General features: G+C 45.6%; 194 protein-coding genes, 1 other RNA gene, 1 pseudogene and 1 other annotated feature (2 of these 197 cut by a window edge). Of the genes and pseudogenes, 24 read left to right on the plus strand and 172 right to left on the minus strand.

The window, feature by feature from the left end:
- The 8 genes from carA to lspA all read right to left on the minus strand — a co-directional run.
- Nucleotides 1-467, minus strand: partial view of a glutamine-hydrolyzing carbamoyl-phosphate synthase small subunit gene (gene carA, locus MHH86_RS23075; RefSeq protein ID WP_051491286.1) — the 5' portion only. 715 nt of this gene lie to the left of the window's left edge; the window shows 467 of its 1,182 coding nt (coding positions 1-467); it begins with the start codon at nt 465-467; its stop codon lies beyond the left edge, outside the window.
- A 115-nt stretch (nt 468-582) separates the two neighbouring features.
- The gene (locus tag MHH86_RS23080; RefSeq protein WP_076275667.1) at nt 583-1,866 is read right to left on the minus strand and encodes a dihydroorotase; all 1,284 of its coding nucleotides are present in this window, start codon (nt 1,864-1,866) and stop codon (nt 583-585) included.
- A gap of 109 nt (nt 1,867-1,975) precedes the next feature.
- Nucleotides 1,976-2,881, minus strand: coding sequence for an aspartate carbamoyltransferase catalytic subunit (locus MHH86_RS23085; protein WP_036683376.1), 906 nt, complete (start codon nt 2,879-2,881; stop codon nt 1,976-1,978).
- 4 nt (nt 2,882-2,885) lie between these two features.
- Nucleotides 2,886-3,449 (minus strand): bifunctional pyr operon transcriptional regulator/uracil phosphoribosyltransferase PyrR, encoded by a 564-nt coding sequence (gene pyrR, locus MHH86_RS23090; RefSeq protein ID WP_036683379.1) that lies wholly within the window; start codon nt 3,447-3,449, stop codon nt 2,886-2,888.
- Between the two features lie 775 nt (nt 3,450-4,224).
- On the minus strand, nt 4,225-4,389 hold the full coding sequence (locus tag MHH86_RS23095) for a hypothetical protein (protein WP_155986567.1): 165 nt from the start codon (nt 4,387-4,389) through the stop codon (nt 4,225-4,227).
- A gap of 38 nt (nt 4,390-4,427) precedes the next feature.
- The gene (locus tag MHH86_RS23100) at nt 4,428-5,681 is read right to left on the minus strand and encodes an LL-diaminopimelate aminotransferase (RefSeq protein WP_036683598.1); all 1,254 of its coding nucleotides are present in this window, start codon (nt 5,679-5,681) and stop codon (nt 4,428-4,430) included.
- 205 nt (nt 5,682-5,886) lie between these two features.
- On the minus strand, nt 5,887-6,858 hold the full coding sequence (locus MHH86_RS23105; protein WP_038572843.1) for an RluA family pseudouridine synthase: 972 nt from the start codon (nt 6,856-6,858) through the stop codon (nt 5,887-5,889).
- Complete coding sequence (lspA, locus tag MHH86_RS23110) at nt 6,851-7,363, minus strand: signal peptidase II (protein WP_036683603.1); 513 nt, start codon at nt 7,361-7,363, stop codon at nt 6,851-6,853. The genes MHH86_RS23105 and lspA overlap by 8 nt, the downstream gene beginning before the upstream one ends.
- Before the next feature lie 246 nt (nt 7,364-7,609).
- On the opposite strand from lspA, the gene MHH86_RS23115 reads away from it, so the two are divergent.
- Entirely contained in the window at nt 7,610-8,332 is a 723-nt protein-coding gene (locus MHH86_RS23115) for a TraR/DksA C4-type zinc finger protein (protein ID WP_036683605.1), read from the plus strand.
- A gap of 92 nt (nt 8,333-8,424) precedes the next feature.
- On the opposite strand, the gene MHH86_RS23120 is transcribed toward MHH86_RS23115, so the two are convergent.
- From MHH86_RS23120 to MHH86_RS23300, 37 genes are all read right to left on the minus strand, one after another.
- Nucleotides 8,425-8,721, minus strand: coding sequence for a DUF5665 domain-containing protein (locus MHH86_RS23120; protein ID WP_051491300.1), 297 nt, complete (start codon nt 8,719-8,721; stop codon nt 8,425-8,427).
- Between the two features lie 329 nt (nt 8,722-9,050).
- A complete protein-coding gene (gene ileS, locus MHH86_RS23125; protein WP_036683608.1) occupies nt 9,051-12,143 on the minus strand; it encodes an isoleucine--tRNA ligase in 3,093 nt (1,030 codons plus the stop codon).
- Nucleotides 12,144-13,046: 903 nt separating this feature from the next.
- Nucleotides 13,047-13,321 (minus strand) — a binding site (T-box leader).
- 185 nt (nt 13,322-13,506) lie between these two features.
- Nucleotides 13,507-14,019, minus strand: coding sequence for a DivIVA domain-containing protein (locus tag MHH86_RS23130; protein ID WP_051491297.1), 513 nt, complete (start codon nt 14,017-14,019; stop codon nt 13,507-13,509).
- A gap of 227 nt (nt 14,020-14,246) precedes the next feature.
- Complete coding sequence (locus MHH86_RS23135; RefSeq protein ID WP_038572849.1) at nt 14,247-15,029, minus strand: YlmH/Sll1252 family protein; 783 nt, start codon at nt 15,027-15,029, stop codon at nt 14,247-14,249.
- Between the two features lie 9 nt (nt 15,030-15,038).
- Nucleotides 15,039-15,305 (minus strand): YggT family protein, encoded by a 267-nt coding sequence (locus MHH86_RS23140; protein ID WP_036683616.1) that lies wholly within the window; start codon nt 15,303-15,305, stop codon nt 15,039-15,041.
- A gap of 7 nt (nt 15,306-15,312) precedes the next feature.
- Entirely contained in the window at nt 15,313-15,753 is a 441-nt protein-coding gene (sepF, locus tag MHH86_RS23145; RefSeq protein WP_036683619.1) for a cell division protein SepF, read from the minus strand.
- Between the two features lie 11 nt (nt 15,754-15,764).
- Nucleotides 15,765-16,451 (minus strand): YggS family pyridoxal phosphate-dependent enzyme, encoded by a 687-nt coding sequence (locus MHH86_RS23150; protein WP_076213942.1) that lies wholly within the window; start codon nt 16,449-16,451, stop codon nt 15,765-15,767.
- Nucleotides 16,452-16,454: 3 nt separating this feature from the next.
- On the minus strand, nt 16,455-17,312 hold the full coding sequence (pgeF, locus tag MHH86_RS23155; RefSeq protein WP_076098551.1) for a peptidoglycan editing factor PgeF: 858 nt from the start codon (nt 17,310-17,312) through the stop codon (nt 16,455-16,457).
- A gap of 104 nt (nt 17,313-17,416) precedes the next feature.
- A complete protein-coding gene (locus MHH86_RS23160) occupies nt 17,417-17,761 on the minus strand; it encodes a YlmC/YmxH family sporulation protein (RefSeq protein WP_036683628.1) in 345 nt (114 codons plus the stop codon).
- Between the two features lie 130 nt (nt 17,762-17,891).
- Nucleotides 17,892-18,674, minus strand: coding sequence for an RNA polymerase sporulation sigma factor SigG (gene sigG, locus MHH86_RS23165; RefSeq protein ID WP_036683631.1), 783 nt, complete (start codon nt 18,672-18,674; stop codon nt 17,892-17,894).
- Nucleotides 18,675-18,752: 78 nt separating this feature from the next.
- A complete protein-coding gene (gene sigE, locus MHH86_RS23170; protein WP_036683937.1) occupies nt 18,753-19,475 on the minus strand; it encodes an RNA polymerase sporulation sigma factor SigE in 723 nt (240 codons plus the stop codon).
- A 92-nt stretch (nt 19,476-19,567) separates the two neighbouring features.
- A complete protein-coding gene (gene spoIIGA / locus MHH86_RS23175; protein WP_036683940.1) occupies nt 19,568-20,515 on the minus strand; it encodes a sigma-E processing peptidase SpoIIGA in 948 nt (315 codons plus the stop codon).
- 269 nt (nt 20,516-20,784) lie between these two features.
- Nucleotides 20,785-21,906 (minus strand): cell division protein FtsZ, encoded by a 1,122-nt coding sequence (ftsZ, locus tag MHH86_RS23180; RefSeq protein WP_036683633.1) that lies wholly within the window; start codon nt 21,904-21,906, stop codon nt 20,785-20,787.
- A 61-nt stretch (nt 21,907-21,967) separates the two neighbouring features.
- Nucleotides 21,968-23,230, minus strand: coding sequence for a cell division protein FtsA (ftsA, locus tag MHH86_RS23185; protein ID WP_036683637.1), 1,263 nt, complete (start codon nt 23,228-23,230; stop codon nt 21,968-21,970).
- A gap of 343 nt (nt 23,231-23,573) precedes the next feature.
- Nucleotides 23,574-24,329, minus strand: a complete 756-nt coding sequence (locus MHH86_RS23190) for an FtsQ-type POTRA domain-containing protein (protein ID WP_076098550.1) — start codon at nt 24,327-24,329, stop codon at nt 23,574-23,576.
- A gap of 64 nt (nt 24,330-24,393) precedes the next feature.
- Nucleotides 24,394-25,677, minus strand: a complete 1,284-nt coding sequence (murA, locus tag MHH86_RS23195; protein WP_340952074.1) for a UDP-N-acetylglucosamine 1-carboxyvinyltransferase — start codon at nt 25,675-25,677, stop codon at nt 24,394-24,396.
- A 206-nt stretch (nt 25,678-25,883) separates the two neighbouring features.
- Entirely contained in the window at nt 25,884-26,996 is a 1,113-nt protein-coding gene (gene murG / locus MHH86_RS23200) for an undecaprenyldiphospho-muramoylpentapeptide beta-N-acetylglucosaminyltransferase (protein WP_038572859.1), read from the minus strand.
- A gap of 5 nt (nt 26,997-27,001) precedes the next feature.
- A complete protein-coding gene (gene spoVE / locus MHH86_RS23205; protein ID WP_036683647.1) occupies nt 27,002-28,099 on the minus strand; it encodes a stage V sporulation protein E in 1,098 nt (365 codons plus the stop codon).
- A 49-nt stretch (nt 28,100-28,148) separates the two neighbouring features.
- Nucleotides 28,149-29,570 carry a UDP-N-acetylmuramoyl-L-alanine--D-glutamate ligase gene (gene murD, locus MHH86_RS23210; protein WP_076098548.1) on the minus strand — a complete coding sequence of 474 codons (1,422 nt, stop codon included), beginning with the start codon at nt 29,568-29,570 and terminating at the stop codon, nt 28,149-28,151.
- Between the two features lie 3 nt (nt 29,571-29,573).
- Nucleotides 29,574-30,539 carry a phospho-N-acetylmuramoyl-pentapeptide-transferase gene (gene mraY, locus MHH86_RS23215; protein WP_036683653.1) on the minus strand — a complete coding sequence of 322 codons (966 nt, stop codon included), beginning with the start codon at nt 30,537-30,539 and terminating at the stop codon, nt 29,574-29,576.
- A 21-nt stretch (nt 30,540-30,560) separates the two neighbouring features.
- Nucleotides 30,561-31,967: a UDP-N-acetylmuramoyl-tripeptide--D-alanyl-D-alanine ligase gene (murF, locus tag MHH86_RS23220; protein WP_038572862.1), complete on the minus strand. Its 1,407-nt coding sequence runs from the start codon at nt 31,965-31,967 to the stop codon at nt 30,561-30,563.
- Nucleotides 31,964-33,451, minus strand: a complete 1,488-nt coding sequence (locus MHH86_RS23225; protein ID WP_036683658.1) for a UDP-N-acetylmuramoyl-L-alanyl-D-glutamate--2,6-diaminopimelate ligase — start codon at nt 33,449-33,451, stop codon at nt 31,964-31,966. Before MHH86_RS23225 ends, murF begins: the two co-directional genes overlap by 4 nt.
- Before the next feature lie 55 nt (nt 33,452-33,506).
- Nucleotides 33,507-35,432 (minus strand): stage V sporulation protein D, encoded by a 1,926-nt coding sequence (locus MHH86_RS23230; RefSeq protein ID WP_036683661.1) that lies wholly within the window; start codon nt 35,430-35,432, stop codon nt 33,507-33,509.
- A 79-nt stretch (nt 35,433-35,511) separates the two neighbouring features.
- Nucleotides 35,512-37,746 (minus strand): penicillin-binding transpeptidase domain-containing protein, encoded by a 2,235-nt coding sequence (locus tag MHH86_RS23235; RefSeq protein WP_076316807.1) that lies wholly within the window; start codon nt 37,744-37,746, stop codon nt 35,512-35,514.
- A 46-nt stretch (nt 37,747-37,792) separates the two neighbouring features.
- Nucleotides 37,793-38,185 carry a septum formation initiator family protein gene (locus MHH86_RS23240; protein WP_036683668.1) on the minus strand — a complete coding sequence of 131 codons (393 nt, stop codon included), beginning with the start codon at nt 38,183-38,185 and terminating at the stop codon, nt 37,793-37,795.
- 23 nt (nt 38,186-38,208) lie between these two features.
- The gene (gene rsmH / locus MHH86_RS23245; protein ID WP_036683671.1) at nt 38,209-39,162 is read right to left on the minus strand and encodes a 16S rRNA (cytosine(1402)-N(4))-methyltransferase RsmH; all 954 of its coding nucleotides are present in this window, start codon (nt 39,160-39,162) and stop codon (nt 38,209-38,211) included.
- A gap of 36 nt (nt 39,163-39,198) precedes the next feature.
- Entirely contained in the window at nt 39,199-39,636 is a 438-nt protein-coding gene (mraZ, locus tag MHH86_RS23250) for a division/cell wall cluster transcriptional repressor MraZ (protein ID WP_036683674.1), read from the minus strand.
- A 263-nt stretch (nt 39,637-39,899) separates the two neighbouring features.
- The gene (locus tag MHH86_RS23255) at nt 39,900-41,171 is read right to left on the minus strand and encodes an adenosylhomocysteinase (RefSeq protein ID WP_170914265.1); all 1,272 of its coding nucleotides are present in this window, start codon (nt 41,169-41,171) and stop codon (nt 39,900-39,902) included.
- A 157-nt stretch (nt 41,172-41,328) separates the two neighbouring features.
- Entirely contained in the window at nt 41,329-42,960 is a 1,632-nt protein-coding gene (gene bshC, locus MHH86_RS23260; protein ID WP_076316808.1) for a bacillithiol biosynthesis cysteine-adding enzyme BshC, read from the minus strand.
- Between the two features lie 230 nt (nt 42,961-43,190).
- Entirely contained in the window at nt 43,191-44,111 is a 921-nt protein-coding gene (locus MHH86_RS23265) for an ATP-binding cassette domain-containing protein (protein ID WP_076316809.1), read from the minus strand.
- Complete coding sequence (locus tag MHH86_RS23270) at nt 44,108-45,103, minus strand: ABC transporter ATP-binding protein (protein WP_076316810.1); 996 nt, start codon at nt 45,101-45,103, stop codon at nt 44,108-44,110. Before MHH86_RS23270 ends, MHH86_RS23265 begins: the two co-directional genes overlap by 4 nt.
- A gap of 11 nt (nt 45,104-45,114) precedes the next feature.
- Complete coding sequence (locus tag MHH86_RS23275) at nt 45,115-46,050, minus strand: ABC transporter permease (protein WP_036683689.1); 936 nt, start codon at nt 46,048-46,050, stop codon at nt 45,115-45,117.
- Nucleotides 46,051-46,053: 3 nt separating this feature from the next.
- Entirely contained in the window at nt 46,054-46,986 is a 933-nt protein-coding gene (locus tag MHH86_RS23280; RefSeq protein WP_036683691.1) for an ABC transporter permease, read from the minus strand.
- A gap of 221 nt (nt 46,987-47,207) precedes the next feature.
- The gene (locus tag MHH86_RS23285) at nt 47,208-48,917 is read right to left on the minus strand and encodes a peptide ABC transporter substrate-binding protein (RefSeq protein WP_036683694.1); all 1,710 of its coding nucleotides are present in this window, start codon (nt 48,915-48,917) and stop codon (nt 47,208-47,210) included.
- A gap of 150 nt (nt 48,918-49,067) precedes the next feature.
- Nucleotides 49,068-49,454, minus strand: coding sequence for a DUF3397 domain-containing protein (locus tag MHH86_RS23290; RefSeq protein WP_036683696.1), 387 nt, complete (start codon nt 49,452-49,454; stop codon nt 49,068-49,070).
- 21 nt (nt 49,455-49,475) lie between these two features.
- On the minus strand, nt 49,476-50,438 hold the full coding sequence (locus MHH86_RS23295; protein WP_341171005.1) for a 2-dehydropantoate 2-reductase: 963 nt from the start codon (nt 50,436-50,438) through the stop codon (nt 49,476-49,478).
- 107 nt (nt 50,439-50,545) lie between these two features.
- Nucleotides 50,546-51,196, minus strand: coding sequence for an RsfA family transcriptional regulator (locus MHH86_RS23300; RefSeq protein WP_036683702.1), 651 nt, complete (start codon nt 51,194-51,196; stop codon nt 50,546-50,548).
- 345 nt (nt 51,197-51,541) lie between these two features.
- Between MHH86_RS23300 and MHH86_RS23305 the strand changes: the two genes are divergently transcribed.
- Nucleotides 51,542-51,778 carry a DUF2626 family protein gene (locus tag MHH86_RS23305; protein WP_036683705.1) on the plus strand — a complete coding sequence of 79 codons (237 nt, stop codon included), beginning with the start codon at nt 51,542-51,544 and terminating at the stop codon, nt 51,776-51,778.
- 167 nt (nt 51,779-51,945) lie between these two features.
- On the plus strand, nt 51,946-53,046 hold the full coding sequence (locus tag MHH86_RS23310) for a hypothetical protein (protein WP_036683942.1): 1,101 nt from the start codon (nt 51,946-51,948) through the stop codon (nt 53,044-53,046).
- On the opposite strand, the gene MHH86_RS23315 is transcribed toward MHH86_RS23310, so the two are convergent.
- Nucleotides 53,038-54,264, minus strand: coding sequence for an extracellular solute-binding protein (locus MHH86_RS23315; RefSeq protein WP_342479437.1), 1,227 nt, complete (start codon nt 54,262-54,264; stop codon nt 53,038-53,040). The genes MHH86_RS23310 and MHH86_RS23315 overlap by 9 nt on opposite strands.
- Before the next feature lie 380 nt (nt 54,265-54,644).
- Nucleotides 54,645-55,976: a PhoH family protein gene (locus MHH86_RS23320; RefSeq protein ID WP_036683710.1), complete on the minus strand. Its 1,332-nt coding sequence runs from the start codon at nt 55,974-55,976 to the stop codon at nt 54,645-54,647.
- A gap of 107 nt (nt 55,977-56,083) precedes the next feature.
- Here MHH86_RS23320 and MHH86_RS23325 point away from each other — a divergent pair, with 107 nt between their 5' ends.
- On the plus strand, nt 56,084-56,659 hold the full coding sequence (locus MHH86_RS23325; RefSeq protein WP_036683713.1) for a YhcN/YlaJ family sporulation lipoprotein: 576 nt from the start codon (nt 56,084-56,086) through the stop codon (nt 56,657-56,659).
- Nucleotides 56,660-56,715: 56 nt separating this feature from the next.
- On the opposite strand, the gene MHH86_RS23330 is transcribed toward MHH86_RS23325, so the two are convergent.
- The 6 genes from MHH86_RS23330 to MHH86_RS23355 all read right to left on the minus strand — a co-directional run bounded on the left by MHH86_RS23330 (nt 56,716) and on the right by MHH86_RS23355 (nt 62,315).
- Nucleotides 56,716-57,168, minus strand: a complete 453-nt coding sequence (locus MHH86_RS23330) for a pyridoxamine 5'-phosphate oxidase family protein (RefSeq protein WP_036683715.1) — start codon at nt 57,166-57,168, stop codon at nt 56,716-56,718.
- Nucleotides 57,169-57,269: 101 nt separating this feature from the next.
- The gene (locus MHH86_RS23335) at nt 57,270-58,370 is read right to left on the minus strand and encodes an LCP family protein (RefSeq protein WP_340892437.1); all 1,101 of its coding nucleotides are present in this window, start codon (nt 58,368-58,370) and stop codon (nt 57,270-57,272) included.
- Nucleotides 58,371-58,452: 82 nt separating this feature from the next.
- Nucleotides 58,453-58,749: a YlaH-like family protein gene (locus MHH86_RS23340; RefSeq protein WP_341031215.1), complete on the minus strand. Its 297-nt coding sequence runs from the start codon at nt 58,747-58,749 to the stop codon at nt 58,453-58,455.
- 129 nt (nt 58,750-58,878) lie between these two features.
- The gene (gene typA / locus MHH86_RS23345) at nt 58,879-60,720 is read right to left on the minus strand and encodes a translational GTPase TypA (protein WP_036683723.1); all 1,842 of its coding nucleotides are present in this window, start codon (nt 60,718-60,720) and stop codon (nt 58,879-58,881) included.
- 205 nt (nt 60,721-60,925) lie between these two features.
- Complete coding sequence (locus MHH86_RS23350; protein ID WP_094902353.1) at nt 60,926-61,435, minus strand: hypothetical protein; 510 nt, start codon at nt 61,433-61,435, stop codon at nt 60,926-60,928.
- 220 nt (nt 61,436-61,655) lie between these two features.
- Nucleotides 61,656-62,315, minus strand: coding sequence for a TerC family protein (locus MHH86_RS23355; protein WP_036683728.1), 660 nt, complete (start codon nt 62,313-62,315; stop codon nt 61,656-61,658).
- Nucleotides 62,316-62,487: 172 nt separating this feature from the next.
- On the opposite strand from MHH86_RS23355, the gene MHH86_RS23360 reads away from it, so the two are divergent.
- On the plus strand, nt 62,488-63,180 hold the full coding sequence (locus tag MHH86_RS23360) for a TerC family protein (protein ID WP_076098540.1): 693 nt from the start codon (nt 62,488-62,490) through the stop codon (nt 63,178-63,180).
- Between the two features lie 66 nt (nt 63,181-63,246).
- Here MHH86_RS23360 and thiI read toward each other — a convergent pair whose 3' ends face one another.
- The 6 genes from thiI to MHH86_RS23390 form a co-directional block, all read right to left on the minus strand.
- Nucleotides 63,247-64,527 carry a tRNA uracil 4-sulfurtransferase ThiI gene (gene thiI / locus MHH86_RS23365; protein WP_232061544.1) on the minus strand — a complete coding sequence of 427 codons (1,281 nt, stop codon included), beginning with the start codon at nt 64,525-64,527 and terminating at the stop codon, nt 63,247-63,249.
- A 9-nt stretch (nt 64,528-64,536) separates the two neighbouring features.
- Nucleotides 64,537-65,688, minus strand: a complete 1,152-nt coding sequence (locus MHH86_RS23370) for a cysteine desulfurase family protein (protein ID WP_342479438.1) — start codon at nt 65,686-65,688, stop codon at nt 64,537-64,539.
- Nucleotides 65,689-65,770: 82 nt separating this feature from the next.
- Nucleotides 65,771-66,475, minus strand: coding sequence for a lytic transglycosylase domain-containing protein (locus MHH86_RS23375; RefSeq protein ID WP_038572880.1), 705 nt, complete (start codon nt 66,473-66,475; stop codon nt 65,771-65,773).
- 187 nt (nt 66,476-66,662) lie between these two features.
- Complete coding sequence (locus MHH86_RS23380) at nt 66,663-67,073, minus strand: hypothetical protein (RefSeq protein WP_036683759.1); 411 nt, start codon at nt 67,071-67,073, stop codon at nt 66,663-66,665.
- A gap of 12 nt (nt 67,074-67,085) precedes the next feature.
- Nucleotides 67,086-67,307, minus strand: coding sequence for a DUF1540 domain-containing protein (locus MHH86_RS23385; RefSeq protein ID WP_036683762.1), 222 nt, complete (start codon nt 67,305-67,307; stop codon nt 67,086-67,088).
- A 165-nt stretch (nt 67,308-67,472) separates the two neighbouring features.
- Entirely contained in the window at nt 67,473-67,970 is a 498-nt protein-coding gene (locus MHH86_RS23390) for a YpuI family protein (protein WP_036683764.1), read from the minus strand.
- Nucleotides 67,971-68,286: 316 nt separating this feature from the next.
- Here MHH86_RS23390 and MHH86_RS23395 point away from each other — a divergent pair, with 316 nt between their 5' ends.
- Nucleotides 68,287-70,221: a S8 family peptidase gene (locus MHH86_RS23395; RefSeq protein WP_076146039.1), complete on the plus strand. Its 1,935-nt coding sequence runs from the start codon at nt 68,287-68,289 to the stop codon at nt 70,219-70,221.
- 5 nt (nt 70,222-70,226) lie between these two features.
- On the opposite strand, the gene MHH86_RS23400 is transcribed toward MHH86_RS23395, so the two are convergent.
- Nucleotides 70,227-71,657, minus strand: coding sequence for a PLP-dependent aminotransferase family protein (locus tag MHH86_RS23400; RefSeq protein WP_342479439.1), 1,431 nt, complete (start codon nt 71,655-71,657; stop codon nt 70,227-70,229).
- 93 nt (nt 71,658-71,750) lie between these two features.
- On the opposite strand from MHH86_RS23400, the gene MHH86_RS23405 reads away from it, so the two are divergent.
- On the plus strand, nt 71,751-72,971 hold the full coding sequence (locus MHH86_RS23405) for a PLP-dependent aminotransferase family protein (RefSeq protein WP_076146045.1): 1,221 nt from the start codon (nt 71,751-71,753) through the stop codon (nt 72,969-72,971).
- Nucleotides 72,972-74,027: 1,056 nt separating this feature from the next.
- Here the strand turns inward: MHH86_RS23405 and rnpB are convergent.
- From rnpB to MHH86_RS23555, 30 genes are all read right to left on the minus strand, one after another.
- Nucleotides 74,028-74,430: RNase P RNA component class A (gene rnpB / locus MHH86_RS23410), an RNA gene on the minus strand.
- A gap of 64 nt (nt 74,431-74,494) precedes the next feature.
- Nucleotides 74,495-75,610, minus strand: coding sequence for a Nif3-like dinuclear metal center hexameric protein (locus MHH86_RS23415; protein ID WP_036683794.1), 1,116 nt, complete (start codon nt 75,608-75,610; stop codon nt 74,495-74,497).
- Nucleotides 75,586-76,356, minus strand: coding sequence for a class I SAM-dependent methyltransferase (locus tag MHH86_RS23420; protein WP_036683946.1), 771 nt, complete (start codon nt 76,354-76,356; stop codon nt 75,586-75,588). The genes MHH86_RS23415 and MHH86_RS23420 overlap by 25 nt, the downstream gene beginning before the upstream one ends.
- A gap of 5 nt (nt 76,357-76,361) precedes the next feature.
- Nucleotides 76,362-77,186 carry a hypothetical protein gene (locus tag MHH86_RS23425; RefSeq protein ID WP_143767748.1) on the minus strand — a complete coding sequence of 275 codons (825 nt, stop codon included), beginning with the start codon at nt 77,184-77,186 and terminating at the stop codon, nt 76,362-76,364.
- A gap of 110 nt (nt 77,187-77,296) precedes the next feature.
- Complete coding sequence (rpoD, locus tag MHH86_RS23430; RefSeq protein ID WP_036683799.1) at nt 77,297-78,430, minus strand: RNA polymerase sigma factor RpoD; 1,134 nt, start codon at nt 78,428-78,430, stop codon at nt 77,297-77,299.
- Between the two features lie 40 nt (nt 78,431-78,470).
- Entirely contained in the window at nt 78,471-80,291 is a 1,821-nt protein-coding gene (gene dnaG, locus MHH86_RS23435) for a DNA primase (RefSeq protein ID WP_036683805.1), read from the minus strand.
- A 45-nt stretch (nt 80,292-80,336) separates the two neighbouring features.
- Nucleotides 80,337-80,810 (minus strand): DUF188 domain-containing protein, encoded by a 474-nt coding sequence (locus MHH86_RS23440; RefSeq protein ID WP_036683807.1) that lies wholly within the window; start codon nt 80,808-80,810, stop codon nt 80,337-80,339.
- A 162-nt stretch (nt 80,811-80,972) separates the two neighbouring features.
- Nucleotides 80,973-83,048, minus strand: a complete 2,076-nt coding sequence (glyS, locus tag MHH86_RS23445) for a glycine--tRNA ligase subunit beta (protein WP_038572893.1) — start codon at nt 83,046-83,048, stop codon at nt 80,973-80,975.
- Complete coding sequence (gene glyQ, locus MHH86_RS23450) at nt 83,041-83,928, minus strand: glycine--tRNA ligase subunit alpha (RefSeq protein ID WP_036683820.1); 888 nt, start codon at nt 83,926-83,928, stop codon at nt 83,041-83,043. The genes glyS and glyQ overlap by 8 nt, the downstream gene beginning before the upstream one ends.
- Before the next feature lie 420 nt (nt 83,929-84,348).
- Nucleotides 84,349-85,104 carry a DNA repair protein RecO gene (gene recO, locus MHH86_RS23455; protein ID WP_036683821.1) on the minus strand — a complete coding sequence of 252 codons (756 nt, stop codon included), beginning with the start codon at nt 85,102-85,104 and terminating at the stop codon, nt 84,349-84,351.
- Nucleotides 85,105-85,140: 36 nt separating this feature from the next.
- The gene (locus MHH86_RS23460) at nt 85,141-85,284 is read right to left on the minus strand and encodes a YqzL family protein (RefSeq protein WP_076098533.1); all 144 of its coding nucleotides are present in this window, start codon (nt 85,282-85,284) and stop codon (nt 85,141-85,143) included.
- 113 nt (nt 85,285-85,397) lie between these two features.
- Nucleotides 85,398-86,291, minus strand: a complete 894-nt coding sequence (era, locus tag MHH86_RS23465) for a GTPase Era (protein ID WP_036683823.1) — start codon at nt 86,289-86,291, stop codon at nt 85,398-85,400.
- 674 nt (nt 86,292-86,965) lie between these two features.
- Nucleotides 86,966-87,385 (minus strand): cytidine deaminase, encoded by a 420-nt coding sequence (locus MHH86_RS23470; RefSeq protein ID WP_076098532.1) that lies wholly within the window; start codon nt 87,383-87,385, stop codon nt 86,966-86,968.
- A 305-nt stretch (nt 87,386-87,690) separates the two neighbouring features.
- On the minus strand, nt 87,691-88,086 hold the full coding sequence (locus tag MHH86_RS23475) for a diacylglycerol kinase family protein (protein WP_036683827.1): 396 nt from the start codon (nt 88,084-88,086) through the stop codon (nt 87,691-87,693).
- Nucleotides 88,086-88,583 carry an rRNA maturation RNase YbeY gene (ybeY, locus tag MHH86_RS23480; RefSeq protein ID WP_036683829.1) on the minus strand — a complete coding sequence of 166 codons (498 nt, stop codon included), beginning with the start codon at nt 88,581-88,583 and terminating at the stop codon, nt 88,086-88,088. Before ybeY ends, MHH86_RS23475 begins: the two co-directional genes overlap by 1 nt.
- Nucleotides 88,580-90,835, minus strand: a complete 2,256-nt coding sequence (locus MHH86_RS23485) for an HDIG domain-containing metalloprotein (RefSeq protein ID WP_036683831.1) — start codon at nt 90,833-90,835, stop codon at nt 88,580-88,582. Before MHH86_RS23485 ends, ybeY begins: the two co-directional genes overlap by 4 nt.
- Nucleotides 90,836-90,849: 14 nt before the next feature.
- On the minus strand, nt 90,850-91,821 hold the full coding sequence (locus tag MHH86_RS23490) for a PhoH family protein (protein ID WP_036683834.1): 972 nt from the start codon (nt 91,819-91,821) through the stop codon (nt 90,850-90,852).
- Between the two features lie 15 nt (nt 91,822-91,836).
- Entirely contained in the window at nt 91,837-93,018 is a 1,182-nt protein-coding gene (yqfD, locus tag MHH86_RS23495; protein WP_076146051.1) for a sporulation protein YqfD, read from the minus strand.
- Nucleotides 93,015-93,308, minus strand: coding sequence for a sporulation protein YqfC (yqfC, locus tag MHH86_RS23500; protein ID WP_036683844.1), 294 nt, complete (start codon nt 93,306-93,308; stop codon nt 93,015-93,017). Before yqfC ends, yqfD begins: the two co-directional genes overlap by 4 nt.
- A gap of 172 nt (nt 93,309-93,480) precedes the next feature.
- A complete protein-coding gene (locus MHH86_RS23505; protein WP_076098529.1) occupies nt 93,481-94,059 on the minus strand; it encodes a hypothetical protein in 579 nt (192 codons plus the stop codon).
- 18 nt (nt 94,060-94,077) lie between these two features.
- A complete protein-coding gene (floA, locus tag MHH86_RS23510; protein WP_036683849.1) occupies nt 94,078-95,082 on the minus strand; it encodes a flotillin-like protein FloA in 1,005 nt (334 codons plus the stop codon).
- Between the two features lie 55 nt (nt 95,083-95,137).
- Nucleotides 95,138-96,523 carry an NfeD family protein gene (locus MHH86_RS23515; protein WP_076141827.1) on the minus strand — a complete coding sequence of 462 codons (1,386 nt, stop codon included), beginning with the start codon at nt 96,521-96,523 and terminating at the stop codon, nt 95,138-95,140.
- A 118-nt stretch (nt 96,524-96,641) separates the two neighbouring features.
- Nucleotides 96,642-97,085 (minus strand): GatB/YqeY domain-containing protein, encoded by a 444-nt coding sequence (locus tag MHH86_RS23520; RefSeq protein ID WP_036683862.1) that lies wholly within the window; start codon nt 97,083-97,085, stop codon nt 96,642-96,644.
- Nucleotides 97,086-97,100: 15 nt separating this feature from the next.
- A complete protein-coding gene (rpsU, locus tag MHH86_RS23525; protein WP_036657994.1) occupies nt 97,101-97,274 on the minus strand; it encodes a 30S ribosomal protein S21 in 174 nt (57 codons plus the stop codon).
- Nucleotides 97,275-97,413: 139 nt separating this feature from the next.
- Entirely contained in the window at nt 97,414-97,773 is a 360-nt protein-coding gene (locus MHH86_RS23530; RefSeq protein ID WP_036683863.1) for a histidine triad nucleotide-binding protein, read from the minus strand.
- A gap of 354 nt (nt 97,774-98,127) precedes the next feature.
- Entirely contained in the window at nt 98,128-101,544 is a 3,417-nt protein-coding gene (locus tag MHH86_RS23535) for an AAA family ATPase (protein WP_340952090.1), read from the minus strand.
- Between the two features lies 1 nt (nt 101,545).
- The gene (locus tag MHH86_RS23540) at nt 101,546-102,727 is read right to left on the minus strand and encodes an exonuclease SbcCD subunit D (RefSeq protein WP_076103757.1); all 1,182 of its coding nucleotides are present in this window, start codon (nt 102,725-102,727) and stop codon (nt 101,546-101,548) included.
- 40 nt (nt 102,728-102,767) lie between these two features.
- On the minus strand, nt 102,768-106,811 hold the full coding sequence (addA, locus tag MHH86_RS23545; RefSeq protein ID WP_076146062.1) for a helicase-exonuclease AddAB subunit AddA: 4,044 nt from the start codon (nt 106,809-106,811) through the stop codon (nt 102,768-102,770).
- Between the two features lie 2 nt (nt 106,812-106,813).
- The gene (addB, locus tag MHH86_RS23550) at nt 106,814-110,326 is read right to left on the minus strand and encodes a helicase-exonuclease AddAB subunit AddB (protein ID WP_076103755.1); all 3,513 of its coding nucleotides are present in this window, start codon (nt 110,324-110,326) and stop codon (nt 106,814-106,816) included.
- 738 nt (nt 110,327-111,064) lie between these two features.
- Nucleotides 111,065-112,489, minus strand: a complete 1,425-nt coding sequence (locus MHH86_RS23555; RefSeq protein ID WP_076141825.1) for a class I SAM-dependent rRNA methyltransferase — start codon at nt 112,487-112,489, stop codon at nt 111,065-111,067.
- Nucleotides 112,490-112,588: 99 nt separating this feature from the next.
- Between MHH86_RS23555 and MHH86_RS23560 the strand changes: the two genes are divergently transcribed.
- Nucleotides 112,589-113,575 carry a Na/Pi symporter gene (locus tag MHH86_RS23560; RefSeq protein ID WP_038572907.1) on the plus strand — a complete coding sequence of 329 codons (987 nt, stop codon included), beginning with the start codon at nt 112,589-112,591 and terminating at the stop codon, nt 113,573-113,575.
- A gap of 54 nt (nt 113,576-113,629) precedes the next feature.
- Here the strand turns inward: MHH86_RS23560 and MHH86_RS23565 are convergent, their stop codons facing one another.
- The 4 genes from MHH86_RS23565 to MHH86_RS23580 all read right to left on the minus strand — a co-directional run bounded on the left by MHH86_RS23565 (nt 113,630) and on the right by MHH86_RS23580 (nt 119,183).
- On the minus strand, nt 113,630-114,460 hold the full coding sequence (locus tag MHH86_RS23565; protein WP_038572909.1) for an energy-coupling factor transporter transmembrane component T: 831 nt from the start codon (nt 114,458-114,460) through the stop codon (nt 113,630-113,632).
- Entirely contained in the window at nt 114,457-116,163 is a 1,707-nt protein-coding gene (locus MHH86_RS23570) for an ABC transporter ATP-binding protein (RefSeq protein ID WP_038572911.1), read from the minus strand. The genes MHH86_RS23565 and MHH86_RS23570 overlap by 4 nt, the downstream gene beginning before the upstream one ends.
- Before the next feature lie 82 nt (nt 116,164-116,245).
- Nucleotides 116,246-116,806 carry an ECF-type riboflavin transporter substrate-binding protein gene (locus tag MHH86_RS23575; protein ID WP_036683889.1) on the minus strand — a complete coding sequence of 187 codons (561 nt, stop codon included), beginning with the start codon at nt 116,804-116,806 and terminating at the stop codon, nt 116,246-116,248.
- Nucleotides 116,807-116,957: 151 nt separating this feature from the next.
- Nucleotides 116,958-119,183 carry a hypothetical protein gene (locus MHH86_RS23580; protein WP_036683896.1) on the minus strand — a complete coding sequence of 742 codons (2,226 nt, stop codon included), beginning with the start codon at nt 119,181-119,183 and terminating at the stop codon, nt 116,958-116,960.
- Between the two features lie 209 nt (nt 119,184-119,392).
- Here MHH86_RS23580 and MHH86_RS23585 point away from each other — a divergent pair, with 209 nt between their 5' ends.
- Together MHH86_RS23585 and MHH86_RS23590 are read left to right on the plus strand one after the other, a co-directional pair.
- The gene (locus tag MHH86_RS23585; RefSeq protein WP_036683898.1) at nt 119,393-120,127 is read left to right on the plus strand and encodes an AzlC family ABC transporter permease; all 735 of its coding nucleotides are present in this window, start codon (nt 119,393-119,395) and stop codon (nt 120,125-120,127) included.
- Nucleotides 120,118-120,444: an AzlD domain-containing protein gene (locus MHH86_RS23590; protein WP_036683900.1), complete on the plus strand. Its 327-nt coding sequence runs from the start codon at nt 120,118-120,120 to the stop codon at nt 120,442-120,444. Before MHH86_RS23585 ends, MHH86_RS23590 begins: the two co-directional genes overlap by 10 nt.
- A gap of 325 nt (nt 120,445-120,769) precedes the next feature.
- Here the strand turns inward: MHH86_RS23590 and mtaB are convergent, their stop codons facing one another.
- From mtaB to MHH86_RS23625, 7 genes are all read right to left on the minus strand, one after another.
- The gene (gene mtaB / locus MHH86_RS23595; RefSeq protein ID WP_038572916.1) at nt 120,770-122,113 is read right to left on the minus strand and encodes a tRNA (N(6)-L-threonylcarbamoyladenosine(37)-C(2))-methylthiotransferase MtaB; all 1,344 of its coding nucleotides are present in this window, start codon (nt 122,111-122,113) and stop codon (nt 120,770-120,772) included.
- 3 nt (nt 122,114-122,116) lie between these two features.
- Nucleotides 122,117-122,881 carry an RsmE family RNA methyltransferase gene (locus MHH86_RS23600; protein ID WP_076098522.1) on the minus strand — a complete coding sequence of 255 codons (765 nt, stop codon included), beginning with the start codon at nt 122,879-122,881 and terminating at the stop codon, nt 122,117-122,119.
- Between the two features lie 179 nt (nt 122,882-123,060).
- On the minus strand, nt 123,061-123,744 hold the full coding sequence (locus tag MHH86_RS23605) for a site-2 protease family protein (protein ID WP_036683904.1): 684 nt from the start codon (nt 123,742-123,744) through the stop codon (nt 123,061-123,063).
- A 2-nt stretch (nt 123,745-123,746) separates the two neighbouring features.
- Nucleotides 123,747-124,799: a 50S ribosomal protein L11 methyltransferase gene (prmA, locus tag MHH86_RS23610; protein WP_076098521.1), complete on the minus strand. Its 1,053-nt coding sequence runs from the start codon at nt 124,797-124,799 to the stop codon at nt 123,747-123,749.
- A 145-nt stretch (nt 124,800-124,944) separates the two neighbouring features.
- Entirely contained in the window at nt 124,945-125,523 is a 579-nt protein-coding gene (locus MHH86_RS23615; RefSeq protein ID WP_038572920.1) for a DNA-3-methyladenine glycosylase I, read from the minus strand.
- A gap of 104 nt (nt 125,524-125,627) precedes the next feature.
- Nucleotides 125,628-127,304, minus strand: coding sequence for a DUF4179 domain-containing protein (locus tag MHH86_RS23620; protein ID WP_143767749.1), 1,677 nt, complete (start codon nt 127,302-127,304; stop codon nt 125,628-125,630).
- A complete protein-coding gene (locus MHH86_RS23625) occupies nt 127,264-127,824 on the minus strand; it encodes an RNA polymerase sigma factor (RefSeq protein WP_036683913.1) in 561 nt (186 codons plus the stop codon). Before MHH86_RS23625 ends, MHH86_RS23620 begins: the two co-directional genes overlap by 41 nt.
- A gap of 292 nt (nt 127,825-128,116) precedes the next feature.
- On the opposite strand from MHH86_RS23625, the gene MHH86_RS23630 reads away from it, so the two are divergent.
- Nucleotides 128,117-128,485 carry a hypothetical protein gene (locus tag MHH86_RS23630; RefSeq protein ID WP_342479440.1) on the plus strand — a complete coding sequence of 123 codons (369 nt, stop codon included), beginning with the start codon at nt 128,117-128,119 and terminating at the stop codon, nt 128,483-128,485.
- 134 nt (nt 128,486-128,619) lie between these two features.
- Here the strand turns inward: MHH86_RS23630 and MHH86_RS23635 are convergent, their stop codons facing one another.
- The 5 genes from MHH86_RS23635 to MHH86_RS23655 all read right to left on the minus strand — a co-directional run bounded on the left by MHH86_RS23635 (nt 128,620) and on the right by MHH86_RS23655 (nt 131,318).
- Nucleotides 128,620-129,531: a methyl-accepting chemotaxis protein gene (locus MHH86_RS23635; protein ID WP_342479441.1), complete on the minus strand. Its 912-nt coding sequence runs from the start codon at nt 129,529-129,531 to the stop codon at nt 128,620-128,622.
- Between the two features lie 498 nt (nt 129,532-130,029).
- A complete protein-coding gene (locus MHH86_RS23640; RefSeq protein ID WP_155986569.1) occupies nt 130,030-130,182 on the minus strand; it encodes a hypothetical protein in 153 nt (50 codons plus the stop codon).
- Between the two features lie 91 nt (nt 130,183-130,273).
- The gene (locus MHH86_RS23645; protein WP_036683921.1) at nt 130,274-130,645 is read right to left on the minus strand and encodes a hypothetical protein; all 372 of its coding nucleotides are present in this window, start codon (nt 130,643-130,645) and stop codon (nt 130,274-130,276) included.
- Nucleotides 130,646-130,742: 97 nt separating this feature from the next.
- Nucleotides 130,743-130,922, minus strand: coding sequence for a YfhD family protein (locus tag MHH86_RS23650; RefSeq protein ID WP_036683923.1), 180 nt, complete (start codon nt 130,920-130,922; stop codon nt 130,743-130,745).
- 36 nt (nt 130,923-130,958) lie between these two features.
- The gene (locus MHH86_RS23655; RefSeq protein ID WP_036683926.1) at nt 130,959-131,318 is read right to left on the minus strand and encodes a hypothetical protein; all 360 of its coding nucleotides are present in this window, start codon (nt 131,316-131,318) and stop codon (nt 130,959-130,961) included.
- Nucleotides 131,319-131,601: 283 nt separating this feature from the next.
- Between MHH86_RS23655 and MHH86_RS23660 the strand changes: the two genes are divergently transcribed.
- Together MHH86_RS23660 and MHH86_RS23665 are read left to right on the plus strand one after the other, a co-directional pair.
- Nucleotides 131,602-136,158, plus strand: a complete 4,557-nt coding sequence (locus MHH86_RS23660; RefSeq protein ID WP_342479442.1) for a S8 family serine peptidase — start codon at nt 131,602-131,604, stop codon at nt 136,156-136,158.
- A gap of 1,509 nt (nt 136,159-137,667) precedes the next feature.
- A complete protein-coding gene (locus tag MHH86_RS23665) occupies nt 137,668-137,862 on the plus strand; it encodes a hypothetical protein (RefSeq protein WP_155288180.1) in 195 nt (64 codons plus the stop codon).
- Between the two features lie 187 nt (nt 137,863-138,049).
- Here the strand turns inward: MHH86_RS23665 and dnaJ are convergent, their stop codons facing one another.
- From dnaJ to gpr, 16 genes are all read right to left on the minus strand, one after another.
- Nucleotides 138,050-139,174: a molecular chaperone DnaJ gene (dnaJ, locus tag MHH86_RS23670; protein WP_038572930.1), complete on the minus strand. Its 1,125-nt coding sequence runs from the start codon at nt 139,172-139,174 to the stop codon at nt 138,050-138,052.
- A 253-nt stretch (nt 139,175-139,427) separates the two neighbouring features.
- Nucleotides 139,428-141,275 carry a molecular chaperone DnaK gene (dnaK, locus tag MHH86_RS23675; RefSeq protein WP_036677488.1) on the minus strand — a complete coding sequence of 616 codons (1,848 nt, stop codon included), beginning with the start codon at nt 141,273-141,275 and terminating at the stop codon, nt 139,428-139,430.
- Between the two features lie 175 nt (nt 141,276-141,450).
- Nucleotides 141,451-142,032: a nucleotide exchange factor GrpE gene (gene grpE / locus MHH86_RS23680; protein WP_036677491.1), complete on the minus strand. Its 582-nt coding sequence runs from the start codon at nt 142,030-142,032 to the stop codon at nt 141,451-141,453.
- 48 nt (nt 142,033-142,080) lie between these two features.
- Nucleotides 142,081-143,112 (minus strand): heat-inducible transcriptional repressor HrcA, encoded by a 1,032-nt coding sequence (gene hrcA / locus MHH86_RS23685; RefSeq protein ID WP_036677493.1) that lies wholly within the window; start codon nt 143,110-143,112, stop codon nt 142,081-142,083.
- 103 nt (nt 143,113-143,215) lie between these two features.
- Complete coding sequence (locus tag MHH86_RS23690; RefSeq protein WP_076105914.1) at nt 143,216-143,707, minus strand: N-acetyltransferase; 492 nt, start codon at nt 143,705-143,707, stop codon at nt 143,216-143,218.
- A gap of 93 nt (nt 143,708-143,800) precedes the next feature.
- Nucleotides 143,801-144,973, minus strand: coding sequence for a radical SAM family heme chaperone HemW (gene hemW / locus MHH86_RS23695; protein WP_076105910.1), 1,173 nt, complete (start codon nt 144,971-144,973; stop codon nt 143,801-143,803).
- A gap of 185 nt (nt 144,974-145,158) precedes the next feature.
- Nucleotides 145,159-147,435, minus strand: coding sequence for an FAD-dependent oxidoreductase (locus MHH86_RS23700; RefSeq protein ID WP_076105908.1), 2,277 nt, complete (start codon nt 147,433-147,435; stop codon nt 145,159-145,161).
- Between the two features lie 18 nt (nt 147,436-147,453).
- Entirely contained in the window at nt 147,454-148,281 is an 828-nt protein-coding gene (locus tag MHH86_RS23705; RefSeq protein ID WP_076105906.1) for a carbohydrate ABC transporter permease, read from the minus strand.
- A gap of 63 nt (nt 148,282-148,344) precedes the next feature.
- Complete coding sequence (locus MHH86_RS23710; protein WP_232061438.1) at nt 148,345-149,229, minus strand: sugar ABC transporter permease; 885 nt, start codon at nt 149,227-149,229, stop codon at nt 148,345-148,347.
- 91 nt (nt 149,230-149,320) lie between these two features.
- Nucleotides 149,321-150,625 (minus strand): extracellular solute-binding protein, encoded by a 1,305-nt coding sequence (locus MHH86_RS23715; protein ID WP_038572941.1) that lies wholly within the window; start codon nt 150,623-150,625, stop codon nt 149,321-149,323.
- Nucleotides 150,626-150,720: 95 nt separating this feature from the next.
- Nucleotides 150,721-151,488, minus strand: a complete 768-nt coding sequence (locus MHH86_RS23720) for a response regulator (RefSeq protein ID WP_036677509.1) — start codon at nt 151,486-151,488, stop codon at nt 150,721-150,723.
- Complete coding sequence (locus MHH86_RS23725; protein WP_235219398.1) at nt 151,473-153,278, minus strand: histidine kinase; 1,806 nt, start codon at nt 153,276-153,278, stop codon at nt 151,473-151,475. The genes MHH86_RS23720 and MHH86_RS23725 overlap by 16 nt, the downstream gene beginning before the upstream one ends.
- Before the next feature lie 105 nt (nt 153,279-153,383).
- On the minus strand, nt 153,384-155,198 hold the full coding sequence (gene lepA, locus MHH86_RS23730; RefSeq protein ID WP_036677511.1) for a translation elongation factor 4: 1,815 nt from the start codon (nt 155,196-155,198) through the stop codon (nt 153,384-153,386).
- Between the two features lie 140 nt (nt 155,199-155,338).
- Nucleotides 155,339-155,824 carry a hypothetical protein gene (locus MHH86_RS23735; protein ID WP_036677514.1) on the minus strand — a complete coding sequence of 162 codons (486 nt, stop codon included), beginning with the start codon at nt 155,822-155,824 and terminating at the stop codon, nt 155,339-155,341.
- Between the two features lie 35 nt (nt 155,825-155,859).
- Nucleotides 155,860-157,197: a stage II sporulation protein P gene (locus tag MHH86_RS23740; RefSeq protein ID WP_342479443.1), complete on the minus strand. Its 1,338-nt coding sequence runs from the start codon at nt 157,195-157,197 to the stop codon at nt 155,860-155,862.
- A gap of 156 nt (nt 157,198-157,353) precedes the next feature.
- A complete protein-coding gene (gene gpr, locus MHH86_RS23745) occupies nt 157,354-158,355 on the minus strand; it encodes a GPR endopeptidase (RefSeq protein WP_036677518.1) in 1,002 nt (333 codons plus the stop codon).
- A gap of 304 nt (nt 158,356-158,659) precedes the next feature.
- On the opposite strand from gpr, the gene rpsT reads away from it, so the two are divergent.
- Nucleotides 158,660-158,932 carry a 30S ribosomal protein S20 gene (gene rpsT, locus MHH86_RS23750; protein ID WP_036677521.1) on the plus strand — a complete coding sequence of 91 codons (273 nt, stop codon included), beginning with the start codon at nt 158,660-158,662 and terminating at the stop codon, nt 158,930-158,932.
- Nucleotides 158,933-159,090: 158 nt separating this feature from the next.
- On the opposite strand, the gene MHH86_RS23755 is transcribed toward rpsT, so the two are convergent.
- From MHH86_RS23755 to MHH86_RS23780, 6 genes are all read right to left on the minus strand, one after another.
- Nucleotides 159,091-159,591, minus strand: coding sequence for a hypothetical protein (locus MHH86_RS23755; protein WP_036677523.1), 501 nt, complete (start codon nt 159,589-159,591; stop codon nt 159,091-159,093).
- Between the two features lie 36 nt (nt 159,592-159,627).
- Entirely contained in the window at nt 159,628-160,647 is a 1,020-nt protein-coding gene (gene holA / locus MHH86_RS23760) for a DNA polymerase III subunit delta (protein WP_036677525.1), read from the minus strand.
- A 276-nt stretch (nt 160,648-160,923) separates the two neighbouring features.
- Nucleotides 160,924-162,186 carry a zf-HC2 domain-containing protein gene (locus MHH86_RS23765; protein ID WP_038572948.1) on the minus strand — a complete coding sequence of 421 codons (1,263 nt, stop codon included), beginning with the start codon at nt 162,184-162,186 and terminating at the stop codon, nt 160,924-160,926.
- Nucleotides 162,183-162,731: a sigma-70 family RNA polymerase sigma factor gene (locus tag MHH86_RS23770; RefSeq protein WP_036677530.1), complete on the minus strand. Its 549-nt coding sequence runs from the start codon at nt 162,729-162,731 to the stop codon at nt 162,183-162,185. The genes MHH86_RS23765 and MHH86_RS23770 overlap by 4 nt, the downstream gene beginning before the upstream one ends.
- 308 nt (nt 162,732-163,039) lie before the next feature.
- A complete protein-coding gene (locus MHH86_RS23775) occupies nt 163,040-163,276 on the minus strand; it encodes a hypothetical protein (protein ID WP_038572950.1) in 237 nt (78 codons plus the stop codon).
- Between the two features lie 238 nt (nt 163,277-163,514).
- On the minus strand, nt 163,515-164,156 hold the full coding sequence (locus MHH86_RS23780; protein WP_038572952.1) for a bifunctional 2-keto-4-hydroxyglutarate aldolase/2-keto-3-deoxy-6-phosphogluconate aldolase: 642 nt from the start codon (nt 164,154-164,156) through the stop codon (nt 163,515-163,517).
- Nucleotides 164,157-164,503: 347 nt separating this feature from the next.
- Between MHH86_RS23780 and MHH86_RS23785 the strand changes: the two genes are divergently transcribed.
- The gene (locus tag MHH86_RS23785) at nt 164,504-165,454 is read left to right on the plus strand and encodes a sugar kinase (RefSeq protein ID WP_036677538.1); all 951 of its coding nucleotides are present in this window, start codon (nt 164,504-164,506) and stop codon (nt 165,452-165,454) included.
- Nucleotides 165,455-165,956: 502 nt separating this feature from the next.
- On the opposite strand, the gene MHH86_RS23790 is transcribed toward MHH86_RS23785, so the two are convergent.
- The 7 genes from MHH86_RS23790 to MHH86_RS23820 form a co-directional block, all read right to left on the minus strand.
- On the minus strand, nt 165,957-166,973 hold the full coding sequence (locus tag MHH86_RS23790) for a LacI family DNA-binding transcriptional regulator (protein WP_038572957.1): 1,017 nt from the start codon (nt 166,971-166,973) through the stop codon (nt 165,957-165,959).
- Between the two features lie 72 nt (nt 166,974-167,045).
- A complete protein-coding gene (locus MHH86_RS23795; RefSeq protein ID WP_038572959.1) occupies nt 167,046-168,164 on the minus strand; it encodes a hypothetical protein in 1,119 nt (372 codons plus the stop codon).
- On the minus strand, nt 168,161-168,700 hold the full coding sequence (locus tag MHH86_RS23800) for an RNA polymerase sigma factor (protein WP_052097267.1): 540 nt from the start codon (nt 168,698-168,700) through the stop codon (nt 168,161-168,163). The genes MHH86_RS23795 and MHH86_RS23800 overlap by 4 nt, the downstream gene beginning before the upstream one ends.
- A gap of 133 nt (nt 168,701-168,833) precedes the next feature.
- Nucleotides 168,834-170,897 carry a glycosyl hydrolase 115 family protein gene (locus tag MHH86_RS23805; protein ID WP_244886383.1) on the minus strand — a complete coding sequence of 688 codons (2,064 nt, stop codon included), beginning with the start codon at nt 170,895-170,897 and terminating at the stop codon, nt 168,834-168,836.
- A gap of 853 nt (nt 170,898-171,750) precedes the next feature.
- Complete coding sequence (locus MHH86_RS23810; protein ID WP_342479444.1) at nt 171,751-174,426, minus strand: ComEC/Rec2 family competence protein; 2,676 nt, start codon at nt 174,424-174,426, stop codon at nt 171,751-171,753.
- A 113-nt stretch (nt 174,427-174,539) separates the two neighbouring features.
- Nucleotides 174,540-175,058, minus strand: a complete 519-nt coding sequence (locus MHH86_RS23815; protein WP_036677545.1) for a dCMP deaminase family protein — start codon at nt 175,056-175,058, stop codon at nt 174,540-174,542.
- Nucleotides 175,059-175,171: 113 nt separating this feature from the next.
- Nucleotides 175,172-175,873 (minus strand): helix-hairpin-helix domain-containing protein, encoded by a 702-nt coding sequence (locus tag MHH86_RS23820; RefSeq protein ID WP_076316943.1) that lies wholly within the window; start codon nt 175,871-175,873, stop codon nt 175,172-175,174.
- A gap of 187 nt (nt 175,874-176,060) precedes the next feature.
- Between MHH86_RS23820 and comER the strand changes: the two genes are divergently transcribed.
- Nucleotides 176,061-176,912, plus strand: a complete 852-nt coding sequence (comER, locus tag MHH86_RS23825; RefSeq protein WP_076316942.1) for a late competence protein ComER — start codon at nt 176,061-176,063, stop codon at nt 176,910-176,912.
- Between the two features lie 61 nt (nt 176,913-176,973).
- On the opposite strand, the gene leuS is transcribed toward comER, so the two are convergent.
- The 6 genes from leuS to MHH86_RS23855 all read right to left on the minus strand — a co-directional run bounded on the left by leuS (nt 176,974) and on the right by MHH86_RS23855 (nt 183,770).
- A complete protein-coding gene (gene leuS / locus MHH86_RS23830; protein WP_036677550.1) occupies nt 176,974-179,424 on the minus strand; it encodes a leucine--tRNA ligase in 2,451 nt (816 codons plus the stop codon).
- Between the two features lie 516 nt (nt 179,425-179,940).
- On the minus strand, nt 179,941-181,008 hold the full coding sequence (locus tag MHH86_RS23835) for an AI-2E family transporter (RefSeq protein ID WP_036677553.1): 1,068 nt from the start codon (nt 181,006-181,008) through the stop codon (nt 179,941-179,943).
- Between the two features lie 179 nt (nt 181,009-181,187).
- Complete coding sequence (locus MHH86_RS23840; RefSeq protein WP_036677557.1) at nt 181,188-181,397, minus strand: hypothetical protein; 210 nt, start codon at nt 181,395-181,397, stop codon at nt 181,188-181,190.
- A 14-nt stretch (nt 181,398-181,411) separates the two neighbouring features.
- Complete coding sequence (locus tag MHH86_RS23845) at nt 181,412-181,933, minus strand: PRC-barrel domain-containing protein (RefSeq protein ID WP_038572961.1); 522 nt, start codon at nt 181,931-181,933, stop codon at nt 181,412-181,414.
- 92 nt (nt 181,934-182,025) lie between these two features.
- Nucleotides 182,026-183,186 carry a cysteine desulfurase family protein gene (locus MHH86_RS23850; RefSeq protein ID WP_076098997.1) on the minus strand — a complete coding sequence of 387 codons (1,161 nt, stop codon included), beginning with the start codon at nt 183,184-183,186 and terminating at the stop codon, nt 182,026-182,028.
- 128 nt (nt 183,187-183,314) lie between these two features.
- On the minus strand, nt 183,315-183,770 hold the full coding sequence (locus MHH86_RS23855) for a DUF523 domain-containing protein (RefSeq protein ID WP_076098996.1): 456 nt from the start codon (nt 183,768-183,770) through the stop codon (nt 183,315-183,317).
- Nucleotides 183,771-183,926: 156 nt separating this feature from the next.
- Between MHH86_RS23855 and MHH86_RS23860 the strand changes: the two genes are divergently transcribed.
- Nucleotides 183,927-184,595, plus strand: coding sequence for an SOS response-associated peptidase (locus MHH86_RS23860; RefSeq protein WP_076316941.1), 669 nt, complete (start codon nt 183,927-183,929; stop codon nt 184,593-184,595).
- A gap of 113 nt (nt 184,596-184,708) precedes the next feature.
- Here the strand turns inward: MHH86_RS23860 and MHH86_RS23865 are convergent, their stop codons facing one another.
- The 3 genes from MHH86_RS23865 to MHH86_RS23875 all read right to left on the minus strand — a co-directional run bounded on the left by MHH86_RS23865 (nt 184,709) and on the right by MHH86_RS23875 (nt 187,575).
- Nucleotides 184,709-185,806, minus strand: a complete 1,098-nt coding sequence (locus MHH86_RS23865) for a glycosyltransferase family 4 protein (protein ID WP_076316940.1) — start codon at nt 185,804-185,806, stop codon at nt 184,709-184,711.
- A gap of 26 nt (nt 185,807-185,832) precedes the next feature.
- The gene (locus tag MHH86_RS23870) at nt 185,833-187,041 is read right to left on the minus strand and encodes a glycosyltransferase (protein WP_036677575.1); all 1,209 of its coding nucleotides are present in this window, start codon (nt 187,039-187,041) and stop codon (nt 185,833-185,835) included.
- Nucleotides 187,042-187,200: 159 nt separating this feature from the next.
- On the minus strand, nt 187,201-187,575 hold the full coding sequence (locus MHH86_RS23875; RefSeq protein ID WP_036677578.1) for a hypothetical protein: 375 nt from the start codon (nt 187,573-187,575) through the stop codon (nt 187,201-187,203).
- Nucleotides 187,576-187,742: 167 nt separating this feature from the next.
- On the opposite strand from MHH86_RS23875, the gene MHH86_RS23880 reads away from it, so the two are divergent.
- On the plus strand, nt 187,743-188,987 hold the full coding sequence (locus MHH86_RS23880; RefSeq protein WP_051490984.1) for a sialidase family protein: 1,245 nt from the start codon (nt 187,743-187,745) through the stop codon (nt 188,985-188,987).
- 204 nt (nt 188,988-189,191) lie between these two features.
- Here MHH86_RS23880 and MHH86_RS23885 read toward each other — a convergent pair whose 3' ends face one another.
- Nucleotides 189,192-189,341, minus strand: coding sequence for a hypothetical protein (locus MHH86_RS23885; protein WP_155288181.1), 150 nt, complete (start codon nt 189,339-189,341; stop codon nt 189,192-189,194).
- Nucleotides 189,342-189,630: 289 nt separating this feature from the next.
- Between MHH86_RS23885 and MHH86_RS23890 the strand changes: the two genes are divergently transcribed.
- On the plus strand, nt 189,631-190,074 hold the full coding sequence (locus MHH86_RS23890; protein WP_036677583.1) for a carboxymuconolactone decarboxylase family protein: 444 nt from the start codon (nt 189,631-189,633) through the stop codon (nt 190,072-190,074).
- 167 nt (nt 190,075-190,241) lie between these two features.
- On the opposite strand, the gene MHH86_RS23895 is transcribed toward MHH86_RS23890, so the two are convergent.
- Nucleotides 190,242-190,694 carry a MarR family transcriptional regulator gene (locus MHH86_RS23895; protein ID WP_036677586.1) on the minus strand — a complete coding sequence of 151 codons (453 nt, stop codon included), beginning with the start codon at nt 190,692-190,694 and terminating at the stop codon, nt 190,242-190,244.
- A 128-nt stretch (nt 190,695-190,822) separates the two neighbouring features.
- On the opposite strand from MHH86_RS23895, the gene MHH86_RS23900 reads away from it, so the two are divergent.
- The 3 genes from MHH86_RS23900 to MHH86_RS23910 are packed head-to-tail and all read left to right on the plus strand — an operon-like array spanning nt 190,823 to nt 192,408.
- Entirely contained in the window at nt 190,823-191,269 is a 447-nt protein-coding gene (locus MHH86_RS23900) for a GNAT family N-acetyltransferase (RefSeq protein ID WP_036677591.1), read from the plus strand.
- The gene (locus MHH86_RS23905; RefSeq protein WP_036677593.1) at nt 191,266-191,910 is read left to right on the plus strand and encodes a YitT family protein; all 645 of its coding nucleotides are present in this window, start codon (nt 191,266-191,268) and stop codon (nt 191,908-191,910) included. Before MHH86_RS23900 ends, MHH86_RS23905 begins: the two co-directional genes overlap by 4 nt.
- Nucleotides 191,911-191,952: 42 nt before the next feature.
- Nucleotides 191,953-192,408 (plus strand): GNAT family N-acetyltransferase, encoded by a 456-nt coding sequence (locus MHH86_RS23910; RefSeq protein WP_036677596.1) that lies wholly within the window; start codon nt 191,953-191,955, stop codon nt 192,406-192,408.
- A 191-nt stretch (nt 192,409-192,599) separates the two neighbouring features.
- Here the strand turns inward: MHH86_RS23910 and MHH86_RS23915 are convergent, their stop codons facing one another.
- The gene (locus MHH86_RS23915; protein ID WP_036677599.1) at nt 192,600-193,019 is read right to left on the minus strand and encodes an Rrf2 family transcriptional regulator; all 420 of its coding nucleotides are present in this window, start codon (nt 193,017-193,019) and stop codon (nt 192,600-192,602) included.
- A 294-nt stretch (nt 193,020-193,313) separates the two neighbouring features.
- Between MHH86_RS23915 and mnmA the strand changes: the two genes are divergently transcribed.
- On the plus strand, nt 193,314-194,435 hold the full coding sequence (gene mnmA, locus MHH86_RS23920) for a tRNA 2-thiouridine(34) synthase MnmA (protein ID WP_036677701.1): 1,122 nt from the start codon (nt 193,314-193,316) through the stop codon (nt 194,433-194,435).
- Between the two features lie 363 nt (nt 194,436-194,798).
- On the opposite strand, the pseudogene MHH86_RS23925 reads toward mnmA, so the two are convergent.
- From MHH86_RS23925 to MHH86_RS24020, 20 genes and pseudogenes are all read right to left on the minus strand, one after another.
- Nucleotides 194,799-197,782, minus strand: a pseudogene (locus MHH86_RS23925) (glycoside hydrolase family 48 protein).
- Nucleotides 197,783-197,814: 32 nt separating this feature from the next.
- Complete coding sequence (locus MHH86_RS23930; protein WP_036677605.1) at nt 197,815-200,547, minus strand: glycoside hydrolase family 9 protein; 2,733 nt, start codon at nt 200,545-200,547, stop codon at nt 197,815-197,817.
- Nucleotides 200,548-200,838: 291 nt separating this feature from the next.
- Nucleotides 200,839-202,689, minus strand: coding sequence for an oligopeptide ABC transporter substrate-binding protein (locus MHH86_RS23935; protein ID WP_036677608.1), 1,851 nt, complete (start codon nt 202,687-202,689; stop codon nt 200,839-200,841).
- Between the two features lie 19 nt (nt 202,690-202,708).
- Nucleotides 202,709-203,614, minus strand: a complete 906-nt coding sequence (locus tag MHH86_RS23940) for an ABC transporter permease (RefSeq protein ID WP_051490985.1) — start codon at nt 203,612-203,614, stop codon at nt 202,709-202,711.
- Between the two features lie 27 nt (nt 203,615-203,641).
- Nucleotides 203,642-204,604, minus strand: a complete 963-nt coding sequence (gene opp4B / locus MHH86_RS23945) for an oligopeptide ABC transporter permease (protein ID WP_036677612.1) — start codon at nt 204,602-204,604, stop codon at nt 203,642-203,644.
- A gap of 4 nt (nt 204,605-204,608) precedes the next feature.
- Nucleotides 204,609-205,544, minus strand: coding sequence for an ATP-binding cassette domain-containing protein (locus MHH86_RS23950; RefSeq protein ID WP_036677615.1), 936 nt, complete (start codon nt 205,542-205,544; stop codon nt 204,609-204,611).
- Nucleotides 205,531-206,547 (minus strand): ABC transporter ATP-binding protein, encoded by a 1,017-nt coding sequence (locus MHH86_RS23955; protein ID WP_036677618.1) that lies wholly within the window; start codon nt 206,545-206,547, stop codon nt 205,531-205,533. The genes MHH86_RS23950 and MHH86_RS23955 overlap by 14 nt, the downstream gene beginning before the upstream one ends.
- A gap of 380 nt (nt 206,548-206,927) precedes the next feature.
- Nucleotides 206,928-208,232 carry a replication-associated recombination protein A gene (locus MHH86_RS23960; protein ID WP_036677622.1) on the minus strand — a complete coding sequence of 435 codons (1,305 nt, stop codon included), beginning with the start codon at nt 208,230-208,232 and terminating at the stop codon, nt 206,928-206,930.
- A gap of 295 nt (nt 208,233-208,527) precedes the next feature.
- Nucleotides 208,528-208,809, minus strand: a complete 282-nt coding sequence (locus tag MHH86_RS23965; protein WP_036677625.1) for a CD3324 family protein — start codon at nt 208,807-208,809, stop codon at nt 208,528-208,530.
- Nucleotides 208,810-209,200: 391 nt separating this feature from the next.
- Nucleotides 209,201-211,384, minus strand: a complete 2,184-nt coding sequence (locus MHH86_RS23970; RefSeq protein WP_036677628.1) for a UvrD-helicase domain-containing protein — start codon at nt 211,382-211,384, stop codon at nt 209,201-209,203.
- Between the two features lie 957 nt (nt 211,385-212,341).
- Nucleotides 212,342-213,640: an NCS2 family permease gene (locus tag MHH86_RS23975; RefSeq protein ID WP_036677630.1), complete on the minus strand. Its 1,299-nt coding sequence runs from the start codon at nt 213,638-213,640 to the stop codon at nt 212,342-212,344.
- 239 nt (nt 213,641-213,879) lie between these two features.
- Nucleotides 213,880-214,635, minus strand: a complete 756-nt coding sequence (locus MHH86_RS23980; protein ID WP_036677632.1) for a tRNA threonylcarbamoyladenosine dehydratase — start codon at nt 214,633-214,635, stop codon at nt 213,880-213,882.
- A 61-nt stretch (nt 214,636-214,696) separates the two neighbouring features.
- Nucleotides 214,697-216,481: an aspartate--tRNA ligase gene (gene aspS, locus MHH86_RS23985; RefSeq protein ID WP_076141541.1), complete on the minus strand. Its 1,785-nt coding sequence runs from the start codon at nt 216,479-216,481 to the stop codon at nt 214,697-214,699.
- Between the two features lie 55 nt (nt 216,482-216,536).
- Nucleotides 216,537-217,790, minus strand: a complete 1,254-nt coding sequence (gene hisS, locus MHH86_RS23990; protein ID WP_036677635.1) for a histidine--tRNA ligase — start codon at nt 217,788-217,790, stop codon at nt 216,537-216,539.
- A gap of 192 nt (nt 217,791-217,982) precedes the next feature.
- Entirely contained in the window at nt 217,983-218,120 is a 138-nt protein-coding gene (locus MHH86_RS23995; protein WP_155288182.1) for a hypothetical protein, read from the minus strand.
- A gap of 367 nt (nt 218,121-218,487) precedes the next feature.
- Nucleotides 218,488-218,937, minus strand: coding sequence for a hypothetical protein (locus tag MHH86_RS24000; RefSeq protein ID WP_036677637.1), 450 nt, complete (start codon nt 218,935-218,937; stop codon nt 218,488-218,490).
- 48 nt (nt 218,938-218,985) lie between these two features.
- A complete protein-coding gene (locus tag MHH86_RS24005) occupies nt 218,986-219,495 on the minus strand; it encodes a type 1 glutamine amidotransferase domain-containing protein (RefSeq protein WP_076098992.1) in 510 nt (169 codons plus the stop codon).
- Nucleotides 219,496-219,645: 150 nt separating this feature from the next.
- Nucleotides 219,646-219,801: a hypothetical protein gene (locus MHH86_RS24010; RefSeq protein ID WP_155288183.1), complete on the minus strand. Its 156-nt coding sequence runs from the start codon at nt 219,799-219,801 to the stop codon at nt 219,646-219,648.
- 134 nt (nt 219,802-219,935) lie between these two features.
- A complete protein-coding gene (dtd, locus tag MHH86_RS24015; protein ID WP_036677641.1) occupies nt 219,936-220,379 on the minus strand; it encodes a D-aminoacyl-tRNA deacylase in 444 nt (147 codons plus the stop codon).
- Nucleotides 220,380-220,400: 21 nt separating this feature from the next.
- Nucleotides 220,401-222,581 (minus strand): bifunctional (p)ppGpp synthetase/guanosine-3',5'-bis(diphosphate) 3'-pyrophosphohydrolase, encoded by a 2,181-nt coding sequence (locus MHH86_RS24020; RefSeq protein ID WP_036677643.1) that lies wholly within the window; start codon nt 222,579-222,581, stop codon nt 220,401-220,403.
- A 313-nt stretch (nt 222,582-222,894) separates the two neighbouring features.
- Between MHH86_RS24020 and uraA the strand changes: the two genes are divergently transcribed.
- Entirely contained in the window at nt 222,895-224,208 is a 1,314-nt protein-coding gene (gene uraA / locus MHH86_RS24025) for a uracil permease (protein WP_036677645.1), read from the plus strand.
- A gap of 242 nt (nt 224,209-224,450) precedes the next feature.
- Here uraA and MHH86_RS24030 read toward each other — a convergent pair whose 3' ends face one another.
- From MHH86_RS24030 to secD, 5 genes are all read right to left on the minus strand, one after another.
- Entirely contained in the window at nt 224,451-224,969 is a 519-nt protein-coding gene (locus MHH86_RS24030; protein WP_036677647.1) for an adenine phosphoribosyltransferase, read from the minus strand.
- A gap of 145 nt (nt 224,970-225,114) precedes the next feature.
- Nucleotides 225,115-227,517 (minus strand): single-stranded-DNA-specific exonuclease RecJ, encoded by a 2,403-nt coding sequence (gene recJ, locus MHH86_RS24035; RefSeq protein ID WP_342479445.1) that lies wholly within the window; start codon nt 227,515-227,517, stop codon nt 225,115-225,117.
- Nucleotides 227,518-227,546: 29 nt separating this feature from the next.
- On the minus strand, nt 227,547-228,497 hold the full coding sequence (locus tag MHH86_RS24040) for a cation diffusion facilitator family transporter (RefSeq protein ID WP_036677651.1): 951 nt from the start codon (nt 228,495-228,497) through the stop codon (nt 227,547-227,549).
- A 143-nt stretch (nt 228,498-228,640) separates the two neighbouring features.
- Nucleotides 228,641-229,543 carry a protein translocase subunit SecF gene (gene secF, locus MHH86_RS24045; protein ID WP_052097271.1) on the minus strand — a complete coding sequence of 301 codons (903 nt, stop codon included), beginning with the start codon at nt 229,541-229,543 and terminating at the stop codon, nt 228,641-228,643.
- On the minus strand, nt 229,533-230,686 hold the 3' portion of the coding sequence (gene secD / locus MHH86_RS24050) for a protein translocase subunit SecD (protein WP_036677653.1). It continues 97 nt past the right edge of the window; 1,154 of the gene's 1,251 nt are visible here — the last part of the coding sequence; the start codon falls outside the window, past its right edge; the stop codon is at nt 229,533-229,535. The genes secF and secD overlap by 11 nt, the downstream gene beginning before the upstream one ends.

Raw genomic sequence — 230,686 nt, forward strand, 5'->3', positions numbered from 1 at the left:
ACCTGATTGCGCAGTTCTTCAATTGAAGTGTCGCCCATCATTTCCATCAATTCCTCTACACGTTTATTAGAGGTAGTCAGAATCGCCTTCATTGTTCCGTAGTGGCGAATAATCCGCGTCAACATCCGGGTATCAATCTCGCTGATTCCAGGAATATCATATTCTTTCAGCAGGTCGTCCACACTGTATTCTGCGCGCCAGTTACTTGGAACTTCTTCATGACGACGCACTACAAAACCGTGTACGAAAGGTCGAACAGATTCGAAATCATCCCGCGTAATCCCGTAGTTCCCGATCAATGGGTACGTCATGGTAACGATTTGCCCGCAATATGAAGGGTCAGACAGCACCTCTTGATATCCTGTAATTCCTGTGTTAAAAACAACCTCGCCTGTCTTTTCACCTTCAGCGCCAAATGCGGTACCTGTAAATAAAGTTCCGTCTTGAAGCAGCAATCTCGCCTGCATTCCCTTCCACTCCTTCATGTTCTGTAGTCTAATACGTATGCCTTGCATGCCTTCCGGAGTGTACGCGCTCAAATTGCTGATCCGCAAAGATCAGCAATTTCGCCTCACCAGTCCGCTAGTTTTTCTCAGTCCATACGGCTTTGCCGTCCACCCAAGTTTTTACCGGCCAACCCTTAAGCTTCCAGCCGCCAAAAGGAGTGTTACGTCCTTTGCTTGCGAAGGAACTTGGGTCTACTTCTTTTTCCTGCTCCAGATCGATCAGTGTCAAATCTGCAGGAGCTCCGATCTCCATAACCCCGGTGTTCAATCTGAATACCCGTGCAGGATCGGCAGTCATTCTTTGTACTAGTAAGGATAAATCCCATTTTCCGGTTTCTACAAACGCTGTGTATAAGAGTGGGAAAGCTGTCTCGAATCCAACGATACCAAAAGGTGCCAGCTGCATTCCTTTTGCTTTCTCTTCCTCACTATGTGGCGCATGATCTGTAACAATCATATCTAGTGTGCCATCAAGCAACCCTTCGATACACGCCTCAACATCGCGGCGGGAGCGCAGCGGCGGGTTCATTTTCCAATTGGCATCCAGGCCTGGAATATCGTCTTCAGCAAGAAGCAAGTGATGCGGACATACCTCAGCAGTTACTTTAATACCGATCTCTTTTGCTTGGCGAATCAGCCGCACCGACTGTTCAGTACTGACATGGCATACATGGTAATGAACGCCTGTCGCTTCTGCCAGCAAAATATCGCGTCCAACATGGATCGCTTCTGACTCATTCGGAATTCCTTTGAGGCCATGCTTCTTAGCGAACTCACCTTCAGCTACACAGCAGCCCTCAACCAGCGAGTTATCTTCGCAGTGAGCAATGACTGGCATATCGAGCGATGCTGCGATGTTCATTGCATCTTTCATCATTTGAGCACTTTGTACGCCCACACCGTCGTCTGTATAACCAATAGCTCCAGCTTCTTTGAGCGCCGCAAAATCCGTCAACTCACGTCCGAGCTCATTTTTCGTAATGGCTGCATAAGGAAGCACTTTAACTAGTCCTGCTTCACGCGCCTTGTCTTTCACAAATTGCACGATCTCCGGGCTATCTGTCACCGGACGAGTATTTGGCATACATGCAATGGTTGTAAATCCGCCTTTAGCAGCTGAGCGACTTCCGGTTTCCACTGTTTCCTTGTGTTCAAATCCCGGTTCACGCAAGTGCACATGCATATCAATGAGTCCCGGAATAAGCAGCTTACCTTCAGCATCAATGATCTCCGTGGCTTCTCCGATAGCTTCATTTCCGTCGATTATAGCCGAGATCACACCATCCTGTAGTTCGATGTGTTTGCGCTCAAGCAAGCCTTCCTTATTCAATACGCTGGCGTTTCTAATAATCACTGTCATGATTCTACCTTTACCCTCAGATCACAGCTGCGGGCCCTCTCGTTATTATATAATAAAAATTCATCTTTGTGTATATTTATTAGTCTCTATACGTTAGCATTCTGTAAGCTTATAGTAAAGCTCTTTCGAGAACCGCCATCCGGACCGGTACGCCATTAGACATTTGCGGGAAAATCCGCGATTGACTGCACTCTACTACTGCATCATCAATCTCTAGATTCCGGTTAACCGGAGCTGGATGCATAATGATTGTGTCTTTGGCGAGCTTAGCTGCCCGCTCTTCTGTTAGACCATAGTGGCTACGGTAATCTTCAGCAGACAGCTTAATGCCGGAAGTATGGCGCTCAAGCTGTACTCGAAGCATCATTACTACATCCGCTTTAAGAGCTTCTTCCATAGTTACGTAAGGCGCATACTCCATAAGCTCAGGAGCCTTCATATTATCCGGTGCGCAGAACTGCACCTTGGCTCCCATTTTCGTAAGCCCCCAGAGATTAGAACGCGCTACGCGGCTATGCATAATGTCCCCAATGATGGAGACTGTCAGGCCTTTTAGTTCCCCAAAGGTTTTGGTCATGGTGTATAAATCAAGCAGCGCCTGCGTAGGATGTTCATTGTTACCGTCGCCCGCATTGATAAGCGGTATGGACACCTTCTCAGCTAACTGCTGCAGCACACCTGCAGGCTTCAAACGCACAACTCCGGCATCGATCCCCATCGATTCCAGTGTGCGCACTGTATCGTAGATCGACTCCCCTTTTTCTACACTAGAAGCTGCAGCCGTAAAATTAAGTACTTGCGCACCTAGTCGTTTCTCTGCCATCTCGAAAGAGAAGCGTGTGCGTGTGCTGTTCTCAAAAAACATGTTAGAAATAAAATGGGAGTTCAAGATGGGCGTCAGCTTTTCACTTTGATTGTCCCAAAATGCTGTTCTGTCAAGCAGTTGGATAATTTCCGACCGGTCAAGCTCTTTGATTCCCAGCAGACTACGTTCCTTTACCTTGGTAAGTGTCATGATGTTATCGTTCCTCCCGGTTTGAAATAATGTAGACCTCATCTTTGCCGTCGTATTCCTTCAGCGCCACTTCAATCTGCTCGTGCTTTGAGGTAGGTACATTCTTACCGATGTAGTCCGGCCGGATCGGCAGCTCGCGGTGTCCGCGGTCAGCCAGTACTGCCAGTTGAATCATTCGTGGGCGTCCGCAATCCATCAAAGCGTCCATCGCCGCGCGGATGGTGCGTCCGGTGTAAAGTACATCATCGAACAAAATGACTTTCTGATCATGGATGCCAGCACTTCCTGAAGTAATAACGACGTTACTCTTCACTACTGCTTCACTGCCTTCCACTTCACGATCATCCCGGTAATGTGTGATATCCAGCTCACCGTATGGAATCTCGACGCCTTCAATCTCCTTGATGCGCTCAGCGATACGCTGTGCCAGATACACACCTCGTGTCCGAATGCCGACCAGCAGACAATTTTCGATACCTTTGTTCTTCTCCAAAATCTCATGAGCAATACGCGATAAGGCCCGGCGGATCGCCGTTTCATCCATAATGACATTTTTCTCAGTAACCATAATCTTGTCACCCTCCAGCTTGTTCGCCTATTCAAGTTCCCGGAAATCAAAAAACTCCTTGCCTATAACAGGCAAGGAGTGAAATCCGCAGATGAGGAAGATGACGGCCGCGCGCATAAAAAGACAGTTCCGTATTTACACACGGATACCTTTCTAAGAGTCGCGAACCTCGATTCACGTTACCTTGCCAGCCTCACAGGACTGAATTAAAGGCGCTATTCATTTAACAAGAATTATGACAGAACAACCCCCTCATGTCAACTTTCTCTGCCTAAACTTTTGCACTTCTCTTCCTTACTTCTATTAACAACAAGGGGAAAGCGGTACTCAGTATATCTGCATAAAAAACGAGGCTGAACCCAAATAGCCGTTTCATCGCTTTTTGGACAGCCTCGTTTATGTTCTTAACACTACTTGATGTCCAAATGGTTCAAGAGGCGCACCTAGTAATGCTGAAAATGATGCAATTGGTGAGGTTCTTATATAGTAATTAGGGAATTTCTCCCTGAAAGTCAGTGATTTCTGTTCATCAGACTTGTAATTAGGGAAAACTTCCCTAATTGTTGGCCGATTCAGTGATTAATATAGAAAACCCCCTGATTATTAGGGAGTTTTTCCCTGGTTTCGTAAATTCAGAGCGAATATCGGCTAATTTCAGGGAGTTTTTCCCTAATTAGTTTATAACCCACTCTTTACTTCGCACAAACACAGAACGCATATAGCTCACCACACAAGTCCGCCACACAAGTCCACCGCACAAATTCCACCGTCACAGCTACCACAAATCATCTACTGCAAGCTGTACGAAAATCACACACAGCATTGATCCACCACCCACCCCAATAGTACAGAACACGACACGTGGCATATAGTCATAAGGCACAGCAACATCCACATTTCCTATTCCATAAAAAAGAAGCTGCCCCCAAGTAGAATTCACTACTTTTGAGACAGCCTCATTAATTTCAATAACAATGCTTAAAACTCAAATTCCACATCGCTAAGACGTCTTTGAATTTCAGAGATGACACGTCTCTCTTCCTCTTCACCTTTAGCAATAAAGGTAACGGAGAAACGAACAAACGGACCTGCATCATCCCAAGGCACAGTGGAGATCAGCTTCTCACGAATCAGGAATTGGGAGAAATCCTCACCGGATTCAAAGCGACGGCCGCCTTTGATTCCCTTAGGTGCAGCGACATACAGGAAGAAGGAACCTTTTGGCTTCTCAGCCTTAAAGCCAAGGCTGTTCAGTGCATCAACCAGCAGGTTGTGACGACGGGAGTATTTATCCGCAATCGCTTCAGTAATCTCCGGATGAGCAAGACCATAAGCCGCTGCTTTTTGAATCGCGATAAATTGGCCGGAATCGTTATTATCCTTCACATCGCTGAAAGCTTTAACCACTAGCGGATTACCAGCCACAAAACCAATTCTCCAGCCCGTCATATTGTAAGACTTAGAAAGAGAATGCAGCTCTACACCCACATCCTTTGCACCTGGAACGGAGAGGAAGCTAAGTGGCTTCAAACCGTCATAAGTCAAGGCAGCATAAGGTGCGTCATGGATAACCACTACATCGTATTTTTTCGCCCATGCAACGACCTCAGCAAAAAACTCAGGAGTGGCACTAGCGCCCGTTGGATTGTTTGGATAGTTTAGATAAAGAAGCTTAGCTTTACGAGCAATGTCTTCCGGAATTTCGTTCAAATCTGGAAGGAATTTATTCTCCTTCTTCAGCTCCACTGTAAATACTTGTCCACCCAAATATTTAGTATGTGTACCCAAGACTGGATAACCCGGCACGGTCATAATCGTGATATCACCTGGATTGATAAAACAAGATGGCAACATAGCCAGCGCAGGCTTCGATCCGATGGAGTGAACTACTTCCGTTTCTGGATCAATTCCTTCCACCCGGAAAACTTCCCGCAAATATTCAGCAGCAGCAGTCTTGAATTCGGCAATTCCGTTGTCCGCATATCCGCGGTTTTCTTCCTTCGCTGCTTCTTCAGCAAGCTTAGCTACGATACCCGCATCCGCCATCTCATCCGGCTCGCCTACGCCCATATCAATTAGTTCAATGTTAGGAAAATCCTGTTTTGCGGATGCTTTAGCACGTTTGATTTTCTCGAATTTATAAATCGAAGTGTCTTTGCCATAATTGGCACCGCCGATGCGGTCTGCAAAATTAGTCTGAATGAAGCTATCTTGGTATTGTTCAATACTCATACTGTCATCTCATCTCCTGAATATCTATTCTACTTTTAAAAGAAACGGCTTCGCCGTCCCTTGGATGGCGTATGTTTCCGGATATCCGTTTCATTATAAAAATAAGGATAAAGAATAAGGCATTACCCTTTCTTTATCCTTATGTTTTTAAATATGCCGTAAAGTAGTGTTCAATACCATAGACTAATTATCACTTCATTTGTACTTATCTGCTGCGTAGTGTGAACAGGACTTCTTCCATGTCCTCCGGAATAGGTCTGCTGAATTCTTTATATTCACCTGTAGTAGGATGAATAAATCCGAGCACCGCCGCATGCAACGCTTGTCCATTCATCGTAGTGCCCTTGCTGCGTCCATATATCGGATCGCCTACAAGTGGATGGCCAATGAACTTCATATGTACCCTGATCTGATGCGTGCGGCCAGTCTCCAGCTGCAGCTCCAGCAGTGTACAATCTCCGAAGCGTTCCATTACTGTAAAATGGGTCACGGATTTTTTGCTGTTCTTTTCGGTTACTGTGTATAGCTTGCGATCATGTGGATCTCTGCCAATCGGTGCGTCAACAGTGCCCTTATCATGCGACAAGTTGCCGTGTACGACTGCAATATATCGGCGCGTAACACTATGCTCTTTAAGCTGTGCGGCAAGTGAGGCATGACTGGCATCATTCTTAGCCACCATGATAAGACCAGAGGTATCCTTATCGATCCGATGTACAATACCTGGACGAATCTCACCGTTAATGCCGGACAGATCCTTACAGTGATACATCAGCGCATTTACTAAGGTGCCTGACGGATGTCCCGCAGCTGGATGCACAACCATGCCCCGGGGTTTATTAATCACAATGACATCGCTGTCTTCATATACAACTTCAAGAGGAATGTTCTCCGCGATCAAATCCGTTACTTCTGCTTCAGGGACAACAACGCTAACCACGTCGCCTTCCGATAGCTTATAGTTGGCTTTCACTGGCTTGCCATTAACCGTAACGTTACCGCCGCTGATCCACAGCTGCACCTGAGAACGGGAAATTTCTTCTTCCCATGATTCCGTAATATATTTATCGATTCGCTCCCGCGCGTTCTCTGCCGAAACGGTCCATTCCGTGACGTCCCTCTCTTCTTCGCTCGTAGATGCCGCTTGGTGATTGACGTCTTTATTCAAATCATTCATTCCCTTCTCTTACTTCCTTTGCTTCTTTTACTTCTTTTATTTCTGTAATTTCTTCGCCGTTTTTAAGGTCACGAAAAGAATCCAGAAGAATCAATCCAACCCCAATGACGATACAAGAATCCGCCACATTAAAAATCGGGAAGCTATAGCTCCCAAAATTGAACAGAAGGAAATCAACAACCTCACCATTGATTATCCGGTCCAGGAAGTTACCGATAGCTCCACCCAGTACAAGCCCTAGGGCAACAGATAACAGCTTCCGCGAGTGTCTAGTCTTGTTCAAATACCAAACGATACCACTAACCACTACAACCGTAACTAGAAAGAAGAACCATTGCTGACCTTCGAGAATCCCAAAAGCAGCCCCGCGATTGCGATGAGAGGTAATCAGGAAAAAATCTCCGATAACAGAAATCTGTTCTCCGATCTCCAGACGTGTAGCAATGAGATACTTTGTCCCTTGATCCACCAAAAATACAATAAGAGCAATCAAATAGTACACCACAGAAGTTGTCACTCCGTTCTTATTTTTCCCGCTAAATGCGGTACGAATACTGTTTAAAGACTTGTATATTGTAGCACAGCCCTTAAAGAATCGTCTATTGCGGGACATCCGCTAAGTTCAATCTTGGGGACTATTTTCCAGCGGTAAAATCCCTGCTCTCCGGTCAACCTAACAGAAGAACCATCCGGTGTTATCCGGCAAGTCGGAATGATTCTTATAAAAGGTACAGAAAGGAGCTTTCTCATTATGACGCACCTGACAGTACAGCAGCTCTCAGAGCTACGTGCACGATTGGAAAAAGATCGGGATACGATTCAGCGCAGGCTTCAGAATAATGAGCATTACGGCTTAGATGAATCCATGCGGGATGGTTCCGGAGAACTTTCCGAGAATGACAACCATCCAGGAGATGCAGCCACCGATTTGTATAATCGCTCCATGGACATTTCACTGTTAGAACGGGACGAGCATGAGCTGGACGATATTGAAGCTGCTTTATCCGCTATGGATAATGGCACTTATGGGATATGCAAGGCTAGTGGTGAGCCGATCCCTTTTGAACGTTTATCTGCCATCCCTTCCACACTTTATTGTAAAGAGCACAACCCGCGGCAAAACGCACCTTTCACTCGTCCAGTGGAAGAGGAGCTGTTATCTCCACCTTTTGGACGCACCAGTCTGGATGAGCGCGACGATCAAAACGGTTTTGACGGCGAGGATGCCTGGCAGATTGTTGAAAGCTGGGGTACCTCGAATTCTCCCGCCATGGCGGAGGGCAACAATATTGATTCTTATAATGATATGGAGATTGAAGCCGATGAGCTGGAAGGCTGCGTAGAGCCTTGGGAGAACTTTATCGCCACTGATATCACGGGCAACAATCTGATTGTAGTGCCGGGACGGAGCTACCAGCGTTATTTGGACAGTGACGAGGCAACCCATAGTCTTGATCCTCTCGAGGAAGACTAAACACAGATGTCCCATACACAAAATCATTTAAACGGCGTACTGTTCCAGTTTTAAGGAATGGTTCGCTGTTTTTAATCTTAACGTTTCGATGGCTATTTGAATTCTAGCTGACGCTGTACGATCCGCACAATATCCGCAATATAATCCCCAATGATCGGTAGATTGAGCGCGCCTAGTCCCTGAAGGATATAAATAATCGTTGCCGCAAAAAAAGTAAAACCCAGTGCAATCCCAACTCCCCGAGCTGCTCCAAATAAAATATTTCTCCAAATCAACCGCCAAGGTGAATATAGTAGATCCGTATATTGATAAATTCGGGATTTTTCCAAAATATGAGCCCACTCAAAGGTCAATCGGTACATCGTATTCATTTTTTCTTCCAGCGGAATATCCTCGGGATTACGCGGATCTGCTGTTAGATACTCAGGATTAACTTCAGGAAAAGCCTTATTCTCCTTTTCCTTGTCTGGGTTATTCTTATTGCCGGATGTCTTAATGGAGATTCTCCTCTTGTTTCCCTCCACAGCTACGGCTCCTCTCATATGTCTTTCCTTCGCTACAAAGTAAACGAGCCCGGCCAAAGAGAATTCATCTCCTTAAGCTCGGGACTCGTTAGTTTTGCGCCGAAATATAAAGACTATATTTCCCGCATAAACGGAAGATCTCCGTTTACACTTATGCCGCTAGTATATGCTGTTTTGGGACAGGTAATGCAGAATTATGCTTCGATATGGATACCGATTGATTTATCACCGACTTCTACCGTCTCAAAAGCATGTTCTCCATCAAAATCAACCGTAGTCACAAGTACATTGTCTCGCAGTACATTGTCAAATGCTGTAACAGCTGCTTTTAGCTCATCGTCTAACTTCAAAGTGAGTGCGATCCGTTTCTCGATCGGCAGATCCAGACGTTTACGGTAATCTTGAACCGCACGAATAATCTCACGAACCCAGCCTTCTTGTTCAAGCTCAGGCGTGATTTCGGTATTGAGCGCAACCGTAACTCCATATCCGGAAGCTGCGGCGAAACCTGCTTTGGCTTGTTTTTCAACAAGCAGCTCTTCAGAAGTGATTACAAGCTCTTCACCTTCAGGTGTCGCAATCGCGATTGAGCCGTCTTGCACCGCTTTACGGGTAGAGTCACTATCCATAGCTTTCAGAAAGCCTTGCAGGAAGCCTACGTTTTTACCGTATTTTTTACCGGCAACCTTAAGATTCAGCTTGAGCGTGAAATCAACAAATCCGCTGTCACTGTTCTCCAGCACGATGTTCTTGATGTTGATCTCGTCTTTGATGATCTCTTCATACTCAGACAAATGGAAGTCACGGTTCATCGAAACGATCAGCTCGGACAGCGGTTGACGATTCTTAATGCCTGTTTCGTTACGTACGTTACGCGCCAGCTCAACGATCTGTCTTGCACTTTCCATATCCTCTTCCAGCTCTTTATCGATCAAGTTCTCGTCAGCAACCGGGTAGTCTGCCAAATGCACACTTTCTCCGCCGCCAAGGTTCGTGAAGATATCTTCGGACAACATCGGTGTAAATGGAGCCATCAAAGTCGCTGTCGCCAAAAGCACATGAGTCAACGTACGGTAAGCATCCAATTTATCTTCACCTAGACCACTACCCCAGAAGCGGTCACGGGAACGACGGATATACCAGTTGCTCAGCTCATCCACAAAGTTCTCAATCGCTCTAGACGTATTTACGAAGTCATTTACCGCAAGTCCTTTATCCACCAAAAGAATCAAGCTGTTCAGACGGGACAGGATCCAGCGGTCCAGCTTATGTTTTGATACCTTAAAAGGATGATCGGCTGGGTCGTATCCATCGATGCCCGCATAAAGCGTTAAGAAGGCATGTGTATTCACCAGCGTATCCACTACTTTAGATTTTGTCTCACCTACAAGACCACGCGAGAAACGTTTATTATTCCACGGTGCACTGTCGGACAAAATAGCCCAACGGAATGCATCCGTGCCGTAATCGTTCATGATTTCCCAAGGATCAATAACATTGCCTTTGGATTTGGACATTTTTTGACCATTCTCATCGAGGATATGACCGTGAGCAATAACTGCTTTATATGGAGCTTTACCCTTAAACAAGGTGGATACTGCAAGCAAGCTGTAGAACCATCCGCGGGTCTGGTCGATCCCTTCACAGATCATATCTGCCGGGTACTGATCATTCAGCTTATCCTCGTTCTCAAATGGATAATGGCTTTGTGCAAAAGGCATTGAGCCACTGTCGAACCATACGTCGATCACTTCCGATGTACGAACCATCTCTGCACCTTCGCTAAACGGACTGCGCAGCTTGATCTTATCCACGAAAGGTTTATGCAGCTCGATATCTTCAGGAACATCACCAATCGCCATCGCTCTTAGCTCTTCAATGCTGTGTGGTGCAAACTCTTTGCCCGTTTCTTGACATACCCAGACGTTGAGGGGTGTACCCCAATAACGGTTACGGCTGATATTCCAGTCAACCAGTTCATCCAAGAACTTCCCGAAACGACCTTCACGTACATGCTCAGGGTACCAAGCCACACTGTTGTTGTTAGCAATCAGCTGATCTTTGATCGCTGTAGTGTTGATGAACCAGCTGTCTGTTGCGTAATACAAAAGTGGTGTATCACAACGCCAGCAGAACGGATAGCTGTGCTCGTATTTCTCTTTACCGTAAAGCAATCCTTTTTCAGACAAAACCTTAATGATATCCAGATCGCAATCCTTAACAAAACGTCCCGCAAAATCAGAAACTACATCCGTATACTTACCGGAATTATCAACCACATTTACGAAGCTGATGCCATTCTCACGGCAAGTCTTGTAGTCATCTTCACCATGTGCTGGTGCCATGTGTACGATCCCTGTACCACTGGAATCTGTAACGAAAGAAGCACCTACGATAACATTGCTTTTCTCTGCCTTAATATATCCGAATGGAGGTGCGTAAGTTTTACCGATAAACTCGGAACCTTTATGTGTAGAAAGGACTGTGTGCTCGCCTTTCATTACTTCTTCGACCAAGTTTTTAGCAACGATGTACACACCATCTTCTTGTTGCACACGTACATAATCCATGTCCGGATTCATAGCTAGCGCCATATGGGCTGGCAAGGTCCAAGGTGTTGTCGTCCAAGCCAATACGTAGTCTCCGCTGTCATCCAGCTTGAACTTCGCAGTTGCACTGAGATCCTTAACGGTTTTGTAGCCTTGGGCAACTTCATGCGAGCTTAATGTAGTCTGGCAGCTCGGGCAATACGGGCTAACACGGTGTCCGCGGTAAAGCAACCCGTTCTCATGCACTGTAGCCAAGATGTTCCATACACTTTCGATATAGGTGTTATCCAAGGTTACGTAAGGATTATCTAGATCTGTCCAGTATCCAATCGCTTCTGTAAATTCACGCCATTGCTTCTCATAACCGAAGACGCTGTCTTTACATTCCTGGATGAATTTTTCTACGCCATATTCCTCAATCTCTTGTTTACCGGAGATGCCAAGCTTCTTTTGTACACCTAGTTCTACTGGCAGACCATGTGTATCCCAGCCTGCTTTACGTACCACGCGGTAACCTTTCATTGTCTGGTAACGACCGATGAAATCCTTGATTACCCGTCCCAGCACGTGTCCGATATGCGGCGCACCGTTTGCTGTTGGCGGACCTTCATAGAATACATAGTTTGGACGTCCCTCACGGTTCTCCATGGACTTGCGGAACGTATTCTCTTCGTTCCATTTCTTCAATATGCGGACATCTCTTGCCCGCGCCTTTTCTCTGACATCTACTTTTTGCATGTGATGGTCAATCCTTTCATGGATTAGTCTATAAAGCTCTTTTCGATCCTTGGGCGATCCTGCGCAGCAGCTGCCCCTTCTTTCCGGGCACCCGAGCCGCGATCCCGTTAGGGCAGCAATCGCTCGGGGGCTTCGGCGGCATTGCGCAGCAACCGCCCCTTCTTTCCGGGCACCCGAGCCGCGATCCCGTTAGGGCAGCAATCGCTCGGGGCCATACGCGACCTTGCGCAGCTGGTCGCTCACCGCTCTTGCCCTGGCTCCCGAGCCGCGATCCCGCAGGGCAGCAATCGCTCGGGGCGCCAATGAGTGACCTTGCGCAGCTGGTCGCTCACCGCTCTTGCCCTGGCTCTCGAGCCGCGATCCCGTAGGGCAGCAATCGCTCGGGGCGCCAATGAGTGACCTTGCGCAGCTGGCCGCTCACCGCTCTTGCCCTGGCACCCGAGCCGCGATCCCGTTAGGGCAGCAATTGCTCGGGGCGCCAATGAGCGACCTTGCGCAGCTGGTCGCACACCGCTCTTGCCCTGGCTCCCGAGCCGCGATCCCGCAGGGCAGCAATCGCTCGGGGGCTTCGGCGGCATTGCGCAGCAACCGCCCCTTCTTTCCGGGCACCCGAGCCGCGATCCCGTTAGGGCAGCAATCGCTCGGGGCGCCATTTCGCGACCTTGCGCAGCTGGTCGCGCACCGCTCTTGCCGTTAAGGCCCCGCAGGCGAACCCGCCAGGGGAGCCTAAGAAGGGCCGCTCGTTCAGCCACATGAGTCCGTTTGTTTCCACCACCGTACCTATTTGCACGAGGCTTTACTTTGCGGGTGTCCAGAGGGCGGCAGCCCTTGGGGTCCCCCTTAGAAAGGGGGATTTAGGGGGATGGCCGCCCCGGAACAACAAAATAAGCGTCATCCCACCCCCAAAGGGGCGAGACGACGCTCGCGATACCACCCTAATTCTGCGCATGAGCACATCCTTAAGGGGAGTGTATTCAGCACAATCTCAGTCCTGCGCGTAAATCTTGTGCACAGGTCCGGTGTAACGTCCGGCAGACGGTTAAGCTTACGCACGATCAACGCTTCAGCTTAACTTCTAGGGGAAGATCTTCCGGCAGGGCTCGAACAATCGGCTCTCAGCAATCGCCGACTCTCTGGAGAACGTTACCTTGTCGTACTTGTCCCGTCATCGAATACATATAAACATTATACAGATATGTTCTATTTATAGACTTTTTGAATCTAAATGTCAACAGCCATTCGCCCAATCTAGCTATTAAGGACGTACTTGCGCATGGAGTTCACTTTATTATGGTCTATTTTATCGGAAAATAAAAATAGAGGGAATAGCTCCCTCTATTTAGCCAATTATCGTCTGAAACCTTTAGATGCGATGAAGAACATCATCCTTGAAGGCTACGTTCTCGCTCGCCTCACGACTCTCTAAGGCATTCCAGTCATCCTGTGATAACAGCTCCAGCTGAGCTTCCACTAATGTCCGGAAACGAGTGCGATAGATCGAAGCTTGCTTACGCAATTCTTCAGTCTCAATAGCAACCTTACGGGATTTGGATAACGCTTCGTTAATAATCCGATCGGCGTTTTTCTCCGCTTCCTTGATAATGAGCTGGGATTCCTTCTTGGAGTTGTTCTTCACATCATCCGCCGCTTCCTGAGCGACTAAGATCGTCTTTGATAAACTTTCTTCAATATTCACAAAATGATCCAGACGCTCTTGAATAGACAAGAGCTGATTCTGCAGTTCCTTGTTCTCACGGATGACGCTTTCGTAATCCTTGATCACTTGATCTAGAAATTCGTTGACCTCGTCCTCATCATAACCGCGAAGTCTCCGAGAAAACTCCTTGTTATGTATATCGAGCGGTGTTAATGGCATGCTGTGCACCTCCTAGAAATTTCGGACCTTCTTTATCTCTAAATCGCAACTAAGCGGCAGACAAAGAAGAAAGACTGTACTTCAAGTAAAGGCAGAAGGTGTTTCTGTGTTCCGCCTGCCATTTATGGTCCGCCTCTTCTTTAAAGTATCGGCGTCCAGCTTTAAAAATGTTTGATTCCCTCGAAATAATCAATTTCGACAAGTAAGACCGTATTCCTGCAAGGGATTCACACAAATTTACCAATCTGAACACGGTATCGGCCCTTTTTCGTCAAACTGCCGACCTCTAGCACCTTGAAGCGACCGAAACCTTGAATAGATACCATGTCACCATCCTTAAGACTGCAGGATGGGTCTTCCTCCACTTTCCAGTTTACCCGAACGCGTCCAGCCTTGATGGGAGCAAGAATTTTGCTTCGGCTAAGCCGTGTTACATCTGCGGCAATGCCATCCAATCGCAGGGACGCTACAGTCAAATCCATCACTTCCAGCTTAACCTCACTATTACGCAAGGCGGAAAGGGGTAATACTTCCGTACTTACCTGTATCCGGTGCACTCCAGTTAAATTCATAGCTAAATAATCTGCAATATCAGCAGCGACTACAACATGACAACCATCGTCCAGAACATGAATATCACCGATTTTGCCTCGTTTAACGCCCAGCCCCAGAATAGAACCCATGTAGTCCCCGTGCTCCAAGGCCAGAAACTTCTGCTCCCCTGAGGTTATCGCAAGCACCTTCAGCTCCATGTCTTCCTGATCCAGATCACGATAATCAGGGGCGACAAGCGCTCGCTTCCGCTCTGCCTCAGCATGTCCACCCTCCCATTTAACAATCACGTCAGGATGGCGGTTAACTAAAGTTTGCAGAATAAAACCTTGGCGGGGATCGAGAAATTCAGTTAATTTAGTCTCATGATATTCTCCAGCGTTGGTAACCCATTCAAAGGCCTTGTCCACAAATTGACGTTCATCGGGATGAAAATGCCCGTAAACTTCGTTCTTCATCACAGATGCCTAAAAAATCAAATGCAGGATAGATTTAAGTCCGCCTGCTGCGAATTCCAAGACAAGTAATGCAATGATTGGAGAGATATCAAGTGTACCGAAGAGCGGTGGAATAAACCGTCTGAAAGGTGTTAAATACGGCTCTACGAGTTTGCTTAGCAGTTCTCCAATGAAGTTATCACGAACGTTGGGTAACCAGGACATTAGCACATAGAAAATAATCATGTAAAAATAAATATTAAACAAAATATCGATAATGTAATCAATTTGAAGCAAAGCCCATTCACCTCATTCTGTTATAGTCTTGATCGTCACCTAGGATTTCTGTAATGGAGCCTTGAATTTCAACAGTATCTGGAGTGCACATAAATATATTGCCCCCAATTTTAGAGATTCCTCCCCCAAGGGCATAAACAGTTCCACTGAGAAAATCAATAATTCTCATTGCTTGATCATTGCGAACACGCTGCAGGTTAATTACTACCGTCCGATGCGAACGAAGATGATCAGCAATCTCCTGTGCCTCATCATATGAACGTGGTTCATATAATACAACCTTGACATTTTTTTGCGAATGGATACTGACAACGTTGCCCCTTTGATTTTTGCGGGTTTCTACAGGGGCCGGCTCATACTCATCCTCTTCGTGGATTTGCTCCCGCTCCACAACTTCCTCTTCCTCCTGCAAGCCCAAAAAACTCATAAATCGGTTCATAACGCTCATCACGATCCCTCCTAATGGCCTACTAACACCGTACCCAGGCGTACCCAGGTAGCTCCTTCCTGTATCGCCACTTCAAAATCATTCGACATTCCCATGGACAGCTCCGTAATCGGCTCAGGTGTCAAAGCAAGTTGATTAAGCTCATCGCGCAGCTCACGAAGTCCGCGAAATACAGGACGGGTAAGCTCTGGATCACCTTCTAAAGGTGCCATCGTCATAAGTCCAATTACCTTAACGCGGTCCAAACTAGCGATTTCACGTAAAAATCCAGGTACTGCCTCAGGTGACAGACCGAACTTCGTATCTTCGCCAGAGATATTCACTTGAAGAAACACATTCACTTCCTGATCGGCGGCAAGCGCCTTTTTGTGTAATTCTTGCGCCAGAGACATCCGGTCCAAAGAGTGTATATATTGAAATTTTCCAATAACGTCTTTAACCTTATTGGTTTGCAAATGCCCGATAAAATGCCATGTCCCTTTGTCCCCTAAAACCTTCCATTTGTGCTCAGCATCCTGCCAGCGACTCTCGGCAATATGCTCTAGTCCTGCCTCCAATACGGAGGATACCATTTCCAGAGAAACATATTTCGTCACTGCAATTACCTTGACGTCATTACGATCCCGGCCGCTTGCCGCGCAGGCACGTGCTACACGTTGCTCTACCTCAGCAATTCTCTCCTGCAGTGTTAAAGACAACTTTCAACTCTCCTTTATTCCGATCCAGCTCGTCATTCTGCCTGTAATACCGTTTTCTTTGCGATATGAAAAAAACAAATCACGATTACAGCTTGTACACCATGTTGTACATTCGATATGAGTCGGCAATATTCCTGCTTTTATCATAATGCGTCGATTCATTTCTTTCAAGTTTAGCAAGTATTTACTCTGATCAGTCTCTGAGGCTCTGTAAAGCTCCACAGCATCGAAAGTTTCTATACCCTCATTCAAGCTGCCCTCCAACTGGCGAACATGCTCCATCACATAATCATCCACCTCATAACAGCAGTCGCCAATGGATGGACCGATCGCTGCCACAATATCATGTGGATTGCTGCCGTATACCGTTTGCAGCTTATTCACCATGGCTGCGGCAATCTGAGCCACCGTCCCTTTCCAGCCTGCATGCGCAAGACCGACGACTCTACGCACGGGATCATAAAAATAAAGGGGCACACAATCCGCATAAAAAGAAGTCAACAAAACCCCGGGCACATCCGTCAGCAGACCGTCCGTGGCTTGAAATGCCGATGCTCTGTCCTGTTGTCCCCGCCCACGGTCTACTTCCCTTACCACAGCTATCTCTGCCCCATGGGTTTGTTCTCCACAGGTCCATGCTTCCGGTTTGAAATCAAGAGCTTCGGCAAGCGCTCTCCGATTGCTCAGGACAGCTTCAGGAGCATCCCCAACGTGAAACGCACAATTCAGGCTGTCATAGGGCGCCTTGCTAGCCCCTCCCTGTCTACCAGTAAACCCCGCTGTAATCTCGTTATGCTCCACTCGCCACGGCTCCAGATGGAGCAGCATAAGCATTTCTTTCCCCTGCACAAACGGTTCCATTTCCTCACCTCCGCCTTAGTGTACCACATGTAAATACCCGTACAAAGTGACGCTTAAGCCAGATCGCCTAAATTCTTAAATAAAAAAACAAAAAACGCACCTAATTAATAAGTGCGCCGTTCGCTGCGATCTCCCCGCTCCAGATACATCGTTTCCCGCTCTTCCTGTCCCGGAGACATCCGTGACTCTTCAATCTTCACGAGCACTACATCGGACCCGATCTTGACTATATTCCGCCATGGAATAATCAGATCTGTCCCGCCTCCGAACAATCCCATAAACCGAGTGTATCCGGGTATAACGATGGCATCTATGACACCACGGCGCAAATCAAGCTCCAGATCACTAATCTGCCCCAGCCGCTTGCCATCTACAATGTTGATAACATCCTTCGTCTGAAAATCAGAGATTTTCATTTTTTTGGCAGACCCTTGATAATCCTCGTTCATCTCACCACCCCTGTACAATCCGACCTATAGTCCAATATATGATACGGAAGCTTGTCTACATTCATTAAAAAGAGGAGATCGCCCAAAATCCTTAACCCGGATTCTGGAATATCTCCTCATGGCTACTGCTCTAAGATTTCACGTGTTTTTGCATTTGCTGAATCGCAGATTTCTCCAGACGTGAGACCTGTGCCTGTGAAATGCCAATCTCGTCTGCGACCTCCATCTGTGTTTTCCCTTCGAAAAACCGCATGGATAAAATTCGTTTCTCCCTTTGTCCTAACTTACGCATCGCTTCACGTAATGCAATTTCTTCGATCCACGACACATCCTTATTCTTATCGTCGCTAATCTGGTCCATTACATAAATAGGATCGCCGCCGTCATGATAGATCGGCTCGAATAAGGACACTGGATCCTGAATGGCATCAAGAGCAAATACAACATCTTCCTTCGGCACACCCAGCGCTTCTGATATTTCGAATATCGTCGGTTCCCGCGAGTTCTGATTGGTCAGACTATCACGTACCTGGAGCGCCTTGTAGGCGATATCTCTGAGAGAACGTGATACCCGAATCGGGTTGTTATCACGCAGGTAACGCCGAATCTCACCGATAATCATCGGAACTGCATATGTGGAGAATTTAACGTTTTGTGATAAATCGAAATTATCAATGGCTTTCATCAGACCGATGCAACCCACCTGGAACAAATCGTCAACAAATTCTCCCCTATTATTGAACCTCTGGATAACGCTTAGAACAAGTCTAAGATTACCGTTTACCAATTTCTCTCTGGCGGATCGCTCGCCCTGCTGCTGCAGCGAAGTGAACAGTTGCCGCATTTCCACATTCGTTAGAACAGGCAGCTTAGCAGTATCCACACCGCAAATCTCGACTTTATTACGGGTCATGATGATTTACCTCCCAAGGAGAAACATTACTGTACATTATCTCCCGGGCTCGCCATTTTATTCCTTGCTAATTTCACCTTACACCATCTTGTTAAACTCCTTGCGCAGCCGCTTGATAATTCTTTTCTCCAGCCGCGAAATATAAGATTGGGAGATGCCAAGCAGATCGGCCACATCTTTTTGTGTCTTTTCTTCGCCTCCGCGCAGGCCAAATCTCAGCTCCATAATGAGTCTTTCCCGGTCACTCAGCTTTTCCAGTGCCTTTTGCAGCAGCTTGCGATCAACCTGTTCTTCTATGTTCCGATAAATGGTATCATTTTCCGTTCCTAATACGTCAGAAAGCAATAATTCATTGCCATCCCAATCAATATTAAGCGGCTCATCAAAAGAAACCTCACTCCGTGTCTTGCTGTTCCGCCGCAGATACATCAAGATTTCATTCTCTATGCAGCGGGATGCATAAGTAGCCAGTTTTATTTTTTTCTCAGGATCAAAAGTGTTCACAGCCTTAATTAAGCCAATAGCGCCAATCGAAACCAGATCCTCGATATTGATGCCGGTATTCTCAAATTTACGAGCGATATATACTACCAAGCGAAGATTGCGCTCAATCAACATCGCACGAACAGCTGCATCGCCGCTAGACAGCCGCTGAAGCAGATATTCTTCTTCTTCCCGTGTCAGCGGTGGAGGAAGTGCCTCACTCCCGCCAATATAATAGATTTCCTGACTCTTCAGCCCTAGTAGAAACAGCATGCGGTAATATTGCAGCTGCAGAGCAATTTTCCATTTGACCATTATTTGTTCCTCCTCCAAGAAGTGCACGGTTCGCGTGTGAAGCTTTCAAATCCCGCTTTCAGCCATCAGAAGTTTGGTTCAGCTAGCTTTAAAGATTAGGAAGGCAGTGCTGCATCAATAGCGCTCTCTTTTTGAGTCAAATCAGGATGTATTACAGCCCGATAGGCTCCATCCCCCGACAATGTCCCACCATCCAGCCCGATCAAGACTCTTTTACAATAAAAGATATCTTCACCAAGCTTTATCGTCACCTGATCAGGCTTCAGTGCAAGCATAAATGATGCCCCCCGGTTAACTCCCCTGTAAGGCACCAGTCGCATCCTATCCTGCCAAGCAAACGACTGCCCGTCCGTTTCTAGTAAAAGTTTGTCCGCTCCGTCCTGAGTGAGTCTACCTTTCCATGTTTCAGGCAGATGTCCCTCCCAGAGCGAAGATTCCATAACCATCACCGGTATGCGGGTCAAAGGATCACAAAGCCGGTTACCTGTGTCTAGCAGGCCGGGACAGGAAACAGTCACTCCATCAATTTCTACTACCACCTCACCGATATAGGTTTCAAGCTGCTCCCTTCTGATTCGTGAGGAGTGCACTGCCTTGAAGCAGATTAACACCAGGGGAAATACTGCAATTACAAACCAAAAACCAATCTTTAGGCGGTAAGCATGCCCTCCTGAAGCAGTGAACATAATACCATTCCAAATATCACCGGAGCTCTGCAGCAAATAGTGAATACCTACAATCCCACCAGCAGCTGCGAAGTTGATAATATAAAAAGCTCCCATAGTGCGAAGGTAGCTTTGCAGACTCCCAAAACCAAAGGCAATCCATAGCATAACCACCGACAATCCAAACTTAATGAGGAAGGTATACATGAAAGACAACTCCGGCACAAACATCATCACCACATAGAGCGCACCAACCAGAGCTGAGAGGACTAGCCGCCACCATGATATCCTCAGCTTGACCATCCAGCCTGTCAGCCACAAAAGAATTCCGTCGATCACTAGATTGGCGGCGAATATCAAGTCAATATAAACAACCAGTGCATTCACCTGCCTACTATGGCGGAATCTATCCTGTAGCCAAAATGGATCAGGCTCTGTTTTTTGGACGATATGATTAGTATAAAAAGTCTCGCTTTCAAAGTCTGTCTAAACTTGGGGGGCATTCTTGAGGTTTTTTTGTCGAGTTATAGCGTGGGAGGGTTTTATTCCTTCTGAACAGCATTTCACATAAAAAAAGCACCGCAGTACCCTAGCTCTATTAGCTGGATAATACGGTGCTTTCATATCTTCTTGATAAAAATATTTAACTAGTCGTTGTTGCTACGATTACGGTTACGCAGGAACGTCGGAATATCCAACTGATCTGACGTGTTCTGATTCCCGAACGGACGCAGATTAGCAGCGTTCTTATCCGGTGCTGCCGCTGGCTCGTTATTCGTCGAGACCGGACGACGTCCTGGAGCTTCAGGCGATGGTTTATGTTCAAAGCCAGTAGCAATTACTGTTACTTTGATATCATCCTTCAGGCCTTCATCAATTATCGCACCAAAGATCATATTCACTTCAGGATCAGAGGCGGATGTAACGATCTCAGCCGCTTCATTGACTTCGTATAGGGAGAGGTTAGATCCTCCCGTAATATTCATGATTACGCCGCGGGCGCCTTCAATAGACGTTTCCAAGAGTGGGCTCATGATGGCTTTACGTGCTGCTTCAGACGCACGGTTCTCACCATTTGCTATACCAATTCCCATAAGCGCTGAACCGCGCTCTGTCATGATCGTCTTTACATCCGCAAAGTCAAGGTTAATCAGACCAGGAACCTTAATTAGGTCAGAGATACCTTGAACAGCCTGCCGGAGAACATTATCTGCTTCACGGAAAGCTTCCAACATCGGTGTTTTCTTATCAACGATCTCAAGCAAACGGTCATTTGGAATGACGATTAGCGTGTCGACTTTTTCTTTCAAAGCTTCGATTCCAAGCATTGCCTGGTTATAACGTTTTCTTCCTTCAAAAGTGAACGGGCGAGTAACTACACCCACAGTCAGGGCTCCACATTCTCTAGCAATTTCAGCTATAACTGGCGCCGCCCCTGTACCTGTACCGCCACCCATTCCTGCAGTAACAAATACCATATCTGCACCTTTAAGGGTATTCGAAATCAGATCACGGGATTCCTCCGCTGCTTTCTTACCGACTTCAGGGTTGGCGCCTGCACCCAAACCACGGGTCAGCTTGTCCCCAATCTGCAGCTTGTGCTCCGATTTGGCCATATGCAACGCTTGGGCGTCTGTATTAACCGTAATAAATTCTACACCCTGAACGCCGTTTTCAATCATCCGGTTGACAGCATTACTACCTCCGCCGCCCACGCCGATGACTTTTATTTGCGCCAAGCTCTCCATTTCAAAATCAAATTCTAACATATTGTTCCATCTCCCCCTCAATGTGCTTGGATGGCCGGTCCAAGTATATCTGGACTTACACTTATATAAACTCGCTAAACATATTTTTTAGACGCTCCACAAATCCGGGCTTCTGAACAGTTTCCTGACTCGGAGTGGCGTTCTGCTTGCTCCGGTTGACCGTCTTTTTGTTGCTGCTTCCACCACTGTTTCTTGCTCGGAAACTACGGACAACATTATGCAGAATACCGACACCGCCGGTAAACCCAGGGTCCCGTACACCGATATAATCCGGCACGGCGATGCGTACAGATGCAGCCAGCTCGGTCTGAGCAGCCTTCAATACACCCGGCATCGAGACAGTCCCACCTGTAAGTATATAACCTCCAGGCAGTTCACTGTAACCAAGCCGTTTAACTTCTTGACGAATCAGGTGGAATATTTCTTGCACCCTTGGCTCGATAATTGCCGCCAGATCCTCTTGGTTAAATTCCTTCTCCACATTACTGCCAATGCGCAATACCTTGAAGACAACGTCTGAGGCTGCATCGTCAATCCATGCGCAACCATATTTAAGTTTTACCTTCTCCGCTTGATCAGTAAGCGTCCGAAGTCCGTAGGCAATATCATTGGTTACGAATTCTCCTCCGATCGGAATCGTGGAGGTTGCACTAAGAGAACCCTCTTCGTATATGGCTATTGTTGTTGAGCCCGCACCAATATCAACCAGAACAGATCCCATCGATTTCTCGTCCTTGGACAGCGCCAATCCACCAGCTCCAAGAGACATCAGCACAAGATCCTTTACCTTCAGCCCTGATTTCTCAACACAGCGTAGTAGATTATGTATTGGCGTCTTAGCACCCGTAATGATTGTTGCCTCAACTTCCAGACGAACACCGATCATTCCGCGCGGGTCTTGAATTCCTTCAAGACCATCGACGATAAATTGTTTGGGAACAACATCAATCACTTCACGCTCCGGAGGCATAGCAATGACTTCCGCAGCTTTAATTACGCGATCGATATCATCATCGCCGATTTCACGATCCTCATTCTGAACGGCCACAACACCGTGGCTGGATTGCAGGCCAATATGATTACCGGAAATGCCTACATAAACCTCTGATATTTGAATACCCACCATCTGCTCTGCATGATCTATAGCACTTTTGATCGATTGCACAGTTTGGTCGATATCTACAATCGCGCCTTTACGTATTCCTTCCGAATCAGCAGATCCAACGCCAATAATATTAAAGGTTCCATTGGTAACTTCCCCAATTATTGCCCGAACTTTGGATGTACCGATGTCCAAACTAACAATGATGTCATTGTTGCTCAAGTCCTATGGCACCTCCTGTTATAATCATAATTAATTGCATTACCTTATCCCGGTCCCGGGAAACTTCTCTGTACATATTCAACATACCTAATCCTTTCCCTCTTTTTTCTACAAATTTTTTGAACGGAATAATATTCCAACATCCCCAAATGTGAATAGTTACTCATATGTTATTGTAAAAATAGCAATTATCACAAGAAATATCGGCCTAATTGGTCATTTCAACCAAATATAGTACTATATCTCAAAAAAATCGAAGAAAAAAGAGGGATATAGCTTCTTGCCCGTAACTCCGATTGTAGCATTTTTTTAACTCTATTAGTAGGGACTATTTACCTCCACACTACTCTTGCGCAACATCTTCTTCATCGCTTTCCACCTGAAAAGGAACATATGAATCGGCTTCTAGCATTTTAATGAGTCCAGGCTGTTCAGTCTCTATAATCTGATTCAAATAGGACACCTTGCTCTTTAGCAAAGAGATGGCTGTAATCACCTCAAAACGGGATCTAGTATAGAGCTTGATCCGGTCTGGAAAAGACAAGGTTGGCGAGGGAACAATCTCAGAGATATCACTTGTCAATTCATTAGGAATGCTTGCTAATGCTTGACAAAGCTTAGCCTTATTCGGATCATCCGGGTCCCAGTTCGTTAATATAGGTTTCTCAACAGCAATTCCAGTCTCATTAACAGGCACTGCAGCTCCACTGGACAGAATCGCCTTTAAGAGGCCTCCCTGTTCCAGTTCATAAGCTACCGCAGGGAATTCCTCAATCTTTACTGTGATCACCCCGGGGAAATCCTTCTGCACGCTGACGTCTTTAATCGTCTTAAGCTTCAGCAGAGATTCTTCCACAGCTTTAGTTGATACAGCAAAGAATTGCCCACCTATTTTAATTCCACTTTGTGAGAGTAACTCTTCACTAGTAGAATACTTGCTACCTTGAAAATCTATCACTGTAATATGGCTAATAGACGATCTAAAAAAAATCACAGCAAGAAGCGCAGTGAACAGCAGCAGCAGGATCGCCGTAATCTTACGGCTCATTTTTTTCTTAGGCTTGTCCTCTTTAAGAAGAGGTAATCGGGTTGTAGTCATTCTCATATCTCCGTAATAAGGCCCTGTCTCCTTCTCTGAGAGATCTGGAAGGAGACAGGGAGCTTTAATTGGCCAAATCAAGTGGATCCGTTACAGGCACCTTACGGCTTATACGCGCGCCAAGCTTCTGAAACAGCTTCTCTATTCCATCATAACCACGGTCAATGTGATGCGCTTGCTCAACGACCGTAGTCCCTTGTGCAGCAAGCCCGGCAATGACCAGAGCTGCACCCGCCCGCAAATCAGTAGCTTCCACAGTAGCACCATACAATCTCTGAACGCCGCGAATAAACGCACGATTCAAATCGATAGAGATGTCAGCACCCATCCGGGCCATTTCTTCCACATGTTTGAACCGTCCCTCAAACACCGTTTCCTTGATCACACTAAAACCATCGGCGAGCGACAGCAGCACCATGACCTGAGATTGCAGATCCGTCGGGAAAGAAGGATAAGGAGAGGTTACGATTCTCTCAACCGCACGCGGACGTCCCATGCAGCTGACATTAATTATATCATTGCATACTGTGATTTGAACACCAGCCCGCTTAAGCACATGAATAAGCGAAGTCAGATGCCCGGCGTTCGTATGTGTCAAGGTCACATTCCCACGTGTAGCTGCCGCAGCAATCATTACAGTTCCAGCCACTATCCGGTCTGGGATTACCTCGTACGTACAGGGATATAAGTTTTTGACACCCTGGATCGTAATGGTATCCGTGCCTGCACCGATAATCTGAGCACCCATACTATTCAAAAATTGCTGTAGATCCTGTATTTCCGGCTCTCTTGCTGCTCCCGATATCGTCGTTGTCCCCTCTGCCTTGGCGGCAGCCATCATAATATTCTCCGTGGCTCCAACACTTGGATAGTCGAGATGAATATCACTCCCTACAAGCTTTGAGCCCCGACAGGATATTCGTCCGTTGCTTTCCTCGATCTCCGCCCCCAGTGCTTTAAGACCCTGCAAATGAAGATCGATTTTACGCTCCCCGATCGCACAGCCACCAGGCTGATAGATCGTTACCTCACCAAATCTGGATAACAGCGGTCCCATTAAAAAAATGGAAGATCTCATCTGCCGCATCAATTCCTCAGGTACATGAGATGTCCCCACGGCTGACGTATCTATCGTCACCGTATCCTCTTGATGCACGCACCTGCAGCCCAGCCGATCCAAGATGTCTAGCATAGTCTCGATGTCCAGCAGCTTCGGCACATTATGCAGTGAGTGAACTCCTTCGGCCAGCAGGCTTGCCGCTAGAATCGGCAGCGCCGCATTTTTTGCTCCATGGATACGAATGGTGCCTGACAGGGGACTTCCACCCTCAATCACCAATTTGTCCAATGTATCACCTCCGAGATTACCGCTCACCCACCACAAACACTTCCGATACAAGGTCATATGAAATGTACAAGATTATCCTGCACTACCTTTCAGGTTAGGAAGTGTTCTGGGTGATTGTCACGATTATAGGATTATCCTATGTTCGTTCCTCCAAGTGTGTGACAGAGAGCTGCCAATAAGGAAAATACCTCTCAAAGGTAAATGGCTTAAGACTGTTTACCGGCTAGTCTTCGGAGTTCGTTAGTGACAATGGCAGCAGAATCCCTTTTGCCCAGTCGTTTGGAAGCCTCAGACATTTTTTGGCGTACAGCTTCAGTTCCAATGATTGCTTGCACAGCTTCATAAAGCGCCTTACCATTCAAATCCTTCTCAAGCACCACCACAGCGGCCCCTTCGCGTTCCAGCTGTCTTGCATTCGCCTCTTGGTGATTGTTCGTCACATTAGGAGAAGGGATAAGTACAGAAGGAATACCCAGCGCTGTAATCTCAGCGAGAAAGGATGCCCCCGCCCGATTTACGATTAAGGAGGTACAAGCCAAGACCTCCGGCATATTGTGAACATAAGGTAGGACATGCAGCCAGTTCGGTGTGCTACCCAGCTTCTGACGCAATTCAGCACGGGTATCCTCAAAATAAGGCTCACCTGTAACGTAAACATAATGAACACCATTACCCTTACCCACAAATGGGGCCATTTCAATCATGGCTTTATTAATAGCCTTAGCCCCTTGACTACCGCCAACAACCAAAACAACCGTGCTGTTATCCGGAATGCCCAGCGAGGCAAACCCCCGTTGTGGACTAGCCGTAGTAACCGTCGTTGCCCGAGGATTACCTGTGTAGATTACGTGCTTACTCCCCGGAAAAGCAGATTCTGTCCCTTCAAAGCTTACGGCCACTGTACTCGCGTAACGACTTAGAAAACGATTTGTTAAACCAGGGATAGCATTTTGTTCATGGATCAAAGTTGGGATACCCAGCCGGGATGCAGCGTAAACGACTGGACCACATACATAACCGCCTGTACCAATTACAACATCAGGCTTAAACTCTCTTAACATTTCTTTGGAAGCCTTAACGCCCTTTAAAAAACGCATCACCGTCTTGACGTTGTCCATGGACAGCTTGCGCCGAAAGCCAGTGATGTCGATAGATTTGAAAGGGATATTCTCTTGGGGAACAAGCTTGCTCTCTAAGCCACGCGTTCCACCAATATACAGGAAGGTAGATTCACTATCTTCTGCTTCCAGTTGTCTAGCAACAGCGACTGCGGGATAGATATGACCACCCGTGCCTCCGCCGCTTAATACGATACGCATGTCTTTCACCTCGCATAACGGGATAAGTTCAATAGAATGCCCAGGGAGGTTAACATCAGTGTAAGCGAAGAACCTCCATAGCTAATCAGAGGAAGTGTGATGCCTGTTACAGGCATTAGACCGATGACCACACCAATATTAATAATGACTTGCACAGCCACCATACAGACGATGCCAACGGCCAAATAGCTTCCAAAACGGTCAGGCAGACTCATCGCCACCTTCATTCCGCGCCAGATTAGAATAAGAAACAGGATCAACACAGCCAAACCACCGATAAACCCCAGTTCCTCGGCCAATATAGAAAAAATAAAATCGGTCTGCGGCTCAGGTACATAACTGTACTTCTGCCGGCTCATTCCAAGTCCGAGACCCCCAAGCCCTCCAGGGCCAATCGCGTAGAGCGACTGAATAATCTGGTAGCCTGCACCGAGGGGATCGGACCAAGGATCAAGAAAAGCGGTTATCCGCTGCAACCGGTAAGGTGCTGCGGCAACCAAAGCAACAAACCCAGCCACGCCAGCTACTCCTAGTGAGAGTAGATGTTTCATTCTTGCCCCAGCTGTAAAGACCATCATCAAGGCTGCGCCAAACATAACGGTACCTGTACCCAGATCCGGCTGGAGCATAATCAGTGCAAAGGCTGATCCGATAAGCGCTAACGGTGGAAGTAAGCCACGAGTGAAGGAGGTGATATCATACTCTTCTTTTCCCAGCCAATTCGCCAGAAATAGAATCATCCCCATCTTCATGAACTCGGAGGGCTGAATCCCGAAGGAGCTGATTCCGAGCCAGCTGCGCGCTCCCCCGCGAACTACACCAATGCCGGGAATAAGCACCATAACGAGCAGGATAAAGCAGACAATCAGTGCCGGCTTAGCCAGCTTTTTTAACACTTTGTAGTCTGTATTCGCTGTAACAAACATTGCAACAAGTCCCAGTCCTGCAAACAAAAGCTGCCTCTTTACAAAGTAAAACGAATCTCCATAATTGCGGAAGCCCAAGACAGATCCGGCGCTGTATACCATCACCATGCCGATTACCAGCAAAGAAAGAATGGGAATCAGCAACCAAATATCGGGAGCATGACGAGTTTTGTTCATCAGGAGCACACCTCTTGCATCCGTAGTAGGGGCTTATCCACCCCCCTACTTAAAGGTTATGCACCGCCTCTTTAAAAATACACCCGCGCTCTTCATAGGATGTAAACATATCCCAACTAGCACATGCAGGAGACAGGAGAACGATATCTCCTTCTTCCGCCAGAGCGGAAGCTTCCCGCACAGCTGCTTGCAGCACGGCGGCGGCGCTCTCCCCATTATCGACGGAGATAATCTGCTTTAATCCTGCCAGCTGTGCTACATTTATTAGCTTGTCCTTGGTTTGTCCTAACGCCACCAAAGCTTTGACGCGTCCGCTCAGGACAGGCAGCAGCTCCATATAATCGGAGCCACGGTCTAATCCGCCAGCGATCAATACCACCGGACGCTGAAACGATGTCAAAGCCGTAATTGTCGCTTTGGAGTTCGTTGCTTTGGAATTGTTGTAATAAGCGGCTCCAGCCTTATCAGCTACATACTCCAGGCGGTGCTCCACACCACGAAAAGAAGAAAGCACTTCGCTTAATAGAGAGGGGTCAGCTCCAGCGGCAATAGCAATTCCACAGGCAGCCAGCGCATTCCCCACATTAAAGCGACCCGGAAGAGCGATGGAATCCACATCCGCGATTATCGTTTCCTTGTCCGCAGATTCGCGATAGATAATGTGGCGCTTCAGCTCATCATCTTGCCCCGTAATATAGGACGGGCTAACAAATACTCCATGAGGCAGCTCCTCAAACAAGGAGAATGGAAGAATCGAAGCCTTCACATAGGGCACAAGTTCCCGGCAGACAGGATCATCCCAGTTCAGCACTGCTGTATCCGTAGCTAATTGATTAGCGAACAGCTTGGTTTTGGAATCCACATAATCTTTCATGCTTCCATGATAATCCAGATGAGTCTCTGCAATATTCAGCAGACAGCCTATCTTTGGCCGGAAGGTCTCCGTACCTTTGAGTTGAAAGCTGCTAAGCTCGACCACCATCCAGTTATCCTCTGTAGCCTCTTGTGCAGCCTGACAAAGAGGCGTACCAATGTTGCCCGCAACTATAGGGTTCATTCCCGCAGCTTCCAGCATATGGCCTACCCAGGTCGTCGTTGTCGTCTTGCCATTGGAGCCTGTGATGCCGATCATCGGCGCTGCACAAAGTCGATAAGCCACCTCTACCTCTGTGACCACTTCAATTCCAAGCTCAATTGCCTTTTGTACAGGGGGCGCAGAATAAGGAATGCCTGGATTTTTGATTACCAGACTTACACCTTCATGAATAAGTCCTTCCGGATGCCCGCCGCATATAACACAAATTCCCAAAGATTCCAATTCGGAAGCTTCGGGACTTTGATCTCTTTCCTTTTTGTCGTTAACCGTAACTATAGCGCCGCGTTCATGCAGCACTTTAGCCACCTGGACACCGCTTTTAGCAAGCCCAAGAACCACAACTTCTTCACCATGATACATATCTGGATGTTTCATTCTCTACAACCCCTTGCTAATAAATAGTCCCACAGCAGCCAACACCAAGCTAACCGCCCAGAACGAAATTACCACACGCCACTCCGACCAGCCACCAAGCTCAAAATGATGGTGAATCGGGCTCATTCTGAATACACGTTTGCCACGGGTTTTAAATGAAACCACTTGAATCACAACGGATAACATTTCAATTACAAAGACACCGCCTATGATGAGAAACAGCAGCTCACTCTTCGTGACAATAGCAATAGCACCTATAGCACCACCAATACCAAACGAACCCGTATCCCCCATAAACACTTTAGCAGGGTGGGCATTGAACACAAGAAAGCCTAATACAGCACCAATCATTGCCGCAGCACATACACCTGCCGCAATAGACGTAGCCTGCATTGCCACCACCGCGTATGCGGCCAAGGCAATGGCACTGACACCAGACAACAGTCCATCGACTCCATCTGTAAAGTTAACGGCATTCGTCACTGCCATCATCATAATAATGATGAATGGATAATAGAACCAGCCACCCCAATCAAAGCTGAAATCAGTACCTGGTACGCTGATACTTGTACTGTGTCCGGCATAAATCAGAAGACCGCACATCAGAGCACCAACCAGCAGCTGTCCAAATAACTTTTGACGTGCTGTGAGCCCTAAGGAACGCTTAAATACAATTTTGATATAGTCATCCAAAAACCCGATCAATCCAAAACCAAGCGTAGCTACGAGCAGTACGTAAAAATCTGTATTCACCACAGAAAATTTCAGATAAGACAAGGTAAAAGCTACGATAATCACGATACCGCCCATAGTCGGCGTTCCCGCTTTCTTCAAATGGGTTTGCGGTCCGTCATCTCGCACCTGCTGTCCGAATTTCATCCTGCGCAGAAGCGGAATGAAGAGCGGAGCGGCAATGACCGCAAGGATAAAGGAAACAGCAATAGTCAATAACAATAGTTGATAATCCATGGGTACACCCCCTCCAATGATTTAGGTCTGTTGAATATCTTTATTTAGGCTCTGAAGCACTTCCTCGAGCTTCATTCCTCTTGATCCTTTAAATAGAACAATATCCTTAGCACTGCATTTCTCTAGAAGGACAGCGGTTAGTTCCGCTTTATCTGTAAAAGCTTTTACGCGCTCTTTGCCGAATTTCTCTTCTGCTGCTTTGGCAATATGAACGGATAATGGTCCGTAAGTACATACAAAATCAGTTAATGAAGGGTCAAGGTAGTAGCCTATTTCTTGATGAAATTCTACTTCCTCCGGCCCAAGTTCCAGCATGTCCCCGAGCACAGCGATTTTATTGCCACTGCATTTCATAGATTGCAGGACATCTATAGCCGCCTTCATAGAAGTAGGGCTGGCATTATAAGCATCGTTTAAAAGCGTAAGTCCGGAAGAAGTTCGAATCACTTCAATCCGCATGCCCGTCAACTTGAGCTTGCTTAGACCGTCCTTCATATTCTGCTCCGTAACCCCATAATGACGAGCAACCGCTAGTGCAGCCAGAGCGTTAACAACGTTATGCTGACCTGGCAGCGGTAATGTAAAAGCATGTTCCTTATGACGGCTTGACGTGAACGTCATGCCACCAGTATGGGACATCATCCCTGTTGGATAATCATCATTATCCTCATTTAGACCAAAACGGAAGGTTCTCATCCCTTCTGGAGCCTTAAAAGTGGACTCTTGCATTACCTCAGTCAGCAGCGGTTCGTCACCGTTATAAATCAGCAGTCCCCCCGGCTTCAGCCCCTCAGCAATCTCCAGCTTGGCGCGGGCTATTTCTTTACGTGACCCCAGCTGCAGTAAATGCGACTCGCCTACATTAGTAATTACCGCTACGTCAGGTTCAGCCAAAGAAGCCAGCAGAGCAATTTCTCCCCGCGAGCTCATCCCCATTTCAAGTACAGCGATCTCTGTATCCTCAGCCATGGATAAAATAGTAAGCGGAAGACCGATATGATTATTGAAATTCCCCGCTGTCTTGTGCACTTTGAACTGCACTTCAAGCAGAGACATAATGATATCTTTTGTTGTTGTTTTCCCGTTGCTGCCCGTAACAGCGACAACCTGCGGAGCCACTTCCTTCAGATAAGCAGCGGACAACTTCTGGAGAGCCTCCAGCGTATCTTCAACAATAATAACTCCGCCACCTTCAGGTACCGGTCCTTTATCGCGTTGCCACAAGGTTGCGCCAGCACCAGCAGCCAGTGCTGCGGCAGCATAGTGGTGACCATCGAATTTGTCTCCAGATAGAGGCACAAACAGGCAGCCGGGTGTGATCTTACGGGAGTCGGTAACGACTCCCGTAAGGGTTGTATTCATAGCTTCGACAGCAGCAGGTTCCCCTGCGCACATGGCAGCAATATTTTCAAGCGTTCTTGTAATCAATAGTTTCGGCCCCTTATAACTTCTTTAGCGACGATGCGGTCATCGAAATCATGAACCACTCCGCCAATCAGTTGATAGGTCTCATGACCTTTCCCCGCAATCAATACTACATCGCCAGGGCTTGCCATTTCAATAGCCTTCCCGATAGCTTCTCGGCGATCAACAATCATATGATACCGGTCAGAGGTGACTCCATCCTCTACTAGTCCTGCTTCTATATCCTTCAAGATTAGTTGAGGGTCCTCAGTCCGAGGGTTGTCAGAAGTTACGAATACCATGTCGCTATATCGTGCAGCGATCTTCCCCATTAATGGACGTTTCGTCCGGTCTCTGTCTCCGCCACAGCCAAACACTGTAAGCACTTTGCCGGTAGCAAATTCGCAGACCGTCTTTAATACATTCTCTAGCCCGTCTGGTGTATGTGCGTAGTCAACGATAACAGCAAATTCCTGACCTTCATCCACTGACTCCACCCGTCCAGCTACACCATCGATTGCCTCAAGACTAGTCTTGATATCAGCCAGAGAGACATCTTCCAATAAAGCAGCTGTAATCGCCGCGAGTGCATTGTAGACATTGAACTTTCCAACCATACGGAGCGAAATGTCCGTCTTCCCCTTAAACGTATCAACATGGAAAAAAGTTCCTTTTGCAGTGATCGATATTTGCGAAGCTCGGACATTAGCGTTGTTATCAATGCCATATGTAATCACTTCCGCCGCAGTTTGGGCTGCAAAATAGTGACTTGCTTCATCATCCGCGTTCAACACCGCATATTTGCGTTCTTCCTTCCACGGAGAGATCACATTTCCTAATCTGGAGAAAAAGAGCCCTTTAACCGCCCGATACTCCTCCATTGTATGATGATAATCCAGATGATCTTGGGTTAAGTTCGTAAAAATTGCCGTACGGAAGTCCGCACCCTTCACACGTCCTTGCTGAAGTGCGTGAGAGGATACTTCCATTACGCAACACTCCACACCTTTGGAAGCCATATCATGAAGGGACCGCTGCAGATCTAGCGACTCCGGAGTTGTGCCTGACATAGGGTAGCTTTTGCCGTCATAGCGCATTTGAATCGTTCCAATCAGACCTGTCTTCATATTCTGATCCTGCATAATCCGCTCAATGAGATAAGTCGTTGTTGTTTTGCCGTTTGTGCCCGTCACCCCGATCATTCTCATCCGGCTGCTAGGTGAGCCAAAGAAAGCATTCGACATGACAGACATCGCAAACCGGCAGTCATCCACAACAATCTGCGGGATATCAAGCTCCAGCTTGTGCTCACATACAATAGCCGCCGCTCCGGAGGCTACTGCTTGCGGCGCATATTTGTGCCCGTCCACGGTGTGGCCAGGCAAACAGATGAATAGATCTCCCGGGCCTACACGGCGGGAATCCGTCTGAAGATCAGTAATCTCCACATCTCCATCCCCGTATAGTTGCGAAGTAGCAAGACAAGCAGATAATTCGTTAACTTTCATAGTAATCCCTCACTCTACATTTTCGGATACGAGCTGAAACCTTATACCTTAATCATTATTCACTAGATGCTCCCATATAAATCCTGATGGTTGAGCCCTGTTCTACTCTGGCCCCAGCCTTAGGAGCTTGATTGATGACCGTATTTCCTGTGCCTGAACGTGCAAGATTAAAATTCATATTTAAATCCTCATAGATATCCTGCACCGTTGCTCCGGTAAGATCAGGTACGGTCACTATCGGAGTTTCGCCATACTTATAAGTTTTGGGAAGCTGATCACTGCGCTCCGGAACCTTCATATAGTGCAGTGAGTCTTCCAAAATATTTTGCACGATTGGAGCTGCAACCACACCCCCAAATTGAATCCCTTTCGGATTATCCACGGCAGTGTACACAACGATCTGAGGATCATCCGCTGGCGCAAAGCCAATAAAAGAAACAATGTGCTCTGTTGGAGAATAACGTCCATTTACAACCTTCTGTGCAGTACCCGTCTTGCCACCTACACGATAGCCGTCAATAAAAGCCGGCCGTCCTGTGCCTTTGGCAACCACGCTCTCAAGTGCTGCCCGCACCTTCTTGGATGTTTCCTCCGAAATGACCTGCCGCACAAGCTCTGGCTTCACCTCTGATACAGTCTCTCCAGTAACCGGGTTAACCCATGCTTTTGTTACATGCGGTTTATAGAGATTACCGCCGTTGATAGCCGCGGATACCGCAGCAATCTGCTGAATAGGCGTAACCGAAACCCCTTGGCCGAAGGCTGTAGTCGAAAGCTCTACCGGACCTACTTGACTGAGCTTGAACAGAATGCCATTAGCTTCCCCATTCAGATCAATTCCCGTTTTGCTGCCAAAACCAAAATCACGAATATATTTGAAAAGTGATTCTTTTCCCAGCCGTTGCCCTAAGGCGACAAACCCAGGGTTACAGGAGTTCTCAACTACCTGTAAAAAGGTTTGACTACCGTGGCCGCCCTTTTTCCAGCAGCGCAGCTTTGCGCCCGCTACCTCGATAAAACCCGGATCATAGAAATGATCGTTCTGAAGATCTACTTTACCTTCCTGCAGCGCAGCAGCCAGAGTAATGATTTTGAACGTTGAACCAGGTTCATAGGTCATCCAGATAGGCAGATTCCGGTTGTAAATCTGCGCATCATATTCCTTGTATGATGCTGGTTCATACCCCGGTCTGCTAGCCATGGCTAGTATCTCACCATTCTTCGGATTCATAGCTATAGCCCAAGCACCCTGCGCCTGATATTTTACCATAGCCTGATCCAGCTCACGTTCCATAATGGACTGGATCTGTTTATCAATCGTCAGCTCCAGATTAAGTCCGTCTTGAGGGGCAGAATATTTCTCAGATGAGCCAGGCATAAGTCTTCCGCCTGCATCAGACAAATAAGAAATATTGCCGGCTATGCCTTTGAGCAGATTGTCATATATACTCTCTACTCCTGTAATACCCTGGTTATCTATACCTGTGAAGCCTAAAATATGCGCGGCTAAATCGCCGTAAGGGTAATATCTTTTGCTATCCTCAGCGACAACGATGCCCGGCAGCTGCAAATCACGGATGCTCGCGGCAAGATCCATCGTAATTTTGCGGCCGCCGGGCTGAAGTTTCACCGACATTTCTTTTTTGGACAGCAATGTCATCAGCTTCTCCTCAGTCATCCCAAGCAGTGGAGCTAATTGCTGTGCTGTCTTTTGCTTCTCTTTTACCTGCACCGGTACTGCATACACTGTAGGTGTGGTGATATTAGAAACGAGCGGCACACCTTCACGATCCATAATTTCACCACGTTTAGCGGTAAAAGGAATATTGCGGCGCAAGGAATCTTCTACCTTCGCAGTCAATTCCTCGCCTTGAGATAATTGCACATACGCAAGACGCACGACCAGCGAACCGAATAACACTGCCAGTCCCAGCAATGTCCACAGCATTCTCCGCCGTGTTACGACTTTGGAAACCTTCATTCCGTTCTCCCCCACTTTCAACAATAGACATGAGCTCTTATCTTCATGACTATTCGGGACAAACAGGGGTTAGAACAAGCTATGTTCCGCTCTCGGAATCTGTCCCCTCATCAGCAGGCGGGGCCACGGGAATATCTTCGCCATAATCATTTAATGGCTTCATTTTCAAAGTGACCAAGGTCTTGCCATTTTGCGTTCCTACAATCTGTTCTGAGACGTAACCTTCTCCGTCTACCGCAATCTCTACTTTTAGTAGAGTTAGAATTTCAAGTGCATCACGCAGGGATTCCCCTTTTAAATCTGGAATGGTAGGCTGAGCCCCCTGCGGACTTAATAAATAGATCCGTTGCCCTGTAGCAAGCTTCGTACCTGCCTCAGGATATTGACTCTCTACAGCAGATCCTTCTCCGACCACTACATAATCGAAGCCTTGATCCAAAAGTGCTTCTCTTGCTTCCTTCATCGTCTTGTCTGTTAGATCTGGTGTAGTCCGAAGTGCGACTGTTTCAGTCTTAGCCGGCTTTTTGCTGCTGCTATCACTAGCCTCAGACGCCAGCTTAGGTACTCCCATGTATTGCAGAGACTGGGATACAATCTCTTTAAATACTGGAGCAGCTGCCTTACCGCCGCCAACCTCAACGTTCGGTTCATCAATAATGACAATAACAGCGATCTTTGGATCATCAACAGGAGCATAACCAATAAAGGAGACAAGTACTTTGGATTTCACATAATCCTTACCTTCAACCTTGATAGCCGTTCCTGTCTTTCCTGCCACGCGATAGCCGTCAATATAAGCGTTGCGGCCTGTTCCTTTTACTTGGTCAGCAACAACCTGCTCCAAATATTCACCCGTTTTCTTGGCGCTTTCCTCATCAATCACCTGACGCACTACACTAGGCTGAGTAACCTTTGTCTCACCAGTGTTAGGGTTTGTGACCTCCTTAACTACATACGGAGTCATCAACTTCCCCCCATTAGCGATAGCAGATACGGCAACTAGCTGTTGAAGTGGGGTTACTAGCACTTTACCGTGTCCATATGCGAGTGTCGCAATTTCTATAGGACGTCCAAGGTTAGGGTTAACGACCCCGCTTACTTCTCCTGGCAGATCGATTCCCGTTTTCTCATTGAAGCCAAAATCATTGATATACTGTAATAGCTTGTCCTGTCCGAGCATTTCATATAGCTTAACGAATAGAACGTTACTAGAACGTTTCACACCTTCAAGAAAACTGATTTGCCCCCATCCAGCATGATTAATATCATGCAGTGCCTTACTATATCCCTTTATCCGGATGGACCCGGACAAAAATGTCGCAACAGGATCAAAAAGCTTCTCTTCTACTGCGGCGGCAAGCGTTACAATTTTGAAAGTGGAACCAGGCTCGTATTTAGATTTAATAGCATGATTATAGAATCCCGCCCCATCGGCCCCGGTCTTCCAAAATTCATTTGGATTATAGGTAGGCATATTGGCTAATCCCAAAATCTCCATCGTGTTCGGATCAGCAGCAATGACACTCATACTTTTTGGCTTATATTGCGCATACGCCTTTTGCATGGCCTCTTCTATATAATGCTGGATCGTACTATCGATTGTAAGCTTGAAATTACTTCCATTTACTACTGGCTTATAGGTATCTTGTGAATCCGGCAATTTTACCCCTTGACCGTCACTTTGATAAAGCAGCTTGCCATCGGCACCCTTAAGCTCCGTATCAAAGTATTTTTCCAGTCCCATGATAGCATTGCCGTCCCTATCTGTATAACCTAAGATATGTGCAGCTAATTCATCTTTTGGATAATATCGTTTCTGCTCTCTAACAAGCCCAATACCGGTCTCTTGAATTTTATGTTCTTTACCTAGGGCTACATAAAATTCTTTCACCTTATCGGCAAGCTCCTGATCAATCTTCCAGCCTTCATTACGTATTTCACGGTTCTTGAGGTAAGCACCCGTCTCTTCGTCCTTGGCTTCAACCAGCTTACGCAGCTCATCCTCTGGTTTGCCGAGCAATTCGTGTAATCCTGTAATGACCTCTTCCCCGATGCCTTGTTGTTGAATCACTTCAGGATTCACCACCACGGTATAAGCAGGGACATCGCTAGCAAGCACACTCCCGTTACGGTCAGAAATCGTACCTCGCTCCGCTTTGATAGTTGAGGTATGAGCCCAAAGTGTGGCGGCCTTTTCCTGCCATTCCTCACCTTGCATAACTTGAATCCAGAACACTCTAACGATCAAAACAAGAAAAAAGAGGGTAATACACCCTCCTATAAACAGCGTGCGAAGTTTTATTCTTTTCAGCATAAGCGAACCTCACAACTTTTTTTATTGCGATCTTGCCAATCGCTCACTAATTATCACCTGGAGTCGTTGCCGAGCTTGCCGGAATATAGATTGTTGCATTCTCATCCGGAGACACATAACCAAGATCCCGTGCTTTTTGGGCGACTTTCTGCTCTAGATTCTGCTTTTCCATCTGATACGTAGAAATCTGCTTCTTGGCTGTTGCAATATCCTGATCTAATTTCTGAGCCTGCAAGTTCAAATCATAAATTTGGACGTAACGTGAAATCAGGGTGATCGCCACCAGAACGCATACTCCTAGCGTCAGCATATACAAAAGTTTCTCTTGCAGCGGAAGTACTCTTCGTCTGGTAACTACTTTTGTCTTCTCGCGGTAAAGGGGGTTTACCTCTTCTTTTCTTTTGGGCTGAACTGCTAAATTGCCGCGGGTATAGGCCATCTCTGACTCTCCTTTATCGTCAATTACAATTTTTCTGCAATGCGCAGCTTAGCTGAGCGGGCTCGGGTATTAAGCTCAAGCTCTTCTTCAGAAGGCACAAGCGGTTTACGATTGATTAACTTAAGCGTGCCTTTCGCGCCGCATACGCAAAACGGAAAGTCAGGCGGGCATGTACATCTGCTTAAATAGCTGCTAAAAATTTGCTTGCAAATTCGGTCTTCGAGCGAATGAAAGGTGATGACGGATACTCTGCCTCCTGGTGCAAGGCAACGTACTGCACTATGTAGCCCTTCTTCAAAAGCACCCAATTCGTCATTCACAGCAATCCTTAATCCTTGAAAGCTACGTTTAGCGGGATGCCCTCCTGTTCTTCGAGCAGCTGCCGGGATACCTTCCTTGATCAGTTCTGCTAATTCTCCTGTTGTCTCAATAGGAGCTTCTTCTCTTCTGTCAACAATTTTTCTAGCGATTCTCCGCGAGAATTTCTCTTCTCCATATTGGAAAAGAACACGGGCAATCTCCTGCTCGGACCATGTATTCACAATTTCAGCAGCCGTCAAAAGTGCTGACTGATCCATGCGCATGTCCAGCGGAGCATCATGATTGTAACTAAAGCCTCGTTCCCCTTCGTCAAACTGGGGAGAGGATACGCCAAGATCAAAGAGCACTCCATCTACTTGGGGAATACCATCTGTTTGTGGCACAAAGGGCACATCCTTAAGTACACTCTCCAGATCACGGAAGTTAGTCTTAATAGTCACAACCTTGTCTCCGTATTCCGCTAATCTTTCTTTTGCGTTCTCCAAAGCCCAATCATCTTGATCCAAACAGATTAAACGGCCTTCGCCGCTAAGCTTGGAAGCGATAAGTGAGCTGTGTCCCGCTCCACCGAGAGTGCAATCTACATAGATTCCGTCTTTTTTGATGTGCAGCCCTTCTGTCGCTTCTTCCTTAAGCACCGTGATGTGGTGAAACAAGCTGCATCCCTCCAGGACAGTATTCGTTATTGTGTTTTATAGATCAAAATTGAAATCCACCAATTTCTCAGCGATTTCGTTGAACGATTCCTCGGACTGTTCGAAGTACTGTTCCCAAAGCTCTTTGTTCCAGATTTCCACCCGGTTCGAAACGCCCAGAATGACACAGTCTTTGTCCAGTTTGGCATACTGCCGTAAATTAGCCGGCAGATTTACCCTTCCCTGCTTATCCCAAACACATTCAGTTGCACCTGAGAAAAAAAAGCGGCTAAATGCGCGGGCATCTGATTTCATCAGCGAAAGGCTTTTAAGCTTTTGTTCCATGATTGCCCATTCTTCCATGGGATAAACAAACAGGCAGGAGTCTAGGCCGCGGGTCGTCACGAAGGAGGTTCCGAGCAATTCACGGAGTTTAGCCGGAATAATGATTCGGCCTTTGTCGTCAATGCTGTGTTGATACTCTCCCATGAACATCCTTTTTCCCACCCCTAATCCCCGAATCCCCACTTTACCCCACTTTTCACCACTTAAGCATAATAGATTCGCCATTAAAAATCAAAAACCTTTTTCTGGCCAAGGAAATTTTTCCTAAATCAGATAGCTCGTTTCCCGAAAAACATTTCTCCACAGAAAAAAGCCATACAATCGGAATCTTGTCCGTTGCATGGCTTTGTTAAAAAAGTTGCTTCAGTTCAAGGTACACTGGTTAATACACTTTATTGTTATGCGTTCAGTTATTAATCGTTCAAATTCCAGCTGTCCAAATAATCCACTTGCGCCGGAGTCAGGCTATCGATGTTAATGCCCAGACTTTCCAGCTTATAGCGTGCTACTTGCTCATCCAGCTCATAAGGAACATTTTCAACTTTTACGCCAATGCTCTTATAATTATCATTTACATATTTCAGCGACAGCGCCTGGAGCGCAAAGGTTGTATCCATAATTTCAGCAGGGTGACCATCAGCAGCACCCAGATTTACAAGTCTGCCTTCGGCAAGCAGATATAATTTACGTCCGTCACGAAGCTGGTACTCTTCGATATTTTTGCGAACGGTACGTTGGGATACGGATCTTTCCGACAGCTCAGGCTTATTCACTTCAACGTCGAAATGGCCCGCGTTGCACATGATTGCGCCATCCTTCATCACATCATAATGTTCACCGCGAATTACATAACGGTTACCAGTTACTGTAACGAAGAAATCACCAACCTTAGCTGCTTCCAGCATTGGCATTACTTCAAAACCGTCCATATGTGCTTCAACGGCTTTAATCGCATCAACTTCTGTGACAACCACTTTTGCTCCAAGTCCTTTGGCGCGCATGGCAACACCTTTACCACACCAGCCGTAACCGACAACAACTACTGTTTTACCCGCTACGATAAGGTTGGTTGTGCGAATAATTCCATCCCATGCCGATTGTCCAGTGCCATAACGGTTATCAAATAAATATTTGCAGTAGGCATCATTAACCGCGACCATTGGGAACTTCAATACGCCTTGCTTTTGCAGAGCTTTTAGACGAATAATTCCGGTAGTTGTTTCTTCAGCACCCCCGCGAATATTCTCCATCAGATCAGGACGCTCCGAATGCAGTAATGTAGCAAAATCCCCACCGTCATCAATAATCAAGTCCGGTTTGCTCTCCAGTGCTTTGATATTAAGAGCTTTAAATTCTTCAGGAGACGGGTTGTATTTAGCAAATACTGTGATTCCATCCTCCACAAGCGCTGCACATACATCATCCTGTGTAGAAAGTGGATTCGAACCTGTAATGGTTACATCTGCACCACCAGCTTTGACAACCTTCGCCAAATACGCGGTTTTAGCTTCCAAATGCAATGTGATCGATACTTTCAGACCTTTAAATGGCTGTTCTGCTTCAAACTGCTCACGAATACGGTTTAGTACCGGCATATGCTGGCGAACCCAGTCGATTTTCAAATGCCCTTCCGGTGCGAGTGACATATCAGCCACGATACTATTTTGTTTAGATGAACTCATTATGAAACCTCCTAAAAGTTTGTGAGCGTTACTACATACTTCGTACAAAACTTGCTTCGTAAGCATACGCTTTGTTTTGTGAGCGTTACTACATTGATCTACTTCGTACAAAACTCACTTCGTAAGCATAAGATTAGTTTTGTGGAAAGCAATACTTCCATTACATATAAATGATGCGATGTGTTCCACTGTAATCCGGTTCAACCGTCATTAGCTCATCCAGCCAAGCAAGCCCGTACCGGTTCAAGTAATACATGATATTGTACACTCTTTCCTGCAGTTTACCCAGTGGCATTAATGACAGCTCGATTCGCTCCCATTGCCGGATTGCAGCTTCGTTCTGTTTTGCCATTGCATCTTGGGCTTTCGCCTGTAAAAAAGTAATCTGATCTAGAATCTTCTCTTTATTGTTATTCCCCAGCTTAAGCAGACCGGCCTGAACCGTTCCAAGCTGCTCAATCAGCGGTTCGTACATGGCGGCAAATGAGGTTTTGGTTTCTTCAAAACGGCGTTCAATCCCGAGCTCATCCTGTGCGCCCAGCCATTCATGTCTTTTATGATCCAGTCCTTGTCTTACATCCTCAAAGCTAAGTTGATATTTGTCCATATGCTTGTGCAGCGTACCTTCTACGACAGTAAAAGACATTCTAGGGATAATTAACGGCATTTCTCCCCCAATGGTCTCAAACGCACGGTGCGGAATGGCCCAGTAAGCAATCTCACCTTGACCCAGCACCGTTGCCAGAACAGGCAGCACATAATCCTGCATAAGTGGACGTGTCAGCACATTGTTGCTAAAGCGTTCCGGATGTGCCTGCACCTCCTCAAGTAATTCATCACGGGTAAAGGATACCTGACCCTTGCGATCCGTAAAGATTCCGTCCTTCTTGTGAAGCAGAAGCCGTGTACCTTCATGAATATAAAAGAGGTTGGCATTGCCAGCTGTAACATCAGCCTGAAGCTCATATCCAGCGCCCACAATATCAGAAGCAGAATTCATATACGCTGTTTCCAGTGCATCATTCTGCATAATTAGCGAAGTGAAAAATGGCTGTTCTAACTTACGTAAGTTGGGATCAGCAGAATCAAGCAGAATCAGACCAAATTTACCAAATAATGAACCCATCAGCTTGGCAAATGCATCCGTCATACTATCAGCTCTAAAAGAAGAAGTGCGAATGAATTCCATGATCTGCGGCTTAAAGTCGCTTTCCTGAAGCAGACCGTCTAACTGTTCTACTACCTGCTGCCAGCTTTCCTCTTCTACACGAATATCACTTACTGAGGAGCGTTTCTCTTCTGACTTTTCTATCTTAATCTTAGTAATCTCCTGCGTACGATTCAGTACATACGTATGATTCACTTCATCCCAGTCATGATCTTCACCTGCAATCCAGAATAAAGGAACTACAGGTCGGCCGAGTTGTTCAGCTGCTTCTTTTGCCGCCATAATGGTAGTTGCAGCTTTATATACCACTAACAGGGGTCCAGTAAATAGTCCGCTTTGCTGCCCACCTGTCACCACTAATGTCCCCGGCTGCTCTAAGAGCGCCAGCGAAGCCATCACCGCATCATGCGAATTATGCTTTTCATTATATTGTCGTAGACACCCAGCAATCTGAGTCCGGTCGGCACGAAGGCTTTCTCTGCTATCTAGCCAATCGGCCCGTCTACTTCTACTTTCTTTATTGCGGAAATCCCCACCGTACAAATGACTAACCTTTTCAAAATGATCTATATAGTCGCGCGAGAGTGCAGATCCACCCTTGAGCGGTTCCGTTACAATATTCATTTGCTAGTGCCTCCAGTTCTACTAAGCAGTTATATGTAAATCCAAGTTGATAAAAACTCTCTATGATTGTATCCAAAGTCAGGAGCCGCGTCAAAGCAAAACATGTCTTGATATCAGCAACACAGGTACAGCCAACTGTTCAATTATACTATAAAATCATTAAATAATATCCTAAATACATACAAGAGGCGAGAGCATAATGCTCCCGCCTTTGAAAACCTAAGTATAAATTATGCGAATTTTTTGCTGACAAAGTGGCCTTTAGATACTTCTACTAATTCAAAGTCACTGTCATTGGTCTCATCGTTAGCAGAATAAATAGGGCTGCCAAGCTCATCATGCAAGTGAATACGTTTTTTGTTGACTTCAATTTCCGGGTCCGGAACTGGAATAGCCGACAATAGGGATTTAGTATAAGGGTGGATAGGATTTGCATATAGCTCTTCACTTTCCGCCAACTCAACCATTTTACCCAAGTACATAACTGCTACGCGATCACTGATATGTTTAACCATGGACAGATCATGCGCGATGAAAAGATAAGTCAATCCCAGACGATCTTGCAATTCTTTAAGCAAGTTAACGACCTGAGCTTGAATGGATACGTCAAGTGCGGAAATCGGCTCATCACAAACGATGAACTTAGGATTAACTGCTAACGAACGGGCAATCCCGATACGTTGACGTTGTCCACCGGAGAATTCATGCGGATAACGGGTTGCATGGTCATGATTAAGACCAACCATATCCAGCAGTTCTTCAATCCGTTTCTTACGTTCTGCACGGCTGCCAGCCATTCCGTGAATGTCCAGTGCCTCGCCGATGATATCAGAAACCGTAAACCGCGGGTTAAGCGATGCGTACGGATCTTGGAAAATCATTTGCATGTCACGGCGCATAGCCTTCATTTGATTTCCAGGTAATTTATAAATGTCTGTACCATTATATTTCACACTTCCAGCAGTTGGCTCATACAAGCGAAGAATCGTACGTCCAGCAGTAGTCTTACCACAACCGGACTCACCTACCATCCCAAGTGTCTCGCCCTCACGGATCGTGAAGTTAATATTATCAACAGCCTTAAGAACCTTACCTTTACCTACATTAAAATATTTCTTAAGACCTTCTACCTCTATTAGGTTCTTACTCAAGAGTACTGCACCTCCTTGGCCATCGAATGCAGATTCCAGCAACGCGCCATATGCGTTTCGCTGAATTCTGTGGCGCCGGGATCGATTTGTTCGCACACATGCATCGCTTCATTGCAACGAGCAGTGAACGGACAGCCGATCGGCGGCTTGATCAGATCTGGCGGTGTGCCGATGATCGGAATAAGCGGCTCGCCTTTCTTTTGGTCCAGACGCGGCATTGAGCGCAGCAGACCTTTGGTGTATGGATGTTGTGGATTTTTAAAGATTTCCCATCTTGTTCCGGTCTCCACAACCTCACCTGCATACATTACAATCACCCGATCACACATGCCAGCAACTACGCCGAGATCATGTGTAATCAGAACAATGGAGGTACCTAGTTTTTGCTGCATCTCTCTCATAACTTCCATGATCTGCGCCTGAATGGTTACATCTAGAGCCGTTGTAGGCTCATCCGCTATCAGCAAAGCCGGACGGCAAGCTAACGCGATTGCGATCATTACACGCTGGCGCATACCGCCTGAGAATTCGTGGGGATATTGGTTAAAGCGAGCCTCCGCATTTTTGATGCCTACTAATTTCAACATCTCCATACCTTGCTTTTTCGCTTCGGCCGCTGACATTTTCTGATGTTTAATCAAAACTTCAGTGATCTGTTTGCCCACTTTGATGGTTGGGTTCAGAGAAGTCATCGGGTCTTGAAAAATCATGCCAATATCTTTACCGCGAATAGATTCCATTTCTTTCATGCTTTTGTCTAGCAGATTCTGTCCTTGAAAAATAATTTCTCCCTTTTTCACTTTAGAAGGTGGAGAAGGGATCAAACGCATAATCGATTGAGCAGTTACACTCTTACCGCTGCCGGACTCGCCGACGATGGCAACCGTTTCGCCTTTGCCAATTTCAAAATTCATACCACGGACAGCTTGTACTTCTCCGCCCTTAACAAAAAAGGAAATATGCAAATCTTTGACTTGTAAAATAGGTTCCATCCATATTCCTCCTATTTCTTCAGCTTAGGATCAAGCGCGTCACGAAGACCATCACCGAAAATGTTGAAAGAAAGCATTGTTAAGCTGATTAGGATCGCAGGGAACAAGAAGCGCCATGGATAATACAGCCAGCCGGTGAGTGAGTCATTGATCATCGATCCAAGTGAAGCAACAGGAGCTTGTACACCAAGACCCAAGAAGCTTAGGAAGGCCTCAGCAAAGATAGCATTTGGTACAGACAGTGTAATGGTTACGATAATCGGACCAACCGCGTTCGGCAGAAGGTGCTTGAACAACAGTCTCGCAGAACCAGCACCCATGGAACGGGACGCCAATACGAATTCGCGATTCTTGAGCTGCATAATTTCTCCACGCACAATCCACGACATCGTAATCCAGCCTGTAATGGTTAGAGCTAGGATGATTGTTCCAAGACTTGGCTCAAGAACGACCAAGAGCAAGATTACAACCAGCAAATATGGAATAGAATACAAAATTTCAGAGAATTTATTCATAATATTATCTACACGGCCGCCGAAGAAGCCCATAATGCCTCCGTAGATAACACCGATGAACAAGTCGATGGCTGCCGCAGCAAGACCAACGATCAAGGAGATCCGTGCACCGTACCAAGTACGGACAAAGATATCACGACCAAGATCATCCGTTCCAAACCAGTGATCGGAGGAAGGGGGCTTGTTGGTGCTCATCAAATCATTAGAATAATAGTTATATTTCGAGATAAAAGGTGCAAAAATCGCTGCAAGTACAATCAAACCCAGGATACCGAGCGCAGTCATCGCCATTTTATTTTGACGCAACCGTTGCCAAGAGTCTTTCCAAGCAGAGAGACTCTCACGCTGGATAACTTCGGCTTCTTTTTCATCCACACCGACTTTTTGAAAATCTTCCGGTTTTAGATTTAGCAAGTTATTTTCAGTAGCCACTCTTTAGCCCTCCTTTCCTCCACTTAATTTCATACGTGGGTCAATCAATACATAAGCAATATCAGTAATAAAGCGGGCAACCATGAGTAATACACCATAGAAAATGGTTATCCCCATAATAACGGTATAGTCACGGACACCAATCGCTTCCACGAACTGTTTACCAATACCCCCAACACCAAAGATCTGCTCGATAACAACCGAACCAGTTACGATGTTAGCTGTCATTGGCCCCATATAAGTAACAACAGGTAGAATTCCGTTACGAAGTACATGACGGCTCAGAATAGCCATCCAGCTCAATCCCTTTGCTTTAGCCGTTTTGATATAATCCGCATTCAAAACTTCAAGCATGCTTGAACGGGTCAAGCGGGCGATAAAGGCGATCGGCTGTGCCGAGAGCGCGGCCACGGGTAAGAAATAATAGATTGGCCCTTTAAAACCTGAAACCGGTACCCAACCCAGTTTGAAAGCAAATACGTACTGCAGTAATGACGCGACTACAAAGCTCGGAACCGCAATCCCCAGAACTGCCAGCACCATAGCTGCGCTGTCAATAAACTTTCTGTGATAGAGTGCCGCCAACATGCCGAGAAATACTCCGACAATAACCGCCACAACGATTGCGACGAGTCCCAGCTTCAGCGACGCTGAAAAGGTTTGACTGATCAAATGTGATACATCTTGATTTAGGCGTTTCATTGAGACACCTAGGTCACCTTGGATAATATCACCTAAATACTTAAAATACTGATGAGAGAGCGGCTTGTCCAGACCATATTGTTCCATCAGACGTGCTTTAATTTCTGGCGGTACCTTCTTTTCAGAAGTAAACGGATCCCCCGGAATAGCTTTCATCAAGAAAAAGGTAGCTGAAATCAATACAAATAGAGAAACCAACATATAGAAAAACTTATTTGCGACATAACGAACCATCCCCATCACACCTCCTCCGACAATTTTTGATACACATAATAATGATTTTATGAAAAAAACGGATTTTTGTCTATTTTCTATATATGTTATTAATAACATTAATTAACAAATAGACAGGAGTACAAAAAAAAGGGATATATATGGAATTCCACATATATATCCCGAAGTATTCTGCAACTTCAGTCAACTAACTATTCTGTTGTAATTACTAAAGCAATATCTTAGTGCTCAAGCAAGTATCCGCGAGTCAAGTCAATTGCACCACTAAAGTCAAGAGTAACACCTTTAAGGTACTCTTTAGTCAGGGAGTTGTTAGTGTAGTAGTACAAAGGAATCAGAACCATATCTTGCTCGATGAGCAATTTTTCAGCTGCAGCAAACTTTTCTTGACGTACTGCCAAGTCAGTGCTTGTTTTAGCTTCGCTGATCAATTTGTCATACTCAGGGTTAGCGTAACCAGTATCATTGTTACCGCCACCTGTTACCCACATATCAAGGAAAGTCATTGGATCATTGTAATCCGCAGTCCAACCAGCACGAGCAACTTGGTAGTTCAGGTTTTGACGGTTTTCAATAAATACAGCCCACTCTTGGTTAACGGTTTGTACGTCGATACCAAGATTGTTTTTCCACATATCAGCAATCGCCAAAGCGATTTTCTTGTGACCTTCACTTGTGTTGTAAGTCAGGGAGAATGTAGGCAGTTTATCCATACCTTCTTCTTTCAGACCTTCAGCAAGCAATGTTTTAGCTTGTTCTAGATCTTCAGTGAAGTAGCTATCTTTAACTGCTGTACGGTATTCACCATCAGCACCAGCGATACCTGGAGGTACAAAACCGAATGCTGGGAATTGTCCACCTTGAACTACATTGTCAATCAAAGCTTGGCGGTTAAGCGCCATTGCAAGAGCTTTACGGATTTTAGCGTTTGTAAATGGTTTTTCAGTGATATTGAATTCGTAGTAGTATACGGAAGCAATACCTTTACGGCTGAATTCGTTAGGAAGTTCTTTTTGTACGATTGGAATTTGTTCTGATGGAATTTCACCAGTTGGTCCGCCCGCACGATCATATTCACCGTTCTTGTAGCTGAGCAGTTCAGTTGCACCGCTGTTTACAAGGGAGAAATCGATAGCGCTAAGTTTAATGGAATCTTTATCCCAGTATTTATCGTTTTTAGTTACAACAAGAGTTTGACCAGTAGTCCACTCAGTAAGAGTGAAAGCACCGTTAACGATCATAGAATCTTTGCTTGTTGCCCATTTAGGATTACTCTCAATGGATTTGTGTACAGGGTAATAAGTGTAGAAGGAAAGCAATCCAAGGAAGTAAGGAGTGGAGGATTCAAGAGTAACTTCAAGAGTTTTCTCATCAATCGCTTTGACACCTACTTGACTGAAATCAGTAATTTCCTTGTTGTAGTACTTTTCAGCATTTTTGATGTAGTACAATTGATAAGCGTAAGGCGCAGCAGATGCAGCAGCAGGATCGAGCACGCGTTTCCAAGCGCGAACGAAATCTTCTGTTGTTACAGGATCGCCGTTACTCCATTGTGAATCACGGAGTTTGAAAGTATATACCAGACCGTCAGCGGAAACTTCCCAGCTTTCAGCAACACCTGGTTCAGCTTGACCTGTTTCATCATTCATGCGAGTCAAACCTTCGTACATTGTTTTCAGGACAGTGTTAGCTTGGCTATCTTGCGCCAATCCTGGGTCAAATGTTGGAGGCTCAGAACTAAGGTTAATTCTCAATGTTTGGTCAGCAGCCAATTTTTCTTCTGTAGCTGCATTACCAGTTGCCGTGTTACCAGTGTTAGCATTGTTACCTTTATTGCCGCTGTTTGCATTGTTTCCGCCGCAGCCAGCAAGCACTGTGCCGATAACAAGTACTAATGCAATCATTAGCAATAGACTTTTACTCTTCTTCATCTAGCAGTTCCCCCTAAATAGAATGTGGTATATGGTTTATGATTATACAACCAGTGGTCAAAAAAATCTAGTGCAATGTTTTCAGAAAATATTTTTTTTTTAAAACTTTAAACTTTTGTGACGTTGACGCTTCACCGAAGCAGTGGAACGTTACATCGCTTGTGATATGTAGGTAATTAGCCCAACAAACATAAATAATAAATATCCGACGCTCATAAAAAAGAACGAAAGTCTCCAAACTGCCCGAAATAACCGCTTCCCATCTACCTTTCCTTTCATCCGATTTTGAGCTCCGCCAATCAGTCCAGCGGATATTAATACAATAATTAGTATAAGGTAAAACCCAAAACCGGAATTAAAGATGTTATTAAACAATGCGGAGACCGACAATAATAAAAAAAATGTGGTCACGTCCATAGCGAGCATAAAAGTTTTCTTTTTATCTTTTTTTAAGCCTTTTCCAATGAAAAAAACAATCAAAAACGGCACAATCGGAATAACGCTTAAAGTAATAACCGAATCCATCAGCAGTCCCATAGCTTCACCTCTCCCCAGAGATCATACCCCAATACCTTCTACTAATTGGCAGAGCCAGCGATTTAATGGTGCCGACACTCCAGATCGTTCTGCCATTTCTACAAGACTTCCATTGATCCAACGAATTTCTGTGGTTCTTGAAGCAAGTACATCTGCCAGCATAGATGAAATATTGCCAGACGTTAACCGGCACACCTGAAGGATGTTATCCCAAGCATCCTTATCATAAGTAATTTCACAGAAATCATACACCATTGTTGCTTCTTCAAAAACTTCCTTCATTAATTGGAGGCGTTGCTCTGAAGACAGCAGCTCCCCATTTGGAATACGCCAAATCGCCGTGAGTGGATTAATAACGGCATTGATCAAGAGCTTCCGGTAAATCATGGTATCCACTTCATTCGACAAAAAGGCTGCGAATCCTGCCATTATGAGAACTTCTATTAAATTATTCGCTTTTAAATCATTATGTATGCTATGAGCTTGTCCATCCCCTGAGCTCCATTTTCCTATCCACACCTCCCCTCCTCCTGCATGAATGACCTCAGTTAATGATTTGCGCTTCGCAGCCTCCGTAGTCACAGCTACATATAAATTGGCGTCCGGCAACAAGCCCCCCAACATCTCCATATGTCCTGTACCATTCTGAAAACATATCATATGTACTTGCTCTTCCTTAAGTAGGGATAGAAATTCAGGCAAATCATTATGTAGAGTATTCTGTTTAACCGTCACCACGATCCAATCACTCGGCTCTTCTAGATAAGCACCAGCGAACTCCCCTATTGGCGCGGATACAAACTGATCTTCCGAAATTGTTATCGGCTCGCGTTCATCCTCGTAGGTAACCGTTAAGCCATCACGCCCTAATCGTTGGCATTGTTCTATCCCTCGGCACCACAGTCTCACATCATTCCCGGCTTGGATCAATCTCCCTGCCAGCAGCAGCCCGAGTGAACCTGCACCAATTATATCAATTTTCATATAACCCTCCTGCTGATCTTAAGCACAATTTTTCTAAGTATACCAAAAACCCCGCAAGTGGTGCTTAAAAAGCAGACCACTTGCGGGATTGTTAGTTAACCTATCGTTTATTCAATGCGTTCTAAATTTCCGTTACCATCCATTTTGAAACGAGTCTTCATTTCTTCTTCTTCTTCATTTAAGAAAGCAAGCCTGCGAGCACGATCCATAATCTGAATTAAAGCTTTGTAATCATCGTTGACTACCCGGTAGTCGCTTTGAGCAAGATTAACCTCTTTAGACAACCGCTCATTCTCAGATCGTAATTCTGTTAATTCATCTTCCTTCTCGCGCAGATCTCTTTCCAGCATTTTCAGCTGACGTCCTGCTTCCTGGATCGTACCCTTCCATTGTCTTAAGAAACGAATGACCGCATCAATGGATAATGTGTTTTCACTTAATCCCTCACCGCGCCCAAATTCCTCATCGACATCACCCAGAATCAGACCAGCTACTTGCGCTCCTCTTACTGACGGCTGCTTTTTCAGGTAGCTACGCTTTTGACGCTGCCCTTTAGCAATACCGATTGCACCTTCATAACTTTTCCGAACACAACTGTTCCAGCGGAATCCGCAAGCGGCCGATGTTCTGCCGATTTTTTCGCCCACCTCTTCAAAAGCGGCAAGCTGTGTGCTGCCCTCCCGAATGTGTCGCAAAGTTACTTCTGCCAATATTAGATCATCTTCTGCACTCCAAGCGTCCTGTCTAACGGCTGTCATAAAGCCAAACCTCCTAACAACGTCATGAAATAACCATCTCCATAACCGGCAGTTCTGCCGGGTAGTGAATAGGGATAAAAGCTGCTTACTCCATTTCTATGCTTCTCATAGAGTTCATAGAATCTATTTGATACTAATTTGTATTTCCATTATCTGCGTACATCATACGCATAAAACTATAAATTCTCTTTTTTAAAGCGCTAATCACTCAGGTCAATTATAAAAATCACATTTTTTGAAGATTAGTGCATTTTTTTCAATGAATTCGTTTACACATAATTATGTTGAGGGTATAATAAATCGAAGGAATATTCGTTAGATACATACTGGAAGGGGGACTCTCTCTTGGACCGCATGTTTCGGGTATTAGGTTTTTTCACATTAGCTATTGGATTGATGGCTTTCGCCGGAGGTCTAACAGAAATGGCCTTGCTTTTCTTTTTGCAAACAGCATTTTTCGTAATACTTGGCTATATGAAATTTACTGAAAAAACTTATGTTCTTCTCTTCTGGGCATACATGATTCTGACTTTCACCGGATTTAGTTATTGGACGATCTTTCAAATGGGTCTTCCACTATAAATTGCAGTACTCTTTTGGAGCGGATGAGGTCCTTATCTTATAAGGATCACTTCCGTTTTTTTGTTTGTATGCTATTTTAGAAGGGTTAAACATATTATTAGTACATACATATATCATTTCAAAAAAAAGGTGGTGGTGTGGTGCGCTCCCGCAATTTACAAAGCCGCATGATTGCAACCATACTAATTCTCTTCTGCTGTACTTTGTTTCCGTTACAACCTGTGAAGTACTTGTCTGCCGATCCTAGCGGTGATTTTTTCAACTCTGCTATACCAGATAATGAAGAAACCCGTAAACTACTTGAACAGACCTTGTCTTCTGCAGAAATTGAACGTGAAATCATCAAGATTACAGCCGAACAAAAAGCGCTTGAACAAAAGGTAGAAAGCTTGAACAGACAAGCTACCCAGAAAAAAACAGCCATCGCGGACCAACAGGAACGGGCAGGTGCAGTTGTGCGTTCTTATTATATGGGGGATAGAGATAATCTTCTGGTCGCGTTTTTTTCAGCAAAAAGTATCAGCAGATTCCTGGCTCTGTTCGATTATTATGAGATTATTATTGGGAATGACCGCGATATTCTCTCACAATATGAAGAACAATATAAGGATTTGAAGGATACCATTCAGACTGCGAAGCGAAACTCGGAAGAGCTCGCCCGGCTGCGCACGGCTCTGGAGGAACAGCAAGTTCGGGTAAACGCGCTCAACAAGGAAATTGAGGGTGGGATTAAAAATAGCAGCGATCCTGAAAATATGAGTACTCTACTTAAAGAATTCACATTATATTGGGAGAATATCGGCCTGCACGAGGTAAAAACATATTTCAAGGCGTTATCCTCCGCAATGAATAAACTACCACAGTTTGTTCAGAATCGAGAGGGTGTACTGACTCGAAAGGGAATGACTTATGAGCTAAACCTGAAGGAAGAGGATTTGAATGAATTTTTGCAATCACAGAATTCGCTGTTTAAAGACTTCGCCTTTCATTTCAATGACGGTTCAATTACTGCCACTGGAAAAAGCGGAGCGCTAGCTCTTTCACTGACCGGTCACTACACCATTCAGGAAGAACCGATCAACGGCCTTATATTCCAAGTCGATCATATTGTATTTAATGGTCTTGAATTGCCTGACACGACAAGAAAAACGTTGGAAGAAGAATTTGACTTAGGCTTTTATCCTGGAAAAATAGTATCTTTCCTTCGTGCCACGGCAGTAGATAGCCAAGAGGGCGTCTTGCATGTTAAGCTTTCCATTTCATTTTAGACCTTCTTTTAGATATTCTTTGTAGCCTTCCGCATCTATCTGCCCTGTTAATAGTAATGATACAGCTTCAACAACCTTACTCCAGCCGCCCTGTGACTCATCCTCCGGGGCGGTTTCTTCTGTCAGCAATAGCTCAACATCGAAAGGAAGTTTGTATTTAAAAGCATGCTCCGAACGATAAAGAACATCAAGCGCCGGCAAGCTCCCCGTATTCTCCAACCAATCCAACTGAGCATCCTCTGAGGTGATAAAAGTCAGCCAATTCACAGCTTCCTTTGGACTTTGAGATTGAGCTGGAAGGGCAAAAGATCGACTGTAACAGGATTCAAACCCACCTCCGTTATTGGCAGTCAGCGCCGGAACAGCAGCAAGGGATGAATTACCATGCTTCTGCCACTCGGATAACGGTAAAGAAGCAACCGCGACACTACCTCCTTGTAGCATATCCCAGACATCTTTATTGTAGCGGCTGGTGAGATAAAAATAACTGCGGGCGTTCTGAGTCCAATTCAACACTTCTTGGTTATCTGCTAACAAGCTGCTATTCATGCTCTCCATTACCGCTGACAATCCATAAGGATTACGGGTATCCATCGCGAGTAAATATTTTCCTTGCTCTTTAAGCACATTCTGAAGCAGGATATTCCACTCTTCGAGGCTTTTGGGTAATGCATTAAAACCCAGCTCCGCCAGCCGTTGTGGGGAATAAACGAGCACGTAAGGATCTATATCTAACGGGACTCCCCAATTATATCCATTCCACTGCATCAAGGGGATCAACTGTGTTAACGGTGCACTCCCCGGAACGCTCTGATACACATCCATCGGCAATAAATATCCACGTGTGGCCCAGTCCAGTATGCTTCGTCCATCTGCCATGACTATATCCGGGCTGTCCCCGATCGTTAAATCATGCTTCAATACCTCATCGGCATCCTCAATATCCACATTGCTTAAAATAACCTTTACTCCACTTTCTAAGGTATAACGGTTGCTAAGGAGCTCCAGTTCACTAAATTCTTCGCTATTTAACGATACTCTTATATGTAAGCTATCTATAGTTCCCTCATCTCCGGAAGAGGGATGGGTCGACTGACTTTGCGGTCTTTTCATAGGACGTGGATCGTTACTGGTACTCAATTCCATACTGGGCGACAGGCTTGTCAGCGATAGTAGTAAAATTGCAAAAAGCAGCCAATAATTTTTGCGTTTCAGCACGATTTCCCACCTTCCCTTTTGATTGGTCTCCCCTATTTTACCAAACCCTCCGGTGCTTGTCTTTAGTTTGTGAAACCGTTCTCTTTCTATTATATGGGTGAAACGCCAGAGGCATTAAAAATAGGAAGGTGATCTGACCGCCATTACAAGAAAGCTTTGGACTTCCGATCGCTGTTATCCTCAGATTTCCTGATTTAATTACCGCATCATGCGGTTAAAATCCGAGGATAAAGGCGAACGCTTCGCTTCTACAGTTCCAAACTTTCTTTCCATGGCTCTAATCACCACAACCAACTTTAAATTCCTCTGCCGTTTCCGGGCGGGCAGGAAAAAGCCGGGAGTGTTTGCTTCTCCCGGCTGAAAATTGGATTCATGAACGGCTAGAGTAGATCCGCGGCCAATTGCGCCAAGCGGGAACGTTCACCTTTTTCCAAAGTAATATGTCCGCTAATCCCTTGCTGCTTAAACTTCTCGACGATATAGCTCAGTCCGTTGCTCGCAGCATCCAGATATGGATGATCGATTTGCTCCGGATCGCCCATTAGAATGACTTTACTTCCTTCTCCCGCTCTGGAGACAATGGTCTTCACCTCATGACGGGAAAGGTTCTGCGCCTCATCAATAATAATGAACTGTGATGGGATTGAACGGCCGCGAATATAGGTTAAGGCTTCTACCTGTATACTGCCTAACCCCATTAAGATTTTATCGATATCGCCAGCTTTTTTGGTATCGAACAGGAATTCCAGATTATCATAAATAGGCTGCATCCAGGGTCTAAGCTTCTCATCCTTCTCACCGGGCAAGTAACCAATGTCCTTACCCATAGGAACAACCGGACGGGCGATAAGCAATTTTTTGTATTTATGTTCATCCTCCACTTTGAATAGTCCGGCTGCAAGCGCCAATAACGTCTTCCCTGTCCCAGCCTTACCCGTGATCGTTACGAGCGGGATTTCATCATTTAGCAGCAGCTCCAGTGCCATTCGTTGTTGAGCATTACGGGCGCTGATCCCCCAAACCGAATCATTGCCCAGATAGAGTGGCTCCAGACGTGTGGCATCACTATTCACTTTTAGAAGAGCTGATTTGCCAGTGCCAATCTCATCCTTGAGAATCACAAATTCATGAGGGTACAACGGATACGACAACGCGAGCTGTTTTACCGTCAGAGAGCGGTGACTATAATATTCATCAATCAATGCGGGATGCACCTGCAGAGATTGGTAACCAGTGTATAGTTCATTTAAGTCTCCAGTACGATCTGACAAATAATCCTCTGGCGTAATTCCAAGTACATCCGCTTTAATACGAACCAGTACATCCTTGCTCACAAGCACAACGGGACGCGGATCAGGCTTCTCATTCTCTTCATTCAAATAATTGAGCGCAACAGCCAAAATCCGATTGTCGTTAGACACCTCACCAAACATTTCCTGTACCTTCACAAAACTGCGATGGTTAAGTTCTACCTTCAGCTTGCCTCCATGCTCCAGTTCCACACCGCTATGCAGATGACCTAGTTCCCGGAGTCCATCGAGCAATCGGGATACCGTACGGGCATTCCGACCGATTTCGTCAGCATTGCGCTTCTTGGAGTCGATTTCTTCCAGCACAACAGCCGGAATAACCACCTCATGCTCCTTGAAAGAGAAAATTGAATTGGGGTCGTGCAAAAGCACGTTGGTATCTAGCACAAATATCTTGTTCATATTATCCCCTCCACAGCGCCTGGTTTGATTGATCATACATAACTCTTTCCGCCAAGGGAAAAGATAAGGTACAGAAACGATTCATTGGCTGAAAGGAGTAATCACATATGAGAAAATCAATATGTCTGTTGCTGGTACTGCTGCTACTGACAAGCTGCGGTATCGCTAATAAAAAGACATCACCCTCTCCTCAGAATAAACAATCTGCGAATGCTGTAAAGGGTACGGGGAACCATGAGGTTCGGCAATTGTCCAATGATGGTGCGACTAATCCTAAAGCCACCTCAAAAGCTGGTCAAGCCGTCAATGTTAATGGAGAAAATGAAATTGCACTTAAGGATCATTTTGAACAGTTGGCCAAAAGAGTTCCCGGTGTAAATGGCGCACACTGTGTAGTCATGAACAAAGTTGCCATTGTTGGTCTTGATGTAGAAGGTTCTCTAGGCCGCTCACGTGTAGGAAGCATCAAATATTCTGTAGCAGAAGCTATCCGCAAAGACCCAAGAAGTGTACGGGCGCTTGTCACAGCGGATATGGATCTCTCCAGCAGATTAGCGGAAATGAGCCGCCATATCTCCAAGGGACATCCGATTTCCGGATTCTCATCCGAGCTGGCTGATATTATCGGACGAATCATGCCACAGCTGCCAGAGGATACCAAGCCGCAAAGAAATGCACAGTAGTGGGTAAAGGACAAAAGAAGTCCTTAGAATTCAAAAAAAGCCCAGTGATATTTTCACTAGGCTTTTTTCATGGCAGCAAATACTTGTCCGTCCAACTTCTCAGCGGCACGTCCATCATAAACTTTCGCATATCTTGGGGCGGAGTCAAGCTGCGCGCCGTAAAAAAGCGCGTTGCGGACCGCTTTAATTTCAACATCAAAACAGCACATCTTAAAGGGAACATCCTCTAGCGGGTCCTGCCTTACAGCAGCACTACCGTTAATGGCATAGACAGTTCCTTCACCAAACACAGTTATAGTTATTAATGGATTAACCTTCATATTATTCACAAGTCTTGAACGATGATCAATAGCCAAACGCACAGTACTAGGACTAACAGCATAAAGCCACGAAATAGCTGTGGATGTAGGACCGCCTGTCTCCGCATCAACTGTGTTTAGAAGAACAAAGGTTTCCGATTGCAGCATCGATAGCAAAGTTTCATTCAGCTGAGCAACGGCTTCGGACATAAGTACTGGCCCCCTATGCGACGTTAATTCATTCGATTTATTATATTATAGCACAGGCTGAAACTTGCATTCAATTTTAGCTATGGAAGATATTAAGGTCCTCAAGGCGCCTCAGCAGTTGTCGAATCAGCTCCAGTGGAAATTCCTGCAATTCGATCCTGCAAGCTTTTCTTAGCGGCCTCCAACTCCTCATCATTAATATATACATATGGACTTCGCCACGTACCAGTAACCGGCTTGAATTCGATATTCTCTTTGGAAATCTTCCAATACGTCGCAATCATATCTTTGATTTGCGAATTTTCGATATCTGTCTTCATGTTACTGTCCACTGCATCAAGCACCTTGCCGATTTTCAATACGCCACCAAGCGATTGCATCTGATCCACCAGACTGTTCAGGACTTCGTTCTGGCGTTTGTTGCGATCAAAATCATCTGAAGCGTTAGTCTTAGGCTTGCAATTGGATTTACGATACCGCACATAGTCCAATGCATTTTTTCCATCCAGCTCTGCCGGACCCTTTTTCAGATTGATATTCGTGCCGTCCACAGTGTCTGTATAACACATATTTTCACTAATATTTACTTCGACTCCCCCAAGCTCGTCCACCACATCCCGGAAGCCCTGAAAATCAAGAATCGTTGTATAATCTACATCAATGTCCAAATACTTACCCATCATCGTCTTCATCTCGTCTTCAGCCAGTAGTCCGGAGGATTTCTCCTTACCCTTGAAGCGAGCATAAAATTCATTAATCTTCGTTTTCTTATAGCCGCTTAGCTCCACATAGGTATCACGAGGAAGCGAAACTATGGTCGCTGATTTGGTCTTAGGATTAAGTGCTGCAACCATGATTACGTCAGTCAAATAAGACTCGTGTTTAGGTCTGTTATCCGTTCCCAGTATAAGCATCGTCAGTGGCTTTTCTGAAGCGGATTGCCCTGGGGCAACCGTACCCTCAACCCCTGCATTAAATACGCCATGCTCAAGCTTCCAATACAGATAACCGCCATAACCCAGCACGCCGAGGATCGCAATAATTAGCAAAGTTAACAATACTCTAACTAATCTGCCAAAAAAACCTCTCTTTTTCACTTTCTTTTTCGTTTTTTTCTTAGAAACACCCTTCACAGGCTGTTTTCTATTAGTAGGTTGTTGCCCGTTTGCTCTTGGAGGTAAACCGTTGTTTCTTGTACTCATAATAGAATAAAGTCCTTTTCATTTCATTTAGAATTAGAATTGCTACATTAATTAGACGATCCTTAAGGTACAAAAGTTGCGATTACGATCTCTTCGTTGCTGCTGCGGCCTTTCTCTTCTGTCGAGCTTCTACTATATAACGTATCCGTACCATCAGCATTAATCCGACAGCAACCAACAGACACTGGATAATCGGAAGCTTATCATGTTGGAAAATTAGGAGCATGCCAGAGCCAATCGCCATCATTATGTAGAGCATGATTTCCTTGCCAATCGATAACTTTTGATTCACACGAAAGACTTGATTATAAACAAAAGTAAGCAATATAAAGATAACAATATAAGCGACGATTGGATGCTCAGCGAACCACACCTGCATAGATAACCGCACTCCTCCCAAATTTAAGATACGTTTACATTATATCATCAGTAGGGGAATTTTTTGTTTCTTATATTAAAAAAAGCCGCCGGATGCAATAATCCGGCGGTCTTATTCATAAGCATGTGTTTACGCGTTGGCTTGTGCTGTTTTACGTTGTTTCTCTACACGTTCGCGTTCGCCTTTGTTCAGAATCTTTTTACGCAAACGAATGGATTTAGGTGTAATTTCACAATATTCATCATCGTTCAAATATTCAAGTGCGCCTTCCAAAGAGAAGGTGCGTGGTGTCTTCATTTTTACAGTATCATCTTTGCCTGAGGTACGCATGTTGGTAAGTGCTTTTTCCTTACAGATGTTAACGATAATATCGTTATCACGGGTATGCTCACCTACGATCATACCTTCATAAATTTCTGTACCTGCATCCAAGAAGAGAATACCACGATCCTCAACACCCACGATTCCGTATTGAGTTGTTGATCCAGTCTCACTTGCTACAAGCACACCTTGATGACGTCCGCCAACTTGACCAGCAACCAGTGGAGCGTAGCTGTCAAAAGCATGGTTCATAACGCCGTAACCGCGTGTCAAAGTCAAGAAGTAAGTGTTGTAACCAATCAAACCACGTGCAGGAATCAGGAACTCCAGACGTACTTGACCCGTACCGTTGTTAATCATATTGACCATTTCGGCTTTACGAGTACCCAGACTCTCCATAACAGAGCCCATGCTTTCTTCTGGAATATCAATCATTAGACGCTCAAGCGGCTCCATTTTGACACCGTCGATTTCTTTAATGATTACTTGTGGTTTAGAAACTTGCATTTCGTAACCTTCACGACGCATATTCTCGATCAGAATACCAAGGTGAAGCTCACCGCGTCCAGAAACGATAAATGCGTCAGGACTATCAGTTTCTTCCACTCGCAAGCTCACATCTGTTTCAAGTTCTTTAAAGAGACGCTCACGTAGTTTACGGGAAGTTACCCATTTACCTTCTTTACCAGCAAAAGGACTGTTATTCACTAGGAATGTCATTTGCATGGTTGGCTCGTCAATCTTCAGAACCGGAAGTGCTTCAGGGTTTGCAGGATCAGCAATGGTCTCACCAATGTTGATGTCCTTGATCCCTGCAATAGCAACAATATCCCCTGCGCCCGCTTGCTCTGTTTCAATACGTTTCAAACCTTGGAAGCCGAACAATTTCTCGATACGTGCAGTTTTGCTCTTACCATCACGCATAATAACTGTTACAGATTGACCTTGTTTGATCACACCGCGGTTAACACGTCCAATCGCAATACGACCCAAGTATTCGTTATAATCCATCAACGTTACGAGGAATTGAAGCGGTTCTTCAACACTTTCGGTTGGAGCTGGAATATGTTCAACGATGGTTTCGTAGAGCGAAAGCATCGTTTCATCTTGTTTCTCAGGATCCATGCTTGATGTACCATTAAGAGCAGATGCATAAACAACCGGGAATTCCAATTGTTCGTCATTTGCTTCAAGTTCGATGAACAAATCGAGCACTTCATCAATAACTTCCTTAGGACGAGCAGCTGGACGGTCAATCTTGTTCACGACAACGATCGGTGTAAGTTTTTGTTCCAATGCTTTACGCAGAACGAATTTCGTTTGCGGCATGCAGCCTTCATAAGCATCAACAACCAGCAATACACCGTCAACCATTTTCATGATCCGTTCTACTTCGCCACCGAAGTCAGCATGTCCAGGTGTATCCACAATGTTGATCAAAAACTCTTTATAAGTAATTGCTGTATTTTTAGCTAGGATTGTAATTCCACGTTCCCGCTCGATATCATTAGAGTCCATAGCACGTTCTTGCAAGTGCTCATGGGCGCTGAAGATCCCCGATTGTTGAAGGAGCTGATCGACGAGTGTTGTTTTGCCATGGTCAACGTGGGCAATGATCGCAATGTTGCGAATATCTTTTCTTGAATGCATGATTTGTATCCAAATCCTCTCATTTATCAAATTAAAACTGTTAAAATTCATAGCATGTCACGGCAGTCTCACAAAAGAAGCGCCAGGCAGAAAGCCGACGCTTCAACATAACATTAATATTATAGTGAAAGTACCATGAAAAGCAAGTCTTTTTATGAAAAAACAGTTACCAATTTCCGTTTTTTTTCACAAGATCCTACAGCAATTAACTTCGGTACCATCTATTCCGGCCACGTGCTCTGCCTCGACCGGTAATCAGCCAAATTCCTGCAGCTATTAATACAATCCCGATCAGGTAGATCGCGCCGGTGCCCATAAGGCTGAAAATACAAAGTGCAAGGCTTAGTAAGCCTAATGTTACAGCAATTGCTGACAGTCCACCCGTCCGTCTTGGTTCATAGATAGAATATTCATACAAGCCCACGGCAAGACCAAGCAACAGCACAGGCCATAAGTTACTCATAAGCCCCCATCCCCAAATATTGCAAAGGCCAAACAACAAACCGTACACCGTTAATATCCCAGCAGGAACCAATACCGAGGCCGAAGCACGACGGCTGAAAAATAACATGTGCAGCACTATTCCTGGAATTAAAATCACTAGAGGCCAAAGCGCGCGGCCCAAAAATCCGAAGACGCCCAGCTTACCTAATAAAATCACGATGCCAGCAGCAACAATAAAAATTCCTAGCTGTATATCTTTCTTTGAAGACATCCTTCACCCATCCCTTCAATTTCACGTCTACCTCATTTCCTCGTCACCTTATAGCCTGAAAGCGACAGGATTCTTACTCATATATTATCCGAAACATACACAAAATGCCATCACTCCCTGTGATTAATCAGTGTCTATAAGCACTTCTGATCGCGCAAAAAAAACGGACAATTCCAATTTATGGAGATGTCCGTTTAGTATTGCCTTTTATTGCAGTTTATTAACCTGCAGATGTTTTTCTGCGTTTAATTGCTCCCGTAACCACAACTAATATGCCTAAGGCAATGGGCAAAAAGGAATGTAAGGAGGGGAATAAAAAGGAGAGCATCGTCCCTAATTTTGCATCCTGAAGCAACATATCCCCTGCTGTAAACGCCAATATATAAGCACCGATAAATACGAGCACTGGAAACCGATGCAGCCAGCCTACAATGATGCCGCTTCCCCACACTACTATCGGAATGCTAAGGGCAATCCCGATGACAATTAAAGCCAAATCTCCTTTAGCTACTCCTGCAATGGCTAGTACATTATCCAGACTCATAATGAAGTCTGCTACAAGAATCGTTCGGATTGCTTTCCAGACTGAGGATGATTCCCTTACTCTGAGATCCTCCTCTTCCTCCAAAAGCAGCTTGAACGCTATCCATAGCAGCAGCATCCCCCCTCCAGCCTGAATATAAGGGATTTTTAATAGCAATACCGCAACAAAAGTAAGCAAACACCGCAGAACAACTGCGCCTGCTGAGCCCCACCATACCGCAGTCTTTCGGTGCTTCGCCGAAAGATCCTTGCTGGCCATTGCGATAACCATTGCATTATCTCCGCTCAGCACCAGATTGATCATCAATATTTCACCAAGGAGCAATAATGAATCCATTCGCACTTACCTCCCCGAGTCACATGTAACTACTTGTATGTTCGGAAATGACAAGCTATGCTTCCTGTCCAACTTTTTTTGAGCGTGAACGCATGTTGGCTCCTTTTTTTGCGTATACAAAACTAAGCATATTTTGAAGCTCAATCTAACAAAACTTGGGAGTGACTTCGCTTTGAATACATCCATCTGGGAGTTTATATTATCGCTGCTCAACATTATTTTTCTAGATCTTATTCTGGCGGGAGATAATGCCATTGTGATCGGACTTGCAGCGCGTAATTTACCGTCCGACACGCAAAAAAAGGCTATCGTATTTGGAACAGCAGGCGCTGTAGTGTTGCGGATCTTCGCAACGATTCTGGTCGTATGGTTGTTGAAAATCCCCTGGTTACTGCTTGCCGGTGGGATTTTACTCATTCTGATTGCCTATAAGCTGTTAACCAGTGAGAACACTTCAACAGATATCAAGGCAGGTCAAAGCTTGTGGTCCGCTGTAGGTACAATCATTTTAGCTGATGCTGCCATGGGCCTTGATAATGTGATCGCCATTGCCGGAGCTGCCAAGCATAATATCTCACTGGTTATCATAGGACTGCTGATCAGTGTCCCCATCGTTGTGTGGGGAAGTACCCTTTTTATTAAATTAATCAACAAATATCCATGGATCATTTATATTGGTTCTGCTGTCTTAGGTTTTACTGCTTCAAGTATGATGACGGATGAACATCAGCTTGCGCCATTTTTTGATCATCATCCGCTGCTCAAATATCTGTTTATAATCGTGATCATTATAGGTATCTTGGCAGCGGGACATTGGAAACGCCAATCAAAACCAGAAGAGCCTCAGGAGGGCACAATCGTCTAAACCACAAAAAACTGCCTCAGAACGTAGATTTCACTACACTTCAAGGCAGTTTTTTGGTTTATTATTTTAGAACCATTCTTCCTGTAATCCCGCCTCGACACTTACAACATCACTAGGCTTCTCATCTCCATAAGGAGTGATTAACACGGTCTCTGTGGCTTCAATCGCCGCTTCCAGAAGTTCAGAATATCCCGGAAGCGTAGCCTCTATCTTATCCACAATCCGTAAATTCGGATTTGTTGTAGGTGATTTTGGAACAAATAAAGTACAACAATCCTCATAAGGAAGGATAGACAAATCATAGGTGCCGATGTTCTTCGACAGGTCCACGATATCACTTTTGTCCATCATTACCAGCGGACGCAGAAGGGGGAGGGTTGTCGCCCGGCCAATCACGTTCATGCTTGGCAAGGTCTGGCTAGCGACTTGTCCCAGACTATCCCCGGTTACAATCGCCAATGCACCTTCGCGCTCCGCAAGCTGGGTAGTAATTCTCAGCATTGCCCGCCGCATCAGTGTAATAATCAGATTATCCTGGCCGATGCCGGTAAAGGAAGTCTGCACTTCTGTAAAGGGTACCAGATGCAGCTTGATTACACCCGCATAACGTGACAATACTCGCGCAAGATCCACAACCTTTTGTCTAGCAAGCTCGCTTGTATAAGGATAACTGTAGAAATGCACGCACTCCACTTCAAGTCCGCGCCGCATGGATGACCAGCCTGCTACGGGACTATCAATGCCACCGGACAGCAATAACATCGCTTTTCCGTTAGTGCCTAATGGAAATCCACCTACACCGGCAATATTTTCACAGAAAATATAAGTATGTCCCTGACGAATTTCGACCCTCAGCTCTAATTCAGGCGATTTAACGTCTACGGTGAGGCCAGGATATCCTTGCAATAGTGGTGTCGCGATCAGTTTATTCATCTCAATGGAGCCGTAAGGGAACTCTTTCCATACCCGCCGAGCATTAACCTTAAATCTGGTGCCCGGAGCAGGCGCGATTATCTCCAAAAATTGACGGCTTACCGCTACAATATCCTCAAGCTCTGACTTAGAAACCTTCACTGGACTGACAGAAGCAATGCCAAAGACATTCTTCAGTGCTTGTACCAATTCAATCGCAGATTCCCCGTTCAGTTCCACGTAAATTCTTCCGAATTCCTTGCTCAGAACTACGTTTGGATAAGGCTTAATCAATTCCTTCACATGACGCAGTACGGTTTTTTCAAATCGGGTACGATTTTTGCCCTTTAAAGTAAACTCCCCAAAACGCAGGAGCAGCATATCAGCGTATTCTATACTATGGGCTCTGCCTTCTGCAGATTCCTTGTTCATCATGCTCATTTGTTACTTCATTCCTCCTTCAGCAATCTTTAAAGCTTGTACCGCAGTGGTTAATGCTTGCTCAAGCGCAGAGACATCCTCATCTGTATGACTGTCGCCAAGGCTAATACGAATCCCACCTAAAGCACTGGAGACATCTTTACCCATAGACAATAACACACGACTAGGCTCAGCCAGTCGTGAGGAGCAAGCCGAGCGGGTGGAGACTACCATCCCCAGTTCCTCCAGCTTGCGGGCGAATACCTCTCCCTTCATGCCAGGGTAAGAGAAATGCACAATATGGGGAGCTCCATCCTCTCTGCTGTTTATAACAAATTCAGGAACGGTGCGCAAGAAGCGTAATAATCGATCTCGGAGTGGAACCAACTGGGCAACGAAGGTTTCGCGCTGCTCACCACTCATGCGGATAGCTTTGGAGGATGCGACAATCGCAGGTACATTTTCAGTTCCAGCGCGTTGTCCTTCTTCATGAGAGCCCCCTGTAAGCAATGGGAATAGCTTAATTCCATCTTTGATATACAGTAATCCCACTCCACGTGGGCCTCGAAGCTTATGAGGAGACAGGCTATAAAGATCCACCTGCCAATCCTTTAGATCAACTGCAAGCTTACCATATCCCTGAACACCATCTACATGAAATAAGGTTCGCGGATTCACAGCTTTAATCAGCTTACCCATCTCTTTAAGCGGTTGTATCGTTCCAATCTCGTTATTGACATGCATCACACTAACAAGCACTGTGTCGCGCCGGACAGCAGCAGCTACGCGCTCAGGATCAACAACGCAAGTGCTATCGGGTGCTACAAAAGTAACCTCCCAGCCCATTCGCTGCAATTGCAGGAAACTCTCATATACAGAGGGATGCTCTATTTCTGTAGTTACCAAATGGCGGCCTCTAGACTGATATTGCAGAGCAGCGCCTTTTATCGCCAAATTATTGCTTTCCGTTGCACCAGAAGTAAATAGAATCTCCTGCGGTTGTACAGATAAAGCAGCAGCGCATACTTCACGCGACCGTCTGATCAGCTTACCCGCTTCACTGCCCGCACGGTGCAAAGAGGAAGGGTTCGCATAATGCAGCTTCATAATTTGTTCCATCGTCTGCACCACTTCTTCATAGGGCGGTGTAGCGGCGGCATAATCCCAGTAAAGCATATGTCAAATGTCTCCTTTACTTCGTTGAGTGAACTTATTATCGAAAAAGGATCAAACGGTGTTTCCCGTTTGATCCTTTTTATTATACCGCGTATTGAGCGCGAGCGCGTTCTATTTTGAAGATATAAGACTGTGTCTCTTTTGGAAGCAGGCTAAGTTTCTCCAATAATTCCTGATCATTGGTTACTCCAAGATCTGTTACCCGTCCCGGCCCTGCGTTGTACGCTGCAAGTGCCATCTTTTCCTCTCCGCCAAAGCGTTTCAGTTGATAAGATAAATAACGTACGCCGCCATCAATGTTTTGCGCCGGATCGAACGAATCAGTAACCCCTAAGCCGCTCGCGGTGCCATCCATAAGCTGCATTAAACCTTTAGCCCCTGCCGAAGAGACCACATTAGGATTAAACGAAGATTCAGTATCAATCACTGCTTTGATCAGATCAATCGGCACGCCATATTTAGCACTCGCCTTCTGGATGAGATCATCATAGCTTGTAGGTGTGGAACCCGTTATTTCCCCGGAAATTATGTTATTGAAGGTTTCTGTTGTCCCACCTATCTGCTGCCATAACAAGCTGCTGACAGAAGTTGCATCCGGGAGAGAGGTCAAATAGCTTGAACTTTCACTACTCGTTGACATTGCCTGAAGCATTGTCGCAAATCCAGAAGCGGAAACTCCCGTTGACCGTTCATTTCCATTCGCGGAGCTAGTTTTTTCGGTTGTAGCCTTAAGGTTGATCCATTTAAGCTGCCCTAACCCGTCGGTTACAGCGGGATTGATCTGCATGCTGGCGCACTCCTTTTTTTGTCCTACTCGAATCATATATAAGGTTTCGCGTTGAAATTTCGATGAATTACGGCTTAATCTTACATTTTATCTGAGATTATTGCTATATGTTGGAATGAAAAAACAGACTTCAGACCCTGATATTTAGGTCTAAAAGCCTGTTTAGATCAAAGCAATTCAGTTCTTTTTAGCGCGCAAAGGGAATCATCACGAAGTAGCTTAGTGTCGCAACAATCCCTAAGCCCATTGCCCATGCCCCAAGCGTTTTTTGCTCTTTGACATAGGAATAATAACCAACTACGGCAGCGATGGGTCCGAGAATAAAGGACCAGATGAACAATGAGGCGATTCCCATCCCCAGTCCAACATACCCCATTACCCGGCTTCCACTATATTCCGCTTCACTGTCCTTGCGCTCTTCCACTATACGCGGGGCATCCCGTACCTGCATTGGAACCGGATTTACCTCAGCAGCGTATTCTTCGCGATGCTCTCTGTCCCGACGAGGATAGTCCACTCTCCGCGGACGAAGAATGACTTTTCTCGGAACGGATTGTTCCCGTGATGAGCTTGATTCATTATCCTTTTCTGTGTCCATTCTGGCGGCCTCCTAAGCGTTCGGCTTAAACGTCAGACAACATGTTGCAGATGATGTACTGGCATGATCGCGGTGACCTTCATTCGTCATTTCTTCAGCATATTCTTCCTTATAACCATTGCCTACGTGCTTATCGATCTCAATGACAATTTCTTCAGCCCGGCATAAATTATGCTCACCCCAATAATGACAATTGCTCACGCTACATTTTACTAATGGTTTTTCACTCGACATAATTATCACCTCGGCTTCATTATGTCCGCTCCATTTACCCGCTATTCGACAGAGTGGTTTCCAGTTGATGTATCGAGACAGGCTTTCAATCCACGCAAAAAAGGACCAGCTCATCGTCATTACAAAATGACAAAGTGCTGATCCCTTTAGATCACTATTTAGAAGTTAAACCTGATTTTGCATACGTTTCTCGGTCAAATAGTCGTTCTCATAATAAATGAGATCATCGCGAAGATCTTCATACGTTTTGGTGATTTCTAGGATGATATCACGTGCGGGACGTACTGGCTTTTTGCGGAAACGGATTGCATCCTGACCAGTATAAGCGTAACGGCCATCTTCAGAATAGCTTTCATTTTTCGGATAAAAGAAGTTGTTCACGCCATAGTGATATACATTATAAAGCGCTTTCTGTGCAAAAGATTCATCGAATGTCGCACGACGCAGCGCAACGCCTAATTTCTCATATGACATTTCCGAGAACACTAATAGATGACGAAGATCGGACAGAAAACCTTGGTAAAATTGTACAGTTTCCTCATCTCCCTCAACTACAAGCTGAGGCAATGCATGCTCATTTAGAAATACTTCCATTTTGTCGATTACCACTTTAAGTTTATCTCTCGTCGATTCACATAATTTCTGCACATTGGCTGCTGACATAGCGGTTGCTCCTCCTTATTATTCCCTGCTCTTGTAGTCAATAAAGTTAATCCTCTGAAAGAAACCGCCCTAAGGACGTATCTCTTTATTCTTGCAATATCAGGATGTGAACACAGAGAAGTCTAACCTTCTGAACAATTATTAAGAACAACATCTAATGAGGTATCTCTTACAAAATCAAGAAGACAATTCGAGATACTTATTCTCTCTGATATTATCATAAAAAACGTTAGGAAGGTATCCTTTTCTAAGATGCATAAAAGATACGCTCTCTTCTAAACCTATAGACATTACATTGCATAGAGGAGCGGAAATCATGTCACGAAAAAATCTAACAGTTGCAGGTTTGGTTACAGCAGCTTTTACAGTTGGGTTACTTACCTTTGCCCTGCGGCCTGCCACTAATGGGACGACCAGAGATGCCGCTAAAGTCGCTGTTCAGAATCCGGCTCCAACTTCAGCTTTGCATTCACCTCCAAATCCCTCTCAGGAAAAAACATTAAAGAAAACCTCCTTAGGCCAGGATGTGGAGGCGACAGATCATCTGAATAGAGTCGATGTCAGTAGACATTTAACTAAACTCCTGTCTGAAACAGACGGGATGTCTTCGATTCATGATAAATCAGTGTATGCGAAACGATTGCAGCAAGACCACGGGTTTATCTCCATGCTGATGTGGATCGATTTTCGCACACAAAAGACTGAGACCTTTAAGTCATCTTTTCCAAAAGGAACCGAACAGGAGAACAAGCAGCTTCAAAAATATCTCAATACGGCAAAATCAGCAATCCACGGTCATCAATCCTATGAATCTCCAACGTTTACAATCGGTAAAGAAAAATATTACTTTATCGCTCAGCGGAACAAACAGAAAAATGTAGGGATTATTGCTCTTATTAACCAAAAGGTGCTTGGGCGTGTGGCAGACCATCAGCTGAAGAACCTGCGTCTCATTCCGTATCCTAAGGAAGGCAAATACCATGTGGAATCAGTCCATACCGATAACTTAAAGGACATTACAGTCAAGACCGGCCATGATAACGAAAATGCCAGCCATTTTTATGAGAATGAAATTGTAGTCCGTTTTCAGGGAAATGCTCCGACTCAAGGACAGCTCCAGACGATAACCGCCGATATCCACTGCAAGCAGCCACGCAAGCTGGGATATGCCTATATCTTTCGCTCTGAGAAGATGACCTACTATCAGCTCAAATCCTATTTCACCAACAAATGGCATCCCGAATATACGGAACCTCACTATATGTATTTAACCAATGATACCATCACTAAAAACGCTGAAGGAACTGTCACTCCTAACGACATGTTATTCTCCACTTACCAATGGAACCTCCCGGCGATTGAAACCGAGCTAGGGTGGAATCTTTCCAAAGGCAGCAAAGAAGTGGTTGTGGCCGTGGTGGATACGGGAGTACAGATTAATCATCCTGATTTACAAGGTAAGCTTTTAACTGGTTATAATGCCATTACCAATGGTTCCACACCCGAGGATGATGTAGGTCACGGTACACATGTATCTGGAATCATTGGCGCACTTGTTAACAACGGGGAAGGTGTAGCTGGCATCAGCTGGTACAATAAGATCCTCCCTGTAAAAGCGCTAGATAACTCAGGTGCCGGAACGACTTATTCCGTAGCAGAAGGTATCATATGGGCAGCTGACAATGGTGCAAAGGTTATTAACTTAAGTTTAGGGAATTATGCCGACTCTCAGTTCCTTCATGATGCGATTAAATACGCCTATGACCGGGACATCGTGCTTGTGTCTGCAGCAGGCAATGATAATACAGAGCGGCCTGGATACCCTGCAGCTTATCCCGAAGTGATTGCAGTGGCTGCTACAAATGCTTCAGGGGAAAAAGCCTCCTTCTCCAACTACGGCGATTATATTGATGTCGCTGCACCCGGAGAAAGCATCGCAAGCACCTATCCGGACAGTCAATATGCCGCTTTATCCGGCACGTCAATGGCCAGTCCCCATGTCGCTGCGCTGGCGGGTCTGGTACGTTCATTAAATCCTAATCTGACGAATAAGGAAGTTATGGACCTTATGACCAAAAACGCTGTGGATCTGGGAACTTCCGGCCATGATAAATATTTTGGCTGGGGTCAGGTCGATATTTATAAAACGCTACAAGCGGCAAGCGGCAATCAAGTCCCATTGCAGCTTTTCCCTCAACATGTACGCCAGCAAATGAATCAATTAAAACAAAGAACAAATAACACCCCTTAACTGTGTCATTGCAAAAACCGGCCAAGTAAGTGAAGAAACCGCTGCAACCCTTCCTCCATCTCCGGTTCCTTCATTTGAGAATAGCAAAGACGGATGTGGCGGGAAGGCGTTTCCGCAGAGTAACAGACATCACCGGGTAAAAAAGAAATGCTCTCCTGTTCCGCCAAGTCATGCAGGCTTGCGATATCAGGAGAAGGGGGCAGCTCCAGCCAGAGATTAAGTCCTCCCTCTGGTAGCATATAGTTCACTCCAGGCGGCGCGTACAGCTTCAGAAGCTTCGCCGCCTTTTCCATACGACCACGCAGTGTAATTCGTAGCTGTGCTGCGTAGGCGTCGTATTTTTCAGCGATGAAGGGTAATACGGCCTTCTGTGTCAGCAAGGGACTTCCTAGGTCACTCGCAGATTTAGCGGCGATCAGCCGGGACAGAATATTTCCTTCTGCTGCTACACAGGCGATTCGGCAACCAGGAGCAAGTACTTTGCTAAAGCTTTTCATATAGACTACATGTCCATCGGGATCCATTGATTTAATCGCCCTAGGTGGAGGTGCATGGAAATATAAATCACTAAATGGGTCATCCTCAACAATGAGGCAACGGTAGCTGCGCGCTAATTCCAGCAGTCGTTGCCTTCCTGTGATGCTCATAGTTACGCCGCTTGGATTTTGAAAAGTAGGGATGGTATAAATTAGCTTTGGGGGTCTTTGATCACACATTTTTGTAAGAACATCCACCCGCATCCCTTCACTATCCGTAGGTACAAAAATCATCTCTGCACCTCGTCCCGCAAATACATCAATAGCACCAGTATAGCTAGGCGCCTCAAGATAGACTGTATCTCCAGGACCAACAAATGTACGAGCCACCAGATCAATGCCTTGCTGGGTCCCGCTGGTTATCATCAAATCGGAAGAAGTTAGCGAAATCCCACGCGATTTCAAATGTTCTCTCATGACATTCCGCAGCTCAAGATCTCCCTGAAAATTCCCGTAGGTTGCCATAAGCTCCGGTTGCTCTTTGACCAAGGACGCGTAGGTGTCACCAATATCTTGAAGTGGCAGCAGCTCACTGTGGATGGCGGCTAAATGAAAGGGATATTTCACTTCCGAAACATCAAAATTCCGCCAAAGCTGAGCCCGCGGCAAATAATCATCATACAAATCCTGCCAGCAACCCTCTTCTTGACGTCTATTATGGGTTGGATCGGCTACAAAGCAGCCTTTACCCTGTCTGCAGTAAATAAGTCCTCGTCTCTCAAGCATATCGTAAGCCTTGCTTACTGTAACCTGACTCACGTTTAATGTTATAGCTAGACTTCTAACGGAGGGCAGCCGGACACCTTGCTGAAGCAGTCCTGATGAGATCCGCTGACTGAGGGTTTCACTGATTTGATGGGGCAGAGTTTTGCTGCCGCTGCGATTCAAATCGATATGCATGAACCCTTCACCTCCACTGTTATATTCAACGCTTTACTGTTATACAGCGCTCCTATTATGATAGCATCAAATCGAAAGGTGGAGAACTAATTTATGGATATCAAATACTCAACGGCAGCCAATCATCTAGGGTCATCAGCAGTTCGGGAGATTCTAAAAGTTACACAGGGCAATGACATCATTTCACTTGCAGGCGGGCTGCCTGGGGAGGATTTGTTTCCCTTGGAGGCCGTACGCGATGCCTATAATCGTGTGCTCTCCAGCGATACCTCAGCGCTTCAATATGGGCTAACCGAGGGTTTTACTCCACTACGTGACAAAATCGCTGAAAGACTTACCCGGCAAGGCATCCCGGTTACATCCTCTGAGATGGTGCTGACTACAGGCTCACAGCAAGCTATAGATCTGTTATGCAAAATATTGCTGGATCCCGGCGATGCAGTTTTTGTGGAAGCGCCCACCTATCTGGCAGCACTACAGGTACTCGGTTCTTACCGGGCTGCTATTCATACGATACCAAACGACGAACATGGCATTCTGCCAGATCAATTGGAGGAGCAGATTCGGGTACATCAGCCAAAACTGCTCTACGCAGTTCCGACCTTCAACAATCCGTCTGGAGCAACCTGGAGCAAAGAGCGCCGCGAGCAGGTGGTTGAAATCTGCCGCCGTTACGGTGTTCTTATTCTAGAGGACAATCCCTATGGAGAAATAACCTTTGATGAAGATAAAACTCTATATCCCCCCTCACTAGCCTCCATCGATAGAAGCTTCGGCGGGGATTATTGTGTAGTCTACACAGGGACCTTCTCCAAAATCGTCGCCCCTGCCCTGCGCACGGGTTGGATTATCGGCGATTCCGAACTAATCAAGACCATCGCCAAGGCGAAGCAAGCAGCCGATCTGCATTCCAGCACCATCGACCAGCGTGCTTTAGATGAGCTGCTGTTGCATTTTGATATTGAGCAGCATATCCGCCTCATCTCAAGAGAGTATCATTCGCGTATGAAGCTCCTGTCCGCGGAGCTCAGATCACATAACTGGGAAGGAGCATATTTCCTTGAACCAAGTGGCGGCATGTTCCTATGGCTTACACTTTCCGAAGAGATTAACACTAAGGAATTACTCCCGCTGGCAGTGGAAAACGGAGTAGCGTTTGTTCCAGGAGAGGTATTCTATTCAGCGGAGCCTCACAAAAGCAAAATGCGCCTTAACTTCACGCATACGCCACCCGAACTAATTCCTGCTGCTGTTCAACGTCTAGAGAAAGCATTGGTTCAATGGCAGCAAAATCAAAACATCGTTCGGTCGTGAATAACTGCTCATAATCAATAGCCACGATAGCTAATTAAAACGGCTTCTCCATCCTTTATTGGACGGAGAAGCCATTTTTTGTGAGCAGATTTCTGCGTCTTCACTTTTGCGCATTTGCAGAATGTTACCTTTACGCATTTCTGCAAATCAAATTTTCGCATTTCTACTTTTAGCGTTTTTGCAAATCTCATTTCGCAATTCCACATTTGTGTGTCTACACAGCTCATTTCTGATTTCCACATTTCAGCGTCTCTGTACAGCTCATTTCGTATTTTCACATTCGGCGTTTCTGCACAGCTCGTTTTGCATTTTCACATTCGCGTTTCTGCACATCTCATTTCGCATTTTCACATTCGCGTTTCTACCCTTTGCACATCATAACTCCAATTCCCCACATTTCGCTTTCCGCATCACCAATTATCCTCTAGTTACTCAACACATCTACCACTTAACTAACTCCGATTTCACCAGCGAAGTTACAGCCAGAGGTTACAATTGATATTTTGCTACTAACTCCAATCTTCCCGCAGAAGATTAGCCAAGCTCCGCATTGTTACAGTTTGCTAGCTACTAATCTAATTCTGGCGTCAAAGTAACTATGGAGTTCTGGAGTTCTGGAGTTCTGGAGTTCTGGAGGTTCGTATCGGACCCCAGCGCTCTTATTTGCATCAATTCCGCTCATTTGGTTTGCTATCGGACTCCATAGTCACTATTGGATTCAAAACGCCCGATATCCACCCTGTTTATGCCGAATAACGGCTCTCCAGTCCGAAACTCCTCCAAACAGGCATAAAATACACAAATAGCTGCATCTCGGTCCGTTAGCATATCAGCTCATCAGCTCATCAACCACCAGTCATCAGCCCATCTGCCGCTAGCAATTCTTTTAAAAAATCCAATTTCTGGCATATCACGTTACTAAACACCTGCATTTTCACGCATTCACTGCTTTATATATTTGCCTTATCCGCATTTGTTTGCAACAAAAAAGGCGGCGTAGCCAGGTTACCGGGATACGTCGCCGTTTGTATGGTGTTGTTATTATAATGTTGCAGTTAGGAAAGTTTGCCGTAAGCCGGGTTCTGTGCTCGTCGTGGTTCGATCGGGAACTACCCTCCCACCATAAGCGACAATCATCTATCTAGGCCATACATTACTGCACAGCTCCAGCGACCAACCTAGACGCGCCTCAGGCTAAGGCTGCTTATTCAGCTGCGTCTCATTAGGTCTTGCTCCAGATGGGGTTTACCAGGAACGAAGTCACCAGCGTTCCTCGGGGTCTCTTACACCTCGGTTCCATCCTTGCCTGTGCCGCCCTAAGGCGGCCATCGGCGGTCCATTTCTGTGGCACTATCCTTCAGCTCGCGCCGACTGGACGTTATCCAGCATCCTGCCTTATGGAGCCCGGACTTTCCTCCCGTGACGTCTTCACGTCACCGGCGATTGTCTGTCAAACTTTCCGAACAACATTATATATTATACAGACATCACATGTCTGGCACAAGCATTATTAAATGGCAATTTTATAGGAACTTAAATGGCTCCGTATTCACCTGGGAAGCATGTACAGCTGTATCATACTTATGCTCGGCCAGTTTTCCAGCCATCCACTCCGCTACTTTCTCTTTCATGATCTTCTCCGCATTATGTCCCGGATCAATCAGAGTGATTCCGGCGAGCGCAGCATCCTGAACTGTATGATAATCCAGATCCCCAGTAACCAGGACGTCCGCACCACGGAAAATAGCACTGTTATAATACTTTCCACCCGAGCCACCGAGAACAGCGGCTTTACGAATCGGACGGTCCAAATCACCAACAACCCGTACATGGTCTACCTTCAGACCTTTTTTTACCGTCTCCACGAATTGTCCAAGGGTTGTAGGCTCTTTGAGCTTTCCTACCCGCCCAAGTCCTAAGCTGCGGCCTTTAAGATCCATTGAATACAAATCATAGGCAACCTCTTCATAAGGATGGGCCTTAAGCATAGCCTGCACCACTTTATTGCGGATGGAGTGCGGGACGATCGTCTCAATACGAATTTCCTCGGCACGTTCCATCTTACCTTTTTCCCCGATATAAGGATCCGTGCCTTCTCCTGGAATAAAAGTACCGTATCCCTCGATATTGAAGCTGCAATGACTATAGTTGCCAATTGCACCGGCTCCAGCATTCAGAATAGCATCCAGAACCTTCTGATGATGATCCTTCGGCACAAATACTACCAGCTTTGATAATTGCTCTGAATGAATGTCTTTGATGGGTACTCCGTTTTCTATGCCAAGAGCTTCAGCCATCCAATCATTCATTCCACCCTCGGTAACATCCAGATTCGTGTGGCTGATGTACACCGCAATGTCATTCTTGATTAATTTTTCATACATTTTGCCCGTCGGTGTGTCTGTCTGGATTCCTTGCAATGGACGGAAAATAATCGCATGATGCGCAATAATCAAATTGCAGCCTAGACGAATCGCTTCTTCAACTACCTCATCATTCACATCTAAAGCAACTAATACATTAGTTATTTCTTTTTGCAGCGTGCCCAGTTGAAGGCCAATTTTGTCCCAATCCTCAGCTAAATGCTTAGGAGCCAGTTGCTCCATATACTGAATTACTGTTTGTCCCTTGGCAAACATTGTAGCACCTCCGTAATTTCCCTGATCTGACCTTGAATCTGTTTCCGTTTATTCTCAGCAGATTCTAGTTCTGAACGTGACAACGATGTTAAAATGCCTTCCAATTTCTGAATCTCACCCTGCCACTTAGCAAAAAACACAGCATTTGGCGCTTGAAGCAGCCATGGTCCCATTTGCAGCAAGGCCTCTTGCCCAAGGACCTTAGTGGAATCCCCCAGGGTTAAGTCACGATATACACTTTCATTTGTAATTCCAGCGTCCGTATTTTCTGGTACAGCCGTCAATACTTCATATAACTTCCCGTCTTCTTCCAAAATTCTCTCAGCTACGAGTACCCATTTATTATTTAATAACCAGCGGCGCAAAATATCCTCGCCTACATTCGGCTGAAGCAAAAGGGTTGTAACATCCTTTAGCTTACCTTGGCTTTGACCCCGGTCCAGAATCGCGGCAATTAATGCGCCTCCCATGCCAGCAATCGTGATACAATTGACTTCACCAGGTTCCAGAACCTCAAGGCCGTCTCCTCGGCGCACCGAGATCACCTTCCCTAGTCCAGCCTCTGCAACGCCCTTACAAGCAGCATCAAAGGGACCCGGGTTTACTTCACCTGCAATTGCAAACACAGCCTTACCGCTTTCGACAGCGGCCACAGGAAGCAAGGCATGATCGGAACCGATATCTGCTAATCTGCTTCCTTGCGGAATTTGCTCCAGCAATTGCTGAAGCCGATCTGATAATTTCACATTGTTCATGTTGCCACCCACGTTATCCATTTTTTTCGAAACCCAAACAACAAAGCTAACCCTGCTGCAATCTTTAGGATCAGCATCAATGAAATCCACTGCGGATAATCCTGTCTTAATAAAAGAGCGTCAAGTTCTGGCATGATCCAAAGCGATACTCCCACTGCAAAATAAACACTGGCAACACCGCTTACCTTATGATGCAAAAGCCAGCTTAACCATACCATCAGCACACACAATGGCAGCCATAGGAACTCCAGTTCAAATATAGAGGCCTCCGGGCTTCTTCCACCGAAGAACCCTGCATACAGTAATGCCCAAAAAGCAAAACCACAGTACTGCAACAAACCTATCCGGAGTAAAAATCCCAAAATACACCATAAAAAGCCGCAGCACCCAATTAGAATAGGCCTCCAGAGCTGAGGATCCAGATCATGCAAATCAATCAGCCATAGCCCAAAACCAAGCGTTAAAACACTGCCCAGCCCCGCTAGGATAAGACTGATAACATTGTTCCGGTCCTTATAAACGGCGGAGTATCCATAACAAATAATTAATACAGATAGTGCGGTTGCAAGTTGCAAAGGCCAAGGAAAAACGCTAAAATAAAGACTAATCAAGAAAATCAAGGAAATAATTCCAAAAGAAAACAGCCAAATTTTGATGCTTCCCTGCTGTAAATTTCTCAGCGAAATTGGATTGTTATCCTTATTCGCATCCTCATCGTCATACAGATTGGTTAAGAAATCGCAATACTGCTCTGGCAGCAACCGGCTTTTTCTCCAATACTGAATCTCTTTTATAATGATGTCGCGTTTTTCCAAATTCACTGGTTCATCCTTCTTTCCAGATACACAAGGTCAACACATTTTTTACCAGCGTAAATTCAAATAAAAGAACCTCCTGCCACTGAGCAGCAGAAGGTCCAGTTCATGAAATACTATTCAAGGAAATCCTTAAGCCGTTTACTGCGGCTAGGGTGACGAAGTTTGCGCAATGCTTTGGCTTCGATCTGGCGAATCCGTTCCCGGGTAACACCAAACACCTTGCCGACTTCTTCAAGCGTTCTTGTCCGTCCATCATCAAGGCCAAAACGCAGGCGAAGTACATTCTCTTCACGCTCCGTGAGCGTGTCCAGCACATCCTCCAGTTGTTCCTTCAGGAGTTCATAAGCCGCTGCATCCGCAGGAGCCAATGCTTCCTGATCCTCAATGAAATCTCCCAGATGAGAGTCATCTTCTTCACCAATTGGTGTTTCCAAGGATACAGGTTCTTGGGCAATCTTCATGATCTCTCTAACTTTCTCAACCGTCAGTTCCATCTCAGCCGCAATTTCCTCTGGGGAAGGTTCGCGTCCCAGTTCTTGCAGCAATTGGCGAGAAACCCGAATCAGCTTGTTGATCGTTTCCACCATGTGTACAGGAATACGAATGGTACGCGCCTGATCCGCAATCGCACGAGTGATGGCCTGGCGAATCCACCAAGTAGCATACGTACTAAATTTGAATCCCTTATTATGGTCAAATTTCTCTACTGCTTTGATCAGACCCATATTACCTTCCTGAATCAGATCCAGGAACAGCATACCGCGTCCGACATAACGTTTCGCGATACTTACTACGAGACGCAGGTTCGCTTCTGCAAGACGGCGTTTAGCTTCTTCATCGCCATTCTTAATCCGCATAGCAAGCTCAACTTCATCGTCAGCCGACAACAAAGGAACGCGTCCGATTTCTTTTAGATACATACGGACAGGGTCATTAATCTTGATCCCTGGTGGCAGTGACAGATCGTCATCAAAGCTGAAATCATCGCTGTCTTTATCCTCATTATCCTCACTTGGTCGGAGGCTGTTAACCTCTTCATCGTTCTCGTTTACAACCTCAATTCCCAAATCACTGAGTTGCTCGTAGAACTCCTCCATTTGCTCGGGGTCTTGATCAAACGGCGATAATTTCTCCATAATATCTTTGTAATTTAATGATGATCTTTTCTTACCTTGCTCAATGAGCTGATCCTTCACCTGATCCAAAGTAAATTCTGCTTCCAATTCAGTATGCTGATCGTTCGCCATAATTCGACTCCCTCCTCCCTAGGTACATCCTGTCAACATGTCATTGTCTCTCTAGGGCTATAATCTCACTTGCTATTTGTGCCGCACGCAAAAAGTCACCTGACTTTTCAGCCTGAATCATCTCTTCACGCTTCTGTTCCATTTTGCGTTGCAGTGGGTATTTCCGCACTTCACGAATACAATCATCTAGAACCTGCATATTCCAGTCCGGAGGGGTATCCATCATGGATATTGATGTCGCAGTTTTCTCCAGACGATCATCCTGAAGTGATGATAGAAACCGACTAATGCCGGGTGGTTTGCCTTGCGCGTAATAGGCATATAGATAAGCAGCAATTGCCGCATGATCAACGATGTTGAAATCTTCTCCGAGGCGTTCGCCCACATACGTGGCGGCTTCCGGGTCCTGAATCATAAAGGACAATAGACGCCGTTCCGCGACATGATAAGCGGGTAGTAAGGTCGGTGTCTGCACCTGCCCTTTTTTATGCCTACCATTATTCCACCTTTTGTCGTTATTATCCCCTTCAGGGATGTTTTTTTGCATCGATGCCCTAAGTAAATTACAATCCTGCTTCAAACTATCATATGAAAGTTCGAGTTCAGCAGCGATTTCCTTCAGATAAACCTCTCGCTCTGTTGAGGAATGCAGTGAAGCAATAACTTCTAAGGCTTCCTTGACATAGGCGATTTTGCCATCTTCCTCTAGGAGTATATGGTTTTTTTTCAGATATATAAGCTTAAATTTTATGGATGAAACTGCTGAATCAATAACCTGATCTTTAAATCTTTCTCCTCCATGCTTGGAGATAAATTCATCCGGATCTACCCCGCTTGGCAGTAAGGCGATCTTTACACGCAGGCCGCTGCCTTCAAGCATCGGAATGGCCTTCATGGCTGCTGCTTGTCCCGCCCGGTCACCGTCGTAAGACAGTATAATTTCATCAGCCAGGCTCTTCATAAGTGCCACATGACCCTCCGTCAAGGACGTTCCCATCGTTGCTACGCCGTTATGCACACCCGCTTCCCAGGATGAGATGACATCTCCGTATCCTTCAAACAGGACGATTTGTCGAGTTTTGCGAATGGATGCTTTGGACTGGTGCAAATTGTACAATATCCGGCTTTTGTTAAACAATCTACTCTCCGGAGAATTTAAATACTTAGGTTGACCCTCTCCAAGTATTCTTCCGGCGAATGCGATTACCTTGCCTGTACGGTTGGCAATCGGAAAAATAATCCGGCCACGGAAACGATCCAAATAGCCTTTGCCCTCACCGCGGGCTGACAGAAGTCCGCCTTTCTCCATTTCCGCAAGGTCAAAATTTCGTTTCTCCAAAAACTGCAGCAAAGTATCCCAGCGGTCCGGAGCATATCCGATCTGAAACTGGTCAATCATTTTATCACTGAAGTTCCGGCCTCTTAAATAGTCCATAGCGGCTTTGCCGTGTTCCGTATTCTTCAGCAAGTAATGATAGAACTTTGCCGACCATTCATAAGCTTGAATCAACCGGTCGCGTTCCGGATCAGGGGGAGACATCATACCTCCCTTACCTTCTGGAACGGGAATATCACTTTCTTCAGCCATTATTCTGACAGCTTCGGGGAAGGTTAATCCTTCGATTTCCATCCTAAATTTGATGGCATTTCCACCCATACCGCAGCCAAAGCAATGAAATACTCCCCGGTCGGGGGTAACAGTAAAGGAAGGGGTTTTCTCCGAATGGAACGGGCAGAGGCCCCATAAATATTTCCCCTGCTTGGACAAATGAACAACCTTACCGACTGTATCGACTATATCATGACGCGCAAGCACGCTTTCGATAACCTCTTCCGGAATATTGCCGTGTCCGCTAGCCACTTCAACCACCTTCATCTCTTAACAAATAAATATAATTCGCTATTGCTACACATTCTCCTGCAAAAGTATTAAAAGTTTTGTCAGTTTATGTTGAAAATAAGTTTTTTCTTCTGCCGTTATGGGTTTTGGACCCTTGGAATAATGTCCCCGTCTTCGTTCCACGGCCCTGGCATGTCTTCCCTCCAACATAAAATCCATCTTGGAATTGTCGTATTCCTGACCACGAAATGAAAGCACACTGCATCGTTTACCTAGTGCAAGTGCCGCAAGACCATAATCTTGAGTCAGTACCACATCTCCTGCAGTAATATGATTGGCAATATATAGATCGGCACTCTGATCTCCTCGATCCACCTGCACAACCGTTACACCCTCTTCAGCTTTCAGTGCATGGTCATAAGAAGATACCATAAGTACCGGAACACCAAAGGTGCGACCTACCTCAGCGATCTCTTTTTTGACCGGACAAGCATCCCCATCCACCACTATCGTTCTAGACTGGGACTTCTCCATGATCATCACCAATTTCCCGTGTAATATATATACGCCCTCTCCGCAAGAAATCCTTCTTTCTAAGCATAAATACGGAACGGATGTCAAATGACGCATTGGCACCGTTCCGTATATTTATACCCCAAACCAACATTCTATACCATAAGATTCAAATTTTCTTGATTAAAATTACCAGACAAGCTTCGCGAAATCAGCGAACGACTTGGAGTCAGCATCAATACCAGCAAGCAGAGCCAAACGGTTAGCACGCACTTGCTCGTCCTCAGCCATAACCATAACGGAATCAAAAAATGTTGTAACGGCGTCTTTTAGACCCGAAAGAATCCGAAGTGCTTCTTCGGCATTTTTTGCCGCCATAGCTTCAAGGTAAGGTGTGTGAAGCTCCTGCCATGTATTGAAAAGCTGCATTTCGGCATCTTCTTTAAGTAAAGCAGGATCAATCACTTCACTAGTTGCTTTACTTGCCAAATTACTGACACGAGTAAGCGAATCCACGGTAATCTTGAAATCTGCTTGGTCGGACACAGCAGCCATAAGAGCACGACTTCTGCCCACAACATCTACTACGTCGTCAAAACCAGCCGCTGTAACAGCGTCCACAACATCATAGCGTACATTGTCAGATAAAAGACGTTTTACACGCAGACCGAAGAACTCGTACAGGTTTATACGTAGTTCATCTCCAGAATGTTTCGTATTTCCTGAATTTTCATGAATTTCAATCGCCGCTTCAAAAATTTCACGCAGCGTAATTGGCAATTTATGCTCAAGCACAATTTGAACAATTCCTGCAGCCTGACGGCGCAGCGCATATGGATCCTGAGATCCTGTCGGGATGATGCCGATGGAGAAGCAGCCAACAATCGTATCAATTTTGTCTGCTATGCTGACTACTGAACCCGCTTCTGTTGAAGGTACAGCATCTCCTGCAAATCGTGGCTGATAATGCTCGAAGATCGCTTTTGCCACAGTCTCAGGCTCGCCTGCTTTACGTGCATAATCTTCACCCATTGTTCCTTGCAGCTCAGGAAATTCATAAACCATTTGTGTGACAAGGTCAAATTTACAAATATCCGCAGTGCGACTTACTTCGGACACAGCAGTAGCTGACAGTCCAAGCTTCACAGCCAGACGATCAGAGATTTGGCGAATACGGCGCACCTTATCCCCTACGCTTCCCAAATCTTCATGGTAAACAATGTTCTCAAGCTTGGCTAACGCATCGTCAATCTTCATCTTTTGATCTTCTTGATAGAAGAATTTGGCATCTGATAGACGAGCACGAAGCACTTTTTCATTTCCCTTAGCGATAACATCCAAGGATTCTGCATTCCCGTTTCGTACAGTTACAAAGAATGGCAGTAGCTTGCCAGCTGCATCAAAAACAGGGAAATAACGCTGATGCTCACGCATCGAGGTAATCAGCACATCCTGAGGAATCTCTAAGAAAGATGGATCAAAGGTTCCAAAGAGCACGGTTGGTGTTTCTACCAAGAACAGTACTTCTTCCAAAAGATCTTCTTTAATCGCAATCGTCCAGCTTTTCTCTTCAGCCAATTTGTTGATTTGATCCAGGATAAGCGTTTCCCGTTCCTTCACATCCACAAGTACATGCTGCGCACGCATGCTCTCCACATATTGTGCAGGCTCCGAGATTACAGTCTCTGTACCCAGAAAACGATGTCCACGGCTCACATTACCCGCTTTTACATCCGTAATCTCCAAATCAATGATCTCTTTACCAAAAAGAGCAACCATCCAGCGAATCGGACGAACGAATTTAAAATCGTAAGCTCCCCAGCGCATGTTTTTCGGGAAAGTCATCGCATTTACAATACCCAGAAGTCCTTCTGTGAGCAAAGAAGCAGTCTCTACACCCGCACTATTTTTTGTGGCATAAATATATTCCACGCCAGCTAGCTCTTTAAACGTAAATTGCTCTGGAGATACACCCTGACTGCGGGCAAATCCTAGTGCAGCTTTACTCCAGTCGCCGTTAGCATCCAGCGCGATTTTGCGTGAAGGTCCTTTGACCTCTTCACTAATATCCTCTTGCTTCTCAGCCGCATCCTTAACAAATACAGCGAGACGACGCGGCGTAGCATATGCAGTAACTCCAGCATGGTTTATACGTGCAGAATCCAACCACTTGGACATTCTATCCTGCAGCTGTTCCATCGCAGCACGGATAAAACGTGCAGGAATTTCCTCCAGACCGATCTCAAACAGGATATCTTTAGACACGGTCAGCACCTTCTTTCTTCAGCAGCGGGAAGCCAAGCTTCTCGCGTTCCTCAAGATATGTTGCCGCTACGGAGCGGGCAAGATTACGCACTCGGGTAATAAATCCAGTCCGTTCAGTTACACTAATTGCTCCACGTGCATCGAGTAGATTAAAGCTATGTGAGCATTTCAACACATAATCGTAGGCTGGGAACACAAGATGCTTCTCCATCGCTCTACGCGCTTCCTCTTCATACATGTTGAACAGCGAGAATAACATTTTTACATCCGATACTTCAAAAGTGTAGGTAGAATGCTCAAACTCCGGCTGATGAAAAACATCACCATAAGTCATACCGCTTACCCATTCAAGATCGAACACATTTTCTTTATCCTGAATGTAAGAGGCTAAGCGCTCCATACCGTAAGTGATTTCTACAGCAACAGGGTTCGCTTCGATGCCACCTACCTGCTGGAAGTAAGTAAATTGAGTGATCTCCATACCGTCCAGCCATACTTCCCATCCCAGACCTGCACAGCCCAGTGACGGATTCTCCCAGTTATCCTCTACAAAACGGATGTCATGCAAGAGCGGATCAATACCGAGTGCTTTCAAGCTATCCAAATAGATCTCTTGAATGTTATCTGGTGAGGGTTTGATGATTACTTGGAATTGGTGATGCTGATACAGACGGTTCGGGTTCTCTCCATAACGACCATCGGAGGGACGACGTGAAGGCTCTACGTAAGCCACTCTCCAAGGCTCAGGACCTAGCGAGCGTAAAAAAGTCATAGGGTTCATCGTGCCGGCGCCTTTTTCTGTGTCATAAGGCTGTACGATGATACAGTTCTGTTCAGCCCAGAACTGTTGCAGTGTCAAAATCATCTGCTGGAAGTTCATAATACCGTCTCCTTCGCTTTACAAGTTTTTTACAACAGCTTGCCTAAAACTTTCTACCATGGAGGCGGCACTTTTAGCTCCTGACAGCAACAAAAAGCCCCCGCCCCCATGCCTGATTAACAGACATAGGGACGAGAGCTTAACTTATTCTCCCGCGGTTCCACCCTACTTGATTTCATACCTTGTATGAGCAAGTTTGCTGCCAAGACAAGAACGAAATCCACTTTCATTCGCCGCATCCGTACTCCCGGGTGCCATGTTCATGAACGTTGTCCCGCCAGGCTTCCACTGCCCCCAGCTCGCTGAATAACGACAATACAGTCCACTACTTTCCCGATCAATGCACGCCTCTCCCCAATTGGAGCATAACGACGATCATATAATAAACTGATCCTATAGTAACGGAAAAATCAGCTTTCGTCAAATCTTGTACTTGTCGAGCTGGTCTAGGAAACTTTGTGACTTCAGCTTTAATCCGAGTTGTACATCCATAAAGGCCCGCATAATTTTTTTCAGCTCATCCCGGCTGCTTTCCTTTACATCCACATTGCCTAGTCTAGTTAGGTCAAGTCTGGCGAATAATCGCAGCAGCTTCAACGCACGAGCAGAGACCTCCATGGCTGGAGGGTCATTATGTTTACAACTGCGGCACAGTGCTCCTCCAAGGCGAGGGCTGACCAGCAGTTGATCATCCGGCTTCTCGGCACCACAAATTACACAAGAATCGAATTCAGGACCATAACCGGCTGCCTGTAAGATTTTCATTTCAAAGACATTTATGATAACGCCGGGTTCCTTGTCCTCTTCAAGTGCATTAAGACAGGCCGTAAGCTGGCGAAACCAGAAGCTTCCCGTTTCCTCATCATGCAGAACACGATCAAGCAGTTCACACGCATAAGACGCATAAGCAGCTTTGATCAAATCCTCACGCAGCGGATGGTGAGACTTCGTAATTTCGCCAGAATTCAGTGTCCCAAGTCCTCCATTATTTCTAAAAAAAACAAATTCCCCAACGGTGAACAGTTGGATCAATGCAGCATGGCGGCTTTTGACCTTCTTTGCGCCACGCACCAGAACCCCTACTTTTCCCGCGTTCTCGGTGCAAAGCGTAATAATTGCGTTCCCCTCGCCGTAGTCCATGCTGCGGATGACGATCCCTTCCACCCTGTGTAGCATGCCTCTTCCCCCAACCATTCGGCAAGCAACCAGTCCTTATTGCGCTTCTTCATCACAGGCCTTCTCTTCCTCCACTAGCTGTAATCCACTATCTTCAAGCGGATGGCCAGCTTCCTTATACAGCAGGTAAGCATCGACGTCTCCTGTCATTGCAAAATACTTCCACGAAAAGTTTCGCATTCGTATTCATCCTTTCTTGGGAAAGACGATGTCTCTTATCAAGAATTAGGATGGTGCGATGGAGCAGGTTCTATCCTTGCAATTCCTACCAAACGAGGAATAACGGAATTAACTTAAAGGTCTTTATGGAAGCCCAAATCCCGCAGAACGCGGTCCTGATTGCGCCAATCTTTTTTCACTTTTACCCATAGCTCCAGAAAAATCTTCGAACCCAGCAGGTTCTCAATATCTGTCCGAGCCCGTCTGCCGACCTCTTTCAGCATTGCCCCTTGCTTGCCGATAATAATTCCCTTTTGCGAATCACGCTCAACAAAAATAACAGCTGAAACATGCACCACTCCATTAGGCTCAACCTTCATATCTTCGATGGCTACAGCAATAGAGTGCGGCACTTCTTCACGAGTCAAATGCAGAATTTTCTCCCGGATTAATTCCGCGCAGACAAATTGCTCGGGGTGATCCGTGATTTGATCTTCCGGATAATACTGAGGGCCTTCCGGCAAGTACTTGGCAACCTGCTCTAACAGCGTATTAACATTGCTGCCCATCTTCGCAGAAATCGGAATAATTTCGGCAAAATCATGCAGCTTGTTATATTGAGCCATAAGCGGGAGCAGAGCTTCCGGCTCTATTTTATCGATCTTGTTGAGCACCAGAATCACCGGTGTCTTCAGACCATTTAATTGCTCGGCAATGTAACGGTCTCCACCGCCCAAGCCCTCTGACGCATCCACAAGGAATAACACAGCTTCTACTTCACCCAGTGTACTCATTGCAGTCTGGTTCATGTAGTCGCCTAGCTTGGACTGTCTTTTATGAATCCCCGGTGTGTCCAGGAATACGATTTGTGAAGTGTTTGTTGTGTAAACACCATGAATTTTGTTTCTGGTTGTCTGTGGCTTATCCGACATGATGGCAATCTTCTGGCCAATGACCTGATTCATGAGTGTTGATTTACCTACGTTTGGTCTGCCGATAATTGCGACAAAGCCTGATTTGAATTTCATATTATCTTCCTTCCATACTTACCTTCTAGTTCAATCTTTTTCAATCATTCAATCTTTTTTTAAAAGCTTTTTCGCTCCCCCTGAATCTCCCTCAGCCAAGGGGGACCCCAAGGGCCCCGACCCTCTGGACACCCGAAAATAGGCGTACCTGCAACGTTCGACGGGATTAGAGGGACGGTTGTGCATGAGCGCTTTTGTCCCCTGTTGGGGACACGCTTCACTGTCGCTTATTAACACGGTTCGCATTAAGCTCTCCATGGAGAAAAATTACTGAGATGCAGCTTACAGGCAGGGTTTCAAGTTACGATGGGCAAAGAATCGCTGGCGGCTTTTGCCGCGGCGCTTACCTCGTAATATTACTCTAATAACACATAGTTTGCACCAGTTTAGCCTAACTTGGTAGAACTAGAACACTTTTAATTGTATTTTGTACAACTAATTTTAGTTTGAGTTTATGTTTTGGTGCTTTAGTTGTATTCTGTGCAATTAAATCCTGTCTTAAGAGCCTAATATGGACTTTATCATAAATTTAATTGTACTATCTGCAACTAAATTCATTTTTGTGGGAAAGAGTAGCAATTTAACTGTACATTGTGCAATTAAAGTAGCAACCTTCGTCTAACTATGCCTAATTTGCCTTTATACGGGCACAGGCATTAAATCAAAACCTCATTTTATTCTGAAGCTTGTCCTTGCTTTAGATCTACGGGACCAAAAGCGCCTGGAAGCAATTCTCCCACCGTAGTCTCAACGACATCACCCTTCATGTTTCCAAGAATAACCTTCATATCCGGTGAACACAACTCAATCATTACTTGCCGGCACACACCGCAAGGTGAAACGGGGCCGTCAGAGTCAGCTACTACGGCAATTGCTTTAAAAGAACCAACAGCATGTCCATCCGCAATCGCACGGAATAATGCTGTCCGTTCCGCACAGTTGGTTGGGCCAAAAGCAGCATTTTCCACATTACAGCCGTGGTGAATATGACCATCCTGATCAAGAAGGGCAGCTCCCACTCCGAATCGGGAATATGGAATGTAAGCTTTAGCTCGTGCTTTAATCGCCTCTTGCATAAGAAGAGTAGAATCCATATTTTGTCCTCCTAAAGTTTTGTGAGTATTGACTTCGTTGATTTTTCTTCGCACAAAACTCACTTCGTAAGCATACGCTCTGTTTTGTTTATCGTTACTTCCTGTTATTACTTCGACAAAACTCACTTCGTAAGCATCTAATTAGTTTCGTTTATCGTTATTTTCTCAGCATGCACTAAATTTTATCAGCGTACTTCATGAGATATATTCGGGTACATAACTCACTTCAAAATTATTCAGTAACGAAAGAGGCGGAATCGCAAAACGCGGGTCCGCCTCTCCCCTGAATTGATTTTGTATCCTGATTATGACATAAGTCCGCTAATCCAGTCCATCACAGGCTGGTAAAAAACATAGATCCCGACTAAGACAGCAAACACCGCCGTGAGAAGCACAGCTCCTGCGGCGGTATCTTTTGCTCTCTTAGCCAGTGGATGAATCTCTGGCGAGATCAGATCAACCGTCGCTTCAATTGCCGTATTGAGCAGTTCGGCAGTTAGGACAAGCGTGATCGAGAACAGCAGCAACATCCAACTGGCCAGCGGAAGTCTGAACACGGCAGCGGCAACTAGCACAACCACCGCTAAACAGCAATGCACCTTCATGTTAAGCTCGGATTTGAATGCCGACACTAAGCCTTGCGATGCAAACCGAAAAGAGTGCCAGAACTTCTTGTGCCCTACCGCCGTGTTCTTCACCATTAGCGCGTCAACCCAACCTGAGATAGTACTTTTTCTTGCTTGGACATCATTTCTGCTTCTGAGGCTTCATCCTGATGATCATATCCTAACAAATGCAGAAATCCGTGAACAAAAAGAAAACCAAGCTCTCGTTCCAGTGAATGACCGTATTCCAGCGCCTGCTCCTGCGCACGAGTTACGGAAATGATTATATCCCCAAGTACGTCTGGGACATCTTCCAGCGCCTCGCCTTCCTCTACCTCGTATATAATGTCCAGCTCGTCCTCTCCGCTTTCATTCATAGCAAAAGAAAGCACGTCCGTCGGACGGTCAATTCCCCGATATTCTAAATTCAACTCATGTATACGAGCGTTATCGACAAAAGTAAGAGCTACCTCGCCCCGATCGATCCCTTCCGCTTCACCTGCTTTTTGCAAAATGCTCTCCAGCAGCGTAATGAGATCGTCCTTTATCTCGTATTCTTCTTGCTCGTTATCCCAAACGATCTCCAAACTCATGGGTTAGGTGCCCCTTCCTCTTTTTTCGGCTTACGCACATCTTCTGGATATTCGATCCGTGAATGGAAAATTCCCATAACCGTCTCCTTCAGAGTCCGTGCAATAATATCCAATTCTTTAATCGTCAAATCACATTCGTCAAACTGATGATCATCCAGTCGACTTTTAATAATCTTCTCAATCATCGTTTCCACCTGCAGAACAGTTGGCTTACGCAATGATCTCACTGCAGCCTCGACACTGTCGGCAATCCCCACAACGGCTGCTTCCTTCGACTGGGCTTTCGGTCCAGGATAACGGAAATCTTCCTCGGTAAAATCAGCCTCGACACCTTTTTCTTCAGCCAGCTTCAGTGCCTTATGGTAAAAATAATGCAGGAACGTTGTTCCATGATGCTGCTCCGCAATGTCACGGATTGGTTTTGGCAGCTTATATTCTCGTTGCATTTCCACCCCGTCACGGGCGTGGGCAACGATGATAGATTTACTAAGCTTCGGTTCAATAGAGTCATGTGGGTTTTCCATATTATTCTGATTCTCGATAAAATAAAACGGACGTTTTGTTTTGCCAATATCATGATAATACGATCCTACCCGGCATAATAAGCCATCTGCTCCAATTGCTTCCGCGGCAGCCTCCGACAGGTTACCTACCATTACACTATGGTGATAGGTTCCCGGGGTTTCGGTAAGCAGCTTGCGCAGCAGCGGGTGGTTTGGATTAGACAATTCTACCAGCTTCAATGCTGATAGAATACCAAAGGTTGCTTCGAAGAAAGGCATTAGCCCAATCACAAGCACAGCCGTCAATAGCCCCCCTGCAAAAGCAAAACCAACCGAATACAAGGTACCTACCTCTTTCCATGCCCCTCCACCTAGCAGTATCTGCATAAAGACTGTCAGACAGCCAAAAAGCGATACCATAATCCCGCCTTTAAGGAGCGTGGAGCGTTGACCCGCACGGTGAGTCGCAAAGATAGCCACGTAAGAAACCACAATGGCAAAGAAACCAAAGTTAAAATCAAAGATTGAGTTCTGCTGCACATTCAAAATAACACTTGCCAGTACACTGAATAGAATGGAGCAGAAATAGGCCAAAGGCATGTCCAGAAGCATTGCAATTAACATTGCGCCAATCGCCACCGGTGCCAGGAATCCGATATAAGATCGGACATCGGTCTGCAAAACAGCGGCCAACCGCATAGAGATAATAGTTATAACAAATACAAGCACCAGCATCAATAGCTGAGAATTGTTGTACTTAAAGCCTGAGGTACCGCCAGAATAACGAATGAACGCAAGCAAACCGACGGAAAGCATCGCAGAGAGTATCAATAGGCCTAATTGGGGCCAGTAATTCACCTCATTGCTTAGTAGACCATTCTCATCCAAAAGAGTGTAGAGCTCTGGAGTAATTAGCTGCCCCTTAGCAACAAGCGTGTCCCCTTGCTCGATGAACACATCAGGTGTGTTCTCCCGGGCTTGTACCTTCGCTTCCTTGGTAGCATCCTCATCGTAGAACTTGTTACTTGTGATCACAAGACGTACAAGCTCCTGAACAACCTCACGCGCTGTACGCTGGCTTAGAGAACTAATACTGACCTGTTCCGCTACCTTGGCGCGAGCAGTCTGCGCATCCGTAATCTGATCATTCATCAGCCTAGTTACAATATCTCGGGCGACAGGCTTCATCTCGATAATGTCCTGAGAGGTCAGGCGCGGAATCTTAATGTAAGTCTCTTCCGGAATGACATAGGTCTGCTCTTTGATGACAGATTGCATTTCATCCAGAAGGTGATCTGAATAAGTAGCGCTGCCTCGATTGGAAGCTACGAAATTCAAGATGAAGTCGCTGGCTCTCTGCGGAATCTCATCACGATAAATCCCCGTCTTATCGCTTTGCGAAATCAGATCATCCTGATTGAGGCGATCTATCCGGTCCAGCAGTGAGGTCACAAGGTTGTCCGCCCTCATCGGGATAATTTTGTACTTGGGAGATACGCTTTCAGCCGCTTCCTCAGCCGCCTTTAACGTAGCTTTGGTGTCCTTAATTTGTTTCGGTGCCGTTATTTCCTTTGCACTGTAAGTATTCTCTTTAATATCATATTTCTTAGGTAGCAATTCTGGCGACAAGCTGAAGTAGAACACTAGTCCGAGTAACAGGAAAAGAGCATAGCGTGTCACTGCGCTATACTTCCATCCGTTGTTCGTATATACAAATCCGCTTAATTTAGATGGTTGCTTTGAAGCCATGAAGACAATCCCCTTTATTGGAGGTTTTCGGCAGAGCGGTCATAGGCAACGATAATTTTCTGCACCAGGGAATGCCGTACAACATCCTGTTCCGCGAAGTAGACAAAGCCAAGTTCTTCTATGCCGGATAAAATCGCTTTAGCTTCAATCAAACCGGATTTCTTGCCGCGGGGCAGGTCAATCTGGGTAACGTCACCTGTAATCACCATTTTGGACCCGAAGCCGAGTCGAGTCAGGAACATTTTCATTTGCTCAGGTGTGGTATTCTGTGCTTCATCCAGGATGATAAATGAATCATCCAGTGTACGTCCGCGCATATAAGCCAGCGGAGCAATCTCAATCAATCCCCGTTCAAGCGCCTTAGCCACCTGATCGGGTCCCATAACGTCGTATAACGCATCATAAAGCGGACGCAGATATGGATCTACCTTTTCTTGCAAATCCCCTGGAAGGAATCCTAGACTCTCTCCTGCTTCTACTGCGGGACGCGTAAGAACAATACGCTTAACCGAACCCTCTTTCAGTGCCGTAACTGCAAGCACCACTGCCAAGTAGGTCTTCCCCGTTCCTGCAGGACCGATTCCGAATACAATATCACGCTTCTTGATCGTTGTCACATAATGCTTCTGGCCGACCGTTTTGACACGGATAGGCTTTCCGCGAAAAGTTGTAGTAATTTCTCCTTTGAACAAATCGAGCAATTGATCAGCACGAAAATCTTTCGCCAGTTCCACAGCGTACTGCACATCACGTTCAGTAAGTATGTAACCGCTCCGAATGAGGGACAGTAGCACATTAAACAATTGCCCCAGCATGTCTACTTCCCGCTCAGCTCCACGAATCGTTAGCTCAGCTTCACGCGAATCAATAATGGCGGGAATTTCACTCTCGATGATTTTTAAGAATCCATCCTGCGGGCCAAACAGCGATTGCGCTTCTCCCGCATTTTGCAAAGATATACGAATGCTTGCAGTCTGTTCTGACAAGTAGCCTCATTCTCCTCAATTGTTTACTATTGGCAGTTCTTCGGAAATTTTTTCTTCTACTTCAAAGATCACTTTCATATAAACTTTACCATTCTCTTTCTTCTCATGCAAAACTTTTTGACTTTTGATGACGCTATCAACACCATATCGAGCTAAAATATCATTCTTCGCCCGCTCAATTCCCCTCGCAACTCCGGCTTCTGTAGTTATCGTATCCTTTGTTTCATTGATCTCCATTTCTTTCTCAGTCATCAGGCCCAGCGGCAGCTCAATAGAGCGCCAAGACAGCGGATCATGCTCTGTGAGCGTCTTTGAATTCTCAAAGGCGGATTTGCCATAACCCCACAGCTGAATAGCCCATTTCCCCAACACAAGATAAGTGCGATCCTTACGCTCCCCAGTATAGGTGCTATTTGTTGTTTTAAGAGGGACCTCGATATTGTACTCATGCCAAACCAAGCCCTTAACCTCACCCTTGGCTACCACATACTCTACATTTTCTTCGTCTCCAAGAGCACCGGAAATCAGGATATCTCCTTTTTTCACACGCGAATTACGCGCAACTACCGGTCTGCCCTGCTCCGCATATATTTCTGTTACCACCGCATCTGTTCGGCTAATTAAATGGCGCTGGCTAAGCAAAGGTTTGATGTCGGGCTGTTTAGCCTCTACAACCTGAATTTTGATGCTCGTCCCCGTCCGTTGCAGCCCTATCCAAGAAACACCCGGTAAATGGGCCAGCAGCCCCTTAGAGAGCTTGTCCGGCTCCTCCAGACGCCATATCCACTGAAAAGGGTACACCCCCTCCTGGCGAGCAGCAGCCAATATATCCTCAGAGGCAATCTTTTCATTTCCTTCGACTCTAATACTCCATACCATCGTAGATAACATAAAAAGTGTAATTCCAAACATTAAAATACCTATGCCAAAAAATTTCCTTTTCCACAGCCGTGCCATAAGAAATGGAAGTCCGCTTCTACCGGTAACGTGCATACGACAGCCTGTCTTTTTTAAAATCGGCCGGAGGACATAAAAATCATCCAGAAGCAGCTTAAGGGAAGCGCCGCCCTCAGCGGGCCTCACATCCCAAATCATGATTCCTGCTTCAGAAATGAAATTAATAAATCGCTCCACCTGAGGTCCCGTCACATGCAGTGTAACGAACCCCCGCAGTGATGACAGAGGTGGCTCCTTCATGATCTCTCCTCGCTTTCGTTATATCTGATCTCCCCGATAACGCCTTCTACAGCCAATTCCTGGCCTAGAATATTTCGGATGACAAGTCCCTCGCCTGTGATTTCAAGCGATCCTTTAGCTAACGCGAGCTTAAGCTGACCAGAGGAAAAATGCAGCACGCCGCGATGGTTCTCAATATGCAGTTCCTTATTGCCGATCAGGGTGATCCGGGGCATTTCCTGTAATAAGTCCTGTGGTAGATCCAGTACCCCGTTTGTCCATCCCCGCAGCCTGCGGCCAATACGGGTCATAAGTAGACGTTCCCCCTTCCTGCCTTCTGTACACCTTATGCGGCAACGCTTTTTTTTATGAGAAGAAGTAACAAAGGAGGACCCTTCTAGTGTGAAAAAAGCAAAAAAAGCCCCGGCAACCTATCGTAAAGATAGGAAACTGAGGCTTTATTGTTACTATGATCCGTAAATATTATCTTCGGGTAGAATGCGGCTGACGAGAACGCGGTGGTCCCAGAATCTCTGCCCAGACTACACCATTGCGCAGGTCGTCACGACTCCCTGTTCCATGTGTCTGGTCTGCCGCAGAGGGTGAGTTGGTGTTCTTAGTCTTATTTGACCTTTTGGAATCTGCACCCGCTATCCCGTCAAAAGCAGATTGAAGACGCCGCACCTCTTCTTGCATTCTTTGTGTGCGTAATTCAACTCCGTCATCGGCATGCTCCAAAGACATTCCTTCTCCAGTAGAATAATCTGGAGTTGGTATATACGCGGGTTCTGGAAAGGCAGGAGAGGCATCATACTCCCGGTTATCCTCTGACATCGACTGCCGGGAAGAGGTGTTAACAGGAGCAGGAAATCCACTGCCAGACTCCGCTTGGCGCCCTCCATCGATATCCGGGCGCTTTACCCGGCGGAGCGGAGAATCCTCTCCGCCCCCAAAAGTGGGCATCCCCCCGCGAGGAGCTCCTTTGGGCTTGTTTTTAGTTGCTTTATTCACATTGGATACGATCGCGAATATAATAACCGCAATAATATAGATCCAGCTCATGGAGATTCACATCCCCTTTTATTTATTATTGTTAGGACGGTTATTGTCGTCCTGATCATTCATTTTGCCGAGAGATCCCCGCATTTGGGTATCTGCCTCGATGTTTTTGATATTCATATAATCCATCACGCCGATTTGGCCATTTCTGAGCGCCTCAGCCATCGCCATAGGCACCTGAGATTCAGCTTCTACAACAAGAGCCTTCATCTCTACTACGCGTGCCTTCATCTCTTGCTCGTGAGCGACAGCCATCGCTCTGCGTTCTTCCGCCTTGGCTTGGGCAATACGTTTGTCCGCTTCTGCTTGCTCAGTTTGTAGATAAGCACCGATGTTCTTGCCTACATCGATATCCGCAATATCAATGGAGAGGATCTCAAAAGCAGTACCTGAATCCAGACCTTTGGACAATACCGTCCGCGAAATCAAATCCGGGTTCTCAAGGACATCTTTGTGGGAATCACTCGAACCTACTGTCGTTACAATCCCTTCACCAACACGGGCAATAATCGTTTCTTCACCCGCACCACCCACGAGACGGTCGATATTGGCACGAACAGTTACGCGCGCTTTTACCTTAACTTCAATCCCGTTCTTAGCAACAGCCGCAACAACCGGTGTCTCAATTACACGAGGGTTAACGCTCATTTGCACAGCCTGCAGCACATCACGTCCTGCAAGATCAATGGCTGCTGCGCGAGTAAATTCCAGAGGAATATCTGCACGTTGTGCTGCAATAAGCGCATTAACCACCCGGTCTACGTTACCACCTGCGAGATAGTGACTCTCCAGTTGATTAATGTTCAGTCCAAGACCTGCCTTGGTCGCTTTAATCATTGGGTTAACGATACGACTTGGGGTTACACGACGCAGTCTCATCGCCACCAGTGTAATAATACTGATTCTAACGCCCGACGCTAATGCAGAAATCCAGAGCATAACCGGGAAGAAACTTAAAAACACGCTTAATACAATAATCACCACTACCGCGATAAACAGAATAGGAATCAAAGATGCTTCACCCATACTATATAACCTCCGTAAATTTATTCTAGAACTGTTATTGGTTCCAGTGTTTACCTTATTCCTTGATTTCTTTCACAACAATCCGTCCGCCCTCTACTTTAATAATAGAGACCGGTGCATTAGCACTAATAAAACTACCTTCTGTAACAACATCCACACGTTCGCCGCCTATCATAGCCGTTCCTGATGGACGAAGCGGAGTAATACTGGTTCCTGTAGCGCCTAATAAGCTAAGCTTCTCTTCTACGGGCACAAATCCCTGATCTTTAGTAAGGCTTTCCTTCAAAATAAATCTGTTCCAGATCCCTCGTTCTTTAAAAATGACCGCAACAATTACTACAACAATAGTCGCAGCTACGAAAGAGATACCTAGACTGAGAAGTGCATGCTTATAGCTGTAAGCAGCTCGTACGACACCCGCTACAAGGCTAACAGAGCCGAGCAGCCCCAATATTCCGAAGCTAGGCACAAAGAGCTCCAGCACAAGCATGACAAGCCCAATGATAAACAAGAGCCAAGTTTCCGCTCCGGCGAATCCTGCAACATAGTTGCCGAAGAAATATAGCACAAAAGCCAATGTCCCGATAATTCCTGGCGCACCAAAGCCTGGAACAATCAGTTCAATTACAACGCCTGTAATCCCAATGAACAGCAGAATCGTCATAATAATCGGATTGGTCAGAAATTGCGACATTTTTTCCGCACCGGTATGCTCTACGCGAAAGATGTCGTCTGTAGTATATCCAAGCCAATGAATTGCTTCTTCAGGGGTATCTGTAATTTGATCAGCGTAACCAGCTTTTAAAGCTTCTTCACTAGACAAGGCAATGATTTCTCCCTGTGTCTTAGTCACACCAAGCTCTGGCTTATCCACGACCAAATTACTATCCACCATACCAGCGGCAATGTCTGGATCACGATCATTCAGAGCAGCAGCGCCAATCATTTTAGATCTCCAGTAGGATATCATTTTGGCATCATCGACTTTTTGACCATTCATGTCTACCAAAGAAGCAGAACCGATCATACTGCCCGGCTTCATGATTATTGCACCTGCATTAAGTGCTATGTAACTGCCTGCAGAAGCGGCATCACCTTTAATATAGGCAGCTGTTGGTATTTCACTCTCTCTTACCATCGTCCCAATCTCTTCTGCCGATTTCACCAGCCCTCCAGGTGTATCGACCTCTAGTAGAATAAGGACTGCTCCATAATTAGCGGCTTCTTCAAATCCTCTTTCCAAAAAGCTTTGCAAACCCCGTTCAATCTTTTGATCTACCGGAATAATAAACACGGGACCTTGTTTCAGCTCACTGTTCGTAACCCCCGGTGTTTTCGGGGCTGTCCCGTCAGCGCTTACATTCGTTGCAAAGGGTGTCAGGAGGAGTAACAGCAGGACCACAGGAATGCTAGCTAACAGTATTTTCCGTAATCTTCTCAATGATTTTACCTCCCTTCTTTAGCTTGACCCAGAACTCATAACCCTTAATACGCTGAAATTGGATTTACGTTTCATAACATAGAAAAGCACCCCTTTTACAAGGGGTGCTAGTGCTATATTATTGCAGAAATTGCAGAACCGCCTGGTTCACGAGTTTACCATCAGCGCGACCTTTGACCTTAGGCATCAGTGCGCTCATGACCTTCCCCATTTCGCTCTTCGAAGAAGCACCGGTTTCCTGGATGGTCTGCTGTACAATTACTTTAATTTCTTCTTCGGAAAGTTGCTCGGGAAGATATTTAATAATAATCTCGATTTCTGCTTTTGTACTCGCGGCAAGCTCGTCGCGACCCGCTGATTCAAATTCTTGGAGGGCATCTTTGCGCTGTTTGATTTCACGACTAAGGATATCAAGCACTTCGTTGTCGTCCAATGTTCTCTTCAGATCTATTTCAAGATACTTTATTGTAGAACGAACCATTCGAATCGTGGAGAGCGTGAACTTGTCCTTACTCTTCATCGCTTGCTTCATATCTTCGTTCAATCTCTCGCTAAGATTCATGCGTGGGTAATCCTCCTAAAACTTTCTCTTACGAGCAGCCTCAGACTTCAGCTTTTTCTTAACGCTCGGCTTTTCGTAATGTTTGCGTTTCTTCACCTCAGCCAAGACACCATCTTTTGCGATGGAACGTTTAAAGCGACGAAGTGCAGCATCAATTGTCTCGTTTTTGCGAACTTTCGTTTCAGACACAGGTTTCCCCTCCCTCCGACCATACCGTCCAAGAGCATAACACGGTTTATCAAACTCCATTATAGGTCAAACGGAAATAACGTGTCAACCTTCGTGCTATTCTTTTTTCTGGCAAGTTCTTCAACATTAAATGATTATGCTATGCGTGCGAAGCTGAGTTTCCAGTGAGAGCACCCAGCTTGGCTCCACCCAGCAGGTGATAATGAAGATGAGGCACAGCTTGTCCACTATCAGGCCCGCAATTATTGATTAAACGATAACCAGACTCAGCAATTCCAAGGTCTTTGGCGATCTGTTGGGCTACACTGTGGATTTCAGCAATTAGCGGAAGATCCTCAGGTGTAACATCATTCATTGAAGCAATGAACTTCTTGGGAATGATCAACACATGTACCGGTGCAGCCGGCTCGATGTCGTAAAATGCAAGAATACGTTCATTCTCAAATACTTTTTTGGAAGGAATAGTACCCTCAATAATTTTGCTAAACACGGTCTCCATAGAGTGCTTGCCTCCTAAAAATTGGTGAAATTCCACTTCATCATAAGATAATCATACAGGATAATCATCAATTACGAAAGCAGCAAGCAAACTCAGTATAATCAGCCCCAAACTGTATCTGTTACAGAATGAACCATTAAATAAATATATCAACACCGTTAGGCCTAAAAAAGACAAAAAAAAGAGAAACACCCTTCACAGCTTATAAAGCTGATTCGGCGGCGGACGTATGAAAAGGAGTTCATTCCCTACCATACGTCCGCCGAGGTGTTTCTAAAGTAATGTCGGCTTAGCTGTATTATAACAGCGCGTTGATACTGTATCTGTGATAAGAATCACACACATTGTAGATCTTCACATTTTTTCCAAAAGGATCCGAGATCCCCCTCCACCCTGTTCAGCAGGTACTACTACCAGCTTGCGTGGCAGTCGTGCCCGAAGCTCTGGAACATGGCTGATAATGCCGACAGACAGTTGGTCGTTATGCAGTCTTTCCAGTGAGGTAATTACCGTATCGAGCAATTCCGGATCCAGCGTACCAAAACCTTCGTCCAAAAAGAAAAATTGCAATGGATACTGCCCCCGCAGCTGAATCTGTGCCGAAAGAGCAAGTGCAAGTGACAAGGAAGTTAAGAACGTCTCTCCGCCGGAAAGCGTGGAGACCGGTCTTCTTACACCACCGTTTCCATCATCACGGATTACAAAGCCACCGCCCGAATCAACCTCCAGCGCATAACGCTGTTTGCTCAGGAAACGAAGCCGCTGAGAAGCAGACTGGCACACCTGCATCAATTGTTCCTCCGCAATATACTCAACAAAAGCATTTCCACGTAAAACCGTCTGCAATTTGGACAAATGATCCTGTAGGGAAGCATGTTCTAGCCGCTGGGCTTCAAGCTCCATCCAGCGAATATGCCGATGCCGCAGATCCTCTAGATCTCGCTCTGCACGCGCTCTTGCTTGCAGAGACATTTCATCCTCTGACTTACACGCGCTTAAGCTCTCCTGGCTAACTTGCCATTCCTCTTCACTTAAGCTGGCTCCATCAAGCTTCTCTTCAATATTGCGCAGCTGCAATGAGACTTCAGCTTCTTCAGCACGATGGGCACGTACCCGAGAAGATGAAATTTCCCGCTCTTCAGGTGCGAGAGCTGCTCCTTCAACCTCAGCGGCCGAACTAAACGGTGAAGAGGTTAAGCTTTGCTCCCACAGATGGCTTGAAGTCACATAATGCTCTCGAGCAGATTCTGCAGCCTGGCGGGTAATCGCTGCCTCCTTGATCTCATGCTGCGCTTTTTCCGCTGCCGTGAGATGTAATCGTTGGCTGGTCTCCACAGCTGCTAACAATTCCTGCAGACGACGCTCACACTCTGCTAGAAGTGGGGCAGCAGCGCGGCCATTAGTCCACTCTAGAAGACGCCGTTCTTTTTCACGCTGCAATTCTTCTTTGCCTTCCATCTGTGTATTCCACTGAGTAAGCTCTTTATCGAGTCCGGTGATAGTTTCCTGAAGATTCTGTACCGAAGCGCTTTTCTCATCCAGAAACTTGACACTGATTTCCAGTCGGGATCTAATTTCCTCAGCTTGAGCATCCTTGGCTAACAGCTCACGATAAGCTTTTTCTACCTCTTCCGGTGCCAAATCAGGGAACTGCTGTACCCAGTTCTGCCGCAAAGCGGTTAGTTGGCCACTCAGTTCCTTGGCTTTGGCGGTAAGACCTTCTACCCAGCTTCGCTCACCTTCGGCACCTGCTGCTTCTTTGAGGCATAGCTGCTGAACTTCCTGCATCGATTGCTGCCACTGTATCGCTGTACGGCGCAGTTCTCCAGACTGGCTTTTTAATGCTAAAAATGCAGCATCAAGTTCTGCCAAAGCTTTTTCATCTGGGATGGACATATCGGTAGAGGAAACCTCTGTAGTACTGACTTCTGAACCTGCCGCTGCAGGATGATTTACCGTATCAAAAGCTCCATCACCAAACACCTGCTCCAGCCAAACCAGGTCCTGCTCCCTTAAACCACGGAACATATGGCGTGCTTCCAAAGCACGTCTGGACAACACCCGAGCCTGTTGAAGCTTTGACTCCAGTTCCTGTTGCTCTAGGTTATCCTGCAATACAGCAGGGGTCGGGTGGTGTTCGCTGCCACATACAGGGCAAGGTTGTCCTGCTTCCAATTCTTTAGCCAATCCAAGCGACAGTCTGTGCAACTCATGCCCCTTGAGGGCTGCTTCCAAAGAACTGATATGTTGCTCCAGGCTTTCTGCTGCGGTGCGCGCAGCTTCTTCTGTCGCCAGCAGCTTCTCTTGATGCAGCGCCGCCTCGCGGATCAGCTGCCCGCGAGAAGCTTCCTGCTGCTCGCGACGGCCATCAGCCTCAGCGAGTCGCGCCTGCGCAGCCGCGAGTGCAGCGGCACGCTCGCGGCGCTCCTTCTCCGCCGAATCCCACTGGGATTCGGCGGAGTGCAGCCCTTGCAGTCTCTGCATCGCTTCTTGCAGAGACTGCCGCTCCTGGGAGCGGACACCGAGCGGCTGCAAGCTCTGCTGCAGCTCTTGCTGGCGCTTTTGGCCCTTGGCCAAAAGCTCACGCTCCCGGGCCATGCCCTCCCGCAGCTCCGCCAGCTTGCGGGAGGCCTCTTCGCGGCGCTCGCGCAGAGCCGCGAGTTCGCGCCGCAGGGCGCCGAGCTCGGACTCGAGCTCGAGCGCGCGGCGGTAGGTGTCGGCCCCCTGCCGGAGGGCCGGCTCTTCCGCCGCAAGCGCGGCCTGCGCAGCAGCCGCGGCCGCAGCGGCACGCGCCGCCTCCTGCTCGGCAGCGGCGGCCAGCACCTCTTGACCCTCCGCGCGGGTCAATCGGCTCTTGAAGGCTTCTTCCGCGCTTCGCCATGCTTTCAGCGCGGGAAGCCTAGCCTCGGCCTCGTCAGCTTGGCCGAGCTTCCGTTCAAGGAGGAGAATCTCCTCCTCCTTGGAAAGCAGTCCCTGCCGCTGCAATTCGCGGCGGGTCCGTTCCTCTTGCAGCTCGCGAATGCGCGTGAAACGCTCCGCGACCTGCAGCGCCGCCTCCAGCTTGCGGCGGCATTCCGCAGCATGTTGGGCTGCTTGTTCGAGGCGCTCTGCCGCTGCCTCTACATCCTCTTTGCCTGCGCTGCCAAGCCCCTGCTGCTCCGCTTCGAGCGCGCGGAGCGCAGCCTCATTCTCCTTCACCCGCCGGCTAAGCTTCAACGCAAGCTGATCGCCATACTGTTCCAAATGGAACAGGCGCTGCAGCATTTGTCGGCGGTCTACGCCCCGAAGCGATAAGAATTCGGCGAATTTCCCCTGCGGCAATACAACTGCTCGCGTGAAGTCATCCATTTTGAGTCCAATATGCTCTTCCACACAACGTGTAACATCTGCGAGTTTATCCGCCATAACGTTATCCCCGTCAGGTGTGACTTCAATGAAACGGCTAATGGTGTTGCTGACTGTTTGCTCACCAGTCCGCTTGAACTTACGTTCAACACGATAACGATGTACCCCAGCGGAAGAAGTGAGCTCAAAGGTAAACGCCACGCTGAGTGAATCCTCAGAGTGATTCATAATCCCCTGTGTCCCGTTAACGGCGCGCTCTACTTTCCCGTACATCGCCAAAGTAATAGCATCCAGCAAACTGGACTTGCCGCTGCCCGTAGGTCCAAAAATCCCAAACAGCCCGGTCTCACACAGACTTTCAAAATCTATTTCCTGCATTTCTCTATAACTCTGCAATCCTGCTACTTTTAATAAAATAGGCTTCACCTTAGTTCTCCTCTCCTTCCTCCGGCTGCTGCCGTTCTTCTTCGGTTAGCTGTAAGAACAGCTCAATCAAACGATCCTCCGGCTCCGCCCCGCCCGTCTGGCGCTGATAGAATTTACGGAACAATTCCTGTACAGGCATACGTGAACGGGAAATCTGTTCAAGCTCCAGCTCCATTTGCGGATAAATCGGACGAATATGAATGATCCCCTCACGTGATTTACGCAGGCGCTGAATATCATTCATCGACATAGCTTCACTGAGCCGAATCTCCAAATCTATAAAAGCAGAAGCATCTCTACCTTCATCCAACCAGTTATATACCTCTTGCAATCCACCCGTAGAGCTCCATCTTACAAGTGGGCGCCCACAGCGAAGATAGATTTCTTCGAAGGTCGGCTCACCGCCCGGCGCAATATCAATCAGCGTCACCGACTTGGCTTGTCCTGCTTCAGAAAAGCTATATGCCAACGGGGATCCGCTATAACGGATCATCCCTTCCCCTTTAACACGCTGAGCGCGATGAAGATGGCCTAGGGCAGTATATTGCGCTCCACAGGATAAAGCAGAAGGGTCTACAGTGTAAGCCCCGCCCACCTGAATCGGGCGTTCCGAATCACTCTCTACACCACCCAGCACATAAATATGGCTCATCGCCAAATTTACGGTTTGTCGGGTAAATTCCCTTCCCAACAATTGCATAAGTTTGCCTACCCGTGCGCTGTAAGCTAATCGAAGCTCCTCTTCCCCGCTGTCCCCAGCAAGCAACTCACCGAGACGTGCCTCAGAGGGATAGGGAAGGGCTGCGATTTTGGCAATCTCACCCGTGCGCGCAGCATGAACTGTCACTGGCTCTGAGGTTGGAAGTCCTACCAAGGTAATCCCCTGCCTTAATACAAGCGGGGAGACTGAAGATACGCGCTCCGGTTGGTCATGATTGCCGGCAATCACCACAAGGGGCCTGCCCCCTGAAGATAGCCTGGCAGCAGCCTCATAGAATAATTGCTCCGAAGCCGCTGGTGGATTAACGGAATCGTACACATCTCCCGCCATCATAATCAAATCCACCTTATGAAAATCGGCGATCTCCACCAATTCATCTATGAACTGCTCTTGCTCCTTCTGGCGGCTTCTTCCCTCCAGCGTACGGCCCAAGTGCCAATCCCCCGTATGCAATATCCGCATCTTCGTCCTCTTTCCCCGCTCCTATGCGGCAATGAATAATTTATAATTTCACAGCATGATCGCCGTCAAAAAAGTACAGCCAAATCTCGCTGATCGGTTCTCCCAAAATATCATGTAATGCCTTGCTGTATAACTCTAGCTGAAAACGATATTTTTCCTTAAGTGCTTCTAGGCCGCCCTGATGTTCTAATACAGAGTCCGTCTTATAGTCTAGCAGAATAATCCGGTCCTCTTCTCGGAACAGGCAGTCAATGACCCCTTGAATTAGCACAGCCTCACTAAAGCCTTCCTTATTGTTCTCAGGGGTAAGCTCCGAGACGGCTTCATTCATATAATCGAGCCCTCGATAAGCCTCACCTGCGGGAACCATATAACTGAATGGCATTTCTCTAAGCTTCCAAGAAGAAGCTATTAATCTACGTCCAAGTTCATTAGTATAAAAAGCTTCTATCTGATCGGGAGCTACAGCCTCCACCTGCTCAGCAGTTAGAATAGCCACTCTCTGAAGTCGGGCTAAGGTTTCTTCCACAACCATAGGATCAACTGAACCCTCCAGCGGAATATGCTGCATGACTGTATGGTATGCTGTCCCGCGTTCCGCTGGGGTCAGACTGCGTTTTTCCATAAATTTCGGACGCCGCAAATGAAGACTGTCCGCACCTGCAACACTTGGACGTTTATCGTTTTCTATTGAGGTTGTAGAATTGCCTTCTTCCAGCAGATCAAAAGAGGGCTGCTCCTGTAATGACAACAACGCTTTTAACTCCGTAACAGAAGTTTTAGCCGGAATACCTGAGGCTGCCGCATACGGATAATTCCATTCCAGTCTTCTAGCAATTTCATCGCTAGTCTCTGTTTCATATATATTTACAGATTCACCCTTATGCAGTGCTTCGAGTACAGCTTGCCGTTCCTCTACCTTATCTTCAGTCTGATCCGTTGGCAGGAACGCCCCAGAATTAAGTTCGGAAGCATTTTGCACACTGATGCTCCAGTTGGACACATCATTGTGCAGCACCGTGGAGACGGTACCTTCTGAACCGCCCAGCTTACGAAGAATCGCCGCAGCAGGGTGCCGGATCAATGCCGGTCCAACCCAATCCAAATAGCTGCGCCCTCGGGCCAGCAGATGGTCTGCAAGCAGCAGCTCATCCCGGTTCTGTACGCTGCTCCAGCTAGCGATTTTGCGTGGCAAATCTCTTACGGTGCCCACTAGAATCATTTTATCTCTCGGACGAGTTAACGCCACATATAATACACGCATTTCCTCAGCTAATAACTCAAGCCGTGTACGCCGGTTAATAGCCAGATAAGGAAGTGTTGGGTAACTAACTCGCGTTTCCCGTTCCACAAAACGTGGCCCAAAGCCAAGCTCTTTGTGCATAAGAAATGGCGAATGCAAATCTTGTCGATTGAACTGTTTTGCCATCCCGGCTACAAAAACAACAGGGAACTCCAGACCTTTGGATTTATGGATGGTCATGATTCTGACGCCATTGCCTTCTTCACCGCCACCGCCAGCTACACCCAGATCTCCGCCATTCTCACGAAGCCGTGAAATGAACACCAGAAAACGGAACAATCCGCGTGCTGCGGTGTCATTCTCAAATTGCACAGCCCGATCATACAAAGCTTTAAGATTGTTCTGGCGCTGCGAGCCTCCAGGCAGTCCTCCAACCCATTCCAGATAGCCGCTCTCCCCATAGATACGCCAGATCAGCTCACTGAGACTACCTTGTCTAGCCGCATTTCTCCAGCTTTCCAGCTGTTCTAGGAAATGTTTAAGCTTGCGCTTCAGTTCTGGACTGATCTGCGGCAGATCTTTATCAGGTAAAACATTATTTTCGACGGTGCTTGCGGATTCAATCACATGAGCCGAGAAGAGGTCATACTCTTCTTCAGCCTCTTTTGCATCTTGCATATCCACCGCCATCTGTACTGCTTGAAAAAAAGGACCCTGACTACACATACGCACCGTAGCCAATTCTTCTTCCGTTAATCCGACCACAGGTGAACGAAGTACGCCAGCCAGCGGAATGTCCTGCTGAGGATTATCAACTATTTTTAAGAGGGAAAGTGCAATTTCCACTTCTGTAGCTTCAAAATAACCTTTATTCAGATCACCATAAGCAGGGATTCCTTCCATCCGAAGCTCTTCGATGATTAGAGGGGTCCAGATTCTTGCCGAGCGAAGCAGGATCACGATATCACCGTAAATAACCGGGCGCATAATCTTGAGTCCTTTATCGTAGATAAGCAGTGGCGATCCACCGGTCATCCCCGTCATTTGTGAAATACGCCGGGCAATTGCCCGCGCTTCCAGCTGCGCCGTCTCGCTCTCAATGGCTTCACTCTCCTGAAGTGGCGCCTCACCGTCTTCAGAGGTCTCTTCTGACTTCCCTGCTGCCGAACCACGATCAATCAATAATAACTCCGGTGCAAAAAAGATATCAGGCCCCTTCTCTGCTGCACCTGGGAAATTCGCTCCGTAAACAAGCTCAGCGCGTTCATCATAATTAATCTCCGCTACCGTCTCATTCATAATCTGCCGGAAGATCATATTGACGGCATTTACAACCTCCATGCGACTGCGAAAATTACGGGCCAGATCGATGACCGAACCGCTAGATGATTCATTAGTAATTTCAGATAGATCATCGATTTGGTGTGAGCCAAAGCTGCGGTATTTATCCAGGAATAGCCCCGGCTCCGCCAGACGGAATCGATAGATACTTTGCTTCATATCTCCGACCATAAACCGGTTACCGGGTGTTTCACGGGATATTAGCCGCACAATCTCCTCTTGCACACTATTCGTATCCTGATACTCATCCAGCAGAACCTCATCGAATTGAGCACGGTATTCCATAGCTGCATCAGAAGGCAGGGAATGACCGGGCGTAGAGTCCGGATGGCGTAGAATTTGCAGACAATAATGCTCCAAATCACTGAAGTCGACTAGACCTCTTCCTGCTTTTTCAATTCTATAACGTTCACCGAATGCTATCACTGTCTCTGCAAGCTCTGCCATCAGTGGAGCCGCTTCGTTCAGCTCTTTCAAAAAAACCTCAGGCGGACGGCCAAACAATGCTTTCTGAAGATCTAAAATACTCTTCTTCACACTGTCGCGCAGTTCCTTCACCATCTCCTGCAGTCCAGGATCTGTCGAATCCTTCTTACAAGCCTTTAATTTCCCAAAATATACTTCCATGAAAATATCATATAATTCTGCCCAAGGTCGTTCGTTTACGGCATCCTGCAGTGCATTTACCATCTCAAGATCAGCGGTTAAATTCTCAGCATAGGGTGCCGGACCGCCCGGCTGCAGTGCAATCTCCCGGCCTTGAATCAGCTGACTGGCTGCGCCCGCAAGTGTCAGCTTCGCTTCTTCAAGAATGCTCAGCACCCATGGCGTTCCACCCAGACTTTCGGTGTCTGGCAATGAGAAATCAGCTGCAGTATCACGGAGCCATTGCGCAGGCCAAGGATGGCTGCGGGCATAATCATGCAATCGCTGTATGAGCGCATGCACTGCATCATCACTGCGTTCACCACTGAACCAATCAGCGAGCTGCACAAATATACTATCCTCGCCATCCGCACCTGCTTCACCGTACTTTTCCTCCAGCAACTCTTCGAGCAGCTCCTGCCGCATCATCTCCGCTTCATGCTCATTTAATATGCGAAAACCCGGATCAATCGGAATCATTTGATAATAACGCCGGATCACTTCCAGACAGAAGGAGTGCAACGTTGTAATCGAAGCTTTGCCCAGCAGGGATAGCTGACGGCGCAAATGGTCGTTCTCCCCATTCTCCTCCAGCTCCCGATCAAGGGCTTCCCTGATCCGCTGCCGCATTTCGGCAGCCGCAGCTTTGGTAAACGTAGCTACTAATAGCCTGTCTACACTGAAGCCGTTCTCTTCCTTACTGATTTTTCGAATAATCCGTTCTACCAGCACCGCCGTCTTACCGGAACCTGCTGCCGCAGCAACGAGGATGTCATCACCGCTCTCCGCAATGGCGCGCCACTGGTCATCACTCCATATACTTCCTTCCGGTTTCGCTTCTATTTCAACCTTCATACTCAAGGTGTAGTTCCTCCTTTGCGGGACAGCAGATCCCATATAACGTCCTTCCCTGGCTTACCCAGATTGTTATAGCTGTTGCCTTCCACAGCTTCATCGAACTGGCAGACAGGTCTAAAGGAACAGAATGTGCAGGCGGTCTCCTGCCCAATTCGGTACGGCTCAATCGCCACATCACCTTCTGTAATCCGTGTCCCGATATCCGAGATTGTCCCTCTAACGGAGGATAATAGATGACCCCACTGCTCTGGTGTAGCTACTGAAGCACTGCTATAAAAGCTGCCGTCAGCTTTTACTGCTACAGGCACGATAGAAGAATACCCTTTGTCTAAAGTGGTATCCATCAGGGAGACAACCTCACGATCTGCTGTAAGCAGTCCTTTCATCTTGAAGCGTTTCAACAGCTCTTGCTCAGCCTGTTCCTTGTTCATCCCATTGGATGAGGTCAACAACGGATCATGCACATGGAAATAAAGTGTGCCGGCTGGAAGTGCCGGCTGCCCCAGCCATTGCTCCGAATATGTTAGCAGCACATCCAAATAAGTCAGCATTTGCAGCGATAATCCATAATACACCTCATGCAGCTTGAGATCCTTTTGGCTCGATTTATAATCAATTACCCGCAGAAGAATTCCGTTCTCTCCACGGGCCATATCTACACGGTCAATCCGGCCAACAACCTCCATCACGCAGCCATTTGGCAGCGTAATCCTTAAAGGCGGCAACTCCTTATCCGGTCCAAAGTCCAGCTCCAGCCCTACTGGCTCAAAGCTGCCCCGGCGGGCATGCTCGCCCAGAATCACAGAAGCACGTCCAACAATATTCTTAAGTTTACGGGAGATGTACCCGTAACGTTTGGAGCTCATTAGGATTTCACCCTGCAACATCGGAGATAGCCGCTCTACTGTCTCACTGGCCTCACGCCGACATTCATCCGGAGACAAGCTGCCCCAGCCCCGTCCCTCTTGTTTCAGTCTTATCGCCATATCACTTAACGCAGCATGGAACAGCTGTCCAATATCAGGTGCTTGCAGCTTATATAGCTGACGCTCCTTCAGTCTTAGTCCGTAGGACGCAAAATGGGAAAATGAGCACGCAACAAATTTCTCCATCCGGGACACACTGCCCCGCAGTGTTGAGCCACCATACAATCTGAGGCTTGTGCCACGCTTTAGCTTCGTTCCCTCATTACGATAGAACAGTGAGCTTAGCAAACGTTCCAGTTGAAATTTACGATCTTCGTTCTTAGTAAACCAGTTATACACATCCCACCATAGCTCCGGAATTTCTGTCCCCTGGCGCCACTGCCGCAGCTGCATAATCAATGCGCGAAGACTCTGTTCTGGTTGACCAATGAAACCGAGATGAATAGAATTTCCGACTTCTGCCGGTAGTCCCGCAGGGGGAAGTGCTGACAAGCTATGCTCTTGAACCCTTGGGAACATTCTATGCAAATGCCGGATAACCTCAGAGGGAAGGAGAGCTTTGCCCTCATCATCTGCTGTAGCGTAGCTAATCCAGAGCTTTCGGCTTCCTGTCGTTAGCGCATTATAGATCAGAAACCGCTCGTCCAGCAGTTTACGAGAAGCGCCGGGAGCAAGCTCCATTCCAGCATTCTCTAGTACGGAGCGTTCACCTTCCGAGAGAATTCCATCTTCCTTAAACTGCGCAGGCACAACACCTTCATTAAATCCAAGCAAAAAAGCGTATTTAACCCCCGTTGGGCGAGTCCGATCCATATTGCCGACCAATACTTGATCCAGTGCGGGCGGAACTAGTCCCATTTTAAGCTCAGCAAGTCCTGTCTCTAGAACTCCGGTGAACACTTCAAACTCAAGTCTTTCATTGCCCATCATTTCTACTATCTGATCTAGCAGATCAAGTACCGCACCCCACAACTGGCTATGTTCCCTAGCCTTCTCGGGTTGGCCCTTCTCCATAGACTTAACACTGAGTTTCTCCAGCTTTCGTGCAACATCCGTCTCTTCAAGCAGCTTGTACATTGCCGTACATAGTTCAAGGCCGCTACGGCTTTTCTGGATTCGTTTCTCAAAAGCAAATAATGGTCCTGTTATACTAGCACGGCATCGTTCCATAGTAGCAAGCAGTTCATCATCCATCTGTCTGCCGCCTTCCAGCGACAAGCTAGGAATACCTTTCCATGAGCGGCCATCCGTCCAGCGATACCCTTGAATCCCACAAGCCAGCACATAGTTTTCTAAAGCATCCATATCCTCACGTGTAATACTACCGTCTAGCGGAAGCAAAAGCTCCGTCTTTACGCAACGGAATACATCCTCGTAACGCCAGCGACGACGCACTACATCCAGCGCGGAACGTATAAATTCCACTAGCGGATGATGCAGCTCATTTACCTTCTGGTCCAGAAAAAATGGCACTCCGTAATCTTGGAACAACGGTTGGATCAGCTGCTCGTAATCGCCAATATTGCGCATCAATACAGCCATTTCGCCATATTTTGCACCTTCATCACGCGCCAGTCTAGTCATTTCGCGCAGTGCTCCCTCAACCTCTGCTCTGTGCGAAACTGCGGCGCCTATGGATATAGCCTCTCTTGCCAGTTCATCCGCACCTATCCAGGCCTTCCGGCGATCATATCCCCGTTCAAGGTGAGCAAGTACTGGACTTTCTTCAAAACGCGGAAGAACCGTTGGCTCCAGCAGCTCGTCCCACACATCAATGCCCAGCTCTTCAGCTATTCCACGCAGTTTAATGTAAGTAACCGCAGTGGGGTGAAACAATTCAAGCTCATTCAACTGATCTCCATATGGGTAAGGACGATCAATTGTAAGCGAAACGGTCAGCTTCGAAGCTTGCTGCATCAATTCTCGAAGCACTACGAATTCCTGCGGAGTAAATCCATGGAATCCATCTACCCAAATCTCCGCCCCGCGAATGTAGGAGGAATCAGGAATATGCTCAGCCAGTTCTGCTAAACGATCCTCTTCATCGATATAGAGACGTGACATTTCCTTCTCTAAATCGCTGAATACCAGCTGCAAATCATCCAGCTTACCCTCAAGAATAGGACTTCTTGCAATAGCTCCTCGCATAGCGGACAACTGCTCTTCTAAATCAGTGGAACCCAAACAGCAACGCTTCATCTCCGTGTGCAGTTGGTTCAGACGTTCCACAAAACCCGGTCTGTCTGCTGAGGCACCGAACAATTTCAGTTCCTCTTTGCGACGACTGATGATTTTGTAAATTAACATTTTCTTACCTTCATCACTGATTGGCAGACTTGCACTGCCACCAGTTTCCTGCTTCACACGATAGGCAAGCCGCGAAAAACTCAGTGTCTGCGCCCGAAGGCTTCCCTTCACATTCCCTACGGTCAAAAGCCCCCGTTCTGCTCCAAAAGAACCTTGCTCTGGCACAAGAATAATAATCGGCGCACCAAGCGGTTCCTTCTCTAAGGAAGAAGAGATAGATTCCCATATTTTTGTTGTCTTGCCACTGCCCGAGCGGCCTAGTAAAAAGGTTACCGACATAAATGATAGACTCCTTCCGTAACGGAGAAAATATATAAATTACAAGGTGAAATATCCACCTATTGATTACACTCCAATTAAAAAAGTTCAGTGATTCCTCGTCCCTTCAGTATATCATAACCACACTAATCGGAACATGTGTTTGCTAGTATTTTCTAATGTTTTACAAAGGATAACAGCTACGAGTACAAATAAAAAAAAGCAAACCTCCGGATTTTGGCGGCTTGCTTTTTAGAGTGTTTAGTTTGTTTTTAATGCCAGATGTGCAACGTTAGATTAGAGCTGCCAATGTCGGAGCATAGGGTCAATGTTAGACTGTTCGGTGTTCAGCGTTCAGCATCCAGCGTTCGGCATTCAGCGTCCAGCGTCCAGCGTCCAGCGTTCGGCATTCGGCATTCGGCATTCGGTATTCTGCGTTCAAATTGCACATTTTCGGCTAGGCTTGTTTCATTAATTACTTACAGACCCAGGAGCCGTTATTCGTGGATTCAGTGCTGTTTTGGCAACTTTTCGGACCCCATTGACGCTATTCTTCGAAAATGTGTTGCATTACGGGTGTTTTAAGAGCAATAGCGCCTTTGGGGTCCGTAAGAATTCAATAATAGGCTGTTTACGCTAAATAGAGTCATCTGAGTCCGTTGGCAACTACTTGCCTTACAGTCGACTCACGGCCACCCTACGTCCAGCCCTTTTATCCTATTTGTTACTTGGCAATGTAAACCTTTTTGACCTTCAGGCTTATTTTTTACTCCGCACTTCAAAAATCGCAAACTTCAGATAGTGTCCTTCATTAACGCCAAGTATTTGTGGGTGGTCTTTGCCTGCGGCCCGCCATTCCACAAGTCTCAACACCTTGCCAGCATCTTTAGCTGCATCGGCAATCGTTTCGAGGAACAGATCTGGCTGCATATGGTAAGAACAGCTTGCGGTAACCAAATAGCCGCCTTCGTTCACCAGCTTCATCCCGTGCAGATTGATATCCTTGTAACCACGGCAAGCGCCAGCTACTGCACTTTTGGTTTTGGCAAACGCCGGAGGGTCCAGGATGACTACATCCCAAGTTCTTCCTCCACCTGCCGTCATCGGCTTGGATGTGTCGGTTTTGGCTGTTTTGCCTCCGGATTTAGGATTTGTAGCAGTTGCTGCCGTCTCTGTTCCACTTGCAACTGTCGCCCGTTCAGAACGTTCCTCTAGTCCTTTAACCTGATTCCGTAAATATGCAAAAGCATCATCCACTACGAATTCAACACGATCGCTAAAGCCGTTCAGCTCCACATTCACTTTGGCACTCTCAATGGCATGCGCTGAAACATCGAGGCAGGTTACTTTTTTCGCGCCATACTTGCAGGCATGCAGCGTGAAGCTGCCCGTATGTGAGAAGCATTCCAGCACTGTCGCACCGTCCCAATAAGGGAACGTTACATGTTTACCGCTCTTATTAACTGGCAAGGTCTGTAGCGAACCCTCCTCAGTTTCGATTTCCTGCAGCGTAATGCCGCTTCGTCCCCCCCAGCCTTTCATGAGCGGAGCAATAGAAGCTCTATTCTCACGTTGGTCAAAGAAGTAGCCAGTCTTCTGGCCTTCTTCAATATCAACGACCAGCTTCAGGCCATTCTCACTCACAGTTACATGCCGTGGACACCCCCCATACAGCAAACCCGTTGTCTGCTCCATACCTTCAAGCTCGCGCACACTAACATCACTGCGCTCATAGATTCCGCGCGGTGCCATAACCTGCACCAATGCTTCGACGATTTCTGCACGCCGCTTGTCCATTCCGAGCGTAAGCAGCTGCACAACCAAAATATCTCCGAATCGATCTACAATAAGCCCCGGCAAAAAGTCCGCTTCACCATAAACCAAGCGATAAGCATCCGCACCCGGAAGGAACCGATTTCTGTGTTGCAGACAATTCGCAAAACGTTCTGCAAAAAAGGCTGTATCCATGATCGCAAGGGGTCCCTGTGATACAATTCTTACCCGAATCTGTGACGCTGGATTGTAATATCCCACGGCCAAAAATCGGCCCTGATGATTAAGGACATCTACTAATCCCCCCGCTTCCGGATTTCCTTCTACCGATGCGACTTCACCTGCATAGACCCATGGATGGCCCTGTTCCAGTCTTTTTTTGCGATTGCGTTCTAAAATAACCGATGGCAATGACTTCAACTCCCTGTTTTTCTAAAAATGTTTTTATACATGTCCCATGCAATACATTCATATATTGGTGTACAACCCTCGTCCAAAGGAGTATGCCCTATGTTCAGTGATTTGCTGTTCCCTATCATATATGGTCTTGTTATCTTTCTAGCCGGCATGAAGCTGATGGAAACGGCGTTGTCCAAGCTAGCAGGCCCTCTATTAACTACAAGTCTAAATAGAGCTACCTCAACACCTATTAAAGGAATGATTGCCAGCAGCCTGTTGTCCGCCTTACTCCAGAGCAGTACTGCTGTAACGGTGTTGACTATCGGCATGGTCAATGCCGGCCTGCTCACCTATGCCCGCACACTTGGCATTATCTTGGGCAGCAACATCGGCACCACATTAACTACAGAATTGATCGGACTTCAGATCAATACCATGGCCACGCCCTTGCTGGCAGCCTCGCTCAGTCTGTGGGCAGCGGCAGTTATTGCAGGCGAACTGCCGCCTACATCGCGAGTGGCAGAGCTCTGCCACAAAATATCCCCGCCACTGCAATTTATCAGTCTGGCTGTATCAGGCTTCGCCCTCGTCCTATGGGGGATCGCTGTCATGCAGTCTATCGGCGGAACACTTCAGGAAAGTGGCTTATTCCTCTGGTTCCTAAACCATGCCGCTACAAGTGCCCTATGGGGGCTCGCCGCTGGAGCGTGCCTAACAGCCCTGCTCCATAGCAGCGCTGCTGTCATAGCTATGGCTATGAGCATTGCCGCCTCGGGTGCCATGCCGCCTGAGCTAGGTATAGCCATTGTGCTGGGCGCCAACGTAGGCACCTGTGTCACAGCGGTCATCGCTTCCATCGGCGGCACGCCATCCGGCGTCTTCGTCGCTTGGTCCCATGTTGCGCTTAATGTAGGCGGTGCACTACTATTCTTGCCCATGATCGGGCTGCTACAAGCAAGTGCAGCATGGATTGGTGGAGGCCCTGCTTCACAAATCGCCCACGCCCAGACCATTTTCAACGTAGTCTGCTCACTTCTAGCACTGCCATTATGTTACCTGCCTATATGGACAAAACTGGAAAAACGTCTTCAGTCTTAGCTTAAAGGTACCGTTTTTTTATACCCCAGCTTTCCACAACTGTACTATTATACTTCAATCGAAAATATTATAAAACCGCGAACCGTCGTAAAAAGTGATCACCGTCGAGAAAATTCCAATCAGCGCAAACAAAGCCAATGCAAAATAATCGTCTCTCGTGAACGGGCGACTGCTATACCAAGTTCGTTTTGTCTCAGTGCCAAAGCCGCGCAGCTCCATAGCGGTACTGATATTTTCAATTCGCTCGATACTAGTCAAAATTAGGGGCATCAGAATCGAAATGATATTTTTTAGCCGCTTAGGCAGCTTTTCTTTTCTAGAAATATCTATTCCCCTTGCTTGAGCAGAAAACGATATATTCTCATAATCTCGTTGAATATCCGGAATGTACCGCAAAGCCAGCGATACAGAATATGCAATTTTATAGTTCACTCCAACTCTGTTTAAGGATGCTGCAAATTCACTGGGATGGGTCGTTAGAAGAAACAATAGTGCCATTGGAATGACCACTGCATATTTGAGGGCAATATTGAATTGATAGAATAGCTGCTCCCAAGTTACCGTATACCGGCCTGCAATGTGCATAATATCATGACGTGTACCGTAAACACGTACGCCCTCCAAAGGAGAAAAGATAAAGATAGCTATATGATTAAGCAAAAAGAAAATCAAGATGAAATATAATACGAAAGCATAATCCTGAAATTGGACTTTGGAAATTCTAAAGGCAAGCAAACTAAATAACAGCATCACAATTAGACATCTTGTATCATATGTAATCATCCCCGTCACAGACCACACTACAAATAAAATCAACTTAGTAGCGCCGGTAAGACGGTGAATAGGTGAATCCTGCTTCGTAAAAGTTAACATTTTGGCCTTCATCCGCCTCGGCTCCTCCTATCATACGCAATGAACCTTCTAACGAACTCCTCAGGTTGTTTCAGTTCAGCTTTTACAGCTAGGGCAAAAAGCGAGGTTTCTTTCAAGTTCGCTTTTTTTACCACATCAGTATTCGTTAATATTCGCTCAGGGCTATCATCCGCAAGCTTCACGCCATCAGCTAACACTATAGCTCTATCGGCATATTCCAGCATCAAGTGCATATCATGCGTGATCATAATGACCGTCATCCCCTGCCCCCGCAGCGTCAAGAGAAATTCCATCATTTCGTTATAATGCCTGTAATCCTGAGCAGCAGTCGGCTCATCCAAAATGATCACTTCCGGCTCCAGTACCAGAATAGCGGCAATCGTAACCCGTTTCTTCTGGCCATAACTAAGCGCCGAGATAGGCCAGCTGCGAAAAACATAAAGTCCGCACACCTTCAAGACTTGATGGACACGTTCACGAACGAGCTCCTCAGAGCAACCTCGGAGTCTAAGTCCTAGAGCGACCTCGTCATATAAAAGTGTCTTAGAAATCATATGATTGGGATTTTGCATAACAAAACCAATCCGCTCTGCCCGCTCCTTAATCGTGTCCTGAGCAATATCGCGCCCATGCATCCGTATCGATCCGGAAGTAGGTTTATAGAAGCCACAAATAAGCTTGGAAACTGTAGATTTTCCAGCTCCATTTCGCCCCGCTATACAGACCATCTCTCCTTTATGAACACAGAGATTGAGCTTATCTAGCACCTGCTGATTTTTTTCGTATCCAAAAGAAATATCGCTAAGCTCGAGGATGGGTGGGCTATCCAGCTTATCCTGCCGTGCCTGATTGCACTCATACCAGATCTTAAGTTTATTAGAACACGCCTCCAACTGTATATCGTTCATATGCTGCGGATTCATATTTGCTGTAATCGAACATCCGGCATACTTTAAAGCCGTTAAATAGAGAGGTTCCCGAATGCCAACTTCTGAAAGTAGGGTTGTGCTCAACAGTTCTGCAGCCGGCATATCCGCCACAATACATCCTTCATGGATCACAATAATACGATCCACTGCCCGATGCAGCACCTCTTCAAGACGATGCTCGATCATAATAACGGTTTTACCTGTCTCTTTATGCACTCGATCAATAAGCTCAATCGCTTTTATACCGGTATAAGGATCTAAGCTTGCCAGCGGTTCATCAAAGAGCAGGATGTCCACATCACCTACCAGAACACCTGCCAAGGTCGTTTTTTGCTTTTGTCCACCCGATAACTCTTGAGGAGAAGAAGCCAGAAATTCGTGGATATCCACCGCTCTTGCGGCAGCCGCCACTTTACTCTTCATTTCTGTCTGCTGAACCACATGGTTCTCTAGACTGAAGGCGATATCCTCACCAACCGTTAATCCTACAAATTGTCCATCCGGGTCCTGCAATACAGTACCCACCTGATTGGACAGCTCTGCAATACTCAGATCCTTCTGCTCCTGGCCCATAATCCGTAATGAACCTGATATTTCCCCACTGTAAGCAAAAGGAATGAGACCATTAATACAATGAGCAAGTGTACTTTTCCCAGAACCTGAAGGCCCCACGATAAGCACCTTTTCCCCTTCAACAATCGTTAAGTTGATCCCCTGCAGTGTGGGTTCCTGCTGTGCCCGATATTGAAAGCTGAAATCCTTAAATTCAATCATTACTTTTTTCATCCGAGACCTTCCTCTGGGTTAATGTGAAGAGAAAAAAGCCGGTGATTTCCACCGGCTTTTTTAGCTTGGATTTGTATTCCACTCAAGCTTCTCTAGTTAAGCTGCCCTGTTTCGTTCTTGTCTTAGCATACGCAATGGCTAGTAAAGATCCGATCACTGCCACCGAAGCTATATTTAATGCACCTGCGGTCAGTCCTTGCGTAAATACTTTATTTACGGGTTCTGCATAGATCAGAATATCCAACACCGGGGCTACAAGGAACCATGCTACAGCATTCGCTGCAATCTGAGCCAGATTAAAGCGTATTATTTCCTTTCGTCCGAATTCCCCGTCATGAATAGCGATTCTAGCTACTAACAAGCCAATAACCAGCCCTACAATGCCAGATGATATGACCCAACTGAACCATGGCGATCCATAAGATATCGTATCCTTCAGGGTATGCCCGATCAGGCCTATAAATAATCCGGCAAACGGACCGTACAATAGGGAGAACAATGCCAGTAATGCGTATGTAGTCTCGATGTTAGTGTTTGGAATACCCGAAGGAATCGAGCCGAATCTCCCCAATATAACGAATAAAGCAGAACCAATACCAATCGCTACAATCGTCTTGATCGACAACACCTTTTGTTTTGCCATGTTCTCATCTCCCCCAACGCATCTATTATGTTTTATGTGATTATACATCGGAATAGTCGGAATTACTATAGAATCCAAATAAAAAAATCTGCAAAGCAACATAATGTTGGCTTTGCAGATTCATAGTTGATTATTCAGATCCTATTTTCTATTACTTCACTGTCACTGATACCGTAACTGTCTTGCCGCCTAGCTTTCCTTTAATGGATGTCGTTCCTTTACTCACAGCTACAATCTGACCGCTAGCAGATACTCTCGCTACAGAAGGCTTGGAGCTGGTCCATACCGCACTTCCAGTAACAACAGCAGTCTTACCAGTATCATACTGTGCAGTCACGACTACATTCTGAACGGCTCCCGGAGCCATTTTCAGTCTGCTTTCATTAACGGTTAGCTTTGTCAGTTTAGGAACTACAGTAATTTTGACACTAGCAGCAATCCCTTGGTAAGATCCTGTCAGCGTAGCAGTACCTTCTGTTACTGCTTTAACGGATGTAGCTTTAACCGTAGCAACCGCCTCATTCGAGGACTGCCAATTCATACTGCTGGAGACATTTCCTGTCTTACCATTAGAATAATAAGCCGTTACCTTTATCGCTTTAGAGCCTTTAATGTTCATTTCGATAGCAGTAGGTTCTACAACAAGCTTAGTAACCTTTTGTTCAATGGTAACTGGGATACTGATGGTTTTATTGGCGTAAGTTCCCTTTAAAGTAGCAGAACCCTTCACCAGTCCTTTGATTACCTTACCGGAAGTTGTTGTCTTGATAATTGCATTCGTACCGGTAAGCTCCCATTCCATAGTTCCAGTAGCATCAAGTTCACTGCCGTTTTCCATCACAGCTTTCACTTCAGGAACAGCCTTCTCTTCACCAGTAACAATCACCAGATTTTCTTCTGGTCCAAGCAAGACAAGGACTTTATCTTTCACTGTAACCTTTACTTCAACACTTTTTTCTCTTACAGCTGTTTTTGAAGTCGTTGGGTTTTCTGATTTTATTTTACCGATAACCTTCACAATACCTGCCGATTCAGCTACAATTTTACCGTCTTTAATGGTGGCAATCTCATCATCCGCAGAGGTCCACTCGATATCACTGCTAAGATCTAGCTTTGTTCCGTCAAGCTTTGTACCGTTTACTTTTGGAAGGCTTACGGTGTCATCTGTGTAAAGCTCCAGTTCCGTCTTGTCGGCTTCCAGTTCTGTAATCGTAGGATAAACTGTCAGCTTAAAGCTTTTATTAATTCCTCTGTACTCTGCTTTAATAACCGAAGTTCCCACTGCTTTAGCAGTCACTGCCGCGGTATCGCTACCAGGCGTAACGGTTGCCGCCAATTGGTTATCTGAAGTCCATACTGCGCTGCCTGAAATATTCGGAGTAGAATTCGCAGCATCGCGAACCTCAGCCTTAACGTTCAGGGTTTCACCCATAAACAGGAATTGATCTCCTGTAGGAGTAAGTAGTAGCGCTTCATAAGGAGCACGTACATATACGTCTACAGTTTGTGTAATCCCCAGATAGGATACTGTAATTACAGCTTTACCAGCAGACAACACTTTGATCTCGCCTTTGTCTACTGTAGCTACACTAGCACTAGAAGAGGACCATTCCGCTTTCGCTGAAATATCATTTGCGCTGGATTTTGTAGTTTCTTTAGTCTCTGCAACCAATTTCAAAGGTGCATCTCCAACTAGCATCTCTAGTTCTTTAACGATTTTGTCGTCATGTTTAAGCTCAATTTCAGAATAAGGCAATTTCACTACAGCCTTAAAGGTTGCTGTTAAGGTCTTGTATTTGGCAGTGATCGTTGCTGTACCTTCACCAGCCAAAGTGATCTTACCTTCTGCAATGGTCAATACGCTTGTGTTGGAGCTGCTCCAAGTAGTATCAGCCGTTACATCCTTAGCAGAAGTCGCTGTTTCTCCACCAATCGCATTGGCTTTGACCAGCAGTTTATCCTCATCATCACCCAATTTGTAGTTCCCTTCAGAACTATATTCGAGCTTCAGTTCTTTAACAGGATGTGCTACCTCAACTTCAATGGTAGCAAGTGCATGATTATAAGTCGCTGTAATAATAGCTTTTCCACTGTCTATCGGAGTCAGCAGGCCATTTACTACCTTTACAGCGTTTGTGTTAGAAGAATTCCATACAACTGCACCTGTCACATCTCTTTTAGATGAGGACCCTTCCACATTCGCATATACCTTAAGTTGCTTTGGCGTTTGTCCAACCGTAAGCTCTACTTTAGCTGAGCTTTCGAATTCAATCGAGTTGATATCGCCGGTCGCTGCAAAGACACTTACCGGAAAAACCGCAGTAGCTAACAATATCATGATGAGGAGCATTTTCGTCATTTTCCTGTACACAGTCATTTGTTCTCTCCCTTAGGCTATAATGTCGTTCGGTGGTTTATCCCCACACTCTTTTACTTATATCGACAATTGTACCCTAAGTGTTTACCCCCTGGCTCTATAAAGCGAAATTCGGGACTTTCAGACTAGATAATACGGTAAAGGTTGATCAAAATATTAGGAAGTAATATGCTAACTACTAAATTCTTTCTTGAAACAAGGGGGCTACGATGAGTGCAGAGAACGTCCAACTAGAAGCAATCCCGTCTCCTAAACAGGAAGATAGCTTCCTTAAAGGGGTAAAAGATTGTATTCCCACACTACTAGGCTACTTAAGCATCGGACTTGCAGCAGGCGTTGTTCAAAAGACAGCCGGACTCAGCATTGCTGAGATTGCCTTAATCAGCTTGATTCTTTACGCGGGCTCAGCTCAGTTTATAGCTGCTGGAATGATAGCCGTTAGCAGCTCGCCTGCGGCCATTATCATTACGATATTTATCGTGAATCTTCGCCATATTTTGCTTAGTGCAGCTCTTTCTCCTTATTTCCGCCATCTTTCCCCACTGAGAAATATGCTGGTTGGTTCTTTATTGACTGATGAGACCTTTGGAGTTGCCATCAATCAAGCTTTGAATAAGCAGCAAATCAGTGAAAAATGGATGCACGGTCTAAATCTCACAGCATATTTAAATTGGTTTCTTGCGAATGTAGCGGGAGCTTTTTTAGCCCAGTGGATCTCAGACCCTGATCAATTCGGTTTGCAGTTTGCCTTACCTGCGATGTTTATTGGCATTCTTGTAATTTCCATGATTGACCGTAATAAAATCAAACTAGATTTGGTTGTCGCAATCCTTGCCGTAATCATAGCAGTAGGAAGCTCTTTCCTATTCTCCAGTAGTGTTGGAGTGATTATCGCTACAGTTATTGCGTCAACGATAGGGATGGTGTTTGAAAAATGGAAGTGAGATGGGATGTATTTCTGATCATTCTAGGAGCAGCTTTTGTGACCTTTATTCCCAGGGTGGTTCCGCTTATGATCCTTAGCCGTTTTGAATTGCCAGAATGGGGAATGCGCTGGTTAAATTATGTACCTATCTCTGTTATGGCGGCATTAATAGGTCAGGAGATATTTTTGAATGATGGAAAATTTTCGTCTTTAGCTAATAACATTGAGCTTTTTGCAGCATTGCCTACTTTTTTGGTTGCGATAAAAACCCGGAGCTTGCTAGGCACTGTACTGGCGGGAATTGTTTCAATCATGATCCTACGGATGTTTTTTTGATCCACTTCTACGCGTATGAAGTCGCTATCGGACACAGTTGACCTTATTCGCAGCATTATCCCACTTTTGGAACACTAACGGACCCCATAGTTGCTATTGTCATGAAAAACACCTATTATGAACCACTTTCTGAGGAATAGCTGCGCTGGAGTCCGAAACAAAGCATAAAAAGCAAAAAAATTGCAAATAACGCCATCTGGGTCCGAAAGCATCAGGAGATTGTTATGAATTGGTGGTCTAGGCAGCAGCAACTAAAAAACAGAGCAGCCCTTCCCCATTAACGGGAAAATGACTGCTCTGTTTTCTTTTTACTAATATTTATTGCTTAACGAACAGCCTGCTGAAGCCCAGTCTGACTAACCCCGATCAACTCGCCGCGGCATTCGTTCACGCCAGCTTCCGTTATCTTCACCTGACAAAGTTCTCCTTGGAGTGAATCTTCACCATCGAAGAACACCTGCAAATAGTTGTCGCTAAACCCATGCTGGATATTGCGGCCCGGAGCCCCTTTTGCGGCTCTTTCCGGAATAACACTTAATGTCTGGCCTACAAATTTACGAGCATAAGCTATTTGCATTTCTTCTGAAAGATCAATCAGTTCCTGCACGCGTACATTTTTGATTTCTTCGTCGATCTGATTCTCCATCCGCGCTGCTGGAGTGCCCGTCCGCTTGGAGTAAGGGAATACATGCATCTCAGAGTAATTAATAGCCTTCATGAAATCGTAGCCGGCACGGAACATTTCATCGGTCTCCCCCGGGAATCCAACGATAACATCCGTAGTAATCCCGACATCTGGCATCGCCTGACGGATCAGCTGCATTTTGGCGTAATATTCTTCTGTCGTATATTTACGGCGCATTGCTTTCAGCACATCATTATGTCCGGCTTGCAGCGGGATATGCAGATGACGGCACATTTTAGAGGAACGGTTCAGCACCTCCAGCAGCTTCTCATCGATCTGGCTGGCTTCGATAGAACTGATACGTACCCGCTCCAGTCCATCCACCTTATCTAGATCCCACAGCAAATCGGCTAGACGGTAATTATCAAGATCATCACCGTAACCACCGGTATGAATACCCGTGAGAACAAATTCTTTATACCCTGCTTCTACTAATTGATGCGCCTGGGTTACGATGCTTTTGGGATCACGGCTGCGGGAAAGTCCACGTGACCATGGAATGATGCAGAATGTGCAGAAGTTGTTGCAGCCATCCTGAATCTTCATAAAAGCACGCGTCCGATCCGCAAAGCCAGGTACATCCATCTCTTCGAATTCACGTGTCTTCATAATATTACGAACAGCGTTGACTGGCTGACGTGAGGCTTCAATGTTCTTCACATGCGTCATGATCTGATCGCGGTCCTGGTTACCAATAACAAGATCGACACCAGGAATATCCAGAATCTCACCAGGAGAGGTCTGTGCATAGCAGCCAGTAACCGCCACGATAGCCTCCGGATTGCGGCGAACGGCACGACGAATCATTTGACGGCTTTTTTTGTCACCTGTATTAGTTACAGTACAAGTATTAATCAGATATACATCGGCGGGTCCCTCGAAATCGACCTGCTCGTAACCTTCATTTTTGAATAGCTGCCAGATGGCTTCGGTGTCATAAAAATTCACTTTACAACCTAAAGTATAAAATGCTACGGATGGCATCTCTTAAGCTCCTCCCATTTCTCCAGATTCATATAAAATACAAGCAGCGGCAACCATGCCCGCTGTCTCACAGCGCAGAATACGCCGTCCTAGTCCTACGGAAACCGCACCAGCTTCTTCTGCCTTTTGGCATTCCTCTGGTGTAAAGCCCCCTTCAGGACCTACCACAATCAATACCTTCCCACCAGCCTGCGGTGAAAGCGAGGATAACCAAGGGGCAACACTGCTGCGAAGCTGCAAGCCTTCTTCTTTTTCATAACAGAAATAAATTGCATCATACTCACTAAAAGTCTGGAGCAGCTGCTTCCAGGATAACGGTGAGCCTACAGCCGGAACGATGTTCCGGTGTGCCTGCTCGGCAGCTTCTTTACAAATTTTACGCCAGCGGTCCAGCCGCTTACTTTCCTTGCGTTCATCGTATTGTACAATCGTGCGCTCCGACAGAAAAGGAATAAAACCAACGGCTCCAATTTCTGTGCACTTTTGAATGACAGTTTCCATCTTATCAGCCTTGGGTAAGCTCTGAGCCACTGTGATTTTTATCCGCGGTTCATGCGTCATCTCCAGGGTTTCCAGGATATTCACTGTCACTTCCCCAATTTCGATCTGAGCAATCTCCACTAACGCTTCACGGGAGACGCCATCGCTGACAATAAGCTTGTCCCCAGCCTTACCGCGCATCACTTTGGCAATATGCCTTGCATCTTCCCCGTCAATTCTAACGTTATCTGCACCAAACTGCTCCGGTGTAACAAAATATCGCTGCATCTCTTCATCATCCTGTTCATGAATTCAGTAAGAAGAAACGGTAAAGACGCCTTAATAAAGACGTCACCCGTTTCTTAGAGAAATATAACTATGGATCAGGCGAAATTTAACTATCCTATTTTTCAACAAATTACATAATACAATGTTTAAGCAGGGTTGACCAGACTTCAGTCCCTACCTTAGCTGCCAAACATTCTTAGGAATAGCTGCACAAATGTTCTCGACATTTCACTAGCCCAGTGGCCAAGAGGATCAATGGTATAGGTTCGTAACCCTGGAATAAACAGAATTAATAAAAAGATAAATACAGCCCATTGCTCAAATTGCTGTAATTTGCCCCGAATGGAGCGAGGAGCAATATCCTCCACAATCCGGTAGCCATCCAGCGGAGGCAATGGAATCAGATTGAACAAGAATAAAAAGAAGTTCCATTGAATAAAGGTGCCAAAGAACAGATACACTGCCTCTAAAACGCGATCATTGGAGATCGACTCTAATACACCGGTTGCCGCAAGCACCCCATATATTAAAGCACCAATAATCCCTAGTAACAGGTTACTGATTGGGCCCGCAGCAGACACAATGACTCCCATCAGACGGGGGCGGCTAAAGTTATCGCGGTTTACAGGAACCGGACGCGCCCACCCGAAACCAGCAACCAGCAGCAGTAAAATACCAAAAAAATCGAAGTGTACAGCAGGGTTAAGCGTCATGCGTCCTAATAATCTAGCCGTAGGGTCACCGAACTTATTTGCGAAATAAGCATGACTGAATTCATGTACTGTAAAAGCAATTAAAATCGTAATAAGCAGAAAAGGAAGCTGATCCAAATCTACACGTATTATACTTTGCAATATATCCATTTTTACCTCTTTCCGGCTGTAAATGCCACCCAATCTTCTTCACGGGATACTTCCATAATCTCAAAGCCGGACTCTTGTAGTGCGTTAGCCACAAGCCCTTCTTTATCCTTGTAAATACCAGAGGTAATATACAAGCCTCCTGGCTGAAGTGCACGATACACATCATCCGTAAACAATACGATGATTTCTGCCAAAATATTCGCAACTACAATCTTCACTGGGAGTGTAACGCCAAGACTATCCACTGTTACTTGCTCAGCAGGTGTTCCCTCAAGAGTGTGACCCGGTCTAGCGGATGGCCACATTTCTCCAGCAGCCGTGTCAGCTACACCTTCACCGCCTAGCAAGGAGAGCAGGTCGCTTTCTTTTACCGTAATGAACTTCTCAAGTTTGTTCAGTGCTACATTCTCGCGCGCACTTTCAACAGCTACAGGGTCCAAATCTAACGCCAGCACGGATTTCGCACCGAGCAGCATCGCACCTACAGCCAATATTCCTGAACCCGTACCAACATCGATTACTTCTTCGCCGCCGCTAATATTCTTCTCGAGCGCACGCAGGCACAAAGCTGTTGTAGGGTGAGTCCCTGTACCAAATGCCATACCAGGGTCCAGCTCAATGATTGCTTCATCTGGGCGCTCAGGCGTATATTCCTCCCAAGTTGGTTTAATCGTGAGACGCTCCGATACCCTGAGCGGTTTAAAATATTGCTTCCAAGCATGCGCCCATTCGTCTTCATCTACGGTTTTCCAAGAAATCAGCGATTTGCCCGGATCAATACCGTACTCACGCAATTCTGCTACCCGTGGAGTCAGTTCTTCTATAACAGCATCCATATCCGTGGAATCGGCATAATAACCTTTGATTACCGCTTCCCCTTCTGGGATATCATTCAAGGGTTGGTCGTATAATTCACCGTAACGCGTATTCCGCTCTTTACTGAGTGTTCCGGATTCTTCAATAGAAACCCCACCCGCTCCTGCTTCATATAAAAAATTCGAAATCATTTCTTGTGCTTCTTCTGTTGTATGTATCGTCACTTCATGCCATAACATCTTTATGTGATCCTCCTAAAGTTTTGTGAGCGTTAGCTTCATTGATTGACTTCGTGCAAAACTGGCTTCGTAAGCATAGACTTAGTTTTGTGAGCATTCGCTTCATAGTATAACATTTCTTCTTGGGGTAACGCCAAACTACAGATCAACGCTCTGCTATGCCCGTGCTGCTCCTGCAAAAGCAATCGAGCGAATGATCATCTACCATCCCCGATGCCTGCATAAAAGCATAACATATGGTAGAGCCGACAAACTTCATGCCTCGCTTTTTTAATGCTTTACTCATTGCGTCAGACTGAGCCGTCGAAGCAGGGACATCCGCACGTGTCTTCCAATGGTTAATCGAAGGTGCACCCCCCACAAAACTCCAGAGATAATCTGCAAAGCTGCCTGTTTCCGCACTAATTTGCAAATATACGCTTGCATTACGAATGATAGAATCAATCTTTAAGCGATTTCTAATAATCCCGGGATCGTTCATCAGCTCAGCAATTTTCGGCTCATCATAATGCACAATCTTTTCCGGATCAAATCCATCAAATACCTCTCTGTAATGTGCCCGCTTTTTTAAGACGGTGTACCAGCTTAATCCTGCCTGCATGCCTTCGAGCATAAGTAATTCAAACAGCTTCCGGTCATCATACAGAGGTTTACCCCACTCTTCATCATGGTATGCGATATATAAAGGATCCTCATTAACCCAAGCACAGCGAGTGATTTCCATCCTTTTCTCTCCTTTACGCTAATCCTCCCTGAGTCCACTCAGCATCTACTCACTGTAAACGAAAAAAAGGGAAGAACACAAGGTTCCTCCCTAAAAAAAATTTTCTATGGCCGCAGCTGCACTCTTGTTTCTTTATCCGGATCGTCAGTCGTATAGAAGAATATATAAATAGAAGCTTCTGTACCTTTGAAACCCTTGTAAACATCAATGGCCTTATTGTTTCCATCCCCCGTGAAATTAACGGTCAGAGGTTTACCTAAAATACGCTCTTTCCCCAGTCCGATATGGGTCTGGTTAATTCCACCGAAGCGAGCATCTTCACTTTCAGTCTCTACATAAAGATCGGCACCCTGCATATAGTACGTCCATTTTACCGGATAACCACTAAGCTGCTGGATAAGCGTCTGTTTCTTATCAGATATATTCGTCAACAGAAGTGGTGTTTTTTCGTCCTTGTTAATTTTATAGCTGCCGTGCTGAGTCACCTTGTATTTAGCAACAAAGGTAATTGGCGTCTCTTCTGTGATTTCAAGGTCAACTGGCCGCTCAAAACGAAGCACTGTTAATTCCGGCTCACCTTCTGGAGATCTCCAGAAATTGCCCTCCAGCGTCTTGCCTGCTACTTCAAGAGTAGACTTTTGATACGGGAAATTGTTGCCTTTCTCTTTACTTCTAATGGCGATTCGAATTTGAGTAGGCGTCACTACCATTTTCTCCAGCGTGTAATTAGGTTCGCCCTCTTCTAGCGGCAGATTCAATGAAGTATTTATGGTTCCGCTCTCCATCTGCTTTTTGCTTAATTGAAGATCAAAAGCTAGTGGCCCCTCAACCTTTTTCTCTTGTTTCATGTACTGCAGCTTGTAATTCACTTCTCCGCTGGAAATATCAGCCGCCTTAAAATATTGCTGGGACGTATATTCCCCGTTTTCTCCCGGTGTACCGAAAGCACCTCCTGCCAGCGAATTTATGAGCGTTCCGTTTTTGTAAGCGACTATATTTGGAAAGGCCCATTCTTTTGTTTCTGGCTGATCAAAAATGATCGCTGAAGAGAATAATATTTTTTCTTGTCCTTGGGTAAAAGGTTTCACCTCTATGCTGCGCATCCCTTCCTGTCCAATAGGAAACTTTTGTGTCTCCTGCGATTGGATATCCAGCGGTAAATCTAACTCCTGTGTGCTAAAGGCTTGCAGATTATCTGCAACTAGTTGCACATTCACAGTGTCCTTTTTCGGTGTCCAATCACTCTCGAAATATCCGTTGTAATGTTGATTTTTCTCATCCCATAACACATAACTGAACTCACTGGGACCATTCGCCCCATCTGCGCCCTTCAAAGTCATTCCTTTAACATTCCAATTTTCATTTTCCAAGCGTTTTCCTACATCCAAAGTGAATAAGATAACCGTCCGATTCTCATCCACAATCGCTGTATGTAGCTTCAGAGTTACTCCATCCTGTGTCACCGACTGGTTCAGTTGTTGTCCGAGATTTTGGGCCAGCGCTGATTGAACGCCTCCTCTCCCATGGAGCAAATTATCCCAATCATAATGCACTGCCGCATATACGGGTGCCGCTGCAATAAGTACTGAAAATGAAGCAACCACAGCTATTTTACTCCAGTTTCTCCCTCTGTTCCCGCTACCATTGGCCATACGAAGTTGTAGGGGAGTCATTGTACTGTTTTCTTGCTCTAAACGTCCCCACATGCGTTCAAAATCTGGATAAGGCACGCCTTTATCTTCATTTAAACGATGCTCCAGCATATTTTCTAACTTTTTCAAAAGCTTCGCCCTCCTTTAGTTCAATTTGAACCCCAGCCTCCTGCAGGATTCTCCTCATTACCGTTAGTCCTTTATGCAGCCTAGATTTGGTCGTTCCAAGTGGAATGGACAGCAGATCCGAAATTTCAGCCAGACTGAAATCATGCATATACCTAAGTGTGAGCACCATCCTAAGTTTGATAGGGACCTGGCTCATATATTGCGCCCACTCGACCTCCGTCTCACGCTGCTCAATCTGCTGCTCCACAGCTGTTTCTGCCGTTTTATTAAAGAAATGAAGGTTGTCCGTAATCTTCTGTTGTAATGTCCGTTTTCGTTTCAAATGATTGAGGCAATGGTTGACCGTTATTTTCATAATCCAAGCCTTGATATGCTCCACGTGCTCACGATTGCTGCGAAATACTGTAATAAAGACATCCTGAGTCAAATCCTCTGCATCCGCCGCGTCATGCACCATATAGTAGCAAGTCCGGTATACATCTTTATTGTAGGTTTCAAATAACTCCCGGTTACTCTCCAAATCTTGCGCCCTCCTTTCTTGACTGAGATATCTATATGACAACCAATCCTTGGAAAAGGTTCGTTTTTCTGAGCATAAACTATCGCTACTCTTAAAGACATAGGGAAAATCAAACGGGCTTAATAATCTGAATGAAGCAAATGGAGGAAGGACAATGACTCTTTTAACTACTGGTCCGATAGAAAACAATGTTAACTCAGAAAACAACACAAGACTTACACAACAGGTCACGGTCAAATTCGCTAATGGTAGCGGTCAGATTGCTTCTACAGTTCTGATTGAAGGCTACTACATGAATGAAGAAAGAATTCAATATGTAGGCGATCTGCTAGATGTGATGCCAAATCAAGTAATAACTAAAAATTATTTTGCGGATTTTGATACTTTCGAATTTTTTTTCACAACTGCTAGTTTGCCAGATCATCCAATTCAACTCTCATTTTGGGGTAAAGACAGTGCAGAAAGATTAGTAGCCCCGCATCGATTAGTTACAGCAGAATTACTTGGGTATGATGGGGCAACTGGCGCGACAGGCGCTACTGGGGTGATGGGGCTAAAGGTGGGACTGGCTCTGATGGGGCGATTGGGGACACGGGAGTTACTGGAGTCACTGGCACGACTGGTGCTTCTGGTAACACCGGAGTTAACGGAGTCATCATAAATCATAGATATATGATTCCTACCTTGATTGTTAACAAAATCGGATAATACCAACAATTAAAAGGGTCTATCTCTCGCAAGTAGGAGACCGACCCTTTTTTGCTGATATTCAATCTATCAACATACATACTGCTGCTAGAGAATATCCATAACTTCACGCGCTTGTGTGTCGAGATTTTGTGCAGATGAAGCAATCTTCGAAAAATCCTCCAACGCCACCAGAACCTGCTGCTGACTATCTTCTATATTTTCTTGCACTTGATTTGTACCTATAGAGATCTTTCCAATTTCCAGCGTGATCGCATCCACACTATCCCGTACCTTTATGATCGAATCTTGTACCATGGAAGATAACTTTCTTACTTCTTTTGCCACCACCTCAAAACCTCGGCCATACTCCCCGGCATGCGCTGCCTCAATAGCAGCATTTAGGGCTAATAATTGCGTTTGCGAAGCAATATCACGAATCGTTTGCACGATGCTATGAATCGATACAGCTTGCTTTTCAAGATTAGCTAGAGTATGTGTATTTTCTATCGATACTTCGGCGATTTTGTTGATGCTTCGTAATAATTCTTGACTGCGCTCAATACCTAAATCTGCTCTTTGATTCAAGCTGTCTGCCATCTCTTGCATCCGTTGCACAACATTACTCATGTTGCTTTGTCTTTGGGTGATATTAGTTGCTATTTTAGATACTCCGATGACTTGTTCATTGCTTTCATCAAACACTGGCATGTAGGTGGCTTCAAGCCAAACCGCATTTCCTTTCGAATCCATTCGTTCGATCTTATCCTGAAAACTCTTCCCTGTAAAAAGATCCTGCCAAAACCGTTCGTAACCTGGGCTATCTGCGAAATGTGGAAAACAGAACTCTTTATGATGCATTCCGTACATTTCATCTTTTTTATATCCCATGGAATTTGCAAAAACCTCATTCACATAAGCAACTCGGCGATCAAGGTCAAACCGGATAATAGCTAAATTTCTTTCTAAAGATCTAACAACAAGCCCATCAGTAACTCCTTGAGAGTGTACCAGCCCCATTCTAATTCCCCCTGAAAAAATTCAATACTTGATTGGTCGTAGTTAGTATATTCGAACAATTATACATCCTTAATTTGTAGTGTGATATTAGCTATTTTACTTAAAATATTTATAACATCTGCAGACGTTAATATAATTGAAAATAATGATAATTAGGGAAAACTTCCCTAATGATGTGCAAGATTCGAAGGTTGAACTATCTTTTAGGGAAATACTCCACCAAAAACTCATGAAATCAGGCTTTTCTATCTTTTCGAGCGTTTTTCAGGGAGGTTTTCCCTAATTAATCATTTTCCAACCTCAATCATGCCGAAAATTATATCCAATTCCAACAGAAATGCATCTACAGCTACGTCGACTATGAGACGCCCAAATTCTTCTTAGCGGTAGCCTTACTTATAAGCTAAAAGCTTGCCCTAATTTAGTTCATTTTTCTGATCTCATAACAAAAAAACCCAGCTGCAAATATCAGCTAGGGTTCAACTCTCAATTTCATTTTCAAATTCTATCATTCTCAATCCCATTACTAATTTCAATTTTCAGATTCCAACCACAAAGCACTACTTCAGTCGTTCCCTCATTACGAGCACGCAGCAAAATATGGCAGTTCATCCGAATCAAATGCACTCCAGCCAGGCTGCGGTGCAGCAAGCTACGTCTACCTTCGCTTCATGCAGCAGTTGTCTGCGACCTGTGCGAATATATTCCTTCTCCCATTGTACGTACAGTCAAAAGTATCTTATTAATTGGATTTATAATCTTTTATTTTAATCCCCAAAACCATATCCTTCTGATATGCGTCAGCTTGCTTCAAACCAATAATCCTTGGGTCTGAAGGGTAGTGACGTTCAAGATATAACAAAAATGCGTGATGAAACCTAATTTCGGCATCCAATTTATTCAGTTCGTTCGGATGATTCTCTAGTTCGGTTAATTCTGCTTCCCATCGATACAAATCGCTCGCCTCAGAGCGCTCCATACGAACCTTCTCTGTCAGCTCCCGCAACTCACGATAGGCCCGTTTTACTTTTGGAGAGTACAACTGCTTCTGGTTCAAATAGGTTAATAGTGCGATCAATAAGGCTAATCCTGTCCACAAAATAACGTTATCCATCTTCTCCCCCCACACTTAAGCTCTTCGCCCTAATTATACATGCCCAAACACAAAAATACCCCACAAAGTGAGGTATCCGCCTTAGCTTTTTTAGCTGCTATTCTTTCTTCATAATCTCATTCAGCTGACGTTTGTCCGCTTCTTGTGCGCGATCCTGAGCTTCAATATCATCAAGATCGGCTTCCGCCGCCGAGAATTCTACATCCTCCGCTTTAGCTTCATATAACATTTTCAATTTCTCCGTCTTGGAGAAGATTTGTGAGTTTTCTCTATCCATTGTTCGTCTCCTTTCTTCTTATTAATGAAGTGCCGATCAGACCATCCCGCCTGCTTCTTCAATTAAGCGCAGAGCCTGATCGTAGGACTCCGTATGCACAATAACCGTAAGCAAAATATCTCTCCCCGTTGGACCTCCGTTACCACCATGACTCATTCCGCTAGAGCTGGTGTCCGCAGCTGCAAGTATGCCTGTGTGTGCGTGCTCAGCAGTCATGGAGTCCATTCTGGCCACATTGCCTGTCACCGGATTTACCCCTGAGCTAAAGCTGGTACCTCCATATCTACTGAAGCGATCAATGGAAACTTCAATGGCCCGAAGTGCACGAAGCTTGCGCGCGACGCCTTCGGCTTCCTCTGGACTTTTAAAATATGCCAAAATATATCTTTCCGACATCTTATCCCCGCTCTCGCTTGAAATTCAGACATCTGTTGCATTCATTTATATTGTCTTAATTTCACTTGTTTTATGCTCTGATTTTCTTATATTCCACTTATCTACTGGGTATTCGACATTTTCCTCAACGCTTCGCTGCAATATGGTACTAAAGTTGTATATTCGATTTGAAGTTATAGCTGTAGAATAAATTTAATTTTCATAATTTTTTACATTTTATATGGAGGAGGAGAACCACAGACACATTGTAATACAAAAAATTCATTTGGGAGGATGAACTTATTTGAAACGTACCTTTAAACACTCTATTCAAAGATTTGCTATTGGAGCGGCAAGCTTCGGTCTGGCTGTGTCTGTTCTTTTTCCATCAGCTGCATTTGCGAACTCATCCCTTGAATCTTCAACCCTGGTTACGGATGTACAGTCTCAAAGTGTGACCCCTCATAACTATGCTGGAGTACTCAAAGGTTCAGCACCAGTTTCAGTGATTGTGGAATTGACTAATAAACCAGTCAGTGTGTATGTAAATGAGGCAAAAACTTATTCTTTACGATCCTCAGTCTCCTCACAACGCAGTAAAATTATCTCAGAGCATAAAAGCTTTATTTCCTCAACACAGAAAATCGATGCAAATATCGGTTTTGAATACAGTGAGATTTTTAATGGGTATTCCATTACGCTGCCAGCCAATCAAGTAAACAAGCTGTTAGAGCTTCCAGGCGTTGCCGCTATTTATCCGAATGAAGAAGTACATGCGTTAGCAGACAGTGTTGAAGTAGCGACATTACCTGTTACACGTTCCTATTCAGACAGCGGCAAGCTAATAGGCGCGGACAAACTACATGATTTAGGTTACACAGGCAAAGATGTACAGGTAGCGGTTGTCGATACTGGTATTGATAAGAATCACCCTTTGTTAAAAGATAATTATAAGGGCGGCTATGATGTATATGATCAGGATGATGATCCGGCTGAAACAGCCCCTGATGCTAACTTCCCTCCAAGAGCAGGCACTCCTTACGAAACCTCGCATGGTACACACGTTGCCGGGACAATTTTAGATGTGGCACCTGAGGTAGAATTGTATGCGTATCGCGTACTTGGTCCCTATGGATCTGGTTCCACAGCGGATGTAATTGCGGGTATTGAGAAAGCGGTCGATGACGGAGCAGATGTTATTAACCTTTCTCTAGGCTCTAGTGTCAACCAAAGCTATTCCGCGAGTTCAATCGCGATAGACAATACCGTAAAATCGGGCGTGAATGTTATTGTTGCCGCCGGTAACGCTGGACCGGATGCAGGAACACTGGGCGAACCCGCTGGTGCCCAACTCGCGCTTAGTGTTGGAGCTTCTACTACTCCGATAAATACCCCTTTCTTTGATATTGGCGATGTTAAAAAGATTCCCGGGACATTAGCCAGTTACTCCCCAGATTTAATCGATAATATTGCTGGCAGTAAGATCGTTTTCGCTGGTCTTGGAAGTCCTTCCGATTACAAAAATCTGGATGTCAAAGATAAGGTAGTGCTTGTCGATCGGGGCTCGCTGAGCTTCTCAGACAAATCTCTTAATGCCAAAGCTGCTGGTGCGAAGCTTTTGCTGATTGCCAATAATGAGCCTGGTGAAATCAGCCCCACCCTTGGTGCGCCTGGGGATTACATTCCTACCTACGGAATCAGTCAAGCCGATGGCAAAAAAATAAAAACTCAGATGGCTGCGGCTAAAGATATAATCAGTTACTATATAGCGCTTGAAGTAAATCAGTTAGCAAACTTCAGTTCTATGGGTCCGGGGATGCCCGATTATCTAATAAAACCTGATGTTGTAGCGCCCGGAGTCAATATCAACTCGACGATCCCTAGCTGGGATGGGAACTATGACCAAGCTTTCGGCTTAAAAAATGGCACTAGCATGGCAACTCCACACGTTGTAGGAGCTGTGGCTTTGTTACTGAGTAAAAACTCTGATCTGAAGCCAAATGAAATTAAAGCCCTGCTGATGAACAATGCTGATCCTATTTTTAAACGTGATGGGAATTCTTACTCCTTGTACCAACAAGGTGCAGGTTTAATTAATCTGGAGAAGTCGATAAACGCTAAATCCATTGCTAAAGTCGGTGAGATCCTTAACAGCGGTCTTCCGGGTACTGTTGAAATCCCTTATTACACAGGTTCCTTATCCTTCGGCTTACAGCCAAAGGGTGTTACCGTAACGAAAGCTGTCTATGTAGAGGACTTTAAAGGGAATGGAGAAACATACACCCTTTCCACCAAATGGCTGACAGAAGCTCCTAATGATATTAGTATTGATTTTGCACCAAACAGTGTTATCTCAGGGGTAAATCAATATGCACAATTTACACTCAATGTATCTAAAATAGCAAAAGAGGGCGCATATGAAGGCATCCTGTTACTTACCTCTGATACAGAAACCCTTCGTCTGCCATTTAACGTTGTTGTAGGTGACCAATTTAATGTAGCACCTATTAATCAGCTTTCTTTTGAAAGTCCACAAATTTCACCTAATGGTGATGGTCGCTCAGACGACACCACCTTTACCTTTTCTGTTAATGAAGAGCTGGAAAGCATAAGTTTCGTTGCCTCTTCAAAAGATGCTCCTGCAACAGTTTTAGGTGAAGTTTATGCAATCGACGAGAAGATCTATCGTGGCGTATACGAAGTTCCAAATTGGGATGGAACATTAACAGACCTGGAGACCTCCGCCAAGTCTACTTTAGCAGATGGTCACTACTACATCATTCCCGTGCTTCCCAATGGGCAACTGCTCGAGAAACAAAAGGCCGAGTTCACAATTGATACCGAGAAGCCGCTAGTTTCCGGCATCACCATTGAGGAGTATGAACGTGAAGCGCCAACCGATCCTGGCGTGGCACAAATTAGTGGTTTTATTGATGATGACCTAATGGCCTATTATATTTCTAATACAAACCCTATTGGAAACTGGTTTACCGTATATGCCGAAGGCAAACATTATGATGGGAATGCTTATAAATTTGGCGGTGTGATTGCAAATAACGGTGCCTTTACCATTGATGTTCCTGTTAACGAGGGGCTAAATGAGTACAAAGTCCATGTGGTCGATAAAGTGGGGAATGGTGCAGACGACGATGATTACGTTCAGCGGCTGCTTTATAGCACAGGGGATGGTACTTTCACAGTAACTCCGGCTCTTTCTGCATCCACCATTGAAGTAGGACAATCTGTGACCGTTGATTTAGATTATTCCGTGACAGACGAGGTTTATGGCGTCTATGGGGCTTCATTCGGTGTCATATACGATAATTCCCTTGAAACACCGGTAATCCAGCCAAGCGTACAGCTGGTTACGTATCAAGAGGAGCATTTCTCTAGTGTTCCACTTACAGAATATTCACAAACGTATGACCTTGGAGACGGCCACAAACTGACACAATATAGTGTCAATCTGTCAGGAGGTGCTTATCACGGCTCTGGCTCACTAGCCCAAATAACCTTCGAACCAGCAACAGCAGGAGATTATTCCTTTGAGCTATATGATGTTCAGATTTGGAATGATGCCACAACATCAACTATCCCATCTGGTTTGAGAACAGTAAGTGTAACTGTTAGCACACCTGAAAAACCGACACCGACACCAACGCCAACACCGACACCGACACCATCAGCAACGCCATCAGCAACGCCAGACCCAACAGAAACGCCAACACCGACACCATCACCTACGTCTTCTCCATCTTCTGAGACCTATGTATCTACAGCAACCAGCACTCCCACTCCTGGACCTTCTTTGAAATCCGGGAAGCTAGTAGAGACAGCCGATCCAGCTGGTGGTAAACCTTCAACGGTGTTTAACATCTTAGATGCTGCATTAACAAATTCGATCCAGAATGCAAAAGATAAGACTTCTGTACTTGATCTTAGCGATGTGAATTTCAATAAGTATAGCCAAGTCGTTATTACTCTTACCCCGGCGCAAGCCGAACAGTTGAAGAAATCGGAGAATGCACTCAGCCTTAACGGTAGTGGGTTCAATGTTCTTATTCCAGCGGCAACCCTTCCGGATTTCATTAGCAGCAGTGGTTTGTTGCTTACGATAAGTCTGGCTGATGCTAGCGATACAGCAGTCTTATCAGGAAGCTCAGCTGCGATCAATATTGGTTCTTCCATTCTGACCATTAAAAATGGTTGGACAACCGGAAAGCCGATTACCCTTCAGCTTAATCTAAAAGACAGCAGTCTACGTGATGCTCGAAAAACTGCCGCCTATGCAGAAACAAAGGATCATAAGTGGTCCTATCTGCAACCTGGATCTTTCTCTAAAGAAGGTATTCTACAGTTTACAGTTACTGGCGACGGCTCTTATAGCGTTGCATTCCGTAATGTAAGCTTCAAGGATATCGGCACTCACTGGGCTAAAGGCGATATCGAAGTTCTTGCTGCTCATGGTATCATTGCCGGCAAAGGAACCGATGGCAGCTTCAAGCCTACTGACACCTTAAATCAAGCGGAGCTACTAACGCTCTTCGACCGTCTACTTGGAAAAGGTGACACTTGGAATACTCGTATCAAACAAAGTGGTTCACGTGATGTGCTGACTCGCGAAGAAGCAGCCCTTATCATAGCTGAGGCCCTAGGCGCTGATCTTACAGTAGCTAAGACTCCTTTGAGCTTTAAGGATGCCGACAACATCGCTGCAGAAGCACGTAACGCCGTAGCCTATGCTGTAAGCAAAGGTTATCTCAAGGGCGTTGGTGCGGACAACTTCAATCCACAAGGCACTCTGACTCGTGCACAAGCAGCAACGATTCTGAGCCGTGTGTTTGAGGACCTACGTTCTTAAACAGTATCTAGTTGAACTCTCAAAGAAAGCCCCAGCAGCCATTTGGCTGCTGGGGCTTTCTCGTCTTAAGGTCACATCTGGGCGCATACGAGACAACTATCGGACACAGTTGCACTTAAACACTGAATTATGCGACATTTGCCATGCCAACGGACCCCATAGTCGCTATTAGCACGTAAAACACCAATCATGGGCGCTTTTCTGAGCAATAGCTGCACTGGAGTCCGAAACTTCGCTCAAAAGGAGAAAAATGTGCAAATTGCATCAGCTGAGTCCGACTTCGCACAAAAGGCGATAAATTTGCAAATAGCGTCAACTGGGTCCGTATGCCTCCAGATTCTTCCGGGTCCTATCCACGCAGAAGATTATGCTCGGCACTATCGGACACCGTTGCACTTAAACACTAAATTATGCGACATTTGCCATGCCAACGGACCCCATAGTCACTATTAGCACGAAAAACACCAACCATGAGCACTTTTCTAGGCAATAGCTGCACTGGTGTCCGAAACTTCGCTCAAAAGGCGATAAATTTGCAAATAGCGTCAACTGGGTCCGTATGCCTCCAGCGTCTTTTGGGTCCTATCCACGCAGAAGATTATGCTCGGCACTATCGGGCACCGTTGCACTTAAACGCTGGATTATGCGACTTTTGCCATGCCAACGGACCCCATAGTCGCTATTAGCACGAAAAACACCAAATATAAGCACTTTTCTAGGCAATAGCTGCACTGGTGTCCGAAACTTGGCTCAAAAGGAGAAAAATGTGCAAATAGCGTCAGCTGGGTCCGTAAGCCTCTAGCGTCTTCTGGGTTCTATCCACGCAGATGATTATTCTCAGCGCTTTCGGACACAGTTGCACTTAAACGCTGAATTATGCGACATTTGCCATGCCCACCGGACCCCATACTCGCTATTAGCACGAAAAACACCAAATATGAGCGCTTTTCTGAGCAATAGGTGCACTGGAGTCCGAAACTTCGCTCAAAAGGAGAAAAATGTGCAAATAGCGCCATCTGGGTCCGTATGCCTCCAGCATCTTTTGGGTCCTATCCACTCAGATGATTATTCTCGGCGCTATCGGACGCAGTTGCACTTAAATGCTGGATTATGCGACATTTACCATGCCCACCCAAAACAGATAGTGTGTTAAAAAAAGATGGAGACCAGTCGGGGGTTTCAAGGTTACAGGGTTCGGGGTTCGGGGTTCGGGGTTCGGGGTTCGGGGTTCGGGGTTCGGGGTTCGGGGTTCGGGGTTCGGGGTTCGGGGTTCGGGGTTCGGGGTTCGGGGTTCGGGGTTCGCGGTTCGGGGTTCGGGGTTCGCGGTTCGCGGTTCGCGGTTCGCGGTTCGCGGTTCGCGGTTCGCGGTTCGGGGTTCGGGGTTCGGGGTTCGGGGTTCGGGGTTCGGGGTTCGGGGTTCGGGGTTCGGGGTTCGGGGTTCGGGGTTCGGGGTTCGGGGTTCGGGGTTCGGGGTTCGGGGTTCGCGGTTCGCGGTTCGCGGTTCGCGGTTTGCGGTTCGGGGTTCGGGATTCGGGGTTCGCGGTTCGCAGTTCAGGGTTCGCGGTTCAGGGTTCGGGGACGGGATTCGGGTTCAGAGGTTCGGCGGGGTTTACCGGAGTTACCGGAGTTACCGGAGTTACCGGAGTTACCGGGCTTGCCGAGTTCACCACGAGCTGCCAGGCTTTTCCGGGTTTTCCGAGTTAGCCAAGCTCGCAAAATTCCCCAGGTTCCAGCATCACAGCTCCTCCAAAGAATTGCATGAGGTTAGTTAAATGGCCCTGCCCTAATCTCATGCTAAACAAAAACGCAGAGCAGCGATCCCCCAATAATGGGAGGATCGCTGCTCTGCTGTCTTTTTTCTATTCATTTACTGAATGAATGAGTTAGGATATCAGTCCCCGCGAAACGCACGTTTCACACGATCAAAGAAGGACTGTTCGTGTTCATGTGTGTTTTCTCCGTTCAGAGAAGCGAACTGGCGTAGCAATTCTTTTTGCTCTTCATTGAGCTTGCTAGGTGTCACAACAATTACTCGTACATGCTGATCACCTTGGCCAGATCCGCGCAGACGCGGAACACCTTTACCTTTGAGGCGGAAGAAAGTGCCTGTTTGCGTTCCGGCAGGAATCTTCAGCTTCACTTTTTCGGTTAAGGTTGGAATTTCAATCTCATCACCAAGTGCTGCCTGTGCAAACGTAAGTGGAACCTCGCACATAATATCATCGTTCTCACGCACGAAGAAATCATGCGATTTAACACGGATAACAATATACAAGTCTCCAGCAGGACCGCCGCGTAAGCCGCCTTCACCTTCGCCAGTCATGCGCAGCTGTGCACCGTCATCAACACCGGCAGGGATACGCACATGGATCTTGCGTTGCTTTTTAACTTTACCCTGTCCGCTGCAAGTTGTACATTTTTCCTTAATAATCTTACCTGTACCACTGCAATGTGAACAAGGACGACGATTACGCATCTGTCCAAGCGGTGTATTCTGTACGAATTCCTGTTGTCCACTACCATGACATACGGAACAAGTCTCTGGTTTAGTGCCCGGTTTAGCCCCGGAGCCGTAGCAGGTATCGCAAGTTTCTGTACGTGGAATAGTAATATCGGTTTCTTTGCCGAATACCGCTTCCTTGAATTCAATGGTCATGGTATACTGCAAATCCCCACCGCGCTGCGGTGCGTTAGGATCACGGCGTCCGCCGCCTCCGAAGAACATATCAAAGATATCACCAAGTCCTCCGAAGTCGCCACCACCGCCGCCTCCGAAGCCGCCCATACCTTGGTTAGGGTCAATATGGCCATATTGGTCATATCTAGCTCGCTGTTGTCCATCACTAAGAACATCATAAGCTTCTTTTACTTCCTTAAACTTAGCTTCAGCGTCATCTGCTTTATTCACGTCTGGGTGATATTGGCGCGCCAATTTCCGGTACGCTTTTTTCACCTCATCGTCTGAAGCATCTCTACTTAGGCCAAGCACTTCATAATAATCGCGTTTATCTGCCACTGCTTTCACCTCCGTGCATACATACTCAAATTCCTTATTACCTGTCAAACAAACCATTATACGATAAAACCTCAGGATCTGACCATCCAGATTCAGCGATGTTTATTCTTACAATATCAGAAGGCGCATTCGCAAAGAGTGTGCAATCTGATATTACAAAAGGAAAGTCAAAACACGGGATGACCCGGTTTTGACCTTCCCTTCTTAACTATATAAGAATTTATCAGTTTCCTATTACACTTATCGTATAAGGTTACCCTTGATTCTTATCTTCGTCAACAACCTCATAGTCAGCGTCAACTACATTATCTTTTTTAGGAGCGCCTTCAGCGGCTCCAGCGCCACCTTCAGCACCTTGCTCAGCTTGAGCAGCTTGTTCGTACAGCTTCATGGACAACTGTTGTACAATCTCAGTCAATGCTTCTGTAGCTGCATTGATTTCTTCAAGATTGTCAGTTTCAAGTGCTGCTTTAACTTTATCTTTAGCTTCATTTGCTTTTTCAACATCAGAAGCATCAGCTTTATCACCAAGATCTTTAATTACTTTTTCAGTAGAATACACGAGTTGGTCAGCACCGTTCTTCGCTTCTACCAGTTCTTTACGCTTACGGTCTTCCTCAGCGTGAAGCTCGGCATCCTTCATCATTTGTTCTACTTCTGCGTCGCTCAGGCCGCTGGAAGAAGTGATAGTGATTTTTTGGCTCTTGTTCGTGCCTTTATCTGTTGCAGATACATTTACGATACCGTTGGCATCAATATCGAAAGAAACTTCGATTTGTGGCACGCCACGTGGTGCTGGTGGAATCTCGTTCAGCATGAAGCGTCCCAGTGTCTTGTTGCCATTTGCCATTTGACGCTCACCTTGCAGCACGTGAATCTCTACGCTAGGTTGATTGTCAGCAAAGGTTGAGAATACTTGGGATTTGCTTGTAGGAATCGTAGTATTACGCTCGATCATCTTCGTGAACACGCCACCTGCAGTTTCAATACCCAGGGAAAGCGGAGTTACGTCAAGCAATACAACGTCTTTAACATCACCAGTCAATACACCCGCTTGAACAGCAGCACCAAGAGCTACTACTTCATCCGGATTCACACCTTTGTGTGGTTCTTTGCCAGTAAGCTTTTTGATAGCATCTTGTACAGCTGGGATACGTGTAGAACCACCAACCAGAACGATTCTAGTAAGGTCTGCAGGTGTCATACCAGCATCAGACAATGCTTGACGAGTTGGTCCCAAAGTACGTTCTACCAGACCAGCAGTCAGTTCATCAAATTTCGCCCGAGTCAAGTTGATCTCTAAGTGCTGAGGTACGCCGTCAACCACAGTGATGAACGGAAGCGATACAGTTGTTGTCAGTACGCCTGACAATTCTTTTTTCGCTTTTTCAGCTGCATCTTTCAAACGTTGTACAGCAGATTTATCTTTGCTCAGATCAATGCCTTGCTCTTTTTTGAATTCGGATACCAGGTAATCCATAACCACTTGGTCAAAGTCGTCGCCACCCAGCTTGTTGTCGCCGCTTGTAGCTTTTACTTCGAAGAAGCCATCACCAAGTTCAAGGATGGATACGTCAAAAGTACCGCCACCAAGGTCATAGACTAGAATGGTTTGATCTTCGGATTTCTCCAGACCATATGCCAAAGCTGCTGCTGTTGGCTCGTTCACAATACGCAGAACTTCCAAACCTGCAATTTTACCTGCATCTTTGGTAGCTTGACGTTGGCTGTCATTAAAATAAGCAGGAACAGTGATAACCGCTTGAGTAACAGTTTGGCCAAGATAAGCCTCTGCATCGGATTTCAGTTTTTGCAGAATCATTGCCGAAATTTCTTGTGGGGAGTAGTCTTTACCATCAATGCTTTCTTTGTGGTTAGTACCCATGTGACGTTTAACAGAGCTGATCGTACGATCAGGGTTAGTAATCGCTTGGCGTTTAGCCGTTTCACCGACGATACGCTCGCCGTCTTTCTTAAAGCCTACAACCGAAGGGGTTGTACGCGCGCCTTCTGGGTTTGGAATTACTACGGCTTCGCCGCCTTCCATAACGGCAACGCAAGAGTTCGTGGTTCCTAAGTCAATACCGATAACTTTACTCACAATAATTTGCCTCCTCTAAAGTTATATGGAGCCTAAGCTCAATAAATTTATAAAAATATCAAAAAAATTCGATTGATAATAAACTATCCGGGCAACAGCCTGCAATCGGATAAATAGTAGGCAAAAGCACTGCTGCTTTATGGCGAGCAGAAACTGCCCGTCCTATATAGACAGACTACATGCTGACTTTGACCATGGCCGGACGAAGAACTCTATCTTTCAGAAGATATCCTTTTTGAACCTCTTCTGTAACGATACCCTCTTCGTACTCCTCGCTCTCAACCTGCATAATAGCCTGATGGTATTCAGGATTAAAAGGCTGTCCTACTGTTTCCATAGCTGTAAGCCCCTCAGCCTTCAATACCCCATCCAGCTGACGGAAAATCATATTAACGCCCTTCGCGAAAGCTTCGGATTCAGGATTAGCTGGAGTAGTGACTAACGCACGCTCGAAATTGTCCAGCACGGAAAGCAATTCCGTCAGGAGCTTGGAGGTAGCATATTGAGCCAACTCTTCTTTTTCCTTCTGGGTACGACGACGGAAGTTATCAAAATCAGCTTGTGCACGAAGTGCACGACCTTGATATTCATCAGCAAGATCCTGTAGGCGTTTCACCTCAGCACCTGTATCTGAAGCACCTTCACTAACGTTTTCAGCTGTAAATGAGTCGGCATCTGAGACTACTTCAGCCACAGGCTCCTCATTGATCAATTCCTCTTTGAATTCATTAGAATCTTGAACTTGTTCCTTTTTCAAGTTGTCTTCACCTCCTTAAAATCATTCACGAAATCATGTTGACTCTGTTCACTTATACCAGTGCGCCAGCATCGCTGTCAAATCTCGGGATAAAATGCCCAAGATCCCCATCACTCTTGCATATTCCATACGGGTCGGCCCAAGGATTCCAATGCTTCCTAGTGCCTGCCCATCAAGTGAATAAGTGGCGGTGATCAGACTACAGTTAGCGAACGCTTCGTGATTGTTTTCTGTTCCTATTCGTACTTGAATACCTGTGCCACCCACTGTAGGGGCCAGCATTTTGAGCAGTGTCGGTGTCTCTTCCAGCAGATCAAGAATACTCTTCACCTTGTCTACGTCTTTGAACTCAGGCTGTGTCAGCATATTCGTTGCTCCGCTGAGATAGATGCGCTGCTCTTGATCGCTTTCCAGCGCGGTGTCCAGCACCTGCATTAATTCTTCATAATGTGAGATGTGACGCTGCATTTCTTCGCCAAGCTCGGAATAGAGCCGAGTCTTCAGCTTATAGAGTGGTACATTGACCAGTTTACTATTCAGTAGGTTAACCACTTTCTCCATCTCGGAAACAGAAATCTCCGGCGGAATGTTCACCGTACGATTCTCAACTTGCCCCGTACTTGTGACGATAATGGCCACAGCGGTTGTATCATCTAGTGGTAACAACTGAAAATGACGCAATGAAGTATGAAAAACCTCCGGTCCCAGCAGGATGGAAGTATAATTCGTCATATTGGAAAGAATCATCGCCGCATGTTGGATTACCTGCTCCATTGCATTTAGCTTCTCGGCAAAAAAAGCGCGGATCGTGCCCATTTCTGCCGTTTCGGCGGAATTCCACGGTACCAAATGATCCACATAATATCGGTATCCTTTATGGGAAGGAATTCTTCCCGCCGATGTATGAGGCTGCTCGAGATAACCTAAATCCTCCAGGTCAGCCATTTCATTTCGAATCGTAGCCGGACTGTATCCTACATCTCCCCGTTTAGAAATGCTGCGAGATCCTACTGGCTCTGCCGATGAAATATAATCATCCACAATTGCATTTAGTATCATTCTCTGGCGATCAGTTAACATGTTATTCCCTCCTATCGGCTGTGGCTCCGATTCGTTAGCACTCGACTCAGATGAGTGCTAACCACTAATACAAAAATACCAAACTGACATTGACGTTGTCAAGTCAGTTCAGTATCTTAAGCACTGCTATTTCATCGCAGGCATGCTGCTTTTTACAATTCACGCAATCTGTCCATACTTTTTCGGGGAAAATCTCTTTCTGGACGACTTCAAATCCATTTCTAAGAAAAAAATCAACAGCATAGGTTAGTGCCATTACCTTTGGGATTTTCTGGTTCCTAGCTTCCTCGACCAGCTTCGCCAATATCATGGAGCCTACGCCTTTACCCTTACCTTCATCATTCAAGCCAATCGAGCGAATCTCTACGAGATCATTCCCGAGCTTGAAAAGTGAACCACAGCCTACGAATCTGCCTTCGACTTCAGCAACTACGAATTGATCGATCTGGCGTGTCAGCGCCTGCCGGGAACGGGGCAACATGATGCCGCGCTGTGCATACTCTTCTATCATTAGATACAATGGCTCAACGTCTTCTACCACAGCATTTCTACAAATCACCTGTGCGTCTCCCGCTGGAGACGAATGGCGAATCATTTCCGTCTTGGCAAGCACTTTGGTTCACCCCTCTGTTGATAATATGAATAAATATACAACAGAGTGAATTACAATTCAAGGGGTATTTTAAAATTAAACTTCTGTCAGGGCGCCTACAAATTCAGCAAAAACATCGTTCCCAAACAAGATTCCTTGCTTGCTGAGTCGGTAAACTCCTGCTTCTTGTTCCAACAGCCCTGCATGCAGCATTTTATGCAAGGATTTCTCGAATACTTCCTCTATTGAACGCCCGAATTGCGCCTGAAAAGCTTCATTAGAGACGCCCTCATGCATACGCAATCCGACCATCATAAAGTCTTCCATCGCTTCTGCTTCTGAGATTGGGTATGCATCCAGTCGTGGCAGCCCTTTACGTGTTGCTTCTACATATGGATTTACGCCCTTAACATTAATATGCCGCTGACGCCCCACATATCCATGTGCTCCTGCTCCTAGACCATAATAATCTTCATTACGCCAGTAGGTGATATTATGGCGGCTCTCCATTCCCGGTTTCGCGAAGTTACTGATCTCGTATTGATTGTAACCAGCTTCCTTCATAGAGGACATCAACAGGAGGTACATTTGCAATTCATCTTCTTCATTAGGAAGAGGAAGTTTGTTCTTATTAAACAGCGTGTGAAAAAGAGTATTCTCCTCCACCTTCAAGCTGTAAATAGAATAGTGGGGTAGATCCAGCTCCAACGCCTTGCGGATACTTTCGCCCAACATCTCAACAGTTTGATTAGGCAGCCCAAACATCAGGTCAACTGAAAGATTATTTAGTCCAACTGCACGTGCATTCTCTAGGCTCCGGTATACATCATCTACATTATGAATCCGGCCGATGCCTGTGAGCAGCTCGTTCTGAAATGCTTGAACGCCAAAGCTCACCCGGTTCACGCCGCCTTCTTTCATAACCGTCAGCTTGTCCAGATCCGTTGTTCCAGGGTTAGCTTCCATAGAGAACTCAATATCTTTATCCCAGTTTGGGAAATGCGTACGAACAGACTTTAAGAAATAAGCCATTTCATCAGGTTTTAAAACAGTGGGCGTGCCTCCGCCGACGAAGATCGTTTTGATAACACCCGGAGGGGTGTTCTTGACGGTCTGCTCCATCTCTCGATCCAAAGCTTCGAGATAATCCATAACTGGCTGATCCTTGAGTACATAGGAATTAAAATCACAATAAAAGCACTTATTGGTACAAAAAGGGATATGAATGTATACAGCCTCAGGGGGACGGCCATTAGTCTTCGTTGTCATTAGCTGTCTCCTTTATATAAAAATATCGTTTGAATAGTGTAATCTAAAAAACAAGAAAAGGGAAGCCTGACGGCTTCCCTTCGAGGGCGTTCATTTATAAATGCACTCTATTTTAAAATACATGAAAGTATAAGTTTTACGTTATCCTATATATTTTGTATTTCCAGCAGAAACGGATACCGTACCTATAAGGACGGCAAAACCGTTGCTTCTTGATAAATCCGCATTTCCACAAGTTCGGCATGTACTCCACCGTTAGTTTCATGAATAACGATTCGGACAGCATCTGTAAGGACAGGCGTCTCTAATCGATGAACATTCTTCCGGCGATGGTTGTCTTTGACACGGAGCATGACTTGCCACGCGCCATCAATGAGCAGCTCTACATCATAGTTCTTTACCAGTTCAGGAATCACTAGAAATGGCGTTTCATGGTGATGTAAGTTGATGAGATCTTCATTGACATCATCATTAAAGGTGAAATGAATTTCGGAGACTGGGGCAGCATCCGGGAGACGCGCCTCTACCCACTCCGATCTACCCGCGGTCATCGGCTCAGAAACCCAGCTATGCGGTCCCGCGAAAGGTCGAACATATCCATCAATGACTTTAGATGCAGCATATGCCGATGTTTCTACTGCAAAGCAGAAATGCCTGCGTACAAGTTGTTTCATGCTCCACTCTATCACCGGCTGATCTGGCTGATGATCCTCCAGCGCTGAATCAACAACGGATTTAGCACCTCGCTCAAATGTAATGACACCAGTGATTGGGGTTTCTGAAATATGCAATTGAAGGTGTTCATTAGCTCGAATAATAGCGAAGATATTACATTCGCCGATTGGACTACATTTCTCCTCTTGTATCGGAACTTCAATCCATTGCTGCTCTCCAGCCTGTACTGTTATAACATCAACCTGTTTGCACTCCGCCGGCACGTAATTTTCCGCGCGTCCAGTCGTCCAGATCTCCACGGTCAGCTGCGTCTGAATACTTGCTGACACAAGCAGCCTTAACCCACGGATACTTCCTTCAACCGGAAACAAAATCCCTACATCATGAGAAAGCTCATAAGCTTCGGCTGGGCGATCCAGCAGGATACCATTCATCGTGCTGGATGCATGAATCTCGCTTTTTCTGGCGAGGTCCAGTGGATCTTCGTTACGTAATCCAATAATCGAAGCATCTTGCTTTAACATCACCTGCTGCAATTCATGCATATACTGCTCGCGAATTTCACGAGGGGGCACACCTTTGATGACGGATAAAGCGGCACCTGTTCCAGCTGCTTCACCCATGATTGCACAGGTTGCCATAACGCGTGTTGTTCCAAAAGCCACATGAGATGCACTGATATTACGGCCCGCGAAGAATAGATTCCGTACATTCTTCGAATATAGCGAACCAAATGGAATATGGTAGATCCCGTCCGCATGCAGATGCTTGGAGCCACTCTCATGTGCGTACATCCCCTGTGGTGGATGTAGATCAATCGACCAGCCACCAAATCCAATACGGTCTGCAAATTCACGCTGCGCGAGAATATCATTTTGCGTTAGAATCGTATCGCCAACAAACCGTCTGTATTCACGTTTACCCGGAATCGAGCCAACCCATTCAAGCGTCATATTCTCGGCATCAAAATGGCCTGAGTTTTTGATATAATCCCAAATTCCATAAATAACAGAGGATAGTTCATCACGTATACGTTCATTCTCATCCACCGTATCAAGCTCGCCGCCCCACTCAATCCACCAGTAGTGACAGCCTGAATCCCCACTCCGAATGACCCGGCGGATCGGGATAGACGTTGTTGTAATATCCTTCGCGAATGAGGGTGCTACATAACGTACCGGTTTTCCAGTATCCTGTGTATAGAATAATAATGTACTGCCTAATGTAATATTATCAGGCACTTCTGGTGCCCATTCCTCATTAAATTCATGACGGGCTTCACGTCCTAATCGGAAATCCGCTCCTGCTAGGAAGCCAACTAAACCATCACCCGTACAATCGATGAAAGCATCGCTCTCGAACGTGATTAAACGCTCAGATCCCATCATCCAGCCGGTCACACTCTGAATCGTACGCTCCTCTGCCTCACCTTCCGCTTCCACTTCACGTACATCGGTATTTAGGAACAAGCTGATATTCGATTCTGCCTTCACCGCTTCGAGCAAGGTTAGATCCCATAGATACGGATTCCCTTCCGGGTTCCGGTATTGATTCTCGATGAACAGCTCACCCATAATGCCTGTCTCACGTGCATAGCGATTTACACCATGTCCTGTTGCACCACATACCCATACCCGAACCTCTGAACTCGAGTTACCACCAAGTACAGGACGATTCTGTACCAGTGCTACCTTTAACCCAAGACGTGCTGCAGCAATCGCCGCGTTCATCCCTGCAAGTCCACCCCCGACCACTGTCACATCGGATTTAACCGTTTCTGTTCTCATGTCAGTACCCTCCTATAGTTAGCCTTTCACAGCCGAGCTAGAAATCCCTTGAATAATATATTTCTGACCTATGAAGAAGATAACAATCATTGGAATGATCGCAGCCGACGAAGCGGCCATCATTCCGTTGTAATCCACATTGTTCTCAAGAATAAAATTCTGTAATCCAAGCGGAATGGTATATAGCTTAGGGCTCTGCAAAAATACAAGCGCATTCTCATAATCATTCCATTGCCAGGAGAAATCAAGAATAGCAAATGTAGCGATTGCCGGCTTCGCTAATGGCAGAATTAAGCGGAAAAATATTTTGTAATGCCCGGCTCCATCCAGAAAAGCAGATTCCGTAATTTCCTTAGGAATGCCCATGAAGAACTGCCGAAGCATAAATACACCGAAGATCGAGAACATGGCTGGAAGGATTAGGGCCAAGTGCGTATTGTAAATCCCAACCCAGTTAAACATGATAAACTTAGGAACAAAAAGCACCTGCGGTGGAATCATCATCATGGATAGATATATGACGAATAGGCCATCACGCCCTTTAAACGAAGTACGTGAAAATCCGTAAGCGGCAAGGGCAGATAGAAACACAGCTCCCGCAGTTCCAATAATCGATATCTTAAGTGAATTTAAATAATACGGAACAAAATCATAACTTCCTGTCCATACCCGAATATGATTGCTCCAGTTGAGAGATGAAGGCAGCCATTCGTTAAACACCTCGGCAGGTGTCTGAAAAGATGTGCTGAGCATCCATAGAAAAGGCACAATCATAAATAGTCCTAGAACAAACATGATGATCGTCACTGGCAGCTTCACCTTCATGTTTCCTGCTTTTTCATTCATACCGCCTGCTCCTTTAATTTATGGTTTCGGGGCCTCCCGCAAAGCTCCACTTTGTAGGGTTATTTAGTAATGAACCCAGCGCTTTTGGCCGATCCACTGAATGACTGTAATGACGAGAATGACGGCGAACAAGAACCATGAAATGACTGAAGCGTATCCCATATCGTAATAACTGAATGCTGTTTTATAAACGAATAGTGATAAGACCGTCGTACTTCCGCTAGGTCCTCCAGCCGTAATGGCTTGAATAATCGAGAACGATTTCATCGTCATAATTAATCCGGTAATCATTAATAAAAAAGTTGTTGGACTAACAAGAGGCCATACAATTTTCCATGTTGTTTTGAATGTGCTTGCACCATCGATCCGGGCAGCTTCTAGCTGTTCTGTCGAAATTTCCTGTAGTGCTGCTAAATATATGATCATATTGTAGCCAAGCATCAGCCAAATCTGTACGATATCAATGGCATACATTGCGGTTTCCGTATCTGCAAACCATCCTGGCGGCGATGTTATGCCAATCCAGCGAAGCAGTTCATTGATGGGTCCCTGTGAAGGCTGAAATAGCAGCATCCAGACAAATGCAACGGCTACTCCACTAGAGATATACGGTAAGAAAAACATTCCACGTAATACGCCTTTAAGATACACACTGCGGTTTAGAAATAGCGCCACAATAAAAGCGAGCACCATCGATACTGGAACCGATATCAGGAATATCACCGTATATTTGATCGAGGCATAGAAATTATCGTCATGGAACAACCGTTTGAGATTATCCAGCCCGGTAAATTGCCAATTCGGATTTGAAAATTGATAATTCGTAAACATCAGGACAAAGGAAAAGATTGCAGGAATCACAAAGAATAAGAGAATACCAATCATATTCGGGAGAATAAAAGTCATGCCGATCCAGCCTTGTCTGTCCATCCAGCTTCTCCGCTTCACGGTATCGCCGCCTTTCGTATGCTGAAAAATGGGTACACGAAAGAGAAGAACGAAGAAATCTTCCTCCTTCTCTTTTGTGCCAGCTATTTCTTTATTTCATTAACTCTTGCGAACGGGTTTGCATATTTTTCATCGTGGTATCAATATCTTGCTTATTTAAGAAGTATTTTTCATACTCTTCTTTACGTGCATCAATGGCTTGTTGAGGTACATTTAGCTGGAAGGATGGGAATTTGCCGAATACAATATTATTCATTGAATCTGTATCATATTTGTCTTCTACACCATTCAAGAGAAGGCTCATCGCTTCCTTACTGTCCACACTCTTAGAGGCTGGAATACGACCCCCGCTTGCCATTGGCAGCATACCGCCATCCGCATACCATTTTGCGAACTCCCAAGCTGCATCCAGATTCTTGGACTTTGCATTAAGAGCAAGCATGTCACCCACACCGCCCGAATATTTATAATCCTTTTGATCTTTATTCACTTTTGGAATAGCGGCGAACGCGGTTTTGAAATCATGCGGATAGTCCTTCAAGTTGTTCGCATTTCTAAAAATAAATTCACCGGCTGCCAGCATTGCCGCTTTGCCTTGCAGGAACATGGTATCCACCGGCATTTTACTGGTCAGCTGCTCCCCATATTCCGGTGTGGATTTGTCTACGAACATCATGTTATGCAATATTTCCAGGTGCTGTTTCCAGAGATCATTCCCAAAGTTTGAGGTACCATCCGCCTGTTTCACACCCATTCCAGCCAGCGTACCGTCCATCGTTGTTGAGAAGGAGGAATCTGCCTGCAATAATCCGTACACACCAGGCTTCGTTAGCTTCTTCGCATACTCCTCAAGATCTGACCAAGTCCAGTCCACCGCAGGAATCGGTAATCCTGCTGCATCCAGCATATCTTTGTTCAACCATACAAACGCCATGTTTTTCTTTGTAGGAATCCCATAGTACTTATCATTGATTTTCCACATCGCTGCGTCCTCGCCGATCTGGCTGTCGATATCATAATCTGTTTTCGTGCTCAGATCCAAGGCAACGCCTGCATCCATACGTTTCTGTAAATGAGCAAGATCGTAGTTCATGAAAAGGTCTATGTTTTGATTGGTCATCAATGCAGTGTCTAGCTTTAAGTTGCCTGCATCGTCATTTACATTACGGATATACTCGACCTGAATGTCTGGATGATCTTTATTCCAGTTATCAATTACAGCTTGAGGCCCGGCTTCGGCAGGAACTGCCCCCCACATCGTAAGCTTTATTTTCTCCTTTGCTGTTTCTCCATTTGCACTGCCCTGCGCCTCATTACTTCCACCACTCCCACAACCAGCCAGCATCGTACCTGCTAATAAGACAGAAAGCACTGCAGGATACCACTTTTTCTTCATAGATAGCTTCCCCCTTGGAAGGATTATGTGTTGTGCTCTACATCTATAACTTTATCATCAGAGCGGATTCTGGGGGATGAACTACATTTGGGAACTTATAGAACGTTTTTTGGTTCTTTACGGAATTCATTTGGCGTGACACCACACCACTTTTTGAAGATTTTTATAAAATAATTATCGTTCTCAAAGCCTACCTGCTGCCCAATCTCGCTAATCGTTAGCTTCGTTTCTGCAAGCAGCATTTTCCCAGCCTGAATCCGACGCTCTTGAATATAATTGGTCAACGTTTTCCCTGTCTTTTTCTTGAATAAGTCACTTATATAGCTGGCATCCATCCGGATCAACTCTGACATGGATTTGAGCGAGATGTCCTCAGCATAATGTTCTTCAATATAAGCTATAATTTTGTTCATCTCCACATGATCTGTCGGTCCCGTTTGTTGCTTCTCCGGAAACCATTTATCGGCTTTCTTCATCTTCACCATTCGCTCCAGCTCGGCCTGAACCTTACCCATGGTCTGCTTCAAACCTTGGAGATCTAAAGATAACTTCAAAATGTAATCCGAAGCCCCAAATACGAGCGCCTGGCGGGCGTATTCAAATTCACTCAATGCGGTCAACATTACAAACCGGCATTCGAAGCCTTCCTCTCGCGCAATTTGAAGAAGCTTCACCCCATCCATCACCGGCATATTGATATCCGTCACTACCACATCAGGCTGAAGCTCACGAATCATTTGCAAGCCTACTTCTCCATTCTCCGCCTCACCTATAATTTCAAACGGGATTCCAGCCTTTAAGAATAGCTTCCGTATACTTTTAACCGCAGGTTGTTCATCATCCACAATTAACGTTCTCCACATGTGAGCTTACCTCCATCGTAAGGTTTTGAAATAAGGAATGGAAAATGGATGATCACTTCAGTTCCTGTATCCGAAGATACAATGTCCATACCTGTCCGTTGATTCTTGAACAACAGCTCTAAGCTCTCCCTAATATTCTGAACACCGATTCCTTTACGTTTCCGTGTAGCCTTATTCAGCTGTGCTCTTTCTATCCCCATGCCGTTATCTCTAACCTGCAGGTACAGCTGTTGTCCAGTCACCTTAGCGGAGATATCAATTCTCCCTTGTTTTACTGACTGACCGAAGCCGTGAATCAAGCTATTTTCAATTAAGGGCTGCAGACAAAATTTAGGGATTAACGCGTATTGCAGCTCCTCGTTGATATCATATTGAATTTCAATCCCATGTCCAAAACGTTGCCGCTGTATCTCCATGTAAGATTCTATTAGTACGATTTCATCCTTTAACAGGATCAAATCCACTTCAGTATTTAAGGTTGTCTCCAATATTTTTCCTAGTGCAACACAAATTCCATAAATTTCATCATCATCTTTATCTAAGGCAATGCTCTTTATCGTATTCAATGTATTTAGTAGAAAATGCGGGTTCATCTGCGAAAGTAATACCTGAAACCGAACGAATTGCTTCTGTTTTTCTTCAAGCTGAAGACGCTGCAACAGCTCATTTAAATCATGAATCATTATATTGAAACTCTGAGTCAGGGCAAGAATCTCTCCCCGCCCTTGCTCGGGTAATTTCATTTTGAGATTCGTCTTAGCGGTCATTTCCATCTTCTTCTGTAGCTTCTTAAGCGGCACTGTAATCGTCGATGATATGAAATAAGTTAATAGAACAAATAGCAGCAGAATGATTCCAAATCCACCAAAAAACCGTCGTTTCTGCTTGTCTACTTCAAGAAAAAGCTGTGCTAGCTGCACCTTTTTAACAACATAGCCATTTAACTCCTCGATGTAGCTGTAGGTGTATAAGCTTTCCTCCTTCGGGTTGACAATGGATGCAGCACGCCCCGTCTGCCGCTGGTTGGCACTCTTCACAATACTCTGCGCAATATCAGAGGAAAAAGCCTCATCCTTAAGGGGATTAAGCATCACTCCCCCCAAGGCATCGAGTAGAAATAAAGCCCCTTCCTGTTTACTCCCTAACGTTGATCTAGTAAACCACTCCTCATAATCGATACTTAATCTTGCATAGGCATAAATATTCAAATCATTATCACGCATAACCTCATAGAGACTAAGCATTTTCTTACTTGTTGTACTTTCCCGGACCACATTATTCTTGTCATTCGGATTCCATATATATCGATTCGTTCCTTCTCGCTTCAATGCTTGAACCCAATCCTCCGATTGGATTTCGTCGTAGCTCAAAGTTTCCTTTGGCATAAAGGAAGTGTATGCGTTTCCATGAAGGTCGATTAAAGTATAATACACCGTCGCTCCACTCATGAAGAATGTATTTTCAATCGCTCCAAACTTGTTTTCAACGAGTTTTTTTCTCGTGATTTCATCAGATTGCTCGGGATTCTTCATTATCGATAAAATCGTCGTATCTTGTTCGAGTAATGACCCTGTTTTCATCACGAGACTCATGAGATCAACAAAACCATTCTTAATACCAATAAGCTGCTCTATGTTCTTCGTTTCCGCATTATCCTGCAGCATTCGTTCTGTCTCTTTAAAGTTATATAGAACGAGTATGGCAATGGGTGTTAGGACCAACAGCAAGAAAGCTAACAAAATCCGATTCTTAAAGGTACTTGGCGTAAGTTTCAAATATAATCGCTTCACGAGGACTCCCCTCACTTTGTATGTGCTTACAATCCTTCCCCCTATTGTAATCTGCTCCTGCTCAAAAAAATAGAGCCGGGATATTCTCCCGGCTCTACCTATTTTTTACTCGTCGATCTTCAGTACTGCCATAAAAGCTTCTTGTGGTACTTCTACACTACCCACTTGCTTCATGCGTTTCTTACCTTCTTTTTGCTTCTCAAGCAGCTTCCGTTTACGGGAAATATCACCGCCGTAACATTTAGCAAGTACGTTTTTGCGCATCGCCTTAACGGTTTCACGCGCAACTACCTTCGTACCCACAGAGGCTTGAATCGGCACTTCGAACATTTGACGAGGGATAATCCCACGTAATTTCTCACAAATGATACGTCCGCGGTTGTAGGCACGATCGCGGTGAACGATAAAGGACAAGGCATCGACCTGCTCATTGTTAAGCAAGATATCCATCTTGACCAGATTCGAACGACGGTATCCGCAAATTTCATAGTCGTAAGAAGCATATCCTTTCGTACCGGATTTCAACTGATCAAAGAAATCATAAACGATCTCAGACAGCGGAATCTCGTACGTAATCGTTACACGATTAGTATCTAGATATTCCATATTTACGAACTCGCCGCGTTTGTTCTGGCACAGCTCCATTACAGTACCCACGAAGTCGTTAGGCACAATGATCGCTGCTTTAACATACGGCTCTTCAATGTAGTCAATCGTACCGATCTCCGGATAATGTGACGGGTTGTCGATTTGGATCATTTCGCCATTGGTCAGCATAATTCGGTAAATAACACTCGGCGCTGTTGTGATTAGTGGCAGATTGAACTCGCGCTCAATCCGCTCTTGAATGATCTCCATATGCAAGAGTCCAAGGAAACCGCAACGGAAACCAAATCCAAGCGCGCTTGAGCTTTCCGGCTCAAAGCTTAGCGAAGCATCATTTAGCTGGAGCTTCTCCAAGGCCTCACGAAGATCGTTATAATCGGAGGTCTCAATCGGATACAACCCGCAATATACCATCGGGTTGATCTTACGGTAACCCGGAAGCGGCTCAGCAGTAGGATTCTTTGCGTCAGTGACAGTATCACCGACACGGGTATCTCCAACATGCTTGATCCCAGCTACGATAAAGCCAACATCACCGATGTTCAATTCATCGACAATGGTCATACGCGGCATAAATGCGCCAACTTCAATGACCTCGAAGGTCTTCTCAGTTGCCATCATCTTAATCTTCGAACCCGCACGGATCTTCCCGTCCATTACGCGCACATAGACGATAACGCCTTTGTAAGGATCGTAGTGAGAGTCAAAGATCAATGCTTTAAGCGGCTCTTCTGAATTACCGGATGGCGCAGGAACCTGCTTCACCACCTGCTCCAGAATTTCCTTGATTCCGATACCGGCTTTGGCAGATGCCATAACCGCTTCACTGGTATCCAGCCCGATAACATCCTCAATCTCCTGCTTTACCCGGTCAGGGTCAGCGTTTGGCAAATCGATTTTGTTGAGCACAGGTAGGATTTCCAAGTTGTTATCCAGTGCTAAATACACATTGGCCAGCGTCTGTGCTTCAATTCCTTGAGCCGCATCCACGACCAGCAGTGCGCCTTCACATGCTGCAAGACTGCGGGAAACTTCATAGGTGAAATCGACGTGCCCCGGTGTATCAATCAAGTTGAGATAATACTCTACACCATCGTCTGCACGATAGGTTAAACGCACGGCTTGCAGCTTTATTGTGATACCACGTTCGCGCTCCAGATCCATCTGATCGAGTACCTGTTCCTGCATTTCACGCGTGGTTAGTGCCCCCGTGTATTCCAAAATGCGGTCAGCTAGTGTCGATTTACCATGGTCTATATGTGCAATAATCGAGAAATTGCGAATTTGTTGTTGTCTTTTCTGAACGTCAGTCATTCCTTACCCCCACAGACAGCCTGATATTAATCCACTTATTATAACAGTACAAGCTTACTCCATCAATCCCGCGCTGGCCCAAAACAAAAGAAACAGCTATACACGATCCCGTGAAATAACCGTTTCTTCTAAATTTGCTGTTAATTTTCTGCCGAAGCGAACAATGAAACTACCCAGCGGATTCCCTTCTGGGAAGCCTGCTGCAAGAGACCTGCCGTCTTATCTGCCAGAACATCGACTGTAGGCTTTTGCTCCTCAGGAATTAGAATTTGCTCCGGAGATTTCGTACTATAATCATCCACAACTTGCTGAGGAGGATCTGCGGCTGGCGTTGTATTGCTATTTTGAGGCAAAGGAGAAACAGCCGTATATGCACCTGTGACAGGATCGATTACCATTGGCACATATACATAAGTCTGCCCACCCTGTGTCACACCATTCTTTTGCAGTTGTGGCTGTGGCTGCATGCCTGTTACTTGACTGGTCTGCGTAGTCGGGCTGGCATTCCAGCCGGGTAGAATCTTAGAGACTGTTGACCCACCGCTTCCGCCGAACTGCATCCCTAAGAGGATGCCAATCCCTGCCCAAATCCCAACCATAACCAGTTTTTTTCCGAAACGCGACATGTACACCACTCCTTTATGATCCTTGGTAATTTATTTTACGAAGCTCCGTTTGATTTCTTTGGTGTTGTAGTGGGATTCACCACTTTTTCAGGTGCGTTCACCTTCTGAGCGTCATGACTGCTCCAGTACACATCAGCGATAGCATCTGCCAAAATATCAGCCGTCCGCTTTAATTCCTCAGCCGAGTTATCAATTCCGCCCACTTCAATCAAAACACTATTGGGAGACAGGGTCTGATTGTACTCTCCGTTGTTGCCTTTACCCGCAGCTTTTCCCCATATCCCACGAGATATTCCCGGGTAATTCTTTTCAAGCTGTTGATGAATCTTATTGGCAAATTCTTCGTTCTTCTTCCAGTCTTTATTTGCATGTCCAATGATAAAATAGACCTGTGCATAGCTTTTCCCGTCAATAACAGCTGTTGTTTTGCTATGACGCTGCGAATCACGGTGAATGTCGATAAAACTATCCATTTCCTCATTTGCGCTGAGTGCTGATTTAACCAAGATCCGGGAATATTTATAGGAAAAGTTCCAGTTATAGTCGGTGACTTTGGTCGGAAAATCTTCTTTGGCATGAACCGTACCAATCCCGAGCTGTTCCAGTCTTTTCGTAATATATGATCCTACCAGCATTACATTTTTAGTTGAAACTCCGGAGCTGGGATTTTCATTTGCTGCCCCTAACAGTGGGTTGTAGGCCTCTCTAGGATGTGAATGATAGATTAGAATCCGTTTAATCGAGGTATCCTTAGTGCTGTCTGTGCCGCTTTGCGGATCACTCTTATCCGTCCCTTCCTCCGCTGATGGTTCAGGGGATGGTGCAACCGTCGCTTCAGGCTGCTGTGTTGTAGTATCTCCATGCTTGTCCCCTTCGTCCGGAACAGAAGTTTCCACATCTCCACTACCCTCAGCCAGCTCATCAGTCCCAGGATGATAATCCACTGGTGCTCCTGTAGATCCACCTGAACCTTTCCGCAAAAGAAATGGATCATCCGCCGCCATCCCCGGCACTTCACGAGAGACTAGACTCTTAGGGTCGCCTGGATTCACGCTGGTCAGCAACTGAAATACGAAAGAAGTTACCTTTTCACCTGAAAAAGCGGATGGCTCTTTACCCTGCGGTAAATGCGGCACCTCCATCCCCAGCAGCTCCATGAAAAAACCACTAGACAAGGAGGCGGCAAGCCCCTTCATTGAAGGAATGGGTGAAGAGCTAAGCTTCTGTCCGGCCAATCCACCGGCTCCAAGCAGCATAAAAAATACTAGTGAACCTCCGGCCAACAGCAGCATCGTTCTCCCCAGCGATAAAACATCCAGCATTTTTCCCCTTAAACGGCCGATGTTCCAAAGCTGAAACCATTTTTTATTCATTGTAGTTATGTCCTCCTCCAGCCCTCTGTAATCTCTTATACTCCAAATCTATGAGTGCAAGAGCAATACTAGAACCGAAAATGAGAGAATAGACATAAAGCCCGTACAGGATACCTTAATTCAGCATCCCGCCGGGCTTAACAAACCATAATTCAGTTAGTGGGTATACGCGCCAACATTCTCAGGATCAACCGCATCATGTAAAGCCGCATTCAGACCACTGGCCACGATATTCGCGATCCCTTCAATAAATTCATCGATTTCCTTGGGAGTGACGATCAAATCGTGCCCCAGGGGTTCAAGCACTTCCTTCACTAATGACAAGCGTTCCTGCTCAGAGATATCGTCCAGCATCCCCATGATTTCCTTAGTATGGTTTGCTCCTTGCCCGAAGTGATTTTTCATCATCTCCAGCACATTATTTACAATAGTTGATGCATAGCAGACAGTGGGCACTCCGATTGCGATACAAGGAACACCCAGAATTTCTTGGGTTAATCCACGTCGCTTGTTGCCAATCCCCGAACCGGGATGGATCCCAATGTCGGCAATTTGAATCGTCGTATTGATACGCTCCAGTGACCGGGATGCCAACGCATCTATGGCGATAATAAGCTCAGGTTTCGTGCGATCCACGATTCCCTGCACGACCTCACTCGACTCAATTCCAGTCAGCCCAAGCACTCCAGGAGCAATAGCGCTCACCTTACGATAACCAGGGGAGATCTGATCCGGAACCAGCTCATAGAACTGCCGTGTAATGAGTGAGTTCTCCACCACTAAAGGACCCAGTGAATCCGGTGTAACATTCCAGTTACCAAGACCAACAATCAACACAGATGCATCCTTGCCAATCCCAATTCTGATCAAAAAGTCCTCAAATTCGCGGGCAAAAACTTCTGCCACCTTTTGCTGCAAGCCTGTATCTCCGCCACGCAGAGCGGGTACCTCAAGGGTTACATAGTTACCAATTGCGCGTCCTATTGCCTGTGATCCGGCAGCATTAGCTACACCAAGACGGGTCACTTTAATCCCATCAGACTCTTCCACTTCTTCGTTCACACCAGGGATTGGCGTTCGTTGTGGGCCTTGAGCCATTTCCTTTGCCTCTAACGCCAAATCGGTGCGCACAGAATATAGCTGCAGATCCGGTTCCATTGTGTACCAGCCTCCTAAAAGTTTTGTAAGCATACACTTCCATGAATTACTTCGAACAAAACTCACTTCGAAAGCAGCTGCTTAGTTTTGTAAGCATACACTTCCATGAGTTCATCCTCATTTGGCAAGCTTCTGCCTATGCTCTTTTGTCGATAGTGTGCGAGAGAAAGCCAATGTTTATGCAGGATACGGAGGTTTAATTTGAAAGCTTTAAGTATTGCTTTTTGCTACCGGTCATGCTAAACTATTTTAAGTTGTGAATCATTTGATAATGATTTCGAATGTCTTACAGGAGGTGAATGCAATGCCAAATATTAAATCCGCGGTTAAACGCGTAAACACGAACGAAAAACGCCGTGCACTGAATGCTTCCCAAAAATCCGCGCTTCGTACAGCTGTGAAAACTGCTGATGTAGCTCTGACTGGTACGGAAGTAGAAACTGCTCAAGCTGCTTTCCTAGCTGCTTCCAAAAAGCTGGACAAGGCCGTAAGTAAAGGTCTGGTTCATAAAAATGCGGCTGCCCGCAAAAAATCCCGCTTGGCGAAGAAATTGAACGCTCTTACGGCTCAAGCCTAAGACGACATTCATAATGAGCAATTGAAGAACCTGACCGCTATGCTTCATACGGTTAGGTTTTTTTGTGTCTATTAATTAATAATAAGTAGTGTTAGTTACTTTTAAGAGATGTGTGTTAAATGAAAGAAGACCACCTTAGAGAGGCGGTCTTCTTTCATTTATTTTTTCTCTTTTTTCATTTCATAATAGTTACCATCCCATAAGAAAATCATCGTTTGATCGTCTTTAACAATAAAACTGCTGCCGGGATTCGTCCAATTATTTATAGATACCGTCTTAACCGATTCCGTTTCGATCCCAAGGTCACTTAATTCATTTCTGTATTCGTTAAAAAAGTCATCCTTAGTGATGTTCTCTTCCTTATATTCAGGGCTCATAATTTCATCTTTATCAAAAGATGCTTTTTCTATCGAATAAGTTACTCGCATTCCAATAAGCTTTTCATCCTCCGCTGCCGAGACAGGTGTAGAACCTACTATACTTTGTACACTCCATTCACCAAAATAAGAAGGTGCATCTGCAGAGGTATTCGTATTCGTATTCGTATTCGCAGGCGACTCAGAGGCAGATCCTGACGATGAATTAGTATCCGTTTTGCCACAGGAACTAATTAGTAGAACGAGTAAAAGCAGTGCCGAATATTGAAATATTCTTTTCATAGTCAGATCATCTCCAATACTTTTTCCCTTCTTAGCTCAGACACCTAAACGCAGCATGAACAGTTCCAGCCCTAGCACTTTGTCTATAGCCCCTGTTTTCATTTTATAATCCAGATCCGCCAATGCACTTAAGATTTGCCGCAATCGTTCACTGGAGAACTTATGGGCCTGCTCCCCAGCAAGCTTAACCGCATAAGGATGCAATCCGATCTGTGACGCAATCTGTCCCTGCGAATAACTATGTGCTGATAAATCCTTAACCTGCAAAATAATGCGGAACTGCCGCGCAACCAGCGCTGCGATCTTGATCGGTTCCTCACGCTGCTTCAGCAGCTCATATAATGTATCAAGCGCCTTATCAAGACGCAGATTAGCGATATCCTCAACAAGCGTAAACACATTTTGTTCTGTTCCACGATGTACCAGACTCTCTACGGCCCCCGCATCCACAGTGCCGCCCTTACCAGCGAATAAACAAAGCTTGTCCATCTCTGCAGATAAACCTTGCAAGCCGGTGCCTGCATTCGTTATAAGAATTTCTGCAGTGCCAGGTGCCATTACACAACCACGCTCACGAATTCCTTTTTCCACCCAGCGCAGCAGCTCTTCTGCTCCCAGCGGATTAAAGGCTAATACTGTGCCCACTGATTTGACAGTCTTCACAATTTTTTTTCGCTCATCCAGCTTATCATTATTCACCATAAAGACGATCACACTGAAGTCTACAGGATGCTGCAAATAGTCACTTAAAAGATCTATACGATGCTCCAGTTTGGCATTTTCTTTGCCCGCTGTAAATAACGAGGCATCCCGCACCAGCAATAGTTTACGTTCTACCATAAATGGCACAGTCTCCGCTTCTTCTACCACAGCCTGCACCGGCGTCTCAGAGAGATCAAAGGGAATAACTGCGAAATCACGATCCTCTTTAGCAATCAGCTGTTCTTCCAGCAGTGCCGTGAATTCATTCATTCGAAATTTCTCACTGCCATATAAAACATACAACGGTGAGATCTTCCCTTGTTTGATTTCTTTTATCGCCGTTTTGGCATCCATCCCGCCACTTCCTTTTCCATTCATCTAGCCCATTTTGTCCAGAGTTCTATTGTAGCAAAAAAAACTACAAAAATGCATGCAAAAACGGAGAAACTCTGGCAGCCATGGCCAAAGCCTCTCCGTTTAAGCGGCGCATCTATATAAACGACGGAGTGCGAAGCTCTAGAAACTCCACATCCGGCGGTCATACCGATGTTCTGCAAAACCTATACTTTCTAGTTCCTGTCCTGTTGATATAGTATATTCAGAAACTTCGAAAAAAGTTCCAACCCCACTTTAATTTGTTGAAGATGAGGTTGGAGTGTTCGTTGGGGTCGCTCCAGGGGATGCAGCCGGACTTGAAGAAGCAGTAGCTGCTTCCTGTACAGTGAACACCTTGGTTACATTCACACCATCTTTTTCTGTCACGTACGTAAACTTCGAGCTGTCCGCGGACCATTCACCAGAAATCCAATTTCCTTCTAGCGGATAAGAGTTTACGGCTAACCGTTCTTCCGCTGAGCCCTCTGGCGACTTCTTATAAATTACAAGCTGCAACCCAACAAATTCTATAGCATACTGACCATCAGGAGAAGTCCAGGTCTGCACATTAGGATCTTCAGAACTGCTTAAGCTCATAACTTCCCGTCCGTAGTCATATGGAAACTTTAAAGAATCCTCCATCGGTGGAGCAGAATCGGCTGCGCTGTCTGAATTCATATCAGCAGTTTGCTCCTTATTATCCACCTTTAGCTGATTGCTACTGGCGTTGCTAGAATCTGAATTTTGAGATTTCGTGGCGACATCCTGCCTTGGCGGAGCAATCTTCTCTGTCGGCTTAGGATCTGCGCTTTGAGGCGGTTCAGTGATCGACCGCCCTCCAGCTCCCGCTCCCGCATCAGCTGCATCCGCCGGTGCACTTGGCATCGAGGCAGGGTCCACTGGTCCCGTCGCTCTATCTAAAGCGGCGTTATCTTCGTTCATCTCCGGTGCATCCGCCTTAAACTGCGCAGCGCCCTCGTTCTCTCCACCAGCGGCAGGTGAAGCTCCATCAGAGTTAGCAGTAATAGAAGCTTGCGATTCCATTGCTGTATCCTTAGTATCATCGCTGGCTGTTTTAGCGCTATCCTGCATCCTTTGTTCCACTTCTGCCCCAGGCATTTTATCGGGCATATTAAATATTGCGATCCCTAATAGAACGGCAGCTGCAATAGCTCCAATGCCTGTCCGTGTTGCTATAGAGGTTCCCTTGGCAGGTTTACCGCGGGAGCTTTCACGTGAAAATGGGACAACAACCGGCTCCTCAGATCTCACAGCACTCTGTTCACGACTGCTTCGATCCAATTCTGCAAGCTGAGGTAAAATAGAGTCAACCAGACTAAACGGGGGTTTCACGTCTGGCAACTGCTCCAATTCATTGGAGAGAAGTGTCAGGCGCTCAAAGACTTCCGCGCAGGAAGGACAATTATCGATATGACGGAACATCTCAACAATCTCATCTTGACTCAAATCTTTGTCTAAATAGCGGTGCATCCATTCCATCACCTCCGCGCATTTCATCCCGATACACCACCTTTCTGGTACTCCTGAAGTCTATTCTGCAGTTGCTGTCTAGCCCGAAATAAGTATGATTTCACTGTATTCAAGGGCAAATCCAGACAATCTGCAATCTCGTTGTAAGAAAAATCCTGTAAATAGCGCAGGACAATGACTGTCCGATGATGCTCGGGCAATTGATCAATTGCTTCACGTATATCCTCAGCTAAATAAGAGGATAGAACCTCACGTTCCACATTGTGTTTATCCTGAAACACCATTTCATGTTCATCAATAGAAACTGTAGGTTTAGTTCTTCTGAATTTATCAATGCAAATGTTAGTGACGATTCGCTGAACCCACGTTTTGAACTGGGCCTTCTCCTCATATGAGCCGATTTTTGTATAAACCCGGATCAAGGCTTCCTGAGATGCATCTAACGCATCTTGTTCATTATGCAAAATGTAGAAGGCCGTTTTATATACATGTCCTTCAATTTCTCGCAATAGGGTGATTAGAGCGTCGCGATCGCCCGCTTGAGCGGCTCTGATGAGTCCCTGCTCCACCACGAAGGTTCCCCCTCTCTATGCAATCTTACTGACGCGCAAGACTGCGAATTTGTTGCAACCGTGTAATTAATATTTTTAGAATACCAAACTTTTCTTAGAACGTCATGTTAAGCCAGCCGTTACAACGCGCTATCCCGCATTGCACAGCCAATAATTCCTACTAAGCATACAGGGGAAACAACAATCATTCAAATACTCTTTTTCACTATCTTAGTAACAAAAATGACATCAAAAGAAACGGCCTATCCCCTTGTCGGAAATGAAGCCGTCTGTCTTAAATATTACCCTCCGGAATCGGGCAAGAAACTCTATTTATAGAGCGCAATTTTGCAGAGCATGAAGACCGCGTAGTTTTCCCTAGTCTCATCATCCACCACATAGGCTTCTCCATTCTCAAATAATTGAGGGTTATTGTAATTGCGCTCTAATCTGTAGATCTGCCCTTCCGTCACCTTACAACCATGGAATGCCGACTCAATTTCTACGTACTCAGCATCATCTTCATCCGCTGCTTGATACAGCTTTTTGTCATTATAAGCAGGCATATACTCACTCCCGGCTGGATAATAGATCCTGACGTTCAGTCCATGTATCACTACTCTTCTATTATATAGTTTATTATCTTTATCCCGATTCTATACTTTCTAAAAAGCATAGAATAAAAGGAATATGGACAGCTCAAAGAAAATCAACATAAAAAGGCTGCATGGCCAACATCTGTCAGCCACACAGCCTATAAATAAAAACGCGAATCTGGATTTCAATCTTCGTTCGAACTATACATTAAATCCCTTTTATCTCTTTAAACTTCGCCACATATTGGGCAGCAAGATCGGTAATCTGATCGTATCGGCCATTCTTCGCCGGTGCAGTCAAATTCCCCCCAATGCCCACAGCCATGCAGCCGTTTGCAATCCACTTCTCCATATTGTTCAAATCCACGCCACCGGTCGGCATAATATTCACATGTGGCATAGGACCTTTAACCGCTTTTACATAATCCGGACCGAAAGCACTGCCAGGGAACAGTTTAAGCACATCCACGCCGTACTTCAACGCTTCCTTCATTTCATTTAATGTCATGCAACCAGGCATATAGGGAATGCCGTAAAGATTACACATCTTAGCTGTCTCCACTTCAAAAGAGGGACTAACGACAAACTCTGAACCTGCAAGAATGGCTATTCTAGCTGTTAATGGGTCCAAGACAGTTCCGGCGCCAATCACCGCACGACTCCCGTACTCTGCAACCAATCTCTTAATCGCCACGTCCGCGTCTGGTGTAGTAAAAGTTACCTCAATATTATTTAGACCGCCTTCTATACAAGCAACGGACATCTTAAAAGCTTCCTCAGCACTATCTGCTCGAATAACCGCTACAACCCCGACGGATGCCACATTCTGTAATACTTTCATTTTCTTCATCAGTAGACTCCCTTTCTCTTGGTACGATCATAGATAAACAGGAAATACTTTTTTAGATAAACTTTTTTTATTAAATTTACTAATTATTGCGTTTTGTTCTATAAGGAAATAGTAATAACAATACGATTAACAGTCAATACATTTTTATTACATCAGAGGGAAATAAGTAATAAAATCTAAGAAAAACCTTTATAAAACAAGGGTTTATGGAAACATTATTTTCTTTTTACGAAAAAAGTTTTTTGGTTAACAATCATTCTTTTATTGTACAAAACCGATTTATGTGATAATTTCAAATTACAAATCATTATACTGGGATAAAATCATTACCCTAGGAGGAACTAAAAATGAGTAAACAGCTGGATGCCGTCACTTTCGGGGAGCCGATGGCGATGTTTTATGCGAATGAGGCCGGTCCTCTGCATGAAGTATTTTCGTTCTCCAAAGCATTAGCAGGTGCAGAAAGCAACGTGGCTACAGGCTTGTCGCGTTTGAATCATCCTACAGGTTATGTTACGAAGCTTGGCGAAGATAACTTTGGCACATTCATTGCTCAGGCGATGAAGAATGAGAACATTAATACGGACAATATTACTTTTACTAAAGAGTATTCAACAGGTATGCTTATCAAATCGAAAGTGGTTACCGGCGATCCAAAGGTCGAATACTTCCGCAAAAACTCCGCGGCCTCCACGCTTAGTTTGGAGGATTTTGACGAGGCCTACTTCAATTCCGCAGGACATCTGCATGTTACAAGTATCTCCGCCGCTTTGTCCAAGAACTGTCTTGAATTTTCTATTCACGCTATGGAATTTATGAAGAGTAAAGGAAAGACGATCTCTCTGGATCCTAATCTGCGTCCTAGCTTATGGCCGGATACAGAAACAATGGTGAGTACCATCAATGATCTGGCTACACGCTGCGACTGGTTCCTGCCGGGACTCGGTGAAGGTAAAATCCTTACCGGACTGAGCACACCCGAAGAGATTGCTGACTATTACCTGGAGCGTGGCGTAAGCTTAGTCGTCATCAAGCTTGGCCCTGAAGGCGCTTACTATAAATCCTCTGCTGGGGAAGGTTACGTGGACGGATTCAAGGTGGAGCAGGTTGTTGATACGGTGGGTGCAGGTGATGGATTTGCGGTTGGCGTAATCAGTGCGATGCTGGAAAAGCTTCCGATTGCTGAGGCCGTCAAACGCGGCAATGCGATCGGTGCGTTAGCCGTCATGTCGCCAGGCGATATGGACGGACTTCCCACCCGTGAGGAACTTGCGAAGTTTATGCAACAAGAAGTCTAATAATCGCAAAAGAGCAGCGATTCTCCGTTATTGGAGGAGCGCTGCTCTGCTTTTTGGGTCGCTGATTGGCTGCTATGGCTATGCTATTGCTATTGCTATTGCTATTGCTATTGCTATTGCTATTGCTATTGCTATTGCTATTGCTATTGCTATGCTTCAGCAGTGTAATCACGTACCCCTGGGGCTTTCGGACCCAGAAGACGCTATTTGCGATTTTTTTACCTTTGCGGCGTAGTTTCGAACTCCAGTGACGCTATTCCTTATGAAAAAGGGCATTTAGCATGTTTTCCATGCCGATAACTGCGATGGGGTCCGATAGTACTCCAAATATGGGATTATACTGCTTATAAGATCAGCTGAGTCCGATAGCGACTTCCTGCGCGAAAATATTACTCAATCAAACCCAAGTTTAGTGTTTAGATAAAGTTAGGTCCAATAAAAGGGGGAGTGCTCAACAAGCTAAGAAATAGCTGCTGGGCACTCCCCTTTTTATAGTTCAAACTTATTTGTAAGACTTCACCGACTGCCCTTGCTGCAAGGTCGGCGGGAAACGATATGTAATTGGAACAGAAGCTCCCTTATCCTCGATACAAGAGAGTATAATCTTGGCAGCCTGCATCCCCATCTCGTAAGCAGGCTGTCGGATTGTCGTAATGACCGGATTATATATTTGCGCGAATTCCGCATCATCTATCCCGATGACCGACAACTGTTCTGGAATAGAGATGGCATTTCGATTCGCATATTTCAGAATCTCCGCTAGCGTGATGTCGTTCGTAGCAAGCAACGCGGTCGGCGGCTCCGGCAGTGCTAATAAGTGTTCCAGCCCCGAAGCTAATTCCTCTTTGGATACACTGCAAATATACTCCTCACGCAGCGTTATGCCCGCTTCTTCCATCGCTTTTTTGTAGCCACTAATCCGCTCTTTCCGAGGGGTAATCGCATGCTCCCCAATTGGGAGGGACACCAGAGCAATCCGCTCATGACCTTGCTGTATTAGCTGCCCTACGCCTATCTTTGCCGCCATTTCATTGTCCAGCAATAGACTCTGCGTGGTGATTCCATCTACCAGACGATCCATAAAGACTAGCGGAAAATCAGCCTCTATCAGCTTGCTATAGGCAGACGGGTTATTCCCTGTAGGAAAAATAATCAGCCCGTCCACCTGACGTGCGATTAAGGTTTCTACATACTTGCTTTCTTTCTCCGCATTCTCATCCGCGTTGCATATGATCACTTGGATTCCGTGATGCTGCAGCTCATTCTCAATCGCCCGGATACATTGGATTGACAGCGTATAGTCAATATTGGCTACGATGATCCCGACCATATGCGTCCGATTCTGCTTCAGACTGCGCGCCAGACCATTCGGCTGATAATTAAGCTCCTCAATTACTGCCTCAATCCGGTTTTTCGTCGCTTCACTCATATATTTAAAACGTTTGTTCAAAAATTGGGAGACCGTACTTTTCGAAACTCCCGCTTTTTGAGCCACATCATCAATCGTTAACTTCTTCATCGCTTCGGCTCCACTCTTCTCAAAAGAAAATACTTTATCAAAAAGTATAGCTTTTATTTAGTGATTTATCTACTAGGGAGTATTGTTCATATAATCCATATAAAGCTTATTTTGTTGCTCTTCGGATAAAAAAGCCCAATTCTCATCCAGCCACCCCAATCCAGCTTTCGTAAGAATATCCGCTTTACGTTGTTCCCCACCCACTTTATAATCCATAATTAATGTTTCTCCCTTAATCTCTTTAAAACCAATTGCTGTAGCAGGTGTTGGAATGCTCATGGTCTCCATATCATAAAGTACGGTTTTCTCTTTGTACTTTTTATCCCCTGCATATTCTAAGTAACTAAGTACGAGTTGTCCATGCTCCTTATCAACAGCGATTAATGACTTGTATTCTAAAAGTGTATTATCGAAGGATGCAAGCGCTATTGGAACTACAGATTCTCCCGCCGCTGCTTTTTTAACATTAAGCATTGAAAATTTAACATCCTCATACATTCCTACACCAAGAGTCATTTTGAAGGAAATTAACAGGACGTAATCGCCTGCCCCAAAAAATCCACTCAAATATTGATACGTACTTGCCCCTCCCCCATAAAGAGGAAAAGTATAAATCCTAGTAGCCGAAGAAGCCGTTAGCTCCGTCTGGTCCTTAGAGCTCAGGTAAAGAGTGAACGGTTCTGTAGGATGTGTGTACTTTGGCTTCTTGTAGTCAACCATCGGGGGTGGCGGCGACCAAAGAATTCCCGCTGTTGTCTCAACGGCATACGCTTTGCTCTTATCTCTGTTCATTGGCAAAGGCATGTAGTATTTCTTACCGCTAATCTCAAATTCTACTGGACTTGTCGGAGGCTCTAACGCTTTATCATTAGTTGCAGAACTAGAAGAAGGCAGTATGCCTGCGCCTTGTGACTGAACGGATGGCGAATGGATTGGCCCTGTGTTTTTCCATACACCCATAGGCAAGGTAAGCGCACCTATCAACAAAACCGTAGCCAGACTGGTTAGAAGCACATTTTTATTCATCCAATAACGTTTGTAACCTGAACTTTTATTCACAGCAGCCTGTTCGATCCGCATCATTAACTCAGGCGTGAAACCATCTTCAATGAAAGGTCTTTTGCCTGCTTCCGCATACCAATCCGTCTGCCCGATCATCACTGGATTACTATCATCCGCGTTGCGTTTCATTCCCTCTCCTCCTTCTGGATAGCCTCTTTAACCTTCTCTCTCGCCCGCGCGAGCCGAGATTTCACGGTTCCTTGTGCTACATTCAGCAAATCTGACATTTCGGCAATGGATAATCCATGTTGAATATCTAGCACAAGCACCTCTCTGTTCTTCTCTGGAAGGGTCATAATAATTTCCCAGATACGGTTCGCATACTGATTGCCGAGAGCTTCTTTTTCCGCAGAAGGAGCATTAACAGTAGTAGGTTGATCGCCCAAAGCTATGAATCTGCGCCAAAAGCTATTTTTACTCCAACTGAAGGCCGTATTTCTGGTAATTGTAAGCAGCCAGGTTTTCATCGAAGATTGACCCCGGTATTTCCCAACATTCTTATACGCCTTCAAAAATACTTCTTGGCTGATATCATTTGCCTGCTCTCGACTTCTAGTTAAGAAAAAAGCATAATTCCACACATCCGAGCCATGCGCCTCCATCATTTCCCGCAAACTCATTGCGGGCGCGTACGCTGCTGTATATGGTATATCTTCGCTTAGCATGTTTCGCCTCACCCCTTGCCTAATAAGACTTTCCAAACTTGAAAAAGTTCCCTCTAAAATAAAAAAATAGGTCATTCATTAAAAAACACCACCGATGAACGTTTTAAGCGTTCACTAGTGGTGTGCGGATATTTTAAAGAGAGCTGAATTTCTCCTCCAGCCGCCGTGCAAGCTCATCGTCCGGTAACGGATTACGATGCGTATTTTCCAGATAGATATGCTTTTCAGTCTCGGGCATCAAATATTCCTTATACCATAAAAACATATCCGGACTATCCCCCTGAATCCGCAAAAATTTGCGGGCTGTTTCTACATGATCTATAGTGTTGGCAATATTGGTCAACCAATCAGCCCGATAAAAATGCTTCCACTGACCGATCTCTACCCGTAAAAGAGCCTGCTGGCCCTCCTTATAATCCCAAACCGCATGTGAAGCTTCGATAAACGCCTCTGGAAATCGCTCTTCTTGGTAACACATATACGCCTGGCAAAGAGAGGATAACCCTCTGCACCCGCTCCAATGCAGCTCAATTTGAACTAGCAGTTGAACATGCAGCCTGTTTCGCTCTTTTTCGGGTAAAAGTTCCATCACCTCTAGGCACTGCTTTCGCAGCAGATACCAGACTAGTACAACTCGCTCAGCTCGATCCCTGAACCATCGAACCTGCTCTACAAAAGGAACATCCCCTGCGGCCCAGCACAGACGTTCATCGCTCTCCGTCTTATTTTGCAGCCAATGCCCTATAATCTGCCTTGCCGGATGATGATAGAATTCATCGCCTGCGCGGTCGTCAGCATTAGGACCATATACTATGGTGTTTTTGAAGTAGCTTTTGTACAATTGGGCAATTCGCCCCTGCTGCGCTGTGTAGAAACGGTTAACGAAGGTCTGAAGTTGTTCATCAGCATCTGCTGTTCCATCCATCCACAACTTTGCTGTCAGATCTAATGTATAGAGATGAGGCAAAATATTCCCTGAATTCACCAGCAGATATTCACTAGCCCCTGCCGCAAATGCACCCTGTAATTCCTCCACTATAAAGGACGGATCCGTAGGGAATTGTGTTAGATGATTGGAGGCCTGCAAATCGTGGAAGGTGACGTGGTAATATACCCCGTTTTTGCCTTGATCTCCTGCCTCGGGTAGAGCAGGCACGCGCAGATTCAGATGGCCATGTCGTCGCGACACCATTTTGCCGTATCCGTTATCCGCCCATATTTTAATAACACCTTCTGGAACTTCGATCTTTCCCTGTTTATACAGCTCCGCAATTTCTCCGTACATCGCCATACAGCACACAGGCTGGTCCACATATTCACAGATCATATCGTATTGCTTGCGAACCACAAATGAGATCAAATCGCCCCGTTTCTCCGGAGTATCAAAAGAGGGGTCATTCTCCCAAAATGGTTTATCGCCCTGTCCGCGGAAGGAGAGCACCCAGAGTGTTTTTTCATCTTTTTGCCGCTCGATGGCTTCTCTCCACAGCTGTTCAAACAATTCTGGATATTCTTTATAGCTAGCCTGCTTGCCCGGAAAAGCACGCAGGAACATTTGCGCGCCAAGCGGCTCCGCATGATGATGTGTGATCCACAGTCCCATATCTACCGCAAGCTGATGATGAACTCCGTCTCTCGGCAAATCCGTCCCCGGGATTACCATATTTCCACCACAGCGCAGCAGCGCTTCAAAAACAGGCTCCCATACCTCCGCCGTCGGAGGATAATCCTCCTTCCAGCCGATAAGACACACTTCATCATTCACGAACCAACCTCGGTAACGTACCTTTGGCTGAATGCTGTTGTAGTCAGAAACAGGCAGATTGATCGCATCTTTCTTAGCAGGAGGAAGCTCCGCCCAGAACCAGAAGGGATCGACACCAAGCACGTGGCGGCTGTAATGAAGCATCCCATAAATAATGCCCAATTCATCACGGCCGATAATATGCAGGACCCGATCCTCTTCACTACCTGCAAAATGCAAACAAAAACCCTCTGCCCATTCCGGGCAGCCATCATCCTGTGTTGCATAACGAATAATTACAGTAGCTGCTGCTCCTTGTAACGGAGCTTTTCCGAACACCTGCTCATGATCTCTGGCGATCATTCGCCAAGCATGTCCAATTGGATTACTACATTCCACTTGAACATCGTATACACTTTCCGCTGTGACTCTAAATTCTGCATATGTATTCACTATCGCTTCATCTCCTAATTCGCTACAAAACACGGAGGACATAAGCTTCTCACCACCGGGCTTTGAAACATAGTTTAAATAGGCATAGAGTTTACCAGAATCTTCTATCTCTATTATAAAGCGTTTACATAGATTGTGCATGCACGCGTAATAATTACTGGAGGAGGACGGCGGTTACTGGAGCTGGAGCTACTGCATTAGAGCAGTTGGTGCTAGACAGGACAACAGTTACGACAGTTACTGCAATAGAGCAGCTGGTGCTAGAAAGGGACTACAGTTACTGCATTAGAGCAGGTGCTAGAACAAATGGACTGGGATCATCAGCAAGTAATCGGAATTTGGGTGGAAGTTAACATCGTTACAACGATAATATGTAACAGAAGCGCTTTGGTATGTTCATATGGAGCGTTCTATTGCACTTTGTGCAACTAAAAAAGATCTTTCCAGCTCATAAAGTGATTTAGTTGCACTTCATGCAACTATTTCTGCTCAAAATTAGAGAAATAGGCATTTTTCCAGATTCCAAGTGTACAAAGTGCAACTAAATGAAGATCCAGCTACTTTAAAGTGCGATCTATTGCACAAAGTGCAACTAAACGAGTTTTTAGGTTCTATGGTGTCTATGGGGAAGAATGCAACGGAAAGAGCTACATAGATTCTGCGATATTGATACATGATGACCTACTCTGCACTAACGCGACAGAAGGAGCTACTTGAGCTGTCTACTACCTAAATTAATTCGGATAGGAGCAACTTTGCCCGCTTACACAAACCGCAACAGTAGAAGTCCGTGTGCACTCACAAATCCCTCTTTCATACCCCAGCACTCAATCACATTACTCTACTACCTTCCTTAATCCGCTCCCTCCGCCAACTTATGACGCACCATAATCCCGTCGGCCCGCACACGCATCTGAATCTCCCCCTGCCGATCCGTTCTAAAAATAGCAGCATGATTAACTTCCAAACGTTCCAATACCTCAGCTTTCGGATGACCATATAGATTATTTACTCCCGCAGAAATCACCGCAGCCGATGGATGCCAGAACTGCAGCCAAGACTCGCCTGTTGAAGTTTTGCTCCCATGGTGAGCTACTTTTAAAACGTCAATGGCAGGTCCTGCGTTAATACCCTTTTGCAGTTCTTGCTGCACAATCTCCTCCTCGGCTTCCAGATCCATATCTCCGGTAAATAGAAAATTCCTTCCGTTCATCTCTAAACGAAAAACTACAGAATCGTGGTTCTGATCCTCTAGCATTGGGATGCCATTCAGCATAGAAGAACCTGACGCTGCTCCCTCTCTATCTTGTTCCTCCGGCCATAAAAAGGACAGCTTTGTCTTATCATCCGGGGAAAGCCTCATTCCCTGATGCACGGCATACAGTTGAACATTGTTCTCCAGCGCAGTCCGCATCATCTCCATATAAGATTCACGGTCAGCGAGTGTGCCATTAAAAAGCAGTGCCGAAACCGGAATCGCCTCCATAACGGCTTGGAGTCCCCCGGCATGATCCTGATCCCCATGAGTCAAAATAATCGCGTCCAGACGGTGGATCCCACGTTTTTTAAGCAAAGGCACCAACACTTTAGCCCCTACCTCGAACGGGCTGCGGCGAATGCGCCATTCTTCTTTTTGCCCAAAATTTAACGTTCCTCCACCATCTACAAGAATATGAGCTCCTTTTGGTGTAGTGATGAGGATACTGTCGCCTTGCCCGATATCCAGATAACTAATCGTCCCTTTACCTTCCATTCTTTCTGACTGATAACCCTTGTACAGCATTAGGCCCAGTCCAACCGCAGATAGTAGAACAATCGCTCCGCTCCAACGTACAAACATAGGCGCATCCAAAAAATACTGTGCGCTCCCCGCTCCCCCAAACCCGCCGTGCTTGTTCACAGGTAAACCAATCTCAGCTAACGGCTTCGTCTCATCCTCCATATACTGCGGTGTTGCGCGGGCTTCCATTCTTAGCTTGGCAGCATACAACAGCCCGTACAACAAGACATAATACACTCCGATCCACAGCAGTGAAGGCGAGCGCCAAATCAAAACTCCACCAGCAAAACCATTGATCCATTCAACCGCATAAAAAGTAACGTTATTCAGCAGCTCCGTAATATGTGCCAAAAAAATTGCAGCATCTCCCCACAATCGTCCAAGCAGTAGCGCCAGCGTTCCTAAAGGCAATACAATAAAAGTAATAAAGGGCACAAAAACCAGATTAGCCACTAAAGACAGCAGCGAAAATTGATTAAAATAATAGATCGTCAATGGAAATGAGACCAACTGGGCAACTAGAGTCACAGAGACGGCGCTTTTAAGCCAGCGTGGCAGTGCCCTCAGCAGAGGGTCCATAAGCGGAACGTAGACCATTAATCCTAAGGTCACCAGAAATGACAACTGGAAACTGACACTGAGCAGCATGTAAGGATTCCAAATCAGCATAACCAGTGCCGCTGCAGCCAAAATATTCAGTCCATCCTTCAGCATGCCAACTCGTGCAGCGAGCAATGCAATCATACTCATTAATCCCGCACGTACGATAGACGGACCCGCACCTGTCAAAAGGACGTATATGGGAACGAGCACTAAGGTGACTGTTAGCGTGGTCTCTTTTGTCATCCGTAAGCGCCTGAATATAAATAAAAGAACACCAACATACACTGCAACATGCATGCCTGAAATGGCGAGGATATGTGTCAACCCAAGTTGTGAGAACTGCTTAAAGGTATCCGGATCGAGATCATCCTGCATCCCAATCACCAAACCCTTCATATATCCAGAGTGGCGCTCTTGAAACAGCCGATCCGTCTCTGCTCCAAGAACTGCCCGCGCTTTATCATTCCAGCGTAAGATCATTAACGGACGCCATGAATCTGGAGCCGTTGCTTGCACGTTCTCTGCCCCCTGACCCTTTAGAAGCCAGTGGATCTTCTGCGTATGTAAATAGGCTCGATAATCAAACCCTCCGTAATTCCGCGCTGTCGCTGGCTCTTCAAGTACACCGTTTAGCGACACCTGATCCCCTCTGCGCCACTCCGCGGCAATAGCGATTTCTTGCTCGGCAAGAAGTTTGATCTGCACCATAATTAACTCCCCATGCCCCCTTTTATCTTGTTCATCCCGCGGATCAGGCGAAGCGGCCTCTTTCTCAGTAATCAACGATAACTCTGAGAGCTTCATCGTAAAATCAACCCGGTCCCCGTCCCGTTCCACAACGGAAATAATCGTCCCCTTAGCCTCCACGGCAGTCTCATTCAACTCCGAAAATAATTTCCCCAGCACTTCAGGCAGGTGACTTACATTGCGGCCTTCATTCCATTCCCAATATCCAGCGGATATAATAATCGCCAAACAAAATACCGCCAGCTGTTTCCAGCTCATGTTCACCCAAACTCTCATACTAACCAGTAACAATAGTAATCCAGCCCACGCCAACCACAAGCCAATCCCTGAGTATAAACACGCTGCTACACTTCCAGTCACCCAACACACTGTAAAACTTAATAAGGGTCTCTCCTTCACGTCTCCATTCTCCTCCTTTCGCAAGATAAAAAAAGAACCTCTGCATACGCCATAAAGGCGTACGAGAGGTTCTTCCTCAAGTCATCTTATTCAATTAGGGTTGTACAATACAGCTAATCCGCTACTTTAATCATCGTTTCACTTGGTGGCTCATAATTTTCCAATTGGCGAAATACGATGCCTTTGGCAGCCATCATTGCTTCTACCTTTTCCATATCCTTACGGTAAGGACGATAATACACAATCTCCACAATACCGCTATTAGCCAGCATATTTGCACAGGTCCAGCAAGGCTCATCCGTCACATAGACGGTGCTGCCTTCCCGGTCAATCCGGTCTGTGAATAGCAAAAGATTCTGTTCCGCATGAATCGTGCGAATGCAGCGCTGTTTCTTCACCATAGTCTCTACGCCATCCACGATCTCCATCTCATATTGCTCCGAGAGCATACAACCTGCCTCTGAGCAATCAGGTACGCCCATTGGCGCCCCATTGTACGCGGTACCAAGCAGCTTTTTGCCTTGCACCAGCACAGCACCTACATGTCGTCGTGAGCAGCGTGAACGAGTTGAGACCATACAGGCAATGTCCATGAAATAAGTATCCCAGTCTTTACGATAGGCAGTAGTCATAATCAATCTCCATATCCTTCTAAATAGTTGTTAACTATTGTAGCACATCCCCGCAAGTTTTCACTAGGACAACGGTTGTGGCACTTCCAACGATCTTCATTTCCTATTTATCTTCAAAATATTACTAAAGCTTTTAACTTCTCCAGCATTTTAGGTCCTATCCCCTTTACCTTCCCCAGATCAGATAGGCTGCGAAAGGTCCCTACACGGTTGCGGTAATCCATAATTGCCTGAGCCTTCTTTTCTCCGATGCCCGGAAGATCCATCAGCTCCTTAACACCCGCAGTATTCACATTTACTTTACCTTCCTGTGAAGCTGCTGATGCGGAAAGCTCAGTCGCCTCCTTAGCCGCAACAGCTTTATCCCCTGCCGACGTTTGCTTCCCTGCAATGTTTGGCGTTTGAACTTCTGCCCCTGTTGGTGTTTGACCTTCTGCCGTTGGTGTTTGGCCCGCTCCTTTTGCTCGCTCCCCCGCAGCGGCTGCCGTAGCTTTTTCATCTGCCGAAGTTTGGACAGCTTGTTCTGCTTGCGCAGCCACCTTAACCTTTTCACCATCTTCAACATTCCCAGCAGCTTCAGCCTGTCCTGCATCTTTCTCTAAATGTAGCTTATTTCCCTTCGTCTGATGACCTCCCTCACTGCCCCCAGTAGCTGGAGCGTCACCGGACTCAGCGCTTCCAACTGCTTGCTCCATACGAACATTCAAGGTCTCCCACCCGGCAATCCCGGAATCGCCCTTGCTTCCCGCCGCCCAGAATAGCCCACTTCCTATTACAGCAGCAGCCACTCCGAGCACGATACTCCCTTTATTCATATCACTTTCCTCCTCACAAAAATTCTTCTTATGCCTTTTTGTGAATCTTCATACATTCTTACAGCTGGAAACTCCTTTAATAATTCATACAAAACCTGTCATCTGTCCAAGTCTATCCTGCATACATATAACGAAGAGCATTCATGTCAGTTAGTAAAAAAGCAACGCTAGAAAGGAGGAACCACAGGTGAAAGTAGGATTTATCGGAACAGGCAGCATGGGCAGCCTGCTGATTGACGCCTTTCTTTCTTCCGGAGCCCTGAATCCGTGCGATGTACTCGCCAGCAACCGCAGTCTGAATAAACTGCTGGAGCTAGAAGATCGTCATCCCGGCATAAACTTATGCGGAAGCAATAGTGAAACAGCGACTGGAAGTGACATTGTTTTTTTATGTGTAAAACCGCTGGAATTCAAAACCTTAACAGATGAGATCGGCCCTTATCTCCGCAGCGATCAAATCGTCGTATCCATTACAAGTCCCGTTCAATTGCAACATCTGGAATCCGCTTTGCCGTCCAAAATAGCCAAGATCATCCCCAGCATTACACACTGTGTCAAAAGTGGGACATCACTGTGCATATTTGGCAGCAGGCTTAATAAAGAAGACAGGCTTGTGCTGCTGCAGCTGTTGTCTTTCATAGGTGTTCCTTTGGAAATTCAAGAGGCCCATACCCGAATCGCTTCTGATTTCTCCAGCTGCGGACCTGCGTTCTTGAGCTATTTCATTGAACGCTGGATTGAAGCTGCGGTGGAAGTTACCGGAATTGAAGAGACGTTAATCAGCCGGCTTGCAGGTGAAATGCTGCTTGGAACAGGCAAGCTGCTAACAGAAAGAGAATTCACCCCGCAAGAGCTCCAAGAACGTGTAGCTGTCCGTGGCGGGATTACCGCAGAGGCACTGAACCATCTTCGCATTAGCCTTGAGGGCGTATTCGAACGTCTCATCATGACTACGCATGATAAATACGATGAGGATGTCACCAAGCTGGATGCGCTATTTGGGCATGACGGTATTATTCAAAGTCCTGTAGACCGTTAGAAAACAATAAAACCCGCAGCACGGAGTTCTCCGTTGCTGCGGGCATTATTGCGTTCTTCGCTTAACCCACTACGATATTTACAAGCTTGCCAGGAACCGCAATGATCTTGCGTACGGTTTTACCTTCTACTGCTGCACTCACATTCGGGAGTGACAACGCATGAGCTTGCATCTCTTCTTGACCCATATCCTGCGGGATCAACGCGCGTTGTACGATTTTACCATTTACCTGAATAACGATTTCAACCTCAGCATCCACCGTCCATGCTTCATCATACGTTGGCCAAGCCACGTAGCTGATACTTCCTTCGTGACCGAGCAGCTGCCACAGCTCTTCAGCGATGTGAGGCGCCAGTGGTGACAACATTTGTACGAAGTGTTCAGCAGCTTCTTGGGACAAAGTTTCTTGCTTATAAGCATCGTTAATAAAAATCATCAACTGGCTAATTGAGGTATTGAAACGCAGATGCTCGAAATCATCAGTGACCTTCTTAATGGTCTTGTGCCAAGTGCGTTTGAACTCGTCAGTACCACCGTCTGCTGTGATTTTGGTGCTCAGCTTACCATCTTCACTCACGAACAGGCGCCATACACGGGACAAGAAACGGTGAACTCCTTCTACACCCTTTTCATTCCAAGGTTTGGTTGCTTCCAGAGGGCCCATAAACATTTCATACACACGTAGTGTATCTGCACCAAAAGCTTCCACAATCTCATCCGGGTTGATGACATTTCCGCGTGATTTACTCATTTTTTCATTATTATTTCCAAGAATCATACCTTGGTTAACCAGCTTATGGAAAGGTTCTTTTGTTTCAACAACGCCGAGATCATAAAGCACCTTGTGCCAAAAACGTGCATAGAGCAAGTGAAGCACGGCATGCTCCGCTCCACCAATATACAGATCTACTGGAAGCCATGCTTTTTGCTTCTCAGGGGAGCACAGCTCTTGATCGTTTTTCGGATCAATATAACGCAGGTAATACCAGCAGCTGCCCGCCCATTGCGGCATGGTGTTCGTCTCGCGGCGAGCCTTCATGCCAGTCTCAGGATCAATAGTTTCCACCCACTCTGTTACATTCGCAAGTGGAGATTCCCCTGTACCCGAAGGTTTGATCGCATCTACATCCGGCAGTACCAGCGGCAGCTGATCAACCGGAACAGTCTTCATTGTGCCATCTTCCAAATGCAGAATTGGAATGGGCTCTCCCCAGTAGCGTTGACGGCTAAACAGCCAGTCACGCAGACGATAGGTTACTTTGCCTTTACCTACGCCCTTTTCTTCCAACCAAGCAATCATCTTCGCAATCGCTTCTTCATTCTTGAGTCCATTCAGGAAATCAGAATTGACATGCGGACCATCTCCGGAATAAGCCTCTTCTTCAACGTTGCCGCCTTGAACGACTTCCACGATATTCAGGCCGAATTGTTTAGCAAATTCCCAGTCGCGTGTATCGTGACCCGGAACTGCCATGATTGCTCCCGTTCCGTAACCAGCAAGCACATAATCTGCAATCCAGATTGGCGCCTTCGCACCATTCACAGGATTAATTGCATATGCGCCTGTGAAGACACCGCTCTTCTCTTTTGCCAAATCCGTACGCTCCAGATCGCTTTTACGAGAAGCTTTTTCACGATATTCTGCCACAGCAGCACGCTGAGCTTCAGTGGTAATCACATCAACAAGCTCATGCTCTGGTGCCAGTACGCAGTAACTTGCTCCGAACAGTGTATCTGGACGTGTAGTAAACACGGTCAGGTTAGCCTCGTGACCTTCAATGTTAAAGTTCACTTCTGCACCTGTTGATTTCCCGATCCAGTTGCGCTGCATATCCTTGATGCTTTCGGACCAATCCAGCTCTTCCAGATCCTCCAGCAAACGCTCAGCGTACTCTGTAATTCTCAGAATCCATTGACGCATCGGTTTGCGCACGACCGGGTGACCGCCGCGCTCACTTTTACCATCGATAACCTCTTCGTTGGCAAGTACCGTACCCAATGCCTCACACCAGTTAACAGGTACTTCTGCTACATAAGCCAGGCCTTTGTTATACAACTGGATAAAAATCCATTGTGTCCATTTATAATAATCCGGATCTGTCGTGCTGATCTCGCGGTCCCAATCGTAGGAGAAACCCAGCGATTTGATCTGACGACGGAAATTATCGATGTTCTTATCGGTAAAATCACGTGGATGCTGGCCGGTATCCATCGCATACTGCTCTGCCGGAAGTCCAAAAGCATCCCAGCCCATCGGATGCAATACATTGAAACCGCGCATCCGCTTGTAGCGAGAAACGATATCAGTCGCTGTGTAACCCTCTGGATGACCTACGTGCAGTCCTGCACCTGAAGGATACGGAAACATATCCAGTGCATAAAAATTGGGTTTTTCAGGATCTTCTCCTGTCTTAAAGCTTTTGTTCTCATCCCAGAACTTTTGCCATTTCGGCTCAATAGTCTGCGCCCGGTAACCACCAGCGGGTGTGCTATTTGTTTGATTGTCGCTCATTGTCTGCTCCTCCTTGGAGTGTTACTTCTTAGATTTCTTATTTCTTAACCAAGCATATACACCTTCGGTGTCCTTATAAGGACGGTAAGCGTTTATGCGGGAAATATAAGACATGAAGTATTGCGTAAAACGTATACTCTCTTATATTTACAAAAAAACCTCCCATCCCTAGCGTATTATCGCTAGGGACGAGAGGTTATAATTCCCGTGGTACCACCCTAGTTAGCGGCGAATATACTTTATTCTGCCACTCACTTTGCACCCTTTAGCGGGGGTGAGGCGACGGCGGTTCATTCATGACATCCATTATCTCTTATGGATATCCTGTAAACTTGCACCGTTACTCCGAGGTGAGTTCACTCTGTTCCGTTAACCGACTCGCACCTTAGTGTCGGCTCTCTGCAATAACGGTATAGAATTAATACTCCTCATCATCGAACAACTATATACTGAGTCATCAGTAATATTCCCCAACATTATATACAAAACTGTTATCAATAGTCAATGATTATCCCTTTATACGGGCTTTCGTTTGATTAAAAACGCCATAAAGTGTTGAATTACGACTTTTGCAGCTGCAAAGAACGGTACAGCAAGGATAAGTCCAATCATCCCTGCCAGTTCACCACCTACCAGCAATGCGAAGATAATAAGCAGCGGATGCAAATGTAGCGTCCTGCCTACGACCTGTGGAGAAATAATATTGCTCTCCACAATTTGGCATAAAGTGTTTACCACAGCAACCAGTAGAACTAATCGAAAAGAGACGGTCGAAGCCATCACAATGGCAGGTGCAGCCCCTAGAAAAGGACCCATATACGGAACAATATTAAATACTGCCACCACACTGGCGAACAGTAAGGCATAAGGCATTCCGACGATGGCATAGCCGATATAGGCAAGCACACCTATAATGATGCAGACCAGAAATTGTCCGCGAATGTAATTGCCGAGCGCAGCATCGATATCTTTTAACAAAGTAACAATAGACTTGCGGCGTGCGCGGGGCAGACAAGAGACCACCGTCCGTTCAAATACGTCAAAATCCTTCAAAATATAGAACACCAGAAACGGCACGATAAAAGCATTGAACAGCAAGTTAATCGTTGTCCCTATATTATCGAGAAAATGCGAAATCCCTTCGGCCAGACGATTCTCCAGTTGAAAAAACCAGTTGTTCATCCCCATTTCAACCCCAGGCGGTATTAGCCTTGTATTCATATGGCTCATCAGCCCCTGGGCTTGCAGTGTGATCTCAGGCAGATGTTCATTTAATTCTTCAAGCTGCTCAATAAACATCGGGATAAGGTTGATGGCGATCACGGTAATCGCCGTTAGAAACACTGCATATATAAGTAGAACAGCTACGCTACGCGGCATCTTCCGTCCGGCCAGCATACTAACCACGGGATTCAGCACATAGGAAATAATCATAGCTGCCAGAAATGGAGCGAGGATTGCCTTTAAAAATACAAAAATCCCCTGCAGCATCGGACGAAGCAACCAAACAAAATACAAAATGATCAGGGATAGCAGCACTCCGATCATCCAGCGGAACCATTTACTTTGGGACCATTGTTCCATGAGAGTACCCTCCTGCGGTAGAGCCTGGACTAGCTTCGTAAATAAGTATATGTATGGCCGCAGCAAAATAACCATCAAACACACAAAAAAGCGTCAATAACCTTGCAACTGATTTCAGCTGAAAGGAAATTGACGCTTAAGTACATAGAGCAGTCTTGCTTACAAAGCAAGATTCATAGTTAAGACGACGCATGAATTTGCGGGAAATCCTGAGTCATATCATCCCCGGAGAACAGGTCGTCCAGCGAGCTTAGTGTGCCGTCTTCTTCAACTTGATAAACCGACATTTTTTCGCCATTTACCGTCAATTCGATGAAACAGCCCCAGCAATAAAACTGGTGGGAACCGATCTTTCCGATATCTTTGGAGTTGCAGTTTGGACACTTCATATAATACATTCCACCTATCCGTTAACAATATTAATGGCTTTTTGTAGCCGTTCTTCGCTCATCGCAGGAACCATTAATGCATTCTCACCAATGGACATCTCGTCAGAACAAGGCAGCCATTTGCGGCCTTCGATCAAATCAGTGACAAGCCCGTCACTAATTTCCAGCGCTCCTATTGTGTTTCCCAACTTTTGGTCAAAATAAACATCAGATATTCGTCCGAGTATAGTTCCAGTTGTAGTTAGCACTTTCAAATCCTTAAGTTTGTTCTTTCCAAGTAGAAAAGTACAAGGTATATGATCGGCATCTATCTTATCAATCGACTCTTTATTACGAATCATGACAGCATCCTCGCCGTAGGCCACAATATCTTCCCATGCCACAAATTTCACATGGCCACCAAAAAAAGATTTGCTTTCCAGTTCAATACCCGTAATATTCCAGTTTGAATCGAGCAAAATATCGACAATTTTGCCGATTGCGTTACCCTCTTCAACTTCATATACAGCCAAGCCGATCAGATCTTGAAGTTTCATGGCTGCTCGGTCTCCTCACTTTGAGTGTAATTACGAGTTCTCAAAAAGTGAAAGCCCGAATGATCAGGATACCTACCATAGCCTAGAAGTAACTAGTCTCTGATACGCAGCCGATTCAGAATGGTTTCAACTTTTCGAGCAACGTACTCAATTTCTTCAGTAGTATTACCCAAACCCATGCTAAATCGAATCGCTGACCCTAAAATATTTTCTGGAAGCTCCATTGCTCTCAGAACATGGGATATTTCCAGTGATCCTGACGTGCAGGCTGAACCGCTTGCTGCCGCAATCCCGTCCATATCCAGGTTCATCAGCATAACATCTGTTCTAGCTCCCGGGAAGCTCAAATTCAGTATACTTGGCAAAAAATGCTCGGTATTGCCGTTAATTGAATAACTTTCCCGTCCAATCAGCGCATCCAGCTCTTCAAGTAGTCTATTGCGCAGGAGCTGCACTTTTTGTCGACGTTCTGATAGACCTGTAACTGCTATTTCAACAGCCTTGGCAAATCCAGCAGTACCTGCTAAATTTTCTGTTCCGGCTCGTCTGCCGCGCTCCTGAAGGCCACCGTGGAGTCTTGGATGCAGCGGTGCTCCACTCCGCACATAAAGGCCACCGATCCCCCCAGGTCCATTGATTTTGTGAGCTGTAAAGCTCATGTAATCTACCGGAAGCTCCCGCAGTGTGATTTGTAAGGCACCAAGAGCTTGTACAGCATCAACATGGAACAGAATACCCCGCTCTCTGGCAAACTGGCCAATTTCCTGAATCGGCTGAACGGTTCCTACCTCATTGTTGGCATACATTACACTGATTAGCACTGTGTCTTCCTGCACCGCTGCTTCTACATCTGCAACGGATACTCGGCCTGTAGAATCCACAGGAAGATAAGTAACCTTAAAGCCTTCCTTCTCCAGCTCTTCGCAGGTATGTAGCACTGCATGATGCTCTATCGCAGAGGTGATAATATGATTGCCTTTCTGGGCAACAGCAGCAACAGCAGCGACAGCTCCATAGAGTGCTAGATTGTCACTTTCGGTTCCGCCGCCAGTGAACACCCACTCTTCCGGCGAGCAGCCTAAAAAGGCGGCGATAGTATCGCGCGCCCCATTTAATATTTTCTTGGCTGAACGTCCGAACTGATGTACACTGGACGCATTTCCATATTGTTCTGTCATTATATTCAGCATGACCTTGGCCACCTCCGGATGAACCGGGGTTGATGCGGCGTGGTCCAAATAGATGGTTTTCATCATTCATTTCTCCACTTCTAGGGTATAGGAAAACAGTTCGTTTTTAAGAACTATTAAATTATACCGCGCGAGAAGTTAGTTTTCCACAAACTAAAGAACACAATATTGTAATCAATTCCCTGCACAGGCTAAGGTAATGACAGCCAATTCTCTTCAGAGGTAACTTCTATGCCGTTTTTTCTAAGTAAAGCTGCAGTCACGCCGTTCCCAGCGATCTTCTTCCCTTTGAACTCTCCGTTATAAATCATGGTGCTGCCGCAAGAAGGACTGTTTTCCTTGAGGACTACCATCGTAGCTGAAACTTCTTGAGCTTTCTCAAGCGTAATATAAGCCCCTTTTAAATATAGTTCTGTTACATCTATGCCCGATCGGTCCACTACTTTAGCCGTTCCTGCAAGCACAGCCTCACCATCCCCGCCGACAATTTCAGCTGGCTCTCTAGGCGTAGAGAATCCCCCTAATAATTCCGGACACACAGCAATAGCTTGATTGTCATTCAAAAGCTTCTGAATTTTCTCATCCAAACAATCTGTGCCATTATATCTTACCTTCATACCAGCTAAACAAGAGCTTACCAAAATCACCTATATGCACCGCTTTCTTCATTCATTGTGCTTCGTTTATAATAAGATACAACCCTCAACAGCCGTTCAAGCTAAGAAATATTTCGAGCATAACATGCTGCTTACAAGCTGTAAACAAATCCAGCCTCAAAAACGACCGAATGGGAAGTGTATAAAATGTGCGGACGATATACGATAACCGTCACCATGGAAGAGCTGATGGTCAGATATTTTGCGAATGATTCAACCATTATCCACTATGCTCCAACATATAACGCAGCACCCATGCAGCAAATTCCGGCAGTCATTAACACAGGATCCAGCAATAAACTTGGGGAACTGCGCTGGGGTCTGGTTCCTTCATGGGCCAAAGATGACAAAATCGGCAGTAAAATGATTAATGCCCGGGCAGAGTCACTCCTTGAGAAGCCTTCTTTCAAGCGATTAGTAAGCTCCCGCCGCTGCATCATTCCATCTGATGGCTTCTATGAATGGAAGGTTCAGGGCAATAGCAAACAACCCATGCGAATCGTGATGCGCGATGGGGGTATTTTTTCAATGGCCGGATTGTATGATATTTGGATGGACCCTGAAGGTAATAAATTAAGTACCTGCACGATTATAACGACTACCCCAAATGAACTTATGGCTGAAATCCATAACCGTATGCCAGTTATTTTGAAGCCTGAGGATGAGCCAGAATGGCTGAGCCGGGACAATCAGGACGCAACTTCGTTAATAAAGCTTCTTAAACCCTATGATCAGCATCAAATGAGAGCCTATCCGGTTTCCACTGAAGTAGGAAATGTCCGGAATAATACGAAGGAATTAATCAATGAGATATAGAAAACAATATTATTCAAATGGTAGGAATGATTATCACCCTTTTATTGACACTAATTCTGACCTCGTTGTTTATCCATGAAAAAACATCTTAACCCTGCGGATTAACCGCAGAGTTAAGACCAGCGTCGCTCAATATGAATTCTGCGTCCCATCAATTGATGATACATCTGCAGAAATCTGTCCGCATACAGCTCGGAGGACAAGTTAGTCCGGATATGCCATTCCCCATTCATCCTGATTCTGGCCCGCAGTGCCTGATCATCCATCAAGGATAGAGCAGCAACCACAGCTTCATCCAGCTGCCCTCTAGTGTATATTTTTCCAGTGTGATTGTTAATGACGAGTCTACGAACGCCGTCTGAATCTGTAGTAAGTACAGGACAACGGCACAACATCGCCTCAGCAACCGCGTATCCAAACCCTTCCAAAATAGAGGTAGAAAGGAGCAAACCTCCCGAATCACCAATAATACTCATATAATCTGCCATTTGCTCATGAGGAATATTGGAATACGAAATCAACCGTGAAGAAATCCCCGTCTCAGCTACAAATTGATCAAAGCTTTCTTTTTGCTCTGGATCAAACAAAGTATCATCCTGAAAAATCCATAAATAAAGTTCGGGATGGATCGCCAGCAGCCTTTGCCCGATTTGCAGAAATTCCCGCCAATTCTTATTCGTTTGAATGCGTCCTACCCAGCCGAGGATAGGGAAACTTTTCGCGGGATAATTGGTATATCCAAACTGATCGCAATCGATCGGATCATCAAAACAATATTGTGGAATGGTTGGAAATCCGCCTTTGAAAAGCGCCTGCAAATGGGTTGTTTCTGGATACAGCAGTGCATCGGTGAGCCTGTAAATGCGCTCTGTAAAATTATTAACGACCTGCTCAGCTTCATCTAAGGTGCCTAAACCCTGCACTTCAAAAACAAGCGGCCCTTTATACCCGAACCCTCGAATCCGCTCTGCTAAGTTAATATCCGTACACACTACAATTAAGTCAAAAGCTTCACGAGCAAGCATTGCCCTGATCTCGTCATCGCTATTGGTAATATGCGTTTGAATGTTACGGATATTCTGCTGTCCTTTTCCATGGTGTGTATACAGTAAATGGCACTCTACACCGCGAGCATGTAACGCTTGGCAGCGAACTCGGTTCAGGGTTTGCATACCTCCACTCGGGTTATAAAAAGTGAACAAAATCTTCATTATGATCACTCATTCGCAAATTATTTTTAGGTAAAAGAGGTCTTCAACAAATCATACAGATCTGCGCTGCGAAACAGCTCATTATAATAGTGGCCTTTGGTCGATGGGACATGTCTGTGTCGAAATCCAATCAGGCTATGATCATCCGTATAGTAATTGGAAGTCGTATCCCCGCCCGTAGTTACCAAAGCTTCCAGCATGTACTCAATATCGAGCGCTCCTATAAAAACTTTTGGACCTAAAACTATCGTGAATGGAGTGGATAGTTGTTCTATAGCACTGCAAATCGCGTGTGACTCCACAGCTCCAGGCAGCCAGGCGAACGCTGTCGCAGGATGAGGTATGGTTTCCAATAGAGCCGATGGCTGACGCGTAGTTGATAAATCCAACACCCGGCATTCATAATTGCTATACGTTTGTTCGTACAGATTCTCTATCCGCGTTATTTCATCCGCACAAGCATTCACTACAGGATATAGAACGGTAATCATCGCCGGAATTCCTCTGCGAAACCGTGCCTGATGGCGGGTCAAATGATAGGCATATCTCCATCTACGATGATTTTCAACCGAATGTAATTGGGCAGATACACTAAAGGTAGAATCCACACGATAATTCACCAGTTCCACCGGTATAAAGCGAATTTCACAATGTTCAGCCAGTCTCAGCCAGTAATCATAATCCTCCACCGGTTCCATTCCATAAGCTCCAACAAGCTTCGCAATCTGTGCTTTGTACATAAAAGAAACGCCAATAAGCGAGTAATCCAGCAATCTCTCTTTAGGCTGTGACTGATAATTACGCTGAGTAGCTAATTGATGTTCGTTATGAAGAAACCTTCCCTCGTTATCGATGCTTTGAAAAGAACTGTACACGATGCCTAACTCCTGTGGACCTCTAACTAGCGCCCCCCGAAGGATTTCGAGGAAACGGGGTTCATAAACATTGTCGCTGGAAACCCAACTTAGATATTGAATACTAGGCTCACTATACAAAAGATCAAAGCCGGTATTCAGTGCATGTGCTATACCCCTGTTCTGTACGTAAGAGATAACCGTTACCCTTGGATCTTCGACAATAATGGATCTCACGAGCGGTTCCATTTCAGGTGCACCATCGATCACAACAACCAGCCGAAAATTGGTAAAAGATTGGTGTAGAACAGACTGCAGAGCTTGCCGTAAGAACTCCGGCTTTTGGGTATACACAGGCATAACTACTCCTACATCCGCCATGATTTTTTACCTCTCTCTACATTGGAGTATAAAAACAGTATATTTTGATTCCTCCCATCTGACTGTGTGAATGCCCTTAAAATACTTTATTACGCCTAAAAAAGCAGCAATCGCCCTATTTCTTTCAGCGACTGCTGCTTAATGGTCTAAATATTACTATTATACAGGTATAGAAAGAGCGGTAATCTCCGTCATTTCAGATTGAAGCACCCGCTGATCGGTAACTAGATTTCCGAACTCATCCAGCCCATAAACAGAGGTGACTACTTCTGCCAAAGGATAAGGACTACTAATTTGCACCTCGTAAGCCAGATTCCCCCCAATGAAAAACTCTCTAATATCAGAACTCTTTGCAGGAACGAAATAACCTGTGACATAAAGCGGGGTAAGAGCTGGCAAGGAATATGGAACACCGAAGACTTCGACAATCATCATTGCACTCGCATTACTTGTGTTACGAACACTGACCACTACATTACTCGCTGCAGTACCAGTTGCTCTCGTATTCGTAATAAGACCTGTTGTATAAGGCATTTTCTCACTCCTCCTCTTGGTTTCTATCAACTTATTCAACAGCTAGCTTATAGTTGTGAGGCAAGAGGAGGGGTTAACACGTGGAATAATAGCCAAATAGACAGGTATACAGTTCCTTTCCCGCTTTTTTCATAACATAGATTAAAGATGAAAAAGGAGAGGTGACAATGACCAATTTCAATTTTCAGGTCACTACAGGTTTGCCACCAAAGTTTGAACCCTATGTTGCTGTGAATCTGCTTATTCCCGGGATCATGATTGCTGTAGCTGTAGACACTACAACCGGAGTTCCATTAATAGGGATGTATCGCTCGTTAGATGGCGGTGCCAACTGGTCACAAGCTTTACTGCCTCTGCCTCCAGGATTTACAGGGGCCGAAGCACCTGCTGTTGCGTACTCCTTTCCGAATACATTTGCCATTTCTGCACATGCTTTTCCAGGCGCTTCAGACGGAACAACTATATTCTATATTTCCACCAACAATGGTACTAATTTCAGCAGCCCTGTAATTGTAAGTAGCGGGTATGGAACCTACATTAATAATGACGAAACAAATATCACAATCGATGTAGGACAATCTAGCCCATATTTAGGAAATATCTATGTTTCTTACAATCATCAGTTCAATGTAGCTAACGGAGGTAACTCGACAGCTTTTCTTAGTCGATCTCGTGATAATGGAGCCACATGGGACACTCCCATCCTGCTTTCCAGTGAAGCTAATCAGGTAGAACGTCCCGATGTAGCTGTGGATTTGATAGGCAGCGTGTATGGAGCATGGATTACGACAAATCCGGAATTCCGATTTGTGATCAGAACTTCTTTGGATGGTGGAACAACGTTTGGCGCCCCTGTTCTTGTGTCCACGATCGTACCTGTGCCCATAGTCCTGCCCGTTCCCGGCTATGCTTTTCGGGTCTTAACATTTGCGAATATTTCAACCGATCGATCAGTCGGACCCTTTACCAACCGTGTGTATACCATCTGGCAGGATTTCCGCCAAGGGTACTCTGATGTATTCATGTCCATTTCAAACGACAGGGGCATGACTTGGAGCACTCCCGTTAGTATTACCGGTGCACCCGCGGGATCTCAGAACTTTTTTCCTGCGATCGATGTCGACCCTTTGACGGGCGTAGTAAATGTGATCTATTACAGCAATCAGGTTAACGGATTTTTGCTAGATGTATATGTTGCGCGATCCATTAACGGTGGACAGACATTTACCAACACTAGAATAACTAACGTTTCCTTCGATCCGAATGCTGGAGGTACAGGACCTGTAACCTTAATAGGGGATTATATTGATATCACTTCCGTTCCGCCTGGAGGATATATCGGCGTATGGACAGATACTAGTCCGGGAACACAGACTATTTTTGCGGGATATTCCGATGTAGTTATTACTTGATTGGGGCTGGCTGCCCACATCATAAAAAGTCTATTGCCGGGGATTAGGCGATAGGCTTTTTAGTGCAGGTAATGAAAAAGAAAATATTTTCATGAACTTGAACGCTGTTACGCTGAGCTTTCGCATCCGCATCATCGCCGATTCCCACTCTGGCAAGATCCATAGCATACTGGGCTTTGATATTACATATGTTCGATTTTTCAGTTAAAAAACCTTCTCTAATAAAGATCCAAAAGCATAACCAAATTCATATGTATTTCTTACCAGACTCTCCATTCCCTGAACTAATAACGTGACGCCCTTAAGCATTAGAGTAAAAATAAATATCACACCAAACATTCGAAATACTCCCATTCCTTTCTCGTGCCTCCAACGATAATTCTTGCCCATTTTAAAACACCTCATTTTGAGTATTATTATGTTAACTACGTCTCATTACGGGCTCCTATGTATTTCACATCATCCGTATAAAATCTTCTTACTAGAATACTAGATTTGGAACATTATGTATACCAATGCAGAGGTCATCGGGTGATTTCTGCCTTCTCATAAGTAAATAAGCACAAATGTTCGCATATAAAGAATAATAGTGTTAAAATGAAGTTATACTATTCCTAAACTAAAGCCTAAGGAGTCTTGCCAAATGAGTCAAAGAGTTGCCTACAATGAAGTTGCACCTGAGGGTATGAAAATCATGATGGATATGGAGATGTACACCAAAAAATCTACGATTAATCGGACTACAAGAGAACTTATCAAAATCAGAGTTTCTCAAATTAACGGATGTGCTTTCTGCATAGATATGCATACATCCGAAGCTCGTAAAATGGGTGAAACCGAACAACGAATTTATTGTTTAAATGTTTGGGAGGAATGTACTTTTTATACACCTGAAGAGAAGGTTGCTCTCGAACTATCTGAGCATATTACGCTAATCCCTTCCAAAAGAGTTCCTGATGAGCTATATAAACGAGTACGTGAACAATACGATGAGAAGCAATATATTGATCTTGTACTGGTCATTAATCAAATCAACAGTTGGAACAGAATTTCTATTGCAATGGGAAATACACCCGCAGAACAATAATTACCCTCAAAGAACACCTTAGGGTGTTTTTTTTATTCTCCGCTCCGTACGTTCCACGGCTCCGTTGATATATAAATTATCTCATTAAAATGCCCTGCCAGTATAATTACTAGCAAGGCATTTTTTCATGCGATCGCGTTGGGTTAGTTCAATAACAATTGCTGATTTTAGTACTCTCTTTTATTTCCCTTCTTTACGTATTCCCACTCAACCTCAACATTTTTCCTAACTCTTTGCAAGAGTTGAAACAATACTTCCGTTTCTTTTTCAGATAATCCTGCTAACGCAACCAAGTCGGTATGTTCCCCTTCTCTCTTCAGAAAAGAATAGGCTTGTTTACCTTTTTCAGTTGTGAATAACCTTTTTATTTTTTTGTTCGTTTCATCGTCTTTCTTTTCAATAAAACCTTGGATTTCAAGTTTCTGAATCGCACGCGCTGCTGTTGTTCGGTCCACCTTTATCATTTCTGACAGCTTTTCTTGAATAATACCTGGATTCTCATATATCCGGACCAGATATAAATACTGCCCCTTTGTAAGCTCTAATTCCTTGAACTCTATATTACTTATGGAATCTAATGCCCTCGCTATCATTCCAACTTCACGAAGTATCTCCTTCATTCAATCACCTACCAGTTCCAATAATGTTGTATTTACAACAATATTGATTATATATATACTTATAATTGTCGTTAATTCATTATGACGTTTTTCCTAAAAAAAACAAATACAGAATGGAGTAAGCAAGAATGAATCTTAAAAGAATTACACTAATCGAGGAACTTGAAGCTGCATTTTCAATAAGAAAAAAAGTATTTGTTGAGGAACAAGGCGTACCCCTTAATGATGAATTTGATGAATTCGATACGCTGAATGGAGAATGTGAGCATGTTCTCGCCTATTATGATGGGCAACCAGTTGCCACAGGAAGGATCCGCTTTCTTGATGGATTAGGTAAGTTAGAGCGTATTTGCATCCTAGAACCTTATCGTAAATTTGGAATTGGGAAAAGAATTATTTCTGCATTAGAAGAGATCGTGGTTGAAAAGGGGCATCAAAAGGTTAAATTGCACGGGCAAACTCAGGCAGAGGGGTTCTATAAGAAACTTGGTTATCGGGCTTCATCTACTGAATTTATGGAGGATGGCATCCCTCATCTTTTAATGATTAAAGATCTTTCTGCTTCAATAGAATGAAGAAGTTTAGTGTAACTACGTTTTCCATTTTCACTTGCGGAATTTTCATCTTAACCCTAGGCGTTTCACTAACAATAATCTCCGATCTTGGAGCGTCACCTTTTGATGCACTTTTAGTCGGTCTATCCCAAAATGTCGGTCTTACAGTAGGCAGTTGGGAAGTACTGATCGCATGCCTATTGATTGGATGTAATTCATGTTTATCCAAGCAAAGACCAGAATTATTAGGGTTGGTAACTGCATTTATAGCAGGCATTGGTATCGATATGTGGCTTTTTTTGTTAAACAATCTGATCGAGCCTAATCTGTGGATCAGTAAAATCGCCTTTTATGGTTTAGGCTTAATCGCAATTGGATTAGGTACATCCATTTATTTGTACGCAAATTTCGCACCGATTCCAGTGGACCGACTAACATTAGTACTGCAAACGATAACTAGGCTTAGTATACTATTTACTAGAACAATCATTTATCTGGTTTTCTTATTTGCCGCCATTATTTTCAATGGGCCTATTGGGATTGGCACTCTACTTACCATTTGTTTAGGCGGCTTAATTCTTAATTACTTTATGCCACTTATACAGAAAGCCTTGGACCGATTGCTACAACATACAACAGCGGACTCCGCTAAAGAAATATGATATATAGAGCAAACCATAATCTTATCATTGGGAGTGAATAATATGGAGATTAGAATCGATAACTTAACCGGAACCGAAATCATAGCATTGATCAGTGAACATCTGCAGAGCATGTTTGAGCAATCCCCGCCAGAGAGTGTACATGCGTTGAATTTAGATAAATTAAAAACACCTGAAATTACCTTCTGGAGCGCCTGGGAGCAGGGCGAACTCTTAGGTTGCGGTGCTCTTAAAGACCTGGGTAGCCATCATGGTGAAATCAAATCCATGCGTACTTCTACCAAGCATCTTAGGAAGGGCATTGCATCTAAAATGCTTGCCCATATCATTAAGGAAGCTAAGCAACAAGGCTATCGGCGGCTGAGCTTAGAAACCGGATCCACTGAAGGGTTCGAAGCAGCTAGAAAATTATATGAACAATATGGATTTGAATACTGCAGTCCGTTTGCAGATTACATTGAAGACCCCTATAGTGTTTTTATGACGAAAGAATTATAAGCACTATGGAGATGCTAATTTGACTACTAATCAATGGATACCGATTCTCGCAGCGTTCATCGGAGCCTCTTGCTGCTGGATCGCGCTCTTTAATAAGCGTAAGAACAAATAGAATCGCAGATAAAAAAAGACTCCCAAATGGGAGCCTAAACGTTGACACATTTTTTTTTGGAATATCTTTCATTCGAGGACTAAATATAAAACATGTAATTGTCAGCCAAACTCTCTTCTTTGTAGTTAATCAAATCATAAAGTGTTGTGGAATCCAGCACATCGGCAATGCTGTCACGAATACGCAACCATAAATCCCGTTTCGCTGCATCGTCCTCTTCCGTGAAGTCTACAGGAGAGATAGGGCCCTCCAGCACACGGATGATATCACCGGCAGTGATAGCGTTCGCCTCACGCGACAAAATGTATCCGCCATATGCTCCACGAATACTTTTTACAAGCCCTGCATTGCGCAGAGGAGCAATTAGTTGCTCCAGATAATGCTCGGAAAGACCATTTTTCTCAGCGATACTCTTAAGTGAAGTTGGTCCTTCACCAAATTTCAGTGCAAGCTCCATCATAATTGTTAGTCCGTAACGACCTTTGGTTGATATTTTCAAAGGGGCACCTCTTTCAGTTTAATGTCTGATTATTGTATACTATTGATTCGGCAAGTCATTTTGATTGTCATATCAAGGTATTCCGATAATTACTCTCAGTTTATGTTATCATATCCGAAGTCACAAATGAAATGGTAAACGAAACATTTTACGAGAATGTTCACCCCAGGTGGACATTTTGTTGTTTCCAGTCTCTTATTTCAGAGGTTTAGAGTAGACAGGTATGTTATAATACATTTTGAGCCGGGTGTTCCATGAATGACCGGTATTTTGGGTACAGAAATGGTGATTACGATGACAAAAGCAAAACAAGACACCCGTGTCGTCGTCGGCATGTCCGGAGGGGTCGATTCCTCCGTCACGGCGCTTCTGCTCAAGCAGCAGGGCTATGACGTCATCGGCATCTTCATGAAGAACTGGGACGATACCGACGAATTCGGAGTATGTACGGCCGAAAGCGATGCAGAGGATGTTCGCCGCGTATGCGAGCAGATTGATATTCCTTACTATACCGTTAATTTCGAGAAGGAATACTTTGATAAGGTATTTTCTTATTTTCTCGATGAATATAAGGCCGGCCGGACGCCAAATCCTGACGTCATGTGCAACCGCGAGATTAAGTTTGGAGAATTTTTGAACAAAGCTCTTCAGCTTGGTGCCGATTATGTCGCAACTGGACATTACGCACGTGTTATAGAAGAAGATGGTGTGTACAAGCTGCTCCGCGGCGTAGACAACAATAAGGATCAAACCTATTTCCTGAATGCACTGGGGCAACATCAACTCTCTAAAACAATGTTCCCTATTGGACATCTGCCGAAACCTGAAGTGCGGAGAATTGCTGAAGAAGCAGGACTTTACACTGCCAAGAAAAAAGATAGCACAGGCGTCTGCTTTATCGGCGAGCGCAACTTCCGCGAATTCCTCAGTCAATATCTCCCGGCACAAGCTGGCGATATGGTTGACATAGTAACTGGAGAGATCAAAGGCCGCCACGACGGACTTATGTATTACACGTTAGGCCAACGCCAAGGCCTTGGTATTGGTGGCTCTGGCAACGGCGAACCGTGGTTTGTAGCTGAGAAAGACCTTAGCCGCAACATTCTTTATGTAGTACAAGGAGACAAGCACCATAGCCTGTACTCCACTAGCCTGATTGCTTCCGGTGTTAACTGGATTGACGGTCAAGAGCTTGGGCAAGAGCCGCTGAAATGCACCGCCAAATTCCGGTATCGCCAGCCAGATCAAGGCGTGACCCTTACAGCGCGTGAAGATGGAACAATAACTGTAGCCTTTGATGTTCCACAAAAAGCTATCACACCTGGTCAAGCCGTTGTCTTCTATCTCGGCGAACAATGTCTCGGCGGCGGAACGATAGAATATGCGGAGAAGGTTGTTCCTTCAGCACAAGTGTGAATTTAAACCAAGCTTCTATAAAAGCTTGATCTACAAGTAATCGTAGTAACTCACAATATCTAACAAACGTACCAAAGCACGAAATAGTTGTATTTAATACAGCTATTTCGTGCTTTTTTATTTCTTTTTGGGTTTTAGTTGTATATTGTACAGTTAAACTGAGCTTATACCTCAATAAATACCCATATACTGATAAATAGTTGTATGAAGTGCAACTAAATTACGTTGGCGCGGCTAGGGTGTATTTTAGTTGTAAAAAATACAATTAAAATGGATATGAAGCCACATTTAGTCGCAGTCGCTAACTAGCCAATTACTAAAAAAAGCCCCAGCCAAATGGCTAGGGCTTCCCTTATTTAGACTTTAAGGCTCAAGTCCCCATGCTAGATCACCATTCAAATACAATGGCACATGATTCCATTCCGTGTACGATGTTTTGGCAGGATCATAAGAGTAGTCTCCAACCTCGTTGTAATTGCTCCAATCCGTTTTGTTGACCCGGATCTGGATATCACCCGTGTTGGCTCCCGGTGCAAGACTGCCTGCACCTGCGCCGAAGGAGATTTCTAAATAATAATCCGCTCCAGTTTTGGCAGGGTCCACCTTCACGAATGTTCCCTGTATATTACTTCCACCGATGTTAGCATAGTCAACATTAAATTGTTGAGGTTTATCGCCATCAATCGTGTAATAATACCGCAGCTTTACATCGCTAAGCGCTACAGCCGTATCCCCATTGTTAACAATTTGCAGCTGCGGGCGGAACTGATTATCTCCCGGATTGGTATCACTTGTCCGGTATTTCACCAGCAAATCTCCTTGTACCGGAATCGGCACATCAATAGGCTTGGCGTGAACCTCAAGCGAATTTGGGCTCTCTCCAACCACGTTGGAAGCACTAACTACGTAGTAGTAATCCGTACCGTTAACCACTGAAGCGTCATTGTAAGTCGCCTGAGTGACAACAGCCACATCGCTGTAAGGGCCACCAGTTGTCGCAGCTCTTTTCACAGTGTAGCTAGTAGCTCCAGTTACGTTGTTCCAACTAAGATCTACAACTTTGTTACCAGCGACCACACTTGGTTTGGAAGGTGCTTTTGGAGCTACTGGCTCAGTAGGCACACTGCTGTTGATCAGTCGATCGTATTCAGCATAAGCAGTTGCCATATCTACTTGCGACCAGAAGCGATGGTAGGTAAATTCAGGGGCTCCATTGTCCCAAGTTTTAGTCACTTTATTAAAAGAAGTATTGTATTTGTCCAGCAAATATTGCCACTTGGAGTCATTCACGATATTTGGACGGATATCGGTATAGCTTGCGTATACCCCGTTTCCGCCTTTAGCTGGATCGGAAGGCACTGTAGATGAACCAGGGATCGTATTTCCTTGGCCGAATGTACCTGTCCAACCGCTTGGGAAATAGACTTCTTTAGTGAAATAGCGAGAATAATCTCCACGGCTTTCGGTAGTTGCAATACCAACTCCATCGTTATAACCCCATGCCGTGTCTAACAAAGATTTAGCCAGTACCTGAGCCTCTCCTCCCAGAGTACTGTAGCTGCCATGTTCAGCTTTGGTGCCAGCCGCATAGAAGGTAAGTGCCTTAATATAGCTGCCCAGTACACCTGTATCTTGGCTTGGACTCTTAGTTACGGCTTTCAGGTTACTGTTTGCTGCAGAACCACTGAAGCCATTCCACGTATTAGGTTGTCCTGTCCATTCCACATTACCTGGAATCCAGAACTCTCCTGGTGCAGAGACTGTTGCCACTTGTGGGTTGTCTCCTCCAAGAATTCGATTACCTTGACTGTTCAGGTAGTAACCTTCAGCATCCGTAACTGGACGTTTGTTGGCAAAGGCATAATCTTTAGACCAATCTACCCAATTTTCTATAACTTGTTTTGCCATTTGAAAGTTTTCAGATGTAGTGTCTCCGTTAGAAGCAAGGATATAGTACAGCTCTGCTACCCGCTCCACACTCCATGCCTGCATCCCGAACCAGTTATTGGATGGAGGATCGTGGTAGACTGGAGCTTCGTCATATGCCATGCCATAAAAAGTACTGGTTCCGGCTGGATAAGCCTTGTAGGCGCCTTGATAACTATTGGTCGCTCCTCCGGCAATTGCCCCTTCAGAGGACTGCAGCCAAGTATAGAATTCCAATTGACGTTTCAGAGAATTTTCCCAATCCTGTCCAGCTGTAGCTGATGACGGGATCAGACCACCATCCGAATCAGAAAGTGCGTAGGCAGCCACGACATTCTGATACCCTTGGTGGGCATGGCTCGCCCCGATTCTCCAAGCCCAGTTTCCTGTAGCTCCAAGTCCACCGCCCCATGCGGTATACCAAGCCAGAAGATATTGATTGGAATCTTTGCCAGTCCCGGCATCAGGTGTGCCGTCAGTAGCTGCACTTCCTACTTTTTGGAAGTATTTATCATACATACCGTACCGCAGGAAATCGCCCATTTTCTTAGCTTTATTCAAATACACTGTATTGTTGTAGCCGAGCTCTTTAGCCCAGTACATTGCTTGTACTGCCCGTGCATCGGCATCTGTAGCATTCGTGTAACGCCATTGAGCGGAAGGCACGTTAGCTTCTTTTGTGAACAGGCTCATGAAGCCTTCGTTTGCTTTTCCGAACGTTTTGTCATCTTGAGACGGGTGAGGGACCGCCTCCCAAACGGACTCTTGTTCACCCCGTTGGAATGTATTCACATAAGCGGCTGTATGCGTAGGATTCAGCAAGTTGCCGAAGCCGTACCAGTTGTCCACGTCTACCAGCCAGTGCATCAAGTAGGTCTGGTTGTTGCCATACGTCGCCTTCAATTCAGCATCTAGCGGATCTTTACCTGCTGCATACTGGCCACCTAGCTGACTTGGATACTGATCCGGCTGAGCATGCTCCGCTGCATACGTTTCGGGCTGTTCGGATTGTAATAACTCATGGTTGGCTGCTCTTCCTTGCCATCACCTTCGTTAATAGGGATGATATACTTCTCCATGTTGTCCCAAGCTGATTCCAGCTTAGTCCAGTCCCCTGTGTGATAACCATAGAGTACCTCAAGCCACATCCAATAACTGTAAGCTTCTGAGGTCGTCATATGTCCGTAATCAGGGGCTTCACTCATCAAGGTCTCTACCGCATGATAAGGTACTCCTTCAGCAGAGAAATAACCATTTGCGGGGTCTTTTAGCTGCGCATATAATTGCAGAAATCGCGTCTGCTCCGTAGTAGAAGCGTGAGCAGTCTGAGGTCTAAAATTAAATAGACCGGTCATGAGTGAGAGAAACAGGACTGCGGCCATCATTACAGAAACAGGCTTCTTTATTAAGCTCAATTTCATCATCTTAGGCAAGCTCCCTCTCTTGGATATATTTATGGTTCTAAGCCCCATACAAGTGTTTCACCTTGATAAAGTGTAACTTTATTCCAATCGGCAAATGTCTGCTGAACCGCGCTGTAGGAATAATCATCCGTTTCATTGTAAGCCGTCCAGTCCGTCTTATTGGTGCGAGCCTGAATCTCGCCGCTATCTCCACCAGGCGCTACGCTTCCAGCCCCTGCACCAAAAGAAATCTCCAGATAATAATCCGCGCCCGTACTGGCGGGATTCAGCTTAACAAAACTGCCGCTTAAATTACCACTGCCCACTACAGCATAATCACAATGAAACTGTTGTGGTTTATCCCCATCCACAGTGAAATAATAACGCAGCTTCAAGCCGCTAAGTGCCACAGACTCGGTTCCTGTATTCATAATTCGGAACTGAGGGCGCAGCTGTCCATCACTGGCATTCGTATCATTCGTACGATATTGCACCTTCAAATTCCCCGTTGTGGGCTGTGTTGTTTCTTGGGGTTTGGCACTAACCTGTATAGATGGCAAGCTCTCCCCTACACTATTCGTGGCAGTGATCACATAATAATAAGTGGTTCCGTTCACCCGTCCACTATCCATGTAATCCGTTCCCATGACATTCTCAAGCACCGTATACGGGCCTCCACTCACTTCACTGCGTTTAACGGTATATTCACTAACCCCGCTAATGGCATTCCAAGTCAAATGGACAGTCCCATTACCTGCTACTGCCTGAACATTAGTCGGACGTGCAGGGACTTGAGGTTCTCCAGGTTGTCCACCACCCGCTGGAAGTTCTCCATACATGTGCACACCTGCATCAAACACCGGAATGTTCGCTGTTTTAACAGGAGTTGCTCCTTGAGCTGCCACACCTTGGAATGAAAAATCATTAGCATTATTCCAGAAGTTAGTGTTCAGCGGGGCTGCAATTCGGAATTGAATCTCCTTACGATGAGCAGATTGTCCACCCGGATAAATTAAAGTACCTGTAAAATCAACCTTAGTATAGTAGATATGGTTAGCTGCATCGTAAGGCTGAAGTGCAGACACCGTTCCACCCTGATTGTAGCCTCCCGCCGTAACCGTAATATCCTCAGGAGCATAACCAGCCGCTATCGCTTCACTAAGATCCACATAGTAGTTAAAAGACATCTCTTTACTGGCCCGTGCCGGCCAGCCCGTACGGTTATTCAGCAATGCTCGAATCTCTACGAAGTTGCTGCCACTAGCATTCACAGAGGCTTCGACAAACATCTCATCTTCACGTGTCTCTGCAGGTGGAAATTGTGCAAGCGGCTGTTGCCCTTGTCCATGCAGCAGCACCATTTTTGCAATAGCTCCTGTAAAAGCTGCATTGTAATCGGTTGCAACTTCATTCGAGACATAATCGTTAATGGAGTCGGTGTAGCTGTCTGTTTTGGACGGGCCTCCAACTAGCGCTCCGTACAAGACATGGCGATGATTTACCGGAACGGTCTGACTATCATTCCATGATCCATGTGAGGTTCGATGATGGGGATGCTGAGGAGAATTATTACCATAACCGATAACATAACTGCTGTTTCGTGGATTGTCGCCAAGCATATACGTAATTTGTCTCTCCGCGAAAGAACGCGCCGTATCTTTCTTCACCGGATCGCTCACCCAGTCCGAGTAAACGAAGGCCATAAAAGCCTGATTGGCTGCATAACGCAATGCGCCCCATTGATCCAGATGGGCTAGTCCGCCAGGTGTATAGGCAACACGGTCACTTGTTCCACCCACTCCAGTCGTCCAATACTGCATATTCCGTTCAGTGGATTGAATGAACTTGGTCTGCCCGGTGATTCGTGCCAACAGTAATTGAGCGCCATAATGCTTGTCGTCCCAAGACTGCGTCCACTGATAACCCCAGTTTCCAGCCTGATTCGTTCCCCATTGATCACTTGCTGCAATAGCCTTATTGAGATACTGCTGATCGTTAGTCGCCAAATACAACCAGACAGCCCCCCAGCTCAATTCATCCGCATAACCGCTCCAAGAATTATAATATTGTTTGGCATCGGTAATGCTATCGGAATAGGAGCCGCGGTAAGTGTCAGCAAAATTGTAAAGCTGTTTAGCATGCAGCAGCAGCTTGTCCGCATATACGGCATCCGTATCCCTGAAAATAATGGATGCTGAAGCTAACGCTGCAGCTGTTTCTGCGGCAAGATCTGATCCGGGATGAGTGGCATCAATTTTGTAGGAAGGTCTCTGCATCTGCATGACTTCTGCGGGTCCCCACCAATTATGATCGGTTGTTCCGTTACCAACTTGTCCCCACAGCTCGTTAGGAGCGGTATGAGCTTTTACAAAATAATCGGTTGCCCAGCGAATATTGTCTAATATTTCCTCCAGCTGCCCAGACCCCTCATATCCTTGCTTGTACTCATAAACCGACCACGCCAGCATCGTCGTAGAATAAGCCATAGGCAGACCGAATTTAACGTGATCACCGGCATCATACCAACCACCAGTCAGATCATGTCCCACATCCGCCCCGTCCAAAAGACCGGAATCGCCCCGCCATTCCACCCGATTGTTATCTGGCAATTCACCAGACCGCTGGGTTTCGTAGAAATAAATAGATTTTTGAAGAACCTCCGCATAGTTATAGTCTCCGGCCGCCGCCTCTGCTATCGCCGGTTGAAATGCAGCATTTGAACAAAATGTAAGCGCAAACAACAAACTGAACACCAGTCCTTGTTTCCTATACCTCTTGATCATTTCTACTGCCCCTCTCTTCAGTGAATGCCACAAGAAAGATTACACCTCAGTCCCGTAACACCTCCCTCACTTGAATCAGGTACCCGTCATTGCGATCATCCACTCACCTCTCTCTAAGAGCTATATTTAAGCGAAAGTTTCGCTCTCACCCAAAATATACCATATCTTTCATTAAAACACTATATTTTTACAGTAAATAATGTACAAAATATAGGAATTATTGTTAATTTAATGAAAAATAAAAACAGCAGCTCAGGATCTCTCCTTGAACTGCTGTTCATTAATACCCTCTTACTGAGCTACCGCAGCTTTATCTGCAGAAACCGCAATGTCGTTATAATAGATTTCAACTCCATCACCAACAGCCCAATAATTCAGGACGCGGTTATTAACCGGCACTATTACAGCACGATAAAGTGTTGGGAATACTGGAATCTCATCAACCATAAATTGTTGCCACTCTTTATAGATTTCTTTACGTTTGTCTACATCAAATGCAGCCTCGGAGATCCCTTCGGCGAGCAAACGATCGTTCTCTGCACTCGAGTAACGCGGGAAGTTATAGATTGCATCTTTGCCATACAGACCTGATGGGTCAACGTCAATCCCTACACCCCAAGCGCCTTGGTACACATCAACAGTAGGATCATCCTCACCATTTTGACCTATGCGATCATAGAAGGTATTAAACTCTACCATTTCCAAAGTTACATTCAGACCAATCGCTTTCCAGGATTGTACATAATATTGAGCCAGCGGCTCAGCAATGTCTCCACCAGTCATCGAAATGAAATTAATCTTCAGCTCGCTGCCATCTGGATTCGTTCTAAATTCACCGTTTAGTTTGTAACCAGCGTCATCCAGGATCTTCTTAGCTGCTTCTGGATCATAAGCTACACCTGGATTGGAAGCATCATGGAATTCAGGATGGGAAGGTGGGATCAACGTAGTCGCATTCCAGCGAAGTCCATTATAAAACTTCTTACCGACAGTATCATTATCTACGGCAGCCCACATGGCTTTACGCAGATTTACATCCGCCATTTTAGCTTTAGGATCTGTTGCAACAACCTTTTTCTCTGCATCCCATTTACCAAGCTTAAAGCCTATATACGTATAAGCACGATCAACCGCACCCAGGAATTCAACGTTTGACATCTTTGCATTATCCGGGAATTGATCAATAGGGAAGGAATCCACCAAGTCAACTCCGCCAGATTTCAGTTCTTGTACAATCGTTGTTGGGTTGATAACCTTCAAAATTACTTTATCCAGTTTTGGGGCTCCGCGCCAGTAATCTTCATTCTTAACAAATACTACAGACTCACCAGGAACGATGCTCTCTACTTTAAAAGCTCCGAAGCCAATTGGCTTTTGGCGGACTTCAGGGGAAGAGGAGATTTTGGCAACATCCATGCCGCCAAAGATATGTTTGGCTAATGGATAAATCCATACGCTACCCGTTAACAAGGAAGGTGTAGATTGCTTATAAGTAATCTGCAGTTTCTTATCACCCAGCACTTTAATCCCGGATATGGTCTTGGCTTTACCGGAATGGTACTCATCCATGCCTTCAATATTAGTGAAGTCAGAACCATAACGAGGACCATCATAAGCAGGATTACCAATAACTTCATGGGCGAACAACCAGTCTTCAGCCGTTACTGGCTTACCATCCTGCCAGTTTACATTGTCGCGAATCGTAAAGGTAAACGTCCGTCCATCTTCTGCAACTTCATAAGTAGCCGCACCATCATTAGTATATACATAGTCTTTATCCCAAGTTAACAAACCTTCATCAAACCAGTTCAGAACTTGAGCATCTGGATCTCCAGAATAGAAGTTCCAGTTCAAAGTACCTTCAAATGGACTATCGGAAACAAGTCCAAATGTAATTGTCCCTCCGTCAATAGCTTCACCTTGGTTAGTCTTAACGTTACTAAAATCTTTAATGTTATAAAGTCCGTCTTCTGCCTCAGGCGCGGCCGTTGCTTCTGCAGTTGCCGCAGGTGCGCTGGCGCTAGGAGCTGCTGTTGATTCAGCCGCTTCGTTGTTGTTCTTGGAGCCGCAAGCCGCAAGAGCGAACAACATTACAAACATTAATGAAACTAGTAAAGCTTTTGAACGAATGGCTTTTCTCATTTAATCATTTCCTCCCTTATTATCCTTTTCTTTGTCTTGCGTCGGTCGCACGTTTAAGCGCTTGACCCACATTATTTATACTCAACATCAATACCAGGATCAGCAATGATGCGGGTAACCAGATCCACCATCTGAACTCAAGGGTCTGCGGATTTCTCGCATAGCTTACTAGAGTACCCAGACTGGGTGTACTTTCTGGAAAACCAAAACCTAGAAAGGATAGGCCTGATTCCAATCCAATATTAGCTGCCAGATTCAAGGTCATCGTTACGATAATGATAGAGCTTAAGTTCGGCAGAACTTGCGTGAACATAATTTTTAGATTGGAGGAGCCTAGGGTCTTAGATGCCTGAACATAATCCAATTCCTTCTCTTGCAATGTCTTGGAACGAATTAGCCTGGCAATCCCCATCCAAAGAAATGCTGTCATGATAAAGGAGAAGGTCAATGTATTGTACTTAGGCACTGCGCTGACAAAAGCTATAACAATCATTAGAAAAGGTAGAATCATGAAGAAATCCACAATACGCATCGCGACATTATCTACCGTTCCCCCAAAGTAACCTGAGACTAAACCTACCAGAATACCGATAATTCCCGTAAAAAAAGTAACCATAAAGGCAATAGACATGGAATTTCGTGTTCCTATAATTAATTGACCGAATACATCCCGTCCTCCATAATCAGTCCCCAGCCAATGCACAGCCGAAGGCTTCTCATATAGGGCGAACAAGTCAACCGTGACAATTTCTTTCTGATCTAAAAATAAGGAGATCCCATATACAGCAGCAATAATCGTAAATAGGAAAATCAATGAGATCAGTGCCAGCTTATCCCGCACCATCTCCCGCCAAACAATTTTGAAGCCCGATGGACTTTTATCAGTTTCCTGCAGCAGAGCTATCTCTGCGCTCGTCTTTGCCATTTCATTCACCCCAAAGTGTTCATCTTCTTATTTAATCCGGATACGAGGATCTACGATACTTAAAATAATGTCTGATAACAACGCACCGACGATGGAAGCAACCCCATACAGAAGAACAAGAGCTGTTACCACGCTGAAATCCCGAATCGTTATCGAACTTAGAAACAGCAAACCCATTCCTGGATAGCTGAAGATCGTTTCAACGAACACCGTACCACCGATTAGCCCAGTGATCTCATATCCAAAAAATGCAGCGATCGGCAGCAAGGAGTTTCTCAAAATATGACGATTGTATACGCGTGACTCCGAAGCCCCTTTAGCTCTAGCAGTGAGAATGAAATCTTTTTGCTTCGTATCAATGATCTCATTTCTCAGATATTGTACGGTCCCAACCGTTGCAATTAGCGCCATAGATAGCGCAGGCAGAAGCAGATGGTAGAATTTACTCCAGAAGTGACTTAGTGTACCTGGAACTTCCCCGGGACTGACACTGCCGCTGGTAGGAAACCAATGAAAATGAAATCCGAAAACCCATACCATTAAGAGTGCAAAAATAAACAACGGTGCAGCAAATCCAATATAGGTATAGCCAGTTATCAAGCGATCCAGCCACGAATCGTTATAACGTCCGCTGGTAATACCAAGCGGGATAGCAATAAGGTATGTAAGAATCAGCGTAACAATGGCCAGCCAAAGGGTATTCATCAGGCGTTGACCGATTAGCTCTGAGACCGGCATTTTGAAACGGAAGGACTGGCCGAAATCCCCTTGTATCGCTTTAGTGATCCAATCCCAGTACTGGATGTACCATGGATCATTTAAACCGAGCTTTTCTCTCATCGCATCAATGGCCGCCGGGTCAATATTCGGATCAAGCATTCCTGAAAGTGCGTCACCAGGCATCGCCTTCGCCATAAGAAAAACAAGAATACTTAATAGAACTACTTGAGGGATCATTATAAGAATTCTACGAACGATAATCTTCCACATATTCTCAACCTTTCTCAGGCAAGGCTACCAGATGAGTCTCGGAAATTGATTTTAATGGATAAGCCATGCCTTCTTCATCAAAATAATTCCGGTGCGCTTGTTCATATTCTTTGCTTACTGATTTTCTAAACTCCGTCTGCTTTTCTCTCTGTTTCGGATCAATATCAGGAATGGCGGCAATGAGTCGTTTGGTATAAATATGCTGAGGATTGTCAAAAATATCTTTAGCAGTCCCTTGCTCCACATGTCGTCCTTTATACATAATCCCTATGTGATCGCACATATGCCTGATGATCCCGAGATCATGACTGATAAATAGAAAAGTAAGATTCAGCTCTTTTTGAATGTCCTGCATGAAGTTAAGCACTTGTGCCTGTACTGAGACATCTAGCGCAGATACCGGCTCGTCAGCAATAATAAGCTTTGGCTTGAGTGCAATTGCTCTGGCAATTCCGATCCGCTGCCGCTGGCCGCCAGAAAATTCATGCGGATATTTCAGGATGTTCTCAGGACTTAAGCCTACCTGTAAAAGCAATTCCTGCACCCGGCGTTTTTCTTCCCCTGGAGACATTTTTTCGAAATTACGCAACGGTTCTGCAATAATATCGAGTACACGCTTCTTAGGATTTAAGGAAGAGTACGGATCCTGAAAGATCATCTGAATGTCTTTGCGGACATTTCTTTGCTTACGTACACCCCTCAAGGCCAAATCTTGCCCTTCAAAAATCACGCTGCCGCTAGTAATAGAATTAAGACCTATAATCGCGCGACCCGTTGTCGTCTTTCCGGAACCAGATTCACCAACCAGACCATAGGTTTGCCCAGCTTCAATGGTAAAATTAACATTATCGACAGCCTTAACTACGCCAACTTCCCTTCGAAAAACACCGCCGTGGATCGGAAAATGTACTGCTAAATTTTTAACCTCAAGAAGTCCCATTGTGGATTGCCTCCTCGTTAGTATCAGGGAAATGGAAATTGTTATAACAGGTGCAGCGAACGAAATGTCCGGGTGCGACTTCATGCAGCTGTGGGTTCTCCTCATGCTCCGATTCAGGAATCCAAGGCGTCCGTGCCGAGAAACGGCAGCCCTTACGCGGAAGGTTTTGCAGTGGTGGAACAATCCCCTGAATCACATGCAATCTGGATTTCTCTTCTTTTGCCGTTGGAATGGAGTTTAATAAGGATCTCGTATACGGATGTTTCGGATTAGACGTCAACGTAAAAATATCTGCGATTTCGACGATTTGTCCGGCATACATCACCGCAACACGGTCAGCCATTTCGCTTACAACCCCTAAGTCATGAGTGATTAAGATAATGCCTGCTTCCATATCGTTTTTTAATTTTTTAATAAGTTCAAGGATTTGTAATTGGATAGTCACATCTAGTGCTGTAGTAGGTTCGTCAGCGATCAAAAGCTTGGGTCCATTGGCTATCGCAATGGCGATAACCACCCGCTGCCTCATGCCACCGGATAATTCGTGGGGGTACTGCTGATATGTATGCTCGGGACGGGAAATTCCAACCTTGGTCAAAAGATCAATGACCTTCTCTTTTCTCTGTTTCTTAGAAAGCTTGGAATCGTGTAGGATAAGTACTTCTTCAATCTGTGAGCCGATGATCATTAGCGGGTTTAAAGCGGATAAAGGATCTTGAAAAATCATAGACATTTCTTGGCCGCGCAGCTTGTTTAGTGCAGCAGGAGACATGGTAACGATGTCCTGGCCCTTGTATTTGATTTGTCCGTCAATTTTGGCTCTGGTGTGCAGCCCCATAATTGAAAAGGCGAGCGCACTTTTTCCTGAACCAGACTCTCCAACGATAGCCAGAATTTCATTTTTGCGAACAGACAGGGTAACATCATCAACCGCAGCATAATAGTCGTCTGCAATTCTGAACGATGTCGACAAATTTTTGATTTCTAGTAGTTCTTCGCCCATATTCATCACCCTAACGACAAGGATTTCAAAATTAACACAATGAAAATATTATGTAAATTTTGATATAAATAGTGTTGATTTTCATGAAACATTTTGAAATAACCAATGTGATGATAATTAACACCATTAAGAATACTACCAGTAGTTCAATCGGAAATAAAAATGAACATCTCGTAACTTTGTAGTTCATTTTAATTAACTTATGGTAAATTATCAATCTTTTCCTATAAAAAATTTTCAATCGATGTGATTAAAAGTAACGTAGGCAACAAAAAAACGGCTCTAGGCCGCCTTTTTTTGGGAATTATTTAGTTCGTCTGAAAGTTAAAATCTTTTGCTTTCCAGCATGAAATTGGAAGGTATTACAGTCGCTAGCTGGGTTACTGCTCCCGCCGAAGCTTTTGATTATGACGAATCTTAATCTCGTTGCCTTGCTCAGTTGCTTGATAAAAAACACGCTGAGAAATCTCCTTAGGCAAATACTCCTGCTTTACATAATGCCCCGGAAAATTGTGCGGATATTGATATCCTTCATGCCCTAACGCAGTTGCGCCTTTATAGTGCGTATCACGCAGATGCAGCGGTACCTCCGCTGATTTGATCTCATCCATACTTGCCATTGCATTGGAAATAGCCATAACCACAGCATTAGACTTCGGACTTTCCACGGCAAAAAGAATAGCTTGGGCAATGTTCAGCTTCGCCTCTGGCCAACCATTGTTTCGATAGGCATCCAGCGCACTCACCGCTTGAACCATAGCTTGGGGATTAGCCAGGCCGATATCCTCACTGCTGGCTGCAATCAGGCGCCGAATAAAAGTCATAGGGTCCATTCCAAGCTTTTCTACCGCATACAGAAACCAGAACAACGCGGCGTCACTGGAACCGCGAATACTTTTATGAAAAGCGGATAGCACATCATACTGCGTAGATTCATCAGCCTTCACAATGGGGCGCCGAATGGATTCCTCCGCCACCTCCAGCGTAATATGAACACTTCCATCAACTTGCGGCGCGGTAGTCAGGGCTGCCAGCTCCAGCGCATTTAGTGCCCGGCGAATGTCTCCATTAGCCATAGTTGCAATATGCAACAAAGCCTCTTCATCGACCTGAAGCTCCATAAATCCAAGACCTTTATCTTTGTCCGCCAAGGCTCTGCGCATCGCGATCAGACTGTGTTCACTCGTTAATGCCTCCAGCTGAAATAAGGTGGAGCGGCTCATAAGCGCCCCATTAACATAATGGAACGGGTTCTCTGTAGTCGCTCCAATGAAGGTGATGGTCCCTTTTTCTACCGCTGGCAAAAGCGCATCCTGGCGTGAGCTATTAAATCGATGCACCTCGTCCAGGAACAGGATCGTCTTTGTGCCGTACAATGTTTGATTGTTCTGAGCTCGCTCAATAACCTCCCGTACATCCTTCACGGTAGCTTCCACCGCATTCAGACGTACGAATTCCCCTTGTGTGTGATGAGAAATAATATGCGCGAGTGTCGTCTTACCGCATCCCGGGGGACCATAGAGCAAAATCGAAGAGACTTGATCCGCCTCAATCGCTCTTCGCAGCAGCTTCCCCCGACCTATGATATGCTCTTGACCAATATATTCATCAAGATTCTCCGGTCTCATCCGGTCCGCAAGCAGCCGTCCGCCCCCGGTGTCCTCTCCGAAAGAAAATAAATCCATAACTCCACTTCCTTGCTATATTCTTGTAAAAGCTCAATATAAATCCCTCTCTATCATACCATATCACAGGGAAGGATTAGGATGTCCTGCCGGTTCAAGGTAACAGTATCAGCATAGACTTATTTTACGCCAAAATAAAAAGAGCATGATCTCGTCTTAGAAAGGCGGGAGCCATGCTCTTTTTTCAAAATATAAGAAAGTATAGGTTTCACGCTACACTTTATCCTTATGATTTCTCGCATAACGCTTACCGTCCTTATAAGGACACCAGAGGCGTTTATGCTTGAATTGCAAGCTAGCAATTTACTGCCAGCCGCATTTTTGATATGATTTTACGAATGCTTTCTTCCGATAGATGGTACTTCTTCTGAAGTTCCGCTACGGAATCACCGCTTCGATGACAACTGAAAATTTCCTTGTTCCGGTTCGCTATTTCTTTCCTCGAACCGCTGTTCTCGCCCCATCGAACCCGCTCTTCCGTCCTCTTTGGGATGTAGAGCAGTTCACCTTGGATGTATCCCTGAAGCTCTTCGAGCAAGCCAGGGGGGAGCACATCCTTCCCATTTACATAACTCAACTTGCATTTCCTCCTTCAACAGGTGTGTCCCTATGCGTCGGTCAACTAAGTTTTTAGTTATAATCACGTCACCTGCCTCCTTTCTTCTCCTCATATTTGGAAAAATCCGTAATTTCATTATATAAAAACCTTTTGGTAGCGTCTACATTCGATTTCATAAATTTCGTTCTTATGGATAAGTGTGGTACTTCTTATGTTAGTAATAAGGAGGCCATAAGGCCTCCTCGCTTTAAGCAGGTTTCCGTATTAAACGGAAACCACCTCGTATACTGAAATCATTTCAATCAGCCTCCTTCCAGAAGTGTTCTTGCCCGGCCGGACACTTATTATTAAGCCATACCTATGGGGGAGTTACAAGACCAAGAACAGTTATAACCATTCTCCACCAGTCTTACTCCCCCTCAGAATCGCTTCCAGCCGCCGTTTGCACATAGGAAGGAACTTCCCCATTATGGAGCAGCCACAGCTCATGGAGAGCACGTGTACAGCCGACATACATCAGCTTCGCGTCCCAAGCCGTCGCCCCGTAATGGTCTTGATCGGCATCTGCTAAGATCACCGCATCGAACTCCAAACCTTTTGATAAATAGACAGGCAGCACCGATAGTCCACCCTGATATTGCGTCATACTGCCATCAATCAGATGAATATCTTCAAAATGCTGTGCCAGCTCCGCATATAGTTCTGCAGCCTCATGAAGATTTCTTGTTAGGACAGCCACCGTACGGTATTCCCTTCCTGACAGAGACTTCAGTGCAGAGGTTATTGTCCGCAAGCGAGCTTGCTCATCAGCCACCAGTTCCCCGTTATCCTCACCGTAGGCGATCATACGCACGGGATCTCCACTACGAAACACAGGAACAGCCAGCAATGAGCTCTCCACACCTGAAGATAGAATTCCATTAGCGAAGTCTATAATTTCCATAGTAGAACGATAGCTGCGTGTCAGCGCGTGATAAGCCGTGTTCTCAGGGGTAAACAACGTCTGCATCTCTTCCCACGCGTGTACGCCTTTATAGGCATGTATGCCCTGCGAGAGATCACCCAGGATCGTAAAGGAATGGCCTCGCACATATAAATCCAGAACGGCAATTTGGAAAGGTGAAAAATCCTGAGCCTCATCAATTACTACATGGTCAAAGCGAGTAACACCCTCATCACCATTCAAAAGATAATGGATATACAGCAGCGGAGGTAAATCCTCTTCACGTATGATGCCTTTTTTCAGCTCTTTTGCCGTTTCCTTCAGTACAGCTGCCGGAATTTCCTCTGGCGGTTCAACCGGCCAATCCTCAGGAAGTTTAGCTGCTCGGAAAATTTGCTTATAGATCGTTAATGGATCATATTTAGGCCATTTGGCACTATAAGCCTTCTCTCGCTGCGCGCCTTTTTTCTTGCGATCCTTCATAGCAGCAGCTGAAGGGCTCTTCTTCAGTTCCATCTCAATCCAGCGATGAATCCGCGCCATTACCCGTTCCTTGCGCTTAGCTGGAGGATAGGGAGCATACTCCTCATTATGCCAGCGCAAAATCATAGAACGGCGTAGCACCGCACCCTCCCACGGGCTAAAATCACCCTCAGGTACAGAGCTGCTTTCCAATAGCTTGATGCTGGACTCTATGATTCCCATCAGCACCGTGGAACCCTTGAAGCGCCCTGGTGTCTTTTCTGTAATTACCGGCATGCCGCCAGAGGTTTCGAACCAGCGGTTCATCGTCTCCGTCGCATCCTGTTCCGGCAATTCCAGTCCTAGTACATTAGCTGCCCAATCCGGAAATGTATTTTGAGCAATATTACCTACCCCGAGCTCAGGCAATACATCCGAGATGTAATCTAAAAACATCCGGTTTGGTGCAAAAATGATCATTTTTTCCGCAGAAACCTGATCCTTGTATTGATACAGCAGAAAAGCAAGCCTGTGCAGTGCAACGGTTGTTTTACCGCTTCCTGCCACGCCCTGAATGATCAGCGCTGTATTCTTGGCAGCACGGATAATCTTGTCCTGCTCCTCTTGTATGGTCGATACGATATCCCGTAGGCGATTATCCTTATTCTCCCCTAGTCGATAGACGAGAAACTCATCTGATACTATCGGTGCATCGCTTTCCCGATTGTACGTATCCGCGACCCGCTCCAGAATTTGCTTCCGAATCACGACGTTGCGTTTGAGGTATACCAGCCCCTCTATCAATCCCTCAGGAGCTTCATAGGAGGCTGGCTCGGTACCGCCGGTAAACGAATAGAACAGGCTTGCTACCGGTGCGCGCCAGTCGATGACTAGCGGACGGTCGCTTACCTGCTCACGGTCTACGCCGATTTTGCCTATATAGAGTGCCTTCCGTTCATTCTCATCATTGCCTTGAAAATCAAGCCGTCCGAAATAAGGCTCCTGCCTAAGCTTGGCAAGATCTTTGCGCTTCTGATCACGGTTCGCTTCCAGCACCTGTTCCGTATAGTCATGTCCCGTGTACACTGGTGTCTGCTGGAGCTTCTCCAGCAAAGTGTCAATTTCAGTAAGCGCTTGATTCAGCCTGTCTTCTTCCTCTTGATAGGCACTTTGAAAGTTGTCTTCCAATTTCAGTTACCTCCTAAAAGTTTATCGAGCTTAAATTTTCATGCTCCTACGCCCATTTCTCACGCAAAAGGATACCCATTGTAGCACAATCAGCGCTTAAATACCAAATCTTTCAAATGATTTGACTAAACTTATAAGTTCTCCAACCTAAAACCCTTTGGTGCTCCTTAGCTCGCACAAGCGTCGAATATTTAGGACACACCAAAGGTGTTTTTGCCTTTGATTTCGGCGCTTACATACATTTAGCACGGATCAAAGGCATTTTTGCCTTTGGTTTCGGCGTACACGCACATTTAGCTCCAATCAACGGTGTTTATACCTTTGATTTCTTCGTCTATGCGCTTTTAGCTCGAATCTACGGTATTTATACCTTTGATCTCGACGTCTACGCGTATTCGGCTCCAATCAACGGTATTTATACCTTTGATTTCGACGTCTACGCGCATTTAGCTCCAATCAACGGTATTTATACCTTTGATCTCGACGTCTACGCGTATTCGGCTCGAATCTACGGTATTTATACCTTTGATTTCGACTTCTACGCGCATTTAGCTCCATTCAACGGTATTTATACCTTTGATTTCGACGTCTACGCGTATTCGGCTCGAATCTACGGTATTTATACCTTTGATTTCGTCGTCTACGCGCTTTTAGCTCCAATCAACGGTATTTATACCTTTGATTTCGGCGTCTATGCGCTTTTAGCTCGAATCTACGGTATTTATACCTTTGATTTCGACTTCTACGCGTATTCGGCTCGAATCTACGGTATTTATACCTTTGATCTCGACGTCTACGCGCATTTAGCTCCAATCAACGGTATTTATACCTTTGATTTCGACGTCTACGCGCATTTAGCTCCAATCGACGGTATTTATACCTTTGATTTCAACGCTGGCTAATAGAGCTGATTAGTGAACAACAGTTCCCTCGCAATCAAAGAAACTGGATGCCGCACTATAGCACAGCCTGCAAAATAAAGTTAGCTACAAACAAACCAGCAATCCCATACAGCGCAGGTGGCACTTCCTTCCCTTTGCCCAGCGCCAGCTTCACAATTGGGTAGGTAATAAAACCAAAAGCCATACCATCCACAATGCTATAGGTGAATGGAATCATAACCATGATTAGAAAAGACGGGAACAGCTCGGTCAAATCACTCAAGTCCATCTCACGCACATTCTGTACCATAAGTCCGCCGATCACAATCAGGATCGGTGCGATCGCACTATCGGGAATATAGGATAACAACGGAAGGAATAAGAAGGTCGCCCCGAATAGAAGCCCTGTCACCAGCGAGGTGAGACCCGAACGCCCGCCCGCAGCTATTCCTGCATTGGATTCTGCAGCGGCCACGACTGGACTGCTTCCGAAAAGACCCGCGGCGATATTGGCAAGCGAGAGCGCACGCAGGCTGCTTTTGAAGCGTTCTGGACGGCCTGCCATCATCGTCTGTGAGGCTACAAGACCGATATTTTCAAATACAACGATTAACAATAACAGGAATACAGCAATCCAGAACACAAGGCTCACAATACCGCTCCAGTCCATTCCGAAAAATAGGCCGCCATAACCTGAGAATACATGCCCTGAAGCTTGTTTTTCCGGTGCATGTGCAGCTCCCAGAAGATAGGCTAGTCCTGTACCAACCAGCATACTTATCAGCAGGCCGCCGTTAGTTCCCCGGATAAATAACACTAAAGCCAGCAATAAAGTCACACAGGATGTAATAACTGCAGGATCACTAAAATGTCCTATGGCAACAAAAGTAGTCTGATGGGCAATCACTATCCCGCTCTTTTGCAGCCCTATAAAAGTCAGAAACAGCCCTATACCGACTGTAATGGCATGCTGCAGGTTTTGGGGAATTGCCTCACTAAGAATACGATAAAGTGATGTAAAGGCCACGATAGCGAATAACACGCCTGTTATAACGACTACAGTAAGCGCCTCTCTCCAGTCCAGCTTCATGGAATGAACAAGCGTATAAGTGAAAAATGCGTTAATCCCCATCCCCGGAACCACGATGATAGGCGTCTTCCCGCCAAAAGCCATCAGCAGACAGCCGGTAATAGCAGTCAACAGTGTAGCCACCATTGCAGGTCTAAGCGGCATCCCCGCGTCATGGAGAATCGTCGCATTCACCATAACAATATAAACTGAAGCAAAATAGGAGAGAATCCCTGCAGCCCATTCCCGTTTCCAGTCATTCTCAGGCGCAAGCCCCACACTATTTCGCCAAAAATTCGATTTCATGTACAAAAACCTCCACTGATATTAAGTTCCGCAGGCGGATATTACCCGGATTATAAATCTAATAATCAGCCGTTCATCCCGGTTCAGCTATTATGCCTATTTGTGGCCTGCTTCTTGCAGAACCCGCCTGTTTAACGACAACAAAAGGGCGTACGCAGCCGGATTCCAGCTACTCGCCCTTTTGTCCATTACTCTAATCCTATATCTATAATTGAAACAGCCTCAGCTCAGCGATTCACTTACAAGCTGACGCCTCCAGCCTCAAGCAAATCACGCACGGCAACGCTGACCATGATTAGGCCGGCTACCGGTGGAACAAATGAATTGCTGGCTGGCGGTTGTTTCGCTTTACGTCGATCCGGCGCATTCTCCGGAACAATCTTGTCCGTAACATCCTGACGTGGCTTCATTGGCGGCTCCGTAGAGAAGACCACCTTCACGCCTTTCTTAATCCCATCCTTACGCAGCTTCTGGCGAATGACACGGGCAATCGGATCATACGTTGTCTTGGAAATGTCCGCTACCTGGAATCTTGTAGGATCCATTTTGTTGGCAGCGCCCATGCTTGAGATCATAGGAATTCCACGTGACAGACATTCTTTAATCAAATGGACCTTGTAGATAATCGTATCCGAGGCATCAATCACATAATCCGGTTTCAGCTTGAACAGTTCCTCATAGGTTTCTTCCGTATAGAACATGTTCAGCGCAATCGCTTCACATTCCGGATTAATCAGCTTCACGCGATCCACCATCAGTTCGGCCTTCTTTTGCCCAACCGTAGTAGTAAGTGCGTGAATCTGCCGATTCACATTGGTAATGTCGACAGAATCCTTATCAATCAGAATCAGTCTGCCGATCCCGCTACGAGCCAATGCCTCAACAGCCATACCGCCAACACCGCCGATACCAAGTACCGCTACTGTGCTGTTCTTCATAATCTCCAGACCTTCCGGTCCGATCGCCAGTTCCGTACGTGAGAACTGATGCAGCATGAGGTCAGCCTCCTTCAAAAGCTATGGCGAAGCAGAAATCTGCCTCGCCCGCTTTATTTAATTATTCTTTTTCTTTTTCTTTCTTTGGTTTAAGAGCCAGCTTAATATGCAGTTGCTCCAATTGTGAACCGTCTACTGGTGCAGGTGCATCCATAAGCAGATCCGTTGCACTTGCCGTTTTCGGGAATGCGATGGTTTCGCGCAGATTTGTACGGCCCGCCAACAGCATGATTAGACGATCTAAACCGAAGGCAATACCACCATGTGGAGGTGTACCATATTCGAACGCATCCATCAGGTAACCGAACTTCTCGTAAGCAACCTCTTCTGTGAAGCCGAGAGCTTGGAACATTTTTTCCTGTACTTCACGTTTGTAAATCCGCATGGAGCCACCGCCTACTTCATAACCGTTCAGAACGATATCGTAGGCTTGTGCACGAATTGCACCTGGATCTGTGTCAAACAGATGCAGATCCTCTTCACGCGGACGAGTGAACGGATGGTGTTCTGCTACATAACGTTTCTGATCTTCATCATAACCAAGCAATGGGAAGTCAGTCACCCAAGCGAACTTGAACACATTATCGTCGATCAGACCCAGCTGACGTCCGATTTTGACACGAAGGGCGCCTAGAACGTCCGCTACAACCTTTTTGGTATCAGCGGAGAACAACAGTAGGTCGCCTTCTTCAGCGCCTGTACGCTCCTTCACAGCGGCAATTTCTTCTTCAGTGAAGAATTTGACAATCGGTCCTTTGAACTCGCCGTCTTTCACTTGAATCCAAGCCAGACCTTTCGCTCCATAACGCGCAGCATAAGGTCCGAGATCATCGATTTCTTTACGAGTCCAAGTCCCACAGCCTTTAGCATTTAGACATTTCACTTCTCCGCCTTTTTCGATCACAGAAGCAAATACCTTTACGCCACTTGTTGCAACAATATCGTTCATTTCTACAAGCTCTAATCCAAAACGCAGGTCAGGTTTGTCTGAACCGTATTTGCCCATTGCCTCAGCATAAGTCAAACGTTGGAATGGAAGCTGAATATCCGCTCCTACAGTTTCTTTGAACAAACGCTGCATTAGGTTCTCCATCATGCCAAGCAACTCATCTTGAGACAGGAATGAAGTCTCGATGTCCACTTGTGTAAATTCCGGCTGGCGGTCAGCACGCAAATCTTCATCACGGAAACAACGAGCAATTTGATAATAGCGTTCAACGCCACCCACCATCAAAAGCTGCTTGTAGATTTGTGGAGATTGAGGCAATGCGAAAAATTCGCCTTCATGCACACGGCTTGGCACCAAATAATCACGCGCACCTTCCGGTGAGCTCTTAGTTAGGATTGGTGTCTCTACGTCAATAAATCCTTCACTGTCAAGGAAATCGCGGAAAATCTTAGAAGCTTTCGAGCGTAGCAACAGTGTTTTTTGCATCTCCGGACGACGCAGATCCAGGTAACGATATTTCAGACGAAGAGATTCGTCTACTTCCACTCCATCTTCGATGAAGAATGGAGGAGTCTTAGCAGTGTTCAGCACTTCGATATCTGTAATTTGAACTTCAATCTCACCTGTTGGCAGATTGCGGTTAATGGTTTCTTCATCACGTTTAACCACTTTTCCTTTGACAGCCAAAACATACTCACTGCGAACCTTATCTGCAATTTGCAGTGCTTCGCCGGAGTAGTCCGGGTTGAATACAACTTGCACAATACCGCTTCTGTCACGCAGGTCAATAAAAAGTACGCCCCCAAGGTCGCGGCGGGTCTGGACCCATCCGTTTAAGGTTACCGTTTGTCCAATATGTTCTGGTGTTAATTGCCCACAGTTATGACTTCTTTGCATAATTCACCATTCCCCTTTTTATTTAAAAATACATTTCTACTTAAAAAGTCTTCTTCTATACCAACGCCTGAGCCAGCTCTTCGAGCTTCACAGTCTGCTGTTCCCCTGTGCTCATCGACTTCAGCGCAATTACACCATTCTTCAGCTCGTCTTCGCCAAGAATCGCAGTATAACGTGCCGACATACGGTCAGCTGACTTCATCTGCGCCTTCATCTTCCGGCCGAGGTAGTCGCGTTCTGCCGAGAACCCTTGGCTACGCAGAAAGTATAGCTGCTTGGAGATTTCAATGTCAGCCTCTTCGCCAAGAGCTACAAAATACACATCCAGTGGCTTCGCAGTCTCCAGCTCTACCTTCTGATCCTCCAGAATAAGAAGAATACGCTCCAGCCCGATCCCAAAACCAATACCCGGTTGATCCGGTCCACCGATTTCTTCAACCAAACCGTTGTACCGGCCTCCGCCGCCTACGGTATCAATAGAGCCAATGCCAGCTGCTTTATATTCAAACGCAGTATGCGTGTAATAATCCAAACCACGTACAAGACGAGGATTAATCGTGAACTCTACACCCATAATGTCGAGATGCATCTTAACCTTCTCAAAATGAGTTATGCATTCATCATCCAAACTGTCCAAAATAGAAGGGGCATCTGTAAATTTATCCTGATCCACCTTGCAATCCAGCACACGAAGCGGATTACGCTCGATTCGACGCTGACAGTCACTACAGAGGTTATCCTTCATCGGTCTAAGGAATCCCAGCAGCTTCTCCCGGTAAGCCGCACGGCTTGGTGCATTACCCACGGAATTAAGCTCCACTCTTACATCCTTAAGACCTAGATCCTTATAGAACTGATAGCCCATAGAGATTACTTCTGCATCAATAGCCGGATCCACGGCCCCAAACGCCTCAATCCCAAACTGATGGAACTGGCGATATCTTCCGGCCTGCGGACGCTCATAACGGAACATAGGTCCGATATAATACAGCTTGCTTACATCAGGTTCACCGTATAGCTTGTTCTGAACGTAAGCTCGCACGACACCAGCCGTTCCTTCTGGACGAAGAGCCAAATCACGGTCGCCTTTGTCCTTGAACGTATACATTTCGCCTTCCACAATATCCGTTGTTTCGCCTACTCCACGTTCGAATAACCCTGTGTGCTCAAACATAGGTGTGCGAATTTCCCGATAGTTAAAACGGCGGCATAAATCTCTGGCCTTCCCCTCAATATACTGCCATTTCTCCACAGCACCCGGAAGCACGTCCTGTGTTCCTGTTGGTTTCTCGAATCTTTCTTTAGCCACAGTCTATCCCTCCTAAAAAATAACCCCTCTAAAGCTGTTCTCTTCATCTGTTTCTATTGCAGAAAAAGCAAAAAATCCCTCGCCCTGTTTTATAAAAAAACAGGGACGAGGGATTATCATAACCAATAATACACCACGTGGTACCACCCACATTCCGGATCAGTAAAAATATACTGAAGCCGCTCAAAGCGGTTAACGCCCGCCTACGCGTAAACGGCTACTGATCGCGGCAATCAACACTGCCCACTTTCGCCGTACGTTCTCGGGGAGGTCATTCATTCGCTCATCAACAGAATCCTTGCAGCCAAGCGATACCGGTTCATCATCCACTTAAGTAGATGTCATCCGAATCGACAAGGGATTCTTCTCTGGAGTTGTGGGTTCTCGAATTACTTGGTCCCGTCATCAAAACCATATGATAAAATCGTATATTGTTAATATTCTACTGAACTACTGCATTAAAGTCAAGGTAGTAAAAAGGATGCCTAGTATAAATTTTGACAGCTTCCGAGTTTTTTATTCAGCAATTATATTGTAACAAAAAAAATGACCTGCAGCCGAATGCTGCAGGTCCATCATCATATATTATTAAAAAGGGGGTCATGCCTTTATTATAAACACGCTATATTAAGGAATCATGTACGTAATATTACGATTATATTACATTCCATGAAAGCGGTTTATTTTTAATAGAATACTATTCGAATTGTTCAACATAAGCTCCTTTGCCCCGGAGGATTTCCACAACTTCATTATAATTCTCTTCTGCTATACTTAGCTCCATCACATAACGAAGTTCACTTAAATCCCCATCTTCGAGATCTCCTTCTGCCACGTTCGCACTAACCTGATCTTCATTCACACTATAATGCGTTTCAGGGTCAGCCCGTGTGTCGGAGGCGGCAATGCCAGGAACCAGCATAGCTCCAGCTGCAGGTGTGCTAGCCGTTCCAAGCGTTCCAGTTGTGCCTGCGACTACAGATGCACTATCCAGTGGAATGATTGGAAACAGAATATTACGATCATTGCCGATAGGGTCCGTGAGTGGCCAAACCTCCAAGCCATCCACCTTATAGCTAATCAATGCTGTTTTTGCGCCTTCTGCTTCATTTTCAGTTCTGAAATACGCTTGGATTTTTCTGCTCATTGCCATTACCTCCTTGGATTATAAGACTCTTATTTAAATATTGCTTATTTATTTCAGGACCTTCAATATTTCACGAACAAATGCAGGCTCATCTTTTGGTGTACGCGAAGTAATGTAATTGCGATCAACCACTACTTCCTCATCCTTAAACTCCGCGCCGGAATTCACAACATCATCCTTCAGCGGAGGATAAGAGGTAATGGTGCGTCCCTTAAGCAAGTCTGCACTGATCAGAATTTGCGGTCCGTGGCAAATAGAGGCGATAGGCTTGCCTGCTTCATTTGCTTCTTTTACAAACTTCAAAATATCGGCATTTTGCCGTAAATTCTCGGGGGAAGAACCACCCGGGATGACAATCGCGTCATAATCACTTGCTCGAACATCGGCGATCGCCTTGTCTGCTGCGTAGGAGACTTCTTTCTTTTTACCTAGCAAGGTCTCCCCTTTTTTCAAACCAATAATGTCAGCTTGATGTCCTGCCTTTATAATTTCATCATAAGGAACCTTCATTTCAGAATCTTCAAAATCATTAGCCAGTAAGAAAGCAACGTTACTCATGTAATAGTTTCTCCTCTCTGTCTTTAGCAATTAATGATGTTCTAATTATTCTTTCTTGTGGTCTATTACCCTTATGAGGATGCTTTCTAACCTTTAATCGGAAAAAAGGCTTCATTCACAACACCGAAAAAGCCGCCTTTTCCACCCGCTTCAGGTACGCGGCAAGAGATTGCGGCTTCTTCCTTTGATTACTAATGGTTCGGTCTCGCCTTCTAGCTTTTTGGCTAATGCACAGGCTTCCATAGGACTCCCAGCCGGTAGTGCCGGGATACTTCTCCATACCCATGCCTTCTGTGATTGTCTCATTCTTAAACTCCCTGCCTTATGCGTGATATCTGCCTGCATTTAGTTTATCCAGCCCAAAGAAGCTCTATCCGCATAAAAAAAAGATGTCGAAAGTTAGCTCCGGCCAGAAGCAATCTTCGACATCCTCTATTTCGTTAGCTGCGGCTATCCAGAATGAGAGTAACTGGGCCCCAATTGGTCAGCGACACATCCATCATCGCTCCAAATATGCCCGTCTCCACCTGAAGACCTCCAGCTCTAAGCTCTTGATTAAAATAATCATAAAGACGCTCGGCCTCCGCAGGAGCTGCAGCTCCCATGAAATTCGGCCGTCTTCCCTTACGGCAATCTCCGTATAAAGTAAACTGGGACACTGAAAGAATAGCTCCGTTAGTATCCGTGACACTATAGTTCATTTTGCCAGCATCATCTTCAAAAATACGCAGTCCAGCTATTTTATCCGCCAAATATTTGGCATCCTTCTCCGTATCTTCATGGGTAACGCCGACAAGCAGCATCAGACCATTGCCAATCGCTCCGGTCACTGTCTCATCCACGGTTACTTTGGCGTCCTTGCAACGCTGTACTACAACTCTCATCGCACTACTTCGCTCCTTGCCTTATTGCATGATCCGATTCACTGTATATACATCTTTGACTCGTTTCACTTTATCTACAACGGATTGCAGATGCTCCGTATTACGAATAAGGATGGTCATATGAATCATTGCCATCTTATTCTTGTCAGAGCGCCCAGTGACCGCTGAAATGTTCGTTTTGCTCTCGGACACTGCCTGCAGTACTTCATTGAGCAGTCCATTGCGATCATGGCCTGTAATCTCAATATCCACACTGTAGTTTGCTTCCATCGTGCCTTCCCATTCCACTTCAATCACTCTAGCTGCTTCTTCTCCGTCACCTTCACCCGGAATGTTAGGACAATCCTGGCGGTGTACAGATACGCCCCGGCCCCGTGTAACATAACCTACAATGTCGTCACCCGGAACCGGGTTGCAACATCGTGCAAAACGAACAAGTAAGTTTTCAATTCCTTTTACACTAACACCATTGGTAGGTTGATTACGTCTCTCGCCGGAAGACTTGATCTCCTTCATCTCTGAAGTAAGCTCCAAGTGATTAGCAGCTTCTTCCTGCTCCTTGCGCAGCTTCTCCGTCAAGCGGGAGGCAATTTGCGAAGCGGTAATCCCACCAAAACCAACGGCAGACAACATATCCTCTACATCATTAAAGGCAAATTTTTTCGCAGCTTCCAATAGTTTTTCATCAGAAATCCACTCGGAAACTTCGACATTCAGGCGCTTCAGCTCACGTTCAATCGCTTCGCGACCTTTTTCGACATTTTCCTCACGTTTTTCTTTTTTGAACCATTGCTTAATTTTGCTTCTTGCGTGAGAGGATTGTGCAATTTTAAGCCAGTCACGGCTAGGTCCGTAAGAATGCTTAGACGTCAAAATCTCAACAATATCGCCCGTCTTCAGCTTGTGATCAAGCGGCACGATCCGCCCGTTCACCTTGGAACCAATTGTACGATTGCCCACTTCTGTATGAATGCGGAACGCGAAGTCAAGAGGCACAGAACCGGCAGGAAGCTCGATAACCTCACCTTTAGGAGTAAATACAAACACGAGGTCTGAGAAAAAATCCATTTTCAGTGATTTTACGAACTCTTCGGCATCCTTAGCTTCATGCTGCAGCTCCAATATTTCGCGAAAGAAAGGCATCCGATTCTCCGGATTAGCATTATTACTGCTGCCTTCTTTGTATGCCCAGTGTGCGGCTATCCCGTATTCTGCCGTGCGGTGCATTTCCCAGGTGCGAATTTGCACCTCAGTAGGCTCTCCGCCTGGTCCTACCACAGTAGTATGCAGAGATTGATACATATTGGCTTTCGGCATAGCTATATAATCTTTAAAACGCCCCGGCATTGGCTTCCATAAGGTATGAATAATTCCAAGGGTTGCATAACAGTCCTTGATATTATCCACAATGATACGAATGGCCAGCAGGTCATAAATTTCATTAAACTGCTTGTTTTTTGTGCTCATTTTGTTATAAACACTGTAAATATGCTTCGGGCGGCCGGAAAGATCACCTTCAATGCCCATTTCATCCAGCTTGGCACGAATACGGCCAATTACGCTGTCGATAAATTGCTCACGCTCGGCCCGCTTCTTATGCACCAGATTAGCAATCCGGTAATACTGCTGCGGGTTCAAGTAACGAAGCGCAATATCCTCCATCTCCCACTTAATCGCGGAAATCCCCAGCCGGTCAGCTACAGGACAGAAAATCTCCAACGTCTCATAAGAAATACGGCGCTGGCTCTCTTCAGATTGGTATTTTAACGTTCGCATATTATGCAGACGGTCCGCCAGTTTAATGACAATAACCCGGATATCCTGAGCCATAGCAATAAACATTTTGCGGTAATTCTCGTTCTGCTGCTCTTCCTTTGAGCGAAAGCGAATGCGTTCCAGCTTCGTTAAGCCGTCAACAAGCATTGCGCAGGTATCGCCAAATTTAGCGCGGATTTGTTCCAGTGAGACCGTCGTATCTTCCACCACATCATGCAAAAGCGCTGCAACAATAGATATAACATCCATTTGCATATTGACGACAATATCTGCCACCGCCAGCGGATGCAGAATGTATGGCTCCCCCGACTTGCGGATCTGCCCGTGATGAGCCTGATCGGCAAATTCATAAGCTTCCCGGATGCGGAGAAGATCTTTATCTTTTATATAGGCGCCAGCCTTATCAATTAATCGCTCAATGCCCATTCTCGTCGTATCCGATTCCTTTCTATAATAAAATGAACCCGCAACTGTTCAAAAATCTGCAGGTTCCAATCATTTCATTTGTCCAAGCTTACTTACGCCCTTATTCAAAGTTGTCTATAATTATGAGGCTTAAGGAGGATTACGTCAACACTTGCCATCTCATGGGATTCCAGAAGTAAAAGTAATTAAATTCGGACAAATTAATAACACTTGTGAAAATGTTGTTGTAAAAAAGCCAAGTTCTATTTAATCTAGTAAAGGCGGATTTTCGCCGGACAACATAATATCAGATAAGAAAGAGGAGTGAACTCCATTGCAACGCGAAATTCAAGTTAACGAAAAACTTCCATGGGGCCCAGGCTTTCTATTAAGTCTCCAGCATTTGTTTGCCATGTTTGGCAGTACAGTGCTAGTGCCTAACTTGTTCGGGGTCGACCCTGGAATGATTTTGCTTATGAATGGTATCGGTACATTGCTGTACATTTGGATCTGTCGCGGTAAAATCCCTGCGTACCTTGGTTCCAGCTTTGCCTTTATTGCACCGGTATTATCAGTACTCAGTCGTTACCCAAATGATCACATGAAAGGATACTCGCTTGCTTTGGGTGCTTTTATCGTCACTGGTATTATATTCGTGCTCGTGGCATTGATCATTCGTTATGCAGGAACCAAATGGATTGATGTTGTTTTCCCTCCAGCAGTAATGGGAGCTATCGTAGCTACGATCGGACTTGAACTTGTACCTGTTGCCGCACGAATGGCAGGACTTATTGCTCCTGAAGGCGTTGCAGTTGCAGACTGGACGCCAGATGGCAAAACAATCGCACTTTCTATGGTGACGCTTGGTGTAACTGTAATTGGAGCTGTACTCTTCCGCGGTTTTCCAAAAATCATTCACATCCTTATTGGTATCGTCACTGGTTATGGTTTAGCATATATTTTAAAAATGGTGGATACCGCTGCTATCTCTAATGCAAAATTTTTAGCGCATCCTTCCATTGTTACTCCTTCATTTGATTGGAATGTAATATTCACTATTATCCCGGTATCATTAGTTGTTATCGTTGAGCATATTGGACATTTACTTGTAACAAGCAATATTGTTGGCAGAGACTTGGCTAAAGATCCTGGACTTGATCGCTCCCTGATGGGGAACGGGATATCTACAATTATCTCCGGTTTTATCGGTTCTACTCCAAATACAACCTACGGTGAAAATATCGGGGTTATGGCGTTGACTAAAGTATATTCGGTATATGTAATCGGCGGCGCAGCGGTGATCGCTATTCTGCTTTCATTCTCTGGTACTTTCTCCTCTGTTATCGCTAATATTCCAACCCCTGTAATGGGCGGTGTATCCCTGCTGCTGTTCGGTGTAATTGCGGCTTCCGGATTACGTATTTTCGTTGAGCAAAAAGTTGATTTTTCCAAAGCTACGAACATGATCATGGCTACGTTGGTACTCGTTGTCGGAATCAGTGGTACAACCCTTACCATGGGCAACGTTAAACTAAGTGGTATGGCGCTGGCTACAATTGTTGGTATCGTTCTGGCTCTGTTCTTCAAACTCATTGAAGTGCTCGGATTGTCTAATGAAGGCGGAGAAAGTGATAAAACTGCCCATTAATCGGTTATAAAAAATAGAATTTTAAAAAAGCTGCTCCAACGTCCATTTATGGAATTGGGCAGCTTTTTTTATTGACTCAGATACAAAACAGCAACTCTCCGCCAAAAGGCAGACAGCTGCTGTTATTATCTTACATTTTCCAATTAATGTTTAACTTCCACACTTTGCGTCTTTGCACTTTTCAGCATAATTCGAGAGCCGAATCCCCGTTTATTTCCCGGGAAAAGACAAACTTTACAAGATTAATCCTCGTAATTCACCAAGGAAAGAACTTCAACTCCAGAAAGCTTATTACGTCCAGCAAGCTCAACCAGCTCAATCAGAAAAGCAGCGCCTACCACTTTACCGCCAAGCTGTTCTACAAGGTTAACCGAAGTAGCAATGGTTCCACCAGTAGCCAATAAATCATCAGCGATCAATACTTTTTGACCAGGCTTGATAGCATCCGTGTGAACAGCAAGTGTGTCCTTGCCATACTCAAGATCATAACCTACCTCTATAGTCTCATATGGAAGCTTGCCGCTTTTACGAATCGGCACAAAACCTACTCCCATCGCATAAGCAAGAGGTGCTCCAACTACGAAGCCACGTGCTTCTGGTCCAGCGATAACGTCGATTTCCAAGTGCGCTACGAGAGCTTTCAACGCGTCAATCGCTTGGCGGTAAGCCTCACCGTCTTTAAGCAATGTGGTGATATCTTTAAAACTAATACCTTCTTTAGGGAAATCAGGAATCACACGAATACTATCTTTAAAATCCAAATTTATCATCTCCTATAAGTTTTGTAAGCATAAGCTGCTTTGATTTCAGATCGGCAAAACTTGCTTCGTAAGCATTCGCTTTGTTATATGAGCGTTGGATTTTTATACACCATTGGGTACGCTCAGCATCTCATATTCGCATGGATTATGATACGCCTAAACGACGCGATAACATCCAGTCCTGTAACTCTGACAGGCTGCCCTCCATGAAGTATTGCTCCATCTCCGCCATCTGTCCCAGTCGGACAAAATGACTCGATGCTGTCAGACTTTTAGCTACTGGCTGAGTAATAAACGCCACACTTCCCTGACTTCTTTTAATAAAATCAAGCTCCTCAAACACATCAAGCATGTTGTTAAGCATGCGGATACTTAACGAGGACTGGCGGCTTAACCGCAGCAAAACTTCGTTCTCAGGCGTTGCAACTGAGGTGATCGAAGCCAACAGTTTATATAGTATTTTGAAATGATCCCTTGTCGGAGTAATAAGTCGTTCTCGGCCATCCTTGATAGAATGCAATAACGCAATATTATCAGCATTAGGGAAGGTTTGGAGTAGCGCATCCAGTTGTTCAGGAGTCTCCGGCATATCCAGTAAGCATAACAGAGAGACATGCCCTGCTTCCTGAAGGGGCTCATCCTTAACAGCGGCGCTAATGCCAGCTTCTTTATCATATACCCATAAAGACATTCCTATCAATTCACTTGCAGGCTTACTACGTCCGTTCTGAAACACTGCAGCAGCTCGATACGGACCCGCACCGCTATAAGGAAGAAGTAGTTCTCTAATATGTGCGGCTTGCCGTACGGCATCAGCAGCACCACGAAGATCGAATAACTGAGCATCCTGCACAGATAAATCCTGCAGCATCAGCTGTGATTTGCGTGAGCCATTCCATTCATTGATCGACAGCTCAGCTAACACGTTGATCGTAGTACCCGCCGGTAGCAGCCTGGCCAAAGCGCCTTTGCCAAAAGCCAAGGCTTCAATGCTGTTTTTCCCCTGCTGCAATACAATCTTCAGGTGTTTTCCATCTTGACCCATTGTACGTGTCTCTTTCACGGTAGCCCCACGAATAATAAACTTCGGCAACGGATTAGACATTCCGAAGGGTGCAAGCCTTTCCAATTCTAGCGCGGTCTGCAGTGATAAATCTGAGATTGACACCTCTGCATCAGCGGAAGCAACAGGAACGAAATGCTCTGGCGTTAACACCCCGGACGCATATTCATTTAATGCTGCAGCAAAGGCTTCTAATCCATCCCGATGCAGGCTCATTCCCGCAGCGGCTGGATGACCTCCAAAATGATCCATTAAATCAGAACAAGAAGAAAGTGCAGCGTAGATGTCAAGTCCAGGAATGGAGCGAGCAGAACCTTTGCACATTCCGGTCTCTGGATGTATATCCAGAATGATCACAGGCCGATAATAACGCTCCAGCAGTTTGGAAGCCACTATACCTACCACACCTACATTCCAGCCATGATCAGCAAGAACAATGATGTCTGGGATTTCGCCACCCTGTGTCATCTGCTCCAGCTTGGCAGTAGCCTCAACAACAATTCTTTCTACCACCAATTGGCGTTCTTTATTAAGCAGGTCCAGCTCTCCAGCTAGCTGCTCTGCCTCAGCCGCATGCTCGGTAGTGAGGAGGGACACAGCCCGTCCAGCATGGTCCAGGCGACCACTGGCATTGATGCGAGGCGCCATGCCAAAAGCGATATTGACCGCACTCACAGTGCTCATGTTCACACCGCTGACAGCGAGTAAGGCACGAATCCCCGGGAAACTTGAATGCCGCATACTTTCCAAGCCATTTCTAACAATCTCACGGTTTTCGCCAAGCAGCGGCATTAAATCCGCAACCGTTCCTATCGCTGCAATCTCTGCCCATTCTGTGGGAGTTTCTTCCCCTAGAATAGCCTGAGCAAGCTTATAAGCCACACCTACACCCGCTAATCCTTTGAACGGATAAGGGCAGTCTGGCAGCTTGGGATTAATAAGCGTATAGGCCTCTGGCAAAAGCTCAGGGGGTTCATGGTGATCCGTAACGATCACATCGATCCCCAGTTCATTAGCGTAAGCAACCTGATGATAAGCGCTAATGCCAGTATCTACTGTAATGATTAAGGAGACACCTTGCTGTAAAGCCCAATCCAGGGCATGATTATGCAGCCCATAACCCTCATTAGAGCGGTGTGGGATATAAATATCAAAGGAAGCGCCTAAATAGCGCAGCAGATGAATCATAAGCGCTGTGCTGGACACCCCGTCAGCATCATAATCGCCATAAATAAGAATATGTTCTTCATCTTTTAAAGCCTTTCTAATTCTAGGAACCGCTTCAGCCATTCCTTTGAGTAGGAACGGATCATGCAGTTCTTCCTCACTGCCATCCATGAAGCTTAGAGCTTCATGAGGCGTGTTCATTCCTCTATTTACTAATAGTGAGGATAAGAGTGGAGAAATAGAAAGGCTCCGGGCCATATCCCTAACTGTGTCGGGATTGGCTGCCGGAGATTGCCATCTTGTTTTTGAATAAAGCAATAGAACTCACCTTTCTCTCACCTTGCAAACTACTGAAGCAACGTAGGAATATCATTATCCGGCAATTCATAATTGCTTTTGTACGGATAGCCGGGATCATAAGGAACAACGTCCATATGCACCTCACCGACATGAACAAACCGGTGCTGCAGCAGCTTCCTAGCGCATTCCGAAATATCCTGTGCTTCCATCACCGTAATCCGCGGATTCACACTGATCTTCACTTGAAGATTCACATAATTCCCTTGCTCAAGTGCCTTCAGATGTTCTACGCGAATGACGCCATGAACACGTTGCACCGTTTCAATAAAATTAGCGGCTTCCTCCGAAGGAAGCTCCTGCGCATTTTTAGTGTTAATAGAGCTAGCAATGAGTGAATAACCTTTACGAAGAATTAAAACTCCGGTTAAGAGTGCGGCAATAGGATCCATATAAGATAGAGGATGCCAATAGGTGCCACCCATGGATAACGAAATTCCGACTAATACTGTGATAGATGTATATAAGCTGAAACGATGACTATTAACATATGCAGCGTGACTGCCATCACCTATTTTTTTAAAGTAGCGATATTGATATTGAAATACAGCTTCTTTAAAAACTATAGATACTAAGACGGTTACAAACGCCAGCTGTCCGTGTGTAGATGATTTTCCATCCGTTAAGTCGCGGATTGCAGAGAATGCGATCTGCAGTCCCCCCATAAGAATAAATACCGAAAAAAGTATAGCCAACAGCGGCTCCTTAGTGCCCCGCCGTTCTTCGATCCGTTGCTTACTCTTTCTCCCTTGCTCAGAGCGCCACGGAAGAATATCCGCCAGTTTGGCTGCTGCGTCTGCTCCGGAATACAAAGCATCCCCCATTAATGCCTTGCTCCCTGAAATATAGCCAAAACTCCCCTTAGCTACTGCCAAAGTAACATCGCTAATGATCCCTGTCCAAGCAACCGTCTCGCTTTGCGGTGATCGTTCTTTATTCATACGAGGCCCTCCTTACCAATAGCAAGTAATCTCATGATGATTCAATACACATGACATGACCCTAAAGATTTCGAAAGCCGCGTCGCATTTGACGCGGCTTTCTTAAACGTATAAGAAAAGTAGAACTTCGATGCTAATTTCTTCTAACCTTTATTCGGGCTGCTTTTCACTTTAACCTTCTCACGCTTTTTAAGCACTAACCAGAGTGGACTGGCAATAAAGATGGAAGAGTAAGCTCCGAAGAGCAAGCCGATTACCATCGCAAGCGAGAACATCTTAATCGACTCGCCTCCGAACAATAACAGGAAGAACGCCGCAATAAATACGGTAAATGCGGTATAGAGAGAACGCATGAGCGTTTGAGCCACACTTTTATTCACAAGGTGTTTCAAGTCTTCATAAGTTTTCTGTTTACCAAAACGTAAATTCTCACGGATCCGGTCAAAGATAACGATCGTATCATTGATGGAATAACCGATGATCGTAAGCACCGCTACAATGAACGTCAAATCCACTTCCAAGCGGAAGATAGAGAAGAGCGCGACTACGATAAAGGCATCATGGAGCAAGGCCACAATCGATGCCACGGCGAAACGCCATTCAAAACGAATACTTACATAAATAATAATCCCCAGACAAGAAATCAGAACTGCATAAATAGCATTACGTGCCAATTCTTTTGCCATTTCAGTGTCCACGGTATTAATTTCAAATGATGCTTTGTCATCCAGCTTAAGGATTTCAGCTTTTAGGGCTTCATCTTGAGCCTCATCAAGAACTTCGTCATAGCGGATATTCACACGCTGATCACCAAACGAGATCGTTGGTTCATGATCGACATCGATTGCACTAGTTGCAGTCTTAACCTGATCCAAGTTCAAATTCTTGGAAAGGGAGATGTCCACATTAGATCCAGCTTTAAAGTCAACGCTGTAATTCAGGCCAAATGTCGCCAGGAAAATCAATCCTGCTACTGTCAATGCGATAGAGAAAATATAGAAATATTTACTCAAATGTACGAAATCAAGCTCTTTCTTAAAGCGCACGGATTTCACTCTCCTTAACACCGAAGCTCTTCGGTTTGTTCAGCTTACCCGCTTTGACAAGCTGGCTAAGCAACCAGTGGGAGAAATAAAGATTCGTGGCGATACTCAGCACGATTTCTACAATCAGCACCAATGCAAAGCCTTTGACCGCACCTGTACCGAAGGCAAACATAACTGCTGCCACAATAATAGTAGTCACATTGGAGTCCATTACTGTCCGGAAAGAGGATTTATTCCCCGCTTTAACGGAGGACAGTATACTTTTTCCACTGCGCATTTCTTCCCTTATCCGTTCGTTGGTAATGATATTGGCATCGACCGCCATACCTATACCCAGAATAAATGCGGCTATACCAGGCAGCGTCAAGGTGAAGTCTGCGAAGACGAAGACCGCAATTAGCGCCCATGTATGCAAGAGCAAGGCAAAACTAGCCAAAAGACCTGGCAAACGATACATTCCGATCATGAAAATAAGGATAATCACAGAAGCCAGCAGACCTGCTCGAATCGTTTGATCAAGCGATTGCTTACCCAGGGTAGCACCCACACTTTGGGAATATTTCTCCGTCAGCTTCAGTGGCAATGCACCTAGGTTAATAGTGTCTGCAAGTTCACGTGCTTCCTTAATTGTATAGTTACCCGAAATAGAAGCACTGCCATCGGTAAGTACTGCTTGTACCGTAGGGTCAGATAATTTGTTCTCATCCAAGTAAATTGCGAGATTCTTTCCTAAGAGACGTTTAGTAATCTCTGCAAATTTGTCCTTGTCCTTAATCTTGATGCTGATGATTGGCTGATTCAGGTTATCCCGTCCAACTTCTGCAGCACCTTCAACAAAATCACTACCTACCAGTTCGATTTTGCTGTAAGTTCCCTCAGCGTCACCTTCAGCAGCACTACGGAAAGTCAGAACTGCAGGTTCCTTCATTTTTTTACGAACCTCGGCTTCATCCGTTACGCCCGCAATTTTCAAACGGATACGGTCCGTACCTTCAGTAGTTACCTCTGGTTCACTTGTTCCGAGCGCATTCGCCCGTTTTTCTAAGCTTTCCGCTGTCTTCAGCAGAGAAGCTCGGGACAATGCTGCTCCCGCTTCCATAGGCTCAGCATGATACAAAATCTCAAATCCGCCTTTCAGGTCAA

Origin of the sequence: Paenibacillus sp. FSL F4-0097 (assembly GCF_038593125.1) — a bacterium.
Classification (GTDB): domain Bacteria; phylum Bacillota; class Bacilli; order Paenibacillales; family Paenibacillaceae; genus Paenibacillus_AQ; species Paenibacillus_AQ odorifer.

Coding starts and splice junctions, on each gene's coding strand:
- MHH86_RS23080 (WP_076275667.1), bottom strand. CDS start 1,866: ATGACAGTGATTATTAGAAACGCCAGCGTATTGAATAAGGAAGGCTTG.
- MHH86_RS23085 (WP_036683376.1), bottom strand. CDS start 2,881: ATGACACTTACCAAGGTAAAGGAACGTAGTCTGCTGGGAATCAAAGAG.
- pyrR (WP_036683379.1), bottom strand. CDS start 3,449: ATGGTTACTGAGAAAAATGTCATTATGGATGAAACGGCGATCCGCCGG.
- MHH86_RS23100 (WP_036683598.1), bottom strand. CDS start 5,681: ATGAGTATTGAACAATACCAAGATAGCTTCATTCAGACTAATTTTGCA.
- MHH86_RS23105 (WP_038572843.1), bottom strand. CDS start 6,858: ATGAATGATTTGAATAAAGACGTCAATCACCAAGCGGCATCTACGAGC.
- MHH86_RS23115 (WP_036683605.1), top strand. CDS start 7,610: ATGACGCACCTGACAGTACAGCAGCTCTCAGAGCTACGTGCACGATTG.
- ileS (WP_036683608.1), bottom strand. CDS start 12,143: ATGCAAAAAGTAGATGTCAGAGAAAAGGCGCGGGCAAGAGATGTCCGC.
- MHH86_RS23130 (WP_051491297.1), bottom strand. CDS start 14,019: ATGCCATTAACACCGCTCGATATACATAACAAGGAGTTTTCTCGGAGA.
- MHH86_RS23135 (WP_038572849.1), bottom strand. CDS start 15,029: ATGAAGAACGAAGTTTACGGGCATTTTCATCCCGATGAACGTCAATTT.
- sepF (WP_036683619.1), bottom strand. CDS start 15,753: ATGAGCGTTATGAACCGATTTATGAGTTTTTTGGGCTTGCAGGAGGAA.
- pgeF (WP_076098551.1), bottom strand. CDS start 17,312: ATGGAACCGTTTGTGCAGGGGAAAGAAATGCTTATGCTGCTCCATCTG.
- MHH86_RS23160 (WP_036683628.1), bottom strand. CDS start 17,761: ATGAACGAGGATTATCAAGGGTCTGCCAAAAAAATGAAAATCTCTGAT.
- sigG (WP_036683631.1), bottom strand. CDS start 18,674: ATGACCCGTAATAAAGTCGAGATTTGCGGTGTGGATACTGCTAAGCTG.
- ftsZ (WP_036683633.1), bottom strand. CDS start 21,906: ATGTTAGAATTTGATTTTGAAATGGAGAGCTTGGCGCAAATAAAAGTC.
- MHH86_RS23190 (WP_076098550.1), bottom strand. CDS start 24,329: ATGACTACAACCCGATTACCTCTTCTTAAAGAGGACAAGCCTAAGAAA.
- murG (WP_038572859.1), bottom strand. CDS start 26,996: ATGCGTATCGTATTAAGCGGCGGAGGCACGGGTGGTCATATCTATCCC.
- spoVE (WP_036683647.1), bottom strand. CDS start 28,099: ATGAACAAAACTCGTCATGCTCCCGATATTTGGTTGCTGATTCCCATT.
- murD (WP_076098548.1), bottom strand. CDS start 29,570: ATGAAACATCCAGATATGTATCATGGTGAAGAAGTTGTGGTTCTTGGG.
- mraY (WP_036683653.1), bottom strand. CDS start 30,539: ATGGATTATCAACTATTGTTATTGACTATTGCTGTTTCCTTTATCCTT.
- MHH86_RS23225 (WP_036683658.1), bottom strand. CDS start 33,451: ATGAAAGTTAACGAATTATCTGCTTGTCTTGCTACTTCGCAACTATAC.
- MHH86_RS23230 (WP_036683661.1), bottom strand. CDS start 35,432: ATGAAGGTTTCCAAAGTCGTAACACGGCGGAGAATGCTGTGGACATTG.
- MHH86_RS23235 (WP_076316807.1), bottom strand. CDS start 37,746: ATGCTGAAAAGAATAAAACTTCGCACGCTGTTTATAGGAGGGTGTATT.
- MHH86_RS23240 (WP_036683668.1), bottom strand. CDS start 38,185: ATGGCCTATACCCGCGGCAATTTAGCAGTTCAGCCCAAAAGAAAAGAA.
- mraZ (WP_036683674.1), bottom strand. CDS start 39,636: ATGTTCATGGGAGAGTATCAACACAGCATTGACGACAAAGGCCGAATC.
- bshC (WP_076316808.1), bottom strand. CDS start 42,960: ATGAATATTGTAACGGAACCGCTCAAGGGTGGATCTGCACTCTCGCGC.
- MHH86_RS23270 (WP_076316810.1), bottom strand. CDS start 45,103: ATGGAACCTATTTTACAAGTCAAAGATTTGCATATTTCCTTTTTTGTT.
- MHH86_RS23280 (WP_036683691.1), bottom strand. CDS start 46,986: ATGGTTCGTTATGTCGCAAATAAGTTTTTCTATATGTTGGTTTCTCTA.
- MHH86_RS23285 (WP_036683694.1), bottom strand. CDS start 48,917: ATGAAGAAGAGTAAAAGTCTATTGCTAATGATTGCATTAGTACTTGTT.
- MHH86_RS23290 (WP_036683696.1), bottom strand. CDS start 49,454: ATGGGACTGCTGATGGATTCGGTTATTACTTTAAGCGTTATTCCGATT.
- MHH86_RS23295 (WP_341171005.1), bottom strand. CDS start 50,438: ATGAAAATTGATATAATTGGTGCAGGTTCACTCGGGCTGCTGCTGGCA.
- MHH86_RS23300 (WP_036683702.1), bottom strand. CDS start 51,196: ATGACAGCCGTTAGACAGGACGCTTGGAGTGCAGAAGATGATCTAATA.
- MHH86_RS23310 (WP_036683942.1), top strand. CDS start 51,946: ATGATTGCAACCATACTAATTCTCTTCTGCTGTACTTTGTTTCCGTTA.
- MHH86_RS23320 (WP_036683710.1), bottom strand. CDS start 55,976: ATGAACAAGATATTTGTGCTAGATACCAACGTGCTTTTGCACGACCCC.
- MHH86_RS23325 (WP_036683713.1), top strand. CDS start 56,084: ATGAGAAAATCAATATGTCTGTTGCTGGTACTGCTGCTACTGACAAGC.
- MHH86_RS23330 (WP_036683715.1), bottom strand. CDS start 57,168: ATGTCCGAAGCCGTTGCTCAGCTGAATGAAACTTTGCTATCGATGCTG.
- MHH86_RS23335 (WP_340892437.1), bottom strand. CDS start 58,370: ATGAGTACAAGAAACAACGGTTTACCTCCAAGAGCAAACGGGCAACAA.
- MHH86_RS23340 (WP_341031215.1), bottom strand. CDS start 58,749: ATGCAGGTGTGGTTCGCTGAGCATCCAATCGTCGCTTATATTGTTATC.
- typA (WP_036683723.1), bottom strand. CDS start 60,720: ATGCATTCAAGAAAAGATATTCGCAACATTGCGATCATTGCCCACGTT.
- MHH86_RS23350 (WP_094902353.1), bottom strand. CDS start 61,435: ATGTCTTCAAAGAAAGATATACAGCTAGGAATTTTTATTGTTGCTGCT.
- MHH86_RS23355 (WP_036683728.1), bottom strand. CDS start 62,315: ATGGATTCATTATTGCTCCTTGGTGAAATATTGATGATCAATCTGGTG.
- thiI (WP_232061544.1), bottom strand. CDS start 64,527: ATGATGAACAAGGAATCTGCAGAAGGCAGAGCCCATAGTATAGAATAC.
- MHH86_RS23370 (WP_342479438.1), bottom strand. CDS start 65,688: ATGCTTTACTGGGATTATGCCGCCGCTACACCGCCCTATGAAGAAGTG.
- MHH86_RS23375 (WP_038572880.1), bottom strand. CDS start 66,475: ATGCAGATCAATCCCGCTGTAACCGACGGGTTAGGGCAGCTTAAATGG.
- MHH86_RS23380 (WP_036683759.1), bottom strand. CDS start 67,073: ATGGACACAGAAAAGGATAATGAATCAAGCTCATCACGGGAACAATCC.
- MHH86_RS23385 (WP_036683762.1), bottom strand. CDS start 67,307: ATGTCGAGTGAAAAACCATTAGTAAAATGTAGCGTGAGCAATTGTCAT.
- MHH86_RS23390 (WP_036683764.1), bottom strand. CDS start 67,970: ATGTCAGCAGCCAATGTGCAGAAATTATGTGAATCGACGAGAGATAAA.
- MHH86_RS23395 (WP_076146039.1), top strand. CDS start 68,287: ATGTCACGAAAAAATCTAACAGTTGCAGGTTTGGTTACAGCAGCTTTT.
- MHH86_RS23400 (WP_342479439.1), bottom strand. CDS start 71,657: ATGCATATCGATTTGAATCGCAGCGGCAGCAAAACTCTGCCCCATCAA.
- MHH86_RS23405 (WP_076146045.1), top strand. CDS start 71,751: ATGGATATCAAATACTCAACGGCAGCCAATCATCTAGGGTCATCAGCA.
- MHH86_RS23415 (WP_036683794.1), bottom strand. CDS start 75,610: ATGTTTGCCAAGGGACAAACAGTAATTCAGTATATGGAGCAACTGGCT.
- rpoD (WP_036683799.1), bottom strand. CDS start 78,430: ATGGCGAACGATCAGCATACTGAATTGGAAGCAGAATTTACTTTGGAT.
- MHH86_RS23440 (WP_036683807.1), bottom strand. CDS start 80,810: ATGATCATGGAGAAGTCCCAGTCTAGAACGATAGTGGTGGATGGGGAT.
- glyQ (WP_036683820.1), bottom strand. CDS start 83,928: ATGAACTTCCAGCAGATGATTTTGACACTGCAACAGTTCTGGGCTGAA.
- recO (WP_036683821.1), bottom strand. CDS start 85,104: ATGCTACACAGGGTGGAAGGGATCGTCATCCGCAGCATGGACTACGGC.
- MHH86_RS23460 (WP_076098533.1), bottom strand. CDS start 85,284: ATGCGAAACTTTTCGTGGAAGTATTTTGCAATGACAGGAGACGTCGAT.
- era (WP_036683823.1), bottom strand. CDS start 86,291: ATGAAATTCAAATCAGGCTTTGTCGCAATTATCGGCAGACCAAACGTA.
- MHH86_RS23470 (WP_076098532.1), bottom strand. CDS start 87,385: ATGGATTCTACTCTTCTTATGCAAGAGGCGATTAAAGCACGAGCTAAA.
- MHH86_RS23475 (WP_036683827.1), bottom strand. CDS start 88,086: ATGGTGAAGAACACGGCGGTAGGGCACAAGAAGTTCTGGCACTCTTTT.
- ybeY (WP_036683829.1), bottom strand. CDS start 88,583: ATGAGTTTGGAGATCGTTTGGGATAACGAGCAAGAAGAATACGAGATA.
- MHH86_RS23485 (WP_036683831.1), bottom strand. CDS start 90,835: ATGGCTTCAAAGCAACCATCTAAATTAAGCGGATTTGTATATACGAAC.
- yqfD (WP_076146051.1), bottom strand. CDS start 93,018: ATGAAGGAGCCACCTCTGTCATCACTGCGGGGGTTCGTTACACTGCAT.
- yqfC (WP_036683844.1), bottom strand. CDS start 93,308: ATGACCCGTATTGGCCGCAGGCTGCGGGGATGGACAAACGGGGTACTG.
- MHH86_RS23505 (WP_076098529.1), bottom strand. CDS start 94,059: ATGAGCTGGATCTATATTATTGCGGTTATTATATTCGCGATCGTATCC.
- floA (WP_036683849.1), bottom strand. CDS start 95,082: ATGGGTGAAGCATCTTTGATTCCTATTCTGTTTATCGCGGTAGTGGTG.
- MHH86_RS23520 (WP_036683862.1), bottom strand. CDS start 97,085: ATGAATCTTAGCGAGAGATTGAACGAAGATATGAAGCAAGCGATGAAG.
- MHH86_RS23530 (WP_036683863.1), bottom strand. CDS start 97,773: ATGGAGACCGTGTTTAGCAAAATTATTGAGGGTACTATTCCTTCCAAA.
- MHH86_RS23540 (WP_076103757.1), bottom strand. CDS start 102,727: ATGCGGATATTGCATACGGGGGATTGGCACTTGGGCCGTACGCTGGAG.
- addA (WP_076146062.1), bottom strand. CDS start 106,811: ATGAAGGTTGAAATAGAAGCGAAACCGGAAGGAAGTATATGGAGTGAT.
- addB (WP_076103755.1), bottom strand. CDS start 110,326: ATGTCGGTAACCTTTTTACTAGGCCGCTCGGGCAGTGGCAAGACAACA.
- MHH86_RS23560 (WP_038572907.1), top strand. CDS start 112,589: ATGTTCAGTGATTTGCTGTTCCCTATCATATATGGTCTTGTTATCTTT.
- MHH86_RS23565 (WP_038572909.1), bottom strand. CDS start 114,460: ATGAAGGCCAAAATGTTAACTTTTACGAAGCAGGATTCACCTATTCAC.
- MHH86_RS23570 (WP_038572911.1), bottom strand. CDS start 116,163: ATGAAAAAAGTAATGATTGAATTTAAGGATTTCAGCTTTCAATATCGG.
- MHH86_RS23575 (WP_036683889.1), bottom strand. CDS start 116,806: ATGGCAAAACAAAAGGTGTTGTCGATCAAGACGATTGTAGCGATTGGT.
- MHH86_RS23580 (WP_036683896.1), bottom strand. CDS start 119,183: ATGACTGTGTACAGGAAAATGACGAAAATGCTCCTCATCATGATATTG.
- MHH86_RS23585 (WP_036683898.1), top strand. CDS start 119,393: ATGAGTGCAGAGAACGTCCAACTAGAAGCAATCCCGTCTCCTAAACAG.
- MHH86_RS23590 (WP_036683900.1), top strand. CDS start 120,118: ATGGAAGTGAGATGGGATGTATTTCTGATCATTCTAGGAGCAGCTTTT.
- mtaB (WP_038572916.1), bottom strand. CDS start 122,113: ATGCCATCCGTAGCATTTTATACTTTAGGTTGTAAAGTGAATTTTTAT.
- MHH86_RS23600 (WP_076098522.1), bottom strand. CDS start 122,881: ATGCAGCGATATTTTGTTACACCGGAGCAGTTTGGTGCAGATAACGTT.
- MHH86_RS23605 (WP_036683904.1), bottom strand. CDS start 123,744: ATGGATATATTGCAAAGTATAATACGTGTAGATTTGGATCAGCTTCCT.
- prmA (WP_076098521.1), bottom strand. CDS start 124,799: ATGTTATGGCATGAAGTGACGATACATACAACAGAAGAAGCACAAGAA.
- MHH86_RS23615 (WP_038572920.1), bottom strand. CDS start 125,523: ATGGAAATCACTCGCTGTGCTTGGGTTAATGAGGATCCTTTATATATC.
- MHH86_RS23630 (WP_342479440.1), top strand. CDS start 128,117: ATGAATGAAGAAAGAATTCAATATGTAGGCGATCTGCTAGATGTGATG.
- MHH86_RS23635 (WP_342479441.1), bottom strand. CDS start 129,531: ATGGGGCTGGTACACTCTCAAGGAGTTACTGATGGGCTTGTTGTTAGA.
- MHH86_RS23645 (WP_036683921.1), bottom strand. CDS start 130,645: ATGGATAACGTTATTTTGTGGACAGGATTAGCCTTATTGATCGCACTA.
- MHH86_RS23650 (WP_036683923.1), bottom strand. CDS start 130,922: ATGGATAGAGAAAACTCACAAATCTTCTCCAAGACGGAGAAATTGAAA.
- MHH86_RS23655 (WP_036683926.1), bottom strand. CDS start 131,318: ATGTCGGAAAGATATATTTTGGCATATTTTAAAAGTCCAGAGGAAGCC.
- hrcA (WP_036677493.1), bottom strand. CDS start 143,112: ATGTTAACTGATCGCCAGAGAATGATACTAAATGCAATTGTGGATGAT.
- MHH86_RS23690 (WP_076105914.1), bottom strand. CDS start 143,707: ATGATTCGCCATTCGTCTCCAGCGGGAGACGCACAGGTGATTTGTAGA.
- hemW (WP_076105910.1), bottom strand. CDS start 144,973: ATGACAACGAAGACTAATGGCCGTCCCCCTGAGGCTGTATACATTCAT.
- MHH86_RS23700 (WP_076105908.1), bottom strand. CDS start 147,435: ATGAGAACAGAAACGGTTAAATCCGATGTGACAGTGGTCGGGGGTGGA.
- MHH86_RS23705 (WP_076105906.1), bottom strand. CDS start 148,281: ATGAATGAAAAAGCAGGAAACATGAAGGTGAAGCTGCCAGTGACGATC.
- MHH86_RS23715 (WP_038572941.1), bottom strand. CDS start 150,625: ATGAAGAAAAAGTGGTATCCTGCAGTGCTTTCTGTCTTATTAGCAGGT.
- MHH86_RS23720 (WP_036677509.1), bottom strand. CDS start 151,488: ATGTGGAGAACGTTAATTGTGGATGATGAACAACCTGCGGTTAAAAGT.
- lepA (WP_036677511.1), bottom strand. CDS start 155,198: ATGACTGACGTTCAGAAAAGACAACAACAAATTCGCAATTTCTCGATT.
- MHH86_RS23735 (WP_036677514.1), bottom strand. CDS start 155,824: ATGTCGCGTTTCGGAAAAAAACTGGTTATGGTTGGGATTTGGGCAGGG.
- MHH86_RS23740 (WP_342479443.1), bottom strand. CDS start 157,197: ATGAATAAAAAATGGTTTCAGCTTTGGAACATCGGCCGTTTAAGGGGA.
- gpr (WP_036677518.1), bottom strand. CDS start 158,355: ATGGAACCGGATCTGCAGCTATATTCTGTGCGCACCGATTTGGCGTTA.
- rpsT (WP_036677521.1), top strand. CDS start 158,660: ATGCCAAATATTAAATCCGCGGTTAAACGCGTAAACACGAACGAAAAA.
- MHH86_RS23755 (WP_036677523.1), bottom strand. CDS start 159,591: ATGAAAAGAATATTTCAATATTCGGCACTGCTTTTACTCGTTCTACTA.
- holA (WP_036677525.1), bottom strand. CDS start 160,647: ATGGATGCCAAAACGGCGATAAAAGAAATCAAACAAGGGAAGATCTCA.
- MHH86_RS23765 (WP_038572948.1), bottom strand. CDS start 162,186: ATGAAATGCGCGGAGGTGATGGAATGGATGCACCGCTATTTAGACAAA.
- MHH86_RS23775 (WP_038572950.1), bottom strand. CDS start 163,276: ATGCCTGCTTATAATGACAAAAAGCTGTATCAAGCAGCGGATGAAGAT.
- MHH86_RS23780 (WP_038572952.1), bottom strand. CDS start 164,156: ATGAAGAAAATGAAAGTATTACAGAATGTGGCATCCGTCGGGGTTGTA.
- MHH86_RS23785 (WP_036677538.1), top strand. CDS start 164,504: ATGAGTAAACAGCTGGATGCCGTCACTTTCGGGGAGCCGATGGCGATG.
- MHH86_RS23790 (WP_038572957.1), bottom strand. CDS start 166,973: ATGAAGAAGTTAACGATTGATGATGTGGCTCAAAAAGCGGGAGTTTCG.
- MHH86_RS23795 (WP_038572959.1), bottom strand. CDS start 168,164: ATGAAACGCAACGCGGATGATAGTAATCCAGTGATGATCGGGCAGACG.
- MHH86_RS23800 (WP_052097267.1), bottom strand. CDS start 168,700: ATGCTAAGCGAAGATATACCATATACAGCAGCGTACGCGCCCGCAATG.
- MHH86_RS23815 (WP_036677545.1), bottom strand. CDS start 175,058: ATGACTACTGCCTATCGTAAAGACTGGGATACTTATTTCATGGACATT.
- MHH86_RS23820 (WP_076316943.1), bottom strand. CDS start 175,873: ATGAATAAAGGGAGTATCGTGCTCGGAGTGGCTGCTGCTGTAATAGGA.
- leuS (WP_036677550.1), bottom strand. CDS start 179,424: ATGAGCGACAATCAAACAAATAGCACACCCGCTGGTGGTTACCGGGCG.
- MHH86_RS23835 (WP_036677553.1), bottom strand. CDS start 181,008: ATGGAACAATGGTCCCAAAGTAAATGGTTCCGCTGGATGATCGGAGTG.
- MHH86_RS23840 (WP_036677557.1), bottom strand. CDS start 181,397: ATGAAGTGTCCAAACTGCAACTCCAAAGATATCGGAAAGATCGGTTCC.
- MHH86_RS23845 (WP_038572961.1), bottom strand. CDS start 181,933: ATGAAACTTCAAGATCTGATCGGCTTGGCTGTATATGAAGTTGAAGAG.
- MHH86_RS23850 (WP_076098997.1), bottom strand. CDS start 183,186: ATGAAAACCATCTATTTGGACCACGCCGCATCAACCCCGGTTCATCCG.
- MHH86_RS23860 (WP_076316941.1), top strand. CDS start 183,927: ATGTGCGGACGATATACGATAACCGTCACCATGGAAGAGCTGATGGTC.
- MHH86_RS23865 (WP_076316940.1), bottom strand. CDS start 185,806: ATGAAGATTTTGTTCACTTTTTATAACCCGAGTGGAGGTATGCAAACC.
- MHH86_RS23870 (WP_036677575.1), bottom strand. CDS start 187,041: ATGGCGGATGTAGGAGTAGTTATGCCTGTGTATACCCAAAAGCCGGAG.
- MHH86_RS23875 (WP_036677578.1), bottom strand. CDS start 187,575: ATGCCTTATACAACAGGTCTTATTACGAATACGAGAGCAACTGGTACT.
- MHH86_RS23880 (WP_051490984.1), top strand. CDS start 187,743: ATGACCAATTTCAATTTTCAGGTCACTACAGGTTTGCCACCAAAGTTT.
- MHH86_RS23885 (WP_155288181.1), bottom strand. CDS start 189,341: ATGGGAGTATTTCGAATGTTTGGTGTGATATTTATTTTTACTCTAATG.
- MHH86_RS23890 (WP_036677583.1), top strand. CDS start 189,631: ATGAGTCAAAGAGTTGCCTACAATGAAGTTGCACCTGAGGGTATGAAA.
- MHH86_RS23895 (WP_036677586.1), bottom strand. CDS start 190,694: ATGAAGGAGATACTTCGTGAAGTTGGAATGATAGCGAGGGCATTAGAT.
- MHH86_RS23900 (WP_036677591.1), top strand. CDS start 190,823: ATGAATCTTAAAAGAATTACACTAATCGAGGAACTTGAAGCTGCATTT.
- MHH86_RS23905 (WP_036677593.1), top strand. CDS start 191,266: ATGAAGAAGTTTAGTGTAACTACGTTTTCCATTTTCACTTGCGGAATT.
- MHH86_RS23910 (WP_036677596.1), top strand. CDS start 191,953: ATGGAGATTAGAATCGATAACTTAACCGGAACCGAAATCATAGCATTG.
- mnmA (WP_036677701.1), top strand. CDS start 193,314: ATGACAAAAGCAAAACAAGACACCCGTGTCGTCGTCGGCATGTCCGGA.
- MHH86_RS23930 (WP_036677605.1), bottom strand. CDS start 200,547: ATGATCAAGAGGTATAGGAAACAAGGACTGGTGTTCAGTTTGTTGTTT.
- MHH86_RS23935 (WP_036677608.1), bottom strand. CDS start 202,689: ATGAGAAAAGCCATTCGTTCAAAAGCTTTACTAGTTTCATTAATGTTT.
- MHH86_RS23940 (WP_051490985.1), bottom strand. CDS start 203,614: ATGGCAAAGACGAGCGCAGAGATAGCTCTGCTGCAGGAAACTGATAAA.
- opp4B (WP_036677612.1), bottom strand. CDS start 204,604: ATGTGGAAGATTATCGTTCGTAGAATTCTTATAATGATCCCTCAAGTA.
- MHH86_RS23950 (WP_036677615.1), bottom strand. CDS start 205,544: ATGGGACTTCTTGAGGTTAAAAATTTAGCAGTACATTTTCCGATCCAC.
- MHH86_RS23955 (WP_036677618.1), bottom strand. CDS start 206,547: ATGGGCGAAGAACTACTAGAAATCAAAAATTTGTCGACATCGTTCAGA.
- MHH86_RS23960 (WP_036677622.1), bottom strand. CDS start 208,232: ATGGATTTATTTTCTTTCGGAGAGGACACCGGGGGCGGACGGCTGCTT.
- MHH86_RS23975 (WP_036677630.1), bottom strand. CDS start 213,640: ATGAAATCGAATTTTTGGCGAAATAGTGTGGGGCTTGCGCCTGAGAAT.
- MHH86_RS23980 (WP_036677632.1), bottom strand. CDS start 214,635: ATGCTGCATCAGTTCTCACGTACGGAACTGGCGATCGGACCGGAAGGT.
- aspS (WP_076141541.1), bottom strand. CDS start 216,481: ATGCAAAGAAGTCATAACTGTGGGCAATTAACACCAGAACATATTGGA.
- MHH86_RS24000 (WP_036677637.1), bottom strand. CDS start 218,937: ATGAGCAGAAAAATCCAAGCGTATTTCAGAACTGAAAATGAAGCAGAA.
- MHH86_RS24005 (WP_076098992.1), bottom strand. CDS start 219,495: ATGAGTAACGTTGCTTTCTTACTGGCTAATGATTTTGAAGATTCTGAA.
- MHH86_RS24010 (WP_155288183.1), bottom strand. CDS start 219,801: ATGAGACAATCACAGAAGGCATGGGTATGGAGAAGTATCCCGGCACTA.
- dtd (WP_036677641.1), bottom strand. CDS start 220,379: ATGAGAGTTGTAGTACAGCGTTGCAAGGACGCCAAAGTAACCGTGGAT.
- MHH86_RS24020 (WP_036677643.1), bottom strand. CDS start 222,581: ATGGGCATTGAGCGATTAATTGATAAGGCTGGCGCCTATATAAAAGAT.
- MHH86_RS24040 (WP_036677651.1), bottom strand. CDS start 228,497: ATGAATAAAGAACGATCACCGCAAAGCGAGACGGTTGCTTGGACAGGG.